The 230,686-nt window shown below is 40.3% G+C and carries 197 protein-coding genes, 1 tRNA gene, 1 other RNA gene and 4 pseudogenes; 109 read left to right on the forward strand and 94 right to left on the reverse strand.

All coding sequences use genetic code 11. The features are described from left to right. The 5 genes from FTU77_RS15875 to FTU77_RS05800 form a co-directional block, all read left to right on the forward strand. A partial coding sequence (locus tag FTU77_RS15875; RefSeq protein WP_218947258.1) for a hypothetical protein occupies nt 1-241 on the forward strand: 241 nt, incomplete at its 5' end. A 163-nt stretch (nt 242-404) separates the two neighbouring features. Continuing rightward, nucleotides 405-1,388 carry a 4-hydroxythreonine-4-phosphate dehydrogenase PdxA gene (pdxA, locus tag FTU77_RS05785; RefSeq protein WP_180055214.1) on the forward strand — a complete coding sequence of 328 codons (984 nt, stop codon included), beginning with the start codon at nt 405-407 and terminating at the stop codon, nt 1,386-1,388. A 69-nt stretch (nt 1,389-1,457) separates the two neighbouring features. Further along, the gene (locus tag FTU77_RS05790; protein WP_180055216.1) at nt 1,458-2,267 is read left to right on the forward strand and encodes a pilus assembly protein PilJ; all 810 of its coding nucleotides are present in this window, start codon (nt 1,458-1,460) and stop codon (nt 2,265-2,267) included. A 30-nt stretch (nt 2,268-2,297) separates the two neighbouring features. Then, complete coding sequence (rsmA, locus tag FTU77_RS05795; RefSeq protein WP_180055218.1) at nt 2,298-3,110, forward strand: 16S rRNA (adenine(1518)-N(6)/adenine(1519)-N(6))-dimethyltransferase RsmA; 813 nt, start codon at nt 2,298-2,300, stop codon at nt 3,108-3,110. 6 nt (nt 3,111-3,116) lie between these two features. Then, complete coding sequence (locus FTU77_RS05800; RefSeq protein ID WP_180055220.1) at nt 3,117-3,962, forward strand: symmetrical bis(5'-nucleosyl)-tetraphosphatase; 846 nt, start codon at nt 3,117-3,119, stop codon at nt 3,960-3,962. A gap of 52 nt (nt 3,963-4,014) precedes the next feature. On the opposite strand, the gene FTU77_RS05805 is transcribed toward FTU77_RS05800, so the two are convergent. The 6 genes from FTU77_RS05805 to hflX all read right to left on the reverse strand — a co-directional run bounded on the left by FTU77_RS05805 (nt 4,015) and on the right by hflX (nt 8,250). Beyond that, nucleotides 4,015-4,461 (reverse strand): DUF2147 domain-containing protein, encoded by a 447-nt coding sequence (locus tag FTU77_RS05805; RefSeq protein ID WP_078194271.1) that lies wholly within the window; start codon nt 4,459-4,461, stop codon nt 4,015-4,017. A gap of 143 nt (nt 4,462-4,604) precedes the next feature. After that, the gene (locus FTU77_RS05810) at nt 4,605-5,054 is read right to left on the reverse strand and encodes a DUF2147 domain-containing protein (RefSeq protein WP_168379558.1); all 450 of its coding nucleotides are present in this window, start codon (nt 5,052-5,054) and stop codon (nt 4,605-4,607) included. Between the two features lie 60 nt (nt 5,055-5,114). Then, nucleotides 5,115-5,567, reverse strand: a complete 453-nt coding sequence (locus FTU77_RS05815) for a DUF2147 domain-containing protein (RefSeq protein ID WP_180055223.1) — start codon at nt 5,565-5,567, stop codon at nt 5,115-5,117. Between the two features lie 248 nt (nt 5,568-5,815). Continuing rightward, entirely contained in the window at nt 5,816-6,490 is a 675-nt protein-coding gene (locus FTU77_RS05820) for an LrgB family protein (RefSeq protein ID WP_078190106.1), read from the reverse strand. Nucleotides 6,491-6,500: 10 nt separating this feature from the next. After that, on the reverse strand, nt 6,501-6,872 hold the full coding sequence (locus FTU77_RS05825; protein WP_078190105.1) for a hypothetical protein: 372 nt from the start codon (nt 6,870-6,872) through the stop codon (nt 6,501-6,503). A 43-nt stretch (nt 6,873-6,915) separates the two neighbouring features. Continuing rightward, nucleotides 6,916-8,250: a ribosome rescue GTPase HflX gene (hflX, locus tag FTU77_RS05830; protein WP_180055225.1), complete on the reverse strand. Its 1,335-nt coding sequence runs from the start codon at nt 8,248-8,250 to the stop codon at nt 6,916-6,918. A 412-nt stretch (nt 8,251-8,662) separates the two neighbouring features. Between hflX and FTU77_RS05835 the strand changes: the two genes are divergently transcribed. After that, a complete protein-coding gene (locus tag FTU77_RS05835; protein ID WP_180055389.1) occupies nt 8,663-9,487 on the forward strand; it encodes a 1-acyl-sn-glycerol-3-phosphate acyltransferase in 825 nt (274 codons plus the stop codon). A 43-nt stretch (nt 9,488-9,530) separates the two neighbouring features. Here FTU77_RS05835 and FTU77_RS05840 read toward each other — a convergent pair whose 3' ends face one another. After that, a complete protein-coding gene (locus FTU77_RS05840) occupies nt 9,531-11,150 on the reverse strand; it encodes a phospholipase D family protein (RefSeq protein WP_257223583.1) in 1,620 nt (539 codons plus the stop codon). Nucleotides 11,151-11,254: 104 nt separating this feature from the next. Between FTU77_RS05840 and FTU77_RS05845 the strand changes: the two genes are divergently transcribed. Further along, the gene (locus FTU77_RS05845) at nt 11,255-12,265 is read left to right on the forward strand and encodes a metallophosphoesterase (RefSeq protein WP_180011627.1); all 1,011 of its coding nucleotides are present in this window, start codon (nt 11,255-11,257) and stop codon (nt 12,263-12,265) included. A 290-nt stretch (nt 12,266-12,555) separates the two neighbouring features. Here the strand turns inward: FTU77_RS05845 and FTU77_RS05850 are convergent, their stop codons facing one another. Together FTU77_RS05850 and FTU77_RS05855 are read right to left on the reverse strand one after the other, a co-directional pair. Further along, nucleotides 12,556-13,869, reverse strand: a complete 1,314-nt coding sequence (locus FTU77_RS05850) for an MFS transporter (protein ID WP_078194265.1) — start codon at nt 13,867-13,869, stop codon at nt 12,556-12,558. Between the two features lie 145 nt (nt 13,870-14,014). Beyond that, the gene (locus FTU77_RS05855) at nt 14,015-14,656 is read right to left on the reverse strand and encodes a hemolysin III family protein (RefSeq protein ID WP_180055229.1); all 642 of its coding nucleotides are present in this window, start codon (nt 14,654-14,656) and stop codon (nt 14,015-14,017) included. Between the two features lie 107 nt (nt 14,657-14,763). Here FTU77_RS05855 and FTU77_RS05860 point away from each other — a divergent pair. Beyond that, a pseudogene (locus FTU77_RS05860) lies at nt 14,764-15,986 on the forward strand (SAM-dependent methyltransferase). Between the two features lie 11 nt (nt 15,987-15,997). Next, complete coding sequence (locus tag FTU77_RS05865; RefSeq protein WP_373685809.1) at nt 15,998-16,423, forward strand: GNAT family N-acetyltransferase; 426 nt, start codon at nt 15,998-16,000, stop codon at nt 16,421-16,423. A gap of 78 nt (nt 16,424-16,501) precedes the next feature. On the opposite strand, the gene FTU77_RS05870 is transcribed toward FTU77_RS05865, so the two are convergent. From FTU77_RS05870 to FTU77_RS05880, 3 genes are all read right to left on the reverse strand, one after another. Next, on the reverse strand, nt 16,502-16,840 hold the full coding sequence (locus tag FTU77_RS05870) for a hypothetical protein (RefSeq protein WP_180055233.1): 339 nt from the start codon (nt 16,838-16,840) through the stop codon (nt 16,502-16,504). 184 nt (nt 16,841-17,024) lie between these two features. Further along, nucleotides 17,025-19,157 carry a 3-hydroxyacyl-CoA dehydrogenase NAD-binding domain-containing protein gene (locus FTU77_RS05875; RefSeq protein ID WP_180055235.1) on the reverse strand — a complete coding sequence of 711 codons (2,133 nt, stop codon included), beginning with the start codon at nt 19,155-19,157 and terminating at the stop codon, nt 17,025-17,027. Between the two features lie 11 nt (nt 19,158-19,168). Continuing rightward, a complete protein-coding gene (locus FTU77_RS05880; protein WP_168379547.1) occupies nt 19,169-20,374 on the reverse strand; it encodes an acetyl-CoA C-acetyltransferase in 1,206 nt (401 codons plus the stop codon). A 68-nt stretch (nt 20,375-20,442) separates the two neighbouring features. Here FTU77_RS05880 and FTU77_RS05885 point away from each other — a divergent pair, with 68 nt between their 5' ends. Then, the gene (locus tag FTU77_RS05885; protein WP_257223584.1) at nt 20,443-20,850 is read left to right on the forward strand and encodes a hypothetical protein; all 408 of its coding nucleotides are present in this window, start codon (nt 20,443-20,445) and stop codon (nt 20,848-20,850) included. A gap of 49 nt (nt 20,851-20,899) precedes the next feature. Here FTU77_RS05885 and FTU77_RS05890 read toward each other — a convergent pair whose 3' ends face one another. Then, on the reverse strand, nt 20,900-21,910 hold the full coding sequence (locus tag FTU77_RS05890; RefSeq protein ID WP_078190094.1) for an AraC family transcriptional regulator: 1,011 nt from the start codon (nt 21,908-21,910) through the stop codon (nt 20,900-20,902). Between the two features lie 210 nt (nt 21,911-22,120). Between FTU77_RS05890 and FTU77_RS05895 the strand changes: the two genes are divergently transcribed. The 5 genes from FTU77_RS05895 to FTU77_RS05915 all read left to right on the forward strand — a co-directional run bounded on the left by FTU77_RS05895 (nt 22,121) and on the right by FTU77_RS05915 (nt 29,660). Next, nucleotides 22,121-23,242 (forward strand): CaiB/BaiF CoA-transferase family protein, encoded by a 1,122-nt coding sequence (locus FTU77_RS05895; RefSeq protein ID WP_180055237.1) that lies wholly within the window; start codon nt 22,121-22,123, stop codon nt 23,240-23,242. 216 nt (nt 23,243-23,458) lie between these two features. After that, a complete protein-coding gene (locus tag FTU77_RS05900; protein ID WP_257223591.1) occupies nt 23,459-24,697 on the forward strand; it encodes a carbohydrate porin in 1,239 nt (412 codons plus the stop codon). A 170-nt stretch (nt 24,698-24,867) separates the two neighbouring features. Then, nucleotides 24,868-27,273 carry a glucose/quinate/shikimate family membrane-bound PQQ-dependent dehydrogenase gene (locus FTU77_RS05905; RefSeq protein ID WP_180055241.1) on the forward strand — a complete coding sequence of 802 codons (2,406 nt, stop codon included), beginning with the start codon at nt 24,868-24,870 and terminating at the stop codon, nt 27,271-27,273. A 265-nt stretch (nt 27,274-27,538) separates the two neighbouring features. Beyond that, on the forward strand, nt 27,539-29,182 hold the full coding sequence (locus FTU77_RS05910; protein WP_180055243.1) for a nitrite/sulfite reductase: 1,644 nt from the start codon (nt 27,539-27,541) through the stop codon (nt 29,180-29,182). After that, nucleotides 29,175-29,660: a DUF934 domain-containing protein gene (locus tag FTU77_RS05915; protein ID WP_168379542.1), complete on the forward strand. Its 486-nt coding sequence runs from the start codon at nt 29,175-29,177 to the stop codon at nt 29,658-29,660. Before FTU77_RS05910 ends, FTU77_RS05915 begins: the two co-directional genes overlap by 8 nt. A 69-nt stretch (nt 29,661-29,729) precedes the next feature. Here FTU77_RS05915 and FTU77_RS05920 read toward each other — a convergent pair whose 3' ends face one another. The 3 genes from FTU77_RS05920 to FTU77_RS05930 all read right to left on the reverse strand — a co-directional run bounded on the left by FTU77_RS05920 (nt 29,730) and on the right by FTU77_RS05930 (nt 32,192). Next, a complete protein-coding gene (locus FTU77_RS05920; protein WP_180055245.1) occupies nt 29,730-30,179 on the reverse strand; it encodes a VOC family protein in 450 nt (149 codons plus the stop codon). Between the two features lie 207 nt (nt 30,180-30,386). Beyond that, nucleotides 30,387-31,562 carry a thiolase family protein gene (locus FTU77_RS05925; protein WP_111885014.1) on the reverse strand — a complete coding sequence of 392 codons (1,176 nt, stop codon included), beginning with the start codon at nt 31,560-31,562 and terminating at the stop codon, nt 30,387-30,389. A 108-nt stretch (nt 31,563-31,670) separates the two neighbouring features. Next, nucleotides 31,671-32,192: a GspH/FimT family pseudopilin gene (locus FTU77_RS05930; RefSeq protein WP_180022841.1), complete on the reverse strand. Its 522-nt coding sequence runs from the start codon at nt 32,190-32,192 to the stop codon at nt 31,671-31,673. Between the two features lie 378 nt (nt 32,193-32,570). On the opposite strand from FTU77_RS05930, the gene omp38 reads away from it, so the two are divergent. Together omp38 and FTU77_RS05940 are read left to right on the forward strand one after the other, a co-directional pair. After that, nucleotides 32,571-33,611, forward strand: a complete 1,041-nt coding sequence (omp38, locus tag FTU77_RS05935) for an outer membrane protein Omp38 (protein WP_180055247.1) — start codon at nt 32,571-32,573, stop codon at nt 33,609-33,611. 433 nt (nt 33,612-34,044) lie between these two features. Next, entirely contained in the window at nt 34,045-36,165 is a 2,121-nt protein-coding gene (locus FTU77_RS05940; protein ID WP_180055249.1) for a TonB-dependent siderophore receptor, read from the forward strand. 62 nt (nt 36,166-36,227) lie between these two features. On the opposite strand, the gene FTU77_RS05945 is transcribed toward FTU77_RS05940, so the two are convergent. The 3 genes from FTU77_RS05945 to FTU77_RS05955 all read right to left on the reverse strand — a co-directional run bounded on the left by FTU77_RS05945 (nt 36,228) and on the right by FTU77_RS05955 (nt 38,786). Next, nucleotides 36,228-37,292: an aldehyde reductase gene (locus FTU77_RS05945; protein ID WP_180055251.1), complete on the reverse strand. Its 1,065-nt coding sequence runs from the start codon at nt 37,290-37,292 to the stop codon at nt 36,228-36,230. Nucleotides 37,293-37,618: 326 nt separating this feature from the next. Beyond that, the gene (locus tag FTU77_RS05950) at nt 37,619-38,107 is read right to left on the reverse strand and encodes a hypothetical protein (RefSeq protein WP_180055253.1); all 489 of its coding nucleotides are present in this window, start codon (nt 38,105-38,107) and stop codon (nt 37,619-37,621) included. Nucleotides 38,108-38,297: 190 nt separating this feature from the next. Then, complete coding sequence (locus FTU77_RS05955) at nt 38,298-38,786, reverse strand: SMI1/KNR4 family protein (RefSeq protein ID WP_180055255.1); 489 nt, start codon at nt 38,784-38,786, stop codon at nt 38,298-38,300. Between the two features lie 197 nt (nt 38,787-38,983). Between FTU77_RS05955 and FTU77_RS05960 the strand changes: the two are divergent. The 3 genes and pseudogenes from FTU77_RS05960 to bfr all read left to right on the forward strand — a co-directional run bounded on the left by FTU77_RS05960 (nt 38,984) and on the right by bfr (nt 42,491). Next, nucleotides 38,984-40,308 (forward strand): annotated as a pseudogene (locus tag FTU77_RS05960) (ISNCY family transposase). A 382-nt stretch (nt 40,309-40,690) separates the two neighbouring features. Continuing rightward, nucleotides 40,691-41,665 (forward strand): 23S rRNA (adenine(1618)-N(6))-methyltransferase RlmF, encoded by a 975-nt coding sequence (rlmF, locus tag FTU77_RS05965; protein ID WP_180055257.1) that lies wholly within the window; start codon nt 40,691-40,693, stop codon nt 41,663-41,665. A gap of 361 nt (nt 41,666-42,026) precedes the next feature. Next, nucleotides 42,027-42,491 (forward strand): bacterioferritin, encoded by a 465-nt coding sequence (gene bfr, locus FTU77_RS05970; RefSeq protein WP_067762676.1) that lies wholly within the window; start codon nt 42,027-42,029, stop codon nt 42,489-42,491. A 57-nt stretch (nt 42,492-42,548) separates the two neighbouring features. On the opposite strand, the gene FTU77_RS05975 is transcribed toward bfr, so the two are convergent. Beyond that, nucleotides 42,549-43,082: a peroxiredoxin gene (locus FTU77_RS05975; RefSeq protein WP_373685810.1), complete on the reverse strand. Its 534-nt coding sequence runs from the start codon at nt 43,080-43,082 to the stop codon at nt 42,549-42,551. Between the two features lie 223 nt (nt 43,083-43,305). Between FTU77_RS05975 and FTU77_RS05980 the strand changes: the two genes are divergently transcribed. The 6 genes from FTU77_RS05980 to FTU77_RS06005 all read left to right on the forward strand — a co-directional run bounded on the left by FTU77_RS05980 (nt 43,306) and on the right by FTU77_RS06005 (nt 48,494). Further along, nucleotides 43,306-44,037: a YqiA/YcfP family alpha/beta fold hydrolase gene (locus FTU77_RS05980; RefSeq protein ID WP_180041082.1), complete on the forward strand. Its 732-nt coding sequence runs from the start codon at nt 43,306-43,308 to the stop codon at nt 44,035-44,037. Between the two features lie 86 nt (nt 44,038-44,123). After that, the gene (gene bioA / locus FTU77_RS05985; RefSeq protein WP_180055261.1) at nt 44,124-45,416 is read left to right on the forward strand and encodes an adenosylmethionine--8-amino-7-oxononanoate transaminase; all 1,293 of its coding nucleotides are present in this window, start codon (nt 44,124-44,126) and stop codon (nt 45,414-45,416) included. After that, nucleotides 45,413-46,579, forward strand: a complete 1,167-nt coding sequence (locus FTU77_RS05990; protein ID WP_180055263.1) for an 8-amino-7-oxononanoate synthase — start codon at nt 45,413-45,415, stop codon at nt 46,577-46,579. Before bioA ends, FTU77_RS05990 begins: the two co-directional genes overlap by 4 nt. A gap of 1 nt (nt 46,580) precedes the next feature. Then, complete coding sequence (gene bioC / locus FTU77_RS05995) at nt 46,581-47,354, forward strand: malonyl-ACP O-methyltransferase BioC (protein WP_180005440.1); 774 nt, start codon at nt 46,581-46,583, stop codon at nt 47,352-47,354. After that, the gene (gene bioD / locus FTU77_RS06000; protein ID WP_180055265.1) at nt 47,355-47,996 is read left to right on the forward strand and encodes a dethiobiotin synthase; all 642 of its coding nucleotides are present in this window, start codon (nt 47,355-47,357) and stop codon (nt 47,994-47,996) included. 39 nt (nt 47,997-48,035) lie between these two features. Then, a complete protein-coding gene (locus tag FTU77_RS06005) occupies nt 48,036-48,494 on the forward strand; it encodes a nucleoside deaminase (protein ID WP_180055267.1) in 459 nt (152 codons plus the stop codon). Between the two features lie 104 nt (nt 48,495-48,598). Here the strand turns inward: FTU77_RS06005 and FTU77_RS06010 are convergent, their stop codons facing one another. The 5 genes from FTU77_RS06010 to FTU77_RS06030 form a co-directional block, all read right to left on the reverse strand. Further along, nucleotides 48,599-49,012, reverse strand: a complete 414-nt coding sequence (locus FTU77_RS06010; RefSeq protein WP_180055269.1) for a biopolymer transporter ExbD — start codon at nt 49,010-49,012, stop codon at nt 48,599-48,601. Nucleotides 49,013-49,030: 18 nt separating this feature from the next. Further along, entirely contained in the window at nt 49,031-49,456 is a 426-nt protein-coding gene (locus FTU77_RS06015; protein WP_078190074.1) for a biopolymer transporter ExbD, read from the reverse strand. Nucleotides 49,457-49,470: 14 nt separating this feature from the next. Further along, nucleotides 49,471-50,325 (reverse strand): MotA/TolQ/ExbB proton channel family protein, encoded by an 855-nt coding sequence (locus tag FTU77_RS06020; RefSeq protein ID WP_373685812.1) that lies wholly within the window; start codon nt 50,323-50,325, stop codon nt 49,471-49,473. A gap of 37 nt (nt 50,326-50,362) precedes the next feature. Next, nucleotides 50,363-51,061 (reverse strand): energy transducer TonB, encoded by a 699-nt coding sequence (locus tag FTU77_RS06025; RefSeq protein WP_180055273.1) that lies wholly within the window; start codon nt 51,059-51,061, stop codon nt 50,363-50,365. A 148-nt stretch (nt 51,062-51,209) separates the two neighbouring features. Further along, on the reverse strand, nt 51,210-53,921 hold the full coding sequence (locus tag FTU77_RS06030; RefSeq protein ID WP_180055275.1) for a TonB-dependent receptor: 2,712 nt from the start codon (nt 53,919-53,921) through the stop codon (nt 51,210-51,212). 772 nt (nt 53,922-54,693) lie between these two features. Here FTU77_RS06030 and FTU77_RS06035 point away from each other — a divergent pair. The 6 genes from FTU77_RS06035 to FTU77_RS06060 all read left to right on the forward strand — a co-directional run bounded on the left by FTU77_RS06035 (nt 54,694) and on the right by FTU77_RS06060 (nt 64,140). Continuing rightward, entirely contained in the window at nt 54,694-56,421 is a 1,728-nt protein-coding gene (locus tag FTU77_RS06035) for an ABC transporter substrate-binding protein (protein ID WP_180055390.1), read from the forward strand. 67 nt (nt 56,422-56,488) lie between these two features. Continuing rightward, nucleotides 56,489-58,252, forward strand: coding sequence for an ABC transporter substrate-binding protein (locus FTU77_RS06040; protein ID WP_373685813.1), 1,764 nt, complete (start codon nt 56,489-56,491; stop codon nt 58,250-58,252). 23 nt (nt 58,253-58,275) lie between these two features. After that, nucleotides 58,276-60,291: a M3 family metallopeptidase gene (locus FTU77_RS06045; protein WP_180055280.1), complete on the forward strand. Its 2,016-nt coding sequence runs from the start codon at nt 58,276-58,278 to the stop codon at nt 60,289-60,291. 10 nt (nt 60,292-60,301) lie between these two features. Beyond that, a complete protein-coding gene (locus FTU77_RS06050) occupies nt 60,302-61,240 on the forward strand; it encodes an ABC transporter permease (protein WP_078190067.1) in 939 nt (312 codons plus the stop codon). 7 nt (nt 61,241-61,247) lie between these two features. Next, nucleotides 61,248-62,387, forward strand: a complete 1,140-nt coding sequence (locus FTU77_RS06055; RefSeq protein WP_180055281.1) for an ABC transporter permease — start codon at nt 61,248-61,250, stop codon at nt 62,385-62,387. Between the two features lie 13 nt (nt 62,388-62,400). After that, nucleotides 62,401-64,140, forward strand: a complete 1,740-nt coding sequence (locus tag FTU77_RS06060) for an ABC transporter ATP-binding protein (RefSeq protein ID WP_180055283.1) — start codon at nt 62,401-62,403, stop codon at nt 64,138-64,140. Between the two features lie 50 nt (nt 64,141-64,190). Here the strand turns inward: FTU77_RS06060 and rluB are convergent, their stop codons facing one another. Genes rluB through FTU77_RS06075 form a run of 3 tightly spaced genes read right to left on the reverse strand, consistent with a single transcriptional unit; the run spans nt 64,191 to nt 66,738 of the window. Then, entirely contained in the window at nt 64,191-65,309 is a 1,119-nt protein-coding gene (gene rluB, locus FTU77_RS06065) for a 23S rRNA pseudouridine(2605) synthase RluB (RefSeq protein ID WP_078194228.1), read from the reverse strand. A gap of 41 nt (nt 65,310-65,350) precedes the next feature. Next, complete coding sequence (gene scpB / locus FTU77_RS06070; RefSeq protein ID WP_078190063.1) at nt 65,351-65,947, reverse strand: SMC-Scp complex subunit ScpB; 597 nt, start codon at nt 65,945-65,947, stop codon at nt 65,351-65,353. Then, nucleotides 65,944-66,738, reverse strand: coding sequence for a ScpA family protein (locus FTU77_RS06075; protein ID WP_078190062.1), 795 nt, complete (start codon nt 66,736-66,738; stop codon nt 65,944-65,946). The genes scpB and FTU77_RS06075 overlap by 4 nt, the downstream gene beginning before the upstream one ends. A gap of 339 nt (nt 66,739-67,077) precedes the next feature. On the opposite strand from FTU77_RS06075, the gene FTU77_RS06080 reads away from it, so the two are divergent. After that, nucleotides 67,078-67,797 (forward strand): GNAT family N-acetyltransferase, encoded by a 720-nt coding sequence (locus FTU77_RS06080; protein WP_180055286.1) that lies wholly within the window; start codon nt 67,078-67,080, stop codon nt 67,795-67,797. A gap of 31 nt (nt 67,798-67,828) precedes the next feature. Here FTU77_RS06080 and FTU77_RS06085 read toward each other — a convergent pair whose 3' ends face one another. The 3 genes from FTU77_RS06085 to FTU77_RS06095 all read right to left on the reverse strand — a co-directional run bounded on the left by FTU77_RS06085 (nt 67,829) and on the right by FTU77_RS06095 (nt 69,607). Beyond that, complete coding sequence (locus tag FTU77_RS06085; protein WP_180055289.1) at nt 67,829-68,137, reverse strand: hypothetical protein; 309 nt, start codon at nt 68,135-68,137, stop codon at nt 67,829-67,831. Nucleotides 68,138-68,237: 100 nt separating this feature from the next. Further along, entirely contained in the window at nt 68,238-68,855 is a 618-nt protein-coding gene (locus FTU77_RS06090; protein ID WP_078190059.1) for an L-threonylcarbamoyladenylate synthase, read from the reverse strand. Nucleotides 68,856-68,944: 89 nt separating this feature from the next. After that, a complete protein-coding gene (locus tag FTU77_RS06095; protein WP_180055291.1) occupies nt 68,945-69,607 on the reverse strand; it encodes an elongation factor P hydroxylase in 663 nt (220 codons plus the stop codon). Nucleotides 69,608-69,704: 97 nt separating this feature from the next. Here FTU77_RS06095 and FTU77_RS06100 point away from each other — a divergent pair, with 97 nt between their 5' ends. The 9 genes from FTU77_RS06100 (at nt 69,705) to FTU77_RS06140 (ending at nt 74,790) form a co-directional block, all read left to right on the forward strand. Continuing rightward, nucleotides 69,705-70,262 (forward strand): DUF177 domain-containing protein, encoded by a 558-nt coding sequence (locus tag FTU77_RS06100; protein WP_078190057.1) that lies wholly within the window; start codon nt 69,705-69,707, stop codon nt 70,260-70,262. Nucleotides 70,263-70,339: 77 nt separating this feature from the next. Continuing rightward, entirely contained in the window at nt 70,340-70,522 is a 183-nt protein-coding gene (gene rpmF, locus FTU77_RS06105) for a 50S ribosomal protein L32 (RefSeq protein ID WP_004279227.1), read from the forward strand. Nucleotides 70,523-70,727: 205 nt separating this feature from the next. Continuing rightward, a complete protein-coding gene (fabD, locus tag FTU77_RS06110; protein WP_180055293.1) occupies nt 70,728-71,708 on the forward strand; it encodes an ACP S-malonyltransferase in 981 nt (326 codons plus the stop codon). After that, nucleotides 71,705-72,439 (forward strand): 3-oxoacyl-ACP reductase FabG, encoded by a 735-nt coding sequence (gene fabG / locus FTU77_RS06115; RefSeq protein ID WP_180008197.1) that lies wholly within the window; start codon nt 71,705-71,707, stop codon nt 72,437-72,439. The genes fabD and fabG overlap by 4 nt, the downstream gene beginning before the upstream one ends. An 85-nt stretch (nt 72,440-72,524) precedes the next feature. Beyond that, nucleotides 72,525-72,761 (forward strand): acyl carrier protein, encoded by a 237-nt coding sequence (gene acpP / locus FTU77_RS06120; RefSeq protein ID WP_078190054.1) that lies wholly within the window; start codon nt 72,525-72,527, stop codon nt 72,759-72,761. 191 nt (nt 72,762-72,952) lie between these two features. Next, nucleotides 72,953-73,426 carry a peptidoglycan-binding protein LysM gene (gene lysM / locus FTU77_RS06125; RefSeq protein ID WP_180008199.1) on the forward strand — a complete coding sequence of 158 codons (474 nt, stop codon included), beginning with the start codon at nt 72,953-72,955 and terminating at the stop codon, nt 73,424-73,426. A gap of 108 nt (nt 73,427-73,534) precedes the next feature. Beyond that, nucleotides 73,535-74,068 (forward strand): hypothetical protein, encoded by a 534-nt coding sequence (locus FTU77_RS06130; RefSeq protein ID WP_180055295.1) that lies wholly within the window; start codon nt 73,535-73,537, stop codon nt 74,066-74,068. Nucleotides 74,069-74,265: 197 nt separating this feature from the next. Beyond that, nucleotides 74,266-74,496 (forward strand): hypothetical protein, encoded by a 231-nt coding sequence (locus tag FTU77_RS06135; RefSeq protein ID WP_180055297.1) that lies wholly within the window; start codon nt 74,266-74,268, stop codon nt 74,494-74,496. A 51-nt stretch (nt 74,497-74,547) separates the two neighbouring features. Further along, entirely contained in the window at nt 74,548-74,790 is a 243-nt protein-coding gene (locus FTU77_RS06140; RefSeq protein ID WP_180055299.1) for a hypothetical protein, read from the forward strand. A gap of 69 nt (nt 74,791-74,859) precedes the next feature. Here FTU77_RS06140 and hemJ read toward each other — a convergent pair whose 3' ends face one another. Together hemJ and FTU77_RS06150 are read right to left on the reverse strand one after the other, a co-directional pair. After that, complete coding sequence (gene hemJ, locus FTU77_RS06145) at nt 74,860-75,312, reverse strand: protoporphyrinogen oxidase HemJ (protein ID WP_180022661.1); 453 nt, start codon at nt 75,310-75,312, stop codon at nt 74,860-74,862. 68 nt (nt 75,313-75,380) lie between these two features. Next, a complete protein-coding gene (locus tag FTU77_RS06150; RefSeq protein WP_180055301.1) occupies nt 75,381-76,610 on the reverse strand; it encodes a beta-ketoacyl synthase N-terminal-like domain-containing protein in 1,230 nt (409 codons plus the stop codon). Between the two features lie 273 nt (nt 76,611-76,883). Here FTU77_RS06150 and FTU77_RS06155 point away from each other — a divergent pair, with 273 nt between their 5' ends. The 7 genes from FTU77_RS06155 to rimI all read left to right on the forward strand — a co-directional run bounded on the left by FTU77_RS06155 (nt 76,884) and on the right by rimI (nt 84,748). Continuing rightward, entirely contained in the window at nt 76,884-78,344 is a 1,461-nt protein-coding gene (locus FTU77_RS06155; protein WP_180055303.1) for an EcsC family protein, read from the forward strand. 155 nt (nt 78,345-78,499) lie between these two features. After that, nucleotides 78,500-78,874 carry a 30S ribosomal protein S12 gene (gene rpsL / locus FTU77_RS06160; protein WP_000246374.1) on the forward strand — a complete coding sequence of 125 codons (375 nt, stop codon included), beginning with the start codon at nt 78,500-78,502 and terminating at the stop codon, nt 78,872-78,874. Nucleotides 78,875-79,052: 178 nt separating this feature from the next. Beyond that, nucleotides 79,053-79,523 carry a 30S ribosomal protein S7 gene (rpsG, locus tag FTU77_RS06165; RefSeq protein ID WP_005011815.1) on the forward strand — a complete coding sequence of 157 codons (471 nt, stop codon included), beginning with the start codon at nt 79,053-79,055 and terminating at the stop codon, nt 79,521-79,523. Between the two features lie 131 nt (nt 79,524-79,654). Continuing rightward, nucleotides 79,655-81,790 carry an elongation factor G gene (fusA, locus tag FTU77_RS06170; RefSeq protein ID WP_180004228.1) on the forward strand — a complete coding sequence of 712 codons (2,136 nt, stop codon included), beginning with the start codon at nt 79,655-79,657 and terminating at the stop codon, nt 81,788-81,790. Between the two features lie 93 nt (nt 81,791-81,883). Then, a complete protein-coding gene (gene tuf / locus FTU77_RS06175; protein ID WP_180002848.1) occupies nt 81,884-83,074 on the forward strand; it encodes an elongation factor Tu in 1,191 nt (396 codons plus the stop codon). 216 nt (nt 83,075-83,290) lie between these two features. Further along, on the forward strand, nt 83,291-84,172 hold the full coding sequence (locus FTU77_RS06180; RefSeq protein ID WP_078193116.1) for a metal-dependent hydrolase: 882 nt from the start codon (nt 83,291-83,293) through the stop codon (nt 84,170-84,172). Between the two features lie 117 nt (nt 84,173-84,289). Then, nucleotides 84,290-84,748, forward strand: coding sequence for a ribosomal protein S18-alanine N-acetyltransferase (gene rimI / locus FTU77_RS06185; RefSeq protein WP_180008207.1), 459 nt, complete (start codon nt 84,290-84,292; stop codon nt 84,746-84,748). Between the two features lie 85 nt (nt 84,749-84,833). Here the strand turns inward: rimI and FTU77_RS06190 are convergent, their stop codons facing one another. The 3 genes from FTU77_RS06190 to trxB form a co-directional block, all read right to left on the reverse strand. Further along, complete coding sequence (locus FTU77_RS06190; RefSeq protein ID WP_078190044.1) at nt 84,834-85,649, reverse strand: arginyltransferase; 816 nt, start codon at nt 85,647-85,649, stop codon at nt 84,834-84,836. 21 nt (nt 85,650-85,670) lie between these two features. Then, on the reverse strand, nt 85,671-86,402 hold the full coding sequence (aat, locus tag FTU77_RS06195; protein WP_180026551.1) for a leucyl/phenylalanyl-tRNA--protein transferase: 732 nt from the start codon (nt 86,400-86,402) through the stop codon (nt 85,671-85,673). Nucleotides 86,403-86,512: 110 nt separating this feature from the next. After that, the gene (gene trxB / locus FTU77_RS06200; RefSeq protein WP_180026552.1) at nt 86,513-87,466 is read right to left on the reverse strand and encodes a thioredoxin-disulfide reductase; all 954 of its coding nucleotides are present in this window, start codon (nt 87,464-87,466) and stop codon (nt 86,513-86,515) included. Nucleotides 87,467-87,719: 253 nt separating this feature from the next. Between trxB and FTU77_RS06205 the strand changes: the two genes are divergently transcribed. Continuing rightward, entirely contained in the window at nt 87,720-90,833 is a 3,114-nt protein-coding gene (locus tag FTU77_RS06205; protein WP_180055306.1) for a DNA translocase FtsK, read from the forward strand. A 43-nt stretch (nt 90,834-90,876) separates the two neighbouring features. Here FTU77_RS06205 and FTU77_RS06210 read toward each other — a convergent pair whose 3' ends face one another. After that, entirely contained in the window at nt 90,877-91,773 is an 897-nt protein-coding gene (locus tag FTU77_RS06210; protein ID WP_180055391.1) for a LysR family transcriptional regulator, read from the reverse strand. A 104-nt stretch (nt 91,774-91,877) separates the two neighbouring features. Here FTU77_RS06210 and FTU77_RS06215 point away from each other — a divergent pair, with 104 nt between their 5' ends. Further along, complete coding sequence (locus FTU77_RS06215; protein ID WP_180026554.1) at nt 91,878-92,780, forward strand: AEC family transporter; 903 nt, start codon at nt 91,878-91,880, stop codon at nt 92,778-92,780. 81 nt (nt 92,781-92,861) lie between these two features. Here the strand turns inward: FTU77_RS06215 and FTU77_RS06220 are convergent, their stop codons facing one another. The 6 genes from FTU77_RS06220 to FTU77_RS06245 form a co-directional block, all read right to left on the reverse strand. Then, complete coding sequence (locus FTU77_RS06220; protein ID WP_067766167.1) at nt 92,862-93,149, reverse strand: PA4642 family protein; 288 nt, start codon at nt 93,147-93,149, stop codon at nt 92,862-92,864. A gap of 288 nt (nt 93,150-93,437) precedes the next feature. Then, the gene (minE, locus tag FTU77_RS06225) at nt 93,438-93,710 is read right to left on the reverse strand and encodes a cell division topological specificity factor MinE (RefSeq protein WP_078190039.1); all 273 of its coding nucleotides are present in this window, start codon (nt 93,708-93,710) and stop codon (nt 93,438-93,440) included. Nucleotides 93,711-93,712: 2 nt separating this feature from the next. Further along, complete coding sequence (gene minD, locus FTU77_RS06230) at nt 93,713-94,525, reverse strand: septum site-determining protein MinD (protein WP_067670152.1); 813 nt, start codon at nt 94,523-94,525, stop codon at nt 93,713-93,715. A gap of 65 nt (nt 94,526-94,590) precedes the next feature. Further along, a complete protein-coding gene (gene minC, locus FTU77_RS06235; protein WP_078193110.1) occupies nt 94,591-95,310 on the reverse strand; it encodes a septum site-determining protein MinC in 720 nt (239 codons plus the stop codon). Between the two features lie 125 nt (nt 95,311-95,435). Next, the gene (locus FTU77_RS06240) at nt 95,436-96,500 is read right to left on the reverse strand and encodes a preprotein translocase subunit SecA (protein WP_373683471.1); all 1,065 of its coding nucleotides are present in this window, start codon (nt 96,498-96,500) and stop codon (nt 95,436-95,438) included. Nucleotides 96,501-96,515: 15 nt separating this feature from the next. Further along, nucleotides 96,516-97,439, reverse strand: a complete 924-nt coding sequence (locus FTU77_RS06245; protein ID WP_168379082.1) for an acyltransferase — start codon at nt 97,437-97,439, stop codon at nt 96,516-96,518. Nucleotides 97,440-97,686: 247 nt separating this feature from the next. On the opposite strand from FTU77_RS06245, the gene FTU77_RS06250 reads away from it, so the two are divergent. The 9 genes from FTU77_RS06250 to FTU77_RS06290 all read left to right on the forward strand — a co-directional run bounded on the left by FTU77_RS06250 (nt 97,687) and on the right by FTU77_RS06290 (nt 107,262). Continuing rightward, nucleotides 97,687-98,319 (forward strand): OmpA family protein, encoded by a 633-nt coding sequence (locus FTU77_RS06250; protein ID WP_168379081.1) that lies wholly within the window; start codon nt 97,687-97,689, stop codon nt 98,317-98,319. A gap of 137 nt (nt 98,320-98,456) precedes the next feature. Continuing rightward, on the forward strand, nt 98,457-100,496 hold the full coding sequence (locus tag FTU77_RS06255) for a UvrD-helicase domain-containing protein (protein WP_078193107.1): 2,040 nt from the start codon (nt 98,457-98,459) through the stop codon (nt 100,494-100,496). Between the two features lie 64 nt (nt 100,497-100,560). After that, nucleotides 100,561-101,013, forward strand: a complete 453-nt coding sequence (gene dut, locus FTU77_RS06260) for a dUTP diphosphatase (protein ID WP_111885270.1) — start codon at nt 100,561-100,563, stop codon at nt 101,011-101,013. Between the two features lie 577 nt (nt 101,014-101,590). Beyond that, complete coding sequence (locus FTU77_RS06265) at nt 101,591-103,015, forward strand: phosphomannomutase/phosphoglucomutase (RefSeq protein WP_180055308.1); 1,425 nt, start codon at nt 101,591-101,593, stop codon at nt 103,013-103,015. A 10-nt stretch (nt 103,016-103,025) separates the two neighbouring features. Then, nucleotides 103,026-103,934 (forward strand): acetylglutamate kinase, encoded by a 909-nt coding sequence (gene argB, locus FTU77_RS06270; protein WP_078190033.1) that lies wholly within the window; start codon nt 103,026-103,028, stop codon nt 103,932-103,934. 209 nt (nt 103,935-104,143) lie between these two features. Further along, nucleotides 104,144-104,992, forward strand: a complete 849-nt coding sequence (locus tag FTU77_RS06275; protein WP_111885279.1) for a class II glutamine amidotransferase — start codon at nt 104,144-104,146, stop codon at nt 104,990-104,992. A 263-nt stretch (nt 104,993-105,255) separates the two neighbouring features. Next, nucleotides 105,256-105,711, forward strand: a complete 456-nt coding sequence (locus FTU77_RS06280) for a bacteriohemerythrin (RefSeq protein ID WP_078190032.1) — start codon at nt 105,256-105,258, stop codon at nt 105,709-105,711. A 142-nt stretch (nt 105,712-105,853) separates the two neighbouring features. After that, nucleotides 105,854-106,936: a hypothetical protein gene (locus FTU77_RS06285; RefSeq protein ID WP_180004250.1), complete on the forward strand. Its 1,083-nt coding sequence runs from the start codon at nt 105,854-105,856 to the stop codon at nt 106,934-106,936. Continuing rightward, a complete protein-coding gene (locus FTU77_RS06290) occupies nt 106,936-107,262 on the forward strand; it encodes an RnfH family protein (RefSeq protein WP_180004252.1) in 327 nt (108 codons plus the stop codon). Before FTU77_RS06285 ends, FTU77_RS06290 begins: the two co-directional genes overlap by 1 nt. Nucleotides 107,263-107,305: 43 nt before the next feature. Here FTU77_RS06290 and FTU77_RS06295 read toward each other — a convergent pair whose 3' ends face one another. Further along, nucleotides 107,306-107,704 (reverse strand): outer membrane protein assembly factor BamE, encoded by a 399-nt coding sequence (locus FTU77_RS06295; protein ID WP_078193102.1) that lies wholly within the window; start codon nt 107,702-107,704, stop codon nt 107,306-107,308. Between the two features lie 112 nt (nt 107,705-107,816). Here FTU77_RS06295 and fur point away from each other — a divergent pair, with 112 nt between their 5' ends. Continuing rightward, nucleotides 107,817-108,254, forward strand: a complete 438-nt coding sequence (fur, locus tag FTU77_RS06300) for a ferric iron uptake transcriptional regulator (protein ID WP_078193101.1) — start codon at nt 107,817-107,819, stop codon at nt 108,252-108,254. A gap of 78 nt (nt 108,255-108,332) precedes the next feature. Here fur and FTU77_RS06305 read toward each other — a convergent pair whose 3' ends face one another. After that, nucleotides 108,333-109,454 carry a PilT/PilU family type 4a pilus ATPase gene (locus FTU77_RS06305; protein ID WP_078193100.1) on the reverse strand — a complete coding sequence of 374 codons (1,122 nt, stop codon included), beginning with the start codon at nt 109,452-109,454 and terminating at the stop codon, nt 108,333-108,335. A gap of 27 nt (nt 109,455-109,481) precedes the next feature. Continuing rightward, on the reverse strand, nt 109,482-110,519 hold the full coding sequence (locus FTU77_RS06310) for a type IV pilus twitching motility protein PilT (RefSeq protein WP_078190026.1): 1,038 nt from the start codon (nt 110,517-110,519) through the stop codon (nt 109,482-109,484). 125 nt (nt 110,520-110,644) lie between these two features. Here FTU77_RS06310 and FTU77_RS06315 point away from each other — a divergent pair, with 125 nt between their 5' ends. Together FTU77_RS06315 and FTU77_RS06320 are read left to right on the forward strand one after the other, a co-directional pair. Further along, entirely contained in the window at nt 110,645-111,331 is a 687-nt protein-coding gene (locus FTU77_RS06315; RefSeq protein WP_180055310.1) for a YggS family pyridoxal phosphate-dependent enzyme, read from the forward strand. A gap of 193 nt (nt 111,332-111,524) precedes the next feature. Beyond that, the gene (locus FTU77_RS06320) at nt 111,525-112,325 is read left to right on the forward strand and encodes a thioesterase family protein (protein WP_078193098.1); all 801 of its coding nucleotides are present in this window, start codon (nt 111,525-111,527) and stop codon (nt 112,323-112,325) included. 48 nt (nt 112,326-112,373) lie between these two features. On the opposite strand, the gene FTU77_RS06325 is transcribed toward FTU77_RS06320, so the two are convergent. From FTU77_RS06325 to FTU77_RS06335, 3 genes are all read right to left on the reverse strand, one after another. Continuing rightward, nucleotides 112,374-115,970, reverse strand: a complete 3,597-nt coding sequence (locus FTU77_RS06325; protein WP_180055312.1) for an AAA family ATPase — start codon at nt 115,968-115,970, stop codon at nt 112,374-112,376. A 9-nt stretch (nt 115,971-115,979) separates the two neighbouring features. Beyond that, nucleotides 115,980-117,233: an exonuclease SbcCD subunit D C-terminal domain-containing protein gene (locus FTU77_RS06330; protein ID WP_373685811.1), complete on the reverse strand. Its 1,254-nt coding sequence runs from the start codon at nt 117,231-117,233 to the stop codon at nt 115,980-115,982. 133 nt (nt 117,234-117,366) lie between these two features. Further along, entirely contained in the window at nt 117,367-117,744 is a 378-nt protein-coding gene (locus tag FTU77_RS06335) for a VOC family protein (protein WP_180004259.1), read from the reverse strand. 169 nt (nt 117,745-117,913) lie between these two features. Between FTU77_RS06335 and FTU77_RS06340 the strand changes: the two genes are divergently transcribed. The 3 genes from FTU77_RS06340 (at nt 117,914) to FTU77_RS06350 (ending at nt 120,704) form a co-directional block, all read left to right on the forward strand. Continuing rightward, nucleotides 117,914-118,858 (forward strand): GGDEF domain-containing protein, encoded by a 945-nt coding sequence (locus FTU77_RS06340; protein WP_180004261.1) that lies wholly within the window; start codon nt 117,914-117,916, stop codon nt 118,856-118,858. Between the two features lie 394 nt (nt 118,859-119,252). Continuing rightward, on the forward strand, nt 119,253-119,702 hold the full coding sequence (locus FTU77_RS06345) for an ABZJ_00895 family protein (protein ID WP_168379056.1): 450 nt from the start codon (nt 119,253-119,255) through the stop codon (nt 119,700-119,702). Between the two features lie 66 nt (nt 119,703-119,768). After that, nucleotides 119,769-120,704, forward strand: coding sequence for a TIGR01777 family oxidoreductase (locus FTU77_RS06350; RefSeq protein WP_180055316.1), 936 nt, complete (start codon nt 119,769-119,771; stop codon nt 120,702-120,704). 21 nt (nt 120,705-120,725) lie between these two features. Here FTU77_RS06350 and thiO read toward each other — a convergent pair whose 3' ends face one another. Continuing rightward, entirely contained in the window at nt 120,726-121,850 is a 1,125-nt protein-coding gene (gene thiO, locus FTU77_RS06355) for a glycine oxidase ThiO (RefSeq protein WP_180055318.1), read from the reverse strand. 138 nt (nt 121,851-121,988) lie between these two features. After that, complete coding sequence (gene hemB, locus FTU77_RS06360) at nt 121,989-123,002, reverse strand: porphobilinogen synthase (RefSeq protein ID WP_180010032.1); 1,014 nt, start codon at nt 123,000-123,002, stop codon at nt 121,989-121,991. 107 nt (nt 123,003-123,109) lie between these two features. Here hemB and FTU77_RS06365 point away from each other — a divergent pair, with 107 nt between their 5' ends. The 3 genes from FTU77_RS06365 to FTU77_RS06375 all read left to right on the forward strand — a co-directional run bounded on the left by FTU77_RS06365 (nt 123,110) and on the right by FTU77_RS06375 (nt 126,554). After that, nucleotides 123,110-123,607 carry a thioesterase family protein gene (locus FTU77_RS06365; RefSeq protein WP_180004269.1) on the forward strand — a complete coding sequence of 166 codons (498 nt, stop codon included), beginning with the start codon at nt 123,110-123,112 and terminating at the stop codon, nt 123,605-123,607. Nucleotides 123,608-123,869: 262 nt separating this feature from the next. Then, on the forward strand, nt 123,870-125,021 hold the full coding sequence (locus tag FTU77_RS06370) for an efflux RND transporter periplasmic adaptor subunit (protein WP_180055320.1): 1,152 nt from the start codon (nt 123,870-123,872) through the stop codon (nt 125,019-125,021). 6 nt (nt 125,022-125,027) lie between these two features. Then, on the forward strand, nt 125,028-126,554 hold the full coding sequence (locus FTU77_RS06375; protein WP_180008247.1) for a DHA2 family efflux MFS transporter permease subunit: 1,527 nt from the start codon (nt 125,028-125,030) through the stop codon (nt 126,552-126,554). Between the two features lie 68 nt (nt 126,555-126,622). On the opposite strand, the gene glpK is transcribed toward FTU77_RS06375, so the two are convergent. Further along, nucleotides 126,623-128,107: a glycerol kinase GlpK gene (gene glpK / locus FTU77_RS06380; protein WP_180055322.1), complete on the reverse strand. Its 1,485-nt coding sequence runs from the start codon at nt 128,105-128,107 to the stop codon at nt 126,623-126,625. 128 nt (nt 128,108-128,235) lie between these two features. Here glpK and ssrA point away from each other — a divergent pair. From ssrA to FTU77_RS06400, 4 genes are all read left to right on the forward strand, one after another. Then, nucleotides 128,236-128,595, forward strand: a transfer-messenger RNA (tmRNA) gene (gene ssrA / locus FTU77_RS06385). A 71-nt stretch (nt 128,596-128,666) separates the two neighbouring features. Beyond that, the gene (locus tag FTU77_RS06390; RefSeq protein WP_180055324.1) at nt 128,667-130,235 is read left to right on the forward strand and encodes a type I restriction-modification system subunit M; all 1,569 of its coding nucleotides are present in this window, start codon (nt 128,667-128,669) and stop codon (nt 130,233-130,235) included. Then, nucleotides 130,235-131,479 carry a restriction endonuclease subunit S gene (locus FTU77_RS06395; RefSeq protein WP_180055326.1) on the forward strand — a complete coding sequence of 415 codons (1,245 nt, stop codon included), beginning with the start codon at nt 130,235-130,237 and terminating at the stop codon, nt 131,477-131,479. The genes FTU77_RS06390 and FTU77_RS06395 overlap by 1 nt, the downstream gene beginning before the upstream one ends. Before the next feature lie 214 nt (nt 131,480-131,693). Then, entirely contained in the window at nt 131,694-134,657 is a 2,964-nt protein-coding gene (locus FTU77_RS06400; protein ID WP_180055328.1) for a type I restriction endonuclease subunit R, read from the forward strand. A gap of 150 nt (nt 134,658-134,807) precedes the next feature. Here the strand turns inward: FTU77_RS06400 and FTU77_RS06405 are convergent, their stop codons facing one another. Next, nucleotides 134,808-135,002, reverse strand: coding sequence for a hypothetical protein (locus tag FTU77_RS06405; protein WP_180004283.1), 195 nt, complete (start codon nt 135,000-135,002; stop codon nt 134,808-134,810). Nucleotides 135,003-135,461: 459 nt separating this feature from the next. Between FTU77_RS06405 and sbmA the strand changes: the two genes are divergently transcribed. The 4 genes from sbmA (at nt 135,462) to FTU77_RS06425 (ending at nt 139,638) form a co-directional block, all read left to right on the forward strand. Further along, on the forward strand, nt 135,462-136,658 hold the full coding sequence (gene sbmA / locus FTU77_RS06410; RefSeq protein ID WP_180004285.1) for a peptide antibiotic transporter SbmA: 1,197 nt from the start codon (nt 135,462-135,464) through the stop codon (nt 136,656-136,658). Nucleotides 136,659-137,125: 467 nt separating this feature from the next. Then, the gene (locus FTU77_RS06415) at nt 137,126-138,103 is read left to right on the forward strand and encodes a hypothetical protein (RefSeq protein WP_180055330.1); all 978 of its coding nucleotides are present in this window, start codon (nt 137,126-137,128) and stop codon (nt 138,101-138,103) included. 95 nt (nt 138,104-138,198) lie between these two features. Next, complete coding sequence (locus tag FTU77_RS06420) at nt 138,199-139,044, forward strand: hypothetical protein (protein WP_180055332.1); 846 nt, start codon at nt 138,199-138,201, stop codon at nt 139,042-139,044. Between the two features lie 147 nt (nt 139,045-139,191). Beyond that, nucleotides 139,192-139,638, forward strand: coding sequence for a hypothetical protein (locus FTU77_RS06425; protein ID WP_257222277.1), 447 nt, complete (start codon nt 139,192-139,194; stop codon nt 139,636-139,638). A 108-nt stretch (nt 139,639-139,746) separates the two neighbouring features. On the opposite strand, the gene FTU77_RS06430 is transcribed toward FTU77_RS06425, so the two are convergent. Both FTU77_RS06430 and FTU77_RS06435 read right to left on the reverse strand, forming a co-directional pair. After that, on the reverse strand, nt 139,747-140,325 hold the full coding sequence (locus FTU77_RS06430; RefSeq protein WP_180055336.1) for a DJ-1/PfpI family protein: 579 nt from the start codon (nt 140,323-140,325) through the stop codon (nt 139,747-139,749). Between the two features lie 364 nt (nt 140,326-140,689). Further along, nucleotides 140,690-141,295, reverse strand: a complete 606-nt coding sequence (locus FTU77_RS06435; RefSeq protein ID WP_180055338.1) for a hypothetical protein — start codon at nt 141,293-141,295, stop codon at nt 140,690-140,692. A gap of 356 nt (nt 141,296-141,651) precedes the next feature. Between FTU77_RS06435 and FTU77_RS06440 the strand changes: the two genes are divergently transcribed. Beyond that, nucleotides 141,652-142,353 carry a DUF4145 domain-containing protein gene (locus FTU77_RS06440; protein ID WP_180055340.1) on the forward strand — a complete coding sequence of 234 codons (702 nt, stop codon included), beginning with the start codon at nt 141,652-141,654 and terminating at the stop codon, nt 142,351-142,353. A gap of 51 nt (nt 142,354-142,404) precedes the next feature. Here FTU77_RS06440 and gatB read toward each other — a convergent pair whose 3' ends face one another. The 3 genes from gatB to gatC are packed head-to-tail and all read right to left on the reverse strand — an operon-like array spanning nt 142,405 to nt 145,724. Then, the gene (gatB, locus tag FTU77_RS06445) at nt 142,405-143,880 is read right to left on the reverse strand and encodes an Asp-tRNA(Asn)/Glu-tRNA(Gln) amidotransferase subunit GatB (protein ID WP_180055342.1); all 1,476 of its coding nucleotides are present in this window, start codon (nt 143,878-143,880) and stop codon (nt 142,405-142,407) included. Beyond that, nucleotides 143,880-145,358 (reverse strand): Asp-tRNA(Asn)/Glu-tRNA(Gln) amidotransferase subunit GatA, encoded by a 1,479-nt coding sequence (gene gatA, locus FTU77_RS06450; RefSeq protein WP_168379039.1) that lies wholly within the window; start codon nt 145,356-145,358, stop codon nt 143,880-143,882. The genes gatB and gatA overlap by 1 nt, the downstream gene beginning before the upstream one ends. A gap of 51 nt (nt 145,359-145,409) precedes the next feature. After that, entirely contained in the window at nt 145,410-145,724 is a 315-nt protein-coding gene (gene gatC, locus FTU77_RS06455) for an Asp-tRNA(Asn)/Glu-tRNA(Gln) amidotransferase subunit GatC (RefSeq protein WP_078189985.1), read from the reverse strand. Between the two features lie 133 nt (nt 145,725-145,857). On the opposite strand from gatC, the gene FTU77_RS06460 reads away from it, so the two are divergent. The 6 genes from FTU77_RS06460 to FTU77_RS06485 all read left to right on the forward strand — a co-directional run bounded on the left by FTU77_RS06460 (nt 145,858) and on the right by FTU77_RS06485 (nt 150,623). Further along, a complete protein-coding gene (locus tag FTU77_RS06460; protein WP_086178633.1) occupies nt 145,858-146,904 on the forward strand; it encodes a rod shape-determining protein in 1,047 nt (348 codons plus the stop codon). 16 nt (nt 146,905-146,920) lie between these two features. Continuing rightward, complete coding sequence (mreC, locus tag FTU77_RS06465; RefSeq protein ID WP_078189984.1) at nt 146,921-147,778, forward strand: rod shape-determining protein MreC; 858 nt, start codon at nt 146,921-146,923, stop codon at nt 147,776-147,778. Continuing rightward, nucleotides 147,765-148,256 carry a rod shape-determining protein MreD gene (mreD, locus tag FTU77_RS06470; protein WP_168379038.1) on the forward strand — a complete coding sequence of 164 codons (492 nt, stop codon included), beginning with the start codon at nt 147,765-147,767 and terminating at the stop codon, nt 148,254-148,256. Before mreC ends, mreD begins: the two co-directional genes overlap by 14 nt. Continuing rightward, the gene (locus tag FTU77_RS06475; protein WP_180055345.1) at nt 148,244-148,810 is read left to right on the forward strand and encodes a Maf family nucleotide pyrophosphatase; all 567 of its coding nucleotides are present in this window, start codon (nt 148,244-148,246) and stop codon (nt 148,808-148,810) included. The genes mreD and FTU77_RS06475 overlap by 13 nt, the downstream gene beginning before the upstream one ends. A 42-nt stretch (nt 148,811-148,852) precedes the next feature. Continuing rightward, nucleotides 148,853-150,307: a ribonuclease G gene (gene rng / locus FTU77_RS06480; RefSeq protein WP_111885603.1), complete on the forward strand. Its 1,455-nt coding sequence runs from the start codon at nt 148,853-148,855 to the stop codon at nt 150,305-150,307. Between the two features lie 142 nt (nt 150,308-150,449). Beyond that, the gene (locus tag FTU77_RS06485) at nt 150,450-150,623 is read left to right on the forward strand and encodes a PA1571 family protein (RefSeq protein WP_168379036.1); all 174 of its coding nucleotides are present in this window, start codon (nt 150,450-150,452) and stop codon (nt 150,621-150,623) included. A 312-nt stretch (nt 150,624-150,935) separates the two neighbouring features. Here FTU77_RS06485 and FTU77_RS06490 read toward each other — a convergent pair whose 3' ends face one another. Both FTU77_RS06490 and FTU77_RS06495 read right to left on the reverse strand, forming a co-directional pair. Beyond that, on the reverse strand, nt 150,936-152,315 hold the full coding sequence (locus tag FTU77_RS06490) for a wax ester/triacylglycerol synthase family O-acyltransferase (protein WP_180026498.1): 1,380 nt from the start codon (nt 152,313-152,315) through the stop codon (nt 150,936-150,938). A 167-nt stretch (nt 152,316-152,482) separates the two neighbouring features. Beyond that, on the reverse strand, nt 152,483-153,217 hold the full coding sequence (locus FTU77_RS06495; RefSeq protein ID WP_168379034.1) for a phosphoadenylyl-sulfate reductase: 735 nt from the start codon (nt 153,215-153,217) through the stop codon (nt 152,483-152,485). A gap of 200 nt (nt 153,218-153,417) precedes the next feature. On the opposite strand from FTU77_RS06495, the gene thrH reads away from it, so the two are divergent. Then, entirely contained in the window at nt 153,418-154,035 is a 618-nt protein-coding gene (gene thrH / locus FTU77_RS06500; protein WP_078189978.1) for a bifunctional phosphoserine phosphatase/homoserine phosphotransferase ThrH, read from the forward strand. 72 nt (nt 154,036-154,107) lie between these two features. On the opposite strand, the gene FTU77_RS06505 is transcribed toward thrH, so the two are convergent. From FTU77_RS06505 to FTU77_RS06520, 4 genes are all read right to left on the reverse strand, one after another. Further along, nucleotides 154,108-155,280 (reverse strand): OmpP1/FadL family transporter, encoded by a 1,173-nt coding sequence (locus FTU77_RS06505; protein WP_180055348.1) that lies wholly within the window; start codon nt 155,278-155,280, stop codon nt 154,108-154,110. A gap of 305 nt (nt 155,281-155,585) precedes the next feature. Beyond that, nucleotides 155,586-156,839: an OmpP1/FadL family transporter gene (locus tag FTU77_RS06510; protein WP_180035515.1), complete on the reverse strand. Its 1,254-nt coding sequence runs from the start codon at nt 156,837-156,839 to the stop codon at nt 155,586-155,588. A 537-nt stretch (nt 156,840-157,376) separates the two neighbouring features. Next, a tRNA-Arg gene (locus tag FTU77_RS06515) sits at nt 157,377-157,449 on the reverse strand. A 73-nt stretch (nt 157,450-157,522) separates the two neighbouring features. Continuing rightward, nucleotides 157,523-158,911 (reverse strand): amino acid permease, encoded by a 1,389-nt coding sequence (locus FTU77_RS06520; protein WP_078189974.1) that lies wholly within the window; start codon nt 158,909-158,911, stop codon nt 157,523-157,525. Nucleotides 158,912-159,241: 330 nt separating this feature from the next. On the opposite strand from FTU77_RS06520, the gene prpF reads away from it, so the two are divergent. The 3 genes from prpF to FTU77_RS06535 all read left to right on the forward strand — a co-directional run bounded on the left by prpF (nt 159,242) and on the right by FTU77_RS06535 (nt 162,656). Beyond that, nucleotides 159,242-160,432 (forward strand): 2-methylaconitate cis-trans isomerase PrpF, encoded by a 1,191-nt coding sequence (gene prpF / locus FTU77_RS06525; protein ID WP_180055349.1) that lies wholly within the window; start codon nt 159,242-159,244, stop codon nt 160,430-160,432. A 207-nt stretch (nt 160,433-160,639) separates the two neighbouring features. Then, nucleotides 160,640-161,617: a GGDEF domain-containing protein gene (locus FTU77_RS06530; RefSeq protein ID WP_180055350.1), complete on the forward strand. Its 978-nt coding sequence runs from the start codon at nt 160,640-160,642 to the stop codon at nt 161,615-161,617. A 130-nt stretch (nt 161,618-161,747) separates the two neighbouring features. Next, nucleotides 161,748-162,656 (forward strand): polyprenyl synthetase family protein, encoded by a 909-nt coding sequence (locus FTU77_RS06535; protein ID WP_078193048.1) that lies wholly within the window; start codon nt 161,748-161,750, stop codon nt 162,654-162,656. Nucleotides 162,657-162,846: 190 nt separating this feature from the next. Here FTU77_RS06535 and putP read toward each other — a convergent pair whose 3' ends face one another. The 5 genes from putP to FTU77_RS06560 all read right to left on the reverse strand — a co-directional run bounded on the left by putP (nt 162,847) and on the right by FTU77_RS06560 (nt 167,619). Further along, nucleotides 162,847-164,337 (reverse strand): sodium/proline symporter PutP, encoded by a 1,491-nt coding sequence (putP, locus tag FTU77_RS06540; RefSeq protein WP_180055351.1) that lies wholly within the window; start codon nt 164,335-164,337, stop codon nt 162,847-162,849. A 211-nt stretch (nt 164,338-164,548) separates the two neighbouring features. Then, complete coding sequence (locus FTU77_RS06545) at nt 164,549-165,403, reverse strand: SPFH domain-containing protein (protein WP_180055352.1); 855 nt, start codon at nt 165,401-165,403, stop codon at nt 164,549-164,551. 16 nt (nt 165,404-165,419) lie between these two features. Then, entirely contained in the window at nt 165,420-165,899 is a 480-nt protein-coding gene (locus FTU77_RS06550) for an NfeD family protein (protein WP_180005602.1), read from the reverse strand. Nucleotides 165,900-165,998: 99 nt separating this feature from the next. After that, entirely contained in the window at nt 165,999-166,922 is a 924-nt protein-coding gene (locus FTU77_RS06555; RefSeq protein ID WP_180055353.1) for a patatin-like phospholipase family protein, read from the reverse strand. 61 nt (nt 166,923-166,983) lie between these two features. Then, on the reverse strand, nt 166,984-167,619 hold the full coding sequence (locus tag FTU77_RS06560) for a 1-acyl-sn-glycerol-3-phosphate acyltransferase (RefSeq protein WP_180055354.1): 636 nt from the start codon (nt 167,617-167,619) through the stop codon (nt 166,984-166,986). A gap of 168 nt (nt 167,620-167,787) precedes the next feature. Between FTU77_RS06560 and FTU77_RS06565 the strand changes: the two genes are divergently transcribed. From FTU77_RS06565 to FTU77_RS06585, 5 genes are all read left to right on the forward strand, one after another. After that, nucleotides 167,788-169,074 (forward strand): MFS transporter, encoded by a 1,287-nt coding sequence (locus FTU77_RS06565; protein WP_180055355.1) that lies wholly within the window; start codon nt 167,788-167,790, stop codon nt 169,072-169,074. A gap of 127 nt (nt 169,075-169,201) precedes the next feature. Beyond that, on the forward strand, nt 169,202-170,338 hold the full coding sequence (locus FTU77_RS06570; protein WP_180055356.1) for a porin: 1,137 nt from the start codon (nt 169,202-169,204) through the stop codon (nt 170,336-170,338). Between the two features lie 140 nt (nt 170,339-170,478). Continuing rightward, nucleotides 170,479-172,149, forward strand: a complete 1,671-nt coding sequence (locus FTU77_RS06575) for a phosphoethanolamine transferase (protein WP_180055357.1) — start codon at nt 170,479-170,481, stop codon at nt 172,147-172,149. A 3-nt stretch (nt 172,150-172,152) separates the two neighbouring features. Beyond that, nucleotides 172,153-172,821 (forward strand): response regulator transcription factor, encoded by a 669-nt coding sequence (locus FTU77_RS06580; RefSeq protein WP_180055358.1) that lies wholly within the window; start codon nt 172,153-172,155, stop codon nt 172,819-172,821. Nucleotides 172,822-172,840: 19 nt separating this feature from the next. Next, a complete protein-coding gene (locus FTU77_RS06585) occupies nt 172,841-174,160 on the forward strand; it encodes an ATP-binding protein (RefSeq protein WP_180055359.1) in 1,320 nt (439 codons plus the stop codon). A gap of 46 nt (nt 174,161-174,206) precedes the next feature. Here the strand turns inward: FTU77_RS06585 and FTU77_RS06590 are convergent, their stop codons facing one another. Continuing rightward, nucleotides 174,207-174,914 carry a phosphatase PAP2 family protein gene (locus FTU77_RS06590; RefSeq protein ID WP_180055360.1) on the reverse strand — a complete coding sequence of 236 codons (708 nt, stop codon included), beginning with the start codon at nt 174,912-174,914 and terminating at the stop codon, nt 174,207-174,209. Nucleotides 174,915-175,086: 172 nt separating this feature from the next. Here FTU77_RS06590 and FTU77_RS06595 point away from each other — a divergent pair, with 172 nt between their 5' ends. Beyond that, the gene (locus FTU77_RS06595; protein ID WP_180055361.1) at nt 175,087-175,785 is read left to right on the forward strand and encodes an HAD family hydrolase; all 699 of its coding nucleotides are present in this window, start codon (nt 175,087-175,089) and stop codon (nt 175,783-175,785) included. Nucleotides 175,786-175,862: 77 nt separating this feature from the next. Here FTU77_RS06595 and FTU77_RS06600 read toward each other — a convergent pair whose 3' ends face one another. From FTU77_RS06600 to metH, 6 genes and pseudogenes are all read right to left on the reverse strand, one after another. Beyond that, nucleotides 175,863-177,050 carry an ammonium transporter gene (locus FTU77_RS06600; RefSeq protein ID WP_180010092.1) on the reverse strand — a complete coding sequence of 396 codons (1,188 nt, stop codon included), beginning with the start codon at nt 177,048-177,050 and terminating at the stop codon, nt 175,863-175,865. 600 nt (nt 177,051-177,650) lie between these two features. Then, a pseudogene (locus tag FTU77_RS06605) lies at nt 177,651-178,328 on the reverse strand (DUF421 domain-containing protein). A gap of 223 nt (nt 178,329-178,551) precedes the next feature. Continuing rightward, nucleotides 178,552-180,282, reverse strand: coding sequence for a dihydroxyacetone kinase subunit DhaK (gene dhaK, locus FTU77_RS06610; RefSeq protein ID WP_180055362.1), 1,731 nt, complete (start codon nt 180,280-180,282; stop codon nt 178,552-178,554). A 421-nt stretch (nt 180,283-180,703) separates the two neighbouring features. Beyond that, a complete protein-coding gene (locus FTU77_RS06615; RefSeq protein WP_180005265.1) occupies nt 180,704-181,159 on the reverse strand; it encodes a hypothetical protein in 456 nt (151 codons plus the stop codon). Nucleotides 181,160-181,230: 71 nt separating this feature from the next. Further along, nucleotides 181,231-181,584, reverse strand: a complete 354-nt coding sequence (locus FTU77_RS06620) for a lysozyme inhibitor LprI family protein (RefSeq protein ID WP_180055363.1) — start codon at nt 181,582-181,584, stop codon at nt 181,231-181,233. A gap of 83 nt (nt 181,585-181,667) precedes the next feature. Continuing rightward, nucleotides 181,668-185,357: a methionine synthase gene (gene metH / locus FTU77_RS06625; RefSeq protein WP_180055364.1), complete on the reverse strand. Its 3,690-nt coding sequence runs from the start codon at nt 185,355-185,357 to the stop codon at nt 181,668-181,670. Between the two features lie 225 nt (nt 185,358-185,582). Between metH and FTU77_RS06630 the strand changes: the two genes are divergently transcribed. Both FTU77_RS06630 and FTU77_RS06635 read left to right on the forward strand, forming a co-directional pair. Further along, nucleotides 185,583-188,003 carry a glycosyltransferase gene (locus FTU77_RS06630; RefSeq protein ID WP_180055365.1) on the forward strand — a complete coding sequence of 807 codons (2,421 nt, stop codon included), beginning with the start codon at nt 185,583-185,585 and terminating at the stop codon, nt 188,001-188,003. Between the two features lie 679 nt (nt 188,004-188,682). Next, nucleotides 188,683-190,302, forward strand: a complete 1,620-nt coding sequence (locus FTU77_RS06635) for an inorganic phosphate transporter (protein ID WP_180055366.1) — start codon at nt 188,683-188,685, stop codon at nt 190,300-190,302. A 165-nt stretch (nt 190,303-190,467) separates the two neighbouring features. On the opposite strand, the gene FTU77_RS06640 is transcribed toward FTU77_RS06635, so the two are convergent. From FTU77_RS06640 to FTU77_RS06650, 3 genes are all read right to left on the reverse strand, one after another. Further along, nucleotides 190,468-192,018: a hypothetical protein gene (locus FTU77_RS06640; protein ID WP_180055367.1), complete on the reverse strand. Its 1,551-nt coding sequence runs from the start codon at nt 192,016-192,018 to the stop codon at nt 190,468-190,470. A 219-nt stretch (nt 192,019-192,237) separates the two neighbouring features. Then, complete coding sequence (locus FTU77_RS06645; protein WP_180055368.1) at nt 192,238-192,417, reverse strand: hypothetical protein; 180 nt, start codon at nt 192,415-192,417, stop codon at nt 192,238-192,240. A gap of 247 nt (nt 192,418-192,664) precedes the next feature. Further along, nucleotides 192,665-193,282, reverse strand: a complete 618-nt coding sequence (locus tag FTU77_RS06650) for a rhomboid family intramembrane serine protease (RefSeq protein WP_111884441.1) — start codon at nt 193,280-193,282, stop codon at nt 192,665-192,667. A 158-nt stretch (nt 193,283-193,440) separates the two neighbouring features. On the opposite strand from FTU77_RS06650, the gene nfuA reads away from it, so the two are divergent. Both nfuA and FTU77_RS06660 read left to right on the forward strand, forming a co-directional pair. After that, complete coding sequence (nfuA, locus tag FTU77_RS06655; RefSeq protein ID WP_078189947.1) at nt 193,441-194,079, forward strand: Fe-S biogenesis protein NfuA; 639 nt, start codon at nt 193,441-193,443, stop codon at nt 194,077-194,079. A 232-nt stretch (nt 194,080-194,311) separates the two neighbouring features. Continuing rightward, a complete protein-coding gene (locus FTU77_RS06660) occupies nt 194,312-196,507 on the forward strand; it encodes a TonB-dependent siderophore receptor (protein WP_180055369.1) in 2,196 nt (731 codons plus the stop codon). Nucleotides 196,508-196,544: 37 nt separating this feature from the next. Here FTU77_RS06660 and FTU77_RS06665 read toward each other — a convergent pair whose 3' ends face one another. Together FTU77_RS06665 and FTU77_RS06670 are read right to left on the reverse strand one after the other, a co-directional pair. Continuing rightward, nucleotides 196,545-197,552, reverse strand: coding sequence for a hypothetical protein (locus FTU77_RS06665; RefSeq protein ID WP_180055370.1), 1,008 nt, complete (start codon nt 197,550-197,552; stop codon nt 196,545-196,547). Nucleotides 197,553-197,598: 46 nt separating this feature from the next. After that, nucleotides 197,599-198,639 carry an alpha/beta fold hydrolase gene (locus FTU77_RS06670; protein ID WP_373423849.1) on the reverse strand — a complete coding sequence of 347 codons (1,041 nt, stop codon included), beginning with the start codon at nt 198,637-198,639 and terminating at the stop codon, nt 197,599-197,601. Between the two features lie 334 nt (nt 198,640-198,973). Here FTU77_RS06670 and FTU77_RS06675 point away from each other — a divergent pair, with 334 nt between their 5' ends. Continuing rightward, nucleotides 198,974-199,588, forward strand: a complete 615-nt coding sequence (locus tag FTU77_RS06675) for a carbonic anhydrase (protein WP_078189941.1) — start codon at nt 198,974-198,976, stop codon at nt 199,586-199,588. An 83-nt stretch (nt 199,589-199,671) separates the two neighbouring features. On the opposite strand, the gene FTU77_RS06680 is transcribed toward FTU77_RS06675, so the two are convergent. Then, nucleotides 199,672-200,301: an arylesterase gene (locus tag FTU77_RS06680; protein ID WP_180055371.1), complete on the reverse strand. Its 630-nt coding sequence runs from the start codon at nt 200,299-200,301 to the stop codon at nt 199,672-199,674. Between the two features lie 11 nt (nt 200,302-200,312). On the opposite strand from FTU77_RS06680, the gene FTU77_RS06685 reads away from it, so the two are divergent. After that, nucleotides 200,313-201,044 carry an ABC transporter ATP-binding protein gene (locus FTU77_RS06685; RefSeq protein WP_180055372.1) on the forward strand — a complete coding sequence of 244 codons (732 nt, stop codon included), beginning with the start codon at nt 200,313-200,315 and terminating at the stop codon, nt 201,042-201,044. Beyond that, entirely contained in the window at nt 201,041-203,542 is a 2,502-nt protein-coding gene (locus FTU77_RS06690; RefSeq protein WP_180055373.1) for an ABC transporter permease, read from the forward strand. The genes FTU77_RS06685 and FTU77_RS06690 overlap by 4 nt, the downstream gene beginning before the upstream one ends. Before the next feature lie 129 nt (nt 203,543-203,671). Here the strand turns inward: FTU77_RS06690 and FTU77_RS06695 are convergent, their stop codons facing one another. Beyond that, a complete protein-coding gene (locus FTU77_RS06695; RefSeq protein WP_180055374.1) occupies nt 203,672-204,496 on the reverse strand; it encodes a rhomboid family intramembrane serine protease in 825 nt (274 codons plus the stop codon). A gap of 78 nt (nt 204,497-204,574) precedes the next feature. On the opposite strand from FTU77_RS06695, the gene mtgA reads away from it, so the two are divergent. Both mtgA and ppk1 read left to right on the forward strand, forming a co-directional pair. Next, the gene (gene mtgA / locus FTU77_RS06700) at nt 204,575-205,252 is read left to right on the forward strand and encodes a monofunctional biosynthetic peptidoglycan transglycosylase (protein WP_078193019.1); all 678 of its coding nucleotides are present in this window, start codon (nt 204,575-204,577) and stop codon (nt 205,250-205,252) included. A 146-nt stretch (nt 205,253-205,398) separates the two neighbouring features. Next, the gene (gene ppk1, locus FTU77_RS06705) at nt 205,399-207,480 is read left to right on the forward strand and encodes a polyphosphate kinase 1 (protein WP_180055375.1); all 2,082 of its coding nucleotides are present in this window, start codon (nt 205,399-205,401) and stop codon (nt 207,478-207,480) included. A gap of 88 nt (nt 207,481-207,568) precedes the next feature. Here the strand turns inward: ppk1 and FTU77_RS06710 are convergent, their stop codons facing one another. The 5 genes from FTU77_RS06710 to rubA form a co-directional block, all read right to left on the reverse strand. Beyond that, nucleotides 207,569-208,180, reverse strand: coding sequence for a response regulator transcription factor (locus FTU77_RS06710; RefSeq protein ID WP_168379235.1), 612 nt, complete (start codon nt 208,178-208,180; stop codon nt 207,569-207,571). 755 nt (nt 208,181-208,935) lie between these two features. After that, nucleotides 208,936-209,841 carry a LysR family transcriptional regulator OxyR gene (gene oxyR / locus FTU77_RS06715; RefSeq protein WP_078189933.1) on the reverse strand — a complete coding sequence of 302 codons (906 nt, stop codon included), beginning with the start codon at nt 209,839-209,841 and terminating at the stop codon, nt 208,936-208,938. A gap of 11 nt (nt 209,842-209,852) precedes the next feature. Beyond that, nucleotides 209,853-210,791 carry an esterase EstB gene (estB, locus tag FTU77_RS06720; protein ID WP_078189932.1) on the reverse strand — a complete coding sequence of 313 codons (939 nt, stop codon included), beginning with the start codon at nt 210,789-210,791 and terminating at the stop codon, nt 209,853-209,855. Nucleotides 210,792-210,849: 58 nt separating this feature from the next. Next, complete coding sequence (locus FTU77_RS06725; RefSeq protein ID WP_180024096.1) at nt 210,850-212,028, reverse strand: NAD(P)/FAD-dependent oxidoreductase; 1,179 nt, start codon at nt 212,026-212,028, stop codon at nt 210,850-210,852. Nucleotides 212,029-212,106: 78 nt separating this feature from the next. Continuing rightward, the gene (gene rubA / locus FTU77_RS06730; protein ID WP_005179369.1) at nt 212,107-212,271 is read right to left on the reverse strand and encodes a rubredoxin RubA; all 165 of its coding nucleotides are present in this window, start codon (nt 212,269-212,271) and stop codon (nt 212,107-212,109) included. A gap of 527 nt (nt 212,272-212,798) precedes the next feature. Here rubA and FTU77_RS06735 point away from each other — a divergent pair. Further along, nucleotides 212,799-213,344: an adenine phosphoribosyltransferase gene (locus tag FTU77_RS06735; RefSeq protein WP_078189930.1), complete on the forward strand. Its 546-nt coding sequence runs from the start codon at nt 212,799-212,801 to the stop codon at nt 213,342-213,344. 93 nt (nt 213,345-213,437) lie between these two features. Here the strand turns inward: FTU77_RS06735 and FTU77_RS06740 are convergent, their stop codons facing one another. Next, entirely contained in the window at nt 213,438-213,944 is a 507-nt protein-coding gene (locus FTU77_RS06740; protein ID WP_180055376.1) for a YqiA/YcfP family alpha/beta fold hydrolase, read from the reverse strand. A 461-nt stretch (nt 213,945-214,405) separates the two neighbouring features. On the opposite strand from FTU77_RS06740, the gene lysS reads away from it, so the two are divergent. Together lysS and FTU77_RS06750 are read left to right on the forward strand one after the other, a co-directional pair. Next, nucleotides 214,406-215,932, forward strand: coding sequence for a lysine--tRNA ligase (gene lysS / locus FTU77_RS06745; RefSeq protein WP_180011039.1), 1,527 nt, complete (start codon nt 214,406-214,408; stop codon nt 215,930-215,932). 155 nt (nt 215,933-216,087) lie between these two features. After that, nucleotides 216,088-216,849: an IS5 family transposase gene (locus FTU77_RS06750; RefSeq protein ID WP_180055377.1), complete on the forward strand. Its 762-nt coding sequence runs from the start codon at nt 216,088-216,090 to the stop codon at nt 216,847-216,849. Nucleotides 216,850-217,161: 312 nt separating this feature from the next. Here the strand turns inward: FTU77_RS06750 and trpS are convergent, their stop codons facing one another. After that, nucleotides 217,162-218,175, reverse strand: a complete 1,014-nt coding sequence (gene trpS / locus FTU77_RS06755) for a tryptophan--tRNA ligase (RefSeq protein WP_180007457.1) — start codon at nt 218,173-218,175, stop codon at nt 217,162-217,164. Between the two features lie 202 nt (nt 218,176-218,377). On the opposite strand from trpS, the gene FTU77_RS06760 reads away from it, so the two are divergent. Continuing rightward, nucleotides 218,378-219,304 carry a DUF808 domain-containing protein gene (locus FTU77_RS06760; RefSeq protein WP_180042268.1) on the forward strand — a complete coding sequence of 309 codons (927 nt, stop codon included), beginning with the start codon at nt 218,378-218,380 and terminating at the stop codon, nt 219,302-219,304. 46 nt (nt 219,305-219,350) lie between these two features. Continuing rightward, nucleotides 219,351-220,256: a neutral zinc metallopeptidase gene (locus FTU77_RS06765; RefSeq protein WP_180055378.1), complete on the forward strand. Its 906-nt coding sequence runs from the start codon at nt 219,351-219,353 to the stop codon at nt 220,254-220,256. 55 nt (nt 220,257-220,311) lie between these two features. On the opposite strand, the gene FTU77_RS06770 is transcribed toward FTU77_RS06765, so the two are convergent. Continuing rightward, entirely contained in the window at nt 220,312-220,869 is a 558-nt protein-coding gene (locus FTU77_RS06770) for a hypothetical protein (protein ID WP_180055379.1), read from the reverse strand. Nucleotides 220,870-221,087: 218 nt separating this feature from the next. Between FTU77_RS06770 and FTU77_RS06775 the strand changes: the two are divergent. Next, a pseudogene (locus FTU77_RS06775) lies at nt 221,088-221,621 on the forward strand (cation:proton antiporter); the annotation flags it as partial. 201 nt (nt 221,622-221,822) lie between these two features. Here the strand turns inward: FTU77_RS06775 and FTU77_RS06780 are convergent. The 3 genes from FTU77_RS06780 to FTU77_RS06790 all read right to left on the reverse strand — a co-directional run bounded on the left by FTU77_RS06780 (nt 221,823) and on the right by FTU77_RS06790 (nt 230,472). Continuing rightward, nucleotides 221,823-224,135 (reverse strand): AAA family ATPase, encoded by a 2,313-nt coding sequence (locus tag FTU77_RS06780; RefSeq protein ID WP_180055380.1) that lies wholly within the window; start codon nt 224,133-224,135, stop codon nt 221,823-221,825. A 439-nt stretch (nt 224,136-224,574) separates the two neighbouring features. Beyond that, nucleotides 224,575-226,989 (reverse strand): dynamin family protein, encoded by a 2,415-nt coding sequence (locus tag FTU77_RS06785; RefSeq protein WP_180055381.1) that lies wholly within the window; start codon nt 226,987-226,989, stop codon nt 224,575-224,577. 39 nt (nt 226,990-227,028) lie between these two features. Next, a complete protein-coding gene (locus FTU77_RS06790) occupies nt 227,029-230,472 on the reverse strand; it encodes a DEAD/DEAH box helicase family protein (protein WP_180055382.1) in 3,444 nt (1,147 codons plus the stop codon). Nucleotides 230,473-230,686: the final 214 nt, after the last annotated feature.

Raw genomic sequence — 230,686 nt, forward strand, 5'->3', positions numbered from 1 at the left:
TATCTGTTTATCTGTTTATCTGTTTATCTGTTTATCTGTTTATCTGTTTATCTGTTTATCTGTTTATCTGTTTATCTGTTTATCTGTTTATCTGTTTATCTGTTTATCTGTTTATCTGTTTATCTGTTTATCTGTTGATTGGATTATTGCTTGTGAGCGTTATGTCTTTTTGGTTGATAACGAAGTACCCGCAGCATGTGTCAGTCGTTCAGCGCGGCATTATGATTCTTATTTGCATTGATTTGGATCATTGACATTTTAGGTTTTGCTTTCGATTTCATTCCATACAATGTCGTACAACGCGCTTATTTTTGAGTTTTGTCAGGTATTTTTAGTCAATAAAATTAGGTCTGTCATGTGCATCACACAGTATAATAATGTTATTGCACACACAGGATAAACCCATGCTGCCTTTATATATCACGAGCGGTGAACCCGCAGGTATCGGACCTGATATTTGTTTGAGCTTAGCCAATCGAATAGATGAAAGGCCAATTGTGGTTCTTATTGATAAAGATTTGCTGCTCAAGCGCGCTCAACAATTAAAGCTCGAAGTTGAACTGATCGACTATGTTGGGCAGGATGAGTCGGCAGCTCTAGGTCAGCTTTATGTGGAACATGTACCTGTAACTACACCTGTTATTGCAGGTCAGTTAGATGTGAATAATGCAGCCTATGTGTTGGAACAATTACGTCGTTCTGCAGATTATGCGATGTCTGGCAAAAGTGTAGGTGTTGCAACTGCACCTGTGCAAAAGTCGATTATTAATGATGCCGGTATCCATTTCAGCGGACATACGGAGTTTTATCAAGAATTTGCAGGCGTTGAGCGTGTCGTGATGATGCTTGCTACAAAAACGCTCCGTGTCGCATTAGCAACAACACATTTACCGCTTCGTGATGTTGCAGATGCCATTACTCAAGAACGTTTGCATCAAGTCATTGATATTTTAATTCATGATTTAAAAACCAAATTTAAAAAAGATCATCCGCATATTTTGGTGTGCGGTCTAAACCCACATGCGGGTGAAGATGGCTATTTGGGCATGGAGGAGATTGAAGTGATTAATCCGGTGCTTGAGCGTTATCGCGCTCAAGGGGTGAATATGAGCCTGAGCTTACCTGCCGATACCTTATTTACCCCTGAAAATTTAAAAGATGCCGATGCGGTTTTGGCGATGTATCACGATCAGGGCTTGCCTGTGTTAAAGTCGCAGGGCTTTGGCGAAGCCATCAATATCACTTTGGGCTTGCCGTTTATTCGGACTTCAGTGGATCACGGCACAGCACTGTCACTGGCTGGAACTGGTCTTGCTAAAAGTTCGAGTTTACAGGTGGCGGTTGATTTGGCTTTAGAATTAGCACGTGCGAAAAATAACGAAACTTAATAATAAAGGTTTGAATTTTATATGAATAATAGTAAAAAATTATCAAAAATAAAACAGGAAAATAACAAGATGCTTAGGGCGAAATCGAACATTCGCCCATTTTTTGGGATTGTGTTAGCGTTGATGCTGTCAGCATGTTCAACGCTTGCTACAGATCATCATTTTTGTGAATTAAAAGTATTATCGCTGCAAATTCCAAAACAGACGGAAGGATTTATACGTTTTGCATTACCGGGTGCTGTGGATGGCTTTAAACATAATCAGCAAAAATTTAATCAAGCGCTGACCGCGGTGCATAAAAAATATGCGAATCGTGATGGTGCTGATAAAATGCTTCAAGATGGACAGGCAATCAATGCTAATATTGATCTGCTTGTACAGCATCAAAATAGCCTGAGTGCGCTATATGAATATCAACTTCTTGTAAGTGAAACCATTCCGGGTATTCAAGTTGAATATAACATTCTGGCTGATATGATGGCTAGAGCAAACAATTCAGCTATTCAAGCAATGATTGCCAAAAATCAAGTCTATATTGCGGGACGAATGTTGAGTTCTTTGCTGAAGTTAACTGATGTGAATTCTATTCATCCAGACGATTTAGATGACTTTTTAGCAGATTTTGAAACTTTCAATATTTATTTGAAGGCTCAACTGAATGGTAATCCCGAACTGGGTGTAGAGCGCCTACACAATGCTGAAATGCGTGAAAGTTTGCTCTCCATTCAGGCTGAAACTGAAGAAATGATGAAATCTGAAACAATGGCTTTGTTACAACAAAGAGAGCCATTGCTCAGTGTAATTAAAGCGGCTCGGGATAATGTGACCAAGTCCGAAGAAATTTTTGCTCGCTTGAGTGAATTTGAATCAAGTCAGTAATCGTTGTAATAAACCTATGCGGAGAATTTTATGTATCAAATTAATGCCCTAAACCCAAAAGATGAAGGGCATCACACGCGTAAGCGGTTTGGACAGAATTTCTTACATGATCAACGTGTTATTGCCAAAATTGTACGTTCGGTAAATCCGCGTACTGGTGACAATATTGTCGAAATTGGTCCCGGTCTTGCCGCGCTTACATCGCCTTTAATTGGTGAATGTGATGCTCTAACTGTGATTGAGCTGGACCGTGACTTAGCTGCAGGTTTGCCGGGCCGTGTGCCGCATCCTGAGCGCTTGACCATTGTTGAAACCGACGCGCTGAAATATGACTTTACCGAGCTGTTTGCCGAAGGCCGTCCTCTGCGCGTGGTTGGCAACTTGCCGTATAACATCTCGACTCCGCTGCTGTTTCATCTCTTGGAGTTTGGCGACAAAGTCAAAGACATGCACTTCATGTTGCAAAAAGAAGTCGTGGACCGTATTACCGCTTCACCGAATACTAAAGAATATGGTCGTTTATCGGTGATGATTCAATATTTCTGCAAACCGACGTTTTTATTTGAAGTGCCACCGGGCTCATTTAATCCGCCGCCAAAAGTCACCTCTGCGGTATTCCGTTTAGAGCCTTATGCCGTTAAACCGATTATGGCGAAAGATGAAAAAGCGCTTGCGCGTTTAGTTTCACATGTCTTTACTCAGCGCCGCAAGACCTTGCGTAACAGCTTAAAAGGCATGTTGGTTGAAGATGGTTTTGAAAATGCAGGGGTTGATCCAATGGCGCGTCCAGAAACCCTAACACTTGCAGAATTTGTCGCATTAGCAGATCAAATGGTGGCTTAAATAATTATGACTCGCAATATTCGCTATAACTATGTCATTGGTGATGTTCAAGGCTGTTTTGAAGCATTAAAAGCTTTACTGAAAGAGATTAAGTTTGATGCAGACCAAGATTTTATATGGTTTGCCGGTGATCTCGTCGCACGGGGTGAAAACTCGGTAGGCGCTTTGCGGTTCATCAAAAAATTAGTGGATAGTGAAGTTGCGGCGACGGTACTGGGCAATCATGATCTGACTTTGCTGGCATGCGCTCGCGGTATTAAGGATATTAATCCTAAAGACAATATCGATGATGTGATTCACGCTTTAGAAAGTGATGATTTGATTGATTGGTTACGCAAGCAGCCGCTGTGTCTATTTCCGAATGAGCAAACCATTTTGACTCATGCGGGTATTCCTTTGAATTGGACTGCGCAGCAAACCGCAGACTTGGCAAAGGAAGTGGAAGCGGTGATTGGTCATGACGACTTTGATGTGGCCGATGCGTTTCTTCAAGTGATGTACGGTAAAGAGCCTAACCTATGGTCGGATGATTTGTCTGGTCATGCGCGCTTACGCTGTATTACCAACTATTTGACCCGCATGCGCTTAACCGATGCAGAAGGTCGATTAGAGTTCAGTTTTAAAGATTCACTCGATGACCCTATGCCGAAGGGTTTTAAGCCATGGTTTGAGTTTGAGTCACAAGCAGCGCAGACCCATCAAATTCTTTTTGGTCATTGGGCTGCTTTACAAGGAAAAAGCATTTCAGCAAAAATCCAAAATGTGGATGGCGGATGTGTCTGGGGCAATCAGTTGATGGCCTATCGTTTAGAAGATCAGCACATGTTTGCGGTCGATAATCCTGTAATGTAAGTATTTAAAAATAAAAAAGCCGCATTGATGCGGCTTTTTATTGGTGTGAGGATTAGTCTAAACGAATCCAAGTTTGGTTACGACCCAAGACTGAAACGCCAATACTTGCACGGATCGAAATACGTTTTCCTGTGCTGTTTAAGCGCACTTTAGCATCATAAACCTTGCCAGAAAGAGGGTCGATAATACGACCTTTTTCATAATTATTTGTATTATTAATTTGCTTTAAACCTTTAACAATTTCCATGCCGAGAATCGGTTGGTTGGTATAAGGCGCAGGGCACTTATTACAGTTTTTTTGCGGTGTATAGCCCGGACGTGGTGTAATTTTAATAATTTTACCGGTATAGGTATTATTTGATTCTTTGTGAATCGAAATAATTGCTTTAGCCGCTCCTGTTTTATCGTCAATTTGTTGCCACGTGCCAGCAATGTCATTTGCAAATGCACCATTCATCAATCCGAATGTGCAAAGGCTGAATAATATTTTTTTAAACATAATCGCTTGTCCCCGAGAAGCATGATTTATGAGCACGTATGTTAGAAAGTTTACGAGAATAGTCAACTTTAATTTAAAAATAATTTGAAGATATTCGGAATAAGAAAAACCGCCATGTCGGCGGTTTTTTTACTTGTTTGAGGTTACTCTTGGCGAATCCAAGTTTGGCTACGACCAAGTGCAGAAACACCCATATAACCCCGTAAAGTTAGGCGTTTCCCACTGGCATTTAAACGGATTTTTGTGTCGTAAACTTTGCCTGAAAGAGGGTCAATAATACGGCCTTTGTCGTAGTTATTAGTGCCTTCAATATGTTTTAAACCTGTTAAGATATCAAGGCCTAAGATTGGCTTGTTTTTGTAGGGTGCAGGGCAGTTTACGCAGGTGTCGCGTGGTGTATAGCCCGGACGCGGCGTCACTTTGATGATTTTACCCACGAATGTGCCATTACTTTCTTTACGGATTTCAATAATGGCTTTTTGTGAACCTGTTTTATCATCAATTTGTTGCCAAGTCCCTGAAAGGTCTTGAGCAAAAGCTGAACCACTCATTACAGCAGCTAAGAATAAGAGGCTCACTTTTAATTTTTTCATCAGATATTCCCTGTAGGTGGTTCACCTATATCAAATCAATTTACTGAATAAATTTAAAATTTATTCAGCGCGAATCCATGTCTGTGTACGACCAATTGCGGAAATCCCCAGATATCCACGTAAATGTAAGCGCTTACCATTGGCAGAAATTTTGCCTTTTAAGCTGTAAATTTTGCCTGCTAAAGGATCAATAATTTTTCCTTGAGAGTAGGTATTTTCACTTTCAAGTTTCAGCCCCTTAAATACATCCATCCCTAAAATAGGCTGGTTGGTATAAGGTGCAGGGCAATTCACACATTTTTCCTTTGGTGTATAACCCGGACGTGGCGTCACTTTCACAATTTTGCCGGTATAGGTGTCTTTGGCATCTTTTCGAATTTCGATCAGTGCTTTAGGCGAACCGGTTTTATCGTCAATTTGTTGCCAAGTCCCTGTAAGATCTTGAGCATAGAGTGCAGAGCTTGTGACTACAGCACCAAATAATGCAGCCAATTTCAAACTTTTTTCGATCATATTAATAATCCTTTATCAATACACTTTGTGAGGGTTTATTGATCATACTAGGTAATATTTGGACTTAGAGCAACTACTCTAAGCCTAAATATTTACATTTTATTCGGGAAAGTTGACATGTTGCACAAAAGTGACTTTACCAAAAATGTAACATCCACAGCACATCGTTCAATGTGTTGTGGCGTACCCTTGAATTTATATTAAGTTTATTTTTTATACAAAACAATCATTTAAAAGTGATTGCTCAGTCACATATTTTGTAGATAGAGTATGAAAGTTGGCAACCAGATTGCTGTGAAGACTGCATTTACCGCCATGCCAAATGCTGCATAGCGCCCAGCAATGCTGCCGCGCTGCCAAGCTTGAGCTGTGCCAATCGCATGTGCAGCAAGTCCTAAGGCGAGTCCTGATGCACGTTCATCATGAATATTTTTGAGTATGATGGGTGAAAATGCTGCGCCAATCACCCCTGATAAAATCACAATCAAAATCACCAAAGGAATCGGGGAATGCAACAGCGTCGCAATGTTGATGGCAATTGGGGTGGTCACTGCCCGTGTAGCAAAAGCCATAATGGTTGGATCTGACAAATGCAATAAATAAGCCAGCCCCATAGGGAGGGCAACGGCACTAATACTGGCAAAGACTAAAATCCCGCCCACAGCTTTTAATGGCAAGTCATCGTAGCGCATCGCTGCTAAAGGAATGGCCAAGGCCACTGTGACATAGCCGAGTAAGTTATTGAACAGTGGATTCACCTGTGCCATATAACTTTCATAGGAAATGCCAAAGAGATACAGCATACCAATGACGAAAAACATCCCAATCACAATCACGGGGATTTGCGGTAATTTTTTATTAATGGGTTTTGCGACAAGATAGGCGATCAGGGTAATGATGAATCCAGAGATGATTGAAAGCATGTTGATTCTCCTATAGCCATTTCTTAGACATTTTTGCGTAGACCCACAGTGGTATGAGGGTGCTGACAAAGAGAACAATCAAAAACATCGGAATTTCATCGCCTAAATGCATCATCATTAGCAATGAGCCCGCACTAATAGGTAGGAAGGCAAAGGCACTTTCTTTCATGATTTTATTATTGGTATCGACCAAACTGGCTGGAATTTTGTTGAATTTTCTCCAAAATGAAAGCACGATCAAGAGGCTAATCAAACCGACTAGATTGCCTAATTCTGGGTGATTGAATTGCTTCATGACCCAGACCGCGCCTTCACGGAAAATAATAATTAATGCAATAGTGCCTATCCAGGCTTTCCAGTCGATGCGCTTGATCCAGTCCATTTTTGTCTTTCGTTAAAATTATACTAATCAAGTTTTAACCGATTTAGTCTTTAATTTCAAATTCTTCAAGTGGACGTTGGAATTGTTGCGCACGCGTTCCCAATATTTCATCAATGGGTAAATGCGCCTGTTTAATCAGTTGTTCTAACTTATGCGGGGCAATGATGACATGCAGAATCAAGTTGCCTTGTTCATCATAACTTTCATTTTGGATCACATTGAGCGCATACAGTTGTGTTCTTAATTTGCCATAAGCTGATTTTAGACGGACTTCAAAGCTTTGAATTTGGCCCATTAAGCACTCTTGAACCGCTTGGCGTAATAAGGGAAGACCTTTACCACTATGTGCTGAGACATAGACACGTTCCGGCTGATGTGGCTTGCCATAGATGATTTTAGGATCTTCGCCACTGACATCAATTTTGTTATAAACGCGCAGAATCGGAACATCTACACCAATTTCTTTCAGGACTTTTTCGACGGCTTCGATTTGTTCCATCATGTCTGGACTACTGGAGTCAATGACATGTAACAATAAGGTCGCCTCCACCGTTTCTTCTAAGGTGGCTTTAAATGACTCGACCAATGAGTGTGACAAATTACGCACAAAACCTACGGTATCAGCGAGCACTAAGTTGCCGATACCATCCCAATGTAGACGGCGTAAGGTCGGATCAAGTGTCGCAAACAGTTGGTCTGCTGCATAGACATCGCTTTTCGCTAAATTATTAAATAAGGTCGATTTACCCGCATTGGTATAACCCACCAATGACACAGTTGGAACAGCGGCTTTTTGACGTGCCACACGACCTTGCATACGTGTTTGACGGACTTTCTCCAGTTTCGCTTTGAGTTGCCCCATACGGAGCTTGAGTAGACGACGGTCTGTTTCCAGCAGAGTTTCGCCAGGGCCACGTAAGCCAATCCCGCCTTTTTGGCTATCGAGATCGCCACGACTACGAATCAGTCGTGAAGCCATATGTTGTAATTGGGCCAATTCAACTTGCAATTTACCTTCATAGGTACGTGCGCGTTGGGCAAAAATATCTAAAATTAATTCTGTGCGATCGACCACACGACATTGCATGATGCGTTCAAGATTACGTGCTTGGGCAGGGGTGAGGGCATGATCAAAGATGACCAATTCAGCTTCATGCTCTGCGACCACTTCTGCAATTTCTTCAGCTTTCCCTGAGCCAATAAATAATTTGGCATCAGGCTTAATACGCTGAGCATGCACATGTTGCAGAATATTGGCACCTGCAGATTGAGCTAGTAAGTGGAATTCTTCGGCATCAAGGTCTGCGAGCATTTGTACTGCTACGCTGACTAAAATTACGCGTTCACCGCTCGCTTGATGTTGATTTAAATTTTCCACTCAGTACACACTCCTGTTTAAAGATTCATTTTAGGCGAAAATGGAGTGCGGTGGTTAATCTAAGTGAGGGATTAATGGCAAAGTTGCTGTACGACCTGTTGTTCTATTAGAGAAAGCTGCGAAAGCTCAATGCCAATAAAAAAAGCACACTCATATAGATCAATGAAATACTAGCAATGGCTTTTAAAGCTTGCCATGACGAAATAGGGGGATGGTCCGAATGTGAGTGATTCATAATACATAACCTTTAAAACCGATATAAAAATGATATTTGATTTCTAAAAACGATTAAAATGGGAAAATATTATCTTCGACTTCGGTTTTTATGATCAATGCAAAAAAACTGTCTTCGGTATATGATGATGAAAATTTACGCCAAATTGTGGCACCGTGTCATTTTAGTGAACCGTTTATGAATCAACCTCAAATCGTCAATACACCGCAAATTAATGTGTTTTCAAAATTTTATTTGTATTGTAAAAAAGTCGGTGCAGCAGCTGTTGCCGTGACGCAGGGTTTTTATTTGGTTTATCGTCATCAATTGTATAAAGACCCGAATAACCCGCAAAATACTCGCTATGTGCAGTATTTTTGTCGCAAGTTATGCAAAGTATTCAATCTTGAAGTCAAAGTGCATGGTGAAATTCCACGACAACCAGCCCTTTGGGTAAGTAATCATATTTCATGGTTAGATGTGGCAGTTTTAGGTTCTGGTGCACGTGTTTTCTTTTTGGCTAAAGCTGAAATTGAAAAGTGGCCAGTGCTGGGTAATTTGGCGAAAGGCGGTGGCACCTTATTTATTAAGCGTGGCTCTGGCGACTCGATTAAAATTAAAGAACAAATTACGGGCTTCTTAAAACAAGATACGCCGGTACTCTTTTTCCCAGAAGCCACCACTTCAGATGGCAGCAAAATTAAAAAAATTCATGGTCGTATTTTAGGTGCGGCAATTGAAGCCGAACGTCCAGTCCAAATTTGCTTAATTTGCTATGTGAATCAGGACGGTGAACTCGATAATATTGCGCCCTATGTCGGAGACATTAGCTTTGATAGGCATGTCAAAAATGTCTTAGAAATGCCGAATGTCACTGCGCATCTCATGACATTGCCCGCAATTGATTCGGCAGGTCATACTGTTGACAGTCTGACACAAGAAGTGCAGCAAAAAATGAATCAGGGATTAGCAGAGCTTCAAGCTAAAGTTCTTAAATCGCCAGTTCCAGTTGAAGCTAAATAATTTAATGATACAGGCTGCAGGGGATGCCTTTGCAGCACAATCCTTACATAAAGCCTTCGAGCGGCAACCAAGAGATAAATTTCACCCCTGCTTTTTGCCACCACTTGATTTTCGGTTCACGTGGATAAATACGCGTTTGACCATTTGACAGCTTAATTTTCCAATTGATCTGTTGGTCTGCATTGAGCACTAACTTATAGGCATATTTACTTAAATTTTCATCCATGGTGTAGTGGACGGCTTTGGCTAAGCGTGGGCTATTTAGTAATACCCCAATTTCAGTATTTAAATATGCTGAGCGAGGGTCAAAGTTAAATGAACCAATAAAAACTTGTTTTTCATCAATTGCCATCAGTTTGGCATGTAGGCTTGAACGGCTTAAACCTTTTAGACTAACTTTGGATTTTTCAGCGAGCTCTTTGGTATTGGTATTGAGGTTTTCTGCATCAGGTCTAGAGAGAAACTCATAGAGTTGAACGTCGTGTTCCAAGAGATCTTGACGATATTTGCTATAAAAAGCATGAACCAATGGTACGTCATTGGCCTGGAATGAGTTGGTCAAGACTCTGACTTTTACGCCATCGGCACTGAGGTTTTTTAGGCGTTCAGCCCCTTTTTTTTCTGGGACAAAGTAGGCTGAAACGATATCGACACTTTGTTCAGGTTTATCTAAACGGTTGAGGAGCTGAAAGTTGAGGTGCTCTTCTTTTTTGGCTTTAGATTTGATTTTGCTCGGGGAATCTTTGACGACTTCGGCTTTGACCCAGTCAAATTGGATTTTATTGTTGAGCCAGTCATCAAAGGCATGTGAACGGTTAGCTAAGTCCAAATAATTGACCACAGTGGCTTCTTGGTTATAGTCATCGAGTTGTTGTTTGAGACTGTCAAAGCGCAAACTATAGTGGCGTGGATTGACCAATTGACGTACTGGAAAGGCATAATCATCATTCCAATATTCGTCAAAAGAATGGATGATTTCATCGGATGCCGCACCGACCAACATGACGTCGACATCGGAAAATTGATAATTATCACTGACGTTATAGTATTGGTTACTCATATTGCGACCACCAATCAATGCGATTTGATTGTCTGCAATAAAGCTTTTGTTGTGCATACGACGGTTGATGCGTTTTAGATCCAACACCATATCGACAGGGCGGAAATGTCGGAAGCGGTACGGGTTATACAGTTTGACATCAATATTGGTATGTTGGTCGAGTGCCATATAAATGCCTTCCATTTTTTTTGCATTATTGTCATCGACCAATAAACGAATTTTCACCCCACGATCTGCAGCTTTGATCATGGCATGTAGGGCCAAAGCACCAATTTTGTCGTTATCCCAAATATAGTATTGTAAATCTAAACTTTTTTCGGCCTTATTGATTAGCTCAATTCGAGCCGCTAAGGCTTCTAATGGGTCATACAGAACGTGGTAACCGGTTAAATTAGGATTTTGTTCACGTAGCGGCAGCACAATTTTCGCAAGGCTAGTATCGTCAGTGGGAGTATTAAAGGCATATTCCACAGGTTGAGTTTGCTGTTTAGGCAAGGTACTACATGCAGATAAAGTCAAAACAAGGCTACAACTCAGCAAAACCGCCTTAGTGTGGTTGTGTATGAAGGGCAAATTCTGCTGTTTCGGTGTAGCTGAGTTCATACTGTTAGACATACTAAAAAATTTGATTTGAGTATAAGTGTCAGCTGTGAAAAGATAAATATAGTGACCGAGTTTTCTCGTTAGGCAAATTGTAGAGCAAATGTATGTGGGAATTAGATTCCGTAGTGATGTATTTTTATATCGGGTTGGCTGTGCTGGGCGTTTGGGCAATATCCCAAGCTTGGTTAAGTCAGTCGCGCACGGAAACGATTCATCCGTTTAAAGCCTTCGTACATTTGTTGGCATTTTATCTCTCGTATTTACTTATTCCTTTATTCTTCTTTAGCTTTTATGCAGGCTGGAGTGGCTATTATTCACTACATGAAGCGATTTTTGTCGGTGCTGTTACGGGGCTTTTATGCTATGCCCGCTTTATCGAGCCGCACATGATTCAGGTGAAAAAATGCCAATATCAATTGCATGAAACACGACAATTATTAAAGCCTGTACGCATTGCTTTAATTGGTGATTTACACATTGGTTTATTTTCAGGTCATGAACGTCAGTTAAAAATGATCGTCGATAAAATCAATGCGCAAAATCCTGATTTGGTCGTGGTTGCAGGGGATTGGACTTACGAGCCAGAAAATAAGTTAGCTGAAGAATTGGCTGTACTGAAAAAAATTATTGCTCCAATTTATTCGGTGAATGGTAATCATGATGAGCAATATCCCGGTCCGCCTATTCAAGCGCTGTTAAAACATGCATTAGAAAGTAATCATGTGGTGGATATCGAAGGGCAAGTGGTGGAATTTAATGAGTTTCGCTTATTAGGCGTTGGGGATTTGTGGGCAGGTAAAGCCGATATGCGCTATTTGCCAGAATTGCCACAAGATAAGCCTTGGATCATTTTGTCGCATAATCCAGATACCGTCGATATGGTACCTAAACTTCCGGGACGACCATTGATGTTGTCGGGTCATACACATGGTGGACAAGTGGAATTGCCATGGTTGACCGATTATGTAATGAAAAAAGTGTCGATTTTAGGTCATAAAAAAGGGCTATATCAGCATGACAATGCAGATGTCTTTGTCACTGTTGGTACGGGCATGGTTGGGGTACCTTTCCGTTTTCTTGTGCCACCGACCATTGATATTATCGAGTTGGTTTAATCAAAAACTACCGTTCATTATCGCTAAACGGTTTGGTGAATGTTCTTCTTGATGTAGAGCTACAGGCCTTGTTTGGTTAATAAAATTGAATCGTGCCATTCATTTGCTGTTTGAAATTAAGTGAATGACCGTGTCTTGGAACAGATGATGTGTATTGCTCAGTTGGATCTAAGCTGCATTCATGAATTACATCAAAATGCTGTCAACTACAGAGTATTCATCAGTTCATTGACTCCATTTGAGACATAAAAAAGCCAGCAATAGGTGCTGGCTTTTTTATTATGTGCAGATTAAACCTGATTATTCACATCATCATTTTTAGTTTCGCGAATCATTAAGAACGCGATCAATGAAAGGATTGATGCTGCAGTTAGATAGTAACCTACTGCATATAAACCATAGCCAGTTGCAAGTTTAGTTGCGATCAGTGGCGCGAAAGATGCACCAAAAATACCAGCCATGTTAAAGGTTAAAGCTGAACCTGTGTAACGTACAGACGTTGGGAAGATTTCAGACAATACCGTACCAATTGGACCATAGGTTAAACCCATGATCGCAAGACCGATACATAGGAATAAGAACACCATCGCAGTACTGCCAGACTCAAGCATGCTTGAGAAGACTAAGCCAAACAATGCAGATACAACACATACCGCAATCGAAGTCGTTTTACGACCAAATTTTTCAGCAAATACAGCAGAAAGTGGAATGAAGGCAGCGAAACAAAGTGTGGCAACCAATTGAAGCTTTAAGAATTCTTCACGTGTATAACCAAGCTGGGTTGTACCCCATTGTAAAGCGAATACTGTGGTTAAGTAGAACACAACGAATGTACAAATCGCAGCAATCGTACCGAGAATTAACATCCCCCAGTGCTTAGTGATCACTTCTTTAAATGGAATATTTACTTCTTTTTGCTTATCCAATACTTTTTGGAACGCTGGTGTTTCATGTAATTTTAAACGAATCCACAGACCGACAATAACCAATAGAGCACTTGCAATGAATGGAATACGCCAGCCCCATTGCATAAACTCAGCTTCAGACATGAAGTGACCTAAGGTCAAGAATGAGCCTGTTGCAAGAATAAAGCCGATTGGCGCACCCAATTGAGGGAACATACCATACCAAGCACGTTTGCCTTCTGGCGCATTTTCAGTTGCAAGTAGCACGGCACCTGACCATTCACCACCTAAACCAAGACCTTGACCTAAGCGACAAAGTGCAAGCATGAGCGGAGCAGCGATACCAATTTGAGCATAGGTTGGAAGCAAGCCGATACATACTGTAGAAATCCCCATGGTGAGGAGAGCGGCAACTAATGTGGCTTTACGACCGATACGGTCACCTAAATGGCCAAAGAATGTTGCACCAATCGGGCGAGCAATAAAGGCAATCGCAAACGTTGCTAGAGATTGAATCGTTGCGGTTGTTGGATCTGTACTTGCAGGGAAGAACAGATGCGGGAAGATAATTACAGCCGCAGTTGCATAGATGTAGAAATCGAAGAATTCGATTGTGGTACCTACAAGACTTGCTGTAAGTACGCGGAATTTTGAATTTGTTGGTTGCTGTTCAGTGGCAGCAGCACTTGAAGACGCCATGGTGGACCTTACACTTACTAAAAATAATTGAACTTAGTTTTAAAAGCGTAATCTTTTTAAAAAAGGCGTAATTTCTTAAAAAAATACGAAATACCAACTTACGGACTGCGGAATTAGGGTCACTAAAGAATGCAGTGTCAGTGGGTTATATCACGTAGAGATAAATCGACAGGAAATGTGATCCTGCACCTATCAATACAAAAATATGCCAGATAGCGTGTGTATATCTTACCTTTTTTAAGGCATAAAACAATGCACCGATTGTATAAGATAGCCCGCCAATGATCAGGTAGGTTAAAGCTTGATCAGATAAAAAGCGTTGCATATCATCCATTACCAGTACTGCAAGCCATCCCATCACCAAATAGGCAATCAACGAAATCTTTTGAAAACGATGAATGAAAATTAATTTGAATAGTGTTCCAATTGCAGCAATGACCCACAGTGCAATGAGTAAATAATGCGCTTTTGCGGTAGGCAATGCGATTGCCAGAAACGGGGTGTAAGTACCTGCAATTAAATAATAGATTGCGGTATGGTCGAGTTTTTTGTACCAACCACGGCGCTCAGGAGATTCTGCGAAGTGATATAGACTCGAGGCTGAAAACAATAACAGCATACTGAATGCATACACCCAAAGTGAAAGCCATTGTCCAGTTGGAAGATATGATCCTTTTAAAATCAGTAGGATACCTGCGATGGCAGACAACGCTGCACCGAAAGCATGGGTATAGAAATTCAGTCTTTCTTCAGCTGGGTCATAAGCTAAAAGATGGGGAGTATTCATAACGTATCTTTTATAATAATTTAAATATACATATGTATAGTAATTCAATTTTGCTTTTGGTGTAAGAAGATTTAAAATTGTTTTGCAAATTTATCTAGGTTTATATTATGTCATCTTTGGCTTCTCCCTCTACGCAAGAGCAGCAATTTTTAGCAGCCTTTCAGCAAGCCATTGAAACACAGCGTTTTGATCGCATGATTTTGAGTCAGTATAAAGGTGAATTAGAGCAATTAGAAAAAATGACCTTGCGAGTCATTTCGCTGCAAGGTGAGTCATTTCTTAGTTGTTTATATCGTTATAAAACCCAAGACATCACCAAAAATTATCCAATCGCATCTGCATATCAACAAGTCGAAAGTTTATTGAGTTGTTGTAAGCAAGCCAACCTGATGACCTTAGATGAAGAAATCAGCTTAAGAAAAATAAAAAGAAAGCCATGCTAAGCATCAGCAAAAAGCAGCCAGCCTTAGGGAAAAATCCTACTGAGCAGCAAGGACATGATCGAGCGAAACATCGCTATGTCGATCAAAACAGTTATTTCTTACAGCCACTCGGTATTACGGATGCCAAAGCACAAATTATTCCGAGCATGGCGCGTAAATGGAAACAAATTAATAAATTTGTAGAAATTTTTTCAGGCGCTTTAAGTCAGATTAAAGAGACTGATCAATCTCTACATGTTGTAGATTTTGGTTCAGGCAAGGGATATCTAACTTTTGCATTATATGATTATTTAGCAAAACACCAGCAAGTGCCTAAAGTGACTGGGGTTGAGCTGAATCCGAAAATGGTGGAATTTTGCCAAAGCGTTGCTCAGCAGTCGAATTTCAGCCAACTGGATTTTTTCCAAGGCGATGTTCGTACCTATGCGCCTGAGCGCTTAGATGTCATGATTGCGCTGCACGCCTGTGATGTGGCAACGGACTTTGCGATTCATACCGGTATTCGATTAAATGCGCAAATGATCATGTGTGCGCCGTGTTGTCATAAAGAACTGCGTCCGCAATTGAAAGCGCCGCAAGTACTTGCACCGATGTTGCAATTTGGTATTCATGCAGGCCAGCAAGCAGAGATGCTTACTGACACGATTCGTGCACTTTTATTGAAAGCATATGGTTATGAAACCAAAGTCTTTGAATTTGTGGCACTTGAACATACCAGTAAAAATAAAATGATCTTGGCAACCAAACGTGCAGACTATGTCGAACCTGATCAAGCGGTATTGGCGCAGATCCAAGCTTTAAAAGACATGTATGGCATTCAAAAGCATTCGTTAGAATTATTGTTGAATGATCAATGGGACCAGCAAGATATTGGCTGTAAATGCTAAAGGATGAAGGGATGCAGCAGTTAAATATTCAATTTGGTCTGTGGGAGCAACTGGCCTCTGCAGCTCGATCGATACGTGAACAGGTCTTTATTTTAGAACAGCAGATATCGCCCGCGGATGAGTGGGATGCAGAAGATGCGATTTCACTGCATTTTATTGTTCATGATGGGATGAAAGCTGTTGCAACTGCTCGTTTGTTGAAAAATAACAGTATAGGCCGTGTTGCTGTTTTAAAGGCCTATCGCGGTCAGGGGATTGGTAAAATCTTGATGCAAGCCATTATCGAACAAGCGACATTAGAGCAACGTGAATATTTAAAACTATCTTCACAAGTGCATGCCATACCGTTTTATGCAGCTTTAGGTTTTGTTGTTGAAGGTGATGAATATTTAGATTGTGGTATTCCGCATCAAGATATGTACATGGCTTTGGCTTAAATACGTAAAATTGGACATCTATAAATAAAAAAACGCTTAATATTTTAAGCGTTTTTTTTGCATAGATTGGGTCAAAGCTTAGTGGCCATGTTCATTCGATGCAGTAGGTTCAGGGCTCATGTCATCCATATGTGCATGTTGTTCTTCAGTCATATGCATATCTGCTGCAGTCGGCGCAGAAGCTTCACGAGCTGCTTGATCAGCTCGCGCCTTTTTCAAGGCTTCTTCTGACATCACAGGGGCATTTTTAAATGCATGCTGTTGAGTATTGTCTTTTTTCTGTTGGCTCGGCATATAGTCTGGTTCATTGGTCACAGCAAGCCAGAAAATACCCATGAATAGCGCACCTAAAATACAGAAGATAATCAGTGCTTTCCAGCCCCACGGTGATTTTTCAGGAGAAGTATGATCAGTCATAACAAGCTACTCAATCGGATAAAAAGAAATCAAAAAACTTGTTACTTTATAACATAAAACAGATGAGAGTTCGCTTAAAATCTAGACTTGTTTGCAAACACGCGAATGCGAAGGAAAATTAAAAGGAGCCGAAGCTCCTTTTGATGTGATTGAACAGCAAAATTTGCATGCTCAAAATGAATAATTAAATCTTCTCAGCTTTCGCCACTTTGTCTTTCAGCAATTGCGGTGCTTTGAAGCGTTCGCCATATTTTGCTTCTAGTGTATTGGCACGAAGTAACGCTTTTTCCAAACCATATTGATTTAAAAATTGAAGTGCACCACCTGTCCAAGGGGCAAAACCAATCCCGAAGATTGAACCGACATTACCATCTACTGTTGATTCAAGTACGCCTTCTTCTAGGCAGCGCAGCGTATCGAGCGACTGTACAAATAGGAAGCGGTCAATCATTTCCTGTTCAGAAATAGCATTATCTTTCTGCCATTTACTCAAGCCTTCCCAGAGGTGCTTTTTACCGCCTTCAGGATATTCATAAAAACCTGCACCCGCAGCTTTACCTTTACGGCCAAACTCATGAATCATTGTCTGAATCACCTCATCCGCACCTGAGCGAGGCAGGTCTTTGCCTTCAGCTTGTAGGGCTTTACGGGTTTCAGCCGCAACATGTTCAGAGAGTGTTAAAGACACTTCATCTTGAATAGCCAATGGGCCTACAGGCATGCCGGCTTTTAGTGCAGCCATTTCAATGCGGGCAGGGTGTACGCCTTCAGACAGTAGACGTAAACCTTCTTGTACAAAAGTGCCAAAGATACGGCTGGTAAAGAAGCCGCGACTGTCATTCACCACAATTGGTGTTTTGCCAATTTGCTGTACATAGTCATAGGCTTTGGCTAAGGTTTCAGCTGACGTGTTTTTACCTTTAATTATTTCGACCAATTGCATTTTATCGACAGGGCTAAAGAAATGCAGACCGATAAATTTAGCTTGATCTTGAGATGCATTGGCTAAGCCTGAAATTGGCAAGGTTGAGGTATTGGATGCAAAAATACCGCCCTCTGCCAAATAGGTTTCTGTTTCTTGCGTCACTTTGGCTTTCAGTTCGACATTTTCAAACACAGCTTCAATGATCAAGTCACAGCCTTGTAGGTCGGCAGCATCTGCAGTGGCATGTATCAGGCCTAAGACTTGATCACGTTTTTCTGCACTTAAACGAGCTTGAGATACTTTTTTATCTAGCAGTTTTTGGCTATAGGCTTTGCCTTTTTCAGCAGCTTCAACAGAAACATCTTTGAGTACAACTGCAATGCCTTTTGATGCTGTGGCATAAGCGATGCCTGCACCCATCATGCCTGCGCCTAAAATACCAACTTTGGTGGCTTGCCATTTCGCGACGTCTTTTGGACGGCTTGCACCAGACTTAATAGCGTTGAGACCATGCCAGAAGGTGCCGATCATATTTTTAGAAATTTGACCGGTTGCAAGGTAAGTAAAGTAACGTGATTCAATCGTGAGCGCTGTATCAACATCGACCTGAGCGCCTTCAACTGCAGCTGACATAATGGCTTCAGGCGCAGGGTAACAGCCCTTGGTTTTGTCACGTAGCATAGCGGGGGCAATGGCGAGCATTTGCGCCACAGCAGGAGTCGATGGCGTACCGCCCGGAATTTTGTAGCCTTTTACATCAAAGAGCTGCTGTGATTTTGGATTAGCTTTGACCCAAGAGATGGCTTTATCCATCAATTCTTCAAGGCTATCTGCCGTGTCTTGAATCAGTCCCAGTGATTTAGCTTTATCGACACCAATTTGTTTGCCTTCCATCAGGAGCGGAAATGCATTCTGCAGACCTAATAAACGTACCATACGTACAATACCGCCACCGCCCGGCAGTAAGCCTAAGGTCACTTCTGGTAAGCCAAATTTCGCCTTAGCATCATTCAGCGCAATACGATAATGACAGCCAAGAGCTAACTCCCAGCCACCGCCAAGCGCTGTGCCATTTAAGGCTGCGACAACTGGAATGCCACGGGTTTCGATATAACGAAGTTTGGCTTTCATCTCTTCAATCATATTGAAGAATGCAGTTGCATGCTTAGGTGTAGCTTGAATCAGCTCGTCTAAATCACCGCCTGCAAAGAAGGTTTTTTTGTTCGAGCGGAAAATGATCCCTGCGATGTTTTCGTCAGCTTGCAGTTTGTCTAGTGTTTCAGCCAGTGCCGTACGGAAGTCTGCATTCATGGTGTTGGCAGATTGGTTTGGAGAATCTAAAGTTAAAATGACGATATTGTCAGCATTTTTTTCAAATTGAATTGCGCTCATTTTTATTCTCCTTATACCAACTCAATAATCGTTGCGATGCCCATACCGCCGCCTACGCACAAAGTCGCTAAACCGCGCTTTTTACCTTGGCGTTCCAGTTCATCCATCAGGGTTCCTAAAATCATGGCGCCTGTTGCACCCAGCGGATGTCCTAATGCAATTGCGCCGCCATTCACATTGACTTTGGCAGGGTCAACGTTGAGTTCGGTCATAAAACGCATCACGACTGCTGCAAAAGCTTCATTCACTTCAAACAGGTCAATATCATCAATGGTTAAGCCAGCTTTGGCTAAGGCTTTACGTGCAGCAGGTGCAGGACCTGTCAGCATAATGGTCGGGTCTGCGCCCACTAATGCAGTTGCGAGCACTTTGGCACGTGGCTTTAGGCCTTGTTCTTTTACGGCTTTTTCAGAGGCAAGCAACACCACTGCAGCGCCATCGACAATGCCCGATGAATTGCCTGCATGGTGTACATGGTTGACAGCACCCACTTCAGGATATTTTTGCAAGGCGATGGCATCAAAGCCCATTTGCCCCATCATGGCAAAACTTGGGTTGAGTTTGCCTAAGCCTTCTGCTGTGGTCGTTGGTTTAATAAATTCATCTTTGGCTAAAACAGTGATGCCTGCTTTGTCTTTAACTGGAACGACAGACTTGTCAAAATAACCATTGGCTTGAGCTGCGGCGGCTTTTTGCTGAGAGCTGGCTGCAAATGCATCCACATCTGCTCGGCTGTAACCGTCAATGGTGGCAATTAAATCTGCCCCAATGCCTTGCGGAATAAAATCACAGGCCATATTGGTTTCAGGGTCGAGCGCCCAAGGGCCGCCATCTGAGCCCATTGGCACACGAGACATCGACTCTACACCGCCAGCCACCACAAGGTCTTCCCAGCCAGAGCGGACCTTTTGCGCAGCCATATTGACTGCTTCTAAACCTGAGGCGCAAAAACGGTTGATCTGAACACCTGCCACATCATTGTCCCAACCTGCTGCAATGGCTGCGGTTTTGGCAATGTCCGCACCTTGGTCACCAATGGGGGTCACGCAGCCCAGTACAATGTCGTCTACTGCAGCGGTGTCAAATTGATGGCGGTTTTGCAATTCGTTCAATAAACCGGTCAGTAGGCTGATGGGTTTAACGGCATGCAGTGAACCATCTTTTTTACCTTTTCCGCGCGGTGTGCGAATGGCATCAATGATGTAAGCCTCGCTCATAATCCTGTCCCTATGATCTATAAATTTTTATTGGTTTTTTGAGTGTACGGATTAATCAAGCCAGTGCAATGATGAGAACGGGCGAGTCGTTTGATATTTTTGGTCAACGCTTGCTGCTAAATAAGGTCAAAATCAAACTGCATATTGATACCGAGGGTCGGTTAAGATCAGTTGCTATCGATTTAGTTGAAATTGAAGATCTACTTATGCATAAAAATGTGAAGCGAGTGTTGAAAGGTCTGGCTTGGCTTGTTTTTGCAGGCTGCTTAGGTTTTGTATGCATGATCGGTTTTTATATTTATATGATCTATGGCATTCATCCTTCAGATGAAGGGACGGGTGGTTTAGCCTGTGAGTATGATCGAAATGATCATGTGACCAAGGCAGAAATGTATCGGATACAGGATGGCAAACGAGTGATTACGCCTGTCGATCCATTGCTTTGTCAAAAACAACGCGCAGATTTTCCGAAATAAAAAACCTGATCGAGATCAGGTTTTAGAGAATGCTAGTTTTGAATGATGCTTAGTGATAACCATGTAATTGGCGGTATAGGCCTGGTGTTACACCGGTCCACTTTTTAAATGCACGGTGGAAAGTACTGGTTTCACTAAAGCCGACTTGCTGTGCAACATCTTCAAGCGTTAAGTCTGGATTAAGCAATAAGTGAATTGCAGCATCTCGACGTAAGGCATCTTTCACACCTTGGTAGCTCTTACCTTCAGCGGCTAAACGACGACGAAGTGTTTGTGGCGATAGATACAGCATTGAAGCAACATCGTTCAAGGTTGGCATTTCTTCGCCAATTTGACTCTTCAGCACATCACGGATACGAGACGTTAATGAATTTGTATTTTTAAATTTAACCAATAACTGTGCAGGAGCCGCTTTTAAGAACTCCTCAAGCGTTTCTTCGTTTTGACGAATGGGTAAATCTAAATAATCCGCTGCAAATGTAATTTCAGTTCGTGGTGTATCAAACTGCATGACAGGTGCAAAAAACAAGGCATCATATTCGTCAGCATGTTCAGGACGTTCATAACCGAAGTGAACACGCTCTAAAGGCAGACGACGTTCAATCAACCAAGAAGCGAGACCATGCCAAATCATCAGCATACTTTCTGTAATGAAATGGTCTGGGTCCATAGATTTTGGAATTTGAGGAACTAAACGTGCTTCGTGTTTATCACGTTCTAGTGTCACTGACCATTCATCACCAAACAGTTTGTAGAACTGCGAAGACAATTCAAGTGCATCACCAAGGGTTTTTGCATGAATAATCAATTGGCACATAATGGCAAAAGTACCCAAGCGGCGCGGTTGAATATCAAAACCGACATGTTCGTCTTGGGTCACCATCCACAACATTTTAATAAAACGTGTGTATTGTTCAGGTGAAATACGGGCTTTGGGTTGGCGTAGAAGTTCAGCCTCAATGCCAACATGAGACAATAAAGTTTCGACATCCATGCCGAGACGTTTCACACCAGTTAAGGCTGCGTTGACGAAATGGATACTGATCGTATCACGACTCATGTTTAATCCTTCAGTCTCTTTAATGTTCACAAATGTTTGACCTAAATGACGCTAAAAAAAGAAATCATGGCAATTTACAACAGCGGTTTTGCCATTTTTACATGGTAAATTGCCGAAACTATCAAGGTAAATGGCTGAACATGACATTGTTTTAATCATTTTATATTTCTACCATGGATAAAAAATCTACACAATTAGAGAAAAATATCCATGGAAGCTGCTTTAAAAGGATTGAAAGTACTCGACTTTTCGACATTACTCCCAGGACCATTTGCGACCTTGTATTTGGCTGATATGGGTGCTGAAGTTGTGCATATTGAGTCACCGACGCGTCCCGATCTTGTTCGTTTGATGCCACCTTATGCCAATGGGCAAGCTACAGCGCATAGTTATTTAAATCGCAATAAACAATCCATCGCATTGGATTTAAAAGACCCGAAAAGCATTGAATTGATCAAAGCCAAAATTTCAGATTTTGATATTGTGGTAGAACAATTTCGTCCAGGTGTCATGCAACGCTTGGGTTTGGATTATGCAGATTTGGCCGAAATTAATCCGCGACTTATTTATTGCTCGATTACGGGTTATGGTCAAACCGGACATTACAAAGACCGCGCAGGGCATGACATCAATTACTTGGCTTTATCGGGCATTTCAGGTCATAGCGGACGCCAAGACAGTGGCCCGCCACCGATGGGGATTCAAATCGCCGATGTCGCAGGCGGGTCAATGCATGCAATTACTGGCATCTTAGCTGCGGTGATTGAGCGTTACCGTAGCGGCTTAGGGCAATATATTGATATTTCCATGACCGATTGTGCCGTCGCATTGAACAATATGGCTGCAGCAGGCGTATTGGCTGCCAATGCGGTAACCGCGGCAGAGACGGCGCATCTGAATGGCGGCAGTTTCTATGACTATTATCGAACTCAAGATGGTCGTTATCTGTCTATAGGTGGTTTGGAGCCACAGTTTTTACATGGATTAGCGCAAATTCTAGATTTGCCCGCTTTAGCAACGCAAGGCATGTCATTTGATCCGCAAGACCAGACTGAAATTAAGCATGCAATTGCCCGAAAAATACTAACCAAAACATGGGCTGAGTGGAAAAAGATTTTTGCCTCTCAAGATGTCTGTGTGGAACCAGTTTTAAGTTTGGACGAAGCTCTAAATTCACAATTGGCCCAAGAGCGGCATTGGTGTGTTGAAGTTCCGCTACAAGAAGGCGACACAATGACACAAACTCAACTGGCATGTCCGATTAAATTTTCTAGATCAGCATTGATTTATACCCATGTGGGTAAAACTTTAGGTGCGGATAATTGGTTATGAAAGGTATAAAAAAAGGTGATAAGTTAAACAATAAAACATTTAAAATCTCTTAATTAGATAAACATCTATGTAAATATTGAGAGTTGTTAACAAAAAAATAAATAAATTATACAAATGTGAGAGTATTATATGAACTATTAACACAATTGGTATATAGGTCTCCAAATGAAAATAGCTGTGAGTAAACTTGGATCTTTATATCTTAGCCTCGGAATAATGCTTGCGGGTTCAGCAACCCAAGCGGCAACTACTGCAGATGCTTTCAGTTCTGAAAGCCCATGGATGTTCGGTGATTGGAACGGTCAACGAACAGCTCTCCAACAGAAAGGTTACGATTTTAGTTTTAGTTATGGTGGCGAATTAGCTACTTTGTTAGATGCAAAGCATGCTTCAAGTCATGGCACTGAATATGCGGACCAATTCGCGATCGGGGCACATCTCGATTTAGAAAAAATTGCGGGTTGGAAAGATACCGAAGCACAAATCAATATCACTGAACGTAATGGTCGTTCATTGTCTCAAACTTCAGATGCATTAAATGGTCATTTAAGTGCAACACAAGAAGTGTGGGGTCGTGGTCAAACTTGGCGTTTGACTGATTTTTGGATCAAGAAAAAATTCTTAGACCAAAAATTAGATATTAAAGTCGGTCGTTTTGGTGAAGGTGAAGATTTCAACAGCTTTGACTGTGACTTTCAAAACTTAGCACTTTGTGGTTCACAAGTGGGTAACTGGGTCGGTGACCAATGGTACAACTGGCCAGTCAGCCAATGGGCTGCTCGCGTGAAATATAACATTCAGCCTGAACTCTACGCACAAGTCGGGGTTTATGAATACAACCCTGAAAATCTAAAACGTGGTAAAGGTTGGAACTTGAGTACCGATGGTTCTAAGGGTGCGATTATTCCTGCTGAAGTGGTGTGGACGCCAAAAGTGGGGACACAAAAGCTTCCGGGTGAATACCGTGCAGGTTACTACTACAGTACCGCTGATGCCGATGTCATTGATAGCCCAGTAAATGAAAAAGATCACCATCAAGGTGGTTGGATTGTGGCGAAACAACAACTGACAGCACACAAAGACGATGCCTCACGTGGTTTGAGTGGTTTTGTAAATGTCACAGTGCATGACTCAGACACCAACAATGTGAGTGATATGCAAAACATTGGCTTGGTATACAAAGGCGCATTCGATGCACGTCCTCAGGATGAAATCGCGATTGGCTTAGGACGTATCAGCATTAATGATGATGTGAATGATGCCAATATTGCCAATAACAGCGTTGATGCACGCGGTCTACAAAGTGAAGAGTATGACGCAGAAATTTACTACGGTATTCATGCAGCAAACTGGCTGACTATTCGTCCAAATATTCAATATATCCGTCACGTCGGTGCTTACAAAAATGGTGAGAATGCGTGGGTCGGCGGTATCAAATTTCAAACAGCATTTTAATTGATGTCAAATTAGAGTTCTTATAAAAGCAATTCGGTAATTCTGAGAAAAATTACGATATTTTCCCTTGAATTGTTTTTGTAACAACTTCTCTTTGCGACATAAAAACGGTGGTGTGTTGAATGTGTTTCACGCACCAAATACAACATTCGACAATAGAGGTGGTCAACATGAGCAACCCATCTACCGGAACTGGGATGCGAACATTTACCGTCGTTGTGATGGCAATTTTCGCCTTAGTTCTATTGATTGGTGGTATCTGGCTGGCAGTCCTTGGCGGTTCTTGGTACTACATTATCGCCGGCCTGTTAATGCTGGCTTCAGCAATATACTTAAGAAAAATTCAAAACAGTTCTTTATACATTTATGCAGCGTTGATGCTGGGTACAGTGATTTGGGGACTATGGGAGGCAGGTTCTGACTTTTGGGCACTTGCACCGCGTTTTGATATTTTAGGCTTATTGGGCCTTTGGTTACTGATTCCTGCCGTGACACGCGGTATGGAAAATGGCAAAACTGCGAAAATTACATTATCAGGCACACTGGTGATTGCGATTATCGTGATGATCTATTCAATTTTTAATGATCCGCAAGAAATTCACGGTGAAATTAAAAATGCACAACCTCAAACAGCCAAAGCGATTGAGGGTATTGCTCCTGAAGATTGGCCTGCCTATGGTCGTACACAAGGTGGTGTACGTTATTCTCCACTCACCCAAATCAATAGCGACAACGTTAAAGATTTAGAAGTAGCATGGACTTTCCGTACGGGTGAGTTACCAACAGAAAATGACTCAGGTGAAACCACAAACCAAGTCACTCCGATTAAAGTCGGCAATGACATGTTTATGTGTACAACTCACCAACGTTTAATTGCACTTGATCCTGCGACAGGTAAACAAAAATGGGCATTCGATCCTAAACTTAAAGCGGACAATACCTATCAACATTTAACATGTCGTGGTGTGTCTTATTTTGGCGCTGCAAATACCACTCAGTTTGCAAAAAGCTTAGAGAACAAACGCTCGACTTCAACTGAATGTCCGCGCAAAGTGATCTTGCCTGTAAATGATGGTCGTTTGGTTGCAGTCAATGCTGACACAGGTAAAGCATGTAGTGATTTTGGTCATAACGGCGAAGTCGATCTACAAAAAGATATGCCTTATCCGTATCCGGGTGGTTATATCCCAACTTCACCTCCAGTGGTTACTGGCACAACCATTGTGATTGGCGGTTCAACAACTGATAACTTCTCGACTAAAGAGCCATCTGGTGTCATCCGTGGTTATGATGTCAATACCGGTGAATTATTGTGGATCTTTGATACAGGGGCGCAAGATCCAAATGCCATGCCAGGCGAAGGTCAAAAATACTCTGTAGCCTCACCGAATGCATGGGCACCTTTAGCATATGACGAAAAACTTGACATCGTTTATGTGCCAACAGGTGTAGGCACACCAGACATTTTTGGTGGTCACCGTACGCCATTAGATGAACGCTATGCAAACTCAATGTTGGCATTAAATGCATCAACAGGTAAATTAATTTGGAATTTCCAAACCACGCATCATGATTTGTGGGATATGGATGTACCATCACAACCTTCATTGGCAGATATCAAAGATAAATCAGGTAATACTGTTCCTGCGATCTATGTCTTAACCAAAACAGGTAATGCATTCGTCCTTGACCGTCGTACCGGTAAAGCGATTGTGCCAATCACCGAAAAAGCAGTTCCACAAACTGTAAAACGTGGTCCACAAACTAAAGGTGAGCATTATTCTGCAACTCAACCGTTCTCTGATTTTGATTTAGCACCAAAAGATAAATTGACTGATAAACAAATGTGGGGTGCCACTATGTTTGACCAGTTGATGTGTCGTGTGTATTTCAAATCATTAAACTACGACGGTATTTATACACCACCTTCTGAAAATGGCACATTGGTATTCCCAGGTAACCTTGGGGTATTTGAATGGGGTGGTATGTCGGTGAACCAAGACCGTCAAGTCGCTGTGATGAACCCAATTGGCTTGCCATTTGTGACTAAGTTGATTCCTACAGATCCAAACCGTGAGCAAACTGCGAAAGGTGCGGGTACTGAACAAGGTGTTCAACCAATGTATGGCGTGCCTTATGGTGTGGAAATCAAAGCTTTCTTGTCACCACTTGGCTTACCTTGTAAACAACCTTCATGGGGCTTTACTGCAGGTGTAGATTTAAATACACATGAAGTGGTCTGGAAAAAACGTATTGGTACAATTCGTGATAGTTTACCGAAATTGTTCCAATTACCTGCTGTGAAAATTGGTGTACCAGGTCTTGGTGGATCAATCTCGACTGCTGGTAATGTCATGTTTGTAGGCGCAACACAAGATAACTATATCCGTGCAATCAATGTAACGAATGGTGATACTTTGTGGGAAGGTCGTCTACCCGCAGGTGGTCAAGCGACTCCAATGACTTATGAAGCAAATGGTAAACAATATGTTGTGATCATGGCTGGTGGTCATGGTTCATTTGGTACAAAACTTGGTGATTACCTTGTTGCGTATGCGTTACCAGATAAAAAATAAGTGATTTTACATCGCTAAATAAAAAGCCCGATTTATCGGGCTTTTTATTGGCTGAAATTCTTTATGTAAATTTATGCTAAGTAATGGAGAAATAATTCAATATATTAATAAATAAAAAGTAAATGACCGGAATCCGCTATATCAGTGAAATTGCGACAGTCTTATCAATAAAATCGCTATTAAATATGTAAAAAACGCATTTTCTTGATAGATAAAATCTCGTTATGCTGTGCATTGTTATAATAGAAATTACTAGCTGTACGCCATGTATTTATATACTGATTTTGACCAGCAACTGGTTAATGAACGTGTTGCACAGTTCCGTGATCAAACGGAACGTTATTTAGCAGGTAAATTGACGGAAGATGAATACCGTCCACTGCGTCTTCAAAACGGCCTTTATGTACAACGTTATGCACCGATGCTACGTATTGCAGTACCTTATGGCCTGATGAATTCTAAACAATTACGTAAAATTGCGTCATTGGCTCAGGACTATGACCGTGGTTATGCGCACGTATCTACTCGTCAAAACATTCAGTTTAACTGGCCTGCACTAGAAAATGTGCCTGATATGTTACAAGAGCTCGCATCTGTTCAAATGCATGCGATTCAAACTTCGGGTAACTGTATTCGTAACACCACAACTGACCAATATGCAGGTGTGGTTGCAGGTGAAATTGCTGACCCACGCCCAACGTGTGAATTGATTCGTCAATGGTCAACTTTCCACCCAGAATTCGCTTTCTTGCCACGTAAGTTCAAGATTGCAGTTTCAGCACTGGAAGAAACTGATCGTGCGGCAACGTCTTTCCATGATATCGGTGTGTATATCGTGAAAAATGAAGCAGGCGAGATTGGCTATAAAATCAAAGTGGGTGGTGGTTTAGGCCGTACTCCAGTGATTGGTAGCTTTATTCGTGACTTCTTGCCACGTGAAGATTTGATTGCTTATTTAGAAGCGGTACTTCGTGTATACAACTTACACGGTCGTCGTGATAACAAATATAAAGCGCGTATCAAAATTTTGGTGAAAGCATTAACACCAGAAGTATTTGCAGAGAAAGTGGAAGCTGAATTTGCACATACCATCCAAACATTAAAAATTGATGCTGATACCTTGGCGAAAATGGATGAGAACTTCACACCATTTGATTACCAAGATTATGCGGATGAAGACTTCGCAGAGCAATTTGCCGCAGAGCCGAAATTTAAACAATGGTTCAACATCAATACCAATGCACATAAAGTCAAAGGTTATCGCATCGTTACGATTTCTTTGAAACGTGCGGGTATTGCACCGGGCGATATGACCGTTGAAGAAATGAACCTAATTGCTGACTTGGCTGATAAATATACCTTTGGTGAGTTCCGTACCACACATGAGCAAAATATTGCGCTTGTAGATGTACCGCAAAAAGATTTGTTTGATCTATGGAAGATCCTTGATCAACACAATCTTGCACGTGCGCATATCGGTTTCTTAACCGACATCATTTGCTGCCCTGGTGGTGATTTCTGTTCATTGGCGAACGCGAAATCGATTCCAATTTCTGAAGCCATTACACGTCGTTTTGATGACTTAGACACTATTTACAATTTGGGTAAATTGGATCTGAACATCTCTGGCTGTATGAATGCGTGTGGTCACCACCATGTCGGTAACATCGGTATTTTAGGTGTAGACAAAAAGGGTGCTGAGTTCTATCAAATCACTTTGGGTGGTAATGCCGACCATGATGCATCAATTGGTGACATCTTAGGCCCATCATTTGCAGCTGATGTTGTACCTGACATCATCGAAGAGATCTTAAATACTTATCTAGACCTTCGTGCAGAAGGCGAAGAGTTTATTGATACTTACCGCCGTGTTGGCATCCAACCATTTAAGGAGCGTGCATATGCTTAATACAGCACTACAAGTCCTCTCTAAAGATGGCTCGATTGCAGACAATACTTACCAAGTCATTGGTGAAGATGGTGTGTTGCCACAAGGTGACGTGGTTTTAACAGTTGAGCAGTTAGATCAACTTGCGAATGTGTCTGGTAAAAAAGCACTTTTCGTAACGGTGGATGCTTCACCTGAAACCAATGAATTCCCGCTTGACCAGTTAGATGCCATTTTCATCGAATTTGCCGGTTTTAATGATGGTCGTGGCTATTCATTTGCTGCATTGTTACGTCGCCAAGGTTTCCAAGGAGAACTACGTGCGACAGGTGATGTATTCAAAGACGTGTTGAACTACATGAAGCGTTCAGGTTTCGATACTTTTGTAGTGAAAGAAGGTAAAGATATTGCTGAAGCTGCTGCTGGCTTAGGTGATTTTACCAATCCATATCAAGCTTCAACTGCAGTGCCGCAAGCGCATTATCAAACTGGTGCTTAAGTGCCTTGATCAATAAAAAAGCCTCCATTCGGAGGCTTTTTTATTGATCGAAATACTTTTAATGAGTGATTATTCATTTTTAAGCTGGCAATTGACCATCCATTTAATACCGAACTGATCGGTAAATGCGCCATACAGCGCACCCCAAAAGGTCTTTTCGAGAGGCATTTCTATAGAGCCACCTTTGGACAACGCATCAAACAGTCGTTTTGCTTCAGCTTGTTCACCACTGTCTAAATTAATAGAAATATAATGATTGCTGCCTACGGTAGAGGGTTGGTTGGTTTGTGCACAAAATTTTTCGTTGACATCTGAGGCCATCAGCACGGTAAATTCATTGATCGGTAGGGAAATATGCATAATCTTTTGCTGATCTGCATCGGATAGTGAAATGCCTTCCTCAGCAGGCATATCACCATAACGCATCACATTGAGGAACTCTCCACCAAATACAGAACGATAAAAATTAAAGGCTGCCTCGGTATTGCCTTGAAAATTCAAGTAGTGATTGAGCTGCATGGTGGTCATCCATTTTTATTATGTCGACATTTATTTTAAGAGCCTTGGCTGAGCTGTATGTGAACAATTTATGTCTAAAATGTAAGCATAAAAAATCCCTCTTACAGAGGGATTTTTCAGTCTCCCTCCTTTATTAAAGGAGGGGTTAGGGGAGGATTAAAGAATATTCCCTCTAAATCGCCCTTTGTGAAGGGAGTCAGCAGAGGATTAAAGCAATTCAATCGCCACAGCAGTCGCTTCACCACCGCCAATACACAGCGCTGCAATACCACGTTTACCGCCTGTACGTTTTAATGCATGGATCAGCGTTAAGATAATGCGTGAACCTGTAGAACCAACAGGATGTCCAAGCGCACAAGCACCCCCGTTGATATTTACTTTTTCAGCATCTAATTTAAATTCATCAATAGGGCACATCGTGACCATGGCAAAAGCTTCATTAATTTCCCATAAATCGACATCAGCAACATTCCAACCCGATTTATCTAGAACTTTTTGAATTGCGCCTACAGGTGCAATAGTAAATTCTGAAGGATGCTGTGAATTTGATGCATAAGCCACAATTTTCGCTAGTGGATTTAAGCCCTTTGCTGATGCTTGTTCTGCTGATGTTAATACTAAAGCAGACGCACCATCAGAAATAGAACTGGCATTGGCAGCGGTAATTGTTCCATCTTTAGCAAAAGCAGGGCGCAGTGTTGGAATTTTTTCGATATTGGCGTTAAAAGGCTGTTCATCTTTATCGATAATCACATCGCCTTTACGACTTGAAACAGTGACAGGCACGATTTCGTCAGCAAAATAACCCTCAGTAATTGCAGTTTGAGCACGTTTAAGCGAGCGAATGGCGAAGTCATCCATTTGTTCACGTGTATAGCCTTTTGTATTTGCCATATCTTGCGCAAAAGACCCCATGAGTCGGCCCGTTTCTGCATCTTCTAAACCATCTAAGAACATATGATCTTTAACGTCACCGTGGCCCATACGGTAGCCAGCTCGTGCTTTGGTCAAAACATAAGGGGCATTGGTCATTGACTCCATACCACCTGCAACCACGACTTGAGCCGAACCTGCCTTAATCATATCTGCCGCTTGCATCACGGCCTTCATACCTGAACCACACAGCTTGTTGATGGTTACGGCACCAGTTGAATCTGGAAGACCGGCTTTACGCATCGCTTGACGGGCAGGACCTTGTTTCAGACCAGCCGGAAGCACACAGCCCATAATGACTTCTTCAACATCTGTCGGTTGTATACCCGCGCGTTCGATGGCTGCTTTAATCGTAACTGCGCCTAATTCTGGTGCAGTGACAGCAGCTAAACTCCCTTGAAAACCACCCATTGCTGTACGGGCACCATTCACGATGACGATATCAGTCATTACATGTCTCCATTTTCTTATACATTTTGAATACGTCAGCAGTATAAGTAAAATTGAACAGGAATAAAGCAAATTTAAAAAGCTGTTTTGTACTCGCCGGTTCTCAAATTAGCAACTGGCTGGGTTTTCAAATCGGATATGTCCCATTCGACTTAAGACCGCTCGGATCGGTTGAAGCGTTGATTTCGAACAGTAGTAGAAACTGCCATTTGAACCATTGGGTAAACCTGAGCTGGCCTGAAAGGTTAGACTTGGAATGTGTAGAGTCCCACGCCAAGAGAGATCACCATATTTTAAGTTGAGTTTATCTTGCAGTAATATTTTTTCATTTGCGTCGACTTGACGGTTTTTATTACTGTCAATAAATATGATCAGACCACTGTTCCAATTGTTAGGTTGGCAAAGTTTAAAGTCAAGACTAGGACAAATCACAATATTGGAGTGATAAATTGTGGCCTGAGCCCTTGCGAAAGCATTGTGATTCTGAATAGTCAATTTGATGTTATTCGCTTCGCGCTGCGCCATTAAATTGTTGAAATGTGGTAAAGCTATCGTCACGATAATGACCATAATCGCAATTGAGACCAAAAGTTCAAATAAAGTAAAGCCGGTTTCTTTGTTGTAAGGCATTGATTTAATCCAAAATTTAATATTATTTTTATATGTCTAATGTTATATGTGTTTTTAATGGCGATATTAATTTTGAGTATAGAATTTTATTACTCAATTTTAGATAAAGCTGTTAAAATGAAAATAGCAAGTGACAATAGGCGATTCACTGCTCAAAATTGAGTAAAAATTTACCGAATTACAACGGAAATTGTAAGTAATTTTGTCAATAATTTACTTGATTAGATTAATCAAGCACTTGGAAAAAGAAAAAAGTGTTTGTATGATTCAGCGTGAATAGCTTAAAAAAAAAACTGGGGTATAAGAAAGCCTATCTCAGGATAGCCAATTTTTCGGCTTGAGCTTGAACAACAATTGTTATCTCTGGAGGATAAATCCATGAAAATGAGTCGTATTGCATTAGCAATGCTCGTAGCTGCTCCTTTAGCTGCTGCAAACGCAGGCGTAACTGTTACTCCATTAATGCTTGGTTACACTTTCCAAGACACTCAACACAATAACGGTCGTGATAACTTAATTGACGACAATGCAGAACTTCAAGATGACTTGTTTGTTGGTGCAGCACTTGGTGTTGAACTAACTCCTTGGTTGGGTTTTGAAGCTGAATATAACCAAGTGAAAGGTGATGTAGATGCAGACCTTGGTGAATACAAGCAAACTCAAATCAACGGTAACTTCTATGCTACCTCTGATTTGATCACTAAAAACTATGACAGCAAAGTTAAGCCATATGTATTGTTAGGTGCTGGTCACTATAAATACAAATTTGATGAAAACTTCCGTGGCGACCGTGGTACTACTGAAGAAGGTACTTTAGGTAATGCTGGTCTAGGTGCTTTCTGGCGCTTAAACGACGCTTTATCTCTACGTACTGAAGCTCGTGCTACTTACAACATCGATGAAGATTTCTGGAACTACACAGCTTTAGCTGGTCTTAACGTAGTTCTTGGCGGTCACTTGAAACCTGCTGCTCCTGTAGTTGAAGTTGCTCCTGTAACTCCAGTTGCTCCAGTTGCTCCAGCTCCTCAAGAGTTGACTGAAGATCTTAATATGGAACTTCGTGTGTTCTTTGATACAAACAAATCAAACATCAAAGATCAATACAAACCTGAAATTGCTAAAGTAGCTGAAAAATTAGGTGAATACCCTAATGCTACAGCTAACATCGAAGGTCACACAGATAACACTGGTCCACGTGCTCTAAACGAACGTTTATCACTAGCTCGTGCTAACTCTGTTAAATCTTCACTTGTTAACGAATACAACGTTGACCCAGCTCGTTTATCTACTCAAGGTTTCGCGTGGGATCAACCAATCGCTGACAACAACACTAAAGAAGGCCGTGCTATGAACCGTCGCGTATTCGCTACGATTTCTGGTAGCCGTACTGTAGTGGCTCAACCTGGTCAAGCTCAATAATTTGAGTTTAACTTCGGTTAGAAAAAAGCGGCTCTTTTGAGTCGCTTTTTTTTATGTCAAAAAATTAAAAAAAGCAGTCTTAAATAGGGAAAAAGCTCTAACACAATTAAGGTGTTAACTTTTTGAATAATCGTTGGATGTAAATGGATATATCTATTCAAGGGACAATAAAGCATGTAAAAATTCAAACTATTTGTATATTAATTAATCATTTGTTTACCTTAGAGCTTAAATTGAACATACACAGTTTGTGTTTTTATTTTGTATAAAAATAATTAAAAACAAATATTTACATTTGTGTTATCTACAATTTATAAAAAATTAATATTTATATTTCTCATTAAAAAAATATAATCATCGGGATTCATGATGAAGTTGAGAATTATTCTAAATATAATAATGATTCTTATTCAAATAAATTAAGCGTTCAACAATGATCAATTTTCCAAAAACTCATTTAGTCCGTGCGATTTCAATCGCGATCTTAGGGGTGGGCACATCTGCAGTAGTAAATGCAGCAGAGCGAACCGTGCTTGAAACGATTGAAGTTGAGGTACCTGCAGAAAAGCAACTTGCAAATGGTAAGTTGAAAGCCAATACAGACCTTGGTGCTTTGGGAAATAAAAAAATTGTTGATACACCATTTAGCGTGACGGCATATAGTGAAAAACTGATTGGAGAACAACAAGCGTCAACTGTAGCACAAGTTTTAAAAAATGATGCGAGTATTCGTATGACCACGAATCAGGGGCATTTATATGAAAATTTCCAAATTCGTGGATTTGGTGTGCATGGTGATGAAATTGCTTTAGATGGTTTATACGGAATGGCACCGGTCAGTCGTGTACCCACAGAAACCTTAGAGGCTGTAATGGTCTTGAAGGGGCCAAATGCCTTGGTCGCTGGGATGGCACCTAATGGAGGGGTTGGTGGTGTGATTAATATTACGCCTAAACGTGCACATGAAGATTTAACTAGACTGACTTCTACTCTGGAAGATGAAGGTTATTACCAAAGTCATCTTGATGTTTCACGCCGTTTCGGTGAACAAAAAAAAATTGGTGTTCGCACGAATTTAGTCTATGGCCAAGGTAAACGTAATATTGATGGAGAAGAAGATACTAAAGCATTGGGTTCAATTGCTACAGACTATACTACAGATCAATTACAAGTAAATTTTGATGCCTATGCAATACATGAAGATCGTGAAAATGGTTCACCAGCCATGGTTTCGTTTGCAAAGATTAAAAAAGTGATTGCGGCACCGGAAGGTGGGTTAAATTATTTTAATGATTCAGATACTCAAATAGATAGTAAGTTTGTTGGTTTAAAAGCGAAATATGCATTAACACCGAATGCAAATATCTTTGCTGGTGCTGGTTATGCAGATAAAAAATATAAAGGCTTTGTATTTGGCACACGTATGGTTCTGAATAATGAACAAGGTGATGCGACTACACAGACTTATGGTCAATACGCGCACTTTAAAAATACATCCGCAAATATTGGCGGTGATTATAAATTTAATACGGGTATTGTTTCACACAAATTAGGTCTTCGAGCAGATTATCTTAATATTCAGACAGATCAGCATAACCCTGCTACATCCAGTGGATATTCAACTAACTTATATAACCCCGGTCAAAATGGATTAATGGCGGTTGCACCAAGTGTCATGCCATTAAATGACAATACGTTTGCAAGTTATACTTTAAGTGATCAAATTTCATTACTTCAAGACAAACTTCAATTTATTCTCGGTTTACGTTACCAAGATATGGATTTGAAGAATTTTAGTTCACAACGTAAAAATAGTGCTGATTGGCGTTATGAAGAAAATGCTTGGTCACCTAGTTTAGGTCTTGTAGTTAAACCTTTTGGTGAAAATCTTTCTTTATATGCCAATTATGTAGAGGGTTTGAGTCAAGGTAAAACAGTTACAGATGAAAGTGATCTGAATTTTGGAAAAACTTTTGCACCTTTTAAAACCGAACAATATGAAGTGGGTGCTAAATACCAAAATGGATCATGGTTAAATACACTTGCTTTGTATGAGATTAAAAAGCCTGACACTATGGTAATTGATGGGGCGACTACTGATGGTGCAGAAACACGTGCTCGAGGCATTGAATGGAGTTTCTCAGGACAAGTTCGTGATGGTTTAACGATATTAGGTAACATGGCTTATCTTGATACGGAATATACCAAAGCATTAGTCAATAAAGGCAATGAGCTTCTAGGTATGCCAGATCTTACAGCGACAATTGGTTTGGATTATGCGTTACCTTTACTTGACGGTTTATCTGTGAATGGTCGAGTAAACTATGTAGGTGAACAATATGTTGATTCAGCAAATACCTTACAATTACCTGATTTCACGACAGTGGATTTAGGTGCACGTTATAAAACAAATTTAGGTGGTGTATCTACAACATTTATGGCAAATGTCGACAATGTGACGAATAAGAAATATTGGGAGGGCGTATTTAATGAAAACTTTGCCACGATTGGTGCAGACCGTACCTATAAAGTTGGTGTGACTTTTGATTTCTAAGTTAGATTAGTTTTTTTAATATAAAAAGCCACCGTCAGGTGGCTTTTTTGCTGATGAATTATTTACGGAATATATTGCTTAACCACACCGTCATCGAGTAATTGTTGGAAATGTTCAACCACACTTTGTTGAATATCTCGGTACTCAATGCCTAATTCTTTTTTACTTTTTTCAGCATTAAAGTAAATTGGGTAACCCATATTCAGTTCAACAAACTTTCGTGGGAAACCTGCAAGAGGGCCAAATGCTTTAAAGGCAAACTTCGGTAAGGTATTACGTGGAAAAGGAAATTTATTACCAAAATGCGAGCGTAATATTTTCCCCATTTCTAATAAACTTAATGTGCCACCGCTAATGATATAACGACCTGATGCTTTAGGGTTTAATGCTGCTTGTACGTGCGCTTCGGCGACATCACGGACATCGACAATTCCATTCCACATTGGTGGAACACCGGCCAAAGTCATACCATTGGCAAACTGTTGTAGAACTTCAACGCTTCCTGACTGTGTTGACGCTGTTAAAGATGGCCCCATGACCAGTGCTGGGTTGACACAGACTAGATCCCAACGGTTTTGTGCATTTTGCATTTCCCACGCTTTGCGCTCAGCCATCACTTTTGAATATGGGTAAGGCTGATGGGTTTCTGAGCTGGAGGTATTCCAATGTGATTCATCAAATTCATTATGCTCGGTCTGTAGAATATCAATGGCATCACCATAGGTTGATGCGATACTTGAAGTCACGACAACACGTTGTACAGACTCTGTTTTATTGACACTGTTGAGCACATTTTCAGTGCCTAAAATAGCCGGCTCAATAATGTCTTTTACTGCATCTTTAAAATTGGTTACAACAAATGGAGATGCCATATGGATCACAATGTCACAGCCTTGCATGGCTGAATCAAATGCACCCTCATCCAACAAATTGGCTTGGAACAGTTTTAAAGTGCCAGTTGTATCAGCTGCAATTTTTTCGAGATGTGCAAATCCTGATGTTTTATTTAAATCACGAACTGTGGCATGTACCGTGTGCCTTAATTCGAGTAAATTTTTGATGACCCAACTGGCAATATAGCCTGTCGCGCCTGTGACGAGTATCTGTTTTGTTGTCTTGCTATTCATATTCTTCAACTTTAATTGACGCATTTTTTTATCATATTGAGAATATTTAGTTTTGTCTTTGATTGATTTGAAAAAATATATGTTGATGATTGGGTTTAATGCGCACTAAATTCAGCAGAGAATGCATGTGAATGCTGAAAAAGTATTTTTTTATTGATCTTAAAAAACGCGAATATGGGATGAATGTTGGATAGATGTATATTCTTATGAGTATGGACGCAAAATCTCACAGAAAAATGGACAAAGAATCATATCTAACTTGTGCGCTTTAATTTAAAGCCTAGATCTTAGGTCTTGGTTTTTTATTTCTTATAACCTCTATGATGTTAAATAGGCTTCAAAAGCCACCCATGAATGACATTAATCTGATGCTGTATAGCATCTATTAAATGAGGTGAATTTTCGATTGTCCATGTTTCATCGCACCAGTCACAAGCGTCATAGAGGTCACCTATCCATTCGGGATAGTAAGCTATGTTATTTTCAAGTCCTCTTGGTGCATCAAGGAACCCTTTTTCTAAATTACTAAAAATTTTACATAGCTTAAGAGGGCTTAAATTACCATTTTTATAGTCAGCTAAAACACCTAAAAAGAATTTAGCTGCCAATATTTCGGCTTCTAAACAATTGGATGAAAATTCAGAATCTTTTATCTGTATTACACTGAGTAATAGTGGTTCATAATTAGGATATAGTTCAAGTAATTCAGCAGGAATATTTTCATTGTTATCAATATATTCAATTAATTTTTTTCTCCTTTCTGAATAAGAATATTCTCCATAATAAAGTTCTATATATAACGCTTTTAATGTCATTGATTATTCCAACTGATTCTTGATTTTCTCTAAAATTAGCATAATACACGTGATGCGAAGTTGAAAAAATTGATACTATAGACTTAATTTTTATATATTTTTTAAATTTAAAGCCCAGATCTTCGGTCTAGGCTTCTTCATTTTCTATAACAGCCATCATTTTAAATAAAAAATAGTCTTTTGAAACCTTTTAATATTCAATATATTCAATATATTCATGTAATGAATTTATAAAATATTCAAATCTATCAGCTAAATAAAGAACTTTTCTCTTATCCTTATTTACACCATAATCATAGAAATCATCATGTAGGACTAAGACAATTTTAGGTTGATCTTTTATCCATGGAAATCTGTAATCAAAGCAAATAAAGTCGCCTCCAGGCGTCATACCAAATCCAATTAACTTGCCACTATAGTCATCGTCACCTTCAGGGAACTGCATACCTTCTATTCGAGGCGTATGTATATATCCACTAAATTCAGCAATACAAGAAATATTTAGCTCTCCATTAGTATCAACAAAATCAAAGCTACTAATTTGGGGATAAAATCCATCATGTTGTGAAATAAGTTTAATATATTCAGGTGGGAATTCTACACCTAGAGTATTAGCAAAGTTTTGAATTACTTTCTTTTCAACTTCACCATTTGGATATAGATCGCCAATATCTTGCATTACTCAATACCTTTAATTATTTTCATTCATATTTCCCACATTGTTAATATTATCTAAAATTAACATAATACACGTTATACGAAATGCTTTTGTAAGCCCAAAGTAGAAATGTCCGGTTTCTCCAAAGTAAAAATGTCCGCTTTTAGAATATGCACTTTTGCGATTATCGAAGCGGACGGTTTGATATGTTGGTGTCTATGTCGGATAAAGAACTTAAACGATTGTCGGTCTTGCAGGAAATCTGCGATCAACGCATAACTCAACCTCAGGCTGCTCAGCTACTTCATATCTCAGAACGTCAAATCAGACGATTACTGCAGAAATATAAAGCTCAAGGCCCAGCTGCATTAGCACATGCTGCACGTGGCCAAACCAGCAACTCCAGGCTTCCTGAAGAAATCAGGCTCAAGTGCCTCAATCTTGTTGCTGAGCAATTCCACGGTTTTGGACCCACTTTAGCGCATGAAAAGCTCACCACTGTTCATGGATTTGATATTTCAGTGGAAACACTACGTTCTTGGATGATTGCAGCTAATTTATGGATTCCTCGCGCCAAGCGTCTGAAACGACCGTATCAGCCTCGTTATAACCGAGATTGTTATGGTGAATTGATCCAAATTGATGGCTCATATCATGACTGGTTTGAAGGCCGTTCTGCCAAGTGCTGCCTACTGGTATTTATCGATGATGCCACAGGAAAATTACAGCATTTACGCTTCTGTGAATCAGAATCAGCCTTTGACTATATGATTTCAACACGCTTATATGTCGAACAGCACGGTAAGCCTTTAGCATTTTACAGCGACAAACATTCAGTCTCCAGGGTGAATCAAAGCAGCAATAAAGACACCAAGATCACGCAATTTGGACGTGTGCTCAGTACCCTCAATATCGATATCATCTTCGCCAACTCACCACAAGCTAAAGGCCGTGTAGAACGAGCCAATAGAACGCTTCAAGACCATCTGATTAAAGAAATGCGTCTGGAAGGCATTAGTTCGATTGAGCAAGCCAATGCATGGTTGCCCTGCTTTATTGAGCAATTTAATCGTAAATTTGCCAAGATGGCCATTAATCCCAAGGATCTACACCGGACTGTCAGTGAAACCGCTGACGAGTTAAATGATATTTTTACCTGGCGTGAACCTCGCAAAGTTACAAACAGCCTGACGATTACATATGATAAATGCGTATATATCCTGAAAAAAACAGAAGAAAATCAAAGATTTATAAGCAAGTATATTGAGTTTCTGGAATACCCGGATGGTACGGTAGCCATTGAACACCAAGGTAGAAAAATCAATTACAGTATCTTCGATAAATTAAGTCAGCTCAACCAGCGAGAGATCGTTGAGAATAAACGTTTGGGTTTTGTACTAGCGCATATTCAACAACAGCATGAAGAATTAGAACAGCAAAACAAAAGGAGTCGTTCTCAATCCATGCCACGTAGACGTGCACAGAAAACAGCAATTCAACAACGCAATTGAATCCTGTGCTTGACTTGGAAATGCCTGTATAGGACATTTCTATTTGGTTTTAAGGTAGGACATTTCTACTTAGGAATAACATCTTTTTATTTATCTTTAAATTACAAGATTTTATCTTGATGTAAAAAGCCCAATCATGTGTGATTGGGTTTTTTACGAGATTCTTTCCGTTCCATGCTTAAATTTTGAGCAATGTTTCACAGTTTTGTTTAATGAGATTGAATGCTATAGCAAACAAAAATGTCCAGATAAAATAAGAATAGGCTTCCAAGTGGTTATGGATTTTGCAGATAGGCAAATAAAAGGATTGGGGCGTCATTGTCAGTTAAATTCACGTACAATATCGATTCATTTGCAGGTATAGATCCTGCCTTATCAGATGATTCTGTTCTCCCGTTAAATATTGGCATACACATGGCGCAAGTAAAGAAATCTTTTCCGCAGCAAAAATCGGAATTACATGCACGAAATCTGCATCGCAGTCGTTACGATTTTCCTCAGTTAATACAGAGCTGTCCGGAACTTGGACCCTTTGTCAGCCCAAATAAATATAATGATTTATCGGTAGATTTTTCTGATCCACAGGCTGTGAAAATGCTCAATAAAGCATTGCTCAAGCATTTTTATGGCATTCAATATTGGGATATTCCCAAAGATTTTCTTTGCCCGCCTATTCCAGGCAGAGCTGACTATATTCATTATTTGGCTGACTTGTTGAGTGCCAACAATAAAGCTCAGATTCCAACTGGACACGCTGTTCAAGTTTTAGATATTGGGGTTGGCGCGAACTGTATTTATCCGATTATTGGTCATCGGAGCTATGGTTGGAAATTTATCGGCACAGACATTCATGCTGCATCGGTTAAAAGTGCTCAATTTATTGTGGAGGCCAATCCGAATCTGCGTAAAGGGATTCAGATTCGATTGCAGAAGACAGCGAGCCGTATTTTCAACGGTGTGATTAAACCTTCAGATCGTTTTGATTTGACCATGTGTAATCCGCCATTTCATGCCTCGCAAGATGAAGCCAACGCGACAGCAACGCAAAAATTAAGAAAACTGGGCAAGCCGGTTGATCGGACAAAGGTGGTGTTAAACTTTGGCGGTCAAAAAAACGAACTCTGGTGTGATGGCGGCGAAGAGCGATTTGTCTGCCAAATGGTACAAGAGAGCATCCAGTTTGCTGAACAATGTCTTTGGTTTAGTACGCTGGTTTCCAAGAAAACAACATTGCCAGTGCTTTTAAAGGCCTTAGCGAAGAGCGGTGCAGTGGATGTGAAAACCATTAAAATGACGCAGGGACAAAAAGAAAGCCGTTTTGTTGCTTGGACTTTTCTAGATTTAAGGCAACAGCAAGCGTGGAAGAATGCACGTTGGACTTCAGCTTAAGTCTGTCTTCTTTGGAGATTTTCGCCTTGTCTTTGACAGCAATGCATAGGGTATCAATATAAAGTTTCCCATAGCGATAAGCTCAGTGTGTTGAATCAATCAGGAGATATTTTTGCTAAACAAGACGCATTGTTAATTGTTACAAAAAACAGCATCCAGCGATTTTTGATTATTTCGTGTTCTAAATGCCTTAAATTTTCTGCAAGGGCTTCTTTTATATGTGAAAAATGCGCGGAATTGAACTGCAAATGCGTATGTTTATCATTTAAATTTTATATAAATCATAAACTTACAAAAATTATATTTTGCATTCATTTTGAAACTTGTCCATAATATTTGAAAAGGGTATGGAGTGAAGAAAATGCGTGGCAACCCAGAAGTCGTAGACTACTTAAATATGCTGATCGGTGGCGAACTGGCTGCTCGTGATCAATACTTAATTCATTCCCGTATGTATGAAGATTGGGGCTTAAGTAAAATCTTTGAACGTATCGATCATGAAAGCCAAGAAGAAGGCTCACATGCAGATGCATTGATTCGTCGTGTATTGTTCCTTGAAGGTACGCCGAATATGAATCGTGATGATATTGAAGTCGGTACAGACGTCGTGACCTGTTTAAAAGCAGATTTGGCGCTTGAATATCATGTTCGTGAGAAACTAGCACAAGGCGTAAAATTGTGTGAAGAAAAAGGTGACTATGTGACCCGTGACATGCTACGTCAGCAAATGTCAGATACTGAAGAAGATCATACCTACTGGCTTGAAAAGCAAATGCGTTTGATCGAACTCATTGGCCTTCCAAACTATATTCAGTCTCAAATGTAATTTAAAAAATATCCAAAAAACCCAGCAGAAGCTGGGTTTTTTATTAGGGTATGAAAACTATTGTTGTAGTCTTTTGATATCTGCCAAAACTTGCGCCGCATGTGTCTGTGTATTCACACTGGTATAGTGATAAACAATAATACCTTTCGGATCAATGAGAAAGGTTTCACGTTTGGCAAATTTTAAAATCCCTAAGTTTCGCACAATGCCTAACTGTGTCGCCAGCTTATGCTGTTGGTCGGCAAGAATTGGAAAGGGAAGTCCGAGTGCTTTAGAGAACTTTTGATGTGATGCAACATCATCTAAGCTTGCGCCCAAAACAACCGCATTAGTTTTTAAAAATTGTGGATACAGGGTTTTAAATTGATTGGCTTCTTCTGTACAACCGGGTGAGTTGTCTTTGGGATAAAAGTACAGAACGAGCCATTTCCCTTGATATTGCTTCAGTTCGTGCCATTTTCCGTTTTGATCTTGTAATTTAAAGTTGGGTGCGGGTGTGCCTACCCATTGTTTTTGTTTGTTTTGACTGGTGCTGAGTATTGATGTTTCGGCAACTGTGATTTGGGTGGTTGCTATTAAAGCACATGTCATTAAACAGATTTTTAGCAATGAAGAAACTTTCATAGAGCATCAGTTTATATTGTTCTTTATCTGATCTTAGCAAATTTTAAAGCGCTGTAGGCTAGCTGATTTTATATTTATTGAAGTAGATTTCGAATGTCTTTTGGCAAATCGGTTGATGTGCTGAAATGCCACTATCAAACGTGCTCTGAACTTTTATACTATTTGGAATCGTTTAATTTTAGAGTTTGCATTGAAACAACAGATTTTACTTATTACTGGCTGGGGCGGCGGTCGTAAATTACTTGCTCCTTTACAGCAGGCATTGATCGCTCAAGGTTATCAGGTCGAATTATGGAATATTTTTGATGCCTTAAATCTAGAAGTGCTCGAACAGAAAGTTGAATTGGCGCAGCAATTTGATGTGATTATTGGCTGGTCCCTTGGTGGTCAATTGGCGACGATTTTGGTAGATGAAATTCAAAAAAAATATCAACAACAGAAAGTGCTGATCACATTAGGCTCAAATCCAAGTTTTGTGGCTGATGAACAGTGGCCTGCTGCGATGGATCAAGTCAGTTTTCAAAGCTTCAAACAATCTTTCGAGCAGGATGCAATTTCGACCTTAAAAAAGTTTGGTTATATGGTTTGTCAGGGCACTGATAGCAGCAAGCAAGATTTCATCACCTTGCAAAGTTTGATTCAAGCGCAAAATTTAGATGTGCTTCGAGCAGGATTAAACTGTTTGGAGAAGCTTAATAATGTCAGTATCTTGAAAAACTACACAGGTCATCAATACCATATTTTTGCTAAGCAAGATTATTTGGTTAGTTACAAAGTTGAACGCTTACTGCGTAATTTAGCTGTAAAGTTTTTGGAGACTGAATTGGTTTCTGGCTCACATGGCTTTCCATTGTTTGAATCTGAAGTCATAAGTTGCAAAATCTTCCAATATTTAAAGAAAATAGAACAAATCTCTGAATAGCTGGGCTTTATGGCAATTTATTTTTCATTGGCGTGGGGGTAACATCTTGCCACATTGATGTTTTAGCCTGATACATGGAGTGAGGGATGGCCAATTTAACCGATCTACAATTTGATCAGCAGCATATTTGGCATCCCTATACATCCATGACTCAGCCCCTTCCAACGTTTAAAGTGAAACGTGCGCAAGGGGTGATGATTGAGCTTGAAGATGGTCGTCAATTGATTGATGGTATGTCTTCATGGTGGTGTGCGATTCATGGTTATAACCATCCCGAGCTAAATCAGGCTGTGATCGATCAACTGCAACAGATGTCTCATATCATGTTTGGTGGATTGACGCATGATCCCGCGATTCAATTGGCTAAATTACTGTTAAAAATCACCCCGCCCAGTTTAGATAAAATCTTCTTTGCCGATTCAGGTTCGGTTGCTGTCGAAGTAGCCTTGAAAATGGCAGTGCAGTATTGGGCGTCTTTGCATCAACCGAATAAAACTAATTTTGTCACTCCACGTTCTGGCTATCATGGCGACACTTGGAATGCGATGTCTGTGTGTGATCCCGTGACAGGGATGCATCAAATTTTTGGCCCAAGTTTGCCAAATCGAATTTTTGTTCCTGCGCCGCAAATTGGCTTTGACCAAGCGTGGAATTCAGCGGATATTGCTGAACTAGAAAAGACTCTGATTGAACAGCATGAAAATATTGCGGGATTGATTCTTGAGCCGATTGTACAAGGCGCAGGAGGTATGCGTTTCTATCATCCTGAATATTTGCGTCAAGCTAAATTACTCTGCAAGCAATACAATATCTTGCTGATCTTTGATGAGATTGCGACTGGCTTTGGGCGAACAGGAAAACTCTTTGCTTGGGAATGGGCTGCAGTCGAGCCAGATATTATGTGTATTGGTAAAGGGCTGACAGGCGGTTATATGACCTTGTCTGCAACCCTGACTACGCAGAAAGTCGCAAATACGATTAGCCAAGGCGAAGCCGGCGTGTTTATGCATGGCCCAACCTTTATGGCAAATCCTTTGGCTTGCGCTGTGGCTGTAAAAAGTACCGAACTGCTGCTTTCTCAAGATTGGCAAGCCAATATTCGACGTATCGAAACTCAATTGAAGTTTCATTTACTAGCACTTTCATCGCTTGAACATGTCAAAGATGTGCGAATACTTGGTGCTATTGGTGTGGTGGAATTGACCTTCAATGTAGATATGAAAATGCTACAACAGGAGTTTGTCCGTCGTGGCATTTGGATTCGTCCATTCGGTAAGCTAGTTTATGTGATGCCGCCATATATTATTTCTGAGCATGAATTAAAAATTTTGCTAGAACAAATGGTTGAGGTGGTGAAAAACATGGAGCAGCCAGCATGAATCTGCTCAACCATTTTTCAGATCAACTTGATCAACTAAAACAGCAAGGCAACTTACGTCAGTTCACTTCAAATCATCAGCACGATCGTTACATTAGTATTCACGATCACAACATGTTGAATTTAGCGTCAAATGACTATTTAGGTTTGGCTTCAAACCAACATCTACGTGAACAATTTTTTGATGAAACCCCGAACGCACAGCGTTGGATGAGTTCATCCTCTTCGCGGTTGCTGACGGGGAATTTTCCAGAATATGAGCAACTTGAATCAACATTAAGTGATGCCTTTCATGGCCGATCAGCACTGTTATTTAACAGCGGCTATCACATGAATATCGGGATTTTACCTGCACTGGCAGACAGTAAAACCTTGATATTGGCGGATAAGCTGATTCATGCCAGTATGATTGATGGCATCCGATTATCGAGTGCGAAATATGTACGTTATCGCCATAATGATTTGGCGCATCTTTCTCAGCTTTTATGCAAATATCATGAAGATGAGGCTTTTGAGCGGATCATTGTGGTGACTGAATCGATTTTTAGTATGGATGGTGATGAAACCGATTTGGCTGAATTGGTACGGATCAAAAAACAATTTCCTAAAGTGATGTTGTATGTCGATGAGGCACATGCAATCGGTGTGCGCGGTGAGCGTGGTTTAGGCTGTGCTGAACAATATCAAGTGATTGATGATATTGATCTTTTAGTCGGGACATTTGGTAAAGCACTGGCTTCAATAGGGGGGTATCTCATCTGTCATGCGATTATTCGTGACTATTTGATTAACTCGATGCGACCGTTGATTTTTAGTACCGCACAGCCCCCGATCTGTATGGCGTGGACAGATTTTATCTTCAAGAATGTTTTAAATTTAAAAACAGAGCGTCAATATTTACAGCAAATCAGTCAAAGTTTGCAGCGAGCTGTGCAAGACAAAGGTTTTGATTGTCCATCTACATCACATATTGTGCCCGTCATTATTGGCGAGTCGAATAAAACTGTAGCAAAGGCTCAAGCTTTGCAAGCAGCAGGTTTTTATATCATGCCTGTACGTCCACCCACTGTGCCGCAGCATAGTTCGCGCTTACGCATCTCTTTGACTTCCAACATTGGTCAAGAAGAGCTGCATACATTAATCAAGCAACTAATGGCAGAGTAAGATGCTGGATAAATCTCAAATTAAGCAGCGCTTTTCTAAAGCTGTGTTGACCTATGATCAGCAGGCTGTGGTTCAAAAAAGAATCTGCACAGAGCTGGCAGGACTGATGGATCAGTATGTCGGGAAAAAACATTGGCATCAGGCTTTGGAAATTGGTTGCGGTACAGGAATGTTCACGCAGGAAGTGTTAAAGCATTGTTCAATTGATACTTTATATTTGAATGACTTGTCTGAAAATATCGTCACTTTGCAAGATGCTACCTTTTTGCAAAAGACCCATACCCATCTGCTGATGGGTGATATTGAAAAGCAGGCGCTTCCGCAAAACTTAGACTTGGTTATTTCAAGTTCTGCTTTGCAGTGGATGTCCGATTTACCGCAGTTGTTTAGCAAAATATATGAAGCTTTAAAGCCACAAGGATATTTTGTATTCAGCAGTTTTGGTACGGAAAATTTGCGTGAAATGAAGCAACTGACGGGCTGCGGTTTGGATTATTTTGAAATTCATCTGCTGCAACGGTTTTTGATGGATTGTGGTTTTGAATTTGTCATGATGAAGCAAGAGGTACAGCAATTGTATTTTGAGCATCCCCGCGATGTGCTTCAGCATATTAAGGCAACGGGAGTGACTGCAACGGCACAACATCGCTGGACAAAAAGCACTTTGCAACAGTTTTATCTGGATTATGCACAGTTTGTACATGCTCCTGATTCAGAGGATTTTCAGTATCCGCTGACCTATCATCCCATCCAATGTATTGTAAGGAAAAAATAAGTGGCTCAAATTTACTTTATCAGTGGAATAGACACAGGCATCGGTAAAACTTATGCGACGGGTTATTTAGCGAAATTGTGGAATGAGCAGGGCCAAAAAACTATTACCCAAAAGTTGATCCAAACAGGCAATGTCGATATTTCTGAGGATATAGAACAACATCGTCAAATTATGGGCACGGGGTTGTTGGTCGAAGATGAAACCAAACTCACGATGCCTGAAATATTTAGTTATCCTGCGTCGCCACATCTCGCCACCAAAATCGATGGACGTGACATTGATTTTGCTAAAATTGAATATGCGACAAAACGTTTAACTGAAAAATATGACAACGTTTTACTCGAAGGTGCGGGAGGGTTGATGGTGCCATTGACTACGGACCTTTTAACCATCGACTATGTTGTAGAGAAGCAATATCCCGTTATTTTGGTGACTTCGGGGCGTTTGGGCAGCATTAACCATACGATTTTAAGTTTGGAAGCACTAAAAAGTCGTGGCTTAGCACTTTATGCACTGGCTTATAATTTAAATGATGAATCGCAAGATGCATTGATTTCTAGAGATACTGCTGAATATTTAAAAGCATATTTAGCCAAACTCTTTCCAGAGGCGTTATGGATTGATGTTCCTGTATTGGCATAATGGGCTAACTCTATATATTGACAATGATTGGGTGTAATTATGACGGATCATGCGTTTATAGAACTTGCGATTCAACTTGCGAAAGAAAATATTGAGCAAGGTGGGCGACCATTTGGTGCTGTGATCGTTAAGCATGGTGCTGTGGTGAGTACAGGGGTGAATGAAATATTAATCTCAGGCGATCCGACATCTCATGCCGAGTTAAATGCATTAAGACAAGCCGCACAAAATTTAAATACGACGTCTTTGAAGGACTGTGTCGTTTATGCGAGCGGACAACCGTGTCCAATGTGTTTGGCAGCTCTGCGAATGGTTGGAGTTGAAAAAATTGTGTATGCCTATTCAAATGCTGATGCAGAAGCCTATGGCTTATCTACAGCAGAGATTGCCGAAAAATTAAGACTTGAACCGCATAAACAGGACGGGTTGAGTTTTAGCCAGTTAAAGCCAAACTCTGATCATGAGCTATATGATTTTTGGAAGCAGAAAAATACTTAATAAATACTATGTGTTTATTCCTGAGTCACCAACTCTATAGTTTCTTTGAAGAATTAAAAAAGCCAACTGAGGTCATCAGTTGGCTTTTTTGTTGGGGGCAGCAATTATTGATTTGCTGAGACCCCAATTTTTTTGACATTCAAACGTTGTGCTGCTGCCATCACCATAGCGACATCTTTATATTCTGTCATTTTGTCAGGTTGCACTTTGATCGTATCTTGATCTGCTTGTTGTGCAACACCAGCAAAAAGTGTTTCTAAAGCTTGCTTATTGGCAACGGCTTGTCCATTCCAAAACAATTTACCTTGCGCATCAATCCGTAAAGTGACCGGCTCAGGCGGCTTTTCATTGGTTGGCGGTGGCGTACCGTTTGGCAAATCAATATTGATCGAGTTATTTGGAATTGGAATTGTGATAATAAACATAATGAGCAAAACCAACATCACATCGATCAATGGCGTCATGTTGACGTCCAACATAACATCATCGTCTTTATCGGAACCGACATTCATTCCCATACCTTGTCCCTCATCCGATTATGGTGCGGCAACAGGGGTGGTGACAAAAGCAATTTTGCCAATTCCTGCTGCTTGTGTTGCACTAATGACTTCATCAATCGCTTCATATTTTGTCACCTGATCGCCACGGATATGAACTTCAGGTTGCGGACGCTTTTTAGCTTCCGCTTGTAGTCGACTGATCAGCGTATCTTTATCTGCAATGTATTTTTCATTCCAGAAGATATCGCCATTTTTATTGACAGCAATCTGAATATTGATCGGTTTAGTTTCATAAGGCGTGTTCTTTTCCTCAGGCAACTTCACCGGAACTGTATGGATTGCAACAGGTACTGTAATTAAGAAAATAATGAGCAGCACCAACATAATATCAACCAAAGGTGTTGTATTAATGGCTGAAATTACATCATCTTCGTCACCATCTGAATTGACCATCATTCCCATGGCTGATGCCTCTCTTATTTGGTGTCGTTATTATTGTTTTTGATCTCACCGCTTAAAAGTACGGTATGTAGATCTGAACCAAAGGTACGAACATTATCTAGAACTGCTTTATTACGACGCGTTAACCAGTTATAGCCAAGAACCGCAGGTACTGCTACAGCCAAACCAATTGCCGTCATAATTAGGGCTTCACCGACTGGGCCTGCAACTTTATCAATAGATGCTTGACCTGAAATACCAATTGCCGTTAAAGCATGGTAAATACCCCAAACTGTACCGAACAAACCCACAAATGGTGCAGTCGAACCGACAGTTGCGAGAAAAGCCAATCCACCACTTAAATGGCTTTGAATTTTATCGATAGCACGCTGGATTGAAATAGTCACCCATGTGTTGAAGTCGATACGTTCCAGCAGATTACCGCCATGTTTTTTGGTTGAATTAATGCCTTTTTCTGCAATAAAGCGGTATGCACTCGATTCGTCTAAGGTTTCTGCTGCGCTATCAATTGAAGCTGCATCCCAAAATTTAGCTTCGGCTTCTTTGCCTTGACGTTTAATTTTAGTTTGTTGAATAAATTTAGTGACCATGATGTACCAAGTTCCAATCGACATCAGGACCAAGATAAAGAGTGTCGATTTAGCAACGATGTCACCTTCACGCCATAGTGCTTCTAAGCCATACGGGTTATAGACTTCTTTGGTTGCTGTAGGCATTGGTGGCGGTGCAGGTGTATTTGTTGTATTCGTAGTTTCTACTTGTGTTGTTGCAGTATTTGCAGATTCTTCAGCAAACGCTGCTTGCAGAGGGAGTAATGTACTTGTTGCTAAAACTGTAGCAGATGCAAAAATACGCGCAGATTTCATCATTTTATTCATTTATATTCTCCAAATTTTTGTAGATTTATTAATCAAGTTTAAATTCGTATTCAATATCAAACCAATCTTCAACTGGCTCACCATTTTTGAGTGCAGGCTTAAATGTACATAAGCTGAATGCTTTGCTAGCAGCCTTATCTAGAGATTTAGTACCACTCGATTTTTTGACCTTCACTTGTTTCGCACTGCCGTCAGGCCCAACCAATACAGAGATGCGGACAGTTCCTACTTCTTCTGCCATTGCAGCTTCACGAGGGTAATCTGGTTCTTTACATCCAACGCTTCCCTCAGATGCACCACGTGTTTCTCCAGCAGGTTTGGGTGCAGGCGCAGGTGCCGGAGCTGCCGCAGCGACTGGTGCAGGTGCTGCAACAGGGCTAGGAGATGGAGAGGCTGTAGGCGTAGGTGTTGAAACGGCTTTAACTGTTTGTGTTGGTGCAGCTTTTTCAACAACCTTTTGTTCAGGTTGAGGGTCTGGTGTTTTGAGCACTTCCTTAACGAGTTTTGGTAGTTCAGGTGGTTTTTCAATTGGTTTCGGTTTTTCTGGCTCAGGTTTTTTATCTTGAATAATGATTAATTCAACAGGTTCTTCTACAGTTTTCTCACCTTTTTTGGACAGGCCAGTAATTAATCCGTAGAGTACAATGAGATGCAGAAGAATGACTGCCCCAATTCCGATCAGGCGTTTGCCGGAATTATTTTCTAATTCGGAAAAGCTTTTGCCCATTACTACTCCTGAAATGTGAGACAAACAATCAATAGTGAAATTGGCACTTGAGATATAAGTGTTTTTTGCATTTTTTATGTTTGACTAATTAATTAAATAAATAGTGCCAGTACAATTCCTGTTGGAATCGTACTGGCAAATTTAGCTTTTAGAACTTGTAAGTACCACGGACATAGAATGTACGACCAGTAGGATCGCTATAACGAGGGTCATAGCCATATTGGAAGTTATCTAATACGTTCGATGCAGCAGGCTCTTCAGCAAATAGGTTTTTGATACCACCAGTGATTTCTAAGTTTTTGAAACCACTGTATGTTCCTGCAACGTTATACAGTGTGTAATCAGGCACACGGTGTTTATCAAATTTTTCTTCGCCGATTTGGTTTTGGTCATCGTAGCCACGGAAGAACTGTTGTTCGAAGATGATTTTCCAGTTTTCATAGCTCCAATTTAGGTTCGCTGTGTGCTTCCAACGTAAAACAGCAGGGTCGTCATACACACCCACTAAGCCTTCCCAATCACCGCCTTTTTCTTCTTGGTAGTCATTTTTGATGACATAGGTACCATTAATGCCAAAGCCAAAACGACCTGTCGCGGTTAATGGTGAAAGATAATCTAAGCTAATGTCGATACCTTGAGTTTTAATACCCCCTGTATTCATTAGAATGGTATTGATGTATTCAATACGACCATCGGCACCACGCACGAATAATGAAGCATATTTCTCAGGATCTTCAAAAATTGAAGTTTCACCCACTTGGCCAACTAATTCTTCAATTTCAATGTTGTAATAATCAACAGCTAAAACTAAGTTTTTAATTGGTTCGTAAACAAAACCTGCGGTAAATGTTTTAGATTCTTCTGGCTGAAGATCTGGGTTACCACCTTGCATACGGTAGAATTGAGTATTACATTCGGTTTGATATTGAGGTGAAGTTGGATTACCGCCTGGACAAAGGACAGGGTCGTTATATTTTGCACCAGTGTAGGTTTTGCTTTGTTGCGCATTAATTTCCCAAAGGCTTGGAGCACGGAAACCAGTACTGTAGGTACTACGGAACATAAGTTGCTTCATTGGTTCCCAACGAATACCGACTTTTGGATTGAAAGTGTCGCCAAAATCGCTGTAGTCGTCATAACGTGCTGCAAGTTGAGCTTCAATCGTTTTGGTAATTGGAATTTGAAGCTCAGCAAAAGCGGCAGTAATATCTCGGTCACCTTTACTCAGAGGTTTATCAGGGTCAATACCACTACCCGGTACAAGGCGTACTAACTCAGAGTTTACTTTTGCTTCCCAATCTTGAGTTGTAAAACTTCCACCAAATGCAAAACCAACATCACCAGCTGGTAAGGTGTAAATCGGGCGGCTCACGGTAAAGTCAAATGTTGTGGAATCAAGTGTTGCTTCGTTTGTTGTACCACTCACATTTAATGAGTTCCAAACGTTAGCATCTGCAGATGGACCAAATGGGTTGATTGTGCCGTCATTTAATCCTTCTTGTAGTTTGTTACGATTTAAGTATCCACTAACAAAGCTATCCGATGCTTCGCCTTTTGCATAAGTTACGCCACCGTTGATATCCCAACCGTATGCTTCACCTTCAAGTCCAGCAAAAATACGATGAGATTCATTGATAGATTGTGAAACACGGTTACCGGCTTGAGAGCGTAAGTAGAGTTGTAATGGATCACCACTTAGACCATCTACGCCAGGTGTAATGCCCATTCCAGGATAATATTGGCTAGAGTCTGGAAGAGTAACAGAGCGGCTGTAGACGTCTGGGGCAATAGAAGTCGTCACTTTGCTTTTTGCATAGACATATTCACCAATAGCGTTGAAGTTATCGCTAAGTTTGATGGTTGCACGACCAATTGCAGACAAGTCCTCAGTTTCTGGCTGAATACCAATTAAAGCTTGTGTATTGAGGAAGCAGAGTCCGCCATCTTCAGTGACATTGGTTAAATTATTACAATTCGCTGCACCACCATACGGGTTCGCTAATACACCTTCAGGATTTCCGTCTGCATCTAAAGGCCCGCCGTTTGGATCAAGAAAGTTAGCAGGGAAGCCATTTGCTGAACCAGCATCGATACCTAACTCAGGTAGAAGGCCACCACGACGGCTGACTTTACGGTCTTTTGCCATAATTTCTTTGGCTTTACGGTAGTCAATTGCGCCATAAACGTTAAAACCTTGTTCATCTAAGTCGCCATAGCCACCAAAAATCGAAACATCGTATTCTTCGCCGCCTTTATCTTCTGGTTTGAGTAAACCACCGCTAATACCTAAACCTGTGTATTGCTTTTTAGTAATAAAGTTAATTACACCTGCGATTGCATCTGCACCATAAATTGCAGAGGCACCATCACGTAAAACCTCAATACGTTCAACCATTGCAAGCGGAATGGTATTTAAGTTGGTCTCAGAGGTACTAAATGGGCTATAAGCCAAACGACGTCCATTGAGTAAGACGAGGGTTTTATCCGATCCAAGACCACGTAAGTTTGCTGTTGAGCCTGAAGTATTACTTGCACCAACGTTTTGCGCTGTACTGTAACCTGCTTGGTTCGCACTAATTTTAGTCAATGCTTCTTCAGTTGTTGTGACCCCTTGTTTAGTTAATTCTTCAACTTTAATCACGGTAATTGGTGAAGAGCTTTGTGCGGAAACCCCTTTAATTGAAGAGCCCGTTACAGTTACTTTGGCTACTTTCGTTGACTTAACTGTTTCTTCTTCATTTGTTTCTGCTGCATGCGCTAAAGATAAACACAGCATACTTAAACTAAGAGTACTTAATTTAAGTATTGTTTTGCTAAATGGTGTGCCCCCCACAGATTTAGCATTTTTTTTCTCTTTCATAGTAAAAGTATTCCTTTTTGTTGTAGTTAGCGATATTGCTTGATTCTTTTTAAGCAATTCAAGTGCCATATTTATATTTAAATTTTATTTTCAAATATAAAATACTGATAAATATCTACATTATTGATTTTAAATTGGAGAAATTTAAGATGAACGGTAAGTATATTTTTTAAAATTATCCTTTTGATTGGGGTTTATTGGGAATTTAACATTTGATCAAAAAAAAATTTAAAAACATGATTAGGTGCAAATTAAACCATAAAAAGTGTGATTTAATTCATATTTATGTGTTTGATTTATAAGGCTAATAAGAGAAATAAATAAAAAATAAAAACTATAAATTCAGTGGCTTAGTTGTCTTTTATCTGTCATTTCATCTGATCGTGATCCATTATGAATCAGGAATGTATTATATTTGTGCAAAATATGCTTGGATGCGTTCAACAACAAGAGTTGAATTTTTGATAAAAACGAGCTTTACTCGGAAAGTCGCTATTAGTATAAATTTATCTTAAAAAATGAATTTAAAAGGATATTTAATTCAGATAACTTTCAACCAAGGAGTGGTGGCATGAATTTCGCTTTATATTAATGAGTGTATTAAGTTCTATGTTTAAAACTTAATTTAAACTGGTTCGTTTTATTTTAGTGAGGGTGGCTTTATTTAAAGTCTGCTTGCGGCTTTGTATTATTAAAAAATCATCAGAAAGGAAAAGGTTTGGAAACTAGAAAATTTAAAATAGCGCTCCTTGCATTATTAATTTCAACAGGGATGATGGCCGAGGTTCAAGCTTCTGCACAATCGAATAAAGTTTTAAATATTGCATTTGAAGCACCTGATGATGGTTTTGATATGGTCAAAACCTATAATTATTATAGTGGCAATATTGCGGAAGCGATTTTTGAACCCTTATTAAAATATGACTATCTAGCACGTCCTGTTGTTCTTGTTCCAAATACCATTGAAGCGATGCCAAAGATTGAACAAGAAGGAAAAGTCTATACCTTCAAAATCAAACGAGGCATCCATTTTTCAGATGATCCAGCCTTTAAGGGGAAAAAACGCGAGCTGGTTGCGCAAGATTACATTTACGCAATTCAGCGAATTTTAGATCCAGCTAACCGTTCTCCGACTTATTCATTTATTGATGGCAAGATCTTAGGGGGGGATGCGGTCGTTGCGGATGCAAAAAAGTCAGGAAAATTTAATTACAATGCAGCAATTGCCGGCCTAAAAGCGATAGATCCTTATACTTTGCAAATTACTTTGACGCGCCCTGACTATAATTTCCAATATATTTTGGCCTATGTTACGTTTGGAGCAGTTTCAAAAGAAGTTGTTGAATTTTATGGCAATAAAATTGCACAACATCCTGTAGGAACGGGGCCGTATCAGCTCAGTAAATATGTGCCACGTAGCAAGATCGAACTGGTTGCAAACCCGAATTATCGTGGTTTTGTTTGGAATTTTAAATCGACAGGCACAGCTTGGGACAATCAGTTAGTTAAAGAAATGAACGGGAAGAAAATGCCGCAAATCGGCAAAGTTTCCGTCAGTATTATTGAAGAAGAACAGTCACGGTGGTTAGCATTTAAAACAGGGCAGCTGAATTTTGATAAATTGACCTCAAATGCAGTACCGCAAGCCTTAGATTCGCAAAATAAACTTAAGCCTGATATGCAAAAGCTCGGCATTAAGCATTATCCAAATAAAGATGCTGAAATCACCTACAGCATGTTCAATATGCAAGACCCGCTTGTCGGTGGTCAAAGCCTTGAAAAGATTGCGTTACGCCGTGCTATCAGCATGTCATACAATCAAGCTGAAGCGATTAAACAGTTATATCAAGGGCAGGCCGTAAAGGCTGAAATGTTTTTGCCAGAAGGTGTGAGTGGCTTTAATCCAAAATATCGCAGCAGTTTGGGATATAACCCATTGCTGGCCAATAAATTACTGGATCGATTTGGGTATAAGAAAGGTGCTGATGGTTATCGAACCTTGCCCGATGGTAAAGCGTTGACCTTAAAAATAAATACTGAAAATAGCTCTAAATCAGTGATTCAATCTGAGTTGTGGAAAAAAAATCTCGATGCCATTGGGATACGGGTACAGTTTAAGGTCAGTAACTTTGCTGATAATTTAAAAGAAGCAATGCAATGTAAATATATGATGTGGTCAGGAGCGTGGATTGCAGATTATCCTGAAGGGGAGAACTTTGCTCAATTACTATATGGGCCAAATTCAGGACAAGGGAATTTAAGTTGTTATCAATCTAAAGCTTATGACGCTTTATATAAACAAGCAATTGTGTTGAAACCTAAAGATCGTGAACCTTTTTATGAAAAAATGAACCGTCAAATTGAAGCGGATAACCCTTGGATTATCCATTCTACACGGATTCGTAATTGGTTAATTCACCCTGAAATTCAGGGGTATAAAACACATCCAATGATGAACACCAGTTGGCAATATCTCGATATTCAGCCTAGTAAAAAATAATTGAGTCAGGATTACAATGAAGCGAAATTCGAATTTTACGCTAACCAAATTTGCTACAGCGTGTTTGATGGGGGGAGTGCTATTCAGTGCGATGCCGACATTAGCAATGGCAAAGAATCCAGCAGATCCAAATAAAGTTTTACGTCATATTTTCCCTGTCGCAGAAACAGGTTTTGACCCAGTTGGCGTACATGATCTGTATTCTGCACATGTGAATACCTCAATCTTTGAAACCTTATATACCTATGACTATTTAGCATCACCAGCAAAGTTGGTTCCTAAAACGGCGGCTGCGATGCCAGAAATCAGTGCTGATGGTTTGACTTATACCATTCGCCTGCAAAAAGGCATTTATTTTGCTGATGATCCTGTGTTTAAGGGCAAGAAAAGAGAGTTAACCTCGGCTGATTATGCATATACCTTTAGACGTTTAGTCGATCCACAACTTCGCTCACCAAACAGTTGGCTACTCGATGGCCGCATTTTAGGCATGGAGAAGGTTTTAGATAAGGCGAAAAAAACAGGTAAGTTTGACTATGATGCACCAATTGAAGGCATACAAACCCCTGATCGGTATACCCTTGTCATTCGTTTAAATTCTCCAGATCAAAACTTTCCAATGTTATTGGCTCATCAACCTGCATCGGCTATGGCACGTGAAGTGGTCGAAAAATATCGAGACAAAGCGGGTTTTGTGATGGGTAAACCGGTGGGTACAGGGCCATATATTTTGACGCGCTGGACACCTGGCTCACGAATTATTTTAAAGGCCAATCCCAACTATCGTGGTTTTGTCTGGGACTTCAAGGCATCAGATGCCAAAGATGAAAAGATCGTAAAAGCCATGCAAGGCAAAAAAATGCCACAAATTGGTGTGATTGATATTCAGGTGATGGAAGAATCACAATCACGTTGGTTGACCTTTGCAAAAAATGAAGCTGATTTGTTGGTGCTCGATGGAGATTTGTCGGTACAAGCCTTAAAAGATGGAGAGCTAAAGCCTGAGTTGGCTAAAAAAGGCATCCAAATGTCGCGCATTTCTGACCCCTCTATCGACTATCACTATTGGAATATGCAAAACCCTGTGGTTGGTGGTTTTAGTAAAGAAAAAATTGCATTACGTCGTGCAATGGCGATGGCTTATTCAGCAGATAATCAAATCAAAATTTTGATGAATGGTGATGCGCAAAAATTACAAAGCCCAATTCCATTCGGTGTTGTCGGCTATGACCCGAATTATAAGTCGAGTATTCCATATTCGGTCAAAGCGGCAAATTTATTGCTCGATCGTTATAACTATAAAGTCGGCGCAGATGGTTGGCGTACTCAACCGAATGGTAAACCGCTAACGATTGAAATGACGATAGCGGGCAATAGTAGCCGTAGTCAGCAGTCGGGCGAATTTTGGAAGAAAACTTTTGATAGCATCAAAATAAAAATGACAACAAAGTCGATGCCATTTGCAGAAGCTTTAAAAGCCGAAAAACAGTGTAAAACCATGTTTAAAGCATCTGCATGGATCGCAGACTATCCAGATGCAGACAATTTTATGCAATTGTTCTATGGCAAAAATATTAATGTCACCAACAACGGCTGTTCAAAAATACCTGAATACGACCGTTTATATGAACAAACACAGCGTATGAAACCGGGACCAGAGCGGGATGCAGTCTATCGGAAAATGTCACGCATATTAGAAGTGTATATGCCTGTCCAAATTAATTATGCACGTTACCGTAGTGTGTTGTCGCAACCACGCGTGATTGGTTATAAAAAGCATCCAATTTTGGCAACAGAATGGATGTACATCGATATTGACCCGAAAAAATAAAATGGAACAAAACTGGAGAAATTATGAAAAATAAAGCTTTGAAACTCACCACCCTCAGTATGTTGATGATCGGCGCTAGCCAATTCGTTCAAGCCGAAGATTCAATACGGAGTACTTTGCCAAAGTTCCAAGCCAAAGAAATACCTGCGCTGTGTGATGCCAAAATTCAGCAAGTGAAAACAGATTTAGCGGCATTTGAGCAAAAAAAGATAAAAAATAATGCAAAAGCAGCACCTGTTTTGGCGGAGTGGGATCAAATTTTTGCCAAATTTGAAGATTTTTATGGACCAATCGGACTATATAGCAACGTCGATCCTGATGAGGCTTTACGTAAGGCTGCGGAAGATTGTGAAATTAAAATTATGGAGTTTCAAACTTCGGTTTATCAAAATCCAAAACTTTATGAGCAAATTAAAAAACTCAAAACCAATGACGAAATTGATAAAAAAATGCGTCAAGACATCTTGGATGGTTTTGAAAATACAGGGGTGCAATTTACACCTGAAAAACGTGCACGTTTGAAAGCTATCTTTGATGAATTGGCAAAAATTGAACAAGAATATGCGCGTAATGTACGAGATAATAAAGAAAAACTGGAGTTTACACCGGCGGAGTTGAAAGGCTTGCCAGACAGCTATATTTCGGGCTTAAAGAAAAATGAAAAGGGCAATTATTTGCTCGGTTTTGAATACCCAGAATACCGTCCATTTATGGAACTAGCAGAAAGTGATGATGCGCGTAAGCGTTACCAAACTGCATTCACGCGTCGTGGTACTGAGAAAAACTTAGTATTGTTAAAGCAAGCAATGGATTTACGTTATGAAATTGCGCAGCTCTTTGGCAAAAAAAGCTATGCCGAATGGGTGTTGCAACACCGTATGGCAAAAGACCCTGAAACAGTGAATAAGTTCTTAGCCGATGTTCATCAAACGGTGGCACCTTTAGAGAAAAAAGAAGTTGAGACTTTACGTGAGTTCAAAGCGAAAAGCCTGAAAATTCCACTCGAAAAAGCTGAAATCAATCGCTGGAGTGAGAGTTATTGGAGTGAAAAACTTCGCAAAGAAAAGTATCAAATCGATCAAGAAAAATTGCGTGACTATTTCCCAACCCAAGCATCTCAAGAATGGATTTTTGCCATTTCATCTGACCTTTATGGTATTGAATTTAAGCCTGCGAAAGTTGATGTTTGGCAGTCAGAAGTTGAATATTATGATGTAAAAGATAAAAAGACCGGTGAGCTGCTTGGTGGTTTATATATCGATAAATACCCACGTGAAGGGAAGTACGGTCATGCAGCTGTTTGGGGCGTAAAAGGTGGTAGTACCTTGACTAAGCGTAAACCGATTTCTGCTTTAGTGACCAACTTTAACCGTAAAGGTTTAAATAGTGATGAACTTGAAACCTTTGTTCATGAGTTTGGTCATGCTTTACACGGTATTTTGTCCAATACACGCTATGCATCTCAATCGGGGACTTCAGTAGAGCGCGACTTTGTAGAAGCGCCTTCACAAATGTATGAAGAGTGGGCACGTCGTAAAGAAACTTTATCTACGCTTGCAAATTACTGTAATCCAGCGTGTCCACCTGTAGATGATGCCCTGATTAATAAATTAAAAGCAGTTCATAGCTATGGACGTGGTTTACATTATGCACGTCAAGCCTTGTATGCAAAATATGATATGGCACTTCACTCATCAGATGCTTTGAGTGTTAAACCTTTAGATGTTTGGAAGAAAATGGAAGGCGAGACAGCTTTAGGCTATGTCTCAAGTACTGAATTCCCAGGACAATTCAACCATATCATGGGCGGTTATCAAGTTGGCTATTATGGCTATATGTGGTCTGAAGTGATGGCACTCGATATGTTGTCTGCTTTCGGAGATAACCTAAATAACCCTGAAGTGGGACAACGCTACCGCAAAACGATCTTGTCGCAAGGTGGTCAATATGAAGCAGAAAAATTGGTGCATGATTTCTTAGGTCGTAAACCTGATAACAAAGCTTTCTTTGATGAAATTACTGGACAACGAGTGAAGTAAGGACAACTTTATGCTGGCATATATCATACGGCGTATATGGCAGATGATCCCAACGATGTTGGGGGTTGTTCTGCTCATATTCTTCTTATTTAACTGGGTAGGTGGGGACCCTGCATATATTCTAGCAGGCAAAATGTCGAACCCAGAGCAAATTGAAAACATCCGTCAACAGTTGGGGGTTGATCAACCCTATTATGTACAATTGTGGATTTTCATTAAGCAGATTTTAACTTTTGATTATGGAATGAGTTGGAGTACAGGTGAGTCGGTGTCAGATATTATTTTGACCCGTCTAGGACCGTCACTGACGATTTTAATTCCTTTAACTATTTTGCAAACGATCATTTCAATTGGTTTGGCACTTGCTGTGGCTTCAGTTCGTGGCACATTAACCGATCGTATGATTATGATGCTTTGTACGATTGGTATGTCGATCAGTATTTTGGTTTACATTATTGTTTTCCAATACGTATTTGCATATCAGTTGAGTTGGTTTCCGGTTCAAGGCTGGAGTGATCACTTTAGCGAAAACTTATTTAAATACGGTTTACTGCCTATATTAATTATGTTGGTGGTGAGTATTGCGCCAACTTTGCGCTTATACCGCAGTTTTGTATTGGATGAAGTCAATCAAGACTATGTTCGAACTGCGCGCGCAAAAGGTGTGGGTGAAAGCCGTATTTTAGGTGTACATGTACTGCGTAACGCCTCAATTCCAATTATTACCGATGTCATGTCGAGTCTACCGGCACTGCTGATAGGCGCTTTCCTGATTGAACGATTCTTTGGTATTCCGGGTATTGGTCGTGAAGTCATTATTGCTGTTGAACGCAGTGACTTCCCTGTCATTAAGGCGATTACAGTCTACGTTGCAGCGGCTACAATGATTTTTAACTTAATCGCGGATTTGATTTATAAACTTGTCGATCCTCGCGTTCAGTTGAAGTAGGTGGCCTATGCTAGGAATATTCAATAAGACCAAAGCAACGGCATCAACACCTGCATCGACTGGCTTGTGGAAGTTGGCGATGCGACGCCTAAAGGCCGATAAATTAGCGATGGTGTCGTTGTTCGTTGTACTGTGCTATTTCGTGGTGTTGTTATTGTCGATGACAGGCATGGTTGCATCCAATTGGAATAAAGAAGTGGCTGTGAGTTATGCACCTCCAAGTTTTATTGGGGCGGAACTCAATGAAACAGCCAAAACCAAAGCATCAGCAGAAGATATGGCATTGCCTGAAAATCCTGTTGATCCTTTAAAGGATGTAATTGCTGAACTGAATGCAGAGATTGCAACTGAGCAAGATGGTGCCAATGCAATTGACTACTATGGCGTTGTCGATCCACTAGCAGAAGATATGAAAGCGATTGATCAGCAATTGGGTGGCCATTTGTTAGATCAACAAAGCGAGCTAAAACAAACTTTACCGTTTGGTGCGGATAAATGGGGGCAGGATGTCCTGCAAAAAACCATTAAAGGTGCTGAAACATCTATTATTGTTGGCGTGGTAGCTGCATTACTTGCTGTCGTGATTGGGACAATTTTAGGGGCAATTTCTGGCTATTTCGGTGGTTGGGTCGATGATATTTTAAACTGGTTTTATAACATTTTTACCTCGATTCCGTATTTGCTCTTGGTTCTTGCGATTGCAGCTGTATTACAACAAAAGGGGATTTTATCGATTGTCCTCATTCTAGGGCTTACTGGATGGACGGGGGTGTATCGCCTGATTCGTGCAGAGTATATGAAGCATACTTCGCGTGAATATGTGCTCGCTGCCAAAGCGATAGGGGTGAGTCATTTCCGACGTATCTTTGTGCATATCTTTCCTAACGTTAGTCATATTGCATTGGTGCAAATTTCGATTTTAGTGGTGGCCTTTATTAAGTCAGAAGTGATTTTGAGCTTCTTGGGATTTGGCGTTCCTGTTGGGGTTGTGTCATGGGGAAGTATGCTTAATGAAGCACAAAGTGAATTGATTTTAGGTAAATGGTGGCAACTTATCGCAGCATCTGTAGCGATGGCGGTTTTGGTTACGGCATTTTCGATGTTTACTGATGCACTGCGTGATGCATTAGATCCAAAATTGAAATAAGGAGGAGTAAAGGATGACGGAACAAAATCAAACTGTTAAACCAACGCTCCTCAGTGTTCAAAACCTGAAAGTGAGCTTTAAAGCCGAAGATAAAAGTTATATCGAAACGGTCAAAGGAATATCTTTTGACATTCCTGCCAATACAACTGTGGCGCTTGTGGGAGAATCTGGTAGTGGCAAGTCGGTGACCTCGTTGGCAACCATGGGGCTGTTGCCACGTGATCAAAGCCGTATAGATGCAAGCAGTAAAATAGTTTTTGAAGGGCAGGATTTACTGAGTCTGTCTCCAAGAGAAATGCGTAATATCTGTGGTAAAGATATTGCGATGATTTTTCAGGAACCGATGTCGTCACTCAATCCAGTCTTTACGGTGGGTGATCAAATTGCCGAAGTATTACGACTTCATCTAGGTATGGGACGTAAGCAGGCAAGAGCACGGACTTTGGAATTATTGAAGGAAGTGGGTATTCCTTCTCCTGAAACGAAAATTGATGCCTATCCTAGCCAAATGTCAGGTGGCCAACAACAGCGGGTCATGATTGCAATGGCAATTGCATGTGAGCCGAAGTTATTGATTGCCGATGAGCCAACCACAGCACTTGATGTGACGATTCAAAAGCAAATTTTAGATTTACTTGAAGCCTTGCAAAAGAAACGTGAGATGTCGATGCTATTCATTACGCATGATTTAGCATTGGTAAGCGAAATTGCCGATCAGGTGATTGTCATGCGTCATGGAGAAATCCGTGAACAAGGCTTGGTCAATGAAGTGCTCGACCATCCTAAAGATATTTACACACGCGCTTTGCTCAAGTGCCGTCCGCAGATGTCAGAACGTCCTTATAAATTACCGATGATCAGTGATTTTATGCGTCAAAATGGTGATGAGCTGATTGAGGATGTGCATTTATCAGAAGAAACCCGTAGACAACGAACGCGTGGTCTCACAGGTAATGAACAGATTATCTTAGATGTCAAAGACCTGAAAAAATCGTTTTATAGCCGCAAGGGTTTATTTGGTAAGGATGAATATCAGGCGGTCAAAGGTGTCTCGTTTCAACTGGCGAAAGGTAAAACGCTCGGGTTGGTTGGAGAATCTGGCTCAGGTAAAACCACAATCGGCCTTTTACTGATGCGTCTACAGGAAGCGACAGGTGGTCAGGCGCTGTTTGAAGGTCATGATATTTTGGCGATGAGCGAAAAAGAATTTACCCAATATCAGCGCAAAATACAGATCATTTTCCAAAACCCATATGCTTCGCTTAATCCACGTTTTACGGTGGGTCAAATTCTGATGGAGCCGATGCAAGTGCATCAGATAGGGAAGGATGATGCAGAACGAGAGCAAATGGCGTTTGATTTACTAGAGCGTGTCAGTTTGCCTGCCCAAGCATTTTATCGATATCCACATGAGTTTTCTGGTGGTCAGCGTCAACGTATTGCCATTGCACGATGCTTGACCTTAAAGCCTGAAATTTTGATCTGTGATGAGTCTGTCTCTGCCCTAGATGTTTCGGTTCAAGCCCAAGTTCTGAATTTATTGCAAGATTTACAAGATGAATTTGGTTTGAGTTATATCTTTATTTCACATGATTTATCTGTGGTGAAATATATTTCTGACCAAATCATGGTGATGAACCATGGTGATATCGTTGAAATTGCAAACTCGGATGAGTTGTATCAATCACCTCAGCATGAATATACCAAGCGTTTGCTGAATGCGATTCCACAAACCACTGAACAATTTGTTTAGTGTTGGTATAAAAAACCGCTCAAATGAGCGGTTTTTTTATACTTAAGAAATTAAAATTTCTTAAAGCCTTTGTTGTTTCCGCTAAATGCGCGACTTGGCACAGAGTCATTACGACGCTCACGATTGCCAAAATTGTCGTTACGACGTTCACGGTTACCGAAGTTTTCACTGTTGCGATCATTACGGTTATTGTTGAAACCGTCGTTGCGACGCTCTGAACGGTTAAATCCATTGCCTTGGAAACCACCTTCAGTACGACCAGTACGACGTTCGCCACGGTTATCTTGATAACCATTGCTTTGTTGTGGCTGGTTTTCGTCACTGTCACGACGTTGTTGGCGTAAGTAACCACCACGACGTGCAGCCATTGGTTTGTCTTGCATACGTTCAGTACGACGTTTCGCCATACCAAACAGGCCAGTACCTTGACGTGGTTTAAGCTCAACAGACTTGGTCAAGTTGTCGATATCTTGTTTATCTAGCTCGATCCAGCGACCAGTACGCAGTTCGCGTGGCAGAATTACTGAACCATAACGTGTACGTAAAAGACGGCTCACTTTTAAGCCTTGAGATTCGAAAATACGACGAACTTCGCGGTTACGACCTTCTTTTACGACCACTTGATACCAACGGTTAATACCGTCACCACCAATTTCAGAGAATGACTCAAATTTTGCTGGACCATCATCTAAAACAACGCCTTGTAACATGTTGTTTTTTAATTGAGGAGTGACTTCACCCATGACACGAACGGCATATTCACGTTCGATTTCGCTAGAAGGGTGCATTAAACGGTTCGCCAGTTCACCGTCATTCGTGAACAGCAATAGACCTGTAGAGTTAATATCTAGACGACCCACCATCACCCAACGATCACCTGTAATTTGAGGTAATTGTTCAAATACCGTTGGACGGTTTTCAGGGTCATTGCGTGAGCAAATTTCGCCTTCTGGTTTGTAGTAAATCAACACACGGCGACGAATTTCGTCTTCAATTTGGAACTGAACTTTACGACCATCGATGCGAAGCTCATCACCCGGTTCAATACGTTCACCCACTTGGGCAACTTGCCCATTTACGCTCACACGACCAGCGGCAATGACTTCTTCCATATAACGGCGAGAACCCAAACCAACGCGTGCGAGCACCTTTTGCAATTTTTCACTCATGACAGCATAACCTTAGAAATTATCATCAACAGTTCACCTATTTATGACTTCGGTGCATTCGCATCGAGGGCCATAAAAGCTTCCTTGGCATCCTGCAGGGGAGGCAATTGGCCCAAAGAGGTTAGACCAAAAGCATTTAAAAATTGAGGCGTTGTAACTAACAACGCGGGTCGTCCTGGGAGTTCACGAAAACCAGATTCTTTAATCCAGTTCCAGTCAAATAACGTACGTAAAATTTGACTATTGTTGGTCACCCCACGGATTTGCTCAATATCTGCGCGGGTTACCGGTTGATGGTAAGCAATGACAGAAAGAGTTTCGAGCAAGGATGGCGATAAACGAGTTGGTCGTTCAGGCCAGGTCTGTGCAATAATATTACGATATTTTGCACGTACTTGAAAACGGAAACCTTGAGCGGTTTCAACAAGTTCAATTGATCTGCCGTGTTGCAGCATTGAAAGCTGCTGCAAATATTGGCGTAATTCGGTTTTACTGAAACGGTCTTGGAAAGCCTCTTTTAAACGGGCAATACTCACTGCCGCTTCACTGGCAAAAATAATGGCTTCAAGCTGCATCAAAATTTCATGCAGATTATCTTCTGAAGACACCGCAGTCATTTGTTTAAGTTCAGTGTTCATGCACGTGCTCCCTGAATTGCAAGCGGTGCTTCTACACCTGATGCGACAATTTGGACTTTTTGTTGGCGTGTCAGTTCCAACACGGCCATAAATGTCACGACAACACCCATGCGGCCTTGGCTTGGTTTGAGTAAGTCCGCAAAATCTAATACTTCACCTGACTCAAGCTTAGTTTCAATATAAGCAATACGTTCTTCGAGTAAGACAGGTTCTTGTAAAATTTGGTGGGTAACTGGTTCTGGTCGATTAAAAACACAGAGTATGGCATCACGAAGTAATTGAATGTCATAGCCATCATTGGTTTCGACAATCGTTCCTAAACTGACATTGGTATCGAAAGTATCTCGATCCAACACTGACATTTGACCTAATCTTTCCGCAGCTTGTTTGATGCGCAAATACGTTTCTAAACGGTCAATCAATTCTTGTTTAGGATCTTGTTCATGTGCCGCGGTCGATTTAGGTTTTGGCAATAATAGACGCGATTTTAAATCGGCCAATAGGGCTGCCATCACCATATAGTCTGCAGTTAATTCAATATCTAGAGATTTCATTGCATCCATATAAGACAAATATTGGGATGCAATCGGGGCAATATCGACTTGTAATAAGTCGAAGCCATTTTTTTGAATCAGGTAAATCAGAAAGTCGAGTGGTCCTTCGAAATGCTCTAATAGAATTTCAAATGCAGCGGGTGGAATGTACAAATCTTCTGGAATAGCTTCTTGCCACTCATCCAAAACGCGAATGTGTGGAGCATCTTCCATAGAATTATGGACAGTTTGGTTCATTGCAATTATAGGCCACGCGAATTTTCAAAGGCATGCAGACAGCTTTCGCTTCGATCTCACATCGAAAGTAAAAGCACAAAAGTTATAGGGAATAGTGTAATGGAAAAATGCGTTTAAAGAAATTACTGAACGGTTGAATTGGGTAAAAAACATAAAATTTATAGGGAATAGGCTTTATTTATACACATGTAAAATTTTAAAGCTGTGATATCGATCACAACTTGTGTTAATTATAAATAATACACTCATCAATCCATGAACTTATTTAAGCTGTGATGTCTGGATGGTGGGCGTCTATCATGAAATGATTTGAATGAATTGACTAAAAGAATATTTGCTATGCCACAACAATATAATCAATGGGGTCAGGCCGTAGGGATGACGTTGGCGCAGTTTGAACCTTGCCAGTTCAGATGTAAAACCGAAGTGGGGCAATCTGTTCGGCTTATTCCGATGTTGCCCGATCAGCTTGATGACAGTTTTTTACAGCGGCTATGGTTGACTGTCCAACAAGAACCGGATGAACGCTGTTGGACGTATTTGCCTTATTGTCAAATTCAAAGCATGCAGCAATTGCGTGATTATTTTCAGCAATCCTTTCATTTTACCGGTTCGATGCATTATGTCATTGAGGTAGGTGATGCCATTGTAGGGTGGATTGGATTGCTCAATGTACGCCCAGCATATGCTGTCATCGAAATTGGCAATGTCTTTTTTTCAAGTTTAATGAAGCGATCAACCGCCGCAACAGAAACCATTTATCTATTGTTAAAAGCATGCTTTTCAGCGGGATATAGACGGGTGGAGTGGAAGTGTGATGACTTGAACACACCTTCGAAAAACGCTGCTTTGCGTTTTGGCTTTCAATTTGAAGGGTTGTTTCGTCAACATGTGATTGTGAAAGATCGTAACCGTGATACCGCTTGGTTTGCGATGTTAGATCAGGATTGGCCAATGTTGTCTCAAGCTTATGCAGCTTGGCTCAATACAAATAATTTTGATGAGCAAGGGCAACAAAAAATTCATTTAAAAGAATTTATGCAGCTTTATCGCGCTTGAGCAAAAGCCAACTATCAAGACTTTGAGCCTGTTAGTCATATCTTTTTTCAAGTGCAAATTCGATGATGTGCTGGCACTGCGCTTGCGAGCAGAGATTTTGACTTGATCGGTGTTTAAATAGTGATTTGACCGTTGATGCATGCAGAAAGTAAGAAAAAGCCTGCGGCTGTGTTGTCGCTGTTGGTAAAATTAAATTTTTATCTATTGCCCTTAGTTGAGCCGTGGATTCTAAAGTCCAAGGCTCAGTGGCATAAATGGCGAGATGATTGAGACGGTTTTGCTCGGAGACATTGAGGTCTGTCGCATTTTGGAGCTTGAGTAAAATTTGAAATAAAGTCATCAGGTCGATTCCTTTATCGAAAGGTGCTTTAACCGCGTTTTGAGCAGATGTATTTTACATGCTGTGCCTCTAATCGACAGCATGTGTTTAACAGGACATGTTATTCAAATGCACTGACATCACCGACACCACGGCGAATCACTTCTGGGTATTCACCTGCAAGGTTTACAACGCTAGTGGTATTTAAAGTACCTAAACCACCATCTATTAATACATCTATTCGTTTGCCGATTTGCAGTTCAATTTCATAAGGATCATCAATCGGTTCTTTTTGGCCAGGTAAAATTAAGGTCGATGTTAATAAAGGCTCACCGAGTTCTTTGAGTAATAATTGGCAAATCGGGTTGCTCGGAATGCGTAGTCCAATGGTTTTCTTTTTAGGATGCATTAAACGGCGAGGAACTTCACTGGTCGCAGGCAAAATAAAGGTAGTGACCGCAGGGGTGTTATTTTTCAATAAACGATACATGGCATTGTCGACTTTGGCATACGTGGCAATGTCAGATAAATCTGCACAAATAATCGCATATTGATGTTTAGCATCGAGCTGACGAATTTGGGCAATGCGTTCCATGGCATTTTTGTTCCCAATCTGGCAACCGATGGCATAGGCGGCATCTGTGGGATAAACCACCACATCGCCGGCACGAATCCGTTCAACGGCTTGCGTAATTAAACGGGGTTGAGGATTTTCCGGATGTATTCTTAAATGCAACATGTCGTTTTCCTCTTATTATTAAAAGCTCTAGACATTATGTCGCGGTCTATTTGCTTTGTGCAATGTGAAATGCAGTCAAATTGTATAATTTAATCAAGCATTTCACGTTGAAATTCATTCGCCTGTAACATTTTGCCAGCACGTGTACAGTGACAAATGCATTGGATAAAGCGCCAAGCATCGCGTGGAAGTTTGGCATCGCCCTTAAAATAAGCCTGTAATTGTGCGTAGACATTGTCTTTAAAGCTGCTGCCATCTCCTCCTTCACCAGTGAGGTTATCAAGTGAGACACGAAACTTGCGCCCAAAGGCTTTTGCAAATAACCATTCGATCGCTTGCGGCTTAATTTCTACCTGTTCAAAGAGGGCTTGTTGCTCTTTACTACGACCATCAGGTGCATACCAATAGCCTAAATCGGGAAGTAAACGACGTTGATCACCAGCAATAGTCCAATGACTAATTTCATGCAAGGCGCTATTGAAATAACCATGAGCAAATTGAATACGGGCAGGGCCGTTTGAATCAGCAGGAAAGTATTCGGGCTCAAAGTCACCTTTCACTAAGCTCACATTCAGGTGGGAAAACCAATGATTAAAGTGTAAGATGAGCCATGCGACGTGTTCTGTTTCTGTGGAAAGTTTCTCCCAAGCCGAGAGTTGCACTTGGTCGGTTGAAATGTCAGAATCAAGCGTTGAAATTGTGCTCATAAGTGATGAAACATTCACTTCTGTTTGCGGCTGCAACAGATGCATAACTTAAGTTACCCAAATGGTCTGTCTAAATAAGTACAAAATTGTATCTTAATCTTTGACAGAGTACTGATGAATTTGTAGAATTGCCGCCTTAATTATGTCAGCAAATACCTTTCCGGCACAGATTGAGCCGTTTAAATGGGCTGAACAGGGCTTTAAATGGTCAGGAACACTGCCATTATCTCGCTTTGTTCGTATTGCTCGTGAAGCTGTTGGATCAATTGATGATCAATTGATTAACATAGACTGTAAGCTATCAATGGATGCTTATCATCGCATTGTATGGCTAGATGGTCATGTTGAAACAAATGTTCCAATGGAATGCCAGCGTTGTCTGGATACTGTTGAGATTCCACTTGTTTTAAGTTTTCATCTAGCTCTTGTAGATGACGAGTCACTGATAGAGCGCTTGGATGAGGATGCTGATTTCATCGTTTTAGGTGAAAGTGAAGCAACAACCAAAGGTTCATATGATGCACCTGCGACTGCTGATTTACTCTCACTGATAGAGGATGAATTGTTATTGTTGATGCCTTTGTCACCTAAGCACGACGCTTGTGAACATAAGCATCAACCTGCCGCTGAAGAGCTTGTTGAAGAAAAACGGGACAACCCGTTTGATGTTTTGGCAGGTTTGAAGGGTAAACTTAACTAATTTTTGTGTTATACTCTTGAGTATAAGACAATCGAATTTGTTCTGATCCATTTTTTCGATCTTTGTAAGGAGCCATCATGGCCGTTCAGCAAAACCGTAAAAGTCGCTCTCGCCGTGACATGCGCCGTTCACATGACGCTTTAACCGAGAATGCATTAACTGTAGACCAAGCTACTGGCGAGACTCACCGTCGTCACCACGTATCTAAAGATGGTATCTACCGTGGTCGTCAATTATTCGCTAAAGCATCTGCTGAATAATTGGTGATGTATTAAGCGTCAAGCTTAGTAGAAAAAATGGGAGCGTTAAGCTCCCTTTTTTTGTACCGATTTTTTGTTGCATTTGGCAATTACCAAGACAAAAATTAAGTGTTAAATTTCCGTCCCTGAAACAAGCTTACATGGGATTGTGTTGAATAAATGTCCAAATAGCATAAATTCACCAGTCTTGATAAAGGATTTTTTTATGTCTGCTAAACAACTCGAGCAAGCAGCTCAAGCTACTAAAACTGCATTCGTGTTCCCAGGTCAAGGGTCACAGAAAGTCGGCATGCTCGCTGAACTTGCAGAACAGTTTAGTAGTGTGCAAGCAACATTTGCAGAAGCATCAGAAGCGGTTGGTTTTGATCTTTGGCAGATTGCGCAAAGTGGTGAAGGGTTAAACCAAACAGAATTTACTCAACCTGTACTACTGACTGCCAGTATTGCTTTATGGCGCGTGTGGTTAGAGTTAGGTGGTGTTGCACCGAAATACCTTGCAGGTCACTCATTAGGTGAATACAGCGCCTTGGTTGCTGCGGGAGCGATGAGCCTAGGTGATGCCGTTAAACTGGTGAACCTACGTGGTCAGTTAATGCAAAGTGCTGTACCTGAAGGTCAAGGTGCAATGGCGGCAATTTTGGGTCTAGATGATGCCAAAGTCATTGAACTTTGTGCTCAAGCAGAAGGCCAAGGTTCAGTAGATGCTGCAAACTACAATGCACAAGGTCAAGTTGTTATTGCGGGCGATAAAGCCATGGTTGAAGCGGTTATGGCTGCTGCTAAAGAAAATGGCGGTAAAGCAATCGCACTTCCGGTTTCTGTACCATCGCATTGTGCATTGATGAAACCTGCTGCTGAACAGTTTGCGACAGCATTGGAACAAACTGCCATTGAGCTGCCTACTATACCTGTAATACAAAATGTAGGCGCTGAAATCGCGACTGATGTAGCGCAATTACGTCAGGCGTTAACTGCACAGTTATACCAATCTGTACAGTGGACAAAGACCACGCAGTATTTGCAAGACCAAGGTATTCAGTACATTGCTGAATGTGGTCCGGGTAATGTCCTTGCGAATCTCGCAAAACGTTTGCCAAATATTGAAAAAGCATTCCCACTCGACACGAAAGGTCGTATGGAAGATGCACTGAATGCCATTTTAGTGGCAGAAGGGAAAATTGCATGACACAAGAACGCAAAGTTGCTTTAGTAACAGGTGCGAGCCGAGGGATTGGAGCAGCAATTGCTCAGCAATTGATTCAAGACGGTTATTTTGTTGTAGGTACTGCAACTTCAGAAGCGGGTGCAGAAAAATTATCTGCAGCTTTTGCTGAAAATGGTGCGGGTAGAGTTTTAGATGTACGTGATGCAACTGCAATTGATGCATTGGTATCAGACATTGAGCAAAACTTTGGTTCTGTATTGGTTTTAGTGAACAATGCGGGTATTACCAAAGATAATTTGTTACTTCGTATGTCAGAAGATGATTGGGATGACATTCTCAACATTCATTTGAAAGCCGTTTATCGACTTTCTAAACGTGTTTTAAAGGGCATGACCAAAGCACGTTTTGGCCGAATTATTAATATTAGTTCTGTGGTTGCACATTTTGCTAACCCAGGACAAGCAAACTATTCTGCTGCAAAAGCAGGGATTGAGGCCTTTGGTCGCAGCCTTGCAAAAGAGATGGGAAGCCGCCAAATCACTGTAAATGCAGTGGCTCCGGGCTTTATTGCAACAGAAATGACAGAACAGTTAAGCGAAGAAATTCGTAAAAAGATGAGTGATCAAGTGGCTTTAAACCGTTTAGGTGAGCCGCAAGATATCGCAAATGCCGTAAGTTTTCTTGCTTCTGAAAAGGCAAGTTACATTACCGGAACTGTATTACATGTAAATGGTGGTTTATACATGAGCTAAGCGCTCAAGTATAAACTTTCAAAACGATTTAGATTCAATTAAACTAACGGCATTAAAAACGCCACAAGCAATGAGGAGAATTCCTGTGAGCGATATCGAACAACGCGTAAAACAAGCAGTAGCTGAACAACTTGGTCTTAAAGCAGACGAGATCAAAAATGAAGCTTCTTTCATGGATGACTTAGGTGCAGATTCTCTAGACCTAGTTGAATTAGTTATGTCTTTCGAAAACGATTTCGACATCACTATTCCTGATGAAGATTCAAACGAAATCACTACTGTACAATCTGCAATTGACTATGTTTCTAAGAAACTAGGTTAATTTTAGATTTCAGCGACGCTGATTTAAAAAGCCACCATTCGGTGGCTTTTTTTATACCGAATATTTTGTTTTTACATTAGCTTACGTTTCTGTCACCAACAACAACTCAAAAGCGGTTATTTTTTAGCTATAAAAATAGAGTTTGAACAATAGTTAAATTATTTAAAACAGTAAAAACAACGGAGAAAAACATGGGTCTTTTTGATTTTGTAAAAGGTATCGGTAAAAAAAATACAGCACCTGCAGAGCCTCAGGCAGCGCCAGCAACACCTTCTGAACCATCTGCACAAGAAATTGCCAATAAGTTATTGGGTCATATTAAAGCACTGGGCTTGCCTGTAACTGGTTTGTCTGTGAGTTATAACGGTACTTCAGATCTAGCGACAGTGAAAGGTCAGGTACAAAGCCAAGCGGATCGTGAAAAGATTATCTTGGCGGTAGGGAATATTGATCATGTGGCGCAAGTGGATGATCAGTTGACTGTAGCAACGCCAGAACCAGAAAGTAAATTTTATACAGTTAAATCAGGCGATAATCTTTCTAAGATTTCTAAAGAATTTTATGGTGATGCAAATCAATACAATAAAATTTTTGAAGCAAACCGTCCTTTATTAAAAAATGCCGATGACATTTTCCCAGGGCAAGTGCTGCGTATTCCTGCATAAATATTTGTGTTTACAGTAAAAAAAGCCATCTTGTGATGGCTTTTTTTTGTATGCGTGAATGGTGGAGTTGAATATAATGCGGCTGAAATAATTCAAAATAAGAAATCAATGAAACAAAAAATCATCTTTATTATCTTACTGTTGCTTGCAGTTGTTGTGTGTCTTTGGCTGCGGTGGGATGAGCGTATTGATCCTCGGGTGCTCAAGTGGCAGCAGTCTGAAATTTCTTATCATTCAAATTATACACAAGAGCCGTATTTTAACTTGCTTGGGCTGAATGCCGCAGATCGGTTTTCGGCATTGAATGTTGGGCGCTATCGTTATCATCAAGATTGGGCATTTAGTTTGTTGGAGCAAGAGCAACAGAATGTATTGGGCCAGCCATTGAATGCGAAGCTAACGCGTGAAAAGTGGTCAGAAGAACAGACGAATTTAGTTGCTGAGTTTCAGCAATTGCTGGTCGATGATCCTAAAGCGGTTAGTGCATTTGTTGTTGAGCATCGTCTGGTGCTTGGTGCGTTGATACAGCAAGAAAAGGTGTCGTTGCAGCGCTTTAACACATGGTTGCAGCATGCAGACCAATACCTCAGTTTAAGTATGCCGAGCAATTCCGCATATCCAGACTTTAAGTATTTAAATTAGTTGGCGATCCTTTATCAGATCAATATTGTTTTAAATAAAGAGGATAAGCTGGATGCATATATGGCTGAATATCACAGATTGCAGCAGATGCTTGAGCGCCCGAACTCATTGGTTGAAAGGATGCTGATTCAAAACTGGCTGGCACGTTATGTCCAAATATACGTAATGAACAATTAAAGACTGGACAAGTAGTTTATTTGGAGCCTTTAAGTACTCGTCAGTTGAGTTTGCGCTCAGCAGCGCAATTGGAAGCCTATGGCGTATATGCGGTGTTGAAGCAGGTGCAGCAATCATTGGGCTGGAATACCTCCTTGATGTATTGGTTGTATTTGCCAAATCAAACTGTAAATCAATTGTTTAAGCAATATGAAGAGGCGGCACAGCTATCTGAGCTTTCTTATGATTCGTTTAGGATGCAGGGTGGTTAAAAACAGGGACAGTATTCATCTTGGCATATCAAAAATTATTTGGGCAATACTTTGTCCAATATAGAGGGGGTGCCTTGGGAGCGCTCTGTGCTTGCAGGGCGCATTTTGAATGATCGTATTATGATTTTTAATTTGTTGAATCAGGGTGCGACTGATTTAATGCAGTTGAGTCAAAATAGCCACGGTCGACGTTTCTTTAAGAAAGAGGGGATGTTGTGTGCTGAAGTGCCGTATCCGCGTGAGCAATTTAGAGCACACAATTGGAATATTTTAGATAGCTGTGTGCAGTTGTAGTTTTTGTATATAAACATTTTGGTATAGAAATAAAAAAGCCCCAATGAGTAGGGGCTTTTTTACAGTCGTTTAGAAGCTTGGCTTCACTACAACTAAAATGACAACCGCAAATAAAATCAAAGTTGGCATTTCATTAAAATAACGCCAGAACTTATGCGATTTATAATGTGCATTTTCGATAAGCTTTTTACGGTAATAACCACATACAAAATGATAAATCACCAACAGTCCAACCAATCCTACTTTTAGGTAGAACCAAAGCGCTTCATGGTAGTGTCGTGTTGCATCACCCCAATCGACGAGGAAGTGCGCCGTGATCAGTGTAGCAATCATTGCGGGCCACATAATGCCGCGATATAGCTTGCGTTCCATGATTTGAAAGCGCTGATGACTCGTAGCATCATCACTCATGGCATGGTAGACATAAAGGCGAGGGAGATAAAATAGCGCTGCGAACCAGCAAACAACTGCGATGATATGTAATGCTTTGACCCAGAGGAAAGCATCTGATGGAGCATCCATATATTGACCCTTAAAAGGGCGGTGGGTGTGTGCTTTGGCACCGAAGCGCCAAAGCAGCAAACTTTATATTAAGCTTCCCATTTTTTGAAAACGAGGCAAGCGTTTACACCGCCAAAACCAAAACTGTTACTCATCACAGTATTCAATTTTGCATCACGTTTTTCAAGTACGATATCAAAAGGTTTTGCACCTTCGTCAAGTTCAGTCACGTTGATGTTTGGTGCAATAAAGTCATTTTGCATCATCAGAATAGAGTAAATCGCTTCTTGTACACCTGCAGCACCCAGACTGTGACCGGTCATCGATTTGGTCGAGCTAAGTGGAGGAACTTGCCCTTCACCGAAGGCACGCTCCATCGCTTTAAGTTCAGTGACATCGCCTGCTGGAGTAGACGTACCGTGTGTATTTACATAGTCAATTTTGTCTACGCCGTGTTGTTTAGCTTCTTCTAAAGCCATAAGGATACAACGCGTCGCACCTTCGCCCGATGGTGCAACCATGTCAGCACCATCAGAGTTTGCTGCATAGCCGACAACTTCAGCCAAAATGTTTGCGCCACGTGCTTGAGCATGTTCAAGAGATTCTAGTACAACGAAGCCACCACCACCTGCGATGACGAAACCGTCACGGTCAGCAGAGTAAGGGCGTGAAGCAGTCTCTGGAGTGTCATTATATTTTGAACAAAGTGCGCCCATTGCATCAAATAAAAGACTTTGTGACCAATGGTCTTCTTCACCACCACCGGCAAGCATTAAGTCTTGTTTGCCCAATTGAATCAGGTTGTATGCATAACCAATGGCATCGGCAGATGTTGCACATGCGCTAGTAATCGTATGTGCAATACCTTGCATTTTAAATGCCACGCCCACGTTTGCAGTAATGGTGTTGGTCATGTTACGAGGTACAAAGAATGGACCAACTTTACGTGCACCTTTGGTGTCTAGAAGTTCTTTCATTTCAACAACAGATGCAGTTGAACCACCACCTGAACCACCCGCAATACCGTAGCGTGGATTACCGCCAATTTGTTCTGCTGTTAAGCCTGCATTTTCTACCGCAGCCAAAGCTGAGTTGTATGCATACATTGCGCATACGCCCATAAAGCGTTTTAAGCGACGGTCAATACCGTCAAAGTTTTGTTCTGCAGCTGCACTGACATGACTTTTGAAATTAAGTTCAGCATAACTTGGGTTGAAACGTGTTCCAGAAATCCCGTTTTGCAAAGAATGAGTGACATCTTCTAATGTATTACCAATGCATGAGTTGATGCCCATACCAGTGATTACAACACGTTTCATCTACAGATCCTTTATAGGTAGTGTGTGAGCAAGCTATTGAAAGTATACGAAGGAAACTTTCTAAATAGACGAACTCATATAATTTGATTGGAATAATGATAGCAGAAAGCTTTTTGAATTCTTATGGCAAATCCTATGCCTATTTTTGACTGAGCTAATTTGCAACGATGCAGCAAAAAACTTAACTTAAAGATACATATTCAAGTTGTGATAAAGTTTGACTACACCTAGTATTTATCAAGAATTTCAAGAATAGTCTGAATGGGGTAGGGAATGGCGAAAACGAATAATAAACCAACGGCTGGTCTGCTCTCAAACGCCTTTGGAGTGGCTAAAAAGCTCAGTTCTACTGGGGTGTCTATTATCAATCATGTTGCACCCGAATCTGTAACTAAGGTCATTCAACCACAAAAGAATGGTCAAACCTTGGAAGGTCAGTCACGTCAGACGAGCGTATTTGATGTGAAAAAATATGATAATCCGCAGCAAATCCTGCGTGAACACGTTCCGAATGTTTCTAGACAATTATTCGGTCGACATTTTAATACCGTAAATAATGTGGCTAATTTTGTTGCCCCTCAATTTAGCGACAAGGTTTCAGACTATCTTTTTGATCGACTGAATCATTTTAGTTCGGATATTTCATCTGTAGATGTGGTGCTTGATGAAGCTGGGGTGCGTGATTTAGAAGAGTTGACACAAGATGTCGATCGTTCGCGTCGCATTAGTCAGGCCTTGGGCGAGCAAAATAAATGGATTGCTTCAATTCAAGGGGTTTTAACAGGTGCGACAGGTGTCATCGGTTCAAGTATTGATATCCCTGCGTCATTGATTATGACCTTGCGAGTGATTTATCAAGTTGGACGTTCTTATGGTTTCGACTTAAGTAAAGAAAGTGATCAAGATATCGTTCAGTTTATTTTTAAACAGGTCGACCTGAGTTTAATTGCAGAAAAACAAACCTTGCTTATGGCGATTAAAGCCCTGAGTAGCACGCTGCAAAATAGTGATTTGCATCAGTTGCAGCAATTGGTGGGTTCGGACACAGATGCAGCAGCATTGAAAAAATATGTACTGGATGAAAATGGTCAGTTCAAGTGGGCATGGCTCAATCAAATGCCAAAAGTTTCACTGTTCAACCAGCTATCACGCTTATCTCCTGTGGCGAGTGCGGGTGTAAGTGTGGTGTATAGTCGTCGTTTGGTGGATGAAGTGAATCAGAAGGCACAGCAAGTCTTTTCCAATGCACGCCAATATATTTTGCAGCATCAAGATATTAGCTTGTCACCTTTGCATGCCTACGAGCGCTCTCTTGAGTTGCTTGCTCAGGCGACACCTAAATTACTAGAAGGTATTAAGGCGAAAGATATTGATTTGGCTGAGCCAGTATTGGATCAAACCATAAATGTTGCAGGTCATGAGAGTATTCGCGCAGTAAAAGTCACCAAAAAAGCACAAGCTAAAACCGCTGATGCAGCCGAAGTGGCGGTAGAGCAGGAACAAAAAGTCTCAGAAGGTTTGGAAGCACTCGCAGAAAAAGTTGTTGAGCCGCATGCGCCCGTGGCTGCGCAAAAACCTGCTTTAGCTGAAAAAGATGAGTTTGATGTGTTGGAATCTGTACAGCAGGAGGATGTCCCAGTGGAAAAAGCTGCACCCAAAACTAAGCCGCGTAAAGCCAAAACAGCAGCCGTGGATAAAGTTACAAAAAAATCAGCAGATTCTTCTGAAAAATAAACTATTTATTTGTGGGTGAAAAATTGCGCAAATCACGATGAATAAATGTTTTCGATGATCGTATATTGTTGACCAATTTTAAGTCTTCGCTTACAATTGCATGCCCTCAAAAAGTAGTATTTTTTGGGGCTTTTTATTAACGGGAGAATTGCCAAATGGCAACAACAAATCAGTTGATCCGTAAGGGTCGTACAACTTTAGTTGAAAAATCTAAAGTTCCTGCGTTGAAGGCTTGTCCACAACGTCGTGGTGTTTGTACACGTGTTTACACAACTACACCTAAAAAACCTAACTCAGCAATGCGTAAAGTTTGCCGTGTTCGCTTAACTTCAGGTTTCGAAGTTTCTAGCTACATCGGTGGTGAAGGCCATAACCTACAAGAGCACAGTGTTGTTCTTATCCGTGGTGGTCGTGTTAAAGATTTACCAGGTGTACGTTACCATACCGTTCGTGGTTCTTTAGACTGTGCTGGTGTTAAAGATCGTAACCAGTCTCGTTCTAAATACGGTGCTAAACGTCCTAAGAAATAATCTGAAAAGATTAACTTCTTAGTTCGTTAGAACTGCAATCCTTTATCGTCTCGCTTGTCTGATTTCTGCATTTTTTGTGAAAATTCCAAGCGACGTATAGTAAGGCCAGCGAAAGCACATGACACTTTGTGCACCTGCTGGAGTAACCTGAAGTGTCATATTTATTAGGTGTATTAAAATGCCAAGACGTCGCGTAGTTGCTGCCCGTGAAATCCTTCCGGATCCTAAGTTCAGCAGCCAAACAATCGCTAAATTCATGAACCACGTAATGCAAGATGGTAAAAAATCTATTGCTGAAAGTATCGTTTACGGTGCTTTAGACCGCGTTCAAGAAAAATCTAAAGTAGACCCAGTTGAATTTTTCGAGACTACTCTTGAAAAAGTTCGTCCTATGGTCGAAGTAAAAGCACGCCGTGTTGGTGGTGCTACATACCAAGTGCCTATGGAAGTACGCCCATCCCGTCGTACTGCCTTGGCTATGCGTTGGTTAGTAGATGCTGCTGCTAAGCGTTCTGAAAAAACTATGGCTTTACGTCTTGCTGGTGAGTTGCTTGATGCAGCTGAAGGTAAAGGCGCAGCGATCAAAAAACGTGAAGATGTGCATCGTATGGCTGAAGCCAACAAAGCCTTCTCTCATTACCGTTTCTAAGCGGATAAAACAGCCCCTATTCAGGAGGGTGATAAATCAGTTGTCACTGTTTTGTCATCGAATCGCTTTAAGTTGCTATGCAGCTTAAAGCGTCCTGTTTTAAACAACAAAATTTAGGAATGCTAGAAATCATGGCTCGTCAAACCCCAATTTCTCGTTATCGTAACATTGGTATCTCTGCGCACATTGATGCTGGTAAAACTACCACTTCAGAACGTATTTTGTTCTACACAGGTGAGAGTCACAAACTTGGTGAAACTCACGAAGGTTCTGCAACTACAGACTGGATGGAACAAGAGCAAGAACGTGGTATTACTATTACCTCAGCGGCAGTAACATGCTTCTGGAAAGGGATGGGTAACCAATTCGAACAGCACCGTATTAACGTAATTGATACCCCAGGACACGTAGACTTCACTATTGAAGTTGAACGTTCTATGCGTGTTCTTGACGGTGCATGCATGGTTTACTGTGCTGTAGGTGGTGTACAACCTCAGTCTGAAACTGTATGGCGTCAAGCAAATAAATATAAAGTTCCACGTATTGCATTCGTGAACAAAATGGACCGTACTGGTGCGAACTTCTTCCGTGCTGTTGAACAAGTTAAAACACGTCTTGGTGGTAATCCAGTGCCAATCGTTGTTCCAATCGGTGCAGAAGAAAACTTCCAGGGTGTTGTTGACCTAATCGAAATGAAAGCGATTATCTGGGACGAAGCGTCTCAAGGTATGAAGTTTGAATATGGCGAAATCCCTGCTGAATTAGTTGAACTAGCTAACGAATGGCGTACTAACATGGTTGAAGCTGCTGCGGAAGCATCAGAAGAACTCATGGACAAGTACCTTGAAGAAGGTGAGTTAACTAAAGAAGAAATCGTTTCAGGTTTACGTGCACGTACATTGTTGAATGAAATTCAACCAATGCTTTGTGGTTCAGCGTTCAAAAACAAAGGTGTTCAACGTATGTTGGATGCTGTAATTGAATTCTTACCTGCGCCGACTGATGTCGAGGCGATTAAAGGTATCCTTGACGACAAAGACGAAACTGAAGGTTCTCGTGAAGCGTCTGATGATGCTCCGTTCTCTGCGCTTGCGTTCAAAATCATGAACGACAAATTTGTAGGTAACTTAACATTCGTACGTGTTTACTCTGGTGTGCTTAAAGCAGGTAGCCCTTGCTATAACCCAGTTAAAATGAAGCGCGAACGTGTTGGCCGTATCGTACAGATGCACGCAAATGACCGTCACGATATTGAAGAAATTCGTGCGGGTGATATCGCAGCATGTGTAGGTCTTAAAGATACTACGACTGGTGATACATTATGTGATGAAAACAATGTAATTACACTAGAGCGTATGGAATTCCCAGAGCCAGTAATTGCGCTTGCGGTTGAACCTAAAACTAAAGCTGACCAAGAAAAAATGTCTGTTGCTTTAGGTCGTTTGGCGAAAGAAGACCCTTCATTCCGCGTACGTACTGACGAAGAATCTGGTCAAACAATTATTGCTGGTATGGGTGAGCTTCACCTTGACATTATTGTTGACCGTATGAAGCGTGAATTCAACGTTGAAGCGAACATTGGTAAACCAATGGTAGCTTACCGTGAAACGATCAAAAAATCAGTTGAACAAGAAGGTAAGTTCGTACGTCAAACTGGTGGTAAAGGTAAGTTTGGTCACGTATACGTACGTTTAGAACCACTTGCTGAAGATGCTGGCAAAGATTACGAGTTCGCTGAAGAAGTTGTAGGTGGTGTAGTACCTAAAGAATTCTTCGGTGCGGTTGACAAAGGTATCCAAGAACGTATGAAGAATGGTGTCCTAGCTGGTTATCCAGTTGTTGGCATCAAAGCGACATTGTTCGATGGTTCTTACCATGACGTCGACTCTGACGAATTATCGTTCAAAATGGCTGGTTCTTACGCATTCCGTGACGGTTTCATGAAAGCAGATCCTATCTTGCTTGAACCTATCATGAAAGTTGAAGTAGAAACTCCAGAAGACTACATGGGCGATATCATGGGTGACTTAAACCGTCGTCGTGGTCTTGTTCAAGGTATGGACGATTTACCTGGTGGTACTAAAGCTATCCGTGCAGAAGTTCCACTTTCTGAGATGTTTGGTTACGCAACTCATATGCGTTCTATGTCTCAAGGTCGTGCAACTTATTCTATGGAATTCGCTAAATACGCTGAAACACCACGTAACGTGGCTGAAGGCATCATCGCTAAGTTCCAATCTGGCGGTAAAAAAGGTGACGACGAGTAATCTTTCGATTACTATAAGCCCAAACTAATTCATAGTTAAAAACCAAATGCTCATGCAGTATCCCTGCATGAGTAGTTTAAAAAGGAAGATCTCATGGCTAAGGCTAAGTTCGAACGTAATAAGCCACACGTTAACGTGGGTACAATTGGTCACGTCGACCACGGTAAAACTACTTTAACAGCTGCAATTGCAACTGTATGTGCAAAAAAATTCGGTGGTGAAGCGAAAGATTACGCTGCAATCGACTCTGCACCAGAAGAAAAAGCACGTGGTATTACAATTAATACTTCACACGTAGAATACGATTCTCCAATCCGTCACTACGCTCACGTAGACTGCCCAGGTCACGCCGATTATGTTAAAAACATGATTACTGGTGCTGCGCAAATGGATGGTGCGATCCTTGTATGTGCTGCGACTGATGGTCCAATGCCACAAACTCGTGAACACATCCTTCTTTCTCGTCAGGTAGGTGTACCTTACATCGTTGTATTCCTAAACAAATGCGACCTTGTTGACGACGAAGAGCTTCTTGAATTAGTAGAAATGGAAGTTCGTGAACTTCTTTCTACTTATGACTTCCCAGGCGACGACACTCCAGTAATCCGTGGTTCTGCTCTTGCAGCGCTTAATGGTGAAGCTGGTCAATACGGCGAAGATGCTGTAGTTGCTCTTGTTGAAGCTCTTGACTCTTACATCCCAGAACCAGAACGTGCTATCGACCAAGCATTCCTTATGCCAATCGAAGACGTATTCTCAATTTCAGGTCGTGGTACAGTAGTAACTGGCCGTGTTGAAACTGGTATCGTGAAAGTAGGCGAAGAAGTTGAAATCGTTGGTATTAAAGATACAGTTAAAACAACTGTAACTGGCGTAGAAATGTTCCGTAAACTTCTTGACGAAGGTCGTGCGGGCGAGAACTGTGGTGTTCTTCTACGTGGTACTAAACGTGAAGACGTTCAACGTGGTCAAGTACTTGCTAAACCAGGTACAATCAAACCGCATACTAAATTCGACGCAGAAGTATACGTACTTTCTAAAGACGAAGGTGGCCGTCATACTCCATTCCTTAACGGTTACCGTCCACAGTTCTACTTCCGTACAACTGACGTAACTGGTGCGATCGCGCTTAAAGAAGGCGTTGAAATGGTTATGCCTGGTGACAACGTAGAAATGTCAGTAGAATTAATCCACCCAATCGCAATGGACGCTGGCTTACGCTTTGCGATCCGTGAAGGTGGCCGTACAGTTGGTGCTGGTGTAGTTTCTAAAGTAACTGCATAATCACTAAATGTGTGTAAAAAAGCGCCTCTTTGAGGCGCTTTTTTTTATGTTTATTCAATGTGATAGGGAAATTGTCTGACAATATTTTTTAAAGCTGTCCTTTAGTGATAATTCACTGTCCTTAACTGAAATAATTACGCGTCAATAAAACCGTAATATGAACTCAAGAAAACCAATAAAAGTTTGAGTATTTCATAACTCAAAAAGGAGTTAGGCATGAACGCTAAAGTAAAGATTACTAATCGAGCAGGTGCAAGTTTCCCTGTACGCCGCATGAATTTTGATTTTGATGCGGTACCAGAGTACTGGATGAACGGCTCAGCTGGTTTGACACATTTTATGACCGCATTATCTGCTTTATTTCCCGCGGGTGAAATGTTCTTTATTGATAGTGTGCGTGCAGTACGTAAACATCCCGCGATCGCAAATAATGAAGCCCTACAAAAAGAAATTAGTGCTTTCATTGGTCAGGAAGCCATGCATACGCAAGAGCATGAAGGTTTCAATGCCTCTGCACAAAAATACGGTCATGATGTCGAAACGCTTGATAAGGCAACGGGTCGAGTTATCCAAGGTGTGCGAAAAGTTTTTGCACGTATTGGTAAACCTGTTGGTATCACTCAAGAAATGGTAGATCTTACCGCAACTACGGCACTTGAGCATTTCACTGCAACCATCGCTTCACAGTTATTGGTTAACCCACATATTCAAGCTTTAATGACAGATGAAACCATGAAAAATATGTGGTTGTGGCATGCGATTGAAGAAAATGAACATAAAGCCGTGGCTTATGATGTTTTTGAAGGTGTCTTTGGTCAGGGAATTAAGGCCTACGCACTCCGAACAGGCTCATTGATTGGCGCAATGGTGACTTTATTCTTCGTACAAAGCTACTTTGTTGCTCGTTTATTAAAAGAAGATAACAAGCTTAATTTTGAAGCATTAAAAGATATTTATACCTATGGTTATAGCCCTTCAAAAGGCATCATCACTGGTATGGGTAAAGAAATGCTGATGTATTTTAAACCAGGTTTTCACCCGAATGATTTAGATACTTCAGGTTTGTTAAAAACGTGGAAAGCATATTTGGGTCTCTAATCACAGCGCTGTGGTGACTTTTTGAGAAGGGCGATGTAAATCGCTCTTTTTTTTATTCAACTTTAGAAGCAAACTTTTTATAATGCGCATACCCTAGCTATAGAAAGATAAACGAAGATGATTCGTTTGATGCAAGACGCTGATGTACAGCAGGTTTACGATATCGAGCGCCGCGTACAAAGCCATCCTTGGACCTTAAAACAATTTCAAGAATCGATTGCTGCCTATCAAAGTACGGTGATTGAGCGACAAGGAAAAGTTGTAGGTTTTTGCATTTTACAACCCGTTTTAGATGAAGCAAATTTATTGTTAATGGCGATCGATCCGAGCCAGCAAGGCAAAGGATTAGGTTTTCAATTACTCGATGAATCTATTGCCTTACTCAAAAATAACCCCATTCAAATCTTCTTAGAAGTGCGAGAAGGTAATCAACCAGCGATCCGTTTATATGAAAAAGCGGATTTTCATCAAATCGATTTGCGAAAGAATTATTATCCAAATGCTGATGGAACTCGTGAGCACGCCATTATTATGGTGAAAGCTTGTAGTGATGATTTTGCAGCTTTATTTAAATAAAAGCGGTGAAGCGTCATCAGATTTAAAGAAAGCATTCGTGAATAAACGAATGCTTTTTTATTGAAGATCTTTTGTTTGATCCCGTTTATTTAATAATAGGATTATTCCAACCGGAAGGTAAGGTGGTCATCAGGGAATCCCCCAGTTGGCTAATTTCTTCTTGGGTCAGTGGTCGATTGAGTCGACGCCATTGTCCATCAAGCAGAAGTTCCAGTGGAATGTACTGAGATTTATAATTCATTTTTTGCGAATCTGGCACCCAATAGCCCAAGTAGACATATTGCAATCCAAGCTTTTGTGCATGCTCGATTTGTTTCAGAATGGCAAAAGTCCCTAGTGAGCGACGGCTTTCATCAGGATCAAAAAAGGTATATACCGCTGAAATACCATCATCGAGTGGATCACAGGTAGATACACTGATTAGTTGCTCATCCAACCATAGCTCTAAAAAGAAACTGTCAGTGCAGCTATTAATTAAAAATTTTTCAAATTGATCTTGGCTAGGTGGGTACATATCACCATCAGCATGCCGTTCATTGATATAGCGTTCGTACAGGGCATAATGCTTTGCATCGGCATCTTGAGGACGGCTAATTTTCACCGTTAAATCTTGATTCCGTTTCCACGCTTTTTTTTGCACGCTGTTCATTTGAAATTCATGAACAGGAACGCGAGAGGACAAACATTGGCGACAAAGATGACATTCAGGGCGGTAGACAAAATCCCCACTACGACGAAAACCCATGCGGGAAAGTTCAGATAACGTGACCACATCAATACGATGGACAGGATCAAGAAAGACCATCCGAGCAGATTTATTTTCTAAGTAGCTACAATCATGCGGAGGCGTGATGTAGTACTGTAATTCGTTCAACAGGGACTTCGGTTGATAGGAATTCATCGTAATATCCCTCTTTTATTGTCATGCGCTGAGACTTGCCCATTGCGCTATTGTTTTACTTGAAAATACACTGTCCTGATACTTTTTCCAATCGATAGAGGGTTGTTTAACAACATCTTGTAACGAATTAAGGTATTGTTGGCGAGAAAGTGTACTCGCACCTAAGCTTAAGAGGTGATCGTTGACCAATTGGCAATCAATCCATGGCAACTGATTCTCTTGCCCGATGAGCATTAAGGTGTAAAACGCCATTTTAGAGACATCTGTTCGTGTACTAAACATAGACTCGCCAAAGCAGCCATGGCCAATATTGACGCCATAGAGTCCTCCGACAACGGTCTCATTTTCCCAAACTTCAATGCTATAAGCATAGCCTGCTTCAAACAGCGCAGAATATCCCTGAATAATATCTTCTGAAATCCATGTTTCATTGGCATAACTACGTGGCAATGAACATGAGCGAATCATAGTTTCAAACGCATGATTAATGGTGATCTTATAGTCCATTTTTTTCATGCTGCGTAATAACGATTTGCTTGGATGATAGTCCTGCGGTCGAATAATGCAGCGGGGTTCAGGACACCACCAGCAAATCGGATCACCTTCACTAAACCACGGGAAAAGACCATGGCTATAGGCTTCAAACAATGTAGAAGGAGAGAGGTCAGCACCGATGCAAATTAAGCCTTCACCATCAGGATCGCATTCAGCTGGATCGGGGAAAGTAAATTCAGAAGGAGGGAGTATCGGCATGCCAAGCTTCTTATTGAGTTACACGGATTTTTATCATACATAAAAAAGCCGACCATCAGGTCGGCTAATTTTTAAAACTGTTTAGCTAAGCAAATGACTTAAGCAAAAGATTATTCACCGAGTGCATCAAGGTATTTTTCAGCATCGAGTGCAGCCATACAGCCTGAACCTGCAGAAGTAATGGCTTGACGGTAAATGCTGTCGGCAATATCACCCGCAGCAAATACACCCGGAATAGACGTTTGTGTTGCATTACCCGCAGTTCCGCTTTGAACTTGGATGTAGCCATCACGTAGGTTCAATTGACCATCAAAAATACCGCTGTTTGGTTTGTGACCAATCGCCACAAACATTCCAGTGACATCAACATTTTGAGTTGAATCATCTAGCGTAGATTTAATACGTACAGAAGTCACACCGGTGTTATCGCCAATGACTTCATCCACTTGGTGATTCCAAATAATACTGATTTTACCTTCTTTTTCTTTTGCAAAAAGATGATCTTGCAGAATTTTCTCTGAACGTAAAGTGTCACGACGGTGTACAAGAGTGACATGAGAAGCAATGTTTGAAAGATACAGCGCTTCTTCCACAGCAGTATTACCGCCGCCGACAACCATAACTTTTTGGTTTTTGTAGAAGAACCCGTCACATGTTGCACATGCACTCACGCCTTGACCCATGAAAGCAGCTTCTGATTCAAGACCTAAATATTGTGCAGTTGCACCTGTACAAATAATCAATGCATCACAAGTAAACTCTTCCATATCGCCTTTAAGCACGAACGGACGAACATTGAGATCTACTTCGTTGATATGGTCATACACAATTTCTGTGCCAAAACGTTCAGCATGCGCTTGCATTTGTTCCATTAGGGCAGGGCCTGTTAAACCTTCTGCACCACCTGGCCAGTTGTCTACTTCTGTCGTTGTAGTCAATTGACCGCCTAATTGAATACCTGCGATGAGTGTCGGTTTCAGGTTTGCACGGGCAGCGTATACCGCAGCGCTATAACCTGCAGGACCAGAACCTAAAATAATTAGACGTGAGTGACGAGCGCTCATCCGTAGAATCCTTTTTTTATATGATAATTTGTGGAATTATACGTCAAAGTTTGAAACGATTGTGTGAGATTAAAGTCGATATTATTGATCATCGAAATCGTTTTGAGCTATATAGAATAAAGTTAACAACTATACTTAAATTATCTTGCATCTTTTTTATTGAACAGGTGCATAATAACAGGTTTAGATTCAGCCCATTTTTGTTGTGGGTAATGACAAAAACATTCATGAAGAATTGGTTACAGGAACGTATATGACAGCGGTGTCGGGTGCATATGCACAGCGCTTAATAATGACATTATTCCTTGTTTCATTTGGGATATATCTGTTCCTTGCAACAGTCACATATACGCCATTTGATCCGGGATGGATGCATTTATCCAGTGATACTCAGCAAGTTTCAAATGCCAGCGGCGTCGCAGGTGCATGGATAGCTGACTTACTCTATGGATTTTTAGGTTGGGCAAGTCTGCTGATACCTGTCTATTTATTTCTCGAAGCAATTCAAGTGTGGTGGCCACGTAGTTTTCTAAACCGTCCATTTCGCTATGCCGCTCAGTTCTTTATTTTACTGGCAACTTCAAGTTTACTTTTCCTGTTTTGGAATGTCCCTGAAGATACTTTAGAAAATGCATCGGGCGGGATCATTGGCTATGAACTGGGTCAAAGTCTTGAACAAATATTAACGGTCTATGGTGCAGCAATATTTCTTATTGCATTTTGGATCATGTTGTTCACTTTGGCCTTTGGCATTAAGTGGAATAAGACATGGGCAACCATGAAATCCACACCAGCTTATCTGCAAGATTTGTTCTATCGTAATGTCCCTGAAGGCGATACCGCTTTTGACCGTACAGTGCCAACGACTAAAAAAGAGAGTGCTGCTGCGCATGCATCAAAAGTGGTTGCACCAGTAACACCAGCCGATGAACATCATGCGGTCGATGTCGATCCTGTGGTACGTGATCGCGTCGCTGAACGTTTATTTGATGATATTGCCGATAAAGAATGGGCAGACAAAGAATGGAACGCACAACATTCATCTGCAGTCGACTTGGCAGAGACTGCTACACCATCTGATGAAGATTTTGAACATACCTTGGCGAAAGTGCATCAGCTTGAACAAGATCAACAACGTGTTGTTGCAACAGGTGAAGTTTGGCGCGCATTACATTCCAATGATGACCAACGCCACAAACAAGATATTGATGCTTTACTGAAAGCTGCAGAAGAAGAGCAGCCTGCCAATCAAACTGAATATTTCAACAAAACAGCAGATGTGCATTCGACTTCTCCGACAGAAGCGGTGACAGCGGCTAAAAAATCAGTAGATTGGGATGATGATGAGATCTTTGATGAGCTGTTAGCGGCTGTCCCGAATAGTAAAACAGCGACGGATGTACATAGCCCATTTAATACAGCGCAAAGTGAAAGTCCTGCAACGCATTCAAATGACTTTGCTACAGGTGCTGCTGCCACACTTGCAGGTTTAGGTGTAGCTGCTGCACAGATTACACCGCTGACCACACAAAAAAATATCAGTGCTGAAACTGAATTTAATGATCTCGATGATTTGCTGGTTGAAGAAGCAGAGCGAGCGATAGAACAGGCGCAGCCGGTTCGTACAACCAGTAGTTACGCGCAATCTACGCCTTTGGTTCGTGCTGAAATCAATACGCAGCCGCAGACTTTTGTATCTGATGATGAAAAAGCCTTAATCAGCTCGAATAAAGATGCTTTCCGTGAAGTGTGGCAAGAAACGGCGGGCAAACCTGAAGACATCGATTTAGATCTCGAAGATGATTTTGACTTTGATGCTCCTTTAACCGATGCCTCTGGTCGTCCAATGTCACGTGCGATGCAAGTGGCACAAAAACGCTTGGATTTACCGACTTTGCCGGGCTTGGAAATCTTAGATCCGGTTGATCCGAACAAGAAAGTCAATTTCACTGCAGAGCAATTGTCTCGCTTGTCTGAACTTTTAGAAATTAAACTGCAAGAGTTTAATGTCAAAGCCAAAGTTGTAGAGGCACAGCCGGGACCAGTCGTAACACGTTTTGAACTTGATTTAGCACCTGGTGTGAAAGCGTCGAAAGTGACCAATATTTCACGTGACTTGGCACGTTCGATGTCTATGGCCTCTGTACGTGTGGTGGAAGTCATTCCGGGTAAACCGTATATCGGGATTGAAGTCCCAAATAGTTCACGTGAAATGGTTCGTCTTATTGAGCTGTTAGAAACGCCGGCATACCGTGATCCAAATGCCTTACTTAGTATGGCGATGGGTAAAGATATTTCAGGTAATCCTGTCTTGGCCGATTTGGCGAAAGCGCCGCATATGTTGGTGGCAGGTACTACGGGTTCTGGTAAGTCAGTCGCAGTCAATGCCATGTTGTTGTCGATGTTGTTGAAATACACACCTGAGCAACTGCGTCTCATTATGATTGACCCGAAACAGTTGGAACTTGCCAACTATAACGATATTCCACATTTGTTAACGCCTGTTGTAACTGACATGAAAGATGCGGTGAGTGCATTGAACTGGTGTGTGAATGAAATGGAGCGTCGTTATAAGCTGATGTCTTTGATGAAAGTACGTAAGCTGACTGACTTTAACCGCAAAATTGAAGAAGCAATGGCTAATGGTGAAGATCTCATTGATCCAACTTGGAAGCCAGATGACTCAGCAACGCAAAGTCGTGCGCCACGTTTACAGCCTATGCCGTTGATCGTAATTGTTGCCGACGAATTTGCCGACATGATCATGCAAGTGGGTAAAAAAGCTGAAGAAATGATTACCCGTCTTGCACAAAAATCACGTGCAGCAGGGATTCATTTGCTGTTGGCGACTCAGCGTCCAACCGTAGATGTAGTGACAGGTTTGATCAAAGCCAATATTCCAACGCGTGCTGCGCTACGTGTGAACAGTAAACTGGATTCACGTACTATCTTAGACGCTGGTGGTGCGGAAGACTTACTGGGCCATGGTGATATGTTATTCCTCGGACCGGGGAAAATTGAACCTGAACGGGTACATGGCGCGTTTATTTCAGACGATGAAGTGAACCGTATTTGTGATGCATGGCGTGAGCGCGGTGAACCGAATTATGTCGATGAAATCCTCACGCCTTATGATGAAGAGCCGACATCTCGCGGTTTTGAAGATGGTGATGGTGGATCAGACCGTGATGCGCTGTATGATCAATGTGTTAGTTTCGTTTTGGAAACACGTAAAGCATCGACCTCATCTTTACAGCGTAAATTCAGTCTCGGCTATAACCGTGCAGCACGGATTATTGATCAGATGGAAGAAAATGGCATCGTCAGTGGGATGGGGCCAAATGGCAAACGAGATATCTTGGTCTAAGTCCTAAAACAAAAAACCTGCTTCGGCAGGTTTTTTTTTATTTTTAGATTGAGAACTCATCTTGGTAGAACATGGACTGGGCCAATTCGATAAAGGCTTTGCAGGCAGGGCTCATGAGTTTTTGATTTTTTACGGCGAGTCCAATTTGCCGTTGGGTATTTGGAAAGAGTGGACGTTTGACCACATGTGGATGCAATGCCAACAGCTCAGCAGGCATCGCCATATCTGCAACGATAGCAATCCCTTCCTGTAAATTCACCATATTTAAAATGGTTAACAGTTGCGACATTTGATAGGTGATTTTAGGTTGTATGTAGTGTTGTTTAAGCAGTTTTTCGACATGGGACTGGCTGCCCGCACGGGTCATAATAAAGGGGTAATTTTGCAGGTCTTGGATATTTAAATGACTGTGTTTGGAAACTGAATAACTATCTGGAATCAAGGCAATGAAAATGTCTTGAATTAACGGGAAGGTGAACAGCTGCGGCTTAGGGAGTACGGCAAAACCCACATCAATCTGACGTTCAGAAATCCAACGAGACACTTCTGCATCGGTACCTTCTTCGACATAGATCTCAATGTGCGGATAGCGCTCTCTATATGCCTTTAATAGCTCTGGAAGCAGATGAATCGAACTAGAAGAACCAAAAGAGCCAATTCTCAACGTTCCTTGTTGAATACCATGTGCGGCATGCACTTCTTGTTGCATGATTTGTGCCGTATTGATGATTTCTTTGGCATGCAGTAATAACTGCTGACCAATATGAGTCAGGCTAATTTCGCCTTGTTCACGGCTAAATAAGCTGACATTCCAATGTTGCTCTAAACACTTTAGGGTATGAGAGACAGCTGACTGAGTAATTCCCAGCTGTCGAGCAGCGAGAGTAAAGCTTTGTTGTTCTGCGACTTTAATAAAAATTTCAAGCTGAAAAAATGTCATTGCCATGAGTAATTACTCATTTTGTTATGAGTCTAGATGAGGATTATATTGTGCTACATAAATGGTTAAAGATGAAATAGCTACTTTATTTCAAGGCGTACAGCATGAATATCGTCGTCGCATTGTTTCCCCTCGTTGCATTAATCGCGATGGGCTATGTGCTTAAATACACACAGTTTGTTCAGGATGAATTTTGGGCAAATTCAGAAAAACTTAATTACTACGTTTTATTTCCTGTGCTGCTATTTTTGAATGTATCAGCCGTGCAATTGGATATGAACACTGTTTCACGAATGTTGACAGTACTGGTTGCGGGCACCTGTTTGATCAGCATCGTGTTGTGGGGGATCAAGCAGTTTATGCATATCCCCGTGCAGCGTTTTGGCGTGTATATCCAAAGTCATATTCGTTTTAATACCTATATTGGCTTGTCATTAATGGGGGCGCTGTTTGGCTCAGAAGGCATGCAAATGTTTGCGATGTTGATTGCTGTGGCTGTTCCTTTGGTGAATATCATTTCTGTCCTGTCTTTTTCCAATATCAGCGTTAAACAGCTTGGACAAACCTGTATTTCTATCGCGAAAAATCCGCTCATTCTAGGTTGTGTAGTCGGTGTTCTATTTAATTTATCAGGTCTCACCTTATTTAATGGTTTACCCGAGCTGCTAAAAATATTGGCGGCAATGAGTTTACCTTTGGGTTTATTGTCTGTGGGAGCGGCATTACAGTTTCAGCAAATGCGCGCCGATCTACGTCGTTTAAGTTTAAATACGATAGGGCGTCTCATGTTAATGCCATGTATTGCTTATCTATTGAGTACATGGATGGGTTTGACTGATTTTGAGCGGATGATTTTAGTGGTCTTTTTTGCTTTACCAACTGCATCATCGTCTTATATTTTGACACGCTATTATCGGGGCGATTCACAACTGATGGCGGCGATTATTAGTGTACAAACCATTGGTTTTGGCTTGATGTTTCCATTGCTCATGTTGATCGTGCATTGATCATGATGATATTCAATAACGCCGATTTTAAATCTGATAAAAAAAGCCCGCATCATGCGGGCTTTTTTTTGTTACTCGAAATTAAGCAAATTTTGCCAATACTTCGAGGAAACCTGCGCTTTGACGTGGGTATTGAGCAATCACGTCATGAATACGCTGACCTTCAGGATTAGTTGCGTTCACATCACGGCCATCGGCAACGAATTGAGTCAAAAGACGCTCATAGTCATTTGGACGCATATGTTTGAAAGCATGGTAAAGCACGTGAAAGTCGCCATTCACTCCTTCAGGAGGAAGCTGAGTAAGGTAGGCAAATACACGCTCATCTGACCATTCTTCGTTGAACGTTGCTGGCTGAGATAATGCCATCGCAATCTCCTTGCTGGTTTAAAAATACAAAAAGGCAAAAATGAGTACGCAAGTAAAATGGTTTTATTCGCCATCTCTAAGTTAAGCGACTCATTTTATGGTTGGATCAAAAGTTATTTTTTTTATCCCGTTTACTCGAAGCAAAGCTTTTGATCTAACAAAGGAATAAAACTAATCGAGCCCACTCGAAGCAAAGCTTCTCATCTTGCGGCTGGGTAAAGCAGCGCTTTACTGATCCAGCCTCACATTTTGCCTTGATTCAATTTACTTGGCTAATCAGAATTCAGATTAACGTTCTTCAGGCAAATTGATATTCATTTCAAGCATTTCAATATTCGCTTCAGAACGAACAGACATTTGAATATGTTGCTCATCTACACCACGAACATAGCGGTTTACTACTTGCATGATTTCTTTTTTCATCATGTCAATCTTGTCTTGGCTAAGGCGTTTACCTAGACCATTTTCAGATGCCACGATGACTTTTAAACGGTCTTTTGCCGTTTGTGCGCTTGACGGTTTCTCGTCGCTGCTAAAAAGTTTGCTCCAGAATCCTGCCATGATTACGCTCCAAATAGACGTGCTAACCAACCCTTAGGTTTTACCGTAATATGACGGTAAGGGCGCTCTTCACCAAGGAAACGTGCAACAAGGTCATCATACGCTTGGCCAGCCGCTTCTTCTGTAAACAGAATCACTGGTTTACCTTCGTTTGATGCTTGTAGAACGCTTTTACATTCAGGAATAACACCTAAAGTCGGTACGCGTAAAATATCTTTTGAAATGTCATCAATCGTCAACATCTCTTGTTTATCCGCACGTTCTGGATTGAAACGTGTAATACAGAGATGCTTACGGATACGACCTTCGTTTTGTTCTACTTTTTTGGTTTTGCTGTCGAGCATACCAATAATACGGTCAGAGTCACGTACCGAAGAAATTTCTGGGTTCGTCACAATGATCGCTTCATCAGCATGATACATTGCTAAAATTGCACCACGTTCGATACCCGCAGGTGAGTCACAAATAATGTAATCGAACTCTTGAGAAAGTTCGTCCATCACACGTGCTACACCTTCATCTGTTAACGCGTCTTTATCACGTGTTTGAGATGCTGGCAAAATGTAGAGATTTTCAATATCTTTATCGCGAATAAGCGCTTGTTGTAATCGAGCTTCGTTATTCAATACGTTTACAAAGTCATATACAACGCGGCGTTCACAGCCCATGATCAAGTCAAGGTTACGTAAACCCACATCAAAGTCGATCACAACAGTTTTGTGGCCGCGAAGGGCTAAACCTGTTGCAAAAGATGCGCTTGTAGTTGTTTTACCTACGCCACCTTTACCTGATGTTACGACAACAATTTTCGCCACCGAATCCACTCCTGTTATGGTTTAAATCCCCTTTTTTAATTAGGGGTTTGGTGATTATTTATACATTAAAATTGCAAAGCTTCAAATACTAGCTCTTGCTGGTCATTCAAATAAATATGTACTGGCTGTTTGACCACATGAGGTGGAATGTCATCAGCGACACAGTAAGTCCCTGCAATTGAAACCAATTCAGCTTCTAATGAATGGCAGAAAATACGTGCAGCCGTGTTCCCACCAGCTCCGGCAATGACTCTACCACGAGCACTACCATAAATATGTATATTTCCTGAAGCAATTACTTCTGAACCGCTATTAATACCAGCATTAATAATGATATCGCCATGGTCTTGGACTAAACATTGACCTGTACGCAAGATTTCATTGTGATACGACGTAGCATGACGAATGGTCGGTACTTCGACTGCAGCAATTTTATCTTCGGTTTTTTCTTCTGCAGGCGCGGGTTCTTCAACCACTTGTTCGCGTGTCGGTTTAACTTGTTGTAGTTTGCGATCCGCAGGAACTACGGGAAATTGGATAGCACGTGCTTGGTCCGATAGCGGACCTTCAGTGACACCAATCGGTTGAATTTCAATACTAATAAGTAGTTGAATCAGTGCAATTAGTTCTTGATCAACCGTACTTTCAATCACGGCTAATGTTCCGGGTGGAAAAGCCTTTTGGAACATTGGAGTAAGTTGCTGGCGGATCGCATCATGATCATTGGTATCGAGGTGAATGCGAATCGCATTGACCATTTTGCCTTTTATCCGTATATCAGCCATATTGAATCCTTGAGACTTCTAACTATTACTTTTGTGCCGAAGTAGTTATGTTGTAAATAGAGCAAATCCTAGAACAATTTGCATGAATACTCTAGCGGAGTTCGCAATTATTTTTGACTAAGTGTTTATTCTGTAGCTTGGTCCTGTTCCTGCATAATCTGCTGCCACTGTTTTACTTTCACTTGCTTACGAATAGCCTCTAGACTTTCAAAAACCGCAGAGCGAACCAACTCATCCAGCTGGACATTATTTTCGATTTCAATACGGCTAACACGCTGTGAAATGTCTAAATATAGATTGGGTTTTTGAGCCGTCGATGTATTGGGATAAGCCAATGGGGAAATTAAACCTTGGGTAATATTTTCACCCAAACGTTGCCCGATACTTTGAATCTGCTGTTCAATGCGGCTGCCAACGATTGGCACTAAGCGCAATAGCTGCGTGAGTTCTGGAGTGTCTTCGATGGCCTGACTGACGATTTGTCCGACATTTTTGGCGATCAATTCACGTTCAGTACGTAGCTCTTTGCTTAAATTTTCTTGCAAAATCTCAGCTAAAACTTGGGTGAACATCTCACGGTGATGCTGCACAAGATTACTAATTAGGTCTTTATGGGTTGTACTGGTATTGAGCTCATGCTTAACACCATCTAACACGGTAAGTACCACACGATCTGACAGTTCTTCCATCACGACTCGATAGTAGAACAATGCCTTTTTCTGCCATGCAGAAGGCACGATTTGATAGCCCATTTCATACAGTCGATAAGCAATAATGCCCGCACGAAATAAACGCAGGAAACGTAAATGCGGCACAATAGCTAAAATTTCGTACCAATGTATAAACGGGAAGAAGAACCAGCGCTGATGGTGCTTGTTGATGATGGCAATCGCCCAGCGCACCAACAATTCTACAATCAAAAAGATAATGAACCACGCTTCGGTAGTAATCACCCATGGATGTAAATGTTCACGGTAAAAACTCAGCACATCGGGCAGGTGGATACTGTTAAAGAACCAACTGCCAAGATTGCTCATGAGGAAAAAGTTCATGCACAGGCAGAACAAGTTAAAAACAATAATAAACACCATGAATATGTCATAAATCAAAAACAGTTTGAATGACCAACTGTTTGGATTGACATGATGATATTTAGATTTCTTGTTTTGCGGCATGCTGTTCTGCGACATAAAACTTCTTCTTAATTATTCAGTAACTGAGTATTTAGCTTTCATACGAGTAATGAGTTGGTCTTTCTCCGTCCACAGCTCATCTACCCAATGCTGAAATTTTTCACGGAATTCTGCATCATCTTCATAGTTGCCGCCATGCACCCACGTTGGAATTTCAATTTTACGTAAATCCACGGCGATACGCGGAACTTCACCGAGCCAAAATTCGCCATAACCTGGTGCACCATTTGGATAGACGATGGTCATATCTACGAGAGCATCAACTTGATCCCCTAAAATATTGAGTGCCAGTGCTAAACCACCCGCTTTCGGCTTAAGAAGGTTTTGATACGGTGATTGCTGCTGCACATGTTTTTCAGGGGTAAAGCGAGTGCCTTCCAAATAGTTCAGCAGGGTAAAAGGCTGGCTCAATAACTGTTCACAAGATTTACGCGCTTCTTCCATATCTCGATATTTAAGTTCAGGATTTTTCGCGATTTGTTCTTTGCTGTGTCGTTTCATCATTGGAAAGCCTAAAATTTTAAAAGCTTGTCCAACAAATGGAATGAAAATGAGTTCCCATTTGGTGAAGAAACGCGTCAGTGGCATACGGGTTAAACCAAAATATTGGTTAACTGTTGTATCGACCCAACTCTGATGGTTACAGGTCATGAGATAGCGACCATGCAAATTTAAGTCGAGGCCTTCATCGATGGTGATATCCCATTTTGTGTTGGGTAAAACGTGATCAATTAACCAGTTATTGACCGTGAGCCAACTGTTGGTAATTTTTATGTTGGTTTCATCAACCTTTTTTGATTTTTTAAAGAGTTTGGTTAGACCCAGTGCTAAAACAGGAGGGCCATGGAAAAAAGTACTGCCTGTCATAATAGAACCGACGGTAAGTCCTTTGCTAATTTTTTTTAGTGTCGGTTGCTTATTTGTTTGAGATGACATATAAAAAGTCCTAGCGGAAATTGTCCAAATAATGATTTATTCTAATAAATATAGTTCGAGTTGATTAAATAAAAAAGGGCATCTGCAGAACTGTGAAGAAATTGTGATGGAATTAACAAATAAATCTCGTATTCATATTACAAATTGTAACTAAACGTTTTATTATTAACAAAAAATCAATGGTTCAGCCATTTGTTTTACTTCATCATTTCAACCATACAACAAAACACAAAGAAGGAGGCATGCAATGCGTGCACTAGTAATTTCGGCAGTAGTTGGGGCAATGGCACTTACTGGTTGTCAAAACATGGAATATGACAAAGCAGCAATCGGTACTGGTCTAGGTGCTCTTTTAGGCGCTGGTATTGCTTATTCTAATGCTGATAAAGACAAAATGGGTCAAGCAGCTGCAATTGGTGCTGTAGTTGGTGGTGGTGCAGGTCTTCTTCTTGATAAGAAAGAAAAACGTCTTAAACAAGAATTGGCTGGTACTGGTGTTGACGTAGGTCGTAATCCAGATGGTTCGATCAACCTTGTTATGCCATCAGTAACTTTCGCAACTAACTCTTCAACTATTCAATCTCAGTTCCAATCTGCGTTGAATGACGTTGCTAAAGTATTGCGTGAAGACGGTACTGCAAACAAACTTGCAATCGTTGTACACGGTCACACAGATAACACAGGTTCTGATGCGATCAACAACCCACTTTCTCAAAACCGTGCAAACTCAGTGAAAAACTACCTAGCGTCTCAAGGTATTTCTTCAACTCGTATTACTGCACGTGGTTACGGTTCAACTTCTCCAGTAGCGGATAACTCAACTGCTGCAGGTCGTGAACAAAACCGTCGCGTAGAAATCTCAGTTTACGAAACTAAATAAGTTTTAGTTCGAAACGAAAGGCCACCCTCGGGTGGCTTTTTTTATGGCATTTTTAATGACCGATAAAATACATTTTGCATTAGGCAAGATCGTTTCAGATGACTATAATCATCCTCGAATTAATAAGAGGAAAGACTATGTCACTGGCAAGTCAGTTGAACGACAAGCAACTTGAAGCAATGAAATACACTCAAGGACCCTTGTTAGTACTTGCAGGGGCAGGTTCAGGCAAAACATCGGTGATTACCCGTAAAATTGCCTATTTGGTGAAGCATTGTGGTATTCCTGCGCACCGTATCACCGCGATGACCTTTACCAACAAAGCTGCGCGTGAAATGAAAGAGCGTGTGACGAAGCTGATGAGCCGTGAAGAGGCAAAAGGGCTGTCGGTTTCTACATTCCATAACTTCGGGCTAAACATGCTCCGTTTGGAATTAAAAAATACACCACTGAAAAATAACTTTTCAATTTTAGATGCAGATGACTGCAAACGCATTTTGATGGACTTAATGCATCGCGACAATTTATCCGGTGCAGAAAGTAAAGAGCTGATTGCCAAAGCCATGAAAATGATTTCAGATTGGAAAAACGATCTGATTCCACCTGAGCAAGCGCATACCACCTGTGAAACAGCAGAAGACGTTCAGTTTGCACATCTGTATCAACTGTATGAGCGTAATTTACGTGCCTACAATGCTGTGGATTTTGATGATTTGATTGTCATGCCGACGCGCTTATTACAAGAAAATGCAGAAGTGCGTGATCGTTGGCAAAATCGAATCCGCTATTTATTGGTCGACGAATATCAAGATACCAACACCGCGCAATATATTTTGGTGAAATTACTCGTGGGTGTCATGGGACAGTTCACCGCGGTAGGTGATGATGACCAATCGATTTATGCATGGCGTGGTGCTAAGCCTGAGAATATGGCTTTATTGAAGGAAGATTTCCGTAATCTGAAAGTGATTAAGCTTGAGCAAAACTATCGCTCGACCAGTCGTATTTTAAAAGCTGCCAATACAGTTATTGGCAATAACCCACATATTTTCGATAAAAAGCTTTGGTCAGATAAAGGCCATGGTGAAGTGATCCGCGTGATTACTTGTCGTAATGACGATGATGAATCAGAACGCGTCGTAAAAGACTTGATTACGCACAAGCTGATGAACGGTAAAAATTGGAAAGACTACGCCATTTTATACCGTGGTAATTTCCAAGCGCGTGCTCTAGAGACACAGCTACGCCAAATGCAGATCCCGTATAAATTATCGGGTGGTCAGTCTTTCTTCGCTCGTGCTGAAATTAAGGACCTGATGAGCTACTTACGTTTGATCATCAACCCTGAAGATGACAGTGCATTCTTACGAATTATCAATACACCAAAACGTGCGATTGGCCCTGTGACTTTGGAAAAGCTTGGTCTATTTGCGCAGGAAAGTAATTTATCCTTACTCAGTGCAGCAGGCGACCAGCGCTTAAGTATGGCGATTCCGAAAAAAGCCACAACCCAATTGGCCGAATTTGCGGACTTTATTTCGACCTTTACTCGTGAATTATTAGAAGATGATGAACCTGTTCCGATCATTCGTCGCATGATGATTGAAGCAGGTTATATCGACTATGTTAAAGAATCTGCAGCTACTCCTGCGCAGGAAAAAACCAAACTGGATAATATTGAAGTGCTATATAGCAGTATTCAAAGTTTGATAAACCGCGCTGAAGATGTAGATGAAAAGAACATTGAAAGTGTGATTCGTAAAATGGTGCTGCTCGATATGTTAGAACAGCAACAAGAAGAAGAAGACACCGATAAAGTCAATTTGTTAACACTTCATGCGTCGAAAGGTCTGGAATTTCCATTCGTTTATTTGATTGGTCTGGAAGAAGAAATTCTACCGCATAAAAACTCCATTGCTGCTGACACGGTCGAGGAAGAACGACGTTTGATGTACGTGGGGATTACTCGTGCACGTCAAGGCTTAACTATGACTCTAGCAGAGCAACGTAAAGCCGGTGGTCAAATGCGACAAATGACACCAAGCCGTTTCTTGGACGAACTGCCACAAGATGAATTGGAGTGGTTAGGCCGCAAGAAAAAGCTGGCAGGGGATATCGATCCTAAACAGCAAGCACAGCATTATTTAGAAAATTTACGCGCGCTGATTAAGCGTTAAAGCTTAAAGCGTAGAATATTTTATTTATTTTTTGAAATTCGTTTTATTGAAACAGGAATGAACCATGAAAGTTCAAGTTAAAGTTCTCGACACACGTTTAGGTACGGAATGGCCAATGCCAACTTATGCCACAGCAGGTTCGGCAGGTCTTGATCTCCGTGCATGTGTAGAAGAAACCACCGTAATTGAACCGGGTCAAACTGTTCTGGTAAAAACAGGCCTATCGATTTATATCGAAGATACTAACTTTGCAGGTTTAATTCTGCCACGTTCAGGCTTAGGTCATAAACACGGAATCGTGTTGGGTAACTTGGTCGGTTTGATTGACTCAGACTACCAAGGTGAATTGATGGTATCTGTTTGGAACCGTAGCCAAACGGCATTTAGCCTAGAGCCGGGTGAGCGTTTAGCACAATATGTTTTAGTGCCAGTTGTACAAGCTCAGTTTGATATTGTGGATGAGTTTGAAGCCACTGAACGAGGAGCAGGCGGTTTTGGTCATACAGGTAAAAACTAATCAGCGCAAGACTTTTGATCCAGTGTGTTGACAAGTAAATGCCTACAATCAAGTAGCTAATAAAAACCATCCTCGTGATGGTTTTTATTTATATCATTTTAATTTATTAAAAATCAAACCTATATTTAGAGTGTTTAGGCTTTTATCAATATCGTTTATAGGCTTATCTCGAAAAATTTAATTCTGATGAAATTACTCGGTTTATATTTTAATAGAGAAGAATAAATTGAGCCTTGTTTGTTGATTTAAATTTAATCAATTTACTATATTTGTACAGAGTGGAAGAGGGGTTTAAAAATGTTTGAAAAGTAAAATAAATATAGATGAACGCGTGGTTTGATATTTTATAAATTGTAAAGTCTTGATTTATTTAAAAAATAATTTAGAGATAATAGGTGTTTTTGGATTGATTTTAAGTTTTTGATCAGTGTTTAAATATTATTAATTGATTATTAACTAAAATTGTTATAAAAAAGCTACACTTTTTTTCAGGATTTTATCCTTTAATTAAAAGCTTAAATTCTAAATAGAATTTAAGATTTTTTAATTAATAAAGATGTAATTAGAAGAACATAGTATGGGTTCACTGTTTAGTCACTTTCCGCAACATATTTTTCGTGCATATGACATTCGCGGGAAAATATCGCTCTTAAATGCTGATTTAGTTCAGTCAATTGCTTGTGGCTTAGTCAAACAATATTTAGATGTAGGGCAAAAGAGACTTGCCATTGGCTATGATGCGCGTTTAACCAGTCCAACCTATGCAAAAATAATTCAAAAAGTCTGCCATGAGGCTGGCCTTGAAGCGGAAATTATTGGCTGCTGCTCAAGCCCGATGTTGTATTTTATTGCGGGACAATTTCAAGGCAATGGCATTATGGTGACGGCGAGCCATAATCCAAAATCAGATAATGGTATCAAGTGGATTATCAAAGGTGAGCCACCTTGTCCAGAGATGATTCAACACGTTGCAGTCGAAGCACGAAATTGTTTTTCATCGGAACGTGTGCATTTGATGACTGAAATTGAGCCACACGAAATCAAGCCTGAATATTGTTTGGCCTATCAGAAATTTATTTTAGATGACATTCATTTACAGCAACCACTTAAAGTTGTGATCGATGGCATGCATGGTTCAGCTGGGCATTGTGCAGCCTTATTATTAAATAAATTAGGCTGTGAAGTTTTGGCATTACGTTGCCAAGCTGATGGACATTTCCCTGATCATGCTCCAGATCCATCACAGCTCAAACATTTAACCCATCTCCGCCAAGCCATACAGCTACAAAAAGCCGATATTGGCATTGCTTTAGATGGTGATGGTGATCGTTTAGTGCTGATTGATGAAACTGGCAAAGTCGTTTCTGCAGATCGATTATTGTGTTTATTTGCTGAAATTTGTTTGACTCAAAAACCACATGCAGAGGTGGTATTTGATGTGAAATGTTCAACAATGATTCGGGATACCGTGTGCGATTTAGATGCGCAGCCTGTCATGATTCGAACGGGCAGTAGTTTCTTGCGAAAATATATTTCCCAATCTAAAGGCAAAGCGGTTTTTGGTGGTGAATACGCAGGGCATTATGTTTTTAATGACGGTCGTAGTGGTGGCTATGACGACGGTCTATATGCTGCCTTAAGGGTCTTAGAATATATTCAAACTCAGGGGCTGACATTGTCAGAAGCTTTGGCGAAATATCCAGAGCGCTTTAGTACCGAAGATTTATATGTCAGTACGCATCAGCATGATCCAGCGGAAGTTTTAAAGCAGGTTGAAGCCAATTCTACGCGAATTCTGGCACAAATCAGTAAAATTGATGGAATACGCCTTGATTTTGATGATGGATTTGGCATCATTCGAGCATCGAATACAGGTGAGTATTTCACTTTACGCTTTGATGCCAACTCATCAGCACGCTTAAAAGAAATACGAGATCTGTTTGTTTCCATGTTAGTTGAGCACTATCCAGACATTGCTCATGACATTCCAGATGCTCAATAAGGAGAGGCAAATGCCACATCAACATACTGGCATCGACAAAGCACAAATCCTGACGGAAGCTTTGCCGTATATTCAACGTTTTGCGGGTAAGACGCTGGTAGTGAAGTATGGTGGTAATGCCATGACCGATCCTGAGCTTGAGAGCTCATTTGCACGTGATATCGTGCTGCTGAAAACGGTTGGTTTAAATCCGATTGTGGTTCATGGCGGTGGTCCACAAGTGGATTCATTCCTCAAACAATTAGGCCGTGAGTCTGATCGTATCGACGGTATGCGCGTGACTGATCCTGCAACGATGGAAGTTGTCGAGATGGTCTTGGGCGGCAGCGTGAACAAATCGATTGTGAACTTAATCAATAAACACGGTGGCCGTGCAATTGGTTTAACGGGTAAAGATGGTAATTTGATCCGTGCGCAAAAATTATTGATGGAAAAAACAGCCGAAGATGGTTCAGTAAAACAGATTGATTTAGGTCTAGTTGGCGAAGTGGTTGGTGTGAAAACTGACGTACTTGAAATGTTTACCCAAAGCGATTTTATTCCTGTGATTGCACCATTAGGTGTAGACGAAGACGGCAACACCTATAACATCAATGCTGACTTGGTTGCAGGTAAAGTGGCTGAAGCATTGGGTGCGGAAAAGCTAATTTTATTGACCAATATCACGGGTGTTTTAGACGAAAATAAAAATCTGCTGACTGGGTTAACCACCCAAGAAGTCGATCGTTTGATTGAAACTGGCGTGATCTATGGCGGCATGATTCCGAAAGTTGGCTGTGCATTAGATGCAGTCAAAGGCGGCGTAATCAGCGCACATATTGTTGATGGTCGTGTACCTCATGCAACATTACTTGAAATCTTTACGGATCATGGTGTGGGTACATTAATCACCAATCGAACCAATGTGAAAAAAGCTTAAGATACTTAGCATTTTTTGATATAAAAAAGCCTCTTTTGAGGCTTTTTTATTATTTATCAGTTGGCTAAGTAACTTTTGAAAAGATCAAATAATGTATTTGCCCTGTTGGATTATAAAAACTCTTACAATGGCGCCGATTTTAGATTTACAACAACTAAAACTGTCATGCACAATAGAGAAATCATAGATTTACTGCTGAAATGATCGATATGTGCCAGCTGCTCGGAATGAATTGTGCGACTCCTACCGATATAACTTTTTCGTTTCGGGGATTTTCGCAGCGAGCAGGAATTACCTCAGATCATTGTGATGGCTTTGGTATCGCTTTTTTTGAAGATAAAGCATGTCGTTTATTTGTCGACAATCAATCTGCTGTAGAGTCTCCGATTGCTGAGCTGATCCGAAACTACCCGATTAAATCTCGCAATGTGATTGCACACATTCGTAAAGCGACACAAGGCAAAATTAATCTTGAAAACTCACATCCATTTAGTCGTGAATTGTGGGGCAGACAGTGGATTTTTGCACATAATGGCGACCTACATGGCTTTCAGCCTGAGCTCACAGGGCGCTTCAGCCCCGTCGGCAATACCGACAGTGAATTGGCCTTTTGCTATTTGCTCGAGCAAATGGTGAAACGTTTTGGTTATACCGAACCTACACTCGATCAGGTGTTTGATCTGTTATTAGAAATTTCTCCTAAAATTGCAGAACATGGCACCTTTAATTTTTGTTTGTCGAATGGGCAGGCGCTATTTAGTTATGCGATTACCAAGCTGCATTGGCTGGTTCGAGAGTTTCCATTTCAGCCTGCACAGTTGATTGATATTGATGTTGAAGTCGATTTTAGTGAAGTCACTACGCCTGAAGACCGTGTTGCCGTGATTACCACTGAACCCCTAACGCAAAACGAAGTTTGGACAGCATTTGAGCCGGGTGAAATGATTTTATTTCAACATGGTCGTCCAATTCGTGCTGCAAAGACGGTTGTTGAACGTTTAGAACGTGAGCGGCTGGACCCATCTTTAAAACGTGTCACACGTGCAGATCAGTATTAATTTTGAATGAAAGATATTCATTATAAAAATGAATATCTTACACTTTATTGAATTAAGGGTGTTTTCTAAGATATTGAATTGATTAAAAAATATCTTAGCTTTATACTCGGGATTAAATAAATTAACATAATAAAAACAATTGATTGCAATATAAATGGCAGTATTTCAATTAAAACCAACCTTTTTACTTCATTTTTATTTAAGTTCTTTAATTATATGATGAAATTTACGTGATAAGTCCTTCATATTTATAGGTGGTCGTAATGAAAATGAAATGGGTTCCAGAATACAATACTGGTATCGATGTGATTGACGATCAACACAAACGGATTCTTGACTACATCAATGAAATTGATGGCATTGACGCAAATACAGATCGTGATCGTGTAAAACAAATTCTGGAAAACATTATTGATTACACGCAATCACATTTTACCTTCGAAGAATCTTTACAAGAAGAAGCGGGTTATAAATATCGTGTGCCACATAAACGCGTACATGATTTATTTATTAAAAAAATTGAATCTTACCGTGACCGTTTTGAAATGGGGCATGCGATTGAAAATGAATTACATGAAGTGCTTTCAAAATGGCTGATTAACCATATTCAGCACGATGATGCTGATTATGTCGGTGCGGTTAAAGAAAATATGATGGGTATCATCAAAGAAAAAGAAAAGAAAAAAGGCAAAAATTGGTTTGCACGTTTCTTTTCATAACCTCAAAAAATGAAATAAAAACAATTAAATTCTAATAATATCATTTGCGCAGCAAATCATCTTTAAGGTGATTTGCTTTTTGTTTTTGATTTTCAAGGCACAGCAAGGCAAAATAGCGCTAGAATTTTCAAAGGAATTTGTCATGCAGGACAATGCGATGTCGAAATGGTTATCGCCACTGATGGCGTTCTGTTTATCTTTTATCATTATTGCAACTTTAGCACCGGTAACAGGTATTCAAATTGAACGTCAGCTAGATTTCTGGCTGTTGTGGCTAGGTACAATGCTTATTTTAGCTTTACCGCTATGTTATTTGGAAATTGCTTTAGCAAAACGTTCAAAAATTACAGCAGTTCAAGCACTGTCTTCGCTAACACGTGATGCGGATGCTTCACCCAAATGGCGTATAGTCGGTTGGCTTGCCGTAGTATTTATTCCATTTTTAGCAGGTGCCATGCTTTCAGCCGCGTCGCAATATGTGGCAATTTTTACAGCTAATGGCTTTGCCTATAGCATTATTTTGGCTGTCCTTGCGGTCATTGCATTTGCATTGTCGTTTGTACCACGCCAATTTTTAGTGATTTTGACCGCTATTGGTGTGATTGCTGCAGTAGTTTTAGCGAATGTTATGGGAACTGCCTTACCAGAGTGGAAAATGACTGCGCTCGAATTTAGTGAGTGGGGCAATGCAACTGTCTTGGCGCTCGTAGCAAGTGGTTTGGGGATGGGCTTGTATTGGCAGTCAAGTTTACCAGCCGTGAAGCAACAAGAGATTGCAAGCAAAACGGTATTTCCGATTTGGATCGCTCAACTTTTGGCAGTGGTTGCTTTTGCCTTTTTCGCAGCAAAAGCACAAGTATCTGCTTTAGCACTGGTTGTGGGTTTAGTCGCAGCTTCAGCATTGCTGATTCAAATGGCACGTGAACAATTACAACAACGCCAATTGGCCATAGTGGTGCAATGGGCGATTTTATTGGTTGCGGTTTTTGTATGGGCACTGAGCACTGTTGTTCCAGTATTTAATATTGCCTTGTTGATTTGGGGCTTAATTATTTGTCTGATTTATGCGATTTTCGCAGGTTGGATTATGAAGATTAGTCATCTACGTAAGTCAATGAACTTCAGTCATGAAACCTTTTATAATATTTGGCGTATTGCTGTACGTATCGTAGTGCCCTTGTCAATAATATTGGCATTGGTGGCTGTGATTGGGCAGTTATTCTAATGACAGCTCAGTTACAAGTGTGGGTGGCTTATGCGAGCGTGGAACAGCAGATATTAATTCCTCTAATCTTTAATCCCGGTATGACGGTTGAAGATGCTATTGTGCAAAGTGGCATTCGAAAACAAGTAGATTTACCAGAAGTATTAACACTAGGAATCTTCGGGGCGCGTGTAAGCGATTCATCTCAGTTACTTGAAGCAGGTGATCGTGTCGAAATCTATCGTGCATTAACCATTAATCCGAAAGATATTCGTCGTAATCGCGCCAAGAAAAATCCCGTTGGTCGTTATTGTCGAGGCAATCGTTTCAAACAATTGTACTTATAAAAAAAACCCCTAAATTTAGGGGTTTATTTTTATCTGAAAGCGACTATAGTGGTGGCGCAGTTAAAATCGCTTCTTTAGAACCTGGTAAGCCAGGTTGAGACTCTGGAATGGTTTCTAAGCCTTCAATTTTTTGAACGATACCGTTTTGGTCAAAGAAGATTTTTAAGTGTTGACCATGTGCAGCAGGAATCTTGGCTTTTTTAGCATATGTTCCTGGGGTATACTTATAAATGTAGTCCCAACGTAACGGATTCATTGGATCGGCAACAGTTGGACTACCTAGCAAAAAGCGAACTTGTTGGTGGCTCATTCCCACTTGAATTTTAGCCGCTTGTGCTTGAGTTAAAGGTGTACCTTGTGGAATATCAACTTTATAAACGCCCAAGGTTGAACAGCCTACGAGCAATGAAGTGACAAATAACGTCAGCATGATTTTTTGCATTTTGCTAAACTATCCCAAATTAATTATGATGCATTTGATCCAAGGATAGATCATACTGCATCTAAACTTTGTTGCATATTCCAACTTTAATTTTGTTGAGAGACCTTTTTTCATGCCTATTTCAAATCAAGATTTACGTAAAGCTGGACTTAAAGTTACACTTCCACGAATTAAAATATTGGAATTGCTTGAAAATTCAAGACAACATCACTTAAGCGCAGAAGATATTTATAAGACTTTACTTGAACAGGGTGAAGATGTGGGTTTAGCAACTGTGTATCGCGTGTTAACACAGTTTGAAGCTGCAGGTATTATTCAACGCCATCATTTTGAAAACAATCATTCTGTTTTTGAGATTATGCAAGAAGATCACCATGACCATATTGTGTGTCAAAACTGCAATAAAGTGGTGGAATTTACTAATGATGTGATTGAGCATGAGCAACATCAAGTGGCAGAAAAATTTGGTTTCCAACTTACAGGTCACTCATTAAATCTTTATGGCTATTGTGATGCGCCTGAATGCCAAGAAGCATATCGTAAAAAATAATCCGATACGGATGAGAATGAATAAAAAACAGACTTCATGTGAAGTCTGTTTTTTATTTCCGAAAGCGTTTAAGCAAAATTAATGTTGACCATCAAAGGTAATATTTGAATTTGCACGCAGTAAATGCTCACCGCCTTCTTCAGACAATTTAATTTGTAGACGCAGGTCGTTCGGTGAATCGGCATGTTTGAGCGCATCTTTGTAGCTAATTTGCTTGGCTTTATAAAGGTCATATAAGGCTTGGTCAAAGGTTTGCATACCTAGTTCACGAGAACGCTTCATCAGGTCTTTAATTTCATGCACTTCACCCTTACGGATTAAGTCTGAAATTAAAGGTGAGTTGATCAAAATCTCAATGGCAGCACGACGTGAATTACCATCAATGGTTGGAATCAACTGCTGCGCAACCATTGCTTTTAAGTTCAAAGACAAGTCCATGAATAGCTGACTATGACGATCTGCTTCAAAGAAGTGAATGATACGATCGATGGCCTGGTTGGCGTTGTTGGCATGCAGTGTTGCAAAAACCAAGTGACCGGTTTCAGCAAAGGCAATCGCATAGTCCATAGTTTCTCGTGAACGAATCTCACCAATCAGAATCACGTCAGGTGCCTGACGTAGCGTATTTTTTAAGGCAACTTCGAAAGAGTCGGTATCAATACCCACTTCACGTTGGGTAATGATACAGCCTCGGTGTTGGTGTACAAATTCAATCGGGTCTTCAATGGTAATGATATGACCTTTGCTATTTTCATTACGATAGCCAATCAAAGATGCCAAAGAAGTTGATTTACCTGTACCTGTTGCACCTACGAAAATGATAATGCCACGCTTGGTCATCGCTAATTCTTTTAAAATCGGCGGTAATTTCAACTCATCCATCGTTGGAATGACAGTTTCGATACGACGCAGCACCATACCTGGCTGGTCACGTTGTTGAAATGCACTGACACGAAAACGAGCAGATTTACTGGTATTGCTAATGGCAAAGTTACATTCACGCGTATCGGCAAATTCCTTACGCTGCTTTTCAGACATTATCGAATGTAAGATTTGACCGACAGTCGGGCCCGGTAACTTAGTCGAGCCAATAGGCAAAATTTGCCCATTGATTTTAATCGAGGGTTCAACATCGGCTGTAATGAACAAATCCGATGCTTTTTTCTCCACCATATAATCAAGTAAGCCGTTAAAATCCATAACGATCGCCCCAAAAAAATAAAAAAATTACAAGAAAGATTCGGGTTGTTTCGCTGCAGTCCGTGCAGTTTGCGTACTAATAATGCCTTTTGCGACAAGGTTTTTTAAGCTTTGATCGAGTGTGGTCATACCGTAGTTGGCACCCGTTTGAATCGCTGAATACATTTGCGCAACTTTGTTTTCACGAATCAAGTTACGGATCGCAGGAATACCAATCATAATTTCATGGGCAGCCACACGACCACCGCCATTTTTCTTGAGTAGGGTTTGTGAAATTACGGCTTGAAGTGATTCAGATAACATGGCACGAACCATATCTTTTTCTTCAGCAGGGAATACGTCAATCACACGGTCAATGGTTTTTGCCGCAGAGGTGGTATGTAGAGTACCGAAGACCAAGTGACCTGTTTCAGCGGCTGTCAGTGCCAAACGAATGGTTTCAAGGTCACGCATCTCACCGACTAAGATAATATCCGGGTCTTCACGCAGTGCGGAACGAAGTGCTTCGTTAAAGCCGTGGGTATCACGGTGTACTTCACGTTGGTTGACCAAACATTTTTTAGATTCGTGTACAAATTCTATCGGGTCTTCGACCGTTAGAATATGGTCATATCGGTTGTCGTTAATGTAATCGACCATCGCAGCAAGCGTGGTTGATTTACCCGAACCCGTTGGACCGGTCACCAGTACGATGCCACGTGGATATTCACAAATATCTTTAAAGATTTGGCCCATGCCAAGATCTTCAATGGTTAATACTTTTGAAGGAATGGTACGGAAAACGGCACCAGCACCACGGTTTTGGTTAAATGCGTTCACACGGAAACGTGCCACACCAGGGACTTCAAATGAAAAGTCAGTTTCTAATTTTTCTTCGTAATCACGACGCTGTTTATCGTTCATGATGTCGTAAACCAATTTGTGTACTTCTTTATGTTCAAGAGCAGGTAGGTTGATACGACGAACTTCACCATCCACACGAATCATTGGTGGCATACCAGAAGATAAATGTAAATCCGAAGCGTTATTTTTGGCAGCAAAGGCCAATAGTTCTGTAATGTCCATAAAATCCCCGAGATAAAAATTAAATCTTAATTATTTTGATAGAATAATAAGGCTTTCCCACAGCTTAACCAACACTTAGTTGCAGGGCAATGCAAAAAAAGATGAATGAAATGAGAACCCCGTCAATGAATAAACTTCAAGAAGCACGAAATCAAGTCTTGCAGCAAATTGAGCAGGCTTGCCAACTTGCGGGTCGACCACAGCAGTCGGTTGAATTGTTGGCTGTATCTAAGACGCATCCTGCTGAAATGCTAAGAGAAATGTATACAACGGGGCAACGCTCATTTGGTGAAAATTATCTGCAAGAAGCGCTTGAAAAAATTGAGGCTTTGGCAGATTTAGAGATTGATTGGCATTTCATTGGTCATGTACAGCGCAATAAAACCAAACATTTGGCTTCAAACTTTGCTTGGGTGCATGGGGTAGACCGTTTGATTATTGCGGAGCGTTTATCAAGCCAGCGAGAAGCGACTCAAGCGCCTTTGAATATTTGCCTACAAGTCAATATTGACGCGCAAGATACGAAGGATGGCTGTCAGCCGAATGAAGTAGCAGATTTGGTCGCACAGATTTCTACGCTACCGAATTTACGCTTACGTGGACTGATGGTGATTCCTGCTCCAAACAATCCACACGCTTTTGTTGATGCCAAAGTGCTCTTTGAGCATGTCAAAGCACAGCATGCGAAACCTGAAGATTGGGATACATTAAGTATGGGGATGTCAGGCGATATGACTGATGCGATTGCTGCGGGTTCAACGATGGTTCGCGTGGGGACAGCATTGTTTGGCGCACGTGATTATTCAAAATAGGACAGAAGATTCAGCCTGCTTTCAAAAACTAGGCTTATAAAGTGTAAGCACAGCAGATAAATTTTCACAATAGATGAAACCTATGGGTTCAAAGTGAGCCTTTTAATTTGAACTTTCCATTAAAGTTGAGTACAAAATAATCAGGATGTTTTTGATATTGAAGTAATTCACACTTGGACAAATAGGGAAGTTCATGACGGCATATTATCAGTTGATTCAACGCGACGTAGATGCGCAAGGCTGTGTCACGGCACATTACCATTCGACCAATTTAGCACAAGGTGCATGGAATGCACATGAGCAACACATGGCACCAGCTACAGGCATTATTTGTGCTGAATTAGACCGTTTTTCACCACGTCATGATATGCGTATCGGGCGCATTAGCCTCGATATTTTGGGCTTAATTCCTGCTGGCGAGTTTGAAATAATCACGCAAGTGATTCGTCCGGGAAAAACCATTGAACTGATTGAATCTGAAATGCGGGCTCAGGGCAAAACCTGCATTGTGGCACGCACTTGGCGCATGATGACGCAAAATAGCCAGTCCGTGAAAGGTTTGGAGGATGCTGATGTGACTGGGCCAGAAACTGCGCCGATTTGGGACGGTATCCGTCAGTGGCCGGGGGGATATATTCAGTCGATTGAAGCAAGAAGCCATGGGCGCCGTGCAGGTCAAGGCATTGTGTGGCTGAGAACACAGCATGACATGGTTGAAGGTGAGCCGACTGCTGATTTTGTCCGTTTAATGGGCATGGTTGATACCGCCAATGGTATTGTTCCGCGTCAGGATTGGCCATTTGGCTGGGGCTTTCCAAATCTGGATCTACAAATCCATTTGCACCGTTTACCACAGGGACAGTGGTTAGGTCTGGAAACCGTGCAGCAGTATGGAGCGGATGGTGTTGGTTTGAGTAGTTCTGTATTGCATGATGTCCATGGCCCATTTGGGCGTAGTGAACAGATTTTAACGCTACGTCCACTCGGGACGTAATGATCTAGAGAATCAAAAATTATAAAGCCTGCTTTAAGCAGGCTTTTTTTAAGATACGATTTGGATGGTGCTTGCACCTGCTCCGACAGGATTGACTTGAATTTGCACAGGGATTCGTTCGTGCATTTCTTGAATGTGAGAAATTAGCACGACTTTACGCCCTTGGTTTTGCAGCTGATCCAGAGCATTCATCACCATGTGCAGACTTGAGGCATCCAGCGTGCCAAAACCTTCATCAATAAACAGGCTTTCGATTTTGGTCGTACCTGATGCCATACTCGCAATGGCTAATGAGAGAGCGAGGGCCGTTAAGAACGACTCACCGCCTGAAAGTGAAGAGACAGAGCGGGTTTCACCATCCATATCATGATCGACAATGGCTAGGCTTAAGGAATTTTCAAGGCGCTTTAAGGTATAGCGTTGTGAAAGCATCGCCAATTGCTGGTTAGCATACTCGATTAAAATATCGAGATTATATTGCTGCGCTAAATCACGGAATTTTTTGCCCGTTGCATCGCCTATGAGGCTCGAAATCTTATTCCAGCGGTGTTCTTCAGATTGGATCTGTTGAATTTGCTCGGCAAATTGCTGCTGTTTTGCGACGTTGCGCTGATGCACTTCGAGTTTGAGTTTCACTTCATCACGCTGTTCCATCACTTGGCTTATTTGTTCTACTAAGCTTTGCAATTGTGCGAGTAGGGTTTCAATTTCGATCTCAGGCTGCAGCGTTAAGTGCTGCTGTAATTGCTCATCAAAAGCCTTCTTGGTAGATTGCGCATGATTATATGCACGTTCAGCCGAGCTAATTTGCTGTTTGAGTTGTAATTCTTGCTCATGTGTAATTTCACTGAGCTGCTGTAACAGGGTGTCATTAAAATCAATATGCAGCGCTAACCACTGTTGAATACTTTGTACAGCTGCTTCCTGTTGATTTTGCAGCTGTAATAGCTGTGCCTGATACTTTTGCAGCGCTGCTTGTGCCGTATCAAAGGCTTGGCGTAGCTGCTCAAATTGTTGACGGACCGTATTAAACTGAGTTTGCAGCTGTTGTCGATTTTGCTCAAACTGTAATAACCATTCATGTGGTTTTTCAACAGTCACTTGGGTCATGGCAAAAATAGCTTGGATTGCAAGATCGCTATTTTGCTTACCTTCTTCTAACAGTGTCGAAATGCGTTTTTCAGTTGCCGCAATATTCTCTTGACTGAATTTTGTATGCTGTTTCGCCTGTTCCAGCTGCTGTGTTTTTTGATTCAGTTGCGTATTCAGTTCATTGCGTTGTTTTAAGGTGTGAAGGCGCTGCTGTAATTGCTTATAAATCTGTTCAGCAGCGGTGCGGGTCGATTGCTGCCATGCATGTTTTTCAGTGTCATTGAGTAAAGACAAAATAGGTTGAATATTTTGTTCTGCATGTTGTACATCGGTCAGTTGCTTTGTCGTGTGCTGAATGTATTGAGACAAAGACTGGCTGTTTTGCTGCGCGTGTTCATGGGTTTTTAAATCAGCTTCTGTGTGCTGCAAAGACTGCTGGGTTTGTGCAATATGATGTGAGATAGTTGTTTCAAGCAAGCTCAAATCTGCACTTAAATCACAAGGGATGCTCAGTGCATGAAGTGATTGCTCAAGCTGGGTTTGGACATTGCTCTGTTGCGTGCTGATTGAGAAGAGTTGCTGTGCATTGGCTTCAAAGGCAGTGGACTGCTGTGTGCATTTTTTTTGCAGTTGCTGCCACAGATCAAAGGCTGTTTTTTCCTGCGCCAGAGCTTGCTGTTCCTGCTGTTCTTGCAGCTTTAACAGTTCATGGGAAAGCACATCTTGGCTATGTGTATAAGGGTGCTCTGTGCTACCACATACCACGCATGCTTCACCTGCAACCAAGTTAGCTCTGAGCTGTTCAATATTTTCCGCATGCAGTAATCGCTGCTGCTGCAGTACAGTTTGCAAATTTTCTCGAGCAGCTTTTTGTGTATGAAACTCAGTTTCAGCTGTGCTGCATTGCTGCTGATGCTGTGCGAGATCACTTTGCAGTTTTTGTTGCTCTTGCAATTTTTGCTGATGTTCAAGATGTATAGAGTGGTAACGTTGCCAATGACTCTTTGTGATATCCAACTGATTGAGACGATTTAATCGATCTTCACGCGCTGTACGCAAGCCCGTAATTTTAGTGTTAAGCGCTTGGTCTTGCCCAAATTGCTGAATGAGCTGCTCAAGTTGCTGTTGTTTTTGAGTCACTTGCTGCGTAGCTTGCGAAACATCACCATATTGCTGCTCAAATTGAATATAACTTTGAATAAAGCGCTGTAAAGGGCTGAGATGTGCAGACAGCGCTTCATCTAAAACTTGGAAATGAGCTGTTTGTAGCAGTTGGGTGTTTTGCTGCGCTAACTGTTGTTCTAACTGCTGCTGTATTTGTTGCAATTGCTGTTCGGCTTCAAGCAGTGGGGTGTGCTGGGCTTGAAGTTTTTGGAGTTCATCTTTGACGGCAATTAACTGATCGCCTAGCACTCGGCGGTCGGCAATTCGCGCACGTACTACATCAATTTGATTTTGATGATCCACTTCAAATTGGTGCTGCTGTTTTTGCTGCAGATCAATCTGTTCAAATTGCGCTTTCTCATGATTAAACTGAATTTCAATAGCGTTGAATTGCTGTTGTGCCTGAGCCAATTGTGGCTGCAGCGTTGCCATTTCAGTATTTAAATTATTTCGTTGAATGATGCTCGGACGGATTGACGCAAATTTTTCCAGTTGCTCCAATTGCAGCTTCTGCGGCTGCAGTGCATCTAATTGCTGCTGTTGAACAGCCAAATATTGCTCACGTTGCTGAAGATCCGTAATTAGTTTGTCTTTGTGTTGAAACCATTGCTGCTGTTTGAGCAGTTGCTGTTTTTCATTATCAAGTTTTTGGTAAGACTCAGCATGACTTTGAAATTGCGCCGTGTATAAGGCAAGATCTTCATCAGACAATATTTCAATATGTCCTAAAACATTTTCCAGCTCTTTACGCTGATTGGCAATTTCTTTGGTTTTATCAAAGGCCAATTGACCAATTTTTGCGAAGATTTCAGAGTTGGTTAGATACTCTAAAAGTTTTCCACGTTCATTATCACGCGCTTTTAAAAAAGCAGTGACTTCTGATTGTGCGAGTAGCACTGTGCGGGTAAATTGTTCGAAACTGAGTTTTATAATTTCGGGGATATGCTTTTCAACCTGTTTGGTTTGATTTGCAATAATTGTTTCGTCCGTTAAGCATTTTAGTGAACGCTGTACGCTTTGCAATTTACCGGTTGGGTTTTCACGGGCACGTTTAATTTCCCAACGTGCCGAATAGACTTTTTGGTCTTGAGCAATAAAACTGAGCTCGGCAAAGCCTTGGCCTGTACCGCGCCGTAATACGGTTTGCGGTGAGTTGGTTGGCAGCTCTGAACCATCTACATCGATGAGTTTGCCATCACTGTCTTTTAAGCGAGGCACACGGTTAAACAGCGCCAAACACATGGCATCTAAAATGGTCGATTTACCTGCACCTGTTTTGCCGATAATTGCCACTAAGCCTGCACTAGCCAATGGCTCAGATTCAAAATCAATAAAATGCTCACCCGCTAAAGATGCCAAGTTTTTAATACGTATAGATAAAATTTTCATGGCAATTCCTTAAGCGTTCGCATCATCTTCAAGTGATTTTTGTGCTTCATCGACCAAACTTAAAAAATCTTTCATAACGGTATCATCAGCACCATAGCCTTGTTTTTCCCAAAGATTTTGAAATAGTTTTTCAGGCGTAGGCGGATCAAGGTTGATTGCAGCTTGCTGCTGATTATTTTCATCAGAATTTAAATAACGTCGGCTGATACGCACCAAACGGTAGCGGTTCGGTGCTAAAGCTTCTTCAAACTGCTGTCTTAAATTAGGTGCAGGCGGGGTGTCGGTATGATATTCAATTTCGACATATTCACGCTGATCAATATCTTCAATTTCACCGTTCGCCAAAGCAGATAATTGTGCCAAAACTTCTGGAATTGTGCCTTTGATGCGATGCAATTGCACACTGCGCGGAATTGCTAAGGACCCCATTTGAAAGCGTGATTCATCTGTTTGAGTTGGATCAATACTGATCTCAAGCACTTGGTGCTTATAATTAATTTCACTAAATGACAGGGGAATCGGTGAGCCGCTATAACGGATATGGGTCTGTGCGACTTTTTGCGGTTTATGCAAATGCCCAAGTGCGACATAGTCAATTACATCATCAAATAGGGCAGTCGAAAGCGCTTCTTCATTGCCAATAATAATCGGGCGCTCTGAGTCCGACGTTTCACCGCCTTGCATGTGGGCATGTGACATTAAAATTAAGGCTTGATCTGAAGTTTTACGTGCTTTGGCTTCCGCAATTAATTGCTGATGCACATAGGTAATAGCGTTTTGGCTATTGGTGGTTTGATCATTGAATCCGGTGATCTCGGCAGCCCGTAAAAAAGGTAAGGTTAGACACCATGCCACAATATTTTTGTGTTCATCATAAATAGGCACGAGTAATCGGTCTAAATCGAGCTGACCTTCAGTATTTTTATGGACCACGCCAACAGCTTTGGCATGGTATTTTTCTAATAATGGCTCAACTTGTTCAATACGGTAACCTGAGTCATGATTGCCTGCGATCATCAGGGTTTGCATGTGCGGGGCACGCACATGCGCATCGGCTAAAAATTGATAGAGCTGTTTTTGCGCTTTGGAAGCTGGGTTGATGACATCAAAAATATCGCCAGCTATCAGCAGGGCATGCGGCTGCTTTTGTTCTATTTGTTCGAGTAACCAATGAAGAAACTGTTCGTGTTCGTAGTCACGTGAGTGGTTATAGAAGAATTGTCCTAAATGCCAATCAGAAGTATGAAAAAAACGAACAGTCATGCAAGCCCCCAAAAATCAAAAAAATTGATTGGGGTCTAAAGTATCACAGATGTTCACATTTTCGAGGGTGATTAATCATTCATACGTCAAACTAAGTCGTTCTCGACAGTTACAAGGTCATCAATCTAAGCTGTTACTGTGCATTTGAATCGACTTGTACGAGGCCAAAGGTATTGTGGTCTGGGTCTAAGAAATAGCCTTGCCAACATTGACCAGGAATCGCAAATTTTTCCATGGCAATTTGACCACCCTGCGCCAAAATTTTCTCAGCGATATGGTCGAAATCTTCAACTTCAAAACTACAGGTAAATGCATTGGTGCCGCAGTGCGTTGGTGGAGTCTGAGCAGGGCGCTCTAAGAGGCCACCATGAATGCCTTGAGTTTCAATACGGAAGTATTGAATCGGTAGCCCTTCAACTGGGATAAATGACCAACCGAAAACCGCAGAATAAAAGGCAACTTCACGCTTTGGATCGGAGCTTTGAATTTCAAAATAGCAGAGCTGGTTCATTGTTATTACTCTTTGTTTGATGGATTGCACATTTCAAATAGCAGAGATTTGAAATTAGGCTAAAAAATACCAAGAACTAGGAATATAAAATGTTGTTCTAATCCTGTATATAGATCAATTGTTGTACAGCAGGTGTATTACCTGCATTTGGGGTAGCAGGAGATGCAACATGCCAAATAATCCTTTTGATGAAGAAAAACTTGCAAATAGTATGGTGTATAAGACTTTATTAGAGTCTACATTAGCCATTCCTTGGTGTATTGATTGGGACAGTAAAACATTCAGCTATATTGGACCGCAAATTGAAAAGTTGCTCGGTTGGAAGCAAAATACTTGGCGCACCGTTCAGGACTGGGCATCACGTATGCATGAGGAAGACCGTGATTTTGTGCTGAATTATTGTGTTTCGCAGTCGATGGCTGGTATAGATCATGAGGCAGATTATCGCGCACTTAAAGAGGATGGTTCATATCTTTGGATACGTGATGTTGTGCATGTCGTGCGTAAACCAAATGGTGATGTAGATTGCCTCGTAGGATTTATGTTTGATATTTCCGAACGTAAAAAACAAGAAGAACAGTTACAAAAATTGCAACGTCAGCTCGAAGAATATTCATATAAAGATGGCTTAACCGGTATTGCCAATCGACGTTTGTTTGATGACTTTTATCAACGCGAATGGTTGAACGCGATACGCACACAAAAGCCACTGAGTTTAATTCTGATCGATTTGGATTATTTTAAACAATACAACGACTTGAATGGTCATGTGATTGGGGATACATGTCTGCGTCAAATTGCGAAAAGTTTGGAATCTTGTTGTACACGACCTCGTGATTTAGTCGCGCGTTTTGGTGGTGAGGAATTTGCTTGGATTTTACCAGAAACCAATGAGGCAGCAGCAGCAGTGATGGCCGATAGAATTATGGAGGCCGTGCGTGCTGCACGATTACCGCATAAAGCTTCAGCGGTGTCTGAACTCGTCACACTCAGCATGGGGGTAAAAACCATTATTCCATCAGATCTAGATAATCGAATGCAATTTTTGGATCAGGTCGATAAAAACCTCTATGTAGCGAAAAGACAGGGGCGTAATCGCTATTGTGCTGCATAACATGGCTTTGCTGTTGTGACTTATTTTAAAGTTGCAGCAAGTTTTTAGTCAGTCGATATTTTATCGGCTGATTTTTTTGGGTGTAGAATATAAAAATTAAATGCTGAATACATAAGGCACAAAATAAAAGACCGACGATTCGAGTGATGATGAAATCGTCGGTCAAAAAATCGATTTCAAATTTAAGTGATGGCTGCTGTTCATACTTAAATTCAAAATGAAACTTATTGCTTTTAAAAAGGTCACCGAAACATTGTGGATGCCGTCCAAATCATCGGTTGCTACAGACCTTGTACCCTATATAACGTAGCTGATTACAGATTGGTTGACATGAAAATGAAAAAAAATGCATTTTTTTTTATACTAGGTGTCAACTTCTTCTTGGGTTAGGGTCATGGTGTCTTTAACACGTTATTTTTTCTTGTTTTTTTTCATTTGTTTAATCATGACCTGTATTTGCGGTGTGATCGCAGCATTATTGCCACAGGGTGTGGGTGGTATTTTAACGGTCGTACCCTATCTGATTGCCATGATCGTGGTGTTATTTCGGTTTTTAAATAAAAATCAGAGAGCACCGACACAGGCAGAACGTAAAAAATTTACCCTAGGTTTTAGCCTGATTTTTTGGTTATATAATTTTGGTTTTGTACTTTTGGGTATCGCAATTTTTTCAAGAAAAGATCCTGAAATTTGGCAAAATTTAATGCTCTATGTTCAACATCCTCAGTTTATGAGTTTAATGGTGATCATGTTATTACTGATGGCTATCCCTTTGTATTTAATCACCTATTGGTTTTATGGTCCGCAAGCACAGCGGATGGCTTCTCAAAAGTTTGGCGCATAAAGCTTGATCATCTGGTGATCTTGTTCTATAGATAACAGTATTATTTCATATAGATAAGAACAAATTATGCATCAGCCCACAGTACTGCTGACGGGTGGCAGCGGTTTTATTGGCACACATCTCATCAAGGCACTTTTAGCTGCGGATTATAAAGTGATTGGGCTCAGTCGTAAGGCTGGGCGTATTTCTAAATCACCACATTTAACTTGGGTACAGCAGCTCGATCAAATTCCTCATGACAGAATTGATTATGTGATTAATCTTGCAGGTGAAAGTATCGGCAAAGGTCGCTGGACAGAGACGCGTAAACAGCAATTATTAGAAAGTCGGGTCAAAACCACAGAAGCGCTGTATCAATATTTACGTAAACGTAAAATTTTTCCGAAATGCATTATTTTAGGTTCGGCTGTTGGCTATTATGGTATTGATATTGAAGAACAATGGACAAAAGTGTGCGATGAAAATGCTGCACCACAAGCCATTTTTATGTCAGAGCTATGCCAAAGTTGGGAGCAAGTCACACGCCAATTTCCTGAACAAAATACCATTATCACACGACTAGGTGTGGTCTTGGCTGAAGGTGGCGGAATCTTACCGCAAATGCTGCGACCGATTCAGCTCAATTTGGTCAACAAAATAGGTTCCGGTCGGCAGCCTTTTGTGTGGATACATATACAAGATGTGATCCGAAGTATGCTGTTTTTAATGAAACAAGCAGAGAAAAAACATGCATTGCTTGAACCCACGCCAATCGATCCGCATATTTTTAATTTAGTTGCGCCTGAAAAATCGACACAGGCTCAATTTGCGCAGATTGCAGCACGTCAATTAGCGAAAAAGCCGTGGCTCAATGTGCCTGCAATTGTTTTTAAAATTTTATTGGGTGAGCAATCGCAATTAATTTTAAATGGTCAACTGGTTCAGCCAGCTGCTTTATTACAGCAAGGCTTTGAGTTTAAATTTCCGACGTTAAAAGAAGCCTTGCAGGATTTATTGGCTTAGTTGAATTTGACCTATTGACCATTATTCGACGCTTAACAATGCATCTTGAAACAGGCGAGTTGGACTATAGTTGTCTGCATTGAATGAAGGCGTTTCCCCAGTCATCAGTTCAGCCAATAACTGAGCTGAAGCAGGTCCCATACATAAACCATTTCTAAAATGCCCAAAATTTGCCCATAGATTGTCGAAATTTGGCATCTGCCCAATATACGGAATCCCTTCAGGGGAAGATGGACGCAGGCCAGCCCAAGATTTCACAATCGGAAAGTTGGCAAGCTCTGGCACCATGTCAAAGCACGATTCTTGAATATGCTGTAAGGTTGCATCTGTGGTCTGAGTATCAAAACCACATTGGCGCATACTTGAGCCGCAAACCACATGACCATCTTGGCGTGGAATCAAGTACATGACTTTATTCATGCACATGGTCGGCAACCAGTTCTGCGGGGTTTTAAAAAGAAGCATTTGTCCCTGCACAGGTTGTACGGGTATCTCAATGTCCAGTTGTTCACTCCACTCGGCTGACCAAGCGCCCGTGGCAATAACGAATTGATCTGCTGTATGTTGCGTACCATCTGCGGTGGTGATGGACTGGATACGATTATCCGAACGGTTTAATTGGTGGATCGGGCAATGTTCATAAATCTGAACTTTAGGATGCTGCTGTAAATAAGCCGTTAATGACTGCAAAAGTCGTGGATTACGGATGTTGGCTAATTGCGAAAAATAAATTCCATGTGCAAAGCGTGCTGAAATGTGAGGATTAATCTGCTCAATTTGATCGGATTGTAAATAATCAGCGTGTTGCATTGGGTCTTGGTGCAAACGGGCATAATCTAAGCCAATTTCAAAATCATCTTCATCAAAAATCAGCATGCCAGTTTCATGAATTTCAAAATCAATCCCAGTCATAGGTTTTAATTTTTCATTCCATTTTTGGTAGCTCTGCTTGCCATAACGTGCGAGCGCATTGACTTCATTGGGATATCGCCAAGGATACATCGGGGAGAGGATGCCACCACCAGCCCATGATGCGGCAGAACCTGTGCGTTGTTGGTCGAAAATCGTCACCGTACAACCGCGTTCAACGAGTTCCAATGCGCTGAGTAAACCACTAATACCCGCCCCAATAATGGCAATATTCATGTTCTTTTAACCGATGAATGTATGAGTTTGATCTTAACTTCAGCAACGCCGAAGTTTTTCTTCCAAGACTGTTTTTTAAATTTTACAGATATAAAAAAAGCCTTTCTGAACGTTACCATTTCAGGAAGGCTTTGCAGGTTATTTCATGTCTTTCAACATGAGTGCTGCATCTTCAGCAAAGTAAGTCCAGATCCCATCTGCACCTGCACGGCGGCAGCTCATAAGCGATTCGATAATCACGTTTTCAGACAGCCAACCATTTTGAATGGCACCTGCCAACATGGCGTATTCGCCACTCACTTGATAGACAAATGTTGGAACACCGAAATTATCTTTGACTTCACGGACGATATCTAAATACGGCATACCCGGTTTTACAATCACCATGTCGGCGCCTTCTTGGATATCCAGTGCGATTTCATGTAAAGCTTCAGCACGGTTACCGATGTCCATTTGATAGTTATATTTATTGCCACCTTTGAGGTTGCTTGAAGAACCTACCGCATCACGGAATGGCCCGTAAAAGCTAGACGCATATTTTGCAGAATAAGCCATGATGTTGGTATAGATATGGCCATTGGCTTCAAGCGCTTGGCGAATCGCACCGATACGACCATCCATCATGTCACTTGGTGCAACCACATCTGCACCCGCTTCGGCATGGCTGAGTGCTTGTTTAATTAAGCATTCAACGGTTTCATCATTCAGTACATAGCCGGTATCATCAATGATACCGTCTTGACCATGTGTGGTGTATGGGTCGAGCGCACCATCAGTGATGAGAACCATTTCTGGTAGTTCTTTTTTTAATAAGCGGATGGTGCTTTGGACTAAGCCATCTTCATGCCAAGCTGCTTCAGCCGTTAAACTTTTATCTTCCTGTGGTGTAACTGGGAACAAAGCTAATTTTGAAACACCCAATTCGAGTAAACGTTCTGCCTTTTTTAGTAACAAGTCAGCAGATAGACGCTGTACGTTTGGCATGCTTGGAATATCTTGAGTTTGTTGCTGGCCTGGCAACACAAATACTGGATAAATGAGATGATCAGTCGTCAGTTGAGTTTCACGCACCATAGCGCGAAGCTGGTCATTTTTACGAATGCGACGCATGCGGGTAGCAGGAAAAGCTGGACGATTGAACGTATAGGTCATAACAATCTCATTGATCAGTATTAAACTTTGACTATTGTAGACGCATAATGAGGGTTTGGCGCACCCCGTATTATTTTTTTATTCAATGACAGCGATTCGAGTAGGCTATGACAGATGTAAATAAGAGTTGGACCGGTAATATTGACCTAAACTCGAAGATTGAAATCGATACTTTATTAAATAACATTGCTCAAGCATTTAACAGCTCCCCATTTTTTGTACACAATGCCATGAAAATGACGGTGATTGATGGTCAGATCGAAGCACGTGTCGACATGGCCAGTAATTTAATTGGAAATGTCGCATTCCAAATTTTACATGGTGGTGTAGCGGCAACCTTACTCGACAGTATCGGTGGTATCTCTGCAATGGCAGAATTGTATAAAAAGGCCACAGCTGAAGATCTAGCAGAAACGAGTAAAAAGGTATCTCGCTTAGCGACCGTCGATATGCGTGTGGATTATTTGGCGCCAGGACGTGGACAGTATTTCGTTGCACGAGCTGAAACCTTACGTTTAGGCCGTAAGGGTTGCACTATGCGTATGACCATGGTTAATGATGAAGGTAAAGCGATTGCAACGGCGATTGCATCGTATGCTTATTAAGCCATTTTTAAGTTAACACATTCAAAATGATGAAAAAATAAAGTCCAGTATTGGCAGCAGGGCATGATTTTATCCTGTTGCCGACGAAAAAAAGACTGACGAGTTACATTTTCTATTCTCAGGATATGATTTTTTAGCTTTAAAATGCCGGAAAATTGAAGAAGATAGACTTTCTCACGACACCATTATCTGACAGCAAAGTTGACATGCTTTGCAAAGCTCATGATGCCATGACCAAGTCTGCTAGATTTAGGACAAATCTATGACAGATACCGTTAGTAACCTGCCAGAAACCCCATCTACAGAGCAGCCCACCGATCAGGAATTAAAAGCACGCAGAAAAAAAGGCCTTGGTATAGTGGCTGTATTGATCGTGATTGCTTTGGTGATGTATTTGATTTGGTCAATATTTCTAAATCATTCCGTCAGTACCGATAATGCCTATGTCGGTGCAGAAACAGCGTCGATTACCTCGATGGTCACGGGGCAAGTGGCAGAGGTTTTGGTGAGTGATACGCAGCAAGTGAAAAAAGGCGATGTGCTTGTTCGCATTGATGCTCGTGATGCTGAAATTGCCTTAGCTCAAGCTCAGGCTGAATTACTTAAAGCAAAACGCCAATACAAACAAACTGCGGCGAATAGTAGCTCTTTAAACTCACAAATCTTTGTCAGTGATGATGCAATTCATAGTGCAAGCGCACAAGTGGCCAAAGCACAAGCCGATCTGAATAAAGCACAAGATGAATTACAACGTCGTCAACAATTGGCTGCTTCGGGTGCGATTTCTAAAGAAGAATTAAGCACAGCGCAGAGTGCTGTGAATACCGCTAAAGCCAGTTTTGATGTGGCACAAGCAGGACTCGCTCAAGCCAAATCTAGTCAAAAAGCGGCACAAAGTAATAAAGCTGCAAATGATGCATTAATTCAAGACAGCAATGAAAATTCAACCCCAGATGTTTTAATTGCACAAGCACGTCTACAACAAGCTCAGTTGGACTTAGAACGTACACAAATTAAAGCACCCTTTGATGGTGTAGTGACACGTCGTAATATTCAAGTTGGGCAACGCATTGCACCGGGAACGTCATTAATGATGGTGGTGCCAGTTTCTCAGTTATATGTCGATGCCAACTTTAAAGAAAGCCAATTGGCAGGGGTGCAAGCGGGTCAAAAAGTTGAACTGACGTCTGATCTGTATGGTGACAAAGTTAAATTTAATGGCACAGTGACCGGTTTTTCTGGTGGCACAGGTTCAGCATTTGCCTTGATTCCAGCACAAAATGCCACAGGAAACTGGATTAAAGTGGTTCAGCGTTTACCTGTGAGGATTCGTTTGGATCCAAAAGAGTTGGCAGAACACCCACTACGTGTGGGGCTGTCTATGGAAGCGACGATTGACTTGAAATCGAAGTAATTGCCTATGAATCAGCAAATGCAAATGACTGACCTAAAAGGTGGTCGTCTGATTCTCGCTGCCTTGGTCTTGGCATTGGCGAACTTTATGGTTGTGCTCGATATGACCATTGCCAATGTTTCAGTGCCGCATATCACCGGTAGTCTTGCAGTGTCAGCATCCCAAGGGACATGGGTCATTACCTCCTATGCTGTGGCAGAAGCGATTTGCGTGCCATTGACCGGTTGGCTCGCTGGGCGCTTTGGTTCTGTACGGGTTTTTGTGATCAGCCTGTTTGGCTTTACGGTATTTTCGATACTGTGTGGTTTATCGACCAGTTTGGAAATGTTGGTGTTTTGCCGAATTGGACAAGGTTTGTTTGGTGGTCCGATTATGCCACTGAGCCAAACGTTGTTAATGCGCATTTTCCCTCCTGAAAAGCAATCCCAAGCCATGGGGATGTGGGCGATGACTACCGTCGTTGGTCCCATTTTAGGTCCAATTTTGGGTGGTACGATCAGTGATAATTTATCTTGGCATTGGATTTTCTTTATCAATATTCCTGTCGGGATCGGTTGTGCTATCGCAGCGATGCGCTTACTGAAAACGGCTGAAACACCTACACAGAAATTGAAAATTGACCGCGGTGGTTTACTGCTGTTGGTGTTGTGGATCGGTGCTTTGCAATTGATGTTGGACTTGGGTCATGAACGAGATTGGTTTAATCATCCATTTATCGTGGTGCTGGCACTGACGGCATTTGTTGGGCTGATCGTTTTCACGATTTGGGAGCTGACTGAGCGGCATCCGGTGGTGAATATACTGCTGTTTAAGTACCGAAGTTTTACCATTTCGGTCTTGGCTTTGGCCTTTGGTTTTGGTGCCTTCTTTGGCAGTATTGTCCTGATTCCGCAGTGGTTACAAATCAACTTGGGCTATACCGCAACGTGGGCAGGTTATCTCACTGCAACGATGGGCGTCGGTAGTTTGACCATGTCGCCAATTGTTGCGAAGCTTGCAACCAAATACGATCAACGTGCTTTGGCGAGTTTTGGTTTAAGTATCTTGGGTGGTGTAACCCTTATGCGCGCCTTTTGGACTACGGATGCAGACTTTATGGCTTTGGCTTTACCGCAAATATTACAAGGTTTTGCCGTGCCATTTTTCTTTATTCCCTTGTCCAATATGGCTTTAGCATCTGTACTGCCACAAGATATGGCATCTGCGGCAGGTTTGATGAACTTCTTAAGAACCATGGCAGGGGCAATTGGAGCGTCGATTGCAGTAACCATTTGGGATGATCACACCAAAGTCGCACGCAGTGAAATGGTCAGTAATTTACATGTTACTGAGGTACAAAACACCTTGGTGAATCATGGAATGAGTTCAGAAGCTGCTTTGGGATATATCTCCAGTTTGGTGGATAAAGAAGCCTTAACGCTTTCAGCCAATCATGTGTTTTTAGTACTGGCGGGTGTCTTTATATTCGCTGCACTCATCATTTGGCTCTGTCCACGACCTAAAGCAGGTGTGGGTGGTGGTCATGCACACTAAATATCATCAAGTATAAAAAAACCGCTCATTCGAGCGGTTTTTTTGCGTACGGCGTTGATTGGAAAAAATTAAAGGTCCGAGCGCGCCCGTTTGAGTGCAGACTGCCACTGAGCCAAATGAAATTCACGTTGATCAGCATTCATTTTTGGTTCAAAAGCACGTTCTAATTGCCATGATGCGGCAATTTCATCAAGATTTGAAAACACACCCGCTTTGAGTCCAGCCATTGCGGCAGTGCCCCATGCTGTTGATTCTAAAAGTTTAGGACGCAGTACAGGCACATTTAAAATATCGGCCTGAAATTGCATCAGCATATCATTGCTACTGGCACCGCCATCGACCCTGAGTTCTTTAAGTGGACTAGACAGGTCTGACTGCATGGCGGTCAATACATCCGACACTTGAAAGGCAATGGCCTCTAAGGCGGCACGAGCTATGTGGGATTTATTTGTACCACGTGACATTCCACAGAGGAGGGCACGGGCATCACTATCCCAATGCGGAGCGCCTAGCCCAGTAAAGGCAGGAACCAAAACCACGCCATCGGTATGCTCCACTTGGCACGCGAGTTTTTCAACATCACTGCTTTTTTGAATAATCCCTAAACCGTCTCTTAGCCATTGCACGATTGCGCCAGCCATAAATACACTGCCTTCTAGTGCATAATGGGTTTGACCTTGAGCTTGCCATGCAAGTGTCGAGAGTAATTTATTGTGGCTATATTGAACTTCAGTGCCGGTGTTAAAGAGCATGAAACAGCCTGTACCATAGGTATTTTTTGCTGTTCCTGATTCAAAGCATGACTGTCCAAATAGCGCAGATTGCTGATCACCTAAAATGCCGGTAATGGGAATGTTTGCGCCAAGTAAACCTGTAGCGGTATCTGCAATATATTCATCTGAACTGATGATTTTAGGAAGGACCGAAAGGGGAATATCAAATAATTCTAAGAGTTCTTCATCCCAAGCTTGTTGCTGCAAGTTCATTAGCATGGTTCGTGAGGCATTGCTTGCTTCAATCACATGCTCTGCACCTTGTGTCAGGTTCCACACCAACCAACTGTCAATCGTACCGAAAGCCACATGACCTTGCTCTGCGAGTTCACGTAGTCCTTGAGTGTGTTCTAATAACCAGACCAATTTCCCAGCACTAAAATAGGGGTCGATACGTAAACCGGTCTTTTTGTGAATGAGGTCATTGAGGTTTTGTTGAGTTAGTTGCCCACACCACTCGGTTGCACGACGGTCTTGCCAAACAATTGCAGGAGCAAGTGGTTGACCTGTGCGTTTATCCCAAACCACAGTGGTCTCACGCTGATTGGTCAGTCCAATGGCTTTGATGTCTTTGGCAAGGATACGAGCAGAAGCGAGTGCTTGTTGCACGACGGCAATTTGGGTACTCCAAATTTCTTGAGCATCTTGCTCCACCCAGCCCGAATGTGGGGTTTGAATGTGGGTTTCCCGTTGAGCTGTAGCTTGAACTTGTCCATGTTCGTTAAAAATGATCGCACGACTTGAAGTCGTTCCTTGATCGAGTGCCAATAAATAGCTCATATATTTTTCTTTTGCGGTCTTGAAAAATAAAATATTAACGCAATTATGTAATTAAGCGCAGATCAATGTGTAATTGTTTCGAAATTGCATCGCAATTTTTTGCAGTTATGCTATGATGACGCTACTTTGGGGATGTTTCTGGCTTCGACGCTGGTGATGAAACTCATAGATGCATGTCGAGAGCGCATTTTCTCTCGTAAATCAAATTTGCATATTTTAGTCGCAAACGACGAAACTTACGCTCTAGCTGCCTAAGGGCAGCTTGTCCGCATCCCTGAATACTTGTGGTTAGGGGTCCCGACTGAAGCGAACGCACACAAGTCCGTATAAGATCAAGCCTTGGGGTCTTATACTAAATCTTAAAGGATCGCGATTTGTACCCTGTTCGTCGGGTCACAAAGAGCTAAATCAATAGACGATATCTAAGCATGTAGTATTCTCGAGCGTAGTGCTGGCGGACGCGGGTTCAACTCCCGCCATCTCCACCAAAATTCTAAAAAGTCGAACCTTCGGGTTCGGCTTTTTTTATGATTAATTAAAAACATTTTTTGGTACAACAATGACTCAAGTCCAGCTTCAAGAACTGCAAAAACAACTCTGGAATATTGCCAATACTTTGCGCGGTAAAATGGGGGCAGATGAATTCCGTGATTACATTTTGGGCTTGATCTTCTATAAATATTTGTCTGAAAAAATTCAAAATAATGCCAACGACATTTTGGCGCCGGATCAAATTAAGTTTACAGAATTGGTCGAAGATACTGAAAATAATCATGCATATTTGAGTGCTGTGCGTGAAGAATGTCTTGCCAGTATGGGCTATTTCTTAGCGCCACAAGAATTGTTCCACAGTATGGCAACATTGGCTCGAGCAAAAAAATATATTTTGGATGATGTAATTAAAACCCTTAAGGCAATTGAGCAAAGTACATTGCGTACAGATGCGGCCGATGATTTTTCGCATTTGTTTGAAGACATGGATTTAAGTTCGACCAAGTTAGGAAATACGCCTGATGACCGTAATGAGTTGATTAGCCGTGTGATCGTACATTTAGACGATATTAATTTTGATCTGTCGAATACTGAGTCTGATATTTTAGGCGATGCTTATGAGTTTCTCATTGGTGAATTTGCTTCAGGTGCTGGTAAAAAAGCAGGTGAGTTTTATACACCGCAAATGGTTTCGACTTTGCTTGCAAAACTTGTCACCTTAGGTAAAGAACGTCTACGCAGTGTATATGACCCGACTTGTGGTTCAGGATCTTTATTGCTACGTGTAAAGCGTGAAGTTGGCGATGTAGATGCGATTTACGGTCAAGAAATGAATCGTACGACCTATAACTTGGCGCGCATGAACATGATTTTGCATGATGTGCATTATTCAAAGTTTGAAATTAAGCAGGAAGATACTTTAAAACGTCCACAGCATATGGAACTGAAATTTGATGCGATTGTAGCGAATCCACCATTTTCGGCAAAGTGGTCTGCGAGTGAGTCATACTTAAGCGATCCGCGTTTCCGTGATTTTGGCAAATTAGCTCCAAGTTCTAAGGCAGATATGGCGTTTTTACAGCACATGCTTTATCAGTTAGATGAAAATGGGACTTTGGCGATTGTACTGCCGCATGGGGTTTTGTTCCGTGGTTCGAGTGAAGGGCATATTCGTAAGCATTTAATCGAAAAGTTAAATGTGATTGATACGATTATTGGCTTGCCTGCCAATATTTTCTATGGCACGACTATTCCAACCTGTGTGTTGGTGTTGAAGAAAAACCGTGAGCATAGCGACAATATTTTATTTATTGATGCGAGTAACGAGTTTGATAAGCAAAAGAATCAAAACAAGCTCTTGCCAGAGCATTTAGACAATATTATTGGTGCATTTGAAAACCGTCAGAATATTGAAAAATATGCACATGTGGCGAGTCTGCAAGAAGTTGCTGACAATGATTACAATTTGAATATTCCTCGTTATGTGGATACTTTTGAAGCAGAAGCTGAAATTGATTTAGATGCTATAGCGAAACAGCTTCAAGCCTTAGAGGTTGAAAGTCAAAAGACTGATGTAGTGATTGCAGGTTTTTGTAAAGAGTTAGGCATTGATTCTCCGTTTGCGGAGGTAAAGTAATGGCTTCGCCTAAATTGCGGTTTAAAGAGTTCAGTGGTGATTTGGTTAAATCAGATTTTACAAAAGCAATGGTTCAAATTATTGATGGTGATAGAGGTAATAATTACCCAAAATCAGACGATTTTCATGATGAAGAATTCTGTTTATTTTTGAATGCTGGCAATGTCACTAAATACGGTTTTAGTTTTGAAAATACTCAATTCATTACTAAAGAAAAAGATAGCCTATTACGTAAAGGAAAATTAAAAAGAAATGATTTAGTTATTACAACTCGTGGTACGGTTGGTAATGTTGCATATTTTGATAAAAGTATTCCTTTTGAAAATATGCGAATTAATTCGGGGATGGTGCTTGCACGATGTAAAGATAATGTAATCGCTGATTATATTAATCAATTTTTAAAATCAGATTTATTTGAAAAATGGTTAAATAAAAATGCTTTTGGAAGTGCGCAACCTCAATTAACTGTAAAGTTATTAAACTCAATTGAAGTAAATTACCCACCCAAAGAAGAACAGAGCAAAATCGCTTCTTTTCTTTCAGCAGTGGATGAAAAAATTAGCCAACTGACGCAAAAACATGAACTGCTGAGCCAATATAAACAAGGCATGATGCAAAAGCTGTTTAGCCAGCAGATTCGTTTTAAAGCGGATGATGGTAGGGATTTTGGGGAGTGGGAGGAGAAAAAGCTCTCAGATATTGCCTTATTAACATCAAGCAAGCGTGTACATCTATCTGATTATGTCGCAGAAGGAATTCCATTTTTTAGAGGGAAAGAAATTTCAGAATTGAAATCCGGTGTTTTCCCATCAGATATTTTGTATATATCTAGAGAGCAATTTAATAATATTAAAAATAAATTTGATGCACCTAAGAATGGTGAAATTCTTATCACAGCAGTTGGTACTATAGCGAATACTTATCTGATTAATACAAATTATGATTTTTATTTTAAAGATGGAAATTTAATTTGGCTTAAAGAAATTAAAGCTAATCCTAAATTTTTAATGATTATGTTGGATGCTTTTAAAAAAGATGTTGTAGGAAGTGCTATTGGATCAACACAGAAAGCTTTAACTATTACGAATTTGAATAAGCTAATTATTAAAGTCCCCTGCATAGAAGAACAAACCAAAATCGCCAACTTCCTAACTGCCATTGATCAAAAAATTGAAGTCGTTGCACAGCAAATTGCACAAACTAAACAATGGAAAAAAGGCTTGTTACAGCAAATGTTTGTCTGATTGTTTATAGGGTTTCATAAAATTCCTACATTTATTCAAATGTGGGAATTTTTTTATTTAAGAAAGTATTGAAGGATTCCTAAAAGAAAAAACAGTGATCTGTATCATCAGTTTAGATGTTTATTTGATGAATTTAAAAGATTGAAAAATATAATAAATCTATTAGAATCAATAGATATGCATACCAATAGTTAAAAACTGAGCAGTATTATAAATGTCGACCCAAAAAGAACTCGAACTCGAAAACCAATTTATAGCGCATTTAACAACTTTAGGGTACGAACGTGTTCAGTACAGAAACGAAACAGCTTTACTCCTAAACTTAAAAAATCAAATAGAGAAATTTAACGCATTGACTGCACCACTTACACATGAGCAATGGGAACAGGTGTGGAATTACCTGAGCAGTGAACATACGATTTTCGGCAAAGCCAAACTATTGCGTGGTTCATACCAGCTTAAACATGATGACGGTACGACCCAAACACTGCGATTTTTAAGTGATGATGCAGAAAAAAATATTTTTCAAGTGACTAACCAAGTGACGGTTCAATACGGTGAGAGCGGTACAGAAACCAGCCGTTTTGATGTCACGCTATTGATCAACGGCTTTCCGTTGGTACAAGTTGAACTTAAGCGTAGTGGCGTAGAAATCGCACAAGCGTTTCACCAAGTGCATAACTACAGCAAAAATGCCTATACATCAGGACAAGGTCTGTTTGGATACATCCAGCTATTTGTCATTAGTAACAGCGTAAATTGCTTATATTATTCACATGGCACACCATTGTTTGATTTCACATTTCCATGGGCCGATGAAAACAACAAAGCAATTAATGATTTGAGTAAATTTACCGAAGCATTTTTAAACGCACCACATATTACGAAAATGATCAGTAAATACATCGTTCAGCATCAAACCAATGAATGCTTAATGGTGCTACGACCTTATCAAGTCTATGCAGTTGAAAACATGATTCAGCATATGAAAACCTCAACCGATCATGCTTATATTTGGCATACAACGGGTTCGGGTAAAACCCTCACGGCATTTAAAGCCAGTGAAATCATGCGTCAGTTGCCTGAAATAGAAAAAGTTATCTTTGTCGTGGACCGAAAAGACCTAGATAATCAAACCACTAAAGAGTTCAATGCCTTTGTTCCCGACTGCGTAGACCAAACGACCAACACCAAAACATTGGTCGAACAGCTCATCGGTAAACGGCTGAACTCACGAAAAAATGAAAGCAATATACTCACAGATAAATTGGTCGTGACGACCATTCAAAAGCTGAATAACGCAATTACACTCCCTAAATTCAGAGAATTGATCGCTGATTTGGCAGATAAAAAAGTCGTATTTATTTTTGATGAATGCCACCGCAGTCAATTTGGTGATACTCACCAAAATATCAAACGCTTCTTTAAACAGGCGCAAATGTTCGGTTTTACAGGCACGCCTATTTTTCCTGTGAACTGTCAAAGCATTGGTGGCGTGAAATACACCACAGAATATCTATTCCCTAAACGACTGCATAAATATGTGATTGTCGATGCGATAGCAGATAAAAATGTTTTACCATTTCAAATTGATTACGTAGGACAATTTACCGCTCATCAGGTGAATGCAGGTGATGAAAAAATACAAGGCATCGATACTAAAGAACTGTATGACAACCCTGAGCGCTTAGAAAAAATTGTACGTTATATTTTAAAAAATCATGACAAAAAAACGGCAAAACGCGAATTTTGTTCAATGTTTTGTGTCAGCTCAGTAGATGTCCTGCTTCAATATTATGCAATATTTGCCAAAGTCCAAGCAGAGTTGGTTGCAGAAGCGGACAAGAAGGAAGAAATTTATACCCCTTTAGTGATTGGTACGATTTTTTCTTTTGGAGCGCAGGACACGACAAACGACGCCAATGACTCCACAACAGGTACGATTTCTGAAGAAGAACTTGAACAGCCGAGTCAAGTTGATATGGGGCGTAAAGCGCAACTTGAACGGATCATTGCAGAATTTAATACGCGCCATCTGACTAGCTATAACTGTGACGAAGGATTTTATGAATATTATAAAAATCTAGGTGATCGCGTTAAGTACTTCAAAGTCCCTAAACCACCTAAAGAAGTTGGGGAGTTGAAAGGTCCGCCAATTGATTTGCTGTTGGTGGTGAATATGTTCCTGACAGGTTTTGACTCATTGCCACTTAATACGATTTATGTCGACAAGAACTTAAAATATCACGGTTTAATTCAGGCTTTTTCGCGTACAAACCGTATTTATAAGCCAACAAAAGCTTTTGGCAATGTCGTGTGTTTTAGAAATTTAAAGCAGGCAACAGATAAAGCTCTTTCTACTTTTGCAGACGACCAAAATTTTGAGCAAGTGATTGTGCCACCGTTGGATCAACAATTAGCAGAATTTAATAAGTGTGTTAGTGAATTAAGAAAAATAACACCTGAGTGTCAGTCAGTAGATGATCTAAAACTCGAAAGTCAGCAGTTGCAGTTTATTCAAGCTTTTCGTGATGTGATTCGTCTACATTCACAACTGAAAATGTATACAGACTTTGATGTTGATAACGCAGTTATAGTGCCGCAAGAACTTGAAGACTATAAATCTAAATATAAAGATTTATATGACAGAATAAATAAAGGTACAGCAGTTGAAAAAGATTCAGTGCTACGTGACGTGAATTTTGCTTTAGATTTTATTATTAGTGATTATGTAAATCAGGATTATATTTATACATTATTAAATATGATTGCTGCTGCGCCACCATCCTCGATTCAAAGGGCTAAACAGCAGCAACAACTCCAATCTTTACTCAGTAATGACCGAAAAATGTATAAAAAAATGGATTTGATTCAGAAGTTTATTGATGAACAAATGCCACGAATGCTGAATGGTCAAAGTGTTCAAGATGCATTTAAGCAGTTTTGGGATGCAGAAAAACAGCAAGCCTACGATGTTTTTTGTAAAGATGAAAATCTTGTGATTGATGAATTTAAAAAAGTGGTTCAACGATTTGATTTTACTGAACGTTTTCCGCACGCACATGAAATTCGGCCATTGCCAAAAAACAAGCCTTCAGCACTGGTGAGTAAAGTCTATTTTGAGGGATTGCATCAGAAAACCAATGCGATTTTAGAAAAATATGATTTACGGATTTAAACGTTAAGCTAAGTTATGAAAAATATTTGCTTAAAAGGAGGGTTCTTTTTTTATGGAATTTAAGAACCTTATCCTGTTTATTCAATAATTGTATGATTAAATTCTTAGAATAAATATGATTTAAAAACAAATCACAAAGTGAGGCGAAAATTAAATTTCGCGCCAAACTTCATTCTTATCTTTCAATGAAATCACAAAGTTAAATTTGTCATCATTACTTACCAAAAGGCCTTCTGGCGTTTGCATAATCACTTTTAGAACGGTACCAGTTTCAAAAACCAAAGGACTGCAATTTTCTTTATTTAATGTAATTGGTTTGAGTAATTCAACAATTGCACTTTCCATTTTACTTCCCCAAGCATAGGTTGTTAATTGAACTTAGCATATTATTGGTGAAGAAACATGTTTTGTAAATGACGTGAGCTACATCGCAGAAAATATTTTAGAGAATTCCATAACTTAAGTTTAAATAATGGTTAAATAAATTATGGTTTTTAATCTATTGATATCAAAAAATAATTTTAAAATATGACAAACTTTTTAACTGTAATTATATGTCCTAAGATGCGTCTTTTGTTCCACAAACAATGACCAGATCATCAAAAGGGCATGATTAATAATGAATTTAAGGTGAACTTCAGTTTTCATGCTTAAGCTAACAGAATGATGTGTCGTCTTGTATTTGATTGTTAAATTTCAGATTAAACAGCGTTAAATATTCAATCTGAACAAGAAAATTAATGAAATAAAACTTATCATCAGCAACTCAAACTAAAAACAAAGATTCAGGGAAATGTAGGACTAATGTTTAAATCTTTTTTTCCAAATCCAAAATGGTTTTTTGGATCATTCCTTATATGGTTCATAATTAATATCGCCTTATGGTATAGCGGTGGTCATAGTTGGGGGACGATGTTCGGTTTACCTGCAAATTATCATCTTGCAGAGTTGCCAATTGCTGTCAGCCGATTTTGGAGTCCCAAATTTTTATGGTTCTATGTTTGGTTTTTTGTAGCAACGGCGCTTTTTGCAGCCTTTTGGAAGATCAAATCAGATAATCCTTGGCAGCGATGGTCAGTGTGGGGAACCGCACTTATTCTATTTAATGTTTGGTTTAGTGTGGAATGTAATGTCGTGATCAATGCTTGGTATAACCCATTCTATGACCTGATCCAGAAAATGCTTTCAGGTGGTGGGGGCGAAGTGACGATGCTATATTCTGAGATACTGACTTTTCTCTATGTGGCCATGGTGTATGTCACACTGGCTGTATTGAACCTGTTTTTCGTCAGTCATTATGTTTTTCGTTGGCGTACTGCAATGAATGACTTTTATACTGCGCATTGGGAAAAACTGAGAACCATCGAAGGTGCCTCACAGCGTATTCAAGAAGACACGATGCGCTTTGCAAAAACCACAGAAGGACTTGGGGTTAGCTTAGTTGAATCGGTGATGACCTTAATTGCATTTCTACCTGTGCTGCTAACTTTATCAACACATGTAAAGAAATTACCTGTCGTGGGGGAAATCGCCTATGCATTGGTTTGGGCGGCAGTCCTTTGGGCGGTTTTAGGGACGGTTATTTTAATGCTGGTGGGTTATAAACTACCGGGTTTGGAGTTTAATAATCAAAAAGTCGAAGCGGCATATCGTAAAGAGTTAGTTTATGGTGAAGATCATGCAGATCGAGCAGACCCTTTCACATTAAAAGAATTATTTACTAAAGTTCGTTTTAATTATTTTAGACTGTATTTCCACTACGCTTATTTCAATCTGGTTCGTATTTGGTACATGCAACTGGATAATATTTATGGATATTTTATTTTGTTTCCAAGTATTGCTGCGGGAACAATTACGCTCGGTATATTAATGCAAATTTTAAATGTCTTTGGGCGTGTACGTGATTCTTTCCAATACCTGATTTCCTCATGGACAACCATTATCGAATTAATGTCTATTTATAAGCGCTTAAGAGCATTTGAAGAAAAAATTAACAATTGAGTTTATAAAGTCATAAAAAAACCTGCAATAAAATGCAGGTTTTTTTATGGCTTTAATTTTAAGTTAATATATTTCAATAAAATCAATAGATTAACATTTTTAGATGAGCTGTTTTTTTTACTCGATTCCATATTGTCGCTCGAATCCTAGATAAGCCTAGTTTTATATCATGATTAATAATAGAGGCTTGTTCTGATGACAGATTTGATAAGCACATAGCGATACATAAATGCTTGCGAAATAACCTAAAAGGGAACGATGATGACCGTTCACCAAGGATAAACAAATACACTTAAATAAAATGTGAAATTCATCAAATTAAAATGAACAACATATGTATAGATCTCAAACGTATGCGATTTTAGTGATTAAATTTTTAAAAATAATAAATAAAATCAAGATTATAAAATTGTGAAAGGCACTAAATTACGCTATTTTTTAAGGGTGAAATTTTTGAGATTTTTGCTGTGAATTTAAAGGCAATTTTATGGGTGGGGAGTATTGGATTTGCATTACATGGTTGTACCACCATGCAGAGTTTAAACCCAAATTCATTTAATCATTATGCATCACCACAAGAAGTGATCAATCAAAAAGGGCTTAATAGCGCAAATGGCAAGGCGAAAGAATACGTCTATGATTGGGGACCACAAAAGAAAAATATGGAAGCAGAATCGCTCATACCCAAGCAAAATATGAGCAGTTACTGCCAAGCCAAAAATGGCAAATTTATTCAACTGAATAAAAGCAATTTGAACCAAGTCAAAAATGCATGGAGTCGTAAATTATTAGCGACCTATAGCAGTATAAAACAGAGCACAGGTGTGTTTCAGTGTAGTCAGGCAGATGGACAACGTTGGATGGTTGCTATTGAACCCGTTTCAGAGCGTAAATTAAATGACCGTTCTGAAACCCGCTTAGTGAGTTTGTATACAGCAATTATTGGACCCGAAGAACGTCGCAAAAACTATAATAAACAAGAAGAAACTGTAGCTAAAAAAGCCACACCAAGCAAAGCAAAAGCAAAAGCAACGACAACAAAAAGCAATGCGAAAGATGAAGCAAAAAAAGAAGTAGAGACTAAAAAAGAAACCAAAGCCAAAGAGCCTGAAAACAAACCTATAGTGAAACCAGTTGCTGAAACATCTCAGCAGATACAAATGCGCTTATATGTGAATGCACGACGCGATCTGAATGCCGGAAAAAACCAAGTCACCGCTTGTAATAATGCACAGCGCGCTTATAGCTATGGCAAATTAAATGGTGCAAATGCCAATAGAGCCTATGCTGAATCAGGTATGCTCGTTGCAAAATGCTTAACCTCAGTGCCTGCATATAGCAAAAGTTATCCAAACGCCAATGCAAGAGCAAAAGGCATCCTACAAAACTTAGCGACCAACTATAACCACGCAGGGGCAAAAAATATGTTGAATCGTATGAAATAAACTTCAACAGGATAAAAGCCATTTGGGGAAATAAGCTTTTATCCTGATCCAATGATGTACTCAGATAAAATTTTAAAAAATAATAAGGAAAAACCATGAGTTCAGTAAATGAAACTTATTTTAATGCACCATTATTTGACCGAGAATTAACAGAGATTACAGTCAATATCGAGCAAACACCCTTCTTTTTGAATGATCGTGGGCATCCAACATATTTAGCATCACTTGGGGCAGGAATTCATTTAATTACCGAGTCAGCCACCAATGCGAAAATGACGATGGGAAATCCCTACGATGTACCTTCCGAAATTTCGACTAAAATTACCAATTGGGGGGAGCAAACGGAGCTTGAATTTGAAGGGCAACACTTCGAGTTTATGCCATTGGTGGCAAGCAAAGAAACCGCGGCAGCTTTTGGTATCACCTTAGTTCAGGCAGGTGAAGCGATTCAGATTCATTCAAATCAAAAACGACTGTCAGAGATTCATTATGAATACGGCATGATGGCAGGTCATTGTTTTGCCTATCTAGATGGCGGTAAGCCTGACTGTAGTGGAAAAACCTTATTTCCTTATGTGGCTACTGATTTAGAACATCATGACTTTCCGCATATTTTTTGCTCGACCGATCAAGATCAACTGCCACTGGTCATCTCAGTAGGGCGCTATTTTCCAAATCTAGGCAAGATTTACTTGGCAGATTTATGGGTTAATCCCGGAGATGCTTTATATATTCCTGCGAAACCCAAATATTCGAATCCTGAGTTTATTGACCTACATAATAACCGTAATGCAGCACTTGCATGTTGGCGAGGGGATAGCAATAAATCGACATTGACCACCCATAGTTTGCTCGATACCCATGGACATTTTTACTGGTATTGGAATAGAAGGCCAACGATTCATCCTCTCATCTATGCACCGACTAGCAAAAATGAATAGTTGAGTTACATAGACCAAACAGCAAATACAGCACTTCATGATACAAAGGTGACTCAAGTTTTGGGAGTTTGGTCTATGGCTTACGGTTTATCTAAAAAATTACATCTACGTTTTTCACGACCAACAGGTTTGGCTTTATTGACGCTCATGATGCTCGGAACGACTCAGGTGAGTTTGGCGAGTCCGACGGTCGATCAGCTCAGTCAATGTTTAGTGAAATCGACTACTGCGGCGGATAAAAAGGCGGTTTTACAATGGACCTTTTCTGCATTGGCAGCACATCCAGATTTAAAACAGTACAGTAATGTCAGTGATGCGCAAAAAACGCAACTCGATAAAAATTTGGCGCAGGTCATGCAACGAATCTTGGTTGAGCAATGTTCTACGCAAACGCAGGCCGTAATTAAAGCCGACGGTCTACAGGCTGTAGGCGAAAGTTTTCAAGAGCTTGGTAGTATCACAGGGGATGAAATATTAAAGACGCCTGAAATTAAACAACAATTACAAGGCGTACTGCGTTATGTCGATTTGAATAAATTGGTGACTAAATTTTTAACCCCAGAAATTTGGAATAAGTTAGGTGTGGTTCGTTAATTTTATTTTGAGTAAATAAAAAATGCTCCTTTTATACAAGGAGCATTTTTTATGGATTCACCCTAAATGGATGATGATCCAATGCGTTTTAGTTTCGTGACTCAAGCATTAAATGGTAATCGTCGCGCCTAATGCTTTAACAAATTGCGCCATCCACGCAGGGTGAGCAGGCCAAGCAGGAGCAGTAACTAAATGACCGTCGGTCACTGCATCCGTGACTGCAATATCGGCATACTGTCCGCCTGCCAATTTGACTTCAGCGGCACAAGCCGGGTAAGCGGAACAGGTGCGGCCTTTGAGTACATCTGCTGCTGCAAGGATCTGTGCGCCATGACACACGGCTGCAATTGGTTTTTTCACACTGTCAAATTCACGTACGATTTCGATTACACGATTATTCATGCGCAGGTATTCCGGTGCACGACCACCTGGGATCACCAGACCAACATAGTCTTCGGTATTTACCGTACTAAAGTCATAGTTAATGGCAAAGTTATGGCCGCGTTTTTCGCTATAGGTCTGGTCACCTTCAAAGTCGTGTATAGCAGTTGCCACTGTGTCACCAGCTTTCTTGTCTGGACAGACTGCATGTACGGTATAACCAAGACCAACTAAAAATTGAAAAGGTACCATTGTTTCGTAGTCTTCAGCATAGTCGCCCACGAGCATAAGAATTTGTTTTGACATGATGTAACCCTCTGTTGAAATATGATTTATATCAATTTTTCATTTACCTTAGCATATTGAAATGACAGTTTTAAGCAGGCTGTAAATTCTTTAGTTGTATATTTTTATTTAGATTTATAAAAAGTTATGGATGGTTATAGTTCAAATTATGATGAGTCTAGTAGGCTAGCTGTTATCAATTATTAATGACTTTAGTGTTTTTCACAAAGTTTTAAAAAGTTAAATATTTACCTCTCCCTTGTGCAGCAGTGCTGTTCATCTACTAAATGGAGAGGTAAGTAACAATCCATAACGGTATTAAATTAGCAATGGAAGCACCTTCTCCCACTGGGAGAAGGCGGGGGGTAGAGGGAAACTTAAAAAATTAAATCAGATCAGGATAAAATTTCTCAAATCCCTCATTCACCGCTTCACCTCGCAGCAAATAGCCTTTCGGTTGGATATAACTATAAATTTTCCGTGCGGGTTGTTCATGCCAGCCAATGTTAAAAGCACAGAGTTTTGGGAAAAATTGCAAATGGCTATAGTTCAGATGGTTATGAATCCAATAGGCGAGTTGTTGCCAATTGCTTTGGTCTTTTTCATAAAGTTTTAAAAATGATGGAATGACGATACACGCCGTTGCACCGTAGCCTTTTGCGTCAGGATAGTCCCAAATATGGCTTGCAAAGTTTTTCTCATTGCTCGCGCAGTTGTGTCCTTTTTCATTGCCGATTTGGTTCACGCTTGGTGAACGGTACGCGGAACGAATGGCAATACGTCCAAACTTTTCTTGCAGTGGTTCAAGTAGTTCTTCGCAGAGTTTTGAGCCCATACGAATCGCAATGTCAGGATGGTCGGGGAAGTTAGGTACACCGTACCAATTTGCGATTTCGCTATAGAGGAAATCACGCATAAAAAAAGACTTTGACAGTTGAATACGTCCTAAGTCTTCGAGTTTGGCGATAGAGGATACTTTTTTGATGGTCATGTTGTTTTTAGTGTGAAGTATTTGGATTGATTGTATGGTTAAAAATATGAAAATTAAATATTTACTTCTCCCTAACCCTCTTTTTAAAAGTGAGGGAATTTCTATTGCAGAACCTATAACGGTATTAAATTAGTAATGGATGCTCCTTCTCCCATTGGGAGAAGGTGGGGATGAGGGGGGATAAGTCCTAAGTCTTTGAGTTTGACGATGGAAAATATTTAGTAGGCGTTTATGTATTTAGTGGTAATTATTTAAAGAAAAATTTCTTTAAATTTTTCAAAGTAATAATAGTTTTAAAACTTACAGATTTGTATGTAAACTTGTTAAATAAAGAAAAACTAATGTTAGTATAAGTTATGAAAATACCAGAACAATCTAAAACTATTCTTGATCAAAATAGTTTCAAATGTCCTCATTGTGGGGCTTTTTCACATATGAAGTGGGAAAATTTATTTTTTATTTCATATGATGAAAATGGTTTAGAACACAATATTCCAACTAGAGTTCATCAAGCAAACTGTGCATCATGTAGTCAAAATAATATTTGGTATAATCAAAAAGTTGGAAGCAATTTTCTTAGTCTTATTCCAAGACCTAGTCAGGACTCCGACTTAGTGAGATTATTTCCAATACAAGAAATAAGCAATCAAGATATTCCTGATTATTCACCTGATATGCCAAATGATGTAAAGGTATTATATAAAGAAGCGGCTTTGATCTTTGAATTGTCACCACGTTCTGCTGCGGCTTTAATACGTTTAGCATTGGAAAAATTATGCGAGCATTTAGGTGTTAAAAAGAAGAATATTAAAGAGTCAATTGAAGAGTTGGCAAAACAACAAATTATTCCATTAAGAGTTGCACAAGCTGCTGATAATATTAGATTGATTGGAAATGCAAATGTACATCCAGGGATTATTGGTGATGAAGTTTTAGAAGATATTAATCCTGCTATTTTTACTTATATTAATTTAATAGTGGATTATGCTATTACAAAGCCGAAAGAAATTGAAGAAATTAATTCTTTATTTCCTGAGCAAAAAAGAGCTTCATTATAGGTTTAAAAAACCCGCTCTAAAGCGGGTTTTTTATTTCAAAATCAATTGGTATTAACCAATCAATTTCTTCATCAATTCATTTACTTGCGCAGGGTTTGCTTTACCTTTTGCTGCTTTCATCACTTGACCAACAAGACCGTTAAAGGCTTTCTCTTTACCAGATTTATACTCTTCAACCATCTTCTCGTTGGCAGCAAGTACTTCCTTAATAATTGCTTCAATTGCACCTGTATCAGTTTCCTGTTTCAAGCCTTTTTCAGCAATAATGTCGTCCGCAGTTTTGCCTTCATCCCACATAAAGCCGAATACTTGCTTCGCGATCTTACCGTTAATGGTGTTGTCTACAATACGCGCGATCATACCGCCAAGTTTTTCAGCAGATACAGGAGAGTCATGAAGCTCTAAGCCCGCTTTGTTTAAAGCACCAGAGAATTCGCCCATGACCCAGTTTGCAGACACTTTACCTTGGGCAGCACCGCCAGCAGCTTTCACTACATCTTCATAAAACTCAGACATTTCACGAGTCAGTGTTAAAACGTGAGCATCGTATTCAGTTACACCAAAGTCAGCCACGAAACGCGCACGACGTGCAGCAGGCAACTCAGGAAGGGCAGCACGTGCCGCTTCAATTTGCGCATCTGCAATCACAACAGGCAACAAGTCAGGATCTGGGAAGTAGCGGTAATCGTTTGCTTCTTCTTTCGAACGCATTGAACGCGTTTCCATCTTCACAGGGTCGAACAACCGTGTTTCTTGGTCAATCGTGCCACCCCATTCTAGGATTTCCATTTGACGTTCAATTTCAACGTTAATCGCTTGTTCAATGAAGCGGAAAGAGTTGAGGTTTTTCAACTCACAACGCGTACCAAATGGTTGGCCCGGACGACGAAGTGACACGTTACAGTCCGCACGGAACGAACCTTCTGCCATGTTACCGTCAGAAATACCTAACCAACGTACCAGCGTGTGAATCGCTTTAATGTAGGCAACTGCTTCTTCAACCGAACGCATATCAGGTTCAGATACGATTTCAAGTAAAGGTGTGCCTGCACGGTTTAAATCGATACCAGATTGGCCTTCAAATTGGTCATGGATCGATTTACCAGCATCTTCCTCAAGGTGCGCACGTGTTACGCCAATGCGTTTTACTGTGCCATCTTCAAGTTGGATGTCGATATGACCCAAGCCCACAATCGGGTTATCCATTTGGCTGATTTGGTAGCCTTTTGGAGAGTCAGGGTAGAAATAGTTTTTACGTGCAAACACAGACGCTTGGTCGATGTAAGCATCGATACCCAAACCAAAGCGGATCGCGAGATCAACCACTTCTTTGTTGAGTACTGGCAATACGCCCGGCATTGCCAAGTCAACAAGGCTCGCTTGCGTATTTGGGTCTTGACCAAACGTAGTTGATGAACCTGAGAAAATTTTGGTATTGGTTGCAAGCTGAGTGTGAATCTCGATACCAATCACCACTTCCCAACCATCAATCAGGTTAGATTTTGGTTTCGCAGCGTTTTTAGCCATTATGCATTCTCCTCAGCAATTGCAGCGCGTTGTGTATGCCAATCGGTTGCTTGTTGGTACTGATGCACCACAGACAACAATTGAGATTCTGACCAGTAGTTACCAATCAACTGTAAGCCAACAGGCAAGTTGTCTTTGTCAAAACCAACAGGCGCGTTAATCGCAGGTAAGCCTGCCAAGTTCACTGCAATAGTGTAGATGTCGCCTAAGTACATTTCTACAGGAGATAAGTTTGCACCAATCTTATATGCAGTCGTTGGTGCAGCAGGAGCCGCAATCACGTCTACAGATTCAAATGCTTTTAAGAAATCTTGTTGAATTAAACGACGTACTTTTTGCGCTTTCACATAATAAGCATCGTAGTAACCGGCAGAAAGCGCGTATGTACCAATCAAGATACGTTGCTGAACTTCTTTACCAAAACCTTCAGAACGTGAACGTTTGTAAAGATCCATCAAATCAACTGGATTTTCTGCGCGGTAGCCATAACGTACACCGTCGAAACGAGATAAGTTAGACGATGCTTCAGCAGGTGCGATCAAGTAATACGTTGGTACGTAGCTTTCAGTCATGTTCAGGTCAATCTCAACCAAGATTGCGCCCATTTCTTCTAACTTTTTCAACGATTCTTCAACGCGCGCTTTTACGTCTGCATCTAAACCAGCAACATTAAAGTACTGCTTAGGAATACCAATGCGTAAACCTTTTACTGAAGTGCCGTTCAGGTTCGCCACGTAGTTATCTACGTCTTTTTCAACCGAAGTTGAATCTTTCGCATCATGACCTGCCATCACGTTCATGAGGTAAGCACAGTCTTCAGCCGAACGCGCCATTGGGCCGCCTTGGTCTAAAGATGATGCATACGCGATCATACCGAAACGAGAAACACGACCGTAAGTCGGTTTAAGACCAGTCAAGCCACAGAAAGACGCAGGTTGACGGATTGAACCGCCTGTATCTGTACCTGTTGCGAACGGTGCAAGGTCAGCCGCTACCGCTGCCGCAGAACCGCCTGAAGAACCACCCGGAACATGGTTTAAGTTCCAAGGGTTAGCCGTTGCGCCATAAAATGAATTTTCAGAGGTCGAACCCATGGCGAATTCATCCATGTTCACTTTACCTAAAGTGACAAGGCCCGCAGCTTTACCTTTCGCTACAACGGTCGCGTCGTAAGGAGAGATAAAATTGTCCAGCATTTTAGAACCAGCAGTGGTTTTAATGCCTTGGGTACAGAAAATATCTTTATGTGCAATTGGTACACCAGTCAACGCACTTGCATTGCCTGATTTAATTGCAGCATCAGCCGCATCTGCTTGCGCAAGTGCTTGTTCAGCTGTCACGGTCACGTATGACTTGACTTGAGCATCGATTTTTTCAATGCGTTTTAAATAGTGTTCAGTCAATTCGCGTGAAGAAAATTTAGCGCCAGCCAAACCTTCAGACAATTCACGAATTGATAAGCGATGTAAATCTGTCATGAGAAATATTTCTTTACGTTTAATTTGAAAAAATGTTGATCTGAATAAAAATTATTCAATCACACGCGGAACAAGGTACAAGCCATCCTGTACGGCAGGAGCAACTGCTTGATATGCTTCGCGATGATTGGTCTCAGATACCACGTCTTCACGTAAGGGCTGTGGATTGTCGAATGGACTTTTTAGTGGTTCAACACCGTCAGTATCGATGCCTTTCAGGGTTTCCATCATGCCTAAAATTTTATTTAAACTTTGAGCATAGTCAGCAGATTGCGCTTCATCTAGCGACAATCGAGCCAGATGGGCAATCGCTGAAACTGTTTGTGCATTTAGATCTGCAGAATGCTGTGCATCCGATGTAGACATAACATTACCTAATCAGTATTAAAAAAATTCAAAATATCGTGGCTTATAATAAGCGATTGACTTGTTCAAATCATCACATTTAGTTAAAGTTGCCACCTTGCGTCCATATAAAAGTTTAACTGAGAACGTCCCCGTGATTCTAAAACGACTAATTGGCTTGTTTTCGCCGGATCTTGCCATTGATTTAGGCACTGCAAATACACTTATTTATGCGCCAGGACGAGGCATTATATTAAATGAACCGACGGTGGTGGCAATTCGCCACAGTGGTTCACAAAAAATCGTTGCCGCAGTAGGTCTTGACGCGAAGCAAATGCTAGGTCGTACACCTGCAAATATTTCTGCGATTCGCCCAATGAAAGATGGTGTGATTGCAGATTTTGAAGTCACTGAAACGATGTTGAATCAATTCATTGGCAAAGTGCACGAAAAACGTTTGTTCCCACCTGCACCGCGTGTCGTGGTGTGTGTGCCATGTAAATCGACGTTGGTGGAACGCCGTGCAATCCGTGAAGCTGTATACAATGCAGGTGCACGTGAAGTTCGCTTAATTGAAGAGCCAATGGCTGCTGCAATTGGTGCAGGTATGCCTGTTGAGCAAGCTTGTGGTTCGATGGTTGTCGATGTTGGTGGTGGTACAACTGAAATCGCGATCATTTCACTTCAAGGTTGTGTCTATGCAGACTCACTACGTATCGGTGGTGATGTATTTGATGAACAAATCATTAATTACGTGCGTAAAGCACATGGTTGTGTGATTGGTGAAACCACTGCAGAAAACATCAAAAAAGAAGTTGGTATGGCGCTTCCAGAAGAAGGTGCAAAACCTTTGGAAATCGAAGTCCGTGGTCGGAACTTGGCTGAAGGTGTACCTCGTGCGATTACCGTAACTTCTGATGAAGTGACTCAAGCGATTTCTGATCCACTGCAAAACATTGTGGCTGCGGTTAAATCTGCACTAGAGCAAACGCCACCTGAGTTGTCTTCAGACATCGCAGAACGCGGTATTGTGTTGACTGGTGGCGGTGCATTACTTCGCAATCTTGATAAGCTTCTTGCAAAAGAAACAGGTCTTCCTGTCGTGGTTGCAGAAGATCCACTATCATGTGTTACACGTGGTGGTGGTAAGGTTCTCGAATTCTTCGATAACCCAAATCATGACATGTTATTTGTAGGCTAAGAAAAGGACTCGGCGGGTGCAAACGCAACTGTTTTCAAGACAACCGCCATCTTTTCGCTCATTTATCATTGCGGTGATTACATGCTTGGTGGTGCTTTTCTTTGATTGGCGCATGCCACATGTAATTCAACCGGCCAGAGACGTCTTGTATGCGGCATATAATCCAATTTATGCCCTTGCAAGCTATCCAGTGTTATCGCGAGAATGGCTGAATCAACAAACCAAGTCTGAAGCTCAATTACGTCGTGAAAATACCGCGATGCAAGCAGAGTTAATTCAGGCTCAAGTCCGTTTACAGAAACTTTCTGAACTTTCTGCTGAAAATACTCGACTACGTGGACTACTCGATACACCACTCATCATTGATGGTCGTATGGAGATTGCCGAAGTCATTGGTACTGATGCTGATCCCTTACGTCATATTATTGTGATTAACCGTGGAGCCAGCAGTCAGCTTAAAGTGGGACAAACTGTACTCGATGACAAGGGTATTATGGGGCAAATTATCAATGTTTACCCGCATAGTAGCCGTGTCATGTTGCTCTCAGACAAAGAGCACTCTTTATCCGTGCGGATGGAGCATACCGGTATGCGCGCAATCGTTACGGGTACAGGTGACTTAGGTCGGCTTAAGATGGAATACGTGCCAACCAGTGCCAATATCAAAGTCGGTGAAAAAGTCTATAGCTCAGGTCTAGGGGCACATTTCCCAGCGGGTTATTTGGTGGGTACAGTGTCGAAAGTCAGTCGTCACAATAGCGGTGAATTTGCCCAAATTGATATCAATCCTGCTGCCCAATTGGCAGGTGGTCATCATGTGGTTGTGCTATTTTCCGATTCTTTAGCGATGGAGCAACCGCATGTCACTCGCTAAGCTTAGTCGTCATACAGAGCGCGACCCATTATTTCCGATTATCTTTTCCATCATTTTGGCATCCGTGCTGATGGTGTATCCGCTTTCTTATGACCTATCGGGTTGGCGCCCATTATTCATGATGATGATCATGTTATTTTGGGTCCTCTGTCAGCCGACATGGTGCGGTGTTTGGTTTGCATTTGCCACAGGTCTCTTTACGGACTTATTGACTGATGCGCCATTTGGCATGAACGCACTGAGTTTTGTGGTCATTGCATTTGTGACACGCTTTTTGACCCGTGAACGTCGTATCCTCACATTTGGTAATTTATGGATTATTGCTGCAATGGCAATTTTCGCGCATTTACTGTTTGTGTGGATTGTTCAAGTGATGGGTGGAGCACAGTTTTCATTTGCCCGCCATTGGCAGCCAATTGTTACTAGCTTACTCATTTGGCCAATCATGTATTACTTCTTGAGAAAATGGCGCATATAATTTTAGCTTCGAGTTCTCCTCGACGACGCGAACTATTGCAACAATTAGGTCTGGAATTTGAAATTTTCAGTCCAGATATTGATGAGTCCGTGTTGGAAGGAGAACCTGTAGCGGATTATGTAGAGCGTTTAGCACGTGCTAAAGCTTGCGCAGTACAACAACAATTCCCTGATGCTATTGTTATTGCCGCCGATACCAGTTTAGGCGTTGATGAGCACATTTTAGGAAAACCAGCGTCGAAAGCACATGCTTTTTCTATGTGGGAAATGATCTTTGGACGAAAACATGATGTGTTTTCAGGTGTTTGTGTCAGTACAAAAGATCAAATATACAGTATAGTAGTGCGCACACAGGTTGAATTTCAAACGCTGAGTCTAGCTGACATGGAAAGCTATTGGGCAACAGGTGAACCAATCGGCAAGGCGGGAGCCTACGCCATTCAAGGAATTGCTGCGCGCTATATTCCTTGTATTGAAGGGAGCTACAGCAATGTCGTTGGGCTGCCTTTGCATGAAACCGTACAGTTATTACAGACAGTTAAGGCATTAAATTAACTGCTGCAACACAAGAATTTTTATAATGTTTTGAGTTTTGATATGTCTGACGAGTTGTTGATTAACGTCACACCGATGGAATGTCGTGTGGCGTTGATTCAAAACGGTACGGTCAATGAATTATTTGTTGAGCGCACCGTGAAGCGTGGGTTAGTGGGCAATATTTATAAAGGGAAAGTTGTTCGCGTGCTTCCGGGTATGCAGGCTGCTTTTATTGATATTGGATTGTCGAGAACGGCTTTTTTACATATCAATGATATGGTCTGGCAGCGCAATCAACCAACCCCGAATGTTTTTGAGCTGTTACAACCAGGGCAAGTACTCACCGTACAAGTCATGAAAGATATGTTGGGTACCAAAGGTGCACGACTATCAACTGATCTTTCTATTCCTTCTCGTTACCTTGTTTTAATGCCATATGGCAGTCATACCGGTGTTTCTCAGCGCATTGAGTCTGAAGAAGAACGAGATCGCTTGCGTAGCATGATTGAACGCATTCAAAAGGAACACAACTTACCGGGTTCAGTCATCGTTCGTACTGCTGCCGAAGGTATTCCTGAATGTGAAATTGCGCAGGACATGGCCTATTTAGCAAAACTGTGGGAATACATACAACGTAAACAACGCAGTATTGTCGTACCATCTTTGATTTTTGAAGAGCTACCTTTACCGCAACGCGTCATCCGTGATTTAGCCAACGAAGAAACGTCTAAAATTCAGGTCGACTCACGCGAAGTACATGGCAAATTGCAAGAGTTTGTCCAAGAATTTGTACCGAGTATGCAAAATCGCTTACTGCATTATCCAGGTGAGCGTCCAATTTTTGACTTGTACAATGTCGAAGAAGATATTCAGAAAGCCTTACAGACACGTGTCGCACTTAAGTCTGGCGGCTATCTGATGATCGATCAAACTGAAGCCATGACCACGATTGATGTCAATACTGGCTCCTACGTAGGTGGTCGTTCGCTTGAAGACACTGTGTTTAAAACCAATATGGAAGCCACACAGGTCATTGCACGTCAGCTTCGACTACGTAACTTGGGCGGGATTATCATTATTGACTTCATTGATATGCAAGAAGCACATCATCGAGAAGAAGTGATGAGCCAGTTTGAGAAAATGCTCGAGCGCGATCATGCAAAAACCAAGATCACTCAAGTTTCTGAGCTGGGTTTGGTGGAAATGACTCGGAAACGCACCCGTGAATCTTTAGAGCATCTCCTTTGTGATTCTTGCCCGACCTGTCAGGGGCGTGGTTATGTGAAAACTGCTGAAACAGTTTGCTATGAAATTTTCCGTGAAATCTTGAGATATGCTCGTGCTTATGAGTCACAAAGTGGTTTTACCGTAGTGGCACATCCGTCGGTGATTGACCGATTGTTAACTGCTGAAGCACCTGCGGTAGCTGATTTAGAGCACTTTATTAGCCGTGTGATCAAGTTCCAGGTGGAAAATTTATATACGCAAGAGCAATACGATATCATTCTGAGCTGAAATTGTAACAGAATATCGTTAAACACTTGTTACAACTGAGATTTTACTTTTGAACTGTTATTTTGAATACTAGACACATCAAATAGCCAAAGCCATTTTCCTGCATTGGACTTGAAAATGGCTTAGCAAAAAGAGGTGTACTATGGGTGTTAGTAAAACAGTAATGAAAAGTGGTCTTAAAACTGTTGTTGAAGCAAAAGCGATCCATTCAGGTTATATCGTGGATGAGCGTGGTAATGAAGTTCAAATTACAGCGTCTATGATTCGTTCTGCTTGTCATCAGTTACTTAAACAGTGCCGAGCTATCAAAGCTTAAATATTGAAATATAAATAATGTAATCCAGAGGGTTAAAGCACTAACGCGCGATTCTAAAATTTTTTAATGCGCTAAAATTTTATAAATAATGGAAAATAAACTTAATTATCAGTTCGTATCTACAAGTCATAATTAAACAATAACAACGGATTTGTTCACCTAAATTTTAGCTTATACACATAAATTGCTCCAAAAAATCAATCAAAGTTCAAATACTAAAAACCCGTCTAGATTTTGCAATGTAGACGGGTTTTTATCTTTTTGGATGGTTCAATCTGCTGATGAACTGATACTAAGTTGTGAAGCAGGCGGTTAGCTAACCGCCTGTAACTTTGGGGAATCTTGGTTCACAATAGTTTCAAATCGTTGGATTTCTTCTTCCAAATGCGTGAGTAAATTTTGCATTTTTGGCAGCGCATTACGACATGCCGTTAAACCCACTTCAAGCTTATCTAAATAGCTGGTCATGGTGATATTAAGCGCTTGACCATCCAAAACAATGGACGCAGGGTAGAGTGCTTCTAAACGTGCACCATTCCAATATAACGGCTCTTGTGGGCCGGGAACATTCGAAATGACCAAGTTAAAGGCCTGACGTTTTGGCATAAAGCCTGAAGCAATATTCAAACCTGCTGCACTGTAGACAAAAGCACTGTAGTTTAAAATTTGATTCGAGTTCATCCGCTTAAAGCGCTCTTTGGCATTGAGCACGCTACGACGCACAATCTTCAACCGTTCTAGCGGATCTTCTTTATGGGTTCCAAGATTGGCCAAAATCATGGTAATACGGTTAGACATATCTGAATCATCGGTACGCACAGATGCAGGCACCATAGCGATCAATGGCTTTTTAGGTAATGCATTTTGTGTAATTAAATACTCACGTAATGCGCCTGAACAAATTGCAAGCACAATATCGTTAATTGTTACGCCGAGAGACTTGGCAATATGTGACAAACGTGAAAATTCAAAAGATTGAGCAGCAAAACGACGTGAAGAACTAACCCGTTGGTTTAATATTGAACTTGGTGCTTGGAAGCTAGACACATAATCTGGGTTACGCCCCATATCTTTCATCACGGTTTGTGACAGTTCGTACAAAACTCGTGGAGTAGAGTCAAGTTGTCCCTTAATGGTCGATAACAGACCTTTCATACGACTGGCTTTAGGCTGCTTCAGGCGTTTTGCACGAGGGCCTTCTACACACCATGGTGGCACAATACTTTTAGCATCTGGGTCATGCGAAAGCGATTTTTCAACTAAACGCATACCTGCAATGCCATCGACCATCGCGTGGTGGATTTTGAAGTACATGGCAAAACGATTGCCTTCAATGCCTTCAATAATATGGCAGGTCCAAAGCGGTTTTGCACGGTCAATCAGCGCACTGTGTTCCTGTGAAATATAAGTCAAAAGTTCACGGATACGACCGGGATGCGGCAGTGCGATATGGCGGAAGTGATGATCTAAATCAAACTCTTCGTCTTCATCCCAAAAGAAGCCGTTGAGTTTATTGTTAAAAGGAGGAATAGGAATGGATTTTGAATTACGAATATCTGCGACTAAATCTTGAATAAAAGTATCTGGTGCATTGTCAGGGATCTGAAATAAAAATAGACCACCTACGTGCATCGGTTGTTGCCGTTTCTCTAAATTTAAGAATATGAAATCAATAGGATGTAATGGACGCATAGCGTTGATTGCCTCACTGCAATTTCTACAGCTGCTCATGTATGAGTAGCATTGTTAGAATTATTAAATTGTCATTTGCAGTATAGCGTTTTTACGTTGAAATGATACGGAATTATGTGTATCTATGCGTTGAAAAAAACCACTGCTATGCAGTGGTTTTGTGATCTTTATTTTTTCATGTTGCCTGCGTGTAAGCCGCATTCTTTATGGGTTGCATCTTCCCACCACCAGCGACCTTCACGTTCGTGTTGATTTGGTAAAACAGGTCGAGTACATGGTTCACAGCCAATCGAGATAAAGCCACGTTCGTGTAGTGGATTATATGGAATTTCCATGAGACGGATATAGTTCCATACATCAGCGCTAGACCAGTTTGCCAAAGGATTATATTTAATCAATTGCTTGCCCGGACCTGAAAAACCTGGGTCAGCTTGTACCACTGGAATTTCATTACGTGTGCCTGGGCTTTGGTCCTTACGTTGACCTGTGATCCAGCCATCTAAAGTGGCTAGTTTTTTACGCAAAGGTTGTACTTTACGGATACCACAGCATTCTTTATGTTCATCTTGATAGAAGCTAAAAAAGCCCTTTTCTGTTACCAGTTTTTGTACGGCATCACTTTCTGGGAAACAGATTTCAATATCAATTTTATAATGTTTACGGACAGTATCTAAAAATTGGTAAGTTTCAGGGTGTAAGCGACCGGTATCTAAACTAAATACACGAAAAGGAATTCCTAAGTTCGATGCAAGATCAATCAGTACAACATCTTCTGCACCAGAAAAGGAAATCGCAACTTCACCTTGCTGGCTTAGCGCAAGTTTCATAATCTCAGAAGGTGATTTATCTGCATATTCGGATGCAAGTGCATCGACAAGGTCAATAGTAGGGATGGTAGTCATGAATGTCCTGGCTATAGGCTTGGAACGTTAAAACCTATATTAATTTATTTTAGAACTATTTTAATTGAAATGCTAAAACACACTTATCACTAAAAAATAGATACTTATGAAAAAAATAGATTTAAAAAAGAACAATGCATTTTTTTATTCTTCCGCTATGATATTGAAAAAATTTTTTCACTTAACAGAGGGTAGAGTGCATGGAAGTCGTTTGTTTAGATCTAGAAGGGGTTTTAGTACCTGAAATTTGGATTAATTTTGCGAAAAAAACAGGCATTAAAGAACTTGAAGCAACGACTCGTGACATTCCAGATTACGATGTGTTGATGACTCAGCGTTTAAATATCCTAAAACAACACGGTTTGGGTTTAAACGATATTCAAGACGTAATCGCAGATATGGGGCCATTTGAAGGTGCAAAAGAGTTTGTAGAGTGGGTGCGTACTCATTTTCAATTGATTATTCTTTCAGATACTTTCTATGAGTTTGCACATCCATTAATGCAGCAACTTGGTTGGCCAACGATTTTCTGCCACAAATTAGAAACTGATGAAAATGGTATGATCTCAGCTTATAAGCTTCGTCAACCTGATCAAAAGCGTAAAGCCGTTCAAGCATTGCATGGGTTAAACTTCCGGGTGATTGCAGCAGGTGATTCTTATAACGATACGACGATGCTTGGTGAAGCAGATGCGGGTTTCTTATTTGATGCGCCTGACAATGTGATTGCAGAATTTCCACAATTCCCACCAATTCATGGCTATGCTGCATTAAAAGAAGCGATTCGTAATGCTTCAGTTCGTGATATTCCAGCTTAATTCTGTATAGCTGGTTATAGAAAAGGGCGCTTATGCGCCCTTTCTTGTTTAATGCAAAGCTGTTCTAACAACTTAGAAGCGATAGCCAATTTTTAAACCATAGCCAAGCGCATGGTTGTCTTCAAATTCAGCTACTGGAGTGCTACCAGTTTGAGCCGTAGCGTCCCCTAACCAGAAGTATTTCACACCAGCTTGAATGAAATAGTTTTCAGCAGGGCTATATTGACCGCCTAGACCAACACTCCAGTAGCCTTCAGTTGGGCCAAGTGTTGTTACAGGGTTGCCTGCACCAGAGTCATAACCTACAGCTGCTGTACCCGCCCATTTATCATTAAACTTACGAGAAATACCCGTAGTGATTGAGTACTGATCGTCAGAATAATCAATCAGGTTTTGTGCTTTGCCTTTTGCTAAAGTTGACGCTTGAGCTAGTAATGCTGGTTTGACAGCAAATTGATCCCAATGTACCCAACGAAGGTTAGCAAATACTAGTGTATTAGCGGCTATGCCTGTTTGCAAATCAACATTGACTGATTGTGGAGTAGTTGCGTCTACATTACTTTCTTTGAATGAAAGAAATGAATAGGCTGGATTTAGTGAGGCTAAAGTTGTTGTTTCCACAGCTTTTGCTTTATGTTTGATTTCTGAACGATAGGTTACAGCCGCCTTTAAAGCAATTTCAGGAATAGAGTAGGCAAAACCTGCTAACCAGCCATACGCATCTTCTTCTTCTACATTAATATTATAACCACTAAGCAAGCTATATGCTTCGCCACGTAATTGGATATCTGCTTTTACTGTTTGCCAAACTGGTCCAGCATAGAAGTTCCAGTTTTCAGTGGGTTGGTAACCTATCAGTGCTGTTAGATTATTAGTTCGAACTTTAACATTAGTGCTTTCAGAGCCTTGGTTGAAAACGCCGGAATCAATACCATAAGTGGCATCAGCACCAAAAGGTTGATCATATAAAAGACCTAAAGAAATTTTATCAGATGCTTGTACTTTGATTGCGGCAGATGGGAAGTAGTAGTCATCACCCATATCTGAAAGATCTTCACCACCAAGAGAATGTGTGGCTTTACCTTCAACTGTTGGATCTAAAACAGAAATACCTGCTTCTGCGTAGTTACCAGGTTGTAAGAATGCTGAAATAGACTGACCTGAACGATCTAGACCCGCTGCAAATAATGATGCTGTTGGTAAAGCGGTAAGTAAAATTGCGTAGCTAAGGTGATTTAAGCGCATACTTTTCCCTGTTTGTAACTTTTGATGTTATTTCAATGTGTGGAAAGTAACATAAATAGAAAAACAGTAAATAAGAGTTGCTACTCTAAAAATGAACTGTATAAGTTAAAAAATAAGCAATGCTAGAGTAATTATTCTAGAAGGTGTTATTTATGTTTATGATTTATAAATAAAAAAATAGAGTATTTAACTTAATGTTTATCTTTAAACATAAAAAATTCAAATGCTCAATCTATGAACATTTGAATTAAATTATTTTTTACAATAGTAGATTGGATATATTTCCAATCTACTAATACCGAGAATTAGAAGCGGTAACCGATTTTTAGACCGTAAGCCCATGCATCGTTATCTTCAAATGATGCAATTGAGTTGTTAGTGCCAAACATTGACGCAGGTTGTGCATCAGCATCACCTAGCATTAAGTATTTCACACCACCAGCAATGAAGTAGTTCGGTGCAGGGCTAAATTGTAAACCTAAACCGACGTTCCAATAACCTTCAGTTGGGCCAAGGGTAGAAACTGGGTTGCCTGCACCTGTGTCGTAACCTACAGAGACATTACCAGCCCATTTTTCACTTAACTTACGACCAACACCTACAGTTGCTGAAATTTGATCATCAGTATAAGACACTAAATCAAAACCATTCGGGTTATCTGGTGTTTGACCTACTGCGCCTAAAGTGCGGCCAATTTGATCAAATTTTTCTGGGCGGATGCTAAAATCTTTCCAATTTACCCAACGCACATTTGCAAATGCAACTGTATCCGCCATGATACCTGTTTGGAAATCAAGGTTTACGGATTGAGGTGTAGTAATGTTTGTTGTTGTATTTTCATCGAAAATGGCGTTTGCTGGATTGCTTGTAACTAACGCCATTATGTTACTTTGGCCAAATTCACGAGTTGATGCTTCATGTTCAATTTCAGAACGGTATGTAACCGATGCTTTTAAAGCAATTTCAGGAATTTGATAAGCAAAACCAGCTAACCAACCTACAGCTGAATCTTCCTTCATTGTTGCATTATATTTACCCAAACCATTTGCTGAACCATAAGCTGCACCACGAAGTTGCACATCACCTTTCACAGTTTGATAAACTGCACCACCATAAATATTGATACTTTCAACAGGCTGATAGCCAACAACGAAAGAAAGGTTTTGAGTAGTAACTTCAACTTCAGTATTTTCACCATTTAAATGAAATAAGCCCGTTCCAGCAGCTACTAATGGGTCATTTGCTGAATATGCTGCGTCAGCTCCAAAAGGTTGGTCATAAAGCAAACCGAATGAGAAGTTTTTTGTAGGTTGAACTTTAATTGCTGCTGTTGGGAAATAATAATCACCCGCCATATCGGATAGATTCCCACCACCATATGCAGCTTTAGCTTTACCTTCTACTGTTGGATCTAAAACCGAAATACCTGCTTCAAAATAGTTCCCTGGTTGTAAAAATGCAGACATAGATTGTCCTGAACGATCTAGTGCAGCTGCAAAAGCCCCTGTCATTGGAACTGAAGCAAGAATCATGGCTGTAGTTAAAGTTTTTAATTTCATTCTTCGTCATTCCTTGAGATACGAATTTGATTTTTATGGTTACGGCAAATATTCGTTATGGAAAACTTTTTAATACTCTTGGGCTTAATTGTTACTCCATGTGACAAAAATAGCACAATTAAAATAAGAGTAAATGCTCTAGATTAAAAAATATGATTGAAAATTACCCAATTTAGAGTAATTGTACTAATTAATATATATAACATTTTGATTATTATTTAATATTTTTAGTTACTGCATTATTTTCTAAACCTAAAAATAATTGAAAATATTTTGATATGGGCAGTCATAAATTGATTTTTTGGCCTTATGGACCATACTATGTGTCGTTTTTTTCATTGAGAGGTAGGTGGTTAGCACATTTTAAAGCGCTATTTAACTGTTCTTAAAAATAGTCTTTGAACAGTAATCTTTGTAAAAACAATAATTAAGTTAAAAACTGTAATTGATGGGTTTTTAGTGTGAAAGGTTCTTTCTTTATATTTATTGGTATATGGGGGATTACAAATACAGGGAGGAGGGATATTTCAGAAATTGTGCGCTCTGCGGGACTCGAACCCACGTCGGTCGCTTAGGAGGCAACTGCTCTATCCAGTTAAGCTAAGAGCGCAAGACGGAGGCTAATGTACTCCTATTTTAGCTAAAAAAAAAGTTATTGCCGAAACAATAACTTTTTAAATTACTTAGTCTTTATGAACTTCATTGGGGTCAATGTCGCTCAAATCTTTAGGATTAAGATAGTTAAACATTAATAACATGACTGTAATCCAAACAGGGATCATTAGAACAGATTCCATAAAGCCCTGAGTCCACATAATAAAGAGAACTAAAGCAATAAAGATCAGAACGATGTAGTTGCTGACTGGTGCCCAAAGTGCAGGATAAGACGTTGTAAAATTCAAAATACGTTTTGCACGACGGAACTGTAAGTGAGTCATGGTAATCATCGCCCAGTTAAGGACAAGTGCACCAACCACCACATACATTAAGTGACCAAGCGCATCTTCAGGTACGAAGTAGTTTAAGAGTACGCAACCGAAAATCAGGACTGCAGAAAGTAATACCGCTGGAATTGGCACGCCACTTTTGTTGGTTTTAGCGAAAACTTTTGGAGCATTACCTTGCTTCGCCAAGCTGTAAAGCATACGGCTATTGGCATACATACCGCTGTTATAAACAGACAGTGCTGCAGTTAAGATAATGAAGTTCAGTAAATGTGCAGCCCAATCAATACCCAGTTGGCTAAAGATCATCACAAATGGACTTTTGTCTAGACCACCTAGTTCAAGCTGATTCCATGGCACAAGTGACAATAGAATAGTTAAAGAACCCACGTAGAAAATCAAAATACGGAAAACAACTTGGTTAATCGCTTTAGGAATAGTTTCTTTTGGATTTTCAGCTTCCGCTGCTGCCATACCAATCAGTTCAATACCACCGAAGGCGAACATCAAGAAAGCCAGCATGAAGAATAAGCCTTCAAAACCATTTGGGAAGAAACCGCCCTGACTCCATAAGTTGGTAAATGATGCTGTTGAGTTGGCATCTGCAGTCAGTAGCAAATACAAACCAAATACGATCATCGAAATAACTGCAGTGACTTTAATAATCGACAGCCAAAACTCAGATTCACCATAAAACTTCACATTACCTAAGTTTACTAAAGTAATGATCACGAAGAAGAACAGTACAGATGCCCATGCTGGAATATGAGGCCACCAGTAATTGATGTATTTCGCAACAGCGGTGAGTTCTGTCATTGCCACTAAAATATAGAGAATCCAGTAGTTCCAACCTGTTAAGAAACCTGGAAATTTCCCCCAATATTTATATGCAAAATGGCTAAATGAACCCGCTACAGGTTCATGGACGATCATTTCACCCAACTGACGCATAATTAGAAAGGCGATCAAACCGCCAATGGCGTAGCCAAGAATAATGGATGGTCCAGCAGATTGAATCACATGCGCTGAGCCCAAGAATAAGCCTGTACCAATTGCACCACCCATGGCAATCAATTGAATATGACGATTCTTTAAGCCACGCTTGAGTTCGGAGGAATTGGTAGTCAAGTTACTCTTCCCGAGAATGGTTTAATTTTGGTAATTGTAATGTATAGAGAATGAATAGCCTAGTAGCTCAAAATTTATGAAAAATATTTATAGGTTTAATAACCTATTTTTCGTTTTAAATGCTGAATTAAAAATTTATGAATCAATAGATTAATTTTATTTTAATTGAAATTCTGATGCTTGGCTTTATATGGAAAAGGTATCGAATGTTGTTTTTTTATACTTAAGTCATGTGATTGTTAAAACTTCAATTAAACATTGTATGATGCAAAAGCGCAGAAAAGAACGCTCTGCCAAAACACAATGATAAAGATTAAGGATTCAATAAAAATGAGTTTTGCTCCCCAAATTAAGATTGCAGCGACTTATATGCGTGGTGGTACTAGTAAAGGTGTATTTTTCAAGTTAGATGATTTACCGCTTGCAGCACAACAAGCTGGACAAGTTCGCGACCAACTTTTATTACGTGTGATTGGCAGTCCAGATCCTTATGGCAAACAAATTGATGGGATGGGTGGAGCGACATCAAGTACCAGTAAAACCGTGATTTTGGCAAAAAGTTCACAGCCTGAGCATGATGTAGACTATCTATTTGGACAAGTGTCGATTGATAAAGCATTTGTCGACTGGAGTGGTAACTGCGGAAACCTAACAGCAGCTGTTGGTGCATTTGCCATTTCAAATGGTTTGGTTGAGGCATCACGTATTCCTGAAAATGGTTTATGTACGGTTCGTATTTGGCAAGCCAATATTCAAAAAACCATTATTGCGCATGTACCTATTACTGATGGTGCAGTACAAGAAACCGGTGATTTTGAACTAGATGGTGTGACCTTCCCAGCAGCCGAAGTTCAAATTGAATTTTTAGACCCCGCAGATGATGGTGAAGATGGCGGCGCTATGTTCCCTACAGGGAATTTGGTCGATACCTTAACCGTACCCGATGAAGGCAGTTTCCCTGCAACATTCATTAATGCAGGTATTCCAACGATTTTCTTAAATGCAGAAGATATTGGTTATGTCGGCACTGAACTACAAGATGCGATCAACGGTGATGCTAAGGCATTGGCCCGTTTTGAAAAAATCCGTGCTTATGGTGCGCAGCAAATGGGTTTGATTTCAGATATTGCTGAAGCAGAGCAACGTCAACATACCCCAAAGATTGCATTTGTTTCAAAACCGAAAGCTTATACATCTTCGAGTTCTAAACAAATTTCAGAACAAGATACGGACTTATTGGTTCGTGCCTTGTCGATGGGGAAACTGCATCATGCCATGATGGGCACAGCGGCAGTTGCCATTGGTACAGCAGCTGCGATACCGGGGACACTTGTGAACTTAGCCGCGGGTGGTGGGGAGCGAGAAGCCGTGCGTTTCGGACATCCATCTGGGACGTTACGTGTAGGTGCGCAAGCGATTTATGAAAATGGTCAGTGGGTCGTTAAAAAAGCCGTAATGAGCCGAAGTGCGCGTGTCTTAATGGAAGGTTGGGTGCGTATTCCTGCGGATAGTTTGGATTAAGCATTTAACATCTCATTTGAAATCAGCCTCTGCTTTGCAGGGGCTTTTTTTTGCCTTTATCTTTTATATGAATAAGCAAATCATGAATTGGTATATATTTTTATATAATATGAACTGCATTTAATATTAGAAAGTTTCTGTGATTTATGTCAGATTAATTTTGTTAGCATTTTGCGTAGCTTTACCCTGAAAAAAAGTAGCGAAACCATGCTTAAAAAAGACTTAATAAAATCGGACCTACCTACTGAACAATTGGCTGTATTAGAAGCGTTGCCAATGCCTGCTGCGTTATTTTCTGCCACAGCTGAGCTGATATGCGCCAATCAAATATTTAAACATCGATTTCAGTCAGACTTACAAGAGATCGTATTAAATCACGTGTCTGAGATGCAGCAAAAGACCAAAGCCACAAGTTCTGAGTTTGATTTACGCTGTTTTGAGAACGATAGCATTGAACCCTTTATGTATAGTGAAAACGAACGGCATTATTGGTTCACGCTCAAACCAAAGTTTAAACAAAGTGGCGATTTGGAACATGTGTTGTTGTGCTGTGCGGATATTACAAATTTAAAGCAATTCGAATTATCGCTGTTGAAACATAACCAACAACTCGAACAACAAGTTTATTTTGATTATCTGACAGGGATAAAAAATCGACGTGGATTTGATTTAGACCTTTCTCAGTGGCAAAAAAGCTTCGCGGTTGAACAAGCCAATGAAATTTGTTTGATTATGCTCGACTTAGACAATTTTAAGCAAATCAATGATATCTACGGTCATGCGTTTGGCGATGAAGTTTTAAGAAAAAGTGCGCAGCTTTTAAGGATGCAAATTAGTCAACATGCAGATGCACAAATATATCGCATGGGTGGGGAAGAGTTTGCAATGATTATGCCACGCACGGCTATATCGACTGCATGTTCGATTGCACAACAATGTTGTGAGCAAATCTATGCTTCTTCGATGAATTATGCGGATAAGGCTTTACAACTGAGTATCTCATGCGGAGTGGCCTTGTGGGATGGTACAGAGTCATTTTTTGAAACATTGGCACGTGCCGATCGGGCTTTGTATCAAGCCAAGAAAGGCTCGAAAAATTGTACCTGTTTTAATGATGGACAAAATGTGGCGCTATTTGAGGAAACGACATTTAAAAAACCATCAGACTGTGGGAAAAACACATAGATTTAGGCCGTAACATAGAGAAAGATTTGAGAAAGCAGTATGATGCAACAGGTCAAAATTGACAGAAAACATTGGCAGTCGATTTGCTAATGAACGAAGCAGTTAAATATTTAAAGTATTTGAGGTGAATGTGTCTTCTTTAACAGACGTTTCCACACATGCCCTGACAGAAGCGCAGCAGCGTATTCAGCAGGATTTACTGACAGCGCTTGATGCATTTTCAATTCCAGAACCCTTAAAAGGGGCGGTGTATCATGCTGTGATGTTGGGTGGAAAACGTGTTCGACCGGCACTTTGTTATGCAACAGCAGCATTAAAACCCAATACAAATTTTGCAGCCGTACGCCGTGCTGCAGTGGCGATCGAATTTATTCATTGCTATTCATTGGCACACGATGATTTGCCGTGTATGGACAACGATTTACTCCGTCGTGGTCAACCAACCTGTCATGTGGCTTTTGGTGAAGATACGGCTTTACTTGCTGGCGATATTTTACAATCGATGGCTTTTGAAGTTTTAGGCAGCCGTCTCTTTGATCAAGGCCCAGCCGTTGAAGCGCCGATCATCTTAAAGCAAATGCAAATTTTAGCGACTGCAACTTCAAAAATGGTCAATGGCCAAGTTCTAGACTTACAAGCGGAAGGCAAGCATGTCAGTCAGGATGAACTGGAAAATATTCATCGAAATAAAACTGGTGCTTTAATTTCTGCTGCAATCATGATGGCGGCAGTGACAATATTTAATGGCACAGATCAAGCCATTCCTAAACTCCGTGAATTTGGTCTCGCGATTGGTTTAGCGTTCCAAGTTCAAGATGATATTTTAGATATTATTGCTGACACTGAAGCATTGGGTAAAACAGCGGGTAAAGATCAACAAGTGGATAAATCCACATATCCTGCGTTAATGGGTCTCGAGCAAGCCCAAGCTTATGCAGAAGAATTACATGCACAAGCACTTCAAGCTTTGGATTATTTTGCAGAAGATGCGGCAGAATTACACAAGATCACGCAGTTTTTATTAAAACGTCAAAGTTAATATGACGTAGTAAAGACATTAGCCCACACATTTAACATGTTGTGGGCTTTTTTATATTTTGTATATTTGGAACAGAAGTAAATAAACCATCTACGGAATATCTAAATGGATGACATGATAAAAAAAGGACGCTAGGCGTCCTTTTTTGCAGATATTAAAACTTAGAAATTAAATTTAAGTGCTATTGGTCTTAAATACTTTCTTTATAGATACGATCTGCTTCTTCAAATTTTTCAGTGACTTCGGCAGATGGTGCTTTGCCCATTAAGCTCACAATGATGATTGCAAGTAGTGAGCAGATGAAGCCCGGAATAATTTCATAAACGCCTGTGTCGCCCCAGAGGTTTTTCCATAGAATAACCATAACAGCACCAACCACCATACCTGCTAAAGCACCATTGAGTGTCATGCGTTTCCAAAACAATGACATGATAATCAGTGGGCCAAATGCAGCACCAAAGCCTGCCCATGCATATGCTACGAGACCAAGGACTTTAGAGTCAGGATTACCCGCCATATAGATCGCTAGCAACGCAATCATTAACACCATGATACGGCCGACCCAAACCAATTCTTTTTGTGAAGCATTTTTACGTAAGAATGATTTATAAAAGTCTTCAGTTAAGGTACTTGAACATACTAAAAGCTGACAGCTTAGGGTACTCATGATCGCAGCTAATATCGCGGCCAGTACGATACCTGCAACCCATGGGTTAAATAGAATTTTAGTCAATTCCATAAAGACCGTTTCAGGGTTTGCTGTAACGACACCTGCCAGTTCTGGATGCTGTTGGAAATAAGCAATACCGAAGAAGCCTGCTGCAACTGCGCCACCGAGGCAGAGCGTCATCCATGTCATACCAATACGACGTGCATTGGGAATCGATTTAACAGAATCTGCTGCCATGAAGCGGACTAAGATATGCGGTTGACCAAAATAGCCTAAGCCCCATGCTAATAAAGACATGATTGCGACAAAACTTAAGTCAGCAAATACATTCATCGCTTGAGGGCGTGCCGCTTCTAGTGCCAGAGTGAACTGGCTTAAATCAGAGAATGACAACATGACCACGATAGGGGTAAGTAGCAAGGCAAAAATCATAAAGCCCGCTTGAATGGTATCGGTCCAACTGACAGCAAGGAAGCCACCAATAAACACATAGCTCACCGTTGCAATGGCACTGATCCAAAGCGCAGTGCTATACGACATACCAAACATACTTTCAAATAATCGAGCGCCTGCAACCATGCCTGAAGCACAGTAAATTGCGAAGAAAATCAAAATAATCACAGCAGACACGATACGTAAGATTTTCTTTTGATCGTTAAAACGATTTGAGAAATAGTCAGGTAGGGTCAAGGCATTATTTTGAACTTCGGTATGTACCCGGAGACGACCTGCAACAAGTAGCCAGTTGAGCCAAGCACCGATGATCAGACCAATTGCAATCCACATTTCAGATAAACCTGAAAGGTAAATCGCACCCGGAAGACCCATGAGCAACCAACCACTCATATCTGATGCACCTGCAGAAAGGGCAGTGACAAAGCTCCCTAATCGGCGGCCACCTAAAATGTAGTCAGAAAAGTTACTGGTCGCACGGTATGCAAGTAAACCGATCACGACCATGGCGACAATATAAAAGAGAAAGGTAATTAGGGTGGGATTCAGGGAGCTCATACGGTATCCGCTTTGGCGTTGGACAATTGCGTTTAATCAGGGGACTCAATGGGATTTGCCTAAGCCAAGTAGGTGAAATCGAACGATAAGTCCTAAAACGTCAAAAAAATAACGTGAAATTTAAACATAAATTCACAAACTTTGCCTTCTTTTTTATTTTGGGCATAAAAATGGGCCGTATATCACGACCCATTTTAATTAATGTGAAGATTTAGTTATTACGACCCATAATACCACGAATCGTATTCAGTACATCTGCAGGTAATACCACAGTTTTGGCATTATTAGATTTAGCCATATCTTGCATGGCTTTGACGTATTGTTCACCCAGTAAGTACGCAACTGGAATTTCTTTATCGCCGACGGCTGAACTCACCATTTCAATTGCACGTTGAGAAGACTCTGCCAGTACCACTTGAGCTTCTGCATCCCGACGAGAGGCTTCTAAACGACCATCTGCTTCCAAAATAGCCGCTTGTTTTTCACCGTCTGCCTTGGTGACTGTCGCACGACGTTGACGTTCAGCGGCCGCTTGCTCTTCCATCGCAGCTTGCATGGTATGAGAAGGTTTAATATCTTGAATTTCTACAGTTTTAAGCGTAATGCCCCAGTCAGAGATATCATCAGAAATAGCAGCTTTAAGTTTAGCCTTAATATGATCACGCGATGAAAGTGCATCATCGAGGTCCATTTCACCGACAATAGACCGCAAAGAGGTTTGAACTAAGTTTTGAATCGCCCATGTGTAGTTTTCAATACCATAAACTGCTTTTTCAGGCGTGGTTAAGTTGATATAAGCCACAGCATTCATCAGCAGTACCGCATTGTCACGTGTGATCACTTCCTGAGAGGGAATATCTAACACGATATCTTTGGTTGTGACTTTATAAGCCACTTCATCGACATACGGAATCACAAAGTTCAGCCCCGGATTGAGCGTTGTATGGTATTTACCTAAACGCTGAACAATCCATTTATAACCTTGGGGAACAATACGGACACCTTTAAAAATGGTGACGGCTACAAAAACTAAGAGCGCTAAAAAAACAATAGAAACACCAGACATGTCATTTCTCACTTATTTATGGATTGTCAGTGGGGTTGTTGCTGCTGTGCAGTTGGACGACTAAATCATTGCCTAAAATATCGGTCACGCGAACACGGTCGCCGACTTGAAGTGCATCTTGGGTACGGCAATGCCATTCGTCTGAACCTAAAACAGGCATCGGGAAGCGAACTTTAACGCTGCCATGATTGAGTTGGGTTTGAATCACCATACCCACTTGGCCAATCGTTGCTTCACGCGACAGACCTGCTTTGGTTTTATCGATGGATAAAGGCTTAATAAATTTGAACCACAAAAATGTGCAGAGCACGGCAAAAATAATCCAAACCACAATTTGGACATTAAAGTCCATGGATGGAAAGATCCAATATAAGATCCCAACCAAAATTGCAGAAACGCCAAACCAGAGCGCAGCAAAAGACGGCAAAATTAGTTCAAAAAGCATCAAAGCGACGCCCAATACAAACCAGTGCCAAGGTTCTAAAATAAATTCCATACATCTACTCTTATATAAGGGTGAATTGATATAGATGAACCAGTATCTATATCAATGTAGCAGATGTATAACTCAATGAATATAAAAAAAATCGTTGAATTATATTTTCGCTTTTGGTGCTGGTTTAAAGGCCGCAGGGGACTGTTTAAAGTTATCGATCGCCTTAATAATGCTATTCACTTTGAGCTGTGCGGCTTTTTCACCTTCTAAAATCGTCGCATTGCTCGACTTCAAATCGAGTGTGCCGATATGTCCCACTTTAGGTTGAATCACGAAATTAGCATTTTTCAGTTCTTCATTAATACTTTGTTGTCCCATGATGTTAATGGTTTGATCGAGTAAACCAAACATGCTTACGGCTTTGCTACCGTCAGGACGCGCAGAAATATCAACAGCAATCACGATATCTGCACCCATATCACGTGCCGTTTTCACTGGAATCGGGCTGACTAAACCCCCATCGACATATTTAACCCCTGCAATAGTCGCAGGTACAAATACATTTGGAATGCTGCACGATGCACGCACTGCTTGGCCAGCATTGCCGCGGTTAAATTCAGTTTTGCTGCCATTATCTAAACGGGTGGCTACAGCAGCAAAGCGTTTTGGAAACTGTTCAATTGGTTTATTGCCGACGTTTTTATTGACAAAGTCTTGCAGTTTTTGCCCTTGAATAATGCCTTGGCTATTTAAGGTTAAGTCACGAATATCGGACTCTTTAAAGTTTAAGGCCAATTGCTGCATTTGATAAGGCGTTTTACCGCTGGCGTACAAGCTACCGACAAAACTACCCGCACTGGTCCCAGTCACAATTTTAGGTTTAATACCGTGCGATTCAAGCACTTTAAGCACGCCAATATGAGCAAAACCTTTGGCACCGCCACCACCGAGCGCAATCGCGATCACCGGTTCACGTGCTTTGGCTGGTGTAGGTGTCGTGGTTGCAGGCGTTTTGGTTGCAGAATCACAGCCAGTGAGTGCTAATACGAAGAGGCTAGGAATCAGGTAATGCAAAAGTTTCATGGGTGAAATCTGATGGTTAAATATACAAAGTGCACATCACATCAAAAAAATAGCCATTTGACTAGGGCTTTTTCCAGTGCTTTTGTAACGGCAAGGCCAACCATTCGGGATTTTTCGGGGAAAACTTCCCGTCATATATCTTCAAAATTTTTTCGAGATCAGTTTCAAAATCTCCACTCGGTTCAAAAACACCCAAGCAATGAATGGTTTTCTTTGCATAATCAAAGCTAAACATCACAATAGGTATCTGTGCTTCATAGGCAATATAGTAAAAACCACTACGGATTTTATCGGCTTTTTTTCGTGTTCCCTCAGGTGCCATTCCAATCCAAATTTGATCTGTCGCTTGGACAATCTCAGCAATTTCACGCGTCAGTCCATGTGGATTTTCACGCTGCACAGGAATCACGCCGACCCAATCCAAAAGTGGTTTTAAGGGGGTATCAAATAGGGTGTTTTTACCAAAAATGGTGATTTTTATCCCAATTCCAAGCAAGGCGAGAAAACCATGCCATGCATCTATATTAGAAGTATGCGGAGAAATGATTGCCACAGCTTTGGCAAGGTTGGGAAATTCGCCGTCAAATTTCCATCCTTGTGTCAAGAAAAGTTTTTTAAATATTGCGCGGCTCAGAGTGGAACCGCGTGATGGAACTTGATCGGGCAAAACTGGAAATAATTGAGTCTTTTGATTCATTGCATATTCTTATATAAGTGAAATCCATTTTTGATGTGATGCACATTTAAAAGTACGGCATAAGCATTGACCTTATCTTAGGTTGATGATTTTTTTAGATCATTGGCAAAATAGCCGTATTTTGACTACTCTAAATGTAACTTAAGCGCATTCAACATTTAGGAACTTATGATCCAGCTTCGTCAGCTCTATCTTTTACTGTTTTCCTTATATTGGGCGCAAGGGTTACCTGTCGGTTTTATGACGCATGCTTTACCAGTGATTTTAAGAGCGCAAGGTGTATCTTTGGCGCATATTGGTGGCTTTGGATTACTCATGCTGCCATGGTCGATCAAAGTTTTCTGGGCACCGTGGATTGATCGGCATGGTTCAAGGTCCAAAGGGCACTATCGGAGTTGGATTATTCCAATGCAGTTATTGTCCGTGGTGGTCTTGGTCTTCCTGTCTTTTTTGCCGATCCAAAGCTTGAATGAACCAATGTATTTGCTGCTGTTTTTTGTGGCTTTACTCAGTATGAATTTGGTTGGTGCGACTCAAGATGTCGCAACCGATGGCTTGGCCGTCAATATTTTAAAAACTGACCAACAGCACTGGGGCAATACCTTTCAGGTGATTGGTTCCAGACTCGGCTTTATTGTCGGTGGTGGTGCTGTACTTTGGGCCTTGGATTGGTTGGATTGGCAAGCCACCTTTCTGTTTTTAGCGGCATTGGTGTTCATCAATACCATCCCTATTTTTCTCTATCGAGAACCTTCAAAGCCACAGCTCAATATAAAATCCTCTCAAGAGCATGATAACAACCATAAACATACTTCAGGCTTGTTCTACGCCATTCGCCAGTATTTGAAGTATTTTACCCAAACTAAAACCCTCACACTGTGGCTGATGATCTTATTGAGTTTTAAGCTTGCAGATGGTCTAGCAGGACCCTTACTTAAGCCGCTGATGGTCGATTTAGGATTGAGTTTTAGTCAAATCGGTCTATATGTCACCATGCTAGGTGCAGTGGCTGCTTTAATTGGGGCGGGGCTTGCAGGTCTTAGCTTGAAGTATATTTCTCGGGCGCAGGCATTGGTTTTCTATTCGGTATTGAAAATATTCAGCTTATTAGCCTATGCATGGCTGGCTTTGCAGTTCGAGGCTAAACGGCCAGTCCATGAATGTCTGATCTATGGCATTAATGCTGCCGAAGACATGATTTCAGCCATGCTGCTCGTGATCATGCTGACTTTGGTGATGCAATATAGTCGTAAAGCATTTGCAGCAACGGACTTTACATTTCAGGTTGCCATTATGGCGACGGTGAGTGGGGGGCTGTATAGCATCAGTGGCATAGTGGCCGATCAGTTGGGTTATAGCAATTATTTATTTTGGATCACAGGTTTGGCTGCATTGAGCTTAGTCCCGATTCTATTTTGGGGAAAAGCATCAAAAAATGACCAAAATCACTTCTAAATCATAATTTTGGTTGTTTTTCATCAGCTAAAGCACTAAAAGAGCAATGCAAATATTATTTTAATAATTTTGTAATATGTTTCGCGTGTGTAATATCTGTTACAAAATAATTTAAGGAAAATTTTTGATGAAAACTAAGTTAGCAGCGGCTATCACATTGAGCCTTTTGGCTGGGTCAACCTTTGCAGTACCAACCTTCTATGGTGAAATTGATGCGTCTGTTGATTATTTACCTGAAGATAATAAAACGGGTGTTTCAGACAAAGATGTGGTTGAAATCAGTTCAAACAGTTCTTTCTTGGGTTTAAAGGGTGATGAAAAACTAACTGACCGTTTAAGCGCAGTTTATGCAATTGAATGGGCATTTAACTCAGACGGCGAAGGCGATGACTGGTCTAAGCGTAACCGCTTCGTTGGTTTGAAAGACGCGAAACTTGGTACATTGAAAGTCGGTGCACACGATACACCATTAAAACAATTGTCTAGTCCGGTTGATACATTCAACAACTACGTGGGTAACCGTGCTGATGTTACAGGCATCATGACGGGTGAAAACCGTGTAGATAACGTTGTTGTCTATGAATCACCAGCATTTAAAATTGCTGAAGGTGCAATTAAAGTTAATGCATTGCTTGCTACAGGTGAATCTTCAGGAATCAAGAGCGACAAAGGTGTAGTAAAAACTGCAGGTCGTGGTCTTGGCGATGCTTGGTCGGCGTCTGTTGTCTATGACAGCCCCGTTGTTGTCGCAGGTTTAGCCTATGACAAAGCCATTCCATCGAACTTTGGTGGCGTAGGGACGCTAAATAGTGGTACATATACCGTGAATGATAAAGTTGTTTCAAATTCTGAAATAACTGGAACCAAAGTATTTGCTGCTGCAAATACAATTCGTGCGATTGGTCGCGTAAATCTTGAGGGCGGTTTGGCACTCAAAGCACTGTATCAAACATCAGAGGTTGAGGCTGCTAAAGGTAATGATGTTGCAGCAGCAAATATTGATGATGCTCAAGGTTGGTTAGTCGGCGCAGAATACAATCTACCTTCTGCAAAAGCTTGGACAGTAAAAGCACAATATAGTCAAAATACCACGACTTATAAAGCAGGTGAGGATTACGAAGCTCAGCAATTCATTGCAGGTGCGGATTATGCATTTAGCAAACAAGTGAAAGCTTATGGTTATGCAGGTTACTTAGCACTTGAAAAAGGTTCGAATGAAAGTGAACAACCTGTTCTAGGTACAGGTCTAGAATTTAAATTCTAAAACTTTGATTTAAGTTGTTCAAAAGGCGATGTTTTACATCGCCTTTTTTGATTTTTCTTGCTTTGTTTTGATCAGTTTTAAGTGATTTTTAAGTTTGAATTTTTAGATTAGGGCATCAAAGATCAATAATTGATGCCAATATGCTTCAGGTCATAGCTAAAATACAGCAAAAAATTCCAAGACTTAGTTTAAGTCAATTTAACCTCGTGCTTGCCTTATGGCTTGGGGTGGTTTTGAACCTCGCGTTTTATCAGCAAATCCAGCAGCTCACACCTTATACGGGATTGAAGGCCGGACTATTTTTAGCGGCAACCGTACTGGTGGTAGTGGCACTTTATAATGTGCTGATGCAACTCCTGCAATGGCGATGGAACTCAAAACTTTTGGCGAGTGTTTTGCTTATCATTGGTGGCTTGAGTGCTTATTTCGTCAATAGTTTAGGCGTGACCATTACATCTGACCAAGTGCAGAACATGATGCAAACAGATGTAAAGGAAGTGCAGGATTTAATCTCGCCACAATTTTTTATCTGGGTCTTTGGACTGGTTATTTTGCCAGTGCTATTGATCTGGCTTTTGCCACTGCATAAAGAAGCCCTAAGCACGGTCGTAGCCAAAAAGGGGCTACATATAGTGCTATCGCTCATCCTTTTGGGTGCTTTGCTGTTTGTTTATTTTGTCGATTATGCTGCGATCTTTCGTGAGCATCGTGACTTAAAAGGCATGCTCTCACCACAAAACAGTATCGCTTCGACATTTTCCTATTATCACAAAAAAGCACCGAAACAGAATTTGCCATTGCTGAACTATGGTGAAGATGCACATATGGTTGAAAACGTAAGCGCCAAAAGCTTACCAAAATTGATGGTCTTAGTGGTTGGTGAAACTGCGCGCGCGGAAAGTTTTTCACTCAATGGTTATGCTAAAAATACCAATCCTGAACTCAGTCAGCAAAATATTATCAATTTTAGCCAAGTCAGCTCATGTGGCACCGCAACCGCTGTGTCTGTTCCTTGTATGTTCTCGGGTATGCCGAGAACCGAATATGATGAACAGCTTGCAAGTCATCGCGAAGGTTTACTCGATATTGCACAGCGTGCAGGCTATAAGGTGACGTGGCTAGATAATAATTCAGGCTGTAAGGGCACATGCACACGTGTTGAAAAATATGAATTTCCTGAAGCGCTGAAGAAAAAGTGGTGTGATGCCGATGGCGAATGTCATGATGAAATCTTAGTGGATGGTTTGAAGGCATATTTGGCTTCGATCCCCAAAGCAGATCCAACTCCCCGTTTGATTGTATTACACCAAATGGGCAGTCATGGCCCTGCTTATTTCAAACGAAGTACCGCAGCGTTTCAAAAATTTAAGCCAACCTGTAATAGCAATGCCATACAGGGATGTAGCTCTATAGAATTAATAAATAGTTATGACAACAGTATTATCTATACCGACCATGTGCTGAGTGAATTGATTAACACCTTAAAAGTGACTGACCACTATCAAACAGGACTGTGGTATTTGTCCGATCATGGCGAGTCGACAGGTGAGCATGGTTTGTATTTACACGGTTCTCCATACGCAATTGCACCGTCACAGCAAACCCATGTACCGATGTTGATGTGGTTTTCACCGGCGTGGCAAAAAAATAATTCAGCGCAATATACTTGTTTAATGGCACAAAAAAGCCAAAAATTAAGTCAGGATAATCTATTTCCATCGCTATTGAGTTTGCTCGATGTGCAGACTCAAGTGATTGATGAAAAAAACAATATGTTGCAACAATGTACTTCAGTACAGCGCAGGACTTAAGCCATGCACAAAATACTTATTATTGAAGATGATTTCATGATTGCCGAATCGACTAAAACCTTGTTGAACTATCAACAGTTTGAAGTCGAGTGGGTGAATAATGGTATCGATGGCTTAAAGCTCATAATGCAAGGGGGGATTGATATCGTCTTACTAGATCTGGGTTTGCCGATGATGGATGGTATGCAAGTCCTGAAACAAATTCGTCAAATGCAGCCTAAATTGCCAGTGTTAATCATCTCGGCACGTGATCAATTACAAAATCGTGTAGATGGTTTAAACCATGGGGCAGATGACTATCTGATTAAGCCTTATGAGTTTGATGAATTACTTGCACGGATTCATGCGCTCCTTCGACGCACAGGGCTGAGTTCAGTCGAAGCACCACAGAAAATTTTAAAACATGGTGAATTGATTTTAGATATTGAGCAGCATCTTGCACGCTATAAGGGGCAATATGTCGAATTATCTAACCGTGAATGGGCCATATTGATTCCACTGGTGACGCATCCGAATAAGATTTTTTCGAAAGCCAATTTAGAAGATAAGCTTTATGATTTTGATAGTGATATCAGCAGTAATACTATTGAAGTGTATGTGCATCATCTTAGAACAAAATTAGACAAAGATTTTATTCGCACCATTCGTGGTTTAGGTTATCGACTCGGTTAAGGCAAAGGAATTATCAACCATGCAACAGCCTTATTCTCTGAAAAAGAGACTAATTATTTATGTGTCTGTTTTCAGTATGCTTTTGGGCTGTCTTTTGGTGTTTTCAGCTTATCGAATTGCACTTGAAGAAATTAATGAAATTTTAGATGCGCAAATGCAAAATTTGGCGGAACGTGTTGCAGAGCATGATCCGCAGCCCATTCGCAGTGAATTTGATCAACATAAGCGTTATCACGAAGAAGATTTATTTGTTGATGTGTGGACTTATCAGTCCAATGCACATCAAACTCATCAATTAAAATTATTGGTCGCGCCTCAGCCCAAAGCCGGTTTTTATACACACAGTACCCAACAGGATGAGTGGCATACCTATATTTTGCCACTCGCAGATCGGCAAATTCAGGTCAGTCAGCAAGAGTCGGTTCGGCAGCATCTTGCAGCAGAATTGGCTAGTAGCATGTTTATTCCCTATTTGGTTTTTATACCTTTTGCATTAATCGCTTTGGGATGGTTGATTCAACGCAGTTTAAACCCACTGGAAAAATTTAAAAAAGAACTGGCAAAACGGGATGCCTTTGAACTTTCTCCAATCTCTCAAATGCCATATCCAGAGGAAATTGCACCGACTATCATTGAAATGAACCAGTTGTTTGAACGAATTTCGTTGTCGCAGCAGGAACAACGCCAGTTTATTGCCGACGCAGCGCATGAGTTACGGACCCCAATTACCGCACTGAATTTGCAAATGCAGATTTTGCTACAAAAATTTCCACAAGATGACGCTCTACAAAATTTGAGTAAAGGTTTAATTCGTATTCAGCATTTGGTCAGTCAATTATTGAGTTTGGCAAAACAAGATGCCTCGGTCTTTGAACTTGAGCGCAAACAACATTTTGATCTCAAGCAAGTCGCAACCAATTGCGTGGAGCAACTGGTGCATTTGGCCATGCAAAAAGATATTGACCTTGGCATGGAGCAACAACAAAGCATTGCCTTATATAGTCTTGAGCCAACGGTACATTCAATCATTTTTAATTTGATTGATAATGCCATTAAATATACCCCTGCACAGGGCATGATTAATGTCTCCGTCTTTGAACATGCGGGGCAGGCGGTTGTAAAGGTTGAAGATAGTGGGCCTGGCATCGACCCAGCTTTATATGAGCAAATTCGAAAACGCTTTTATCGAATTTATAATCATGAAGAAATTGGAAGTGGTTTAGGGCTAGCGATCGTGGATAAAGCCGCAAAACATATCGGTGCGGAATTGGAGTTTTCTCAAAGTGAAACACTAGGTGGTCTGAAAGTGAGTTTACAGATCCCATTCAGTGAATCATGAGTGACTCAATCATTTTCGGATCAAGCTCAATTTAGATACTTAAAGATTAGATCCATGTAAATGCTTTGCTGTTTTGCTGCGTAGTTGATGTAGTGAGATGGCGAGAAAACAACACATACATGACACAATTAAATGCCCAAATGATCCATGCTGTCCAAAGGTTATGACTCAGAAAATGCGCACCCCGCATCATTTGCGCCCAGCCAAAAGCAAATCCTAAAATCAGCCCAGCAGATAAAAAGAAGTAAGCACGGGCAGGTCGATGTATTCGATAAACAAAATATCCCGTAATTAGGGCAAAACCAGTCGCAGCATGGCCACCGGGGAAGCAGTGTCCTTGGCGTGCTGAAAAATCCCAAGAAAAGCCTTGGGCTGTGGCGACGGTCATATTCCAAGGGCAGGCATGCGCAGATTGTGATTTGAGCAAACCAATAATTGCCGTGCTGAGTAGAGCCACTACGATAAAATAACCGAATTCAAACTTGCGTGCTTTCAGATGAGGATATTTAAAACTGCATATCCATGCTGCGATATAGAGAACATAAACGCCTATGACGATATTCTTGATATAGCGATGGTTCAGCACAGCAAGTGCCCAATCATTACGATGAGGAAAACTACCATGTAGGTCGACCCAAGGCTGAATAAAAGCTTGGTCGAGCGAACCACCGACGGGGAAAACATAAAGGAGGCCAACCAAACTGAGTGTGAGCAGCAGCGCTTGTCGTAATAAAAAGGAACGGTTCGAGAGCATAAGTCGTGTGATGTGCTGAAATTATTTTGTTTGAATGCTGCTATTTGAAACCACAAAACTTAAATCAGACTTAATCGGCTATTTGAACTGTATTGATATCGATAGTGAAGAAGGTGCATAAAGCAAAACGGGCATTGTGTTAAAGTTTTTGAAAACTCAGTAATAAAGATTTATGAGCATACGTGCAGTCCTTTTTGATTTAGATAATACTTTGACTCATCGAGATCACAGCGTTCAGGCCTATACGCAGTATTTAGCCGAGTCTTATCAGTCGACGCTGGTGGAGGTAGACCTTGTACAGATTAAACGTATTATTAATCGTATAGATAATGGGGGATATCCGAAAAAAGAACTCCTTACTCATCCGAGTATTGGGGCATCTGTCGCTTATGCTCTACAAACGGAGCTGGATTGGATACATCAACCCGATTTTGATGAACTCACACAATTTTGGTTTCAGCACTTTGGTCAGTTTGCCGTGGCGATGCCTGGGGCTTTGACCTTGCTGCAGCAACTAAAACAACAGCAGTATAAATTGGCTGTGGTGTCAAATGGAGGACATGCCACGCGACTGAACATATTAAATGGACTGGGATTTGCATCGTATTTTGATCAGATCATCAGCTCGGAAAGTGCAGGGATCAGTAAGCCCAAAGTTGAAATATTTCAGCACAGTTGTCGTGCGTTGGGCGTGACGGAAATCGAGTGTTTATTTATTGGTGATCATCCTGTCAATGATATTTATGGTGCGAGCCAAGCAGGGATGTCTGCCGTTTTATTAGAAGGCTTTCATGCTTTAAGTGCAGAACAACAGCACAGCATTCCGAATAAAATTCAGCATTTGGATCAGGTCTTAAATTTTCTGAAATAAGGATTTCTAAAAATAGAGCTTTGAGTGCATTTCAGGGTTAAAAAAGCGGCTTTAAAAGCCGCTTTAGATTGTGTTGTTTAGAACATGTTTTCTTCAGAGTTTGCCGAAATGCGGTGAATACTTAAGTCTGCACCACGGAATTCTTCTTCTTGATCTAGGCGAATGCCCATCGTTACTTTGAGTAGACCATAAATGATGAATCCACCAGCCAATGCAATCACGATCGCGAGCAGCGTACCGATACATTGAGAGATCATTGAAATACCGCCTAAACCGCCCAACCATTTTTGTCCAAATACACCCACTGCAATACCACCGAAAGCACCACAAACACCGTGTAGTGGCCATACGCCAAGTACATCATCGACTTTGAGTTTGTTTTGAGTGTATGTAAATAGTTTGACAAAGATCAGACCTGCGATAGCGCCGATAATCAACGCACCGACAGGATGAACTACATCTGAGCCTGCACAGATTGCAACCAAACCTGCTAAGGGACCATTATGTAAGAAACCGGGGTCATTTTTACCCATAAAGTTTGCTGCAAGCGTGCCACCCACCATTGCCATGAGAGAGTTAATCGCAACCAGTCCTGAAATGGCATCCAAACGTTGTGCACTCATCACGTTAAAGCCAAACCAACCGACGATTAAAATCCAAGAACCTAAGGCAAGGAATGGAATACTTGAAGGCGGGTGCGCGCTGATACGACCGTCTTTTTTATAGCGTCCATGACGTGCGCCAAGTAAAAGTACTGCAGCTAAAGCGATCCAACCGCCCATGGCATGTACCACGACCGAACCTGCAAAGTCATGAAAGGCTGCGCCAAATGTGCGTTCTAACCATGCTTGTAGCCCAAAATTACCATTCCACGCCATGCCTTCAAAAAATGGATAGACCAAAGCGACCAATAATAATGTGGCAATCGCTTGAGTCCGCATTTTTGCACGTTCAGCAATACCACCCGAAATAATCGCTGGAATGGCTGCGGCAAATGTCAGCAGGAAGAAACAACGCATTAAGTTGTAGCCATGATCGGCTGCTAAAGTGTCCCCAATATGGAAAAAGTGCTGACCATAAGAGATGTAATAACCCACAAAAAAGTATGCAATTGCGGAAATAGAAAAGTCAGTCAAAATTTTACTCAGCGCATTGACCTGATTTTTATGTCGTACTGTACCTAATTCTAAAAATGCAAAGCCAGCATGCATGGCAAGAACCAAGACTGCACCAAGAAGGAGAAAGAGGAGATCTATATTTTGCATAAGGTGTTCCAGTTTAGTGCGCTAGTTCACGAAAAGAAGTTCAGTATATCGAGCGGAATAATTTCGAAAAGAGGAGTGAGAGAGGGAAATTTTGATTAAAAAAACTAAAAAATGTAGAAGACTCGATATAAAGCAAAGGCTTGCAAGAGTGTAATAATAATGCACCAAAGTGGTGCAATTGTGTTTTGCAATGAGAAAATTAAATGAATGATTATTAAGTGAAAAACTATGTTTTTTGAATCTGTTTAAAAAATGAAAAACAAATAGCGCCATTTCTGAGTTAATTCAGGGCAGCCCATTATTTTGTATTTTTATCTGAATGATAGATGTTAGTGCGAGAATGAAACTGAAAATTGACGAATGATACATTTTTGGTAGTCTGTCTGAGCATCTTGGGGTAATTAAAACTTGAAATCTGTATGTCTTGCCTGAACTGAATTAATGCACAGATATTAACCAATGAAATCTCTGCTGCTGCACTTTTAGATGGCGAAAAACATTCAAGGGGTGAATCTGTGGTGATGGTCGTTGGATCTAACTGTATTTGATGACGTGTTTAATTGAAGCGGCACAGGAGTTTTAAGTTTAAGCGTTGAATGCTTAAGCTAAACGCTGTGTATTAATCGCTTCAGCCCAGTCACAACATCCGCAGCGCGGGCAGGTATCCTGAGCACCGTAAATGTACATGGTTTTGCCACAGTGCGTACAGGCATACAGCTGATGCATTTTGATATCGCGAACCGCTTTATAGGGTTTCGGAAATAGTGGCAGTCCCTAACGCACTTGTTCAGGTGGATAAAACAAAATACTAAATTTTCCATCACTTTCTAATAAACCAACTCGAACTTGTCCAAGATGCTCCACATTTTGCTGACGCATTTCAGAGAAGAATTCATCATGTGACATTTTACCTTGTTTAATCTTTTCTAAAACCAATTCACCATCTTCAACAATGTAGAGGGCTTTGCCTTCAATTAAATCTTCAAAGGGTTGGTATTTCATCATGAGCCAAGTGATTACGCGGTATAAACCAATCACCACTGTCATCACAATGAGAGTTTGCAGGAGGGGGAGCTCCTCTTCAAACATTGGGTCGCCTGCAATAGAACCCAAAGCAAGGAGGATAGCAACTTCAAAGATGGATAACTGACGTACGCCGCGTTTGCCTGTTAGGCGTAAGAATACGATGATTAAAACGAACATAATGACGCTACGCAAAATCACTTCGGCAGCAAAAGTCCATGTGGTGTCATGGATGAATATTTGGGCTAAATCCATGTCTCATCCTTTTTTATCGTTATATGTTTTAACTTAGCAAAGCGCTAGGCGATAAAGCAGCTCAATTGTGTTAATTTTTAAGCATTATTTGAAAATGGATTTCATGCTAACGGTATTGTATGCATGAGATATTTGATGAAAAAAGTGCTTTAAAATAGCCATAAAAAAAGCACCGACGAATCGATGCTTTTGATGTGGTCTGGCAATTTTTAAAGATGCTCAGTTATTTAATATGTTCTGCAATATCCGTAAAGATTACACCTAAACCATGTGCGCCAGCATCTGGATAGCCAAGACTACGGTCGCCTACAGTTCCCGCACGTCCCATACGCGCTACGATCTCTTTGGTATTTTCAGCGCCTTGAACCGCCGCTTTTGCACCAAGTACAAAGTTTTCTTTAAAGGATTTATCGGTATGGGCAGACCAAGAATCTGCGCATGGTACAAGTGCATCAATCAGGGTTTTATCACCCACCACTGCGCCACGTCCAAATGAACGCTCACCTGTAGTTTGAATGCCTTTGACCGCTGCTTGCAGCATCTCGGCAAAATCAGCGACAGTTAAAACTGATTTGCCTTGAATTGATTTCGCTGCCGCACGGAATGCTGAACCCCAGATTGGGCCAGACGCGCCACCACAATGTTCCATAATGATCATTGAGCAGTTCAGCATGAATTTATCCATCTGCTGAGCTTGGATCAGACTTTGCCATTCGCGTTTTAATTGCTTGAAGCCTTTCGCCACGCTCATACCGAAGTCGCCGTCACCTGCATGGGCATCCAATTCACAGAATGGCACTTCATTTCTAATGATACAGGCAGACATGACATCGACCACATAGCGCATGTTTTCGATGGTGAATTGCTCATTGCTGATCACCGCATGTTCAGGTTGCGTTTCAACTTGGGTGTTCACCACTGCTTCGGTTGTAGCATCTTTGGTTGCGAAAGTTAAAGGCTGTGCTACTGAACCATCCATTTTAAATGCTGGGGTGTTTGCTGCTGCATCGAGGTAAGTTTTCAATTCATCATCGACAGCAAGCAAGGACACAGATGCACCATTCATGTCGATACTGGTCATATAGTTGCCGACAAATGTGCGGTAAATTTTGATGCCTTTACGTGCGAGGTGTTCGCATACGTCATGGTTAAAGACGTACAACTCTTGCAGCGGTGTACTACCAAAGCCATTGACCAAGATTACAACTTCTTTCATGTCTGGGCGGTCAAGGAACAGGTCATCCACGATGCGCTGTGCCATTTTTTTGGATGGCAAGATTTTTTCACGGCGGATGCCTGGTTCACCGTGAATGCCAACGCCATATTCCATTTCGTCATCAGCCAAAGTAAACGTTGGCGTGCCTTTGGCTGGAACAGTACATGAGCTATAAGCAAAACCAAGGCTAATGACGTTGTCCGCAGCTTTTTGAGCAATCGCTTTTACGTCTGCAAGTTCTAAGCCTTTTGATGCTGCTGCGCCTGCAATTTTATGTACAAATACTGTGCCTGCAACACCACGACGACCGACTGTATATAGGCTGTCTTTAACCGCAATGTCATCTGCCACTTTTACATAGTCAACTTTAATGCCGTCTTCAGTTGCAAGGGCTGCGCCATTCTGGAAATTCATCATATCGCCAGAATAGTTTTTGATGATCATCAGCACGCCTTTGTCAGTTGCGACTTGCTGTAAGGCTTTATAAACCTGAATTTGCGACGGAGATGCAAATACGTCGCCGCACACAGCAGCGTCTAACATGCCTGTGCCTACAAAGCCTGCATGGGCAGGTTCGTGACCGCTACCACCACCACTGATAAGTGCCACGTTATTGTGTTTTTCTTTACGTGAAATGATTTTGTGTGACTCGTTAAATGCGAGTTCAGGATGCGCAAGAACGAAGCCTTTGCACATTTCAATTACGATGTTTTCTGCACCGTTCATGAGTTTTTTCATGGATGTACCAATCTGTACTTATAGGGGAGAGTTCTAAGTTTTAATTATTCAGGAATTTGAAGTTTTTTGCTGATTAAATAATGTAAAAACGGATGGTTTGGAAAGTATAGATTGAGCTTTTGAAACTTTACCTCTCCCTAACCCTTACTTTCATTTTGTTTTAAATCAATGCGTAAAGGTTATTATAGGGGTAATATCCATTAATAAATTCATAAAGTTTTTAATTCACAATGAAAGCTTCCTCTCACTCTGGGATGAGACGCATTGCTTAGCAAGGGGGAGGAGGAATGGGTAGGTGCTAGGACAGATTGATGAGTGATCTTTTAGCGTTTTTTGAAATTTCCTATAAAGGAATCCCAATACATCTGATTTAGTGAGATTCTCATTCTTTAAGACATGTCTATTGTTTTACTAGGATAGATTATTTTTTAATTAAGTTTTTGTTGAAATGGATATCAGTCAAAAAATAATAACCAAATCTATCTGAATAATTTTCTGCATAGGTTAAACAAACTGATTGTGGTGGATTTTCCAAATATTCAAAATGGCTTCCAGTCATAGAAATTTGATCTGATTCAGGGAAACTAAGATTTTTACCATCTAACATTGTGAAATGGAAAATAATTTGTTGCCATGAGTTGCGATGACTTCCTCGCAGAATTGTTGAATGACCTGTATATGTGCCGCATTTTTTGACTTTATGGTTTGATTGCATGGCATCATTAATTTTTTGCGTACGAAAATGATCAATAATAAGTGATCCCATGTGTGCAAAGCATGACATAAAAATGATAATCCAGATTAGTGAATGTGTGTATTTCCATACAAAAACGGATCCTATTAAACACACAATACCAAAGCTTATTTCCATAATCATTTCGAGCCACCAACTATTCACAAAATTAAAAAAAGTTCATTTTATTTTTAAAGGCTAAAGGTAGGGGGCTATTATTCTAACTGATTTAATTGCTTGATTCTCTGGTCAATAAGATCAGCATTGCATGATAGATTGATTAACTTAGATCCTGCACCTTGTACACTGCTAGATAGATAAGATACGAGTTCATCACAATGACTATTTTTATATAACAACCAATTCTTTTGAGAGGTTTCTAAAATTTTCTTACCTTCCTCATCCATAGTGTTATAAAGCTTTTGATAAGTTTGGTTGAGCTTGGTTTTATTAGATTTTAATTCTTTTTCATAACAGGCAATTTCATCATAAACATTACTAGCTTTACATTTTGCAAAAGCAAAAGATGAAATAAAAGGTAAAACTAAAAGTAAGAATATTTTTTTCATTTTATAAAATTCGTTTATGTGTTTTTAAGATTTTTGATTATAAATAAAAAAACCCCTCATTCGAGGGGATTTTTTCAAACTAATTATTGAACCGAATCATCCAAATTCGGTGCTAACCAACGCTTCGCCTCATCTAACGTCCAGCCTTTACGTTTTGCATAATCCTCAAGCTGATCGCCTGCGATTTTACCTACGTTAAAGTATTGGCTTTCAGGGTTTGCATAATAGAAACCGCTGACAGATGAAGGCGGCCACATTGCAAAGCTAGTGGTCAATTGCGTACCAATCTTGTCAGTAGAACCTAACCAGTCAAACAACGGCGCTTTTTCAGAATGCTCAGGGCAAGCAGGGTAGCCCGGTGCAGGACGGATGCCCACATACTTCTCTTTAATCAATTCTTCATTGCTTAAGGTTTCAGACGCTTGGTTGCCCCAGAACTCTTTACGAATGCGCTCATGTAAATGTTCCGCAAAAGCTTCAGCAAAACGGTCACCTAAAGATTGCGCTAAAATAGCAGAGTAGTCATCGCCTTTGGCTTTGTACTCATTCGCCATTTCTTCTGCACCAAAGATCGATACAGTGAAACCGCCCAAGTAGTCTTCTGCGACACCTTTAGGCGCAATAAAGTCCGCTAATGACAAGTTTGGTTTACCTGTCACTTTATCAGACTGTTGACGAATGTGATGGAAGGTATGCGTAACCGATTGACCATCTTCGCTATACACTTCAACCGAATCCGCTGCAGAACGGTTAGCAGGGTAAATACCAAACACAGCACGAGCATCAAAACGTTTGTTGTCGATGATGTCTTTTAGCATGGTCTGTGCTTGTTCATACAAGTCAGTTGCTGCTTCACCTACAACTTCATCCGTTAAGATAGCAGGGAATTTACCTGCCAAACTCCAAGAAATGAAGAACGGTGTCCAGTCAAAGTATTCAACCAAAGTTTCCAATGGATAATTGGTCAGCGTTTGCGTACCAATAAAGTTTGGCTTCGCAGGCGCATTGGCAGCAAAGTCAATTTTTAAGCCATTTTCAACCGATTCAGCATACGTCAGTTTCGCTGCTTTCGGCTGTTTGTTAGCAATACGCTCACGGACTTTTTCATATTCAGCACGGGTTTCTGCTACAAACTTTGGCTTCATTTCCTTAGAAAGTAAAGTTGTTGCTACACCCACCGCACGAGATGCATCGGCAACATAAATGACTGCATCGTTTGAATATTGTGGATCAATTTTCACTGCCGTATGCGCTTTAGAAGTGGTTGCACCGCCAATCATCAATGGAATATTAAAGCCTTTGCGCTGCATTTCTTTCGCAACAAAAACCATTTCATCCAAAGACGGAGTGATTAGCCCAGATAGACCAATAATGTCGACTTTCTCATCAATGGCAGTTTGCAGAATCTTCTCGCAAGGTACCATCACGCCAAGGTCGATGATGTCATAACCATTACACCCAAGTACTACGCCCACGATATTTTTACCAATGTCATGTACGTCACCTTTCACGGTTGCCATCAGGACTTTACCCTTAGATTGGCCAGCTGTTTTTTCCGCTTCAATGAACGGATTCAGCCAAGCTACAGCCTGTTTCATGACACGTGCAGATTTCACCACTTGCGGCAGGAACATTTTGCCTGAACCGAACAAATCACCTACCACATTCATGCCGTCCATGAGCGGACCTTCAATCACATCGAGTGGACGTTTAGCTTTCAGGCGTGCTTCTTCAGTATCTTCATCGATGAACGTTGTGATGCCTTTAACCAAAGCGTGTTCAAGACGTTTTTCAACTGGAAGTTCACGCCATTCCAAGTTTTCAACTTGTTTTTGTGCAGCGCCTTGACCACGGTATTTTTCAGCAACTTCAAGCAGCTTTTCTGTTGCTTCTTGATGGCTTTCACCTTGGTTTTGGTTCAAGATCACATCTTCAACCGCAGCTTTCAGTTCAGCATCAATATCATCATAAATCGCCATTTGACCTGCGTTGACGATACCCATGGTCATGCCTTGCTGAATGGCATGGTATAAGAACACTGAGTGAATCGCTTCACGTACAGGCTCGTTACCGCGGAAAGAGAACGATACGTTCGACACACCGCCTGAAATCATCGCATGCGGCAAGTTTTGTTTAATCCAGCCTGTCGCTTCAATAAAGTCCACAGCATAGTTGTTGTGTTCTTCAATACCTGTTGCCACTGCAAACACGTTCGGGTCAAAAATGATGTCTTCAGCAGGGAAGCCCACTTCATTCACCAATACATCATAAGAACGTTTACAGATTTCTTTTTTACGTGCAGCAGTGTCGGCCTGACCATTTTCGTCAAAGGCCATGACAATCACGGCAGCGCCATACTGACGGCACAAACGCGCTTTATGCACAAACTCATCATAGCCTTCTTTGAGCGAGATCGAGTTAACAACCGCTTTACCTTGTACGCATTTTAAGCCCGCTTCAATGATGTCCCATTTAGATGAGTCAATCATGATTGGCACACGTGAAATTTCAGGCTCAGATGCTACAAGATTCAGGAAGTGCACCATTGCGCCTTCTGAATCCAGCATGCCTTCATCCATGTTGATGTCGATAATCTGCGCGCCAGCTTCTACTTGCTGCTGTGCAACATCTAAAGCTTCGGCAAAGTTTTCTTCACGGATTAAACGTAGGAATTTTTTAGAACCTGTCACGTTGGTACGTTCACCGACGTTTACAAACAGCGAATCTTCTGTAATGTTGAACGGCTCTAAACCGCTTAAACGGCAAGCGGGTTTGGTTTCTGGCACTTGGCGCGGCGCAATGTCTTTTACGGCATTGGCAATAGCACGGATGTGATCCGGCGTTGTACCGCAGCAGCCGCCCGTGATGTTAATCAAGCCACTTTCTGCAAATTCTTTAATAAAGGCAGCGGTTTGTTCAGGGGTTTCATCATAACCGCCGAAGGCATTTGGTAAGCCAGCGTTCGGATGCGCCGAAACAAAAGTATCGGCAACGTCAGCAATGGTTTTTACATGCGGACGCATGGCATCTGCACCTAGGGCACAGTTAAAGCCAATCGACAATAAATCACCATGACGCACAGAGTTCCAGAACGCTTCAGCAGTTTGGCCAGTTAAAGTTCGGCCAGAGGCATCGGTAATCGTGCCTGAAATCATCAATGGCAATTCGTAGCCAATTTGGTTGAAGACTTCTTTCACTGCAAAAATGGCAGCTTTACAGTTTAAGGTATCGAATACAGTTTCAATGAGTAGAATATCCGCACCGCCTTCAATCAGGGCATGCGCAGCTTGAATATAGTTTTCTTTTAACTCATCAAAAGTAATGTTACGAAATGCGGGGTCATTTACATTTGGCGAGATCGAGCAAGTACGTGAAGTCGGGCCAAGCACACCTGCTACAAAACGCGGTTTTTCAGGCGTTGAGTATTTTTCACAAGCGGCTTTGGCAATACGCGCTGCTTCACGGTTGATCTCTGATACCAAATCTTCCATGTGGTAGTCAGACATTGAAACTTTTGTGCCGTTAAAGCTGTTGGTTTCAATAATGTCTGCACCAGCATCGAGATAGGCTTCATGAATGCCTTGGATAATTTGCGGCTGCGTCAACACCAATAGGTCATTATTGCCTTTGAGGTCAGATGCCCAATCTGCAAAACGCTCACCACGGTAGTCAGCTTCTTCGAGTTTATGACGCTGAATCATAGTGCCCATAGCACCGTCGATAATCAGAATCCGTTGAGCGAGTAGCTCTTTTAGGGTGGTAAGCGTGGACATTCAGACTTTCTCGAAAGGAACAAAACGTGAGTAATCTTAACAGATTAGTTAACTAAATTCTCTGATATGCTTTTTTGAATGATAGATATGTTTTATATGAAAATTTGATGTGTTTGATAGTTTTAGAACGCATTGTAGACTTATGTGGAGGGTAAATGCACTATGTAGTATGTGCAAATGTGGGGTATGATAAAGGCAAATAACTGATTTTAGGGGTTTAATGTTATGGCATCTTTATGTCTAAACATGATTGTTAAAAATGAAAGTCATATCATAGAAGAAACATTAGAAAATATTTGTAAAAACTTCGATTTAGATTACTGGGTAATTTCTGATACAGGTTCAACAGATAATACTATTGAAATTATAGAAAACTTCTTTAAATCTAAAAGTATTGCTGGTGAAATAAACCAAGAACCATGGCAAGACTTCGCTTATAACCGAAACAAAGCCTTAGAAGCTTGTGAGGGAAAAGCTGATTATGTACTTTTTTTTGATGCAGACGATTTAGTTGAAGGCCAATTATCATTACCTCCATTAACAGAAGATGCATATTATTTACAGTTTAAAGATGAACTAAGTGGTATTCATTATAATAGACGTTTAATCATTAAAAATGATAAAAAATATCAATGGAAAGGTGTAATTCACGAAGTTATTGATACTGAAGAGTACGTAAAAGAAATAACTATTTTAGGGGATTATGCAGTTCTTTCAAGAAGACTTGGAAGTCGAAATTTCGACTCTAAGAAAACTTTAAATGATGCATTAATTCTAGAAAATGCATTTATCAATGAAACAGATCTTAGATATAAAGCACGTTATGCATTTTACTGTGCTCAATCTTATAATGCCTATAGATTAAATGATGAAAGTTATATTGAAAAAGCTATAGAGTGGTATAAGAAAAGAACAGAGATTGTTATTCCTAATATTGATTTTGATGATGAAATTTATCTTTCTTATCAAAATTTAGGAATTATTTATGAAAATATTAATGATTTTGAAAGTGCGAAATACTATTTTAAGGAAGCTACCTATTTGGATCCAGATAGAGCTGAGTGTTGGTATTTTTTAGCAAGAATTAATCAGAGAAATTTTGATTTAAAAGAAGCGTATAGATGTTTGAAACAGTCTGTAGATTTGCCAATTCCAGAAGGGATACGACTATTTATTAATAAGCCAATTTATGATTTTTGGTGCTTATATGAATTATGTGTAACTTTGTGGAAACTTCGAAATCTTGATGAGTGTTATAGAGTTTTTAAAAAGCTTTTATCAAATTTACCTAGTGAATACCTAGTGACTTTGAATCAAGTTGTTAAATCATTACTTAAATTTATTCAAGAAGATTCTGAATATAATGTTAATAAAATTAAGGAAAATTTAACGAGATTAGGGTACCCAGAATTTTTAGATAATCTAAACGTACCCACACTATGTTTAAACATGATTGTAAAAAATGAAAAACATGTTGTTGAAGAGACTCTAAAGAATATTTGTAAGCATGTAGATTTGGATTATTGGGTGATTTCTGATACTGGTTCTACGGATAATACGATTCAAATCATTGAAGATTTCTTTGAAAAACAAGGTATTCCAGGTGAAATTTGTGAGCATCAATGGCAGGACTTTGCATACAATAGAAATAAAGCCTTAGAGGCATGTGCTGGAAAAGCCGACTTTGTTTTATTTTTTGATGCGGATGATTTGATCGAAGGGGATTTTGTCTTACCATTATTAGAGCATGATATTTATTATTTAAATTTTAAAGAAGAAGATGGTAGTCAAAAATTTACAAGATGCGGAATTGTAAAAAATAATCAAAAATGTCGATGGGAAGGTGTACTACATGAAGTAGTTAAGCCACTTGAAAAGGTAACAGATGCATATATTGATGGAGAATATTCTATACTTTCTATACATAAGGGAGCGCGTAATTTAGATCCTAAAAAAGGCTTAAATGATGCTCTAATTTTAGAAAAAGCATTTGAGCAAGAACAAGATGTTAAGCTGTTATCACGATACGCATTTTATTGTGCACAATCCTACCGTGGTATTATGCATGAAGATAAGAAGTACGTAGCTAAAGCTATAGAATGGTACGAGAAAAGATTAGGCTTTATTAATCCTAATTTGCAATATGATGATGAATTATATGTGAGTTATGAGTATTTAGGTTTGGTTTACTGGCATAAAAAAGATAAAGATAAGGCAGTTGAATGTTGGAAAAAAGGTGCTGAATTAGACCCAAATCGTGCTGAATGCTTGTACAGATTGTGTCATTATTTTCATAATAAGGGTGATTTGGATTTGGCTTATGAATATGCAAAGAATAGTATAAATATACCACTTCCTGGTGGGGTACGTATTTTTATTAATTCATCAATTTATACATTCTGGAGTTTATATGAATTTTGTATTATTTCTTATAAGTTGAAGAAAGTTGATGAATCCTATAGTGCATTTAAAAAAATGTTACCATATATACCATCACAATATATTTCTACTTTAAATTCAATTATTGAAAAGTATAGACCGTTAATTGAAAATGAAACGAATGAAAATATTCAAGAAATTAAACTAAGTTTAGAAAAAATGGGTAGACCTAATTATTTCACTGGCTTTAGATTTAAAGGATTTTAGTGATTGGTCTATTAATAATTTAATTTATTTTTTGTGTTATAAAAAAGCCAATATAAACGATTGGCTTTTTTTATTAATATATTTTTAGTCTATAAAATCAGTACTAAAGGCATTAGGTATTTTTGTTATTCTAAATCCATGACTTCAATAATCAGAATTCCTTGAGCGAGCAGCTCTTTTAGGGTGGTAAGCGTGGACATAAATAACCCCAATCCGATGGAATATAAAATCGGCAAATATATTAACAGAATTCAGTTCATTATTTCTGATATTGAGTTTAATTATTAAGCGCAAAGTTGAGCTTGTTGAATATTTCGCCGTGCCTCAAAGTGGTTGCTGTAGCAAGATTGGATTGTCATAAATACTTCATCAAGTTGTCATATCTCTCTAGCATGCTATGCCTTGTTCTGTAGAACCCTTAAGTACAGCTTATATTTCATGTTTTGTAACATGATCTTTTGCGGTGCAAAAACAGCGTGTTTTAATAATGATAAATGAACAGAAATGGTTGTAACACTATGAATATTAATGATTGATTTGAATGCAAATAAGCATAATTGATGGCAAGCTGTAAAAAATAAAGTATGAAATATTGCTTTATATGACACCGCTTTGTCATATAATTGTCACAATTTAATTGAACAATATGGGGATTCTTAAATCCTCCATTCTTGCTTGCATGAATTCTAATCAAACTCCCGTAGATTCAGCACACCAGTCGACAAACAATAAGTCGACGAATGTTCATGTGCCTACACCGAAATTTTTTATGCCGGTGTTTCTAACGTTAATTATTTCAACGTTAATTTATATTGGTTTTCAGGTGACTGCCGATTTAGCGCATGTTCCGCCTTTAAGTCTTTATTCAATGATTTTATTGGGCACAGCCTTATTCATCGCACTTGGCTTTGAATTTGTAAATGGTTTCCATGACACTGCAAACGCAGTGGCAACAGTGATTTATACCAACGCCTTGTCAGCACCAGTTGCGGTAATGTGGGCAGGTTTCTGTAACTTTCTGGGTGTAATGGTTGCCAGTGGTGCAGTCGCTTACGGCATTATTGCCTTATTACCTGTTGAATTGATTATGAATGTCGGTTCAGGTGCTGGCTTTGCCATGGTTTTCGCAATGCTGATCGCAGCGATTTTGTGGAATTTAGGGACTTGGTTCTTAGGCATCCCGGCGTCTAGTTCGCATACTTTGATTGGTTCTATTCTTGGCGTTGGCATCATGAACTACCTGTTAAATGCAGGCGGTGGTGCGAGCGGTGTAGATATGGAGCAGGTGCTTAAAGTCGGTAAGGCCTTATTATTCTCGCCACTGATTGGTTTTGCATTTGCAGCTCTCGTTTTCTTGTTGGTGAAGCGTATTTTCCGCAAACAGCTTGAACTGTTTCAGCCACCAGAAGGCAACAAGCCGCCACCACCACTGATTCGTGCAATCTTGATCTTTACCTGTACAGGTGTAAGTTTTGCGCACGGTTCAAATGATGGTCAAAAAGGTATGGGTCTGATCATGCTGATTTTGATCGGATGTGTGCCATTGGCTTATTCATTGAATAAGAACTTAGATAATCAACATATTCAATCTTTCCATCAGTTATCTGCTCAAACTGCGACTGCGATCTACGCAGAGCATAAGGATATTCCTGATGCACAAGCACGTGATGTACTCACCAAATACATTCAAACCAAAGAAGTCAGCCCAGAAGTTGTGCCAGCTTTGGCAAGTTTGACCGATCATTTAGGTGAGCGTGTTGCACAGTATGGCGACTTAAAAGATATTCCTGAACAAGAAGTATCTTCGATTCGTAATGACATGTACTTAAGTACTACTGCTTTTAAACGTCTAGATAAAGCTGACCAACTACCAGCAATGGCAGAAGCTGAACAAAAGACTGTGAAGGAATATCGTAGTCACTTAGACTCGTTCTTACAGTACATTCCAACATGGGTGAAAGTCGCTGTTGCATTGGCACTGGGTCTTGGAACCATGGTGGGTTGGAAACGTATTGTCGTGACTGTAGGTGAGCGTATTGGTAAAAACCACATGACCTATGGTCAGGGCATGTCTGCCGAGCTTGTTGCTATGTCAACGATTGCTGCTGCGGATGGTTTTGGTATGCCTGTATCGACCACACACGTATTGAACTCTGCGGTTGCAGGTACCATGGTCGCGAATAAATCGGGTCTGAACTTTGCAACAGTGAAGACCATTCTATCGGCTTGGGTCTTCACTTTACCTGCAACGATCTGTCTATCAGGCTGCTTGTACTGGTTATTCTTGAAAGTGTTCTAAGCAACTCAAATTCCAGATATAAAAAAACGCTGCTTCGGCAGCGTTTTCTTATGGCTTTATCTCAGACATCACCGATTTTAATGGGATGACTGAGAGCTGAATTAGAACAATCAAACTAGCGAGTTGAAGCTTTGCAAAGTTCAACACTTATTTGAACCAATGCAGTTACGCTTTTTTAAACAGTCCCAATACTTTTTTCACGGACAATTTCTCTTCAGCAAAACCATACAGCGCTGCAAAAGGTAAGGCAGTACGCGCCAAATAAGCCACACGCCATAAGCCACCATGGTTGGCACCATGCATCATGAGTTCTAATGGGTGGTCTAGCGCCGTTTCAGGGTTAGCAACCGATTGAGGGTTTCTCAAGTCGTGAATCCATAAAGCAGCCATGAGTGCATTGGTGGTTTCCGGTTGAAACGATTCCACATCAAATAAACTCGCCCCATTAAATGCGGCTTTTAATAATGGATTCTTCGTCACTGAGCGAGTCGTGGTGGATGGCGCAATATTGATACTAACCCGCTGACCATTTTGACGTGCCACAGTTGCGCGCCATTGTTGGATACGTTTTGCGAGGGCGTAGTTTGGACCTTGTTCCACCACCAGACAGTCAGCGATACCATAGGATTTTCCATTGTCTGCTGTGGTGGTTTGCTCATTATTTTGCTTAAAGAAATGCTGACCTGTGACTTTCGCAATGCTTTGCGTCAAAAGCTTTTGTGCAGAAGCACGGTTTTGGAATTTGGCTTGCGCTGCCGTAACAATCTCTTCTGGCACCGCATAGACATCGGTCGGAGTACACATAAACATCAAGCTGGTGTCGGCTTTTTGCTGGCTGACATAGGCCATGATGCTGTCCATTGCCATTGCAACACGAACATGCTTTTCACCATCTAAATAGGCAATTGCAGCCAGATCAAGTTGATGTTCACTTTGTGCAAGCCACTGTGCAATTTCAGGAATGTGTGTCAGTAAATTGGCGCCCAATTTGTGTTTTAGTTCTTGAATGGGCGTGTCTTCATGCACAGCGTCGAGACTCGGTGCATATAAAGTGGCATTACCGGCTTGAACCGTGTTTAAGATTCGATCCCAAACACGTTCATTATTCAGGTCGATTGCCACAATATTGGCTTTCCATTTTGTTAACCACGTCAGAGGGCCAGCTTCGGAGGCAGCACCAAAAAGCACCATAGTCCGATCTGACAAATCGAACCATTCTGGGTGTGCAATGGCTTCACGTAATGCGTCGGCATGACTGGCTTCAATGATGCCAGCATCTTGCCATTTTTGAATCTGAGCCAGTAAAGCCTCACCTTGAAGTTTTTGACCATGATAGGGCACATACCACTCAGGCGCTGCGTCACTTTCACCTTTTAATTTCACGGTATGCAGCGGATGTGCAGTCAAAGCTACTGCATCTTTGAGCGTATACTTTTCTTGATTACGATAAAACTCAAAGACGTGATGCGCTTTATTTAAACCTTGCTCAGCAATGTTGATCGCAGCTTCAGATGATTGAATTCCTTGTTCAACCAAGGCTTTAAAATATTCAGGATATTTTTTACGCCAGTTTTTTTCTTGTTTTGCACGTACAGAAGAGTGATGGTCAACTGCAGCTAAGGCTTCAGCGATAATTTCACGACCAGTTTTAGATGTACTCGGCTTTTGGTTTGAAGCCGAAATGGGAAATTGAAGACCTTCAGTTGAACTCGACATGCAAAATATCTCAGCTAATTTTGTCATTAATATACAGATGTATACATTATCTATGCCAAATTAAAAAATAGGGTGGCATAAAGTGCCAGATTTATATGATTTGTCATGTGCTTTTGTGAACTTTCGTAGAATATACAGCTTCAAATTTTATTGCTGGAATTGAAAAAGCCTTCGGTTTGAAGGCTTAAAAGAAGAGGGCATGAAATCAGCAACGGCAAATCAACAACGGCCTTTTTTAGCCTGTCCGGGCGGGCAAAAGTCGCCATGTCGATCTGGGTACTTATAAGGATAGTGATTACGATCTGGGTCGACCACGATACTGCCTTCACGGGTGTGAACGGCACAAGCACTCAACACGCAGGTCAACAACAAACTTGAGAACATCAGGACTATTCTCATTGGAATTTTCCCTTTTTTATTCTGTGTCATTTCAGTTTAAATCAGGGCAAGGGAAGATAGCGTTTCAATCTGCTGTGAAATTGTATAGCTCGATATTCAAAGTGCAGTGTTGTAGATGTGGGAAATTGGCTAAAGAAAAGATCAAAGGACATGCGGCTTAACGCTGCACAATAAAAAAAGCCTAAACTGAAACGGTTTAGGCTGTCATTTTTTAGGTTAAATCCAGCTGATTTTTTAGACTTAACGTTTAGAAAGGAACGTTTAATAACTGACTTAAGAAATGTGGAATGAGTTTTGGTTCAAGAATAATCGTCATGATTACACCATACGCTGCGCCCCAAAGGTGTGCGCTGTGGTTAATATTGCTGTTGCCACGTTTACCTGACCAGATACTGTAAGCTACATACAGCACGGCAAAAATAATCGCGGGAACAGGAATAAAGAATACAAAAATCAGTTTCCACGGTTCAAACAAGATATACGCAAAGAGTACCGCAGACACTGCCCCAGAAGCCCCTAAACTTGCCCAATGGGTATCATGCTTATGTTTTAAATAACTCGGAATAATCGCAGCGATCAAACCGCCTAAATAAAACAGCACAAAGCCCATGTCGAAGAAATATTGGCGATAAAAACTTTCAATCACGCTACCAAAGAAAAATAAGGTAATCATATTGAACAATAGGTGCGCGCCATCTGCATGAATAAAGCCATGGCTAATAAATCGGTCATACTCGCCACGACTGAGGGCTGGCGGCCAAAATAACAAACGATTCATCACTTTCTGATTTGAAAATGCAATCAGTGAAATCACCACCGTAATTAGGATAATGGTCACGGTGTGGTTAAAGGGTAGACCCAACATATATGACTATTCTACTTGTTAAAATTTATGCTCAATAATGCCATTAAAACTGCCTAAAGCGTGAACTTTCAGAATAATTCCGACAATTTTAGTTGATTTTTTTCTAATGCCCCGCATCTTAAGTTAAAATAGCGACTTCAGCTTGAGGAAATATTGTAATGTCGACTGAGAACAACAGCACAGCAGTTGCTGAAGAAATTCCAAACCTATTGATCACTCCAAATGCCCAAGAGTATTTGAAAGATCTTTTGGATAAACAAAATACACCGGGCATTGGTGTACGTGTTTTTGTGGAAAATCCGGGTACGCCACGTGCTGAATGTTGTATGGCTTACAGTGCACCAGAAGAAGTTGTGCCTACAGACTATAAACAAGACTATCCAGATTTCCCTGCATTTATTGACACACCGTCTATTCCATATCTTTTGGATGCGGTGATTGACTATAACAAAGACCGTTTTGGTGGTCAGTTAACTTTCCGTGCGCCAAACTCAAAAGTGCCACGTGTGGGTCCAGATGCCTCTGTAGAAGAGCGTATCACTTATGTTCTACAGTCAGAAATTAATCCTGGCCTTGCAGGTCATGGTGGTAACTGTGCATTGGTAGAAGTGGTTGAAGATGCAGAACATGGTTTAACTGCTGTGCTTAAATTCGGTGGTGGTTGCCAAGGTTGTTCTTCAATCGATTTAACCTTGAAACAAGGTGTTGAAACAACATTGAAGCAGCATGTACCTGAATTAATGCGCGTTGTTGACCAAACGGATCACAGTAATACTGAAGGTGCTTATTTCAAATAAGTTCAGTATTGTTATAAAAAGCCGCAATGATGCGGCTTTTTTTATTGTCTAAATCAAATAAAACGAAGATTTTTAAATGATTTCTGATGTTTTTACAGCGAGATGATAAGCTATATTATAAATATAAATGAGAATGATTATTAAAATTAGTTGCAATATTGTTTCCTGTGTTTACAATGTGCAACACAATATTCAAGATTTCTTCATAAATATGTTCATTTGGAAGCACTCAATGACCAAACAACTATTCAAATCAACGCTTACACTTTCAATCCTCTGTGCATTGGTGAGTTTGTCGCATGCAGAAAATGTGCAAACTGAAGCAACAGACGAATCCGTAACGAAGATGGAAACCATTGTTGTTACCGCAGCAGAACAAGTTAAACAATCATTAGGTGCTTCAAAAATTACGGCAGAAGATTTAGAAAAAATGCCGGTTGTAAATGATATTTCAGAGTATGTTCGCCGTATGCCAGGTGTGAATTTGACTGGTAACAGTGCGACAGGCCAACGTGGTAATAACCGTCAGATTGATATCCGTGGTATGGGGCCTGAAAACACGTTGATCTTAATTGATGGCAAGCCTGTAAATTCGAGAAACTCAGTACGTTATGGCTGGCGCGGTGAGCGTGATACACGTGGCGATTCGAACTGGGTGCCTGCAGATGCCATTGAATCGATTGAGGTACTGCGTGGTCCAGCTGCAGCTCGATATGGTTCAGGTGCGATGGGTGGTGTGGTCAATATTAAAACCAAGAAAGTGACCAATGAAGTGCATGGCTCTGTGGAGGTCTTTACTAATCAGCCTGAGGATGCTAAAGAGGGTGCAAGTCACCGTGAAAGCTTTAACTTGAGCGGGCCAATTCTCAAAGATGTCCTTTCATATCGTTTATACGGAAGTTATAACAAAACTGATTCAGATGCTGCGGATATTAATGCCTTAATGGACAATGGCGCGCGTATGGCGGGCCGAGAAGGCGTTGAAAATAAAGATATCGCAGGGCGTTTGGCTTGGCAGTTGAATGATCAACAAGTCTTGATGTTTGACGCAAGTGTTGGCCGCCAAGGCAACCGTTTTGCGGGTGACAGTCAAAACAGTGTATTTGATCCAGCCGATCCAAATAAAGCGCCAATTTTATCCGCTTTAATTGGGGAAGAAACCAATACCATTTATCGTGATAGTTTTGCATTAACCCATGAAGGCACGTGGGGGTGGGGTGATAGTAAACTCATTGCACAATATGACAAAACCAAAAATAAACGCCTACCTGAAGGAACAGGCGGTAGTACTGAGGGGCAGATTAATAATCTTGAAAATAAACAAACGTCACATCTAGAAACCATTCGCTTTAATGCAGAAGCCAATCTGCCGTTCCAATGGTATGTACCACAAGTATTAACTTTAGGGGCTGAATGGGTCGAAGATGACTTTACAGATACGGTTAATACACAAGCTGGCGCAGGCGGTTTTGGTGATGTGCTGACCTCAGGTGACCGTTCACACATGGATTCACGTATTGCGTCGGCGTATATCGAAAACAATATGAACTTGGGCGAAAGCACCGATGTTGTTTTGGCACTGCGTTACGATAATCATAGTAAATCGGGCGATAGCTGGAGTCCAAGTCTCAATATTACGCAAAAGCTTGGCGATTATTGGACATTAAAAGGTGGTGTGGCTAAGGCGTATAAAGCACCCAATATGTACCAAAATGCGGAAGGTTATCTGTTAAGTACTCGCGGTAATGGTTGTCCGATTGGGCTGAGCCAATGTCTATTACAAGGTAATGGCGATCTCAAACCTGAAACTTCAGTGAATAAAGAATTAGGTGTGCAGTTCGAAAAAGACATCGTGAATACAAGCTTTGCATGGTTCCGTAATGATTATAAAAATAAGATCGTTGCAGGGGATACGCGTCTGGAAGAACTAGAAGTAAATGGTACAACGTATAATGTACTGCGTTGGATGAATACGCCTGAAGCCTTGGTAGAAGGTGTTGAAGGAAGTATTTCTTTGGACTGGGGGGATATCACGTGGACCAATAACGTTACCTATATGATCAACTCTGAAGATAAACGTACTGGTAATCCGCTGTCGATTATTCCGAATTACACGCTGAACTCTATTTTGAACTACAACATCACGGATCGATTAGACAGTAACTTTGTCTATACCCAATATGGACGTCAAAAACCACGTCAATATGCAGAAACCAGTCTTGAAAGCAAAGATGGCTTGGCGATGGATAGCGTGAAAAGTTATGGCATTGCAGGCATTAACTTTGGTTATAAATTTAATGCGGATTTGAGTGCTCGTATCGGTGTGAATAACCTATTTGATGAGCAAAAACTGCGTGATAAAACGGTCAACCAAACATATAACGAGCCGGGTCGTGCTTACTATGCAAGTTTGAAATACCAGTTCTAAGTATTTCCAAAAGAAAAGCCGCTTAACGCGGCTTTTTTTATGCTTGGATATTTAAAATTTTCAGTGCTTCACATGAGTAGTAAAACTGTTCTAGATACAGACGGGAACGCTCACGTATATAACCCGACTCTATCATCTGTTGTACGATTGGATTGAGTAAGTTTTGAAGTTCATGCTGAATCAGTGCTTCATCAATATTTAAATCACGCAGCAATAAATCAAAAGGGCGTTCTGCATTACGCACGTACCAAGCGTATACGCCATCATGCACTTGCTGTTTCATATACTCAGACTGTCGCATAAAGTCCCAAATTTCATGGCCCATGGCAACTGTTTGCGGCAAGTCCTGAACTTCAACATAGTTCTTTAATACCGAAACTGGCAGCGCTTTTATTTTATGCCACAAATTGGCTTGAAAATGGTACAGCTTATGATCATCAAAGTGCTGATTTAACACGGTTTCACTCATTTGACTGAGCTTTAAAATATTCTTTTGCAAATATTTACTGACCGCATTATCTAAATTGGTATCTGTGACGTTTTCCAGTACCGATTTCCCCATTTTCATAAATCGTGAAACACCGGGGACCGATTTTGCAATCACCGAATTATCTAAATAATCTTGTATCGCATGTTGAATCAATTGACTGATCATGGCTGAAAATGCAGGATTGTTGACCATGGTATGAATTAAACGCTGACGATGTCCCTGTTTACTTGCCACATACTGTGCAATTTTATCGATGGTCAACACTGGAATGATTTCGGCAATCGTAGTGCTGTCATTTGCAGGGTGAATCAGTGCAAATTTGATATGTTCAGCAATTTGCTCAATTAGAAATTGACTTGCAGGGGTATTTATAATTTGTTTCTGCAACAAGGCATTGATTTGATCAAAACTCCAAATTTGCTGCAAAGATTGTTTACGAAACCATTGATAAAAATGGGTGAATTCAGTGGCTACGGTATCATTGTGTGAAAAGCTCTGATCTAAAAAGTTCAGTTGAGCGTCAATCAACTGCTCAATCATCGGGTTTTTCTGCATACTTTCCCTGAAGCCCCAGTGATGGGTATCTAAAAATGGCGAATGCTCAGTTTAACTGAATCAGTTTATCTACCAAAGGATTTTTAAACTTTTGACTTTTCGCAAGGAAAGGTAAGTAATGGTCTGCAACTTGTTGTTCGGCTTCTAAGATTGGCATATGACCGACGTTATTTAAAATTACAGGGGTTTCTGCACGTTTCAGTAAAGACTTGAGTTCGCCAGCCACTTCAACATTAAAGATTTTATCTTGTTTGCCCCAAAGGATCAGGGTTGGTGCTTCCACCGTTCGTGTTAATCGAGCAAAAGTTTCAGGGGTGTAGATTCGATTGAGTGTGACGACTTGATCGATCATTTTACTGGTGAAGGGCGCACGCGCAATTAAGATATTTTCCTGCGCTTCTTTAAGCTGTGTTGGAACATTGGGCGGATTTTGCATGAGTTTATGCATAACATCATCTAAATCACCCGGTTTTGAAACGATTAAATTTTTAAGTTTATACGGGTCGCGGGTATAACTGGTATTGGCCTGTTTATAAATGCCCGCGCTGTTGAGTAAAAATAGGCTTTGGGTATCAAAGGGATATTGAGAGGCATATACCGTGGCAATGGAACCACCCAATGAGTGACCTGCAACATTCAGTTTATCTTCAATATCTATTTTAAGGACAAACTGGCGTAGTTGTTCCGTGACATTCGGCACTGAGACATCAAAATCGACAGGGACATGCGTATCGCCATTGGCCGGAAGGTCAGGGATGATCACGTGATAGTTCGGTGTTAAATAATGCGCAACACGATTCCAATTATCACGTGTGCCGCCTAAACCATGAATCAGCAAAATGGTAGGTTTAGAGCGTTGACCGCCTTCGCTATAACTCCAATTCACATTGCCGACTTGAACGCTATGTGTAACTAAACCAGCCGCTTTACGTTCTTGGCTCAAATAGTTTTGCACGATAGAGGGTACGGCCAAGTTTTTGCTGATGGGAGACGGATTTGCAGCCAAAGCATGGTTGGCAGTAAACGTCATACAGCAAATTGTTGCTAGCTTGAAAAAGCCAAAAACGCGTGAATGATGTCCTTTCATTGACGTTTACCCCAGTTAAATCGAATCGAGATATTTTTTAGATCATTTATATGACTATTATCAGAATGGGCTGAAATAGCAAAAGCGTATATTTATGAAATATATTGTAAATTAAAAATGACCTTTGTCATCCATTGCTTTTTTGACGTGGTTAAACTTGCGTTTTAATAATGTGAACCATTACAGAAAAAATAATTTTTTTTGATGAATGTAGAGTAGCATTTTCTATCAAGTTGCATCGTCGTAGAAAAAATTCACAGCAATTGTTTTTGCAAGTGACAATCGATTCGACTGGGATTAAAATATTGCAACTTCGGATAAGGGTAATTAGAACATGCTAGCAGCAGCAGAAGCTTTAGATCGTTTAAAAAAAGGGAATCAACGTTTTGTAAACGGTGAAACGAATCACCCAAAGCTTTTGACGCATCAACAACGTGCTGAAATGGCCGAAAGCCAAGAACCTTTTGCAATTATTTTAGGGTGTTCAGACTCACGTGTTCCTGCTGAAATGGTATTTGATCAAGGCTTAGGCGATTTATTCGTGATTCGTGTTGCAGGTAATATTGTGGCACCGTCTCAAGTCGGTAGCGTGGAATTTGCAGCAGAAAGCTTTGGATGTCCTGTGGTCATTGTATTGGGTCATACACACTGTGGCGCAATTCATTCTACGATTGAAGCTTTAACTAACCCTGCGACACCACCATCAGCAAACTTGATGTCGATTGTGAACCGCGTTCGTCCATCTGTAGAAATACTCATGCAAACTGAATTGAAAGATGACCTCGAAAAACTTTCAATGCATGCAGTACGTTCAAATGTTTTTGCCTCAGTGAATCAACTGCGTCATGGTTCAGCAGTCCTTGAAAACTTAATTGCGCAAGGCAAATTAAAAGTGGTGGGCGCTGAGTATTCACTCGAAACGGGTGAAGTAAGCTTCTACGATTTCTAAGCAAACTACAGTAAATACAAGATTTAAAAAAAGGCGCTCAAATGAAGCGCCTTTTTTAACGAATCCATTTTCACCCACTAAATTTATAAGTTTGCTTTAATTAATGGATAAGCATTGTTCAGCAAAATTGGTTGCGCTTTGGCATTAGGGTGAATCTGATCTTGTTGCATTAAGTTTTTATGTCCCGCCACCCCTTGCATAAAGAAAGGTAATAATTTGACTTTGTACTGTTGGCTCAACACTTGATAGTTATTTTCAAAAGCTTGGCTATATGCCTTGCCATAATTCGGTGGAATTTTCATTCCAAATAAAATCACTTTCGATTTGGCCTGTTGGCTTTTTTGAATCAGCTGCGCTAAATTTTTTTGAATTTGTGCAGGGGGTTGTCCGCGTAAACCGTCATTACCACCTAACTCAATCACCACAAGGTCTGGACGATGGGTCTGCAACAGTTTAGGCAGTCGTGCCAAAGCACCACTGGTGGTTTCACCGCTGACACTTGCATTGACCACTTTATGTTGTTTCGGATACTGTTGGTCTAGACGTTTTTGTAATAAGTGAACCCAGCCTTGCTGCACTGAAACACCATAACCCGCACTTAAGCTATCGCCCAAAATCATAATGGTTTTGGCAGAGAGCAGCATCGGGCAGAACATCAGTGCAATAGCCAGCAAGTAACTCAATAGACGATTATTTTGAATGCGATTTTGCATATAGGGAAGATATGACCCAACTCACGACAGATGTTGACATCATGCCACAGGCGATTATTTCTGCACAGCAATTGACACAAAAGATACAACTTCCACAAAAACAGTTATCGATCTTTGAACAACTCGATCTTGAAATCTTTGCAGGGGAACAAGTTGCGATTACTGGTCGTTCTGGTTCAGGTAAATCCACCTTGTTGGGTATTTTGGCAACACTAGATCAGGCCAGTTCGGGACAATTACGGGTCTGTGGTCAAGATATTCATTTATTAAATGAAGAACAGCGTGCTCAAGTCCGTTTGGCTCATATTGGATTTGTCTTTCAGTCTTTCCAGTTGTTGCCACATTTAACGGCTCTGGAAAATGTCATGCTGCCGCTACGGCTACAAGCAAATTTTCAGGTCAAAGCCGCAGAAGAAAAAGCATTAAAACTGTTAGCAAAGGTCGGACTAGAACGACAAGCGCATCAAGCTCCCAAAGTTTTATCCGGTGGTGAGCAGCAACGGGTTGCGATTGCCCGTGCTTTGGTGAGTGAACCCGATCTGATCTTTGCAGATGAACCGACAGGTAATTTAGACAGTGCAACGGCACAGGAAATTGAACAACTGTTATTTCAGTTAAATCGTGAAATGGGAACCACTTTGGTATTGGTGACGCATGATGCCGATTTGGCCCGTCAATGTCAGCGCCATTTTGAATTGGTCAATGGTCAATTGATTGAGCATCGAACAGGAGATGCTACATGAATCTTTTGGCACTGTTTCGACCACTCTTACAACTGAGTTTTAAAACCACGGGTGTGTATTTATTATTGATCACACTGACCTTGGCGATCAGTGCCACCACGGCTTTAAAGTTTAGTAATGTACAAATTCAAAATGCTGTAGCGCTACAAGCTGCTGAAATGTTGGCAGCAGATTTGGTGCTGACAGCCAATGAACCAATTCCACAAGAGTGGCAACAACAAGCCAAAACACAGCAATTAAAACAATCCAATGTCACGCTATTTAGCAGCATGGCGCATACTGATCAGCAATTTGTCATGGTCAATGTCAAAGCCGTTGATGCTGCATTTCCATTAAGAGGTGAACTCGAAACAGAACCGAAACTAAACCGTTCCATACAAGCAGGTGAGGTCTGGTTAAGTCCTCGTGCCATGGATTTATTGGGTGTAAAGGTTGGAGATCAGATCAATATTGCCGATGCTGCTTTTCAAGTCAGTGCCAAAATCATTCATGATACCAATCAAGAGCTTGGCTTCAGTGGTTTTTCACCGACGGTTATGATTGCGCAGTCTGAGGTGGCGAGAACCAATGCCATCCAAGTCGGGAGTCGGATTGAATATCGCCTGTTAATGGCTGGAGATGCACAAAATACCCAGCGCTTTGAAAAACTGTATAAGCAAAAATTTGGTGATCAAAGCGAAAACCGTACTGCTAAATCAGATCATGCGCAGGTTCAGGATGCAGCTCAAAGCAGTTTAAAAATGAGAAATGCCAGTGAAGGCAATACCCGCTTGATGAAGCCGATTGCCAACCTAGAAACGTTTTTACAACTTGCGAATATTTTAACCATTCTACTTTGTGGTATCGCCATCGCATTAACCAGTCAGCGCTATGTCCAACAAAATCAGGATGCCATTGCACTGATGCGCTGTATTGGGTCGACCAAACAGCAAATATTAAGTGCTTATTTGGCTTTACTGTTGGTTGTACTCGGGCTTTCAATCCTGTTTGGAAGTTTGATTGGTCTGGGATTTGGGTTTGGCTTATTGCAACTGATGCTACAGCTGATTCCAAATTTACAATTAGAGTTTTCAGCCCTGTCTATGCTGCTTGGCCCGCTTCCAATTGCAATATTCACCAGTGCGATTGTGCTATTAGGATTTGTTCTTCCAAGTCTTTGGCAATTATTAGGGACACCGTCAGCACGGGTGATACGACAACAAGAGCGTTCTGTACGTTCCATACTTTGGATGCTCAGTTTCGGCACACTCAGTTTGGTGGTGTTTTGTGGGGTATTAACTGAAAATTTACAACTCACCCTGTGGCTGATTTGCGCCATCATCTTCCTGTGTGTTGGCCTATATATGATGGTCTGGCTCAGTTTAAAGGCTTTGAAAAGTTGGGGGACGAAAATCTCAGCGTATATACGCACACCGTATCAAACGGCATTTCAAATTACCGCATTAGCATTGGGTCTAAGTCTGATTACGGTTTTAGCGGTATTACGTACAGATTTGCTGGAACGTTGGCAACAACAATTACCACAAGGGACACCTAACCAATTTGTCTATGGATTACCGCCATTTGAGTTGCAGGATTTTAATCAACAACTCAAGCAGCATGGCTGGCAAGGGACGCCGATGTACCCGAATATTCGTGGACGATTAGTTGCCAAAAATGATCTCCCTTTTTCGGATGCCTTAATTAAAAGCAATAATTCATTACGCCGTGAATTGAATCTTACGCAGGCTGCAACTTTTCCGAAAGATAATCAAATCATCGCGGGCAGTCAGCAGTTTCAACAGGTTAATGAAGTATCGGTAGAGGTGAAAACCGCACAAGAGCTGGGTATTCAAATTGGAGATCGACTGAGTTTTAGCCTTCCTGAAGGGATTTTACAAGCCAAGGTGATCAACCTTCGTAGTGTGGAGTGGGAAAGCTTTAGTCCAAACTTTTTCTTTATTTTTTCTCCCCAAACCATGGATGAAAATGCCGGTAGTTACTTGGGGAGCTTCTATGTTCCACCGCAAGATAAAAATCAGTTAATTGGTCTAATTCAGCAGTTTTCGAATACCGTGTTTATTGATGTCAGTCTAATTTTGGATGAGATCAAACGCATCGTCAGTGTATTGGTTCAGATTATTACCATCTTGGCGCTGTTGGTCAGTATTTCAGGCATTTTAGTTTTGGTCGCATGTTTGAACTTATTTATGGATGAACGCAAAAAAGAAGTGGCATTACTGCGGTCCTTCGGCAGTTCCAAGCAAAAGTTAAAGTCGATGCTCAGTTTGGAAGTTGGTTTGATGGGGCTAATTTCGGGTGTTGTGGCATGTATTTTTGCTGAAGTGATCAGTGCGATTGTCAGTTATAAAATGGAACTGACCATCCAGCTACATGTAGAGATTTGGTTGATCCTCCCACTGGTCATGACCTTAGTCTGTACATTGATCGGACGTTATCGCTTAAGTTATCTTTGCGACATCCCACCCTTAGAAAGCTTACGTGAACTAAATAGTTAAGGGGGGAGATGGTTAACAGCCGAGCAAGTTAAGAGTGGAGCAGGAACCCAGTGCGCAGTCCAGGTTTAGACATGATTTGATGTGTTTTCAACATATCTGTGTTGATAGCCACAGGGTTCATTCCACTGTTTAACGTGCTGCGAGAGATTGCTTCATCAGCAGGATAAAGTGTTCCCAAAGCGGTAAAATCGGTTGGATTAATTGTTGGCAATGCAGATAAAACAGGTAGCATCCGACAGTTGCGGCGATTAGACCGATCATTTGAATGATTAGGGATTGATGTACTTTTTGTCCTAAATACCAAATAAAAGCCAACGCAGCCCCCATCAACATGCCGCCAATATGCGCGGCATTATTAATTCCACTGATCATAAAGCCCATCGCGAGGTTAATGCCCATCACCATTAATAAAGTTTTTTTATCCAGATAAAATTGCTGTTTAGGTAAAATGGGGAGCAGCGAAATAATCGTCAGCGCTGCACCGAGACCCATCACTGCACCCGATGCGCCTGCACCAATACTCGGAAAAAGTTGCTGATTGGCTGCACCTTCGGCCAATAATGCATAGCTGTCCTGAATGGTTAAATACCCACTCAATAAACTTCCCATCAGTCCGGCTAAAACATACAGGCCGAGGAAGTAGAAACGACCTAACATTTGCTCGGCAACACTGCCAAAAATATACAAAGCCCACATATTCAACATCAAGTGAATCAGGCCAAAATGAAAAAACATACTGCTGAATAAGCGGATGGGTTCCTCTAAAAAGGTTAAAGGTGCATAATCAGCACCCCAACGCAAAGCATCCAGTGTGTCGGGTTGGCTTACGTTCATTCCATGCAACACTTGCCAGCCAAAGAGTCCAACATTGATGGTAATTAAGAGTGCCGTGATCCACCACAGTTGGATTTGCAGCTTACGGGTTGATACAGCAGGAGGGCTGAGTTCAGACATGCTATTCTTGTACTGTGTCAAAAAATTTAAAAATAAGCTTAACATGAAAAAACAGAATTTCTGGAGTAACACACTGACATGAAAGCCTTTATTGTTCGTACATTGTTAATTCTTGTCAGTCTTGTGCTTTTGGTGCAGCTTTGGATCTTTGGTAGTCTGGTGTGGTGGCGTACACATCCTGTGGAATCCACGATGATGATGCGATTAGATTATTGGTCAGAGCCGTCTAAACCGATTAAGCATGAATGGCGTGATTACGACCAAATCAGTGATTATGTCAAACATGCTGTTGTTGCCGCGGAAGATGGCAAGTTTTTACAACACAAAGGTTTTGATTGGGAAGGCATGCAAAATGCCTTAGAACGCAATAAAGATAAAGGCAAAGTAGTCGCAGGTGGGTCTACCATTTCTCAGCAATTGGCAAAAAACTTATTTTTGTATAACAAGCGTTCATTTATTCGAAAAGGGCAGGAAGCCGTTGCAACATGGATGATGGAGCGCATGTGGACGAAGCAACGCATTTTAGAGGTATATCTCAACTCGGTTGAGTTTGGGGATAACATTTACGGCGTAGAAGCTGCAACACAGCACTACTTTGGTAAAAGTTCAAGGAGTTTGAGTCGAGAGCAAGCAGCGTTTATTGCGGCTATTTTACCCAATCCAAAATATTATGATGAAAATCGACAAGATCGTAAGCTAAATTATCGTAAGCGCATGATCCAAAAATATATGCGTTATAGCCATATCCCAGATTAAGAACGATCTAAACACTCGTCAAATGGCATGGCAGTGATTTGAATTACAACAAAAAGCTCATATTAATGGGCTTTTTTTATGAAATTGTCACAAATTTGAAGCATACTAAACTGAGTACAGCACACATTTTTTAATATGGGTTTGAAATGAATACCGCAGCTGAAGTCGCGCAAGTACCTACTGAATATACTTATAATGATCGTTATATTAATCGAGAGTTATCGATTCTCGACTTTCATCTGCGTGTGCTCGAACAAGCGGTTGATCCGATACATCCATTACTTGAACGCATGAATTTCTTGCTGATCTTTTCACGTAACTTAGACGAATTTTTTGAAATTCGTGTTGCGGGAATGATGGAACAGCTAGACTTAGGTAATGAAAGCCGCAGTCCAGATGGCTTAACACCAAAACAAGTATTAGATGAAATTTCTGCGACAGCGCATGCGGCAATTGAGCGCCAGTATCGTATTTTAAATCAAGAAATTTTACCCAAACTGCGTGAAGAAGATATTTGCTTCTTACGTCGTGGTGAGTTAACCCCTGCACAGTCGGCATGGGTGAAAAAATATTTTCAAGAGCAAGTTGCTCCAGTCTTAACGCCAATTAGCTTAGATCCCGCACATCCATTCCCTCGCTTGGTCAACAAGTCGTTGAATTTTATTGTGACTTTAGAAGGGAAGGATGCGTTTGGCCGTCAGATTGACTTAGCCGTTGTACCTGCACCACGTTCGCTGCCACGTGTCGTTCGGCTTCCTGATGAATTAACCGGTGGCAAAGAGCATCATGTGATGCTATCGGCAATTATTCATGAACATGTCTCTGATTTGTTTCCCGGCATGACGGCGACGGGTTGCTACCAATTCCGCGTGACGCGTAATGCCGATTTGGCTTTAAATGAAGATGTTGAAGATTTGGCTAAAGCCCTCAAAGGTGAGTTGAATTCACGTCGTTTTGGTCGCGCCGTTCGCTTGGAAGTGACAGAAAATTGTCCGCAGCATATTTATGAATATTTGCTTGATGAGTTCGATTTAGAAGAAGAGCAACTCTATAAAGTAGATGGACCAGTTAACCTTGCACGTTTACTGTCAAACTTTAAACGTCCACATCTACGTTATGACGCGCATATTCCTGTTATACCGAAAGTACTCAAAAAATCTGAAAACATTTTTAGTGCGATGCAAAAGCAAGATATTTTGCTACACCATCCCTTTGAATCATTCGCACCTGTAATTAACCTACTGCGTGAAGCTGCACGTGATCCACAAGTTTTGGCCATTAAACAAACGCTTTATCGAAGTGGTGCAGACTCTGAAATTGTGCAAGTTTTAGCGGAAGCAGCACGTAATGGCAAAGAGGTTACCGCAGTAATTGAGCTTCGTGCACGATTTGATGAAGAATCAAATATTGCTGTAGCCAATGTATTACAAGAAGCGGGCGCAGTGGTGGTGTATGGCATCGTGGGTTATAAGACCCATGCCAAAATGATTTTGGTGGTACGCCGTGAAAATAATAAATTGGTGCGTTATGTGCATTTAGGTACGGGTAACTATCACGCGGGCAATGCGCGTATCTATACCGATTATGGCCTATTAACCACCGATAAAGAACTCTGCGAGGATGTACATCGCATTTTCCAAGAGCTGACCGGTATGGGCAAAATGGCGAAGTTGAAAAAATTGCTGCATGCGCCATTTACCTTACATGCTCAACTGATCAATTATATTGATAATGAAATTGCTAATGCTAAAGCAGGTAAGCCTGCGCAAATCATTGTCAAGGTTAATGCATTAACTGAAGTTCAGTTGATCAATAAACTGTATGAAGCGTCACAAGCGGGTGTACAGATTGATTTAATTATTCGTTCTATTTGTTGTTTGCGTCCGGGATTACCGGGGCTGTCTGAAAATATTCGCGTACGTTCTATTGTTGGCCGTTTCTTAGAACATACCCGAGTATATTATTTCAGTAATAATGGCGATGCACGGATTTACTGTTCAAGTGCAGACTGGATGGATCGTAATTTATTTAATCGTGTGGAAGCCTGTTTCCCAATTGAAGATCCAGCCTTGAAAAAGCGTATTTATCAATTAGGTTTAGTGAATTATCTAAAAGATAATCAGCAAGCTTGGTTACTCCAAAGTGATGGACGTTGGATTCGTTCCTATGTTCAAGAGGGCGAAGAAGCACATAATTCACAGCATGTACTTTTAGATGCATTTAAATAAATATGCTAAACAAAGTAAAAGGGAGCATCTGCTCCCTTTATTTTTTTAAATTTATAAATTGTTTTTGAATCCTTTATCTCAGCTAAATTTAGCTGTAGCTACAAATTTTGCGGTAGATATTTTTGACAAAACCATCAATTTGATAAGTAGAAAGTTTTAATTCATTGACCATCTGCTCTTGAGTCGCACTATGGCTGACCATATCTAAAATTTGATATTCAGCTGGATTTAGACTGAGCTGCTTCGGCGCTGCATTTTGCGGACTAAAAGTTTCACTCAATAAAAATTTAGCAAAACTAGGATGAAGGGCAGCGCCACCTCTTAAAATGGTTTTCAGTTGGTTATAAGTGTCTTCAATTGGTTGTTGAATCAACATATAGGCAGTTGCACCTAACTGAATCGCATGTAAAGTTAAATCTGCAGACTGTTCATTGACTAAAATGATGAGATTACTTGAAGGATAGATTTTCTTAATTTTATGTATGAATGAGATATCAGACTGTTGCGTGACCACTAAAAAGATTAAATTGGGCAATTGATTGAAAATTTGTTGTTCTGCATCTGCTAAATTTTCTGAAAATGTAATGAGGTCTTCAGGATAACCGAGGTCTCCTAAGATGTTAAACAGCACTGTTTTTGAAGTCATTGATTGATGATCAATGATCAAAACGGGTACTGGTAATAAAAATTCACTCATCATACATTTCGCTCATTTATTATTTTTAATCAAATTGCATTTCCATAATGTGCATGGAAGTGAATTAGAAAAATATACCTAGAAGTAGTGATTTATACATCAAAGTATAATTAAGTTATTGTGATATAATAGAATTTAATTAATGTATGGTTTTTTGTGTTTTTCATTATGTTGAATGCAAAGATTTATAGTTTTTTCGTTTTTATTTTTAGAATATTGATTAAATAATCATCAGATTTCGATTCGAATTGAAAATAATAAATGAAATGTGAAAGCAGTATTTTGACAACTAATAAATTGAACTGTTTCTGATGTGAGTTAATATTCACCTATTGCTTAGTTATTTTAAACATGAATATTAGTGACTATTTAAAATAATGTGATTTATTTCTCATGTATGGTTATTTTATAGCACAAAACATAATTATGAAAAAAGCCCTTTGAAAATGAATCAGACGTACTTTATCTAAAATACCTGAAACTAGTGATTTTAACGAAAGTTATATTTTACTAAGATGTATTAATCTTCTTACTTATCTGGCTAGTGTGAAGATATTATCGAGGCGATGAATTGAGATATACATCAAGTCATATATTACCTTATCAGGCTACCTATTTGGGTTAGCCTTTTCTTTTTTCTAGATACTATATTTTTATTTTAAATTTTAAATTCATCTCAATATTATTATTTCTGGATTATTAATTTCTGCAAAATAAAAAAGAGAGCACAGGGCTCTCTTTAATATTCATGGATTGAATTAGTGCAGATTACTGGTGATTTTCTGCAAGATTTGAAGCAATACATCAAATTCACTTTGAAGCGGCGTACTTTTACGCGTTACCAATGCTAATGTGCGTGTAGGACTAGCTTCTATTTCTTTCACAGCCAAATCTTCATTGGCTTTGATCATATTGGTATGAACTGCAATTTCAGGCAATAAGGTAAAGCCTAAATCTGCGGAAACCATTTCAACCAAAGTTGGCAATGAGCTTGCTTTTAAACGATGGTCATTTTTACGCTCACCAATTGGGCAAGCACTCAAAGCATGATCACGTAAGCAATGGCCTTCTTCAAGCAACATTAAACGAGATAAATCTAAGTCGTCTAACGATTTTGCTTGAGCTGCATTTTGGTCAGCTTTGTTGTACACCAAGAACAATTTTTCTTTGTTTACTTCTGCAACTTTCAAGCTACGTGTATCGAAAGGAAGAGCAAGTAATACGATATCTAGATTACCGTGCTCGAGTTTCTCAACAATTTTTTCACTTTGTGCTTCGTGTAAATGCAACTGAATTTTTGGTAATTGCTTATGCACTTCTTCTAATAATGGCGCAAGTAAGAATGGCGCAATAGTAGGAATGACCCCTAGATGTAAATCACCCGTTAGAGGTTCGCTCATTTCACGACTTAAACGCATTAGGTCTTGCGCATCTGCCAATAGAACTCGGGCTCGTCCGACAACTTGTTCGCCAAGAGGAGTTAAACGCACGTTTTGACGGTCGCGTTCTACCAATACGCCACCTAGTAAACGCTCAAGTTCCATGATCCCGCCAGACAAAGTAGACTGGGTGACAAAAGAACGACGCGCAGCTTCAGTAAAGTGTAGCGTTTCTGACAGTGTTACTAGATATGACAGCTGTCTTAAGGATGGTAATGCAGCCATAGTGTCCTAATTTATGATTTAAAGTGATCAGCAAACAAACCGCTAAGATATGGAATAAAATGCGGTGGGATATCATGCCCCATTCCATCAATTAATTCAAATTTAGCACCTGAAATAGCCTTTGCAACGGCCTTACCATGGCTTGGCGGCAGCAAACGGTCACGAGCTCCATGAACCACAATGGTTTTATGCTGAATTTGTTTATCCAACTGCAGCAGGGAACCTGTACATAATATTGCTAAAAACTGTTGAAGTACACCCGCTGGGTAATAACTCCGCTTATAGAGTTTACGTGCAGTTTGTATCGCTTCAAGCTGATTAATATAGCCTGGAGAGCCTATAATATTAAAAACTTTCAGACTATGGTTAATAATGCCATCTTCATCGTTAGATTCAGGTTTTTCAATTAGACTAAATAATTGCTTTGGAAATGGCGGTGGAAGTAAGGGTTGGATGTTACTGGTAAAAAGTAAGCTTAAGTTGTGGACTTTGTCGGGATAGCGTGCCGCCACGATTTGAGCGATCATGCCGCCCATCGAAGCACCTAAAATATGGACTTTATCCAGTCCCATACGATCAATTAATAGTGCAACATCGTCTGCCATATCGTATAGATCATAGGGCGCGCCTTGATTCTCTAGACCTAAGGCAAAACGTCCCATCAATTTAAAGGTGTTGAGACGTGGACCTGGGTTACGAATTTTACTGGATAGACCTATATCACGATTATCAAAGCGAATAACTCGGTAACCTTGATCTATTAGGGACTTACAAAAGAAATCGGGCCAATACAACATTTGTGCGCCGAGTCCCATAATCAGTAAGATTGCAGGATCTTCAGGATGACCACCCACCTCGACATGAAGTTCAATGCCATTGCCTAACTCTACGCGAGTTTCATGCATAAAAGAGGCATAAGGTGAAATATTAAACTGAAGGGCACTATTCATTGTTATTTTCCTTTAAAAAGGACGTCTATTATTATCAGGACGTCCTTGTATTTAAACCTTAAACTGAAGCGGGAATCAAGTCCGGAACCTGCTTAGTCAAAGTTAAGCGTTGCTTCCCAGCAGTTGCACCGAGCAGTACAAATCCACGTAATACGCCATCTTGATCAATCGCACGGGCAATCATGCCATCTTCAAGCTCTTCTGTTTCCCATTGGGTTTCTACATCAATTGGCGCAGGAAGGACAGTTAAAGGTGCAGCAGGTGTTTTAACAGCTACAGGCATGGCTGGATAATGCACAGCGGTATGTTCACCATTGAGGGTTTTTGCCAAAGCACGTGCTTGTTGCATGATCGGCATCACGTATGGCAGAAGGGTACCATTAACTTCAGCACAGTCACCGACAGCATAGATATCTGCCAAGTTGGTTTCTAAGCCTTTATTGGTTAATACACCGCGGCTGGTGTGAATGCCGGCTTGTTTTGCTAAGTTAATCTCAGGCTGTAGACCAATCGCAGACAACACAACATCTGCCACTAAGCTTTGACCATTGGCAAGGCTCACTTGATAGTCACCATTTTCAATACGTGACACTTTGTCGACTGTCGTACCTAAAACGAATTGAATACCCGTTTCTTCTAAATTGCTTTGGAATTTAGCTGCAACATGAGACGGCAGTAGGCGACCCAAAGGTTGCGGAGCTAAATCGACCACCGATACTTTCGCCCCAGTATTTTGGAGGTCGTTGGCAAATTCACAGCCAATCAAGCCTGCCCCTAAAATCACCACACGTTTATCTTCACGTGCTGCAAGCTGTTTACGGAAAGCTTTGTAGTGATCTAAATTGTTGACGACGTGAATGTCTTCACTGCCATCACCCGAAATAGCTAAGCGAATTGGATTTGCGCCGACTGCTAAAACGAGTTTTGAATATAGTTGTGTTTGAGTTCCATTTTGGCTTTCAATAGTAAGCTCATGTTTTGCTGCATCAATGGATTTAACCCAACTCTTATTGATGATTTGCATATTGAGTTGAGCCGACATTTTTTCGGCATCCCCTAGAGGGATTTGCTCAGGAGTTTTATTACCAACGAGCGCATTGGATAATGTCGGTTTAGCGTAGTTAATGGCATCATCCGCACAGATCATAATAAGTTCTAGTTCAGTATTTAACTTTCGAAATTCACGTGCAACGGCATATCCCGCCATACCAGAACCAATAATGACAATAGGGTGCATACTCAACTCCAAACACATTTCATATTTTTTTAAAGACAAAAAAAAGACCATAACGATGATGGCCTTAGATTCTATTTATTAGATTTCAACCATTTCAAAATCTACTTTTGAGACGCCACAGTCTGGGCAAGTCCAATCATCCGGGATATCTTCCCATTTTGTTCCTGCCACGATACCGTCTTGTGGCCAGCCTTCTGCTTCGTCATAAATCCATCCACAAACGATGCACTGATACTTTTTCATTCCATTCTCCAAAAACTGACACAAAATTAAGTCAGTAAATACTTCATAACTGTATAAGTTTATTCCTTAAGGTTAAATCGCCTTATACAGTAGACTCTTATGTTAAATTTTTACGCAGTTCTAACGATAAAGTAAAGTGGCTAAGAGTTTAATGAGTGAAATTAAAAGCAGAATGGCAGTGAGGGACAATAAATATCATCAAAACCCCAGATCTGGGAAAAATTGTCTGACAATATTTATGCCTATTGAAAGCTATATTGGAATTCATTTCCGTGAATTGGGTTCTAAATACCGCTTTTTCTATATTCATAGACTAAAGTCTTGCAGAAAAAAACTCTAAAATCTTTTATTTTATGATTAGGAAAATATATATTTGATATTTTTTAAATAAATACAACATTAATAATCAATAACTTATGTAAATTCACTGTATCTTAAATATGCATTTTGGTAGGGGGTTAGCTGTTCTTTTCTCTCAAATCGCGTTAAAATTCACACATTCCTTCCTTAATTTATTTTCTCCTATTATGAGTAATTCTACTGCTGCGGCATTGTGGTCTAACATTCGTACTGTCCAAGATTTTCCAAAACCAGGAATTTGTTTCTTTGACCTTACGCCGTTATTTATGAATAACATCGAATCGTTAACTGATGCCCTAATTGCAAGTATTCCAGCTGAGCAATTGGCAGAAGTAGATAGCTTTATTGCAGTTGAAGCGCGTGGTTTTGTTTTGGCAAGCTTACTTGCCCAGCGTACGGGTAAAGGTTTGGTCTTGGTACGTAAAGCAGGCAAATTACCACCACCAGTTGTCGGTGTGGGTTACAGCCTTGAATACGGTTTAGATCGTCTTGAAATGTCAGCTGAAATCGAATCACAAAAAGTAATTATTGTGGATGACGTATTGGCGACGGGCGGTACGCTTCGTGCAGTGAAACAATTGGCTGAAAAATGTAAACACCAAGTTTTAGGCGCAAGCATTTTCTTAGATTTGCCTGACTTGCATAAAGATTTAGGACTAAATATTTGGTCTGTTTTAGATGATAAAACACGTCCTGAAGCAGATGCTGCCTAAGCGTCAGTTTTAAAATGTAAAAAGCCTTGTCTATGACAGGGCTTTTTTATGTCTGATAAAAAAGACGTTGCTACTTATGATTAATCTTATGATTTATTTTTTTAAATAGTTTAATTCGAGATGTTGGATTAAATCATTAATATTTTCAGGGCATTGTAGACGATGGTGTCCGCCATCCATCACTTGAACTTGCATATAGTCTTCGAGTTGTTGTTCTGCTTCATACATATCTAAGATTTCATCGCCACGTTCGATATATGCAATTTGTGGAATATCGTGATCCAAATCCATTTCACTAATTGCAGGGTAGTCGTCGCGAAAGTCTGGATGCAGACTCGGGTTGGCAATTACACACGGAATACGATGAAACAGCGACATTTTCAAAGCCCAGTATGCCCCGAGACTATGACCGACGATGATATCGGGCTTAATGGTTTCAATACTCTCGTGGTAAAAGTCCGCAACAGTTTGAAAATTTAAGTTGCGATAGTCCACTTCAATGCAGAATTTTTGTTTTGCATTGATGGCATGGAACTTCGTAGATTCACGGGAAGAATCCAATCCATGTAAAAACAGAATTTTCGATAAGCAGGAAGTCATTGTTTTTCTACACACTGTTTTCAAACATTTTTGGATGTGTTGAATATTTTATTTTTCAACAATTTTATGACTTCATTGTAGAGAGAATTGTCAAAAAGAGAATTTAGCTTTTGGTCTAATTTATAGGCATTTAAAAGACTTTAGTCTTAAAGAAAATAGATTAAAAGGTTGAATTAAGTTATTGATATATATTTTAATGTATTGATAATTATAAGTATTTTTAAAGCTTTTAGTTATCATCTGATATCATTAAAATGTAGGTTTTCGAGCTTGAGTATTTTATTTTTATCTACTGCACATCTGTAAGATATGTTCTATGTCTACCTGAAGGTATAACGATTAAAACATCTTACTTCGATAAATTTCTACTTATTAAAAAAATGCGCGCATTGCTTACTGCTCAATTCAAAGGAAATCTGCTATGCTATGCAACTTCCGTTTTTTAACTATTTGAGACAGAGATGACGCAACATAACGCTCAATCGACTTCTGAACAAGCCATTTCCGAAAACGATTTAATTGCACAGCGTCATGCCAAGTTAGAGCACATCAAAGAGCACGCCAAGGAAACAGGTGTTAGCCCGTGGCCTAACACATTTAAGCGTGAACACTATGCACAAGACCTACAAGATCAATTCGCTGAAAAATCAAAAGAAGAAATTGAAGCAGGCGAAAAGGTTTATGTAAAAGTTGCTGGTCGTGTGATGTTGAACCGCGGTTCATTCATCGTAATCCAAGATATGACTGGTCGTATCCAACTTTATGTACCACGTAAAGAGTTGGATGCTGATGTTCTTGCAACTATTAAAGCACTCGATTTGGGCGATATAATTGCCATTGAAGGTTATATTGGTCGTTCTGGTAAAGGTGACCTGTATGTTCATATTGAACATTTTGAGCTTTTAACTAAATCACTTCGTCCTCTTCCAGACAAATTCCATGGTTTGACTGATACTGAAGTTAAATACCGTAAGCGTTATTTAGACCTCATCATGAACGAAGAAACACGTAAAACTTTTGAAATTCGTGCAAAAGTGGTGTCAGGTATTCGTTCATATTTGAGCAATGAGCGTTTCATGGAAGTTGAAACACCAATGATGCATGTGATTCCGGGTGGTGCGTCTGCGCGTCCATTCGAAACTCACCACAACGCATTAGATATGCCTTTATTTTTACGTATTGCGCCTGAGCTTTACTTAAAACGTTTGGTCGTTGGTGGTTTTGAGCGTGTGTTCGAAATTAACCGTAACTTCCGTAACGAAGGTGTATCAACACGTCATAACCCAGAATTCACCATGATTGAATTTTACCAAGCGTATGCAGACTACAAAGACCTGATGGCTTTGACAGAAAATATGCTTGAAAAATTGGCCATCGACATCTTAGGTTCGACTGATGTGCCTTATGGTGATGAAGTGTATAGCTTCAAAGGTCCATTCAAGAAAATTTCGATGTTTGATGCGATTCTTGAACACAACCCAACGTTCACTGCTGAAAATGTGGCTGACCGTGAGTTCCTTGCTAACTTCGTTAAAAATGAACTGAAAGAGCAAGTAAAACCTGGTTTTGGTTTAGGTAAACTTCAAACCATCGTATTTGAAGAAACTGTTGAAACTGAACTTCGTCAACCGACATTCATCACAGAATACCCTGCGGAAACTTCACCATTAGCACGTCGTAATGATGATAATCCACATATTACCGATCGTTTTGAATTCTTCATCGGTGGTCGTGAGTTGGCAAATGGTTTCTCAGAGTTAAATGACCCAATTGATCAAGCTGAACGTTTCCAAGCTCAAGTTGCCGAAAAAGATGCAGGCGATGATGAAGCAATGCATTACGATGCAGACTTCATTGAAGCATTGGAATACGGCTTACCTCCTACAGCGGGTGAGGGTATTGGTATTGACCGTTTGGTCATGTTATTTGCGAATGCTGCAAGTATTCGTGAAGTGATCTTGTTCCCACATATGCGTCATAAAAACTAATTTAGTTTTTGAAATAAAAAACCCGCTTAATGCGGGTTTTTTATTGTTTCAATAGTAAAATTTAAAATATTTACATTAGGGTCTGTTGACATTTGCTGTTCAAAAAAATAGCGAGAAAGTAGAATTCAATCGCCAAGCTAAATTCACTTCTCGCTATGCCTCATATAATGCTGAATGATCAACACTGGTCTAGGCTGAAATCTTACGGAGCAGTGCTCCTCATCTCCAAATTCGGTATTTATCTCAAACATAATTTAAGATTGTTTATCGAAGTAATCCTTTATCGGATTCGAACCGGATGTGCTTGGCGTGATTTACCCGATACTTTCGGCAAGCCAAACTCTATTTTTAAGAAGTTTAGTCGATGGAGTAAAGACAGTAAGTTACTCAGAATATTTAAATTATTGTCTAGTCATGCAGATTTAGAGTGGATCTTTATTGATGCCAGTCATGTCAGAGCGCATCAGCATGCGACAGGTATTAATTATCAAGCTAATTCTAAAAGTATCGGTGGAAATAGTTCTAAAATCCATTTAGCTGTTGATGCGAATGGAAATCCTATCGAGTTTATTATTGTTGATGGCACGACTCATGATGTGAAAGTTGCACCTGCTTTAATAGATGCTTTGGAATTAAAAGAAACGAAAATCTTATGTGCAGATAAAGGCTATGATTCAGAAAGTTTCAGAAAGAAAATTAGAGAAAGTAATACGAAAGCAAACATTCCTCGAAGATCAAATGCCAAATCTAGCAATGATGATATGGACTGGTATATGTATAAAATCAGACATTTAGTTGAACATGCATTTTGTAGATTAAAACAATTTAGAGGAATTGCCACAAGATACGATAAGCTAAAACGTAACTATCAAAGCGCTGTTGCTTTAGCTTGTATATTTATATGGTTGCCTCTTTAGCTCAATTTATCGGGTGTAAATGTCAACACACCCTAATTTTCAGACAAAAAAATACGCAATGATTGGGGTGTTCATTGCGTATAACAACGAATCTGTTTCCACAGGTTCGGTAAAGGAGAAATGTTATGAATTTAGGTATTCCTAAAACATAAATAGATAATAGAGTGAACGGTCAGTCATTTCATTGGTGTTCACGTTAAGTGATGTTACCTAACGTTAAAACTAAGGAGATTTTGTGAATACCTTCACAAAAAGTGCCTATAAAAAAGCCTTTCACATTGGAAAGGCTTAATTGTATAGAATTTTTTAAATTTAGAAGTGGAAAACACCCAGTCCAGATTTAATTTCATCTAACGTTTGTTGGGTAATATCACGGCATTTATCGGTACCGGTTTTTAAAATATCCATGATGTAGTCAGGATCTTTTTGCAATTCTAAACGGCGTTCACGGATCGGGCCGATCAGCTCTTTTAGCACACCTTCAAGACGTTTTTTTACAGTACCATCGCCTAGGCCACCACGACGATAGTGTTCTTTCAGTTCTGCAACAGCGTCTTTATCAGGGTCGAATGCATCAAGGTAAGTAAAGACCACGTTACCTTCAACTTGACCTGGATCTTCAATACGTAAATGATTTGGATCAGTATACATTGCATTAACAGCTTTCTTGATATCTTTATCAGTCGCGTCAAGCACAATGGTATTGCCCAAAGATTTAGACATTTTTGCTTTACCATCAAAACCTGGCAAGCGGCCGACATTAGAGAGTAAAGCTTTACATTCAGGAAGTACGTCACGACCAATTTGACGGTTTAAACGACGAACAATTTCGTTGGTTTGTTCAATCATTGGAATTTGGTCTTCGCCCACTGGAACGACAGATGCTTTAAACGCTGTAATATCGGCAGCTTGAGCTACTGGATAGCATAAGAAACCTGCAGGAATATCACGCTCAAATCCACGCATTTGAATCTCAGATTTGATGGTTGGATTACGCTCTAAGCGAGAAACCGTCACAAAGTTCAAATACAACATGGTCAATTCATTCAATGCTGGTAAGCATGATTGAACGCAAATCGTGGTTTTGGTTGGGTCAATTCCTACAGCAAGATAATCGGTTGCGACTTCAATAATATTGCGACGAACTTTTTCGAAGTTATCGGCATTATCAGTTAAGGCTTGAGCATCAGCTAAAAGAAGATGTTGATGATGCGAATCTTGTAAACCTACACGTGAACGTAAAGAACCTACAAAATGACCTAAATGTAATTGTCCAGTCGGACGGTCGCCAGTCAAAATCACTGGACGATTATCTTGAGTACTCATTATCTGTTCCAAAGTGGTAGTCAAAGCTACGGCTGATTTTCAAAGAATGTCCCCATTGTACGGCATTCTATTTTTGATTGTTACTGACACAGCACAATTGACTGAAAAATGGGTGAATATTTTGTTAATTATTAAAAAACTAAATACAATTTTAGCGTTAAATAGAATTAGAATATTAAAAAATGCCTAAAGGATAAAAATAATGGCGAGTAGCTTATTAATCTTACTTGATGATATTGCAACTGTGTTGGATGACGTTGCTGTGATGAGTAAGATGGCAGCCAAAAAAACAGCGGGTGTCCTTGGAGATGATTTAGCACTGAATGCACAACAAGTCAGTGGTGTCCGTTCCGATCGTGAACTTCCTGTCGTTTGGTCTGTCGCCAAAGGATCTTTTGTTAATAAATTAATTTTGGTTCCGGCTGCTTTATTGATCAGTGTGGTTGCACCTTGGCTGATTACACCGCTTTTGATGATTGGTGGTTTGTTTTTGTGCTATGAGGGTGTGGAAAAAGTCCTGCATAGTTTGCATCATAAAAAAGCCAAAACAGAAGAAGTTGCTCGTGAAGAGATGACTAATATTGAAACGGATTTGGTGACTTTTGAGAAAGAAAAAGTCAAAGGTGCAATCCGCACAGATTTTATTTTATCTGCTGAAATTGTCGTAATTTCATTGGGTACGGTGGCAACCGCGGCATTTGGGACTAAGGTCATGGTGCTTTCGGTGATTGCGATCTTAATGACTGTTGGTGTTTATGGTTTTGTCGCGATGATTGTCAAAATTGATGACTTAGGACTTTATCTCACTCAACAAGCGTCACAATTTAAAAAGACCGTTGGACAAGGTTTGTTGGCATTTGCACCTAAGTTGATGAAGACATTGACCATTGTAGGTACGATTGCCATGTTTTTAGTGGGTGGTGGCATCATTACCCATGGTGTACCTTTGCTACACCATTTTATTGAAGGCTCTGTAGATTATGCAGAACATATTCCTACAGTTGGCAGTATTGTGGGTGCATTAACACCGACTTTAATCAATTTAGTGACAGGTTTTATTGCAGGTTTAATCGTGCTGTGCGTCGTATCTTTAGTTCAAAAAGTATGGCCAAAGTCGCAAAAGGATTAATCTGTAAACGCACGGATATCAACTATTTTATATAAGGAAGATCACTATGCGCTGGAAAGGTCGAAGAGTTAGTTCAAACGTAGAAGACCGTCGCGGTGGTGGCGGTGCAAAAGCGGGTGGGATCAGTATTCTCGGTTTGGTTGTGGCATTTGTTGCGTGGAAGTTTTTTGGTGTCGATCCGCAGCAAGCTTATCAGGCGACTAAACAAGTGACATCACAGGGGCAAATGGCTGAAGTCAAAGGTCTGGATAATCCAACACCTGAACAACAAGAAGCGATGGATTTTGTTGGAACGGTTTTGGCTGATACGGAAGATACATGGACTAAAGTCTTCCAAGAACAGTTAAATGCCCAGTATAAACCGCCTAAGTTGGTTATGTTTAATGGTGTGGTCAACTCGGGTTGTGGTACAGCACAAGCTGCAATGGGGCCGTTTTATTGCCCAGCAGATCAAAAGGTCTATATTGATACTACATTCTTTAAAGATATGCGTACGCAAATGGGCATTACGGGTGAACAAAATCAAACTGAATTGAGTCGTCAAGATCAGGCGGGTGATTTTGCGCAAGCCTATGTGGTTGCCCATGAAGTTGGACATCATATCCAAACGATTTTAGGCATTTCTGATCAAGTTCAACAAGCCCGTGCGCAAGCCTCAAAAGCTGAAGGTAATCGTTATTCGGTCATGCAAGAACTACAAGCAGACTGCTTTGCGGGTATTTGGGCGCATCATAATCAACAGCGTACCCAATTTTTAGAGCAGGGCGATGTAGAAGAAGCGATGGACGCTGCACATAAGATTGGTGATGACTATTTACAGAAAAGTGCAACTGGGCAAGTGGTACCAGATAGCTTCACGCATGGCACCAGTGAACAACGTATGAAATGGTTCCAGACAGGGTTGAAATCAGGCAATATCAATAGCTGCGATACCTTTAATCAAGCCATTTAAAACAAAAAAAGAGGATGCAAACATCCTCTTTTTTCATTGATAAATTGATTGAAGCTCATTTGTTGAGAAATGATCTAAAGTTTCGAACAATACGATAGCTCACATACAAGGCGGCAAATGCAAATAAAGCCACGCCAAAAACAGTATATTTAAGGCCTGAAATATCGTTTTGATAGAACTGTTTTAATTGGGCATCGCTATAGCGTAATTGTTGTTTTTGTCCAGTGCGGCTATTGGTGAAACTCACATTTTGGATATATTGAAATTGTCCGATTTTCAGTAAATCGAGGTGTTGAATTTGTCGGGTGTGTTGCTGATTAAATTCATCGAGACAAATATCTTGTGCATAGTTTTCACAATTCAGTTTGGCAAGATAACCATTATTCGCCAGCATGATAAATATCGCACGATCGGGTGATTCATTATTGGAGACCAAAACCAATTGTTCTTTGGGCGTTGAATTCAGTGAGATGGTTTTTGCCTGACTAAAATAGTGCTCAGCACGTAAAATTTCCTGCGTCTTGCTATAGCAAGTGAGGATCAGGGCCGCCGTAATGATAAAGATCACCGCAGCAAAAAAGAGTCGAAAAACAGTTTTAATAGTCTGATGCATAGGAGAAATCATGTAGATGATGAGAATGCATAAAATCTATGCAGCCTTGCTATGTTAAATGATCTTGATAAAAGATGTGAAAAAAACTGAATTTATACACGGTATTTAGATAAAATTCGTTAAAATATTTTATTTTTAAATACCAAATAATTTAGTATTTATTTTTAAAATACCTATATCTCACTCTGTAGGCGACAGAGCACCAAATTGGGAACGAAATGGGAAATTATTTTTTTCTACAGGTTTTTACCGTTATTTTTGCACTTTCGATTGCAACCACGATTTTTAATAAACGTATCTTGGGTTTTCCACAAGCCATAGGTGTTCCCATTGTTTCTGCAATTTTTGTCTTTATTTTGCAATGGGGTGCGAGTTTACTCAATGGCAATCAATTTGTGACGATTAATTTGCACAATATCGAAGAAGCCGTTCGTCATATCGACTTTTATGACTTTTTAATTAATGGCGTGATTTGTTTTATTTTGACCTCTTCTGCCTTGAAATTTAAAGTTTCAGATTTACGTTTGCATTGGAAGCCGATCAGTATTTTGGCCAGTATAGCCTTGGTGCTTTGTGCGGTGTTCTTTGGTGTTGCTCTGTATGGTTATCAGTTCTTAATTGGTCATCATGTTGATTTATTAGTGTTGTTGTTATTAGGTGCTGCTTTAGGTGCGACTGACCCGATTGGGGTTAAAGGTGTACTAAGTTCGGTGCGTGCGCCACATCATTTGATGGTGAAATTAGAAGGTGAATACACCATAATTATCAATAAGGAATTTTCACTAACTCATTAAAAATATACAAAAATATTTTTTAATGAAAAATTCCATATTTTATTAAAAAAATACTTAAAAAAGCTCTTTTTTCGAATAAAAAATTCCGTATTTTTTGAGCACTCCCCCCTAAAAAAAGCTCCTCATTATTAAGAACCAAATGACGGGGGGCGGACCTGATTACAAACCAGTTATAAATTGTAAAGTGTCTTTAGCGTAATATTGAACTGTAGAGAAATCTAAATCTTGTATCTTTGTATCGAAAGATTCAGCATGATGATAAGTTTTTGAAAACTCATTGATTCTCTCAATAGAACTAAATTTTCCATGTTTATCGTAAAATATACTTGAGTGATCGGTTTCTTGACGGATCTTCGTAATCATGTCGCCTAGCCACATTCCTTTGATAAACTCTTTCGGATATAAAAATCTTAAATAAGCTTCCAAAATAGGACGTATAGATCTAGCTATTTCTACTTTATCTGCTTCACGGCCATTGGAAACAAAATCATAAAGTTTGTTATATTCTTTATGATATGAGTGAAGTACATAAGAATCATAATTGTCTCTGTCAATCATTTTGCTAGAAATATATTTCGCACTATCAGGCTTGAGAGGATCTAAATCCTTATATGAAACTTCAATTTCAAAACAATTGGTATTCTTTGATAGAATTGAGTGTTTATAGATATCAGATAGGAAGAAAGGGTCATGACTAAAGACGAATGTTTGATATTTATTTTGGAGCAGTTTTGCAATTTGAATAATAGTTGCATCTTTACGATACCTATCTAGAGATGACATTGGATCATCAAGAATGATGATTGAATTATCATTATTACGTTTTGAGAATCTAGATAAGAAAAAAGATAAAGCCAATGCAGATCTATCACCAAGACTTAGAATATGCTCAAAAATATGGTGATGTTGCTCTTCATCTAGAGCAGAAAGTTCATTATTAATAAAGGTGATGACATATTTTAATCGTGTTGAACCTCCCTTGCCACGATTGTCTTTTTCCAACTCTTTTATACGAATCATAGAGTGAAAACTTTGTAATATTTCATTGATTGAATCCTTATGATTTTTAATACTTTCCTCTTGCTCTTTAGTTATTTCTTCACGTAGTTCTTTTATTTTACTCGTATTTTCAGTTTTTAAGCTCTCCAACCTTTTAATTTCCTTAAGTGCTTTTATAATTTCAGGCGAAAATCTTAATTTTGATGCTTCTATTTCATCTATTTGAGACTGTATAGATTGCATTGTATCTTTTGCTAAACTATCTATAAATTTTTTAATGGCTTCATTAAATTTATTAACTTGATTATTGTAATCAGTAAAATCTAAACCATCGAATATTTCATGAAAAATTCCATGAAATATTGTTAGATCTATCTTTGATAATAAATCTTTCTTTTTCTCCCTGACTAGTTTATAGCTCTCTAATTCAAGGTTAGTAGAAAGCCTGTCAAGAAGAGAAAAATTATAATCTAAAGAAATCTCATCTAGCCGATCTGCCCACTCACGGATTATTTCTTTATTAATCTTTACAATTTGTTCTAGTTTTTCAATTTTTATACCAATCTCTATTACATTTAACTCAAAGTCACGACCAGAGAGCTCGAAGTTATTACTTGCAGTTAGGTAGGACTCATTTATAAATTCCTGATATAAATGAAATATTGGTGATGATGACAATGACTGAGCACAGAACGGACATTGGTTTGATTCAGTAACTAAATTTGTACCTAATTCAATCCATTGCTTATCTTGTTCCTTAAGATTATGTGCGATATGCAGATTTACTTTTTCTTCTGCCTCTTTGGAAAGAGTCTCTATATTGAGAGTAAAAATGTCGGTATCTAATTTTGGTTTATCAAGTGATAAAAGCGATAGATTTTTACGTTTCTTAAAGTGTTCAACGCTTTTAAGATCTTGAAGCTGTTCTTTCAAAATCTCAATTTTCTTATCACAATCTAGAATTTCCTTTATAGACTGAATTTGAGTAATTGTTTTTGAAGGAAATTTAGTGAATAGTGGAATTGTAATAGGTGAAATTTGAGCTGTTAGATTTTCATTTTCAGACTTTAAATGGTCTATTTTTTTTTCTTTTTCAACTGATACATATCCAAGTGAGAAATCATAGTAGTTTGATAATTGTTTACGATCTTTACTATTAGGAATATATAGATTGTTGTCTATAAATGCTTGGTTAAATACTCGAAAGGTGAAATCAGATTGTAAATTATCTAATGATAGATTGTAAGAGTTAAACTTAAGTTGAAGATTTTGTTTACCTTGTGACTCAATTGGCTGTAAAGCTTTAATACTAGATTTATCTTTAAGGTTTATACTTTCAAATATTTTACATAACGTGGATTTTCCTGAACCATTTCTTCCGTAGATTAAATTTAGTTGATCAAAGGTTTGATTTAGCCCCCCCTTATGTTGCCACTGTTTAATATTTTCGATTTTTAATATTTTTTCTAACATGTTGTCTCCCTAGATATTATTTAGATAATTCTGTTAGAATAACAAATATATACTTTAGTTTTTATCTATTTTTTTTATTTGAAATTAATTAAAGTAAGCATCATGAAAAAATGAAATTTAGGAAAATTATCAATTATCTTTAAATTGGTGAACGAATAATGAGAAAGTAAAGATAACTTTTTAAGTTGTTGGGATGCTAGTACTATGGATATTGAGATTTTTATTAAATTTTTTAGTTATGAATTTTTATAACAATGCTATTGATGTATATTTCACCAATAACAGTCCACTAACTCCATTTAAGAGTAGTCGACTGAGTTCACTCAAAAGTCGACCATATTAAGTCTAAAAAATGCTTTAGTAGACCAAACTTAATCTGGCAGTTTCTATAACCATCCCATGACTGCCAGATCAAATTCTTCATAATTCAAAATTAAAATTATTGTAACAATCCATCTAGAATCGATTTCTTTAACTCTAATTTTTCGATAATACTTTCCACATTATCTAAATCATTTTTCTTTACTATTGGAACTATATTAGATAAAAACTCATCAAAAGTTTTTGCAAATTTATGATTTTCATTTTCCATGGCGGCTAATAATAGCTTAACCTGCTTATCAACACCATTAATAAATACTAATTCAAGATCTATGGCTGGAATAACAGCTGTAATCAAGATTTTTTTAAGGCTGTTAATATCATTGTTAATTTCTTTGATTACCATCTCCTTCGTAGTACTAGGACGTATGTTATATCTATCTAAGATGACTTGTGGATTAGGGATTTTTTCAACAATTGAAGCTGGAACAACATCTCTAAATGTACTCAGTATTTTATTTAAAGATTCAATAGCTTGGTTAGAACCATTAATACCATTTGCAAGTCTAATTACATCCATTGTGAGCTTTGGAAGTGTACTTACAGCATCGATGATTAAAGAACTTTCATTTTGGCTTAAAAGCAAGTTAACAAGATTACCTTGCCCTTTAGAATAATAATGATCTAGGTGTATTACTTCATGACTAGATCTTTCAAAACGATTCATCCGATCATGGCTTGCTATTGGAGAGTTTAAAAGGATATCAAATATGTCTCTGGAAAATCTTTCCACAAGATATGTAAATCTATATGAATTGTGAGCAACTTCTGAAGTAATTTTATTTATTATGTTTTCACATAGTTCTTGAATTTCTTCACTATATGAAGTATTACCAGTTACAGCACTTGAAAACTCTTTAAGCAATAAAACTTCAATTTCTTTACAGTTTTCATTAGTAATCTCTTTGATTAAGTTAAGATAATCTTCCAAATACTGGAGATGAATTTCATCTCTCATATGTCTATTGACTTTCTCAACCTGTAAATCGACACGAATACTTTCATCAGTAAGAATTCTTACTTTATCAAAAAACTCCTCTTCAATTTCTTTAAAATATTTATTACTTTCAATTTCTTCTTGAATTTTTCCAGATAGCCATTTTTCATTATGGATTTGATGTTTTTTATGAAAAATAAATGCTTTTAGTTGCTCTCTTAATCTTTTCTGAATTTTTCGATATTCTGTAGTAATAATCAAACTTTTTTGCTTATCAGAGGAAATGTCAAGGTTATAGTTTGAATCATTATTTTGATGAATTTCATTAAAAATCATTTTTATACATTTTAAATTTGTATTAACTTTTTGCTTTAATATTTGAAATCTTTCAGTTTGATAATAATGCTCTAATTCAGATCTGATTGCCTCTATACCCGAATCCATTTCATATTTACATATATAGTCTTTATCTTTAATTATTGATTTTTCAGAAACAAGATACTTATATGCTGATCCAGAGAATACTCTTTTTTCTGTACCAATTTTATATTTTAGGACATCATTTTTTAATATTTCATAGTTACCATTTAATTGTTCAGAATTATTCACTCTATCAATTTGATTACCAAAAACAAATAACTTATCTTTTAAAGCAATACCATCACTATCAGTATTATTTTTAATAACACTTAAAGATGTTCCTTGAATACTCGGGTTGGTTCCAGCATTTGTAACTAGAATAATAGCATCAGCATTTTTTAAACGCTCTTCAGTTTGACGAATGTGTAGCTTTGTTGGAGAGTCAAAACCAGGAACATCATAAATTATTGCTGTTTCAATCTGATTTAACTTAGAAGATTCAATTTCTATTTTTTTCACACTTCTTGGTTTTGAAGTGTCATTTTTTTCTCCTTTAATATACGTTTGAAATTTATCTTCGTTTAACTCATCTCCATGAAATTCTATCTTTCCTCCATTTAGTGTCAATTTTGACTTAGATTTCAAAATATCTAAGATCTCTTGATCTGTTTTACCTACATGATTTTTATGTAGTTGATTATTTTTTTCTTCTAAATTAGCAAAGTAGGTCTCAAATTCATTACTGTCTAAATCTTTAAAATTAACGCTTGTTGCTGCTGGATATTCAAGCTCTAAAAGCATGTCTTGAAAAATTTGATTAAATTCAGCTTCAGTATAAAACTCTACAGTAGCTTTATCAGATCCGCTAACTAATCTCGTTGTAGTAAAAGTACATCGTTCGGGTGCGGAAGGTAATACATAGTTATCAATCAGGGCATTAGCAAAAGTGGACTTACCAGCCTTCTCTAAGCCAACAATAGCGATTTCAAACTCATTACTTTCTAATTTGTGTTTGAGCTTTTTGTTCTTCTCATGATAGTTTTTAAGTTTTTCAAGTTGCTGACTATTTAACAGCTCTAAATCTACGTTGCTAATTAATTTGTTAATTAATAAGCTTATTCGATCTATTTCATTGATTAACGTTGTTTTTTCCATTTCATATGAATGTGCATTCATAAATTAACCCCAGTACATTATTAAATAAAATTTTAAAGTTTACGCCACAGCACTCTGATTAAACGCTTCAACCACCCCCAAAATGTTGTCAGCATCTGCATTAGCAAACACACCATCAATGCCTTCAAAATGGATCTGGTTAAATGGAGGCTCATATAACTGTGCTGCTTCTAACACACCATTTTGAGTGAGATGCTCAATTATCATCTCAACAAAACGAATCTGTTTCTCGTTATAGCTTGAGCCTTGTAAATACTTGGAAAAGGCTTCCTGAACCGCTTGACGATCTAAGCCTACAAGAGAACGAATGAATAAAGGCAATGTTTTCTCTGTACCAAAGCATTCTTCAAACTTATCTCGGCTTTCTACTTCTTGAGCTTCAAAAACAAAACGTTCAAGCTCACTTAAGTCAGTCGGCGTAAGAGCTAAACCACGCTTTAACTTTGCGATGGTAATATGATTTTCATTGGCTTTAATAAAACTTTCGACACGTTTACGATACTGGGCAAGGTTTACGCCACTTGAAACGACTGGTATATCGACTGCTTGCATTTCTCCAATTTCATCATCAAGCATGGAATAGACAATGGTCGAGGTCGATTTTTCTATAAGTTTGACCAAACCGCGAATACGTTTACGCATCGCCTCTAACATTGGCAAGGTGATGCCTTTCCAATATTCAACGGTTTGAATGTCTTGAATCAGCGCAATCTGTTCAGCAACAACAGGAATATTTTCTTTGCTTTCTAGCTTTGAAGCGATTTCAATCACTTTATTGGCATAACTCTGAATCGCTGTATTGTTCTTTTCCAATACAGCGAGTTCCAAGTTGTAGCACAACATATCGAACAATTTAGCTTCTAAAGTTTCAGGCTCAAGCTGATTAGGTAATTTAGAGATGTGTTCTCGTAATGTACCGATGGCAAGATCATCTAAGTTGTTCCAAGCATCATCATTCTTGAAATGTTCAACATGCTCAAGCTCAGACTTTACAATGAAATTGTCATTGTTCATTGACTTCACTTCAGTCTGTAAACTTTGACGCATATCTTGCTGAACAGCTTTTAGCTCTTCTGTGGCATCGTCCTTCGCATTGAGCAGACTCAGGATATTTAAACGCGCTTTAAACAAGCGTTGTCCGAGTGGCTCTGTGGTCGCAACAGGCGCACCATCAGGGTTTTCATTGAAGTATTCAAAGTTAGAGCAATAATCGAAAATAAAGAATTCTTTTTTATCATCTTCAGGGCTAAACAATTCTTTGCAGAGTCGTGTACCACGCCCAATCATCTGCATAAACTTCACTTTAGAACGTACAGCTTTAAAGAATACTAAGTTGACCACTTCAGGTACATCAATGCCTGTATCGAGCATATCCACTGAAATCGCAATCTGTGGCTCAGGTAAATCTTTCTTGCTAAAGTCATCAATTAAGCTTTGTGGATACTTAGTGGCATGGGTAATGACACGGGCAAACTTGCCATCATATTGCGGATAGTTTTCATTGAAGCGATCAGCAATAAACTGGGCATGTTTTTGATTGACGGCAAAGATAATGGTTTTACCCAAACGATCTCCACCTTCGGTCTTAATACCATTTTCCATCAAGTGCTTGAGCATTAAATCAATCGTGCCTGTATTAAACAGCTCTTTATTAATCTTGGATGCTGAGACTTCTTCAGGTGCATCTTCATCGCCCCAATTTAGACTGTCCCAGTGTTGTTTTTCCTCTTCTGAGAGTTCGTCATATTTCACGCCTTCACGCATAAATTTAAGCGGAACAGAATAAGCTTTCGGTGGCACAAGATAGCCATCTGCAATGGCTTGATCGAGGTCGTAGTAATCGGTTGGGACACCGCTTTCTAAGCCAAACAGTGCGTAGGTATCACGATCCACTTCATCCCGCGGTGTCGCAGTTAAGCCCACCAGTAGGCTGTCGAAGTATTTAAAAATTTCACCAAACTTTTGATAGACGCTGCGGTGTGCTTCATCGACAATAATCAGGTCAAACATGCCTGTACCGAATTTACGTGTGCCATCGGCATTCATTTCATCAATCAAACCCATCATGGTTTGATAGGTCGAGAAATACACTCGACCAACTTGATTTTTATCCTCAAGTAAATTGACGAATGAAGCATCTTTTAAATTGGCTTTAAAGGCATTGTGCGCCTGATTGACCAAAGATGTACGGTCAGCAAGGAATAACGCCTTTTGTACCACATTTGCTTTCATTAGCACATCGACCAGTGCAATGGCAGTACGTGTTTTACCTGTGCCTGTTGCCATAATCAGTAAGCCTGCACGTTCTTTACGTTGATAGGCTGCAAGCATGGCTTTGATGGCACGAGTTTGGTAGTAACGCTCGACAATGTCCGGATTGATTGGGAAGCTACTTAAATCAGGGTTGTTCTTCCGTCTTTCGATCAAGCGTTTGAGTTCTGCTTGCGTATAAAAGCCGTGAACCAAACGTGGTGGGCCACCTTGAACATCATTCCAGATTCGGGTTTTGTAACCATTGGTATAGAAAATGACAGGGCGTTGTCCTGTTTGTTGTTCTAAGCAATCTGCGTAGAGTTTGGCTTGTTGCTGTCCAATGTCAGGGTCGGTGGATGTACGTTTAGCTTCAACCACAGCCAAAGGCAAGCCATTGGCATCATACAATACATAATCCACAGCACCTTTACCCGATGGGCTTGGCATGCCTGTGACAGCGACTTCCTCTCGAACTGATGTACCAATTTCCCAACCTGCTTCTTCAAGCATGAGGTCAATTTTAAGTTTTCGGGTTTCGTCTTCTTTATAGTCGGTATGGTCTTCAATTTTGCTGTTAGCAATTTTGGCTTGTTCGACTTCGGCACGCTTTTGGGCAAGTTCTGCATCAATATTGGCGAGGATTTTTTCACGTTCTTCTAAACTTGCCGAAAGTTCAAAGAGTTTCTGTTCACGTTCACGTAAGGCTTTGTGTTGTTCTGCAAATTGCTTTTCTTTGGCTTCGGTTTCTTTCTGTAGTTGTTCTTTGTTTGCGGTGATTTGCTGTGTGTTATCTGCGTTAGGAATCAGTTCGGTTTTAAAGATATGCGGCTGTGAACGGTCTTTGGACGGTGAACCGTAGTTACGTTCAAACCACACATACATCAAAAATAAATGGCTGATGTGTTTTACGGTTTCTTCTGTTGTGAGTTGTTTGAACTTTTTCCCATGTACGGCACTGTTGCCGACCATGCGGATGTTATCCATTTTATCCCAAATATAGGGTGGAATCAGGTCTTTAAATTTCAGATCGTTGAGTAAGTTATGTAGTGAAGCATCATAAGGCTGAGTAAGTTTTTTATCGTATTGATACAGCCACAGTACAAGGTTTTCAAGCGATGTACGAGCTGCTGCAAGGGCAAATTGTGGGGATATATACGTGAGCTTTTCGGCTTCTTTAGCCGTAGCTGCCAAGCTTTTAAATTCAGGTTCTAAAAACTGAAAATTGCTCATTATTCCCTCAAGTAATATTTTTAAATATGCTTTATTTCCATACTATAACCGAATCAACCTTTTGATTTAATGGCTAATTATCTAAAGTATAAGGTTAATTTCAATAATAACTTTATAAAAATAAAATACTGGTTACTGAGAGCAGTCGTTAAAAGCCGTTTGTAGCTGTGCATTCAAGCTAAACTACGTACTATACGGATCTTTACAATCCGTA

This window comes from Acinetobacter sp. YH12142 (assembly GCF_013418435.1).
Lineage (GTDB): Bacteria > Pseudomonadota > Gammaproteobacteria > Pseudomonadales > Moraxellaceae > Acinetobacter > Acinetobacter amyesii.

Bases quoted from the DNA above. Each gene is read 5' to 3' on its own strand.
- pdxA (WP_180055214.1), top strand. From the start codon at position 405: ATGCTGCCTTTATATATCACGAGCGGTGAACCCGCAGGTATCGGACCT.
- FTU77_RS05790 (WP_180055216.1), top strand. From the start codon at position 1,458: ATGCTTAGGGCGAAATCGAACATTCGCCCATTTTTTGGGATTGTGTTA.
- rsmA (WP_180055218.1), top strand. From the start codon at position 2,298: ATGTATCAAATTAATGCCCTAAACCCAAAAGATGAAGGGCATCACACG.
- FTU77_RS05800 (WP_180055220.1), top strand. From the start codon at position 3,117: ATGACTCGCAATATTCGCTATAACTATGTCATTGGTGATGTTCAAGGC.
- FTU77_RS05805 (WP_078194271.1), bottom strand. From the start codon at position 4,461: ATGTTTAAAAAAATATTATTCAGCCTTTGCACATTCGGATTGATGAAT.
- FTU77_RS05810 (WP_168379558.1), bottom strand. From the start codon at position 5,054: ATGAAAAAATTAAAAGTGAGCCTCTTATTCTTAGCTGCTGTAATGAGT.
- FTU77_RS05815 (WP_180055223.1), bottom strand. From the start codon at position 5,567: ATGATCGAAAAAAGTTTGAAATTGGCTGCATTATTTGGTGCTGTAGTC.
- FTU77_RS05820 (WP_078190106.1), bottom strand. From the start codon at position 6,490: ATGCTTTCAATCATCTCTGGATTCATCATTACCCTGATCGCCTATCTT.
- FTU77_RS05825 (WP_078190105.1), bottom strand. From the start codon at position 6,872: ATGGACTGGATCAAGCGCATCGACTGGAAAGCCTGGATAGGCACTATT.
- FTU77_RS05835 (WP_180055389.1), top strand. From the start codon at position 8,663: ATGAATCAACCTCAAATCGTCAATACACCGCAAATTAATGTGTTTTCA.
- FTU77_RS05840 (WP_257223583.1), bottom strand. From the start codon at position 11,150: ATGAACTCAGCTACACCGAAACAGCAGAATTTGCCCTTCATACACAAC.
- FTU77_RS05845 (WP_180011627.1), top strand. From the start codon at position 11,255: ATGTGGGAATTAGATTCCGTAGTGATGTATTTTTATATCGGGTTGGCT.
- FTU77_RS05850 (WP_078194265.1), bottom strand. From the start codon at position 13,869: ATGGCGTCTTCAAGTGCTGCTGCCACTGAACAGCAACCAACAAATTCA.
- FTU77_RS05855 (WP_180055229.1), bottom strand. From the start codon at position 14,656: ATGAATACTCCCCATCTTTTAGCTTATGACCCAGCTGAAGAAAGACTG.
- FTU77_RS05865 (WP_373685809.1), top strand. From the start codon at position 15,998: ATGCAGCAGTTAAATATTCAATTTGGTCTGTGGGAGCAACTGGCCTCT.
- FTU77_RS05870 (WP_180055233.1), bottom strand. From the start codon at position 16,840: ATGACTGATCATACTTCTCCTGAAAAATCACCGTGGGGCTGGAAAGCA.
- FTU77_RS05875 (WP_180055235.1), bottom strand. From the start codon at position 19,157: ATGAGCGCAATTCAATTTGAAAAAAATGCTGACAATATCGTCATTTTA.
- FTU77_RS05880 (WP_168379547.1), bottom strand. From the start codon at position 20,374: ATGAGCGAGGCTTACATCATTGATGCCATTCGCACACCGCGCGGAAAA.
- FTU77_RS05885 (WP_257223584.1), top strand. From the start codon at position 20,443: ATGATGAGAACGGGCGAGTCGTTTGATATTTTTGGTCAACGCTTGCTG.
- FTU77_RS05890 (WP_078190094.1), bottom strand. From the start codon at position 21,910: ATGAGTCGTGATACGATCAGTATCCATTTCGTCAACGCAGCCTTAACT.
- FTU77_RS05895 (WP_180055237.1), top strand. From the start codon at position 22,121: ATGGAAGCTGCTTTAAAAGGATTGAAAGTACTCGACTTTTCGACATTA.
- FTU77_RS05900 (WP_257223591.1), top strand. From the start codon at position 23,459: ATGCTTGCGGGTTCAGCAACCCAAGCGGCAACTACTGCAGATGCTTTC.
- FTU77_RS05905 (WP_180055241.1), top strand. From the start codon at position 24,868: ATGAGCAACCCATCTACCGGAACTGGGATGCGAACATTTACCGTCGTT.
- FTU77_RS05910 (WP_180055243.1), top strand. From the start codon at position 27,539: ATGTATTTATATACTGATTTTGACCAGCAACTGGTTAATGAACGTGTT.
- FTU77_RS05915 (WP_168379542.1), top strand. From the start codon at position 29,175: ATGCTTAATACAGCACTACAAGTCCTCTCTAAAGATGGCTCGATTGCA.
- FTU77_RS05920 (WP_180055245.1), bottom strand. From the start codon at position 30,179: ATGCAGCTCAATCACTACTTGAATTTTCAAGGCAATACCGAGGCAGCC.
- FTU77_RS05925 (WP_111885014.1), bottom strand. From the start codon at position 31,562: ATGACTGATATCGTCATCGTGAATGGTGCCCGTACAGCAATGGGTGGT.
- FTU77_RS05930 (WP_180022841.1), bottom strand. From the start codon at position 32,192: ATGCCTTACAACAAAGAAACCGGCTTTACTTTATTTGAACTTTTGGTC.
- omp38 (WP_180055247.1), top strand. From the start codon at position 32,571: ATGAAAATGAGTCGTATTGCATTAGCAATGCTCGTAGCTGCTCCTTTA.
- FTU77_RS05940 (WP_180055249.1), top strand. From the start codon at position 34,045: ATGATCAATTTTCCAAAAACTCATTTAGTCCGTGCGATTTCAATCGCG.
- FTU77_RS05945 (WP_180055251.1), bottom strand. From the start codon at position 37,292: ATGAATAGCAAGACAACAAAACAGATACTCGTCACAGGCGCGACAGGC.
- FTU77_RS05950 (WP_180055253.1), bottom strand. From the start codon at position 38,107: ATGACATTAAAAGCGTTATATATAGAACTTTATTATGGAGAATATTCT.
- FTU77_RS05955 (WP_180055255.1), bottom strand. From the start codon at position 38,786: ATGCAAGATATTGGCGATCTATATCCAAATGGTGAAGTTGAAAAGAAA.
- rlmF (WP_180055257.1), top strand. From the start codon at position 40,691: ATGGCGCAAGTAAAGAAATCTTTTCCGCAGCAAAAATCGGAATTACAT.
- bfr (WP_067762676.1), top strand. From the start codon at position 42,027: ATGCGTGGCAACCCAGAAGTCGTAGACTACTTAAATATGCTGATCGGT.
- FTU77_RS05975 (WP_373685810.1), bottom strand. From the start codon at position 43,082: ATGACATGTGCTTTAATAGCAACCACCCAAATCACAGTTGCCGAAACA.
- bioA (WP_180055261.1), top strand. From the start codon at position 44,124: ATGGCCAATTTAACCGATCTACAATTTGATCAGCAGCATATTTGGCAT.
- FTU77_RS05990 (WP_180055263.1), top strand. From the start codon at position 45,413: ATGAATCTGCTCAACCATTTTTCAGATCAACTTGATCAACTAAAACAG.
- bioC (WP_180005440.1), top strand. From the start codon at position 46,581: ATGCTGGATAAATCTCAAATTAAGCAGCGCTTTTCTAAAGCTGTGTTG.
- FTU77_RS06005 (WP_180055267.1), top strand. From the start codon at position 48,036: ATGACGGATCATGCGTTTATAGAACTTGCGATTCAACTTGCGAAAGAA.
- FTU77_RS06010 (WP_180055269.1), bottom strand. From the start codon at position 49,012: ATGGGAATGAATGTCGGTTCCGATAAAGACGATGATGTTATGTTGGAC.
- FTU77_RS06015 (WP_078190074.1), bottom strand. From the start codon at position 49,456: ATGGGAATGATGGTCAATTCAGATGGTGACGAAGATGATGTAATTTCA.
- FTU77_RS06020 (WP_373685812.1), bottom strand. From the start codon at position 50,325: ATGATGAAATCTGCGCGTATTTTTGCATCTGCTACAGTTTTAGCAACA.
- FTU77_RS06025 (WP_180055273.1), bottom strand. From the start codon at position 51,061: ATGGGCAAAAGCTTTTCCGAATTAGAAAATAATTCCGGCAAACGCCTG.
- FTU77_RS06030 (WP_180055275.1), bottom strand. From the start codon at position 53,921: ATGAAAGAGAAAAAAAATGCTAAATCTGTGGGGGGCACACCATTTAGC.
- FTU77_RS06035 (WP_180055390.1), top strand. From the start codon at position 54,694: ATGATGGCCGAGGTTCAAGCTTCTGCACAATCGAATAAAGTTTTAAAT.
- FTU77_RS06040 (WP_373685813.1), top strand. From the start codon at position 56,489: ATGGGGGGAGTGCTATTCAGTGCGATGCCGACATTAGCAATGGCAAAG.
- FTU77_RS06045 (WP_180055280.1), top strand. From the start codon at position 58,276: ATGAAAAATAAAGCTTTGAAACTCACCACCCTCAGTATGTTGATGATC.
- FTU77_RS06050 (WP_078190067.1), top strand. From the start codon at position 60,302: ATGCTGGCATATATCATACGGCGTATATGGCAGATGATCCCAACGATG.
- FTU77_RS06055 (WP_180055281.1), top strand. From the start codon at position 61,248: ATGCTAGGAATATTCAATAAGACCAAAGCAACGGCATCAACACCTGCA.
- FTU77_RS06060 (WP_180055283.1), top strand. From the start codon at position 62,401: ATGACGGAACAAAATCAAACTGTTAAACCAACGCTCCTCAGTGTTCAA.
- rluB (WP_078194228.1), bottom strand. From the start codon at position 65,309: ATGAGTGAAAAATTGCAAAAGGTGCTCGCACGCGTTGGTTTGGGTTCT.
- scpB (WP_078190063.1), bottom strand. From the start codon at position 65,947: ATGAACACTGAACTTAAACAAATGACTGCGGTGTCTTCAGAAGATAAT.
- FTU77_RS06075 (WP_078190062.1), bottom strand. From the start codon at position 66,738: ATGAACCAAACTGTCCATAATTCTATGGAAGATGCTCCACACATTCGC.
- FTU77_RS06080 (WP_180055286.1), top strand. From the start codon at position 67,078: ATGCCACAACAATATAATCAATGGGGTCAGGCCGTAGGGATGACGTTG.
- FTU77_RS06085 (WP_180055289.1), bottom strand. From the start codon at position 68,137: ATGACTTTATTTCAAATTTTACTCAAGCTCCAAAATGCGACAGACCTC.
- FTU77_RS06090 (WP_078190059.1), bottom strand. From the start codon at position 68,855: ATGTTGCATTTAAGAATACATCCGGAAAATCCTCAACCCCGTTTAATT.
- FTU77_RS06095 (WP_180055291.1), bottom strand. From the start codon at position 69,607: ATGCATCTGTTGCAGCCGCAAACAGAAGTGAATGTTTCATCACTTATG.
- FTU77_RS06100 (WP_078190057.1), top strand. From the start codon at position 69,705: ATGTCAGCAAATACCTTTCCGGCACAGATTGAGCCGTTTAAATGGGCT.
- rpmF (WP_004279227.1), top strand. From the start codon at position 70,340: ATGGCCGTTCAGCAAAACCGTAAAAGTCGCTCTCGCCGTGACATGCGC.
- fabD (WP_180055293.1), top strand. From the start codon at position 70,728: ATGTCTGCTAAACAACTCGAGCAAGCAGCTCAAGCTACTAAAACTGCA.
- fabG (WP_180008197.1), top strand. From the start codon at position 71,705: ATGACACAAGAACGCAAAGTTGCTTTAGTAACAGGTGCGAGCCGAGGG.
- lysM (WP_180008199.1), top strand. From the start codon at position 72,953: ATGGGTCTTTTTGATTTTGTAAAAGGTATCGGTAAAAAAAATACAGCA.
- FTU77_RS06130 (WP_180055295.1), top strand. From the start codon at position 73,535: ATGAAACAAAAAATCATCTTTATTATCTTACTGTTGCTTGCAGTTGTT.
- hemJ (WP_180022661.1), bottom strand. From the start codon at position 75,312: ATGGATGCTCCATCAGATGCTTTCCTCTGGGTCAAAGCATTACATATC.
- FTU77_RS06150 (WP_180055301.1), bottom strand. From the start codon at position 76,610: ATGAAACGTGTTGTAATCACTGGTATGGGCATCAACTCATGCATTGGT.
- FTU77_RS06155 (WP_180055303.1), top strand. From the start codon at position 76,884: ATGGCGAAAACGAATAATAAACCAACGGCTGGTCTGCTCTCAAACGCC.
- rpsL (WP_000246374.1), top strand. From the start codon at position 78,500: ATGGCAACAACAAATCAGTTGATCCGTAAGGGTCGTACAACTTTAGTT.
- rpsG (WP_005011815.1), top strand. From the start codon at position 79,053: ATGCCAAGACGTCGCGTAGTTGCTGCCCGTGAAATCCTTCCGGATCCT.
- fusA (WP_180004228.1), top strand. From the start codon at position 79,655: ATGGCTCGTCAAACCCCAATTTCTCGTTATCGTAACATTGGTATCTCT.
- tuf (WP_180002848.1), top strand. From the start codon at position 81,884: ATGGCTAAGGCTAAGTTCGAACGTAATAAGCCACACGTTAACGTGGGT.
- FTU77_RS06180 (WP_078193116.1), top strand. From the start codon at position 83,291: ATGAACGCTAAAGTAAAGATTACTAATCGAGCAGGTGCAAGTTTCCCT.
- rimI (WP_180008207.1), top strand. From the start codon at position 84,290: ATGATTCGTTTGATGCAAGACGCTGATGTACAGCAGGTTTACGATATC.
- FTU77_RS06190 (WP_078190044.1), bottom strand. From the start codon at position 85,649: ATGAATTCCTATCAACCGAAGTCCCTGTTGAACGAATTACAGTACTAC.
- aat (WP_180026551.1), bottom strand. From the start codon at position 86,402: ATGCCGATACTCCCTCCTTCTGAATTTACTTTCCCCGATCCAGCTGAA.
- trxB (WP_180026552.1), bottom strand. From the start codon at position 87,466: ATGAGCGCTCGTCACTCACGTCTAATTATTTTAGGTTCTGGTCCTGCA.
- FTU77_RS06205 (WP_180055306.1), top strand. From the start codon at position 87,720: ATGACAGCGGTGTCGGGTGCATATGCACAGCGCTTAATAATGACATTA.
- FTU77_RS06210 (WP_180055391.1), bottom strand. From the start codon at position 91,773: ATGACATTTTTTCAGCTTGAAATTTTTATTAAAGTCGCAGAACAACAA.
- FTU77_RS06215 (WP_180026554.1), top strand. From the start codon at position 91,878: ATGAATATCGTCGTCGCATTGTTTCCCCTCGTTGCATTAATCGCGATG.
- FTU77_RS06220 (WP_067766167.1), bottom strand. From the start codon at position 93,149: ATGGCATTATCTCAGCCAGCAACGTTCAACGAAGAATGGTCAGATGAG.
- minE (WP_078190039.1), bottom strand. From the start codon at position 93,710: ATGGCAGGATTCTGGAGCAAACTTTTTAGCAGCGACGAGAAACCGTCA.
- minC (WP_078193110.1), bottom strand. From the start codon at position 95,310: ATGGCTGATATACGGATAAAAGGCAAAATGGTCAATGCGATTCGCATT.
- FTU77_RS06240 (WP_373683471.1), bottom strand. From the start codon at position 96,500: ATGTCGCAGAACAGCATGCCGCAAAACAAGAAATCTAAATATCATCAT.
- FTU77_RS06245 (WP_168379082.1), bottom strand. From the start codon at position 97,439: ATGTCATCTCAAACAAATAAGCAACCGACACTAAAAAAAATTAGCAAA.
- FTU77_RS06250 (WP_168379081.1), top strand. From the start codon at position 97,687: ATGCGTGCACTAGTAATTTCGGCAGTAGTTGGGGCAATGGCACTTACT.
- FTU77_RS06255 (WP_078193107.1), top strand. From the start codon at position 98,457: ATGTCACTGGCAAGTCAGTTGAACGACAAGCAACTTGAAGCAATGAAA.
- dut (WP_111885270.1), top strand. From the start codon at position 100,561: ATGAAAGTTCAAGTTAAAGTTCTCGACACACGTTTAGGTACGGAATGG.
- FTU77_RS06265 (WP_180055308.1), top strand. From the start codon at position 101,591: ATGGGTTCACTGTTTAGTCACTTTCCGCAACATATTTTTCGTGCATAT.
- argB (WP_078190033.1), top strand. From the start codon at position 103,026: ATGCCACATCAACATACTGGCATCGACAAAGCACAAATCCTGACGGAA.
- FTU77_RS06275 (WP_111885279.1), top strand. From the start codon at position 104,144: ATGTGCCAGCTGCTCGGAATGAATTGTGCGACTCCTACCGATATAACT.
- FTU77_RS06280 (WP_078190032.1), top strand. From the start codon at position 105,256: ATGAAAATGAAATGGGTTCCAGAATACAATACTGGTATCGATGTGATT.
- FTU77_RS06285 (WP_180004250.1), top strand. From the start codon at position 105,854: ATGCAGGACAATGCGATGTCGAAATGGTTATCGCCACTGATGGCGTTC.
- FTU77_RS06290 (WP_180004252.1), top strand. From the start codon at position 106,936: ATGACAGCTCAGTTACAAGTGTGGGTGGCTTATGCGAGCGTGGAACAG.
- FTU77_RS06295 (WP_078193102.1), bottom strand. From the start codon at position 107,704: ATGCAAAAAATCATGCTGACGTTATTTGTCACTTCATTGCTCGTAGGC.
- fur (WP_078193101.1), top strand. From the start codon at position 107,817: ATGCCTATTTCAAATCAAGATTTACGTAAAGCTGGACTTAAAGTTACA.
- FTU77_RS06305 (WP_078193100.1), bottom strand. From the start codon at position 109,454: ATGGATTTTAACGGCTTACTTGATTATATGGTGGAGAAAAAAGCATCG.
- FTU77_RS06310 (WP_078190026.1), bottom strand. From the start codon at position 110,519: ATGGACATTACAGAACTATTGGCCTTTGCTGCCAAAAATAACGCTTCG.
- FTU77_RS06315 (WP_180055310.1), top strand. From the start codon at position 110,645: ATGAATAAACTTCAAGAAGCACGAAATCAAGTCTTGCAGCAAATTGAG.
- FTU77_RS06320 (WP_078193098.1), top strand. From the start codon at position 111,525: ATGACGGCATATTATCAGTTGATTCAACGCGACGTAGATGCGCAAGGC.
- FTU77_RS06325 (WP_180055312.1), bottom strand. From the start codon at position 115,970: ATGAAAATTTTATCTATACGTATTAAAAACTTGGCATCTTTAGCGGGT.
- FTU77_RS06330 (WP_373685811.1), bottom strand. From the start codon at position 117,233: ATGACTGTTCGTTTTTTTCATACTTCTGATTGGCATTTAGGACAATTC.
- FTU77_RS06335 (WP_180004259.1), bottom strand. From the start codon at position 117,744: ATGAACCAGCTCTGCTATTTTGAAATTCAAAGCTCCGATCCAAAGCGT.
- FTU77_RS06340 (WP_180004261.1), top strand. From the start codon at position 117,914: ATGCCAAATAATCCTTTTGATGAAGAAAAACTTGCAAATAGTATGGTG.
- FTU77_RS06345 (WP_168379056.1), top strand. From the start codon at position 119,253: ATGGTGTCTTTAACACGTTATTTTTTCTTGTTTTTTTTCATTTGTTTA.
- FTU77_RS06350 (WP_180055316.1), top strand. From the start codon at position 119,769: ATGCATCAGCCCACAGTACTGCTGACGGGTGGCAGCGGTTTTATTGGC.
- thiO (WP_180055318.1), bottom strand. From the start codon at position 121,850: ATGAATATTGCCATTATTGGGGCGGGTATTAGTGGTTTACTCAGCGCA.
- hemB (WP_180010032.1), bottom strand. From the start codon at position 123,002: ATGACCTATACGTTCAATCGTCCAGCTTTTCCTGCTACCCGCATGCGT.
- FTU77_RS06365 (WP_180004269.1), top strand. From the start codon at position 123,110: ATGACAGATGTAAATAAGAGTTGGACCGGTAATATTGACCTAAACTCG.
- FTU77_RS06370 (WP_180055320.1), top strand. From the start codon at position 123,870: ATGACAGATACCGTTAGTAACCTGCCAGAAACCCCATCTACAGAGCAG.
- FTU77_RS06375 (WP_180008247.1), top strand. From the start codon at position 125,028: ATGAATCAGCAAATGCAAATGACTGACCTAAAAGGTGGTCGTCTGATT.
- glpK (WP_180055322.1), bottom strand. From the start codon at position 128,107: ATGAGCTATTTATTGGCACTCGATCAAGGAACGACTTCAAGTCGTGCG.
- FTU77_RS06390 (WP_180055324.1), top strand. From the start codon at position 128,667: ATGACTCAAGTCCAGCTTCAAGAACTGCAAAAACAACTCTGGAATATT.
- FTU77_RS06395 (WP_180055326.1), top strand. From the start codon at position 130,235: ATGGCTTCGCCTAAATTGCGGTTTAAAGAGTTCAGTGGTGATTTGGTT.
- FTU77_RS06400 (WP_180055328.1), top strand. From the start codon at position 131,694: ATGTCGACCCAAAAAGAACTCGAACTCGAAAACCAATTTATAGCGCAT.
- FTU77_RS06405 (WP_180004283.1), bottom strand. From the start codon at position 135,002: ATGGAAAGTGCAATTGTTGAATTACTCAAACCAATTACATTAAATAAA.
- sbmA (WP_180004285.1), top strand. From the start codon at position 135,462: ATGTTTAAATCTTTTTTTCCAAATCCAAAATGGTTTTTTGGATCATTC.
- FTU77_RS06420 (WP_180055332.1), top strand. From the start codon at position 138,199: ATGAGTTCAGTAAATGAAACTTATTTTAATGCACCATTATTTGACCGA.
- FTU77_RS06425 (WP_257222277.1), top strand. From the start codon at position 139,192: ATGATGCTCGGAACGACTCAGGTGAGTTTGGCGAGTCCGACGGTCGAT.
- FTU77_RS06430 (WP_180055336.1), bottom strand. From the start codon at position 140,325: ATGTCAAAACAAATTCTTATGCTCGTGGGCGACTATGCTGAAGACTAC.
- FTU77_RS06435 (WP_180055338.1), bottom strand. From the start codon at position 141,295: ATGACCATCAAAAAAGTATCCTCTATCGCCAAACTCGAAGACTTAGGA.
- FTU77_RS06440 (WP_180055340.1), top strand. From the start codon at position 141,652: ATGAAAATACCAGAACAATCTAAAACTATTCTTGATCAAAATAGTTTC.
- gatB (WP_180055342.1), bottom strand. From the start codon at position 143,880: ATGGCTAAAAACGCTGCGAAACCAAAATCTAACCTGATTGATGGTTGG.
- gatA (WP_168379039.1), bottom strand. From the start codon at position 145,358: ATGACAGATTTACATCGCTTATCAATTCGTGAATTGTCTGAAGGTTTG.
- gatC (WP_078189985.1), bottom strand. From the start codon at position 145,724: ATGTCTACATCGGATGCACAGCATTCTGCAGATCTAAATGCACAAACA.
- mreD (WP_168379038.1), top strand. From the start codon at position 147,765: ATGTCACTCGCTAAGCTTAGTCGTCATACAGAGCGCGACCCATTATTT.
- FTU77_RS06475 (WP_180055345.1), top strand. From the start codon at position 148,244: ATGGCGCATATAATTTTAGCTTCGAGTTCTCCTCGACGACGCGAACTA.
- rng (WP_111885603.1), top strand. From the start codon at position 148,853: ATGTCTGACGAGTTGTTGATTAACGTCACACCGATGGAATGTCGTGTG.
- FTU77_RS06485 (WP_168379036.1), top strand. From the start codon at position 150,450: ATGGGTGTTAGTAAAACAGTAATGAAAAGTGGTCTTAAAACTGTTGTT.
- FTU77_RS06490 (WP_180026498.1), bottom strand. From the start codon at position 152,315: ATGCGTCCATTACATCCTATTGATTTCATATTCTTAAATTTAGAGAAA.
- FTU77_RS06495 (WP_168379034.1), bottom strand. From the start codon at position 153,217: ATGACTACCATCCCTACTATTGACCTTGTCGATGCACTTGCATCCGAA.
- thrH (WP_078189978.1), top strand. From the start codon at position 153,418: ATGGAAGTCGTTTGTTTAGATCTAGAAGGGGTTTTAGTACCTGAAATT.
- FTU77_RS06505 (WP_180055348.1), bottom strand. From the start codon at position 155,280: ATGCGCTTAAATCACCTTAGCTACGCAATTTTACTTACCGCTTTACCA.
- FTU77_RS06510 (WP_180035515.1), bottom strand. From the start codon at position 156,839: ATGAAATTAAAAACTTTAACTACAGCCATGATTCTTGCTTCAGTTCCA.
- prpF (WP_180055349.1), top strand. From the start codon at position 159,242: ATGAGTTTTGCTCCCCAAATTAAGATTGCAGCGACTTATATGCGTGGT.
- FTU77_RS06530 (WP_180055350.1), top strand. From the start codon at position 160,640: ATGCTTAAAAAAGACTTAATAAAATCGGACCTACCTACTGAACAATTG.
- putP (WP_180055351.1), bottom strand. From the start codon at position 164,337: ATGAGCTCCCTGAATCCCACCCTAATTACCTTTCTCTTTTATATTGTC.
- FTU77_RS06545 (WP_180055352.1), bottom strand. From the start codon at position 165,403: ATGTCTGGTGTTTCTATTGTTTTTTTAGCGCTCTTAGTTTTTGTAGCC.
- FTU77_RS06550 (WP_180005602.1), bottom strand. From the start codon at position 165,899: ATGGAATTTATTTTAGAACCTTGGCACTGGTTTGTATTGGGCGTCGCT.
- FTU77_RS06555 (WP_180055353.1), bottom strand. From the start codon at position 166,922: ATGAAACTTTTGCATTACCTGATTCCTAGCCTCTTCGTATTAGCACTC.
- FTU77_RS06560 (WP_180055354.1), bottom strand. From the start codon at position 167,619: ATGAATCAAAAGACTCAATTATTTCCAGTTTTGCCCGATCAAGTTCCA.
- FTU77_RS06565 (WP_180055355.1), top strand. From the start codon at position 167,788: ATGATCCAGCTTCGTCAGCTCTATCTTTTACTGTTTTCCTTATATTGG.
- FTU77_RS06570 (WP_180055356.1), top strand. From the start codon at position 169,202: ATGAAAACTAAGTTAGCAGCGGCTATCACATTGAGCCTTTTGGCTGGG.
- FTU77_RS06575 (WP_180055357.1), top strand. From the start codon at position 170,479: ATGCTTCAGGTCATAGCTAAAATACAGCAAAAAATTCCAAGACTTAGT.
- FTU77_RS06580 (WP_180055358.1), top strand. From the start codon at position 172,153: ATGCACAAAATACTTATTATTGAAGATGATTTCATGATTGCCGAATCG.
- FTU77_RS06585 (WP_180055359.1), top strand. From the start codon at position 172,841: ATGCAACAGCCTTATTCTCTGAAAAAGAGACTAATTATTTATGTGTCT.
- FTU77_RS06590 (WP_180055360.1), bottom strand. From the start codon at position 174,914: ATGCTCTCGAACCGTTCCTTTTTATTACGACAAGCGCTGCTGCTCACA.
- FTU77_RS06595 (WP_180055361.1), top strand. From the start codon at position 175,087: ATGAGCATACGTGCAGTCCTTTTTGATTTAGATAATACTTTGACTCAT.
- FTU77_RS06600 (WP_180010092.1), bottom strand. From the start codon at position 177,050: ATGCAAAATATAGATCTCCTCTTTCTCCTTCTTGGTGCAGTCTTGGTT.
- dhaK (WP_180055362.1), bottom strand. From the start codon at position 180,282: ATGAAAAAACTCATGAACGGTGCAGAAAACATCGTAATTGAAATGTGC.
- FTU77_RS06615 (WP_180005265.1), bottom strand. From the start codon at position 181,159: ATGATTATGGAAATAAGCTTTGGTATTGTGTGTTTAATAGGATCCGTT.
- FTU77_RS06620 (WP_180055363.1), bottom strand. From the start codon at position 181,584: ATGAAAAAAATATTCTTACTTTTAGTTTTACCTTTTATTTCATCTTTT.
- metH (WP_180055364.1), bottom strand. From the start codon at position 185,357: ATGTCCACGCTTACCACCCTAAAAGAGCTACTCGCTCAACGGATTCTG.
- FTU77_RS06630 (WP_180055365.1), top strand. From the start codon at position 185,583: ATGGCATCTTTATGTCTAAACATGATTGTTAAAAATGAAAGTCATATC.
- FTU77_RS06635 (WP_180055366.1), top strand. From the start codon at position 188,683: ATGAATTCTAATCAAACTCCCGTAGATTCAGCACACCAGTCGACAAAC.
- FTU77_RS06640 (WP_180055367.1), bottom strand. From the start codon at position 192,018: ATGTCGAGTTCAACTGAAGGTCTTCAATTTCCCATTTCGGCTTCAAAC.
- FTU77_RS06645 (WP_180055368.1), bottom strand. From the start codon at position 192,417: ATGAGAATAGTCCTGATGTTCTCAAGTTTGTTGTTGACCTGCGTGTTG.
- FTU77_RS06650 (WP_111884441.1), bottom strand. From the start codon at position 193,282: ATGTTGGGTCTACCCTTTAACCACACCGTGACCATTATCCTAATTACG.
- nfuA (WP_078189947.1), top strand. From the start codon at position 193,441: ATGTCGACTGAGAACAACAGCACAGCAGTTGCTGAAGAAATTCCAAAC.
- FTU77_RS06660 (WP_180055369.1), top strand. From the start codon at position 194,312: ATGACCAAACAACTATTCAAATCAACGCTTACACTTTCAATCCTCTGT.
- FTU77_RS06665 (WP_180055370.1), bottom strand. From the start codon at position 197,552: ATGCAGAAAAACCCGATGATTGAGCAGTTGATTGACGCTCAACTGAAC.
- FTU77_RS06670 (WP_373423849.1), bottom strand. From the start codon at position 198,639: ATGAAAGGACATCATTCACGCGTTTTTGGCTTTTTCAAGCTAGCAACA.
- FTU77_RS06675 (WP_078189941.1), top strand. From the start codon at position 198,974: ATGCTAGCAGCAGCAGAAGCTTTAGATCGTTTAAAAAAAGGGAATCAA.
- FTU77_RS06680 (WP_180055371.1), bottom strand. From the start codon at position 200,301: ATGCAAAATCGCATTCAAAATAATCGTCTATTGAGTTACTTGCTGGCT.
- FTU77_RS06685 (WP_180055372.1), top strand. From the start codon at position 200,313: ATGACCCAACTCACGACAGATGTTGACATCATGCCACAGGCGATTATT.
- FTU77_RS06690 (WP_180055373.1), top strand. From the start codon at position 201,041: ATGAATCTTTTGGCACTGTTTCGACCACTCTTACAACTGAGTTTTAAA.
- FTU77_RS06695 (WP_180055374.1), bottom strand. From the start codon at position 204,496: ATGTCTGAACTCAGCCCTCCTGCTGTATCAACCCGTAAGCTGCAAATC.
- mtgA (WP_078193019.1), top strand. From the start codon at position 204,575: ATGAAAGCCTTTATTGTTCGTACATTGTTAATTCTTGTCAGTCTTGTG.
- ppk1 (WP_180055375.1), top strand. From the start codon at position 205,399: ATGAATACCGCAGCTGAAGTCGCGCAAGTACCTACTGAATATACTTAT.
- FTU77_RS06710 (WP_168379235.1), bottom strand. From the start codon at position 208,180: ATGATGAGTGAATTTTTATTACCAGTACCCGTTTTGATCATTGATCAT.
- oxyR (WP_078189933.1), bottom strand. From the start codon at position 209,841: ATGGCTGCATTACCATCCTTAAGACAGCTGTCATATCTAGTAACACTG.
- estB (WP_078189932.1), bottom strand. From the start codon at position 210,791: ATGAATAGTGCCCTTCAGTTTAATATTTCACCTTATGCCTCTTTTATG.
- FTU77_RS06725 (WP_180024096.1), bottom strand. From the start codon at position 212,028: ATGCACCCTATTGTCATTATTGGTTCTGGTATGGCGGGATATGCCGTT.
- rubA (WP_005179369.1), bottom strand. From the start codon at position 212,271: ATGAAAAAGTATCAGTGCATCGTTTGTGGATGGATTTATGACGAAGCA.
- FTU77_RS06735 (WP_078189930.1), top strand. From the start codon at position 212,799: ATGAGTAATTCTACTGCTGCGGCATTGTGGTCTAACATTCGTACTGTC.
- FTU77_RS06740 (WP_180055376.1), bottom strand. From the start codon at position 213,944: ATGACTTCCTGCTTATCGAAAATTCTGTTTTTACATGGATTGGATTCT.
- lysS (WP_180011039.1), top strand. From the start codon at position 214,406: ATGACGCAACATAACGCTCAATCGACTTCTGAACAAGCCATTTCCGAA.
- FTU77_RS06750 (WP_180055377.1), top strand. From the start codon at position 216,088: ATGCCTCATATAATGCTGAATGATCAACACTGGTCTAGGCTGAAATCT.
- trpS (WP_180007457.1), bottom strand. From the start codon at position 218,175: ATGAGTACTCAAGATAATCGTCCAGTGATTTTGACTGGCGACCGTCCG.
- FTU77_RS06760 (WP_180042268.1), top strand. From the start codon at position 218,378: ATGGCGAGTAGCTTATTAATCTTACTTGATGATATTGCAACTGTGTTG.
- FTU77_RS06765 (WP_180055378.1), top strand. From the start codon at position 219,351: ATGCGCTGGAAAGGTCGAAGAGTTAGTTCAAACGTAGAAGACCGTCGC.
- FTU77_RS06770 (WP_180055379.1), bottom strand. From the start codon at position 220,869: ATGCATCAGACTATTAAAACTGTTTTTCGACTCTTTTTTGCTGCGGTG.
- FTU77_RS06780 (WP_180055380.1), bottom strand. From the start codon at position 224,135: ATGTTAGAAAAAATATTAAAAATCGAAAATATTAAACAGTGGCAACAT.
- FTU77_RS06785 (WP_180055381.1), bottom strand. From the start codon at position 226,989: ATGAATGCACATTCATATGAAATGGAAAAAACAACGTTAATCAATGAA.
- FTU77_RS06790 (WP_180055382.1), bottom strand. From the start codon at position 230,472: ATGAGCAATTTTCAGTTTTTAGAACCTGAATTTAAAAGCTTGGCAGCT.